This is a genomic window from Pseudomonas aestuarii, from assembly GCF_027988105.1.
GTDB classification, from domain to species: domain Bacteria; phylum Pseudomonadota; class Gammaproteobacteria; order Pseudomonadales; family Pseudomonadaceae; genus Aquipseudomonas; species Aquipseudomonas aestuarii.
This window is the reverse complement of record NZ_JAQJZJ010000002.1, coordinates 113,258-341,650: the sequence shown is the minus strand read 5'-3', so window position 1 is coordinate 341,650 and position 228,393 is coordinate 113,258. Positions and strand designations below refer to the sequence as shown.

The following is a 228,393-nucleotide window of genomic DNA, read 5'->3' as shown; positions in this document are numbered from 1 at the left end:
CATGCGTGCCCCACTGCCGCATGGCACCTGGCGAAACGACCCCGGATGGCCACAGCAGCCAGCGCTCCAGGCGCTCGCTGCCGGCTACCAGGCCGTCTTTGCCGTACAGGCTGCGCTGGCCTTGCGGGTGAGGCAATTGGCGCATCTGATCGAGCGGGCTGCGTTGGTAGAGCAGTGTGGGGTAGCGCGAGCGGCGAGCATCGACCCAGTGCAGGCGATGCTCGCCTGCACTCAACCACAGGGTCGCCGCCGTATCGCCATTGAAGTCCAGGCGTTGGCTCAGGCGTGCTTCTTGATCGGCATGCTGGCGCAATCGCAGGGGTGAGTCCGCGGGCAGGTAAAAACTGTGCCAGCAGCCACAGGGGTGGATGCTGTCGTAGAGCAGGGCCTTGCCTTGCCGGTCGAGGGTGACGCGCCAGAGCAAACCGTCCAGCTCGCCACCGTACAGATCCAGGGCGTTTGGCTTGGGGCGCTGGCTGAACCAGAACTGGTAGATCAGTTGCAGGTGCCAGCGGCCTTTCAGCTGGGTCCAGCTGCTGTGCTGGTAAAGCCGCGCCTGCAGCGGATTGAACGCTCGGCTGCCATCAGGGTGGTAGCGCGGGCTGCCGATGCGGTCGCTGCGGCTGGCTTGGGCAATTTTCAACCAAGGGGCATGGCGGGCGAACAGGGCGTCGAGTTGCTGGGCATCCGCCTGCGGCAGGCCCAGGCCATTTTCATGCATCATCAGCGGCAGCGGCTGCGCTGCTGGTGCAATCGGCTGGTAGCTCAACCAGTGTGCACCGTCTTCGGGCGCAGTGGCCTGGGCGGCGGCCTGCTGCCAGGCGGCAATACCCTGGCGGAAGATCGGCTTGAACAGCGGATAGAGGCCCAGGATGCGTGCCCAGTCACGATAGTTGTCGGGTACCTGCGCGGCCTCGACTGCCCGGGCAAACGCCCTGGGGTCGGCGCTCAGGCGTTCGACCTGCTCGGCACGGCAGGCGTCGAGCCTGTCCTGCCGAGCGGGGCTGCTCCAGTCGCGGCGCTGGGTCGAGGCTAATTGGGCGATTTCGATTCGGCTGGCCTCGGCATCGCGCGCGGCCAGGCGCTGCAGCCACAGGCGGCGCTGCGCCGGATTGTCCGCGCTAGGGCCAAGGGCGGCGAGGACTCTATCGCTGCGCAGGCCGACAAAGCCGGGCAGACGATGGTACTGCGCATCCTGATAGGCCTGGGTGGCCACCGGCAATTGCCTGAACAGCGTCGCACAGGTTTCAGTCGGTGCAGGTTGCCACTGTGCACAGCCGGTCAATAGGCCGGCCAGCAGGCTAACGCTTGCCAGCGTCCTCGGCATCCTGGGCTTCCATCTCGATCTTTCGTTCACGGACTTTCTGCAGTTGCTCGTCGGTTAGGGGCAGGGGTTTGGCAGTACGCAGCAGCACCAGCAGGCCGCCCACAATAGAGCCTAGAACGAGAACTATCAGTAACCAGATATACCAGGGCATGGTCGCTCTGCGGGGGGGGGGAGGAGGAGTCCTCACCATATCGCGCCTGGCCGGGCTTGTCAGGTTGGTAATCGTGCAGGTCGCTGTCACTTCAAGCCTCGTGGCGGCTTGCCCCTCTGCCCCCGACGTCGCTGGCGGCACTGGCCTAGGCCAGGATGACAAGGTGATGACGGGCAACAGGGCAGTCGGTGGCAGCGTGAGCAGTGTCACACGACGGCAACCTGGCGCTGATTGAATGGCGACTTTCCAGCATCAGGGAGTCTTTGCCAATGACCACCACCAGTGCTCTGGTGCGCCTGCTCAAATCGGTTATGCCCTTGGCGCCGGCGATGAGCATCGCGGATGTCGCGGATCGCTTGTTGACCCAGGAGCACAGGGCTTTTCTGTCCCTGCCGGTCGTCGATGCGGCGGGCAAGCCGCTGGGGTTGGTCAGTCGCAATGCCTTGCAGGACATTTTCATGCAGCGCTTCGGCCGCGACCTGCGCGGTCGTCATCCGGTGCATGAGGTGATGAATCCAGCGCCGCTGGTGGTCAGTCTGGACACCAGTCTGGAAGAGGCGGCCAAGCAGATCACCGGGCAGCTGCAATACCCGATCACCGAAGACTTTATCCTGGTCGATGCCCAGGGCCAGTACCGCGGCCTGGGCACCGTGCTGGATCTGCTCAAGGCCATGGAGGCGCGGATTGCTCAGCGCAATGCGGTGCTGCGCAAGGCGCTGGTCGATCTCAAGGAATCACAGGCGCAACTGGTGCAGTCGGAGAAGATGGCTTCCCTTGGGCAGATGGTCGCCGGCGTCGCCCACGAATTGAATACGCCGCTGGGCTACGTGAAGAACAATGTGCAACTGCTGCGTGAGCTGAGCGCGCCGCTGTTCGAGTTGGCCGAGGTGCAGGCGACCCTGGCCGATTGCCTGGCCGACCCGAACTGCGACGAAGCGCGCCTGGCCATGGCTCTGGACCAGGCGGCCAGCGCCCGTGAACGGGCCGCGCCGGAGCTGCTGGTCGAGGATCTTAACCAGCTGTTCGACGACACCCTCTATGGCCTGGAGCAGATCGCCGAGCTGGTGGTCGGTCTCAAGGACTTCGCCCGCCTGGATCGCGCCATGAGCGAGGAGGTCGACCTCAACGACTGTATCCGCAGCGCCCTGGTGATCGCGCGCAACAGCATCAAGGACAAGGCCGAAGCGGTGTTGCAGCTCGGCGACCTGCCGCGCATTCCCTGTGCGCCCTCGCAGATCAATCAGGTCTTGCTCAACCTGTTCACCAACGCCGCCCAGGCCATCGACGGTTTTGGCCAGATCCGGGTGAAAACCTGGGTCGAGGAAGCGGCGGTGTTCGTCTCGGTGCAGGACAGCGGCCGCGGTATGTCGCCAGCGGTGTTGGCGCAGATTTTCGACCCCTTCTTCACCACCAAACCGGTCGGCCAGGGCACCGGCCTGGGCCTGTCGATCAGCTTCAAGATCATCCAGGATCACGGCGGCCTGATCCGCGTCGCTTCCGAACCGGGGCGCGGAACGCGCTTTTTGATCCGCCTGCCGCGTCCGCAGGCGGCCGCACTGCAACGGAGCGCCTGACATGATCGCAGCACAGATTCGCATCCTGTTTGTCGACGATGAGGAGCGCATCCTGCGCAGCCTGGCTTTGCAGTTTCGCCGGCAATACCAGGTACTCACCGAGAGCGATCCGCGCCGCGCCTTGCAACGCCTGAAAAGCGAGACGGTGCATATTCTGGTCAGTGACCAGCGCATGCCGCAGATGAGCGGCGCCGAGCTGCTCGCCCAGGCCCGCGAGATCGCCCCGCAGACCCTGCGCATCCTGCTCACGGGTTACTCCGACCTGGATGCAGCCGTGGCGGCGCTGAACAGTGGCGGCATCTTCCGCTACCTGACCAAGCCCTGGGACCAGCAGGAAATGGCCTTCACTCTGCGCCAGGCGGCGGAAATCGCCGCGCGTCAGGCCCAGCTGCCGCTATTGCCGAGTGCCAGCCTGCTGGCCGCGCCGCTCAATGTGCTGTTACTCGATGACGACCTGCAAACGTTGGCCGTGGTTGGCGATTTTTGCATGAGCGGCGGCCATCGGCTGGTGCGTGTGAGCAACCTCGGTGAGGCGCTGGCCGTGCTCAACGCGCAGCCGGTGGATCTGCTGGTCAGCGATCTCAAGCTGGCCGGCGAGGAGGTCGCGCCCTTGCTGAAAACCCTGGCCCAGGCGCATCCACGTTTGCTGACCCTGGTGGTGACTCCGTTTTGCGACACCCAGGCGTTGCTCAAACTGATCAACGAGGCGCAGATATTCCGCTACCTGCCCAAGCCGATCCGCCGTGGCCTGTTCGAGAAAGGCTTGCAGGCCGCCGCCGAGCAGGCACTGCTGTGGCGCGCCCAGCCGGCGCAGATAGTCACGCGCCTGGCGCAGGTGCCGCGCGAGGCGCGCGAGCGGGAGAAGGTCGGGAGCCTGATGGGCATGTTGGGCCGCCTGCGCGAACGCCTGACGGCGTAGTGCGGCCCAGACGGCGAGCGGCTTAGCGGCGCACCTGCTTGAGGGTCTCGGCGATCAGGAAGGCCAGTTCCAGCGACTGGTCGGCGTTCATCCGCGGGTCGCAGTGGGTGTGGTAGCGATCCGACAGGCCATCTTCGGTGATCGGTCGGGCGCCGCCGATGCATTCGGTGACGTTCTGTCCGGTCATCTCGATATGGATGCCGCCGGCATAGCTACCCTCGGCCTGGTGCACGGCGAAGAACTGCTTCACTTCGGCGAGGATCTGCGCGAAGTCGCGGGTCTTGTAGCCGCTGCTGGCCTTGATGGTGTTGCCGTGCATGGGGTCGGAACTCCACAGCACCTGCTTGCCTTCGCCCTGCACCTTGCGCACCAGACGCGGCATATGGGCTTCGACCTTGTCCGCGCCCATGCGCACGATCAGGTTGAGGCGGCCGGGGTCGTTGTCCGGGTTGAGGATGTCGATCAGGCGGATCAGCTCGTCCGGGTCCATGCTCGGGCCGACCTTGACCCCGATCGGGTTGCCGACGCCACGCAGGAACTCGACGTGGGCGCCATCCAGCTGGCGGGTGCGGTCGCCGATCCACAGCATGTGCGCCGAGCAGGCGTAGTTACCGCCGGTGAGGCTGTCCTTGCGCACGAAGGCTTCTTCATAGTTGAGCAGCAGCGCCTCGTGGGCGGTGAAGAAGCTGGTCTCGCGCAGTTGTGGCGAAGTATCCATGCCGCAGGCACGCATAAAGGCCAGGGTTTCGTCGATGCGGGCGGCCAGCTGGCTGTACTTCTCGGCCAGGGCCGAGTTGGCGATGAAGTCGAGGTTCCACTGGTGCACCTGGTGCAGGTCGGCGAAACCACCCTGGGCGAAGGCGCGCAGCAGGTTGAGGCTGGCGGTGGACTGGTGATACGCCTGCAGCAGGCGCTCCGGATCCGGCACCCGGCTCTTGGCATCGAAGCCGATGCCATTGACGATGTCGCCGCGGTAGGCCGGCAGGGTGACCCCGCCGATGGTCTCGTCGTTGGCCGAGCGCGGTTTGGCGAACTGCCCGGCCATGCGCCCGACTTTCACCACCGGGCAACCGGCGGCGAAGGTCATGACAATGGCCATTTGCAGCAGCACCTTGAAGGTGTCGCGGATCTTCGCCGCGCTGAATTCGGCGAAGCTCTCGGCACAGTCGCCGCCCTGCAGCAGGAAGGCACGACCCTGGGTCACCTCGGCGAACTGGCGGCGCAGCTCACGGGCTTCGCCAGCGAACACCAGCGGCGGATAGCCGGCCAGGGTCTGCTCGACCTTGGCCAGGTGGGCGGCGTCGGGGTAGATCGGCTGCTGCTGGATGGGCTTGCTTCTCCAGCTTTCGGGGCTCCAGGCTTGCGACATGACGATTCTCGGCTTCAGGCGGTTAATTAGGCAGGTGGGCATGGTAACCGATCAGCCTGCGCCTTCAAGCCGATAGCCGTGATAGCGCCGCTGCATAACCGCCCGGATAGGGCCCTGGTGGGCCTTGCGCAAGACGCAGCAAAGCAGCCGGCGGTGAATTATCGCGTGACCCGGCGCGGGTGCTTCATTGACAATTGTCGCCTTTACCCTGGTGCGACTGGTCGGGGCTGTCAGGCTGGAGAGCGATAAATGCCAGGTTTACCCCCGGTGGACGAGATGAAAGACGAGGTGCTGCTCGCCGAAGTGCAGGATGCGTTCGGCGTAATCCGGGTGGTCGAGATCGGCGAATACCGCTTTCTCGAATTCGGCGACTCGATCGAGCAGAGTTGCGTGTTCACTGCCGACCCGAGTTGGCTGGAGTACGACTACACCCGCGCCATGCTGCTTGGCGGCTTGTGCCATCCAGTGCCCGAGAGCGCGCTGTTCCTGGGGCTCGGTGCCGGTAACCTGACCCAGGCCTGTCTCAAGTTCCTGCCGCTGGAGGATGTCGAAACCATCGAGCTGCGACCCGAGGTGCCGCGCCTGGCCATGCAGTACCTCGGGCTGGAGGACGATCCGCGTCTGACCATCCGCATCGGTGACGCCCTCGATCTGCTGGAAAGCGCGGAACGCGCCGACCTGATTTTCGTCGACCTCTATACCGACCACGGTCCCGGCGTTGGCCACCTGGCCTGGAAGTTCCTCGAGAACTGCCAGAAACAGTTGAATCCGGGCGGCTGGCTGATCATCAATCAATGGGCCGGCAATGACGGCAAGCCGCTCGGCGCGCCCCTTTTGCGCGGCCTCTACCATCGGCATTATTGGGAATGTCCGGTCAAGGAAGGCAATGTCATCCTGCTGGTGCCGGCCGATCTCGAGCAGCAGCTCGACTTGGGCGATCTGCACGCTCGGGCCGCGGCGTTGGCGCCGCAACTGGGGTATTCCCTGCAGCCGCTGATCGAGGCGCTGCGTCCGGCCAGTTGATTGCGTTCAGCGGCCCTTGAAGTCGCCGGGGCGACGTTCGAGCATGGCGCGCACGCCTTCCTGGGCATCTTCGCTGGCCATCAGGCGGGTCACTGTCGGGTGCAGATTGGCCGTCGCCGCGACTTCACCTTCGCGCACTGCCTGGCGTGCCGAGGCCAGGGTGGCCTGTACCCCAAGCGGTGCCTGGGCGGCAATTCGCCCGGCCAGCTTGAGTGCCTGTGGCAGCAGTTCTTCACTGGCCAGCACTTCCTGCACCAAACCCAGGCGGTAGGCTTCGTGCGCGTCGAACTCATCGCCAGTGAGCAGCCAGCGCATGGCATTGCCCCAGCCGGCGCTCTGGTGCATGCGCAGGGTGGCGCCGCCGAACGGAAAAATACCGCGCTGCACTTCCATCTGGGCGAAGCGGGTATTGCTGGCGCACAGGTTGATGTCCGAGGCGAGCATCAGTTCAATACCGATGGTGTAGCAATAGCCCTGGGCCGCCACTATCACTGGCTTGCTCACCCGTGGGCCGCCAAACACCCCCCAGGGGTCGCAGCCGCCGGCAGGGATCTGCCAGCCCGCGGCAAAGCTGGCGGCGACATTGGCCAGGTCAAGCCCAGCGGTGAAGTGCTCGCCATGAGCGAAGACCAAGGCTACGCGAGCCTCACTGTCGCGCTCGAATTCGCCATAGGCCAGGCACAGGTCATTGAGCAGGTCCAGGTCGAAGGCATTGCGCTTGGTCGATCGGTCCAGGCCGATCAGCATGATCTGGCCGCGTTTTTCACGGCTGACGCGACCTTTGGTGTCTTGAGTCATGGCAGAAATCCTTGTGCAGGAAATGTCGTGCAACAGGTTATAGCAGCGCTACTGCAAACCGCACGTGGTGGGGCGCATTGGCCACTGCTGAATGAGGGTTGATGCGGCGTCTGCACTTCAATGGCCTGTATATGGTGCTGTTGCGCGAGCATTGAATGACCTGGGTTGAGTCTCGGTCTGAGCGACCGTTTGGCGGTGCCGCTGTTTGAATTGTTGGAAAATCATCACAAAGGCCATTTTTTCCGGTATAGTGCGCGCCGGTCAATTCATGGCCACGTTCAGGTTACACAACTCGCCCGGAGGTCACCTTCGGCAGTCAGTCTGCGTAGCGGACTATCCTTGACGATTCATTTACAACCACGTTTTCGCAAATCCCCGCCGACACGGCTGCCAGGGCGACTTTAGAGTCTTACACGGCATGCGCAGCTTTGGAGCATGGGTCTTTGCGGATGCACTAGAGGCAGACCCATGACCCAAGTACTCGGCGGCTTCGCCGCACTCAATCTTCATCCCAATATCCTGGCCGCAGTGATCGCGACTGGCTATGAAGAGCCTTCGGCGATTCAGTTGCAGTCGATTCCGGTGATTCTCGAAGGCCACGACATGATCGGTCAGGCGCAGACCGGCACCGGTAAAACCGCTGCCTTCGCCCTGCCAATCCTCAGCCGCATTGATCCGACCAAGCGCCAGCCGCAGGCGTTGATTCTCGCGCCAACCCGCGAGCTGGCCCTGCAGGTCGCGACTGCCTTCGAAACCTACGCCAAGCAAATGCCGGGGCTGAACGTCATCGCCGTTTACGGCGGCGCGCCCATGGGCCCGCAACTGAAAGCCATTCGTAATGGCGCGCAGGTTGTCGTCGCCACTCCGGGTCGCCTGGTCGACCACCTGCGTCGTGACGAGAAGGTATTGTCGACCATTCAGCACCTGGTGCTCGATGAAGCGGACGAAATGCTCAAGCTGGGCTTCATGGACGACCTTGAAGTGATCTTCAAGGCCATGCCGGAAACCCGTCAAACCGTCCTGTTCTCGGCCACCTTGCCACATTCGATCCGCGCCATTGCCGAAAAGCACCTGCGTGATCCGAAGCACGTCAGGATCGAAACCAAGACCCAGACCGTGACCGCCATCGAGCAGGCTCACTTGCTGGTCCATGCCGACCAGAAGCACGCTGCCGTACTGCGTCTGCTGGAAGTCGAGGAGTTCGATGCGCTGATCGCCTTCGTGCGTACCAAGCAAGCCACTCTGGATCTGGCCGCCGTGCTCGAAGCGCGTGGTTACAAGGCCGCTGCCCTGAACGGCGACATCGCCCAGAACCAGCGTGAGCGGGTGATCGAGTCCCTTAAGGATGGTCGCCTGGACATCGTCGTCGCCACCGACGTCGCTGCTCGTGGTCTGGACGTGCCGCGCATCACCCACGTGATGAACGTCGACATGCCGTACGACCCGGAATCCTATGTTCACCGTATTGGCCGTACCGGCCGTGCCGGCCGTACCGGTCGCGCGCTGTTGCTGGTAACGCCGCGTGAGCGCCGCATGCTGCAGGTAATCGAGCGTGTCACCGGGCAGAAAGTCACGGAAGTACGCCTGCCCGATGGCCAGCAAGTACTGGACGCGCGGATCAAGAAGCTGACCTCGAGCCTGGCACCCCTGGTGGCCGATGCCGAAGCCAGCCATGGCGAGCTGCTCGACCGCTTGACCGCGCAAATCGGTTGCACCCCGCGTGCCCTGGCTGCCGCGCTGCTGCGCAAAGCCACCAACGGTCAGGCCCTGACCCTGGCGGAAGTCGAGCGCGAGCAACCGCTGGTTCCGACCAGTTCGCCGCGTGAGCGCAGCGAGCGTAGCGAACGTTCGGATCGCGGTGACAGCCGTGAGCGTCGTGCGCCAGTACCCTTGGCCGAAGGTCGTGCCCGCTGCCGGACTGCGCTGGGCGCGCGTGACGGTATTGCCGCCAAGAACCTGCTGGGCGCCATCCTCAATGAGGGCGGCCTGATTCGCGAAGCCATCGGCCGCATCCAGGTGCGCGAGAGCTTCAGCCTGGTCGAGCTGCCGGAAGATGGTCTCGAGGGTTTGCTCAGCAAGCTGAAAGACACCCGCGTCGGTGGCAAGCCGCTGAAGCTGCGTCGTTATCGCGAAGATTGATTCGCGTTAAGCGCTAAACAAGAAGCCCCGCATTGTTGAGATGCGGGGCTTTTTTGTATCCGTCCACTTGGCAGGCAAGGCCTGCAGCGGCGTTACGACCTCTTGCTGCCAGCTGCGAGCATCAGGCCGCCGGCCACTATGGCGGCAATCCCCGCCCACATGGGGACGTTGACCGTTTCCTTCTCCTTTACGGAGAGTTCGAGTGGGCCGAGTTTGACCGCGGTGGTGTCCTTGGTATAACTGAAGCCGCCATAAATCAGTGCCAGGGCACCTACTACCACAAGCGCTATTGCTGCAAGCCTGATGGAATTCATATTGTCCACACCTTCTGCGTGACACCTGAGCCTCGTGGCCGACGGTTCCAAGGGCAGGGTCATGCGGGTGATTGAAGCACAGATTGGTATTGTTTCGTGATCTATCACCTTGGTGTCGGGGGCTAAGCGCTGTTTCTGCTGGTCCCTCTGTATAGACCGGCAGCACCCTCGGGGTGAATCAGGCAAAGCTGTAGATATCCATGCCCAGGGCGCCGAGGGTGAAACCGCTGTGCTCGACCTTGAACCGGCCGCCAGCGCCGCGGGCGAAGAACAGCGGTAACAGGTGTTCGTCGCTAGGGTGGTTGCGCACGGCCGCGGGGGCCCGTTGGCGATAGTCGTGCAAGGCTGCCTCGTCGTCGGCGGCGAGTCGGGCCACCATCCAGTCGCGGAACTCCTGAGCCCAGGGCTCGATCTGCTCGGGGCCGGCGTGCCAGTCGAGTTCGCCGAGGTTGTGGGTGATGCTGCCGGAGCCGATCAGCAATACGCCTTGAGCGCGCAGGCCGGCCAAGGCGCGACCGATACGGGTCTGTAATTCAGGGCCTTGGTGGCGGGGCAGCGAGAGTTGCACGAGCGGGATATCGGCGGCCGGGTACATCAGAGACAGAGGCACCCAGGCGCCATGATCGAATGGGCGCTCAGGGTCGAGCTGGGCGCGGAGGCCGGCAGTGCCCAGTAGCTGGACGATTTGGGCGGCTAACGGCGGGTTGCCGGGTGTCGGGTATTGCAGCTGATACAGCTGCGGGGGGAAACCGCCAAAGTCATGCCAGGTTTCAGGTTGGGTGGCGCTGGTGACGCGTAGCATGCTGCTTTCCCAGTGTGCGGACACCACCAGGATGGCTCGTGGTCTGGGCAGCGTCGCGGCCAGGCGGGCCAGGGCCTGACCGCTGGCACCGGGCTCCAGGGCGAGCATGGGCGAGCCGTGGGAGATATATAGCGAAGGCAGCATGGGGTCGGTTCCTGCAGGAGGATATGGCTATCTTCGTGGCTGTTATTATCGAATTCCAGTATAAATTCTAGAACTATTTGATCGTATTTTTAGGGGGTAGAGTGGACGAAGCATTTTGGCAGACACGCTGGGCGCGCGATCAGATAGGTTTCCATCTTGATCAGGTCAATCCCTATCTGCAGCGCCACTGCTCGGCGCTGGCGCTGCAGCCGGGGGCGCGGGTACTGGTGCCGCTGTGCGGCAAGAGTCTGGATCTGGTCTGGCTGGCGGGGCAGGGCTATCGGGTGCTGGGCGTCGAGCTGGCGCAGAAGGCGGTCGAGGATTTCTTCGCGGAACATGGTTTGAACGCAGAGATCCGCCAGGAGGGCGCGTTCAAGATCTATTGCGCCGGAGCCGTGGAGCTCTGGTGCGGCGATTTCTTTGCCCTGACGGCAGAACAGCTCGGCGATTGCCAGGCGCTCTACGATCGCGCGGCATTGATCGCCTTGCCGCTCGAGATGCGTGCCAGGTATGTGGCGCACCTGCAGGCAATTTTGCCGGCGGCATGCCGGGGCCTGCTGATTACCCTGGATTACCAGCAGAGCCAGATGGACGGCCCGCCCTTCGCGGTGACGGATGCCGAAGTCGGGGAATTGTTCGGGGCGGGCTGGGAGATCGAGACGCTGGAGCGGCTGGATGTGCTGCAGGGCAACTGGAAGTTCATCAGGCACAACCTGCAGGCGCTGGACGAGGTGGTGTACCTATTGGTCAAGCGCGAATAAGGCCGCGCACCGGTCTGGCGGGCTGACGCTGCGCTGCGCACGGATCGTCGTCCGGGCCTGCCGGCGTTGGTGGCTGTGGCGCAACAAAAAATAAGGCGACCCGAGGGTCGCCCTTTTTCATGCTGGCTGGTTAGCGCAGCTGACGCAGGGCTTCGATGCGGTCTTCCAGTGGCGGGTGGGTCATCAGCAGGCCGGCCAGGCCGTGCTTCAGGCCGCCGTTGATGCCGAAGGCGGTGAGGCTGTCGGGCATGTTCACCGGCACGTCCTGTTCGGCGCGCAGGCGCTGCAGGGCGGCGATCATGGCGCCGGTGCCGGCTAGGCGCGCGCCGGCTTCGTCGGCCTTGAATTCGCGTTTGCGCGAGAACCACATGACGATGATGCTGGCCAGGATGCCGAGTACCAGTTCGGCGAAGATGGTGGCGACGAAATAACCGATGCCGTGGCTGCCTTCGTTTTTCAGGATGGCCTTGTCGACGAAGTTGCCGAAGATCCGCGCGAAGAACATCACGAAGGTGTTTACCACGCCCTGAATCAGCGCCAGGGTGACCATGTCGCCGTTGGCCACGTGGCCGATCTCGTGGGCCAGTACCGCCTTCACCTCATCCGGCGAGAAGCGCTCCAGCAAGCCCTGGCTGACGGCCACCAGGGCATCGTTCTTGTTCCAGCCGGTGGCGAAGGCGTTGGATTCGTAGGCCGGGAAGATTCCCACTTCCGGCATCTTGATCCCCGCCTCGCGCGACAGTTCCTCGACGGTCTGCAGCAGCCATTGTTCGTGGCGGGTGCGTGGCTGGGTGATGATCTCGGTGCCGGTGCTCATCTTCGCCATCCACTTGGACAGCAGCAGCGAAATCAGTGAGCCGGCAAAACCGAATACCGCGCAGAAAATCAGCAAGCTGCTGTAGTTCTGGCCAGTAAAACGGTCTACCCCCAGTAGCTTGAGAGTGATGCTGGCGATTATCAACACCGCCAGGTTGGTAGCCAGGAACAGCAAAATGCGCATCATGGTGTGAAACGACTCCTCACGGGGAAAGACCTGCTTGATATGTCGGCTATATAAGGGCGCGCTCCCCGTCTCTTCAACCGGGGGACTATTTCAAACTGTGTCGCCTGTGGCCGTCAGGCTGCTTTCGAAGAGCAAACGGGTCAGTCGAGCGAGGCGTTCGCCATGTTTTTGGCTCAGCGCTTCGCGCAGTTGAAAGGCCAGGGTGGCATGCACTCGGCGCACACTTGGAGGCAGAGCCTCGCCATCGCGCAGGGCATGGGGCACGCTGCGACTCAGGCGCAGAAAGCCTTTTTCGCTAAGTACCGCCTGATCGAGGGCGTCGTAGGCGATAGTCGAGTCGAAGCGCAGGTAGCCTTCCTCGGCCAGCCACAGCAGCGTGCCCAGGCAGCTCTCATGGCGCTTGCTCGGCAGACCGAACTCATCCGGCTCCTCGCGGCCGATCAGGTCTTCTACGTAGAGCGCCATTTTGCGCGGGAATACCTGATAGAGGTGCAGCATGGCGGCTGCCGCATCCTTGTAGAAATCGTCGATTTGTAGATCCATCAGAATTTGGCAATCATCGAGGTGGGTAGTAGCGGCAGCAGGCGACCGAGAACTGCCCAGGGCCAGCCCGGTACATAGGCGCTGCTATGGCGTTTATCGATGTGCCGGGCGATCAGCGTGGCGCCGCGTTGCACATCGATGACAAAGGGTCGTTTGGGCATATCGCTGTTGAGCGGCGTATCGATAAAGCCGGGCAGCAGCAGGGTGGTATCGATACCCTTGCCCTGCAGTTCGGCGCGGGTGGCTTGCATGTAACTGATCAGGCCCGCCTTGCTCGCCGAATAGGCCGCGGCATAGGGCAGGCCGCGCTTGCCGGCGACCGAGGCGATCGCGACCAGGTGACCATGGCCTTGCTGGCGAAATAACGCGGCCGCGGCATCCAGGCAGGCGATGGCGCCGATCAGGTTGGTTTCCAGGGTCAGCCTGGCGCGCTCGAAGTGGCCGCCACCGACTTTGCTGGTCAGGGCGATGCCGGCGTTGGCGATGAGCCCGTCCAGTCCGCCCAGGGCGTTTGCCGCCAGGCCTATGGCATCCTGGCAGGTCGCGTAGTCGGTAACGTCCAGCGGCAGGACGATGGCCTTGCGGCCGAAGCGCGCCTGCAGTTCGGCCGCCAGCAGGTGCAGGCTGTCTTCGCGGCGCGCCGCCAGGGCCAGGTCATAGCCTTTGCTCGCCAGCTCGCGGGCGAGTGCGGCGCCGATGCCGGAGCTGGCGCCTGTCAGCAGATAACGTTTGCCCTGGGTCATGCTCGTCTCCGGTTACTGCTGGTAGCCCTTGAGGAAGCTGCCGATGCGGCCTATGGCCTGTTCCAGGTCATCGACCCGCGGCAGGGTGACCACGCGGAAGTGATCCGGCCAAGGCCAGTTGAAGGCCGTGCCCTGGACGATCAACAGTTTCTCGGAGAGCAGCAGGTCGAGGACGAATTTCTCGTCGTTGTGAATCGGGCAGACCTTGGGGTCGATTTTCGGGAAGGCGTAGAGCGCGCCCATGGGTTTGACGCAGCTGACCCCGGGAATGTCGTTGAGCAGCTCCCAGGTGCGATTGCGTTGCTCCAGCAAGCGCCCTTGCGGCAACACCAGGTCGTTGATGCTCTGGTAGCCGCCCAGTGCCGTCTGGATCGCATGCTGGCTGGGCACGTTGGCGCACAGGCGCATGTTGGCCAGAATGTCGATGCCTTCGATATAGCTGTGTGCGCGGTGCTTGGGTCCGGAAATCGCCACCCAGCCGGAGCGGAATCCCGCTACCCGATAGGACTTGGACAGGCCGTTGAAGGTCAGGCAGAGCACGTCCGGCGCCAGCGAGGCGGTGCAGATGTGCTGGGCTTCATCGTAGAGGATCTTGTCGTAGATCTCGTCGGAGAACAGCACCAGATTGTGCTGGCGCGCCAGTTCGACGATGTCCATCAGGACTTCTTTGGAATACACCGCGCCGGTGGGGTTGTTCGGGTTGATCAGCACCAGTGCCTTGGTGTTGGGCGTGATCTTGGCGCGCATGTCGGCAATGTCGGGGAACCAGCCGGCTTGTTCGTCGCACAGGTAATGCACCGGCTTGCCGCCGGACAGGGCTACGGCGGCAGTCCACAGTGGATAGTCGGGGGCCGGGATCAGTACTTCATCGCCGTTGTTGAGCAGCGCCTGCATGGCCATGACGATCAGCTCGGATACGCCGTTGCCCAGGTAGATGTCCTCGATGCCGACGCCGTCCACCTGCTTCTGCTGGTAGTACTGCATCACCGCCTTGCGCGCACTGAACAAGCCCTTGGAGTCGCTGTAGCCCTGGGCGGTCGGTAAGTTGCGGATGACGTCCTGGAGGATTTCTTCCGGGGCTTCGAAACCGAACGACGCCGGGTTGCCGATGTTCAGCTTGAGGATGCGATGGCCTTCCTCTTCCAGGCGTTTGGCGTGCTTGAGCACGGGGCCGCGAATGTCATAGCAGACATTGGCGAGCTTGTTCGATTTGCTGAACTGCATGTAAGTGTTCCCGAGTGGTGAAACGCCGTTGAATTACCGTGTAAAAGTCTCGATCAGGCGAGCCTTGGCAGGTTGTAACGCGGGTGACAGACTGGGGTCGAATGATACGTTGCAGCCTGACCTTGGCAAAGGTACTGGTCGGGCTTTTTTCTGTTGAGGAGACCTGCCTGTGGACAAGCTCGAAAAACCCCTGGAAGCCTGGCGCGAAGAACTGTCGGAGACGCAGTTCCATGTCTGCCGGTTGGGTGGCACTGAGCGAGCCTTTTCCGGTGAATACCATGACAGCAAGACGCCGGGCATTTATCACTGCGCCTGCTGCGGCACTGCATTGTTCGACTCGGACGCCAAGTTCGACTCCGGGAGTGGCTGGCCCAGCTACTTTCAACCGCTGGGCAAGGATGCGATTACCAGCCTGGATGATTTCAGCCACGGCATGCACCGCATCGAAGTGAAGTGTGGCAAATGCGATGCCCACCTGGGCCACGTCTTTCCCGATGGGCCGGCACCGACCGGTTTGCGTTACTGCATCAATTCGGCATCGCTGAAGCTGGTCCCCCGGCCGCAGTAACCACGGGGGTGGCAGTGGTGGTGGGCTGAAACGAGGCATCGCCCAGCCACCCTGTGGTCGCATATCAACGGGGTATATATTTGGCGAGATAAATTGTGTGCAATTCAATTGCTCGCTATCTTGTCTCTCGTTCCCCTGTCAATCGAGAGCCAGAACCATGAGCAATGAACTGTTTGATATCCCTGTGACCACCATCAAGGGTGAGCAGAAAACCCTGGCCGACTTCGGTGGCAAGGCCGTGCTGGTGGTCAATACCGCCAGCAAGTGTGGTTTTACTCCGCAGTACAAGGGCCTGGAAAACCTCTGGCAGCAGTACAAGGACAAAGGTCTGGTGGTGCTCGGTTTTCCCTGCAACCAGTTCGGCAAGCAGGAGCCGGGCAACGAGGGGGCTATTTCCGAATTCTGCGAGCTGAACTTCGGTGTCAGTTTTCCCTTGTTCAAGAAAGTCGATGTCAACGGCAGCGATGCCCACCCCTTGTTCGTCAAGCTGAAGAAAAATGCCCCCGGCCTGCTCGGTAGCCAGGGTGTGAAGTGGAACTTCACCAAGTTCCTGATCAGTGCCGACGGTAAGCAGGTCAAGCGTTTCGCGCCGACCACCAAGCCGGAAGACCTGGCTGGCGAGATCGAAGCCCTGCTCAAATGAAGCCAGTGTCATTCGAGCGAGAGGACCCTTTGCAGCTGGACAGCCAGCTGTGCTTCAAGCTGTACGCGGCTTCGCGCGCGGTGATTCGTGCCTACAAGCCGATGCTCGATCAATTGAACCTGACCTACCCGCAGTACCTGGCGATGTTGGTGCTCTGGGAGTGGCAGCTTGAGCCGCCGGCACAGCCGACGGTCAAGGCCTTGGGCGAGCGCTTGCTGCTCGATTCGGGCACCTTGACCCCACTGCTCAAGCGCTTGCAGCAACTTGGTTTGCTCTTGCGCCAGCGCTCGGCTGTGGATGAGCGCGAGGTGCACCTGGCATTGACTGAAGCGGGCCGTGCCTTGCGTGAGCAGGTACTGCCATTGCGCCAGCAGCTACTGTGCGAGCAGGGTGTCGAGGTGGCCGAGCTGGCCGAGTTGCGTGGCCGCGTTGGTCAGTTACTCGACCGCTTCATGGCGCTGCGCTAGACGCCGACAACCAGCGCTCGAGCAGGGCCGCCAGTTCTTCGCGGCGAAAGGGTTTGGCCAGGTAATCGCTCATGCCGGCGGCGCTACAGCGCTCGCGCTCATCGGGCAGGGCGTTGGCGGTCAGGGCGATGATTGGCAACTCGGGATGGTGGCCGCCCTGGCGAATTCTGCGGCTGGCCTCATAGCCGTCCATGATCGGCATGTTGCAGTCCATCAGCACCAGGTCGATGTCGTGCTGAGCCAGTTGGCTCAGGGCTTCGGCGCCATGGTTGGCCAGTACGACCTCGCAGCCGAGTTTATCCAGCATGCCTTTTGCCACCAACTGGTTGACCGGATTGTCCTCCACCAGCAGCACCCGTGCCCGCCGTCCGGTTCGTTGCTCGATAGGGCTTGGTGTCGGAGCGCTTTCCACCTGCTGGCCGAGGCTGCGGCGTAATGCCTCGCGCAGGGTTTGGCGCGACAGCGGCCGGGCGATCTGTTCGAACGGGGCCAAGGCATGCGCCTGTTCACTCGGGAGGAAGCTGCCGTAGGCGGTGACCAGCAGGATCGGCATCTTGCACGTCGGGCGCGTGCCCGGCAGGCACTCGGGACAGTCACTGATCAACAGGTCGGCTGTGACACCGAGCAGGTTTGTATCGGTGTCCAGGCGTTGATACTCCAGTCCCCATGCGGGCAACAGCTTGCCAAGCAGTTCGCTGAGGCCTGAATTGGCCGAGCTGAGGGCAATGACCCTTCCGGTCAGTACCGGCAAGGAAGGCGCAGGGGTGTGGCTGGGCAATGGCAGCTCGGCGCAGAACTGGCTGCCGAAGCCTTCCCTGGATTCCAGCTCGAGCCGGCCCTGCATGGCCTCGCACAGGCGGCGGGTGAGTGCCAGGCCCAGACCGGTGCCGCCGAACTGGCGGGTAATGCCGACCCCTGCCTGGGCAAAGGGTTGATAGATGCGCGCGCGTGCCTCAGCGGCAATACCGATGCCGGTGTCGCGCACCAGGATCCGTATGCCGGTCGGGCTGCTGTCGACGTGGATGTCGACGCGGCCAAAACGGGTGAATTTCAGGGCGTTTGACAGCAGGTTGCTAATGATCTGGCGCACCCGTGTCGGGTCGCCGAGCACTTGCGCGGGCAGTTGAGGGTCGATCAAGCAGGTCAATTCGACACCCGGCAAGGCGTTTTGCGACAGTAGGCTGGCGGTGTCTTCGACCATCGTGCCGAGGTCGAAAGGCATGCTTTCCAGCTCGAGCTGACCAGCTTCGAATTTCGACAAGTCGAGGATGTTATTCAGCAGTTCGACCAGTATCTTGCCGGAGTCGTGGGCAATCGACAGCTGCTGGCGTTGTTCGTTGCTCAGCGGGCCGTCGAGGGCCAGGGCGAGCATGCCGAGCAGGCCGTTGAGCGGGGTGCGGATCTCGTGGCTCATGTTGGCGAGAAACGCCGAGCGGGCCTGGGCCATGTCCAGTGCGGTGCGTTTTGCCTGTTCCAGCTCCTGATTGGATTCGAGCAGGCGCGCGTTAGTCGCCTTCAATTCGGTGGTGCGTGCAGAAACGATGTTCTCCAGTTCACCCAGGTACTGGGTCAGGCGGTTCTCCGCGTCGCGACGTTGCTCGATCTCCTTGGCGATGCTGGAAAGTTGTTGGTTGGTAACGTCGACCAGAATGCCGATTTCATCGCGCTCATGCCCGTGCGGGCAGGGCAGTCTGTTGCGGTTCGGGGCGTGCAGGTCGCGACCGCTGAGCGCGCGAATCACCTCGATCAGTGGCTTGGTCAGCATGAAATAGAACAGCACCAGCAGGATCAGCGAGAGCAGCAGGCTGCGGGCGAAGCCGGTCAGCATGGTAAGCATGGCGCGGCGCAGGAAGTGACTGCCGAACGCATAGGTGTCGACTTCCAGGCGCAGCACGCCTAGGGCTTCCTGGGGCGCGTGACTGACGAACAGTTGGGTTTCGAACTGACGCCGTGCGTCGAAGAGGTAATCACTGAACAGCCGGTAGCTACTGGTGCTGGGCGGGCGGCTGACGCTGGCCAGAGTCATATTGCTGTTGTCTATGATCTCGGCACGAATTACCGCTGGCGAGCGCAGCAGGCCCAGCACCAGTTCCTGGGCCAGTTCGGCGTCGATGTTGTAGGCGATGCGTGCCGCGGGATTGTGGCTGATCTCCATCAGAGCGTTAATCTCGCGGTTGATGGAGGCATCTTCGCTGGCATAATCGATGCCCACTTGAATCAAACTGAGCGCAGTCCCGAGGATAAACGCCACCAGTACGGTCAGACTGGCCTGTTTGAATGACAGGCGTTGGTTGAGCGGTATATCCATGGGTGGCAATAATCTCGAGTCCGTGCGCTTGCCAAGCATAACCCATCCTTTCTGCCTTTCGGCGGGAGCAGTTGGCAGGCCGGCTGTAACCTCAAGGAGTACGTCGTGGATTCCCGTTTGAATGCTTTTCTCCAGCGCGCCGAGAGCGTGCTTGCCCGACTCGAGCCGCTGTTGCCGGCCCAGCGTGGCGCTATCGACTGGCAGCATAGCCTGGCCGCGCGCTGGCATCGTGAGGGGCGCAGCGGCTACTTGCAGCCATTGAGCATCAACCTCGACCTGAACCTGAGTGACCTGATCGGAGTGGACACTCAGCGTGAGCAGCTGGCACGCAACACCCGGCAATTCATTCGGGGGCTGCCGGCCAACCACGCTTTGCTCTGGGGCGCGCGTGGCACGGGCAAGTCATCGCTGGTACGCGCATTGTTGGCCGAACATGCCGCGGCCGGACTGCGTCTGATCGAGATCGAGCGCGACCATCTGGCGGATTTGCCACGCGTGGTCGAGCAGCTGATCCGGCTGCCCCAGCGCTTCGTGCTGTTTTGCGACGACCTGTCCTTCGAGGCCGGCGAGGGTGATTACCGGGTGCTGAAAAGTGTGCTGGACGGCTCGCTGGAGCGCTCGCCAGACAATGTACTGCTCTACGCGACCTCCAATCGCCGCCATCTGATGCCGGAGAGCCACAGCGACAACGAGGCCTCGCAGATGGTCGGCGGCGAACTGCATCCCAGCGAGGCGATCGAGGACAAGATCGCCTTGTCTGATCGTTTCGGTCTGTGGTTGTCTTTCTATCCATTCACCCAGGATCACTTCCTCGATGTGGTGCGCCATTGGATCGAGGTGCAGGCGGTGCAGGCGGGCTTGCACTGGCAGTGGAGCGAGGCGCTGGAAAAGGCGGCGATTCGCTGGGCCCTCGGTCGCGGCAATCGCAATGGCCGCTGTGCCTATCAGTTCGCCCGGCACTGGGTCGGGCTGCAACTCCTGGAGAGCCAAGCATGATCGATCTTGCGCCAGCTGGCGCCGAGTCCGATGACTATTCACTGCTGGCCGCACAACTGCAGGCACTGTTGGCAGATGAGCGGGATTTCATAGCCAACGCCGCGCAGTTCTGCGCCTTGTTGTTCCAGGAGTTGAGCGCGCTCAACTGGGCCGGCTTCTACCTGTTGCGCGGCGATGAACTGGTGCTGGGGCCATTTCAGGGGCGTGTGGCCTGTGTGCGCATACCCTTGGGGCGTGGTGTGTGCGGGGTGGCTGCGGCTACCAGGCAAACACAGCGGGTGGTGGATGTGCACGGCTTTGCCGGGCATATCGCTTGCGACAGTGCCTCGCGCAGCGAGCTGGTGGTGCCGCTGCTGAAGGCGGGGCGGCTGATCGGCGTGCTGGATCTGGATAGTCCGCAGTTGGCCCGCTTTACAGCCGCGGACCAAGTGGGGATCGAGCGGTTGGTCGAGATTTTCTTGCAGCTTAGCGACACTTGATACCGCCGGGGCTGGCGGCGCTTCGCTGCAGTCCCGCTGTGGATCAGGCCTTGGCAGCCATCTTGGCCAGCATCTTTTGCTCGTCGGGCAATACAGCTTGCACCGAGGGGCGCGCTTTCACGCGCTGATAGAGGGCAGCCAGGTTAGGCCAGCGCTGGGCATCGAGTTGCTCATCACCATGTTCCATATTGATTATCTGGCAGGAAAATGCCAGGTCGGCCAGGGTCAGGCCGTCACCGACGAAGTACTCGGCGTTGCCCAGGCTCTGCTCCAGGTAGTCGAAGTGCGCCGGCAGCTTTTCCGTCAGCGCGCTCTGCACCGCTGCCTCATCGCAGGGCTGGCCCATGGACGGCTTCAGCGCGCGATTGCGGAATACGCTGAAGGTGCACAGTGGCGCCAACTCGTAGTCGCTGTATTTTTCCAGCCAGCGTACGCGGGCGCGCTGCCCTGCGCCCCGGCCCTGCAATTGGGGGCGCTCGGGGTAGTTGTCTTCCAGGTACTGGCAGATCACGCTGGAGTCGGCCAGGCTGAAATCCCCATGCTTCAAGGCCGGTATGCGGCCCAGCGGACTGAGTTGGCGATACCAGGCGGGCTGGCCGAAGGGCAGAACGATTTCCAGTTTGTACTCGAGGTCTTTCTCCGCCAGGCACAGGCGTACTTTGCGTACGAAGGGCGAAAGTGGGGCGCCATATACTGTCAGGTTCATCGAACGTCCTTGTCTGCGGTGGGTGAAGGCGTGTGGCTGTCAGTCGTAGATATTATTCTTCTTCCAGTCTTCATTGCCTTCCAGGCTTTTCAGTCCCTCGGTCAGCTCGCTGGTATCGTCGACTGCCGGCTTGCCCATGTCCACCACCATGGCATTGGCGCGGGCGAGTTGCTCTTCGAATTTTTTCAGGGGCTTCTGATAACGCACGTTGTCGGCTTGCTTGCGCAGGTACTGAGCGCCGCGCTCAAACGCCAGACGCGCCTGGCCAGGCTGGTTCTGTTGCAGGGCCTGATGGCCGAGGTTGCCAAACAGCTCGATATGCAGTTGCACCAGCATGTGGCGAATTTCATTGACCCAGTGCTTGGCTTCATTGGCAGGCAGGATGCCATCCTGGGCGCAGCGGGTGATTTGTCCGTGCAGGTTTTCCAGTTGAAAGCGTACTTCTTTGGCTTTGACTTCGCTGATGATCTGCAGTGGCGGATTCTGTACCGGAATCGCATCGCCCTGGGCAATCAGCTGGCGCAGTGCTTCCAGTTGCGCTTTGCTGTCGGCATTGCCTGGCTGCAATTGCACCAGGCGCTGGGTGAAGTGCATTTGCAGGCGGCTGAGCATCAGCTTCAGCTGGGGCGTCATCAGCTGCCCGGGCAAGGACTCGGATATGTTGGCACAGCGGCGGATGCGGTCATTGAGCTCGGTCCGGAGGCGGGCCTTTTCCAGCTTGGTGTTCTCGACCATGTGATTGACGTAGGCAATGGCGATCAATAGGGCGATGCCGCCGACAATCAGCAGGGTAATTACCAGTGGGGACATCGGTATCGCCTCGCGAGTGCTGGTTATCGTCGGAGTGTAGTGCCTTAGTCGCTGTGCTCATAGAGCCGCTTTATGATCTGACCTGAAGTCGTTGATTTTAAAAAAAAATTATAGAGAGGTTGACGACTCTGCGCAGGATCCATAGAATGCGCGCCACTTCCAGCGCAATGCTTAATTGCAGTGAGCAGGGAGCCGGACAGTATTTTACAGCTTCCGGGTTGCGTCCCCTTCGTCTAGTGGCCTAGGACACCGCCCTTTCACGGCGGTAACAGGGGTTCGAGTCCCCTAGGGGACGCCATTATTGTTGTAGCTGTCTGTTGTATAAGCGGGAATAGCTCAGTTGGTAGAGCACGACCTTGCCAAGGTCGGGGTCGCGAGTTCGAGTCTCGTTTCCCGCTCCAGATTTTAAGTCGCACCTGTTGGGTGCCGCTTGGGTCAGTCGGTGAATAACCGGGTGATGCAATAAGTTCCAGGTCCCCTTCGTCTAGTGGCCTAGGACACCGCCCTTTCACGGCGGTAACAGGGGTTCGAGTCCCCTAGGGGACGCCATTTTTGTTGTAGATACACCGCGGGAATAGCTCAGTTGGTAGAGCACGACCTTGCCAAGGTCGGGGTCGCGAGTTCGAGTCTCGTTTCCCGCTCCAAATAAACAAAAACGCCGCTCACTGAGCGGCGTTTTTGTATCCGTAATATATCTGACGCAAAAAAAGCCCGCCGGTATTGCCGTGCGGGCTTTGTCGTTTAGCTAGCGCTTTTAGTGCTTGCTGCCCTGCGTGGGCATGGCCAGCAATTGTTTTTCCTGATTCCAGTCGAAGGGAGCATCGTTTTCCAGGGCCTCGAAGCGGTGTTCTTCCAGGGTCTGGTACATCTCGATTTCTTCGTCGGGCATGAAATGCAGGCAGTCGCCACCGAAGAACCAGAGCAGGTCGCGCGGGACCAGGTGAGCGATTTGCGGGTAGCGCTGGAAGATCTGGCTGATCAGATCCTGGCCGAGGTAGAGGCTGGCTTCCGGGTCGTTCGGCAGATCGGCCAGCAGTTCGTCATAGCGCTCCAGATACATGGCATGGCTGTCATCGAGAATCTGCTCGGCTTCGCCCAAGGCAACCAGAATGGTGCGCAGATGGGCGAGCAGGGCGAGGTGATGATCGAGGTGGGTGTTGGCCATGACAAAAATCCTGTAGGTGAAACGGGCGCGCAAGTATAAAGCTCTGCGCGCCCACTGTCCCAGGCCATGAACAACTGCTGCGCTTGGCCGTGGATTAGTGGCTCTAGCGCACCTTGCCGCGGCCGAGTTTCAGTTCTTCCTTGGCGAAGTCGTCGACGTCGATCACCAGGCGTCGCGCGGCTTCGGCCTGGTGCAGGCTCTGTGCTTCTTCGGCGGTGAGGATGCCGGCACTGGCTGCGGTATCGATCAGGCTCTGCCCCGGCGCCTCCTGCAGTTGACCGTCCTTGAGTGCCTGGTGCAGTTTTTTCTGCAGGGGTTGCACGCTTTGCAACAGGTCCATCGCCTGCTGCAGGGCGGCCACCGGGTCGTTCTCCGCCTGTGGCCGATAGCAGCCGGCGAGCAACTCTTCCAGGGCCGGATCGCCGCTGTTGCGTCCGATGATCTCGGCGACCTGGGCATCCTGTGCATCGCTTGGGCCTTTGTGGCGGCGGCCGAAGGGGAAGACCAGTACACGCAAGGCGCAACCGAGCAGTTTGTTCGGGAAGTTGCCGAGCAGTTCATCCAGCGCCTGCTCGGCGTGGCCCAGGCTTTCTTCCATGGCCCAGCACAGCAGCGGACGTGAATGCGCGGGGTAATCCAGGTCGTGGTAGCGCTTGAGCCCTGCCGAAGCCAGGTACAGATGGCTGAGCACGTCGCCCAGGCGTGCGGAAAGCCGTTCGCGGCGTTTCAGTTCGCCGCCCAATAGCATCATGCTCAAGTCGGCAATCAGGGCGAAGGCTGCAGCCAGGCGATTCAGAGCGCGAAAGTAGGGGCGACTGAGGTTATCACCCGGCGCATCGCTGAAGCGGCCCAGGCCAAGGCTGAGGAGCAGGCTGCTGGCTGCGTTGCTCACGGCAAAGCCGATGTGTTGCAGCAGCAGTTCGTCGAACTCCAACAGCGCCTGCTGCTGGTCTTCGCGGTCGGCCAGGGCCATTTCCTTGAGTACGTAGGGGTGGCAGCGGATCGCGCCCTGGCCGAAGATCATCAGGTTGCGCGAGAGGATGTTGGCGCCTTCCACGGTGATGAAAATCGGTGCGCCTTGCCAAGAGCGCGCCAGGTAGTTGTTAGGGCCCATGATGATGCCCTTGCCGCCATGCACGTCCATGGCGTGGCTGATGCATTCGCGGCCACGTTCGGTCAGGTGGTATTTGAGGATCGCCGAGAGCACCGAGGGTTTTTCGCCCAGGTCCACTGCGTTGGCGGTGAGTATGCGCGCGCTGTCCATCAGCCAGGCATTGCCGCCGATGCGTGCCAGGGCCTCCTGAATGCCTTCGAAGGCCGCCAGCGGTACATTGAATTGCTCGCGTATCTGGCTGTACTGGCCGGTCACCAGGCTGGTGAACTTGGCCGCTCCGGTACCTACCGCCGGCAGGGAGATGGAACGGCCGACCGAGAGGCAGTTCATCAGCATCATCCAGCCTTTGCCGAGCATGTCCTGGCCACCGATCAGGTAGTCCAGCGGGATGAACACGTCTTTGCCCGAGTTCGGTCCGTTCATGAAGGCGGCGCCGAGGGGCAGATGGCGGCGGCCGATTTCCACGCCGGGCGTGTCAGTGGGGACCAGGGCCAGGCTGATGCCGAGGTCTTCCTGTTCGCCCAGCAAGTGATCGGGGTCGTAGGCTTTGAATGCGAGGCCGAGCAGGGTCGCAACCGGGCCCAGGGTGATGTAGCGCTTTTCCCAAGTCAGGCGCAGGCCGAGCACTTCCTCGCCCTGCCACTGACCTTTGCAGATAATCCCAGTGTCGGGCATGGCCCCAGCGTCCGAGCCGGCCAGTGGGCCGGTAAGGGCGAAGCAGGGGATGTCATCGCCGCGCGCCAGGCGCGGCAGGTAGTGCTGGCGCTGCTCATCGGTGCCGTAGTGCAGCAGTAATTCCGCCGGCCCGAGTGAGTTGGGTACCATGACGGTGGATGCCAGGTCGCCACTGCGGGTGGCCAGTTTCATCGCTACCTGGGAGTGGGCGTAGGCGGAAAAGCCTTTGCCGCCGTATTCCTTGGGGATGATCAGGGCGAAAAAGCCATGCTGCTTGATGTGTTCCCAGGCCTTGGCCGGCAGGTCCATTTGCTGGCCGATCTGCCAGTCGCTGACCATCGCGCAGAGTTCTTCGGTGGGGCCATCGATAAAGGCTTGCTCCTCCTCGCTCAATTGCGCCTTGGGGTAGGCCAGCAGTTTGTCCCAGTCCGGGCGGCCGCTGAAGAGCTCGCCATCCCACCAGACGCTACCGGCTTCGATGGCATCGCGTTCGGTGGCCGACATGGGCGGCAGTACCCGCTGAAACCAGGCGAACATGGGCGCGCTGAACAGTTTTCGCCGTTGTTCCGGCAGCACCAGCGGCAGTGCCACGACCAGGAGCAAGAGCCAGAAGGCAGTCAACAGCCAGGTTGGGGCATGACTGAATAGGCCCAAGAGAACCAGGTACCCGGCAACCATGCCGAGAGCGGGCAGCGGTGCGGTGCGGCGGTGGGCCAGGTAGGTCGTGGCAACGACCAGTACGAGCAACCAGACGGCGAGCATGCAAAATCCTCCGTGATGACGAGTGGGAAAGAACCAGTGGTGAGTCTAGCCGCCATCCAGACAAAGATGGCGACAAGGACGGCAAGCTTGGCCGGATAGTCGTGACATACGCACGATCGGCGTCGTTAGACTGGGATTCCCGTCAGGAGGAATAACGATGCATGAATATCTGCAACCCGGCCGCTTCATCGATAGTGACCACCCGGCGTTGATTGAGTTCGCTGAAGCGTCGCGTGGCGGCAGTGGTGATCCGGTAGAACAGGCCGTCAGACTGTATTACGCCGTTCGCGATGGCATTCGTTACAACCCCTATGTCTTCAGTCGAGACCCGCAAACGCTGAAAGGCAGTCATGCGCTGCTCAGCGGCGAGAGCTACTGCGTGCCAAAGGCCACGCTGTTGGCAGCCTGTGCGCGGCATTGCGCGATTCCCGCGCGTATTGGTCTTGCCGATGTGCGTAACCACTTGGCTACCCCGCGGCTGCTGGAGCTGCTGCGTAGCGAAGTGTTCGCCATGCACGGTTATACCGAGTTGTATCTGCAGGGACGCTGGGTCAAGGCTACCCCGGCGTTCAATCTGGAGTTGTGCCGGGTCTTCAAGGTGGCGCCACTGGAGTTCGATGGGCTTGGCGACAGTGTGTTCCATCCGTTCAACCAGCAGGGGCAGCGTTACATGGAATATCTGCTCGACCACGGGCGTTTCGCCGACGTGCCGCAAGAGCTGTTCTTCAGCCATTTGGCGGCGGTCTATCCACATTTGTTCGCCGAAGAGGCGCCGCTGCTTATGGGGAATTTTCAGGCCGAAGCCGCGCGCTAGGCCCTGCCCCCGACCCATCTACACAAGACGGGTCGTCAGCAGCTGGCTGATGCTTGGCGTTAGCCAGGATGTCTCATGGTGTAGTGTTGATCAATTATTGATCAGGCTGAGGAATTCGCTGCGGGTAGCGGGGTTGTCGCGGAATTCACCGAGCATGACCGAGGTGACCATCGAGGAGTTCTGCTTTTCCACCCCGCGCATCATCATGCACATGTGCTGGGCCTCGATCACCACGGCGACGCCGAGGGCGCCGGTGACCTCCTGGATGGCTTCGGCGATCTGCCGGCTGAGGTTTTCCTGGATCTGCAGGCGGCGGGCATACATGTCGACGATCCGCGCGACCTTGGACAGGCCGAGCACCTTGCCGTTGGGGATGTAGGCGACGTGAGCCTTGCCGATGAACGGCAGCAGGTGGTGCTCGCACAGCGAGTACAGCTCGATGTGCTTGACCAGTACCATTTCGCTGTTGTCTGAGCTGAACAGCGCGCCGTTGGTGACTTCTTCCAGGCTTTGCTGGTAGCCGCGGCAGAGGTACTGCATGGCCTTGGCGGCACGCTTGGGGGTGTCGAGCAAGCCTTCGCGGGACGCGTCTTCGCCGAGTTGACCGAGGATTGCGGTGTAGTTTTGTTCCAGGGACATGGATCTTCCTGTGGCATTCGGGGTAATACGCTAGGGCGCAGGGTAGGGGTGAGTTTCAGGCTGACAAGGACCAGGCGTCTGCTACCACTCGTCGCGGCCATCCAGCATGGTGCGCTTGAGCATCACATAAACCGCCCCGGTGCCGCCATGCTTGGCCACGCAGGAGGTGAAGCCGAGTACCTGTGGGTGCTGGCGCAGCCAGGTGTTGACGTGACTTTTGATCATCGGTTTGCGCCCATCCATGCGCACAGCCTTGCCATGGGTGATGCGCACGCAGCGCACTTCCAGCTTGCTGGCTTCGGCGAGGAACTCCCACAGGGTGTCGCGGGCTTTTTCCACGGTCATGCCGTGCAGGTCAAGGCTGCCTTCAAAGCTGATCTGGCCAAGTTTAAGCTTGCGCATCTGGCCTTCCTGCACGCCATTGGCGGCCCAGTACAGCGGGTCTTCGGGCCCTACGTCGATGACGAACTGGTCGGACAGGCCATCGACTTTTAGCGTATCCACGCGCACCGTGGCCGCCTGGCGCAGGCTAGCCAACTGTTTGCGGTCGGGCTTGGCTTTGCCGGTGTCAGCACGATCGTGCTTGATCGGCTTTACGCCGCGCAACTCGGCTTTGAACAGGGCGCTGTCGTTATCGTCTCTGCTGTCGTCTTGCATCTGGGCCTCCGCGAAGGCCGCTAGTGTAACCAAGGCTGAGAGCTTGTGAAAAAACTCTTGTCGACCGCGGCCGCCTCCAAACGCCCGTAGCGGCGCTCGATAATTTCATGGCCTCTGAGGCTTAAGTGCTGCCGTCGATCGATGGGGCGGACTTCAGTCGCGTTTCTTCATCAGGTGCGGGGCCATGCTCAAATCGCTGGGGCGGCGCAGGCGGCGTCGGCACAGGCGCCACAATGCGATGCCGGTCCACAGCAGCAATAAACCGAATACCAGCAATACCGCGGCTGCGCCGGTCGACTCGTTGAGTGCGCCGAGTGTCGGCGCCCGGCCGAGCAGGCTGGCTGCGCCGGCCATCGTCAGCAGCACGCCAAAGGCGGCGAGTAGTGCTGCCAGTATGGCGGCGAAGCGCATGCGCCAGTTGCTCGGCCCGCGTGGACGCAGACGGCGAGCATCGAAACCATCGGATAACTTCATTCCGATTTCCTCAGTGGGTATCGGCGGTATGACCGGCAGGTACTGTGCGGGTTCCTGCGGCATGTCAGGCATGACCGCAGGCTGTGAGCGGATCTGGGTTTTCTCGTCGCGCGACTCAGATCAGGGCACTGGCTTGTGCTACCACTGCCGCGAAGTTGTCAGCCAGGGCGATGATCTCCGCACGGTGCATGTCGGCGGCGCTGATGACCTTGCCGTCCAGGGTCGGCAGGTCGCGGGTGGCGCAGGCGGTATCGACCACCGTACAGCGGTAGCCATAGTCCTTGGCCGCGCGCACCGTGGTGCTGATGCTCGAATGGGTCATGAAGCCGCAGACGATCAGGTCGAGGTAGCCAAGCGCCTGCAGCTGGTCATGTAACTCGGTCCCGGAGAAGGCGTTGGGCATGCGCTTCTCCACCACGATTTCGCCGGGCAGCGGTGCCACCTCGGGCAGGTGATGGCCGCGAGGGCCGCGGGGGTCGAGCAGGCCGTCGGGAATCCCCAGGTGCTTTACATGGACGATAGAGGCGCCGGTGTTACGTGCGGCGGTCAGCAGCTTGGCGATCTCCGCGAGTGCCGGATCGAGCCCTGGCAGTTGCAGCACGCCGCTGCGGTATTCCTCTTGGGCATCGATGATCAGTAGGGTCGCATTGCCCAGGGTGGCGGGGGCATGGCTGCGCCCTGTGAGCTGAAACAGTGTTTGCGGATGAGACATGACCTAACTCCTCGCTGGCGCGGACGACAGCGTCCATTGTCCGCCTGTGCGAGGCTGCTGTGAACCTCTTCGGTGTGCGGCCTTGCGTGCTAACGCGGAGACGAACAGAATCGAACCTATCCAGGGGGTCTGGAGTCGTACGCAAAAGGAGTTGCCTATGGACTTGCTGTCACTGTTTTCCGCGCATTTTTGGTTGTTGTTCGCCTTGGCGGTTTCCATCGCGGTGTTTCGCGAACTCAGGTGTGAGCCGAATGAGCCATCCTTGCGCGCACCGCGGCGCAAGAAAACTGAGTGAGCGCCCGGGGGTCGCCGGGCGCAGTTCGTTCAGTTCAATAGAGGCCGAAGACCTGGAACTGCAGGTACCAGACGCCCAGTGAAGAGAAGAAGTTGACCAGGATGGCCGGCAGGAACTTCAGGTGCACGCCAAAGCTGTAGGTCTTGTCCAGCGACATGGCCATGACCCCGGCAGCCGAGCCGACCACGGTCAAGGAGCCGCCAATCCCGACCATCAAGGCGTTCAGTGCCCACTGATCGAGGCCCAGCTGCGGGTTGGACATGAGGGCGGCGGCTTCGACCGGTACGTTATCCATGACGCCCGAGGCGATGCCGAGAATCACGTTGACCCCACTGGGACTCATGACCTCGAACAGTTGCGAGATATAGGTCAGCCAGCCGACGTGGTTGAGGCAGGCAACCGAGGTGATGATGCCGATAAAGAACAGCAGGGCGTTCCATTCGACCTTCTGCAGTTGATCCTGCCAGGGCAGTTCGATGCCGCGGCGCATCAGCAGCCAGGCGTAGAGTGCGACCAGACCCAGGCCGATACCGATGGCGAATTCGATGCTGACCTTGAGCAGGATGTTGCACAGCACTGCGCCGACCACGGCGAAGAAACCAACGATAGCCAGCCCCGCGCCGCCAGGCTTGAGGCCGGTTTCCGAGGGATCGGCCAGGTGGATCAGGTCCTGGCCATCCAATTTACGCAAATAGAAGAAATGCAGGGTGGCGGCGAACAGTAGCCAGCCGATCAGTGCCGAGGGAATCAACAGCAACAGCCCGGCGATGCTGATCTTGCCCGCCAACACCACCATCAGGCTGGTCGAGGTGCCGAGAAACCACACGCCGCTATTGGACGCCACGACGATATTGCACAGCGCCACATGGGTGTAGCGCTGGTTGGTGGAAATGCTTTTCACCGTCTTGCCAAAGATCATCGCGGTGGTGATGTTGTTGAGAAACGGCGAGAGCATTGCCGACAGTGCGCCGGTGGCCCAGAACATGCCTTTGGCGCCCAGGCCTTTGCGCATCAGATAGCCGTTGAGCGCGGTGAATACGTTCCGCTCGTTGAGCAACTCCACCACCATCCACATGAACGCCATGAAAGCGATCAGGCCGAACAATTCTTCCTTGGTCTCGCTTTGCGCGTGGAGGAAGTACTGGAAGCCGTTGGGATCATTGATGGCGTAGTGAGCACCGATCACGATCAAGCCAGACATCATGAACATGGCAGGCTTGAATTTATCCATCTCCAATTGAGCTTCAAAAACGATAAGCGTCATGCCAAATAGGAATATCGCCAGCACGAGCAAGCCCGTGAGCGAAAAGGGTTCTATGACCATTTGTGGTGGATCTCGGAAGGAAGGAGGGAGGGGTTAAAAATTCGTTACAAATTATATCGGAACGCCTGGCGCTGCGACACGGGGTCGCATGGGCCGCGCGGTATTTATTTGCGGCCATACGTCATGCTCGGACGCTTCGGCTAAACTGCGTCGACTTTTGCCAGGAGAGACTCTTGTGACTGCAGTGCCTACCCGTTTACGTACCCTGCGTGATTACATCCGCTGGGCTGTCAGCTGTTTCAATCGAGAAGAGTTGTTCTTCGGGCATGGCAGCGACAATGCTTGGGACGAGGCGCGCCAGTTGGTGCTGGGGGCGGTGCATCTGCCTTGGGAGATCGCCGACAGCTACCTCGATTGCCGCCTGGAGGATGACGAGCAGGCGCATCTGCAAGCCTTGCTCAAGCGCCGCATCGAGGAGCGTGTGCCGACCGCCTACCTGTTGGGCGAGGCCTGGTTCTGTGGCCTGCCATTCATCGTCGATGAGCGCGTGCTGATTCCCCGCTCACCGATTGCCGAGCAGATCGAGCAGCATTTCCAGCCTTGGCTGCCCCAGGAGCCTGCGCGGATTCTCGACCTGTGCAGCGGCTCCGGCTGCATCGGTATTGCCTGCGCCTACGAATTCCCCGAGGCCGAGGTGGTTTTGGCTGACCTCTCGTATCAGGCGCTGGAGGTGGCCAACCAGAACATCGAACGCCATCAGCTGGATGAGCGGGTCTACACCGTGCAGGGCGATGGTTTTGACGGTTTGCCGGGGCAGCGCTTCGACCTGATCGTGTCCAACCCGCCCTACGTCGATGCCGAGGATTTCGCCGACATGCCGGCCGAATACCAGCACGAGCCGGCCCTGGGTCTGGCGTGCGGCGAGGATGGCCTGAATCTGGTGCGGCGCATGCTGGCCGAAGCAGCCGATCATCTGACTGACAAGGGTTTGCTGATTGTCGAGGTCGGCAACAGCCAGGTGCATGTCAGCGCCCTGTACCCGGAAGTGGACTTCACCTGGCTGGAGTTCGAGCGCGGTGGCCATGGCGTGTTCCTGCTGGCGGCCCAGCAGTGCCGTGAGCACCAGGCGTTGTTTCGCGAGCGTCTTGCCGGCTAAGCGGGGCGAAGCCCGCGCGGCCGCGCTGCGGATCAGCCTAGCGGCTCAGTAACGAGGCCGCGCCAGCACCGCCAAACAGGGCTGCGCTGACCCGGTTGAACCACGTCTGGCCTTTGCCTGAGCGTAGGTAGCGCGCCGCACCACGGGCGCTGAGGCCATAGAACAGCTTGCAGCTCAGATCGAGCACTGCCCAGGTGGCAATCATCAGCAGTAGCTGGGTCATCATTGGTCTTGCGCCGCTAATGAACTGCGGCAGGAAAGCGGCGAAGAACAGAATATCCTTGGGATTGCTGGCCCCCAGGCCGAAGGCCTGCCAGAACATGGCCTGAAAGCTCGGGTTGATCGCCTGCTCCTCGGTGCTCACTGGCTGGGCAGCTTGGCGCGAGGCCTGCCAGCTTTGCCAGGCGAGGTAGAACAGGTAGAGCGCACCGACGATCTTGAGGGCACTGAACACCCGCTCCGAGGCCAATAGCAAGGCACCAAGGCCAAGCGCCGAGGCGCTGAGCAGGCAGATCGAGGCCGAGACCCCGCCGAGGAACGCCGGCAGCGAGCGGCGCAGGCCATAATTCAGGCTGTTGCTGACCATCAGCAACGACAGTGGTCCGGGGATCAGAATAACGATCAGTGCGGCGCTGCTGAACAACAGCCAGGTTTCCAGGCTCATGGCATTCGCTCCTTATTATGGAAAAGCCCCAGCGTCGAAACGTTGAGGCTTGGTACTGCGTGGGCCAACCTTACAGGAAGGCGAATTTGGCGATGAAAATGATGCACAGCACATAGAGGCTGACGGAAACCTTGTCACGCTGGCCAGTCAGCAACTTCAACGAGGCATAAGACAGGAAGCCCAGGGCAATGCCGTTGGCGATGGAGAAGGTCAGCGGCATCATCACCACGGTAACGATTGCCGGAATGGTGTCGGTCTGATCTTTCCAGTCGATATGCGCCAGGCCGCTCATCATCAGCATGGCGACGTAGATAAGCGCACCTGCAGTGGCATAGGCGGGAATCATGCCGGCCAGTGGGGCGAAGAACATCGCAGCCAGGAACAGCACGCCGACAGTTACCGCAGTCAGGCCGGTACGGCCGCCTGCGGCCACGCCAGAGGCGCTTTCCACGTAGCTGGTCACGGGCGGGCAACCGACCAAGGCACCAATTACGCTGGAGGTGCTGTCGGCTTTCAGGGCTTGCGAGAGGTTCTGGATCTTGCCGTCTTCATCGATCAGGTTGGCACGATGGGCAACGCCCATCAGGGTGCCTGCGGTGTCGAACATGTTGACGAAGAGGAACGACAGAATCACGCTGATCATCGAGATCTGGAAGGCGCCGGCTATATCCATCGCCAGGAAGGTCGGAGCCAGGCTGGGCGGCATAGAGACCAGGCCGTTGTACTCGACCAGGCCCATGGCCATGCCAATGCCCGTTACCGCAAGCATGCTGAACAGGATGGCGCCAAACACGTTGCGGTGACTGAGCACGGCGATGAGCAGGAAGCAGATGGCAGCCAGCAGCGCGTCAGGATTGGCGAAGCTGCCCATGGTCAGCAGGGTAGCCGGACTGTCGACCACGATACCGGCGGTTTTCAGGCCGATCAGACCGAGGAATAGACCGACACCGGCGCCCATGGCAAAGCGCAGGCTCATGGGGATGCTGTTGAGCAACCACTCGCGAATGCTCGACAGGCTCATGAACATGAACAGGATGCCGGAGAGGAATACCGCACCCAGTGCGATTTCCCAGCTATAGCCCATGTCGCCGACTACGGTGAAAGTGAAGAAGGCGTTCAATCCCATGCCGGGTGCAAGACCTACCGGCCAATTGGCATACAAACCCATGAGGAAGCAACCCAGCGCCGCACCCACGCAGGTGGCGACAAAGGCTGCGCCCTGATCTACCCCTGCCATTGCCATGATATTGGGGTTGACGAAGATGATGTAGACCATGGTGAAGAAGGTGGTAATGCCCGCAATCAGCTCGGTTTTGATGTTGGTGCGGTGTTCGGTCAATTTGAAAAAACGATCGAGCAGGCCAGGTTTTATCGACCCTAGAACGTGAGTTGCATGTTGTTCTTGTTTAGCGCTTTCCACAGTGGGTACTCCTCATCTCTCTTGTTGTGTACCACCCAGAGTCGTTATTGCGCACGCTTCGGCTCTCTGAGGTAGGTGGTGCGTTTGGGTGTGCTCACTGGCTCATTTGTTGACCATAAGGTCAGGAAGCTACACTGGCGCGATTATGATGTTGTATACAAAAAAAGCAAATAATGTTTTATGTTTTGATTGCATGCCGTGTATGACCTCATACGAGGTTGTGGTGCTGCTGTCAGGACGCTCATTTCATTCAATATTAATTAAAAAGCCTTTTAAAACAGATAGATAAAAACTTTCAGGCAGCCTGCGGTGAGGGTTCTTCGCGTGACTAATAAGCGCGATCAATGGTGCCCTAAGCTGATTTTTTTGCAGAAAAATCGATTCTTATAAGAAATCAATTTAGGGGGATCCTGCACGCCGGAAGCACGGGCGGCGTTCGGGGAGGCCAGGTAGGCGATGCCGTGGCATGACGACGGTTGTACATGTGGTGTGTGAATTGATCGAATTGTGTACAATGCGCCGGTATTTTCCTGTTTTTCGCCATGTACTGCTTGCCAGTTGCCGGGTGAACAGCAGTAGAGTCTCGGAAGCAGGCCGACCCTCTTTAACGCGAGCCAGAATGAACGAGCAATTGCAGCCTCTCAGGAAACAGCCGGGTACCGGCAAAAGCAGCCATAGCGGGACTCAGGACGATGTCGTCTACGCGCATATCTTCGACGCTATCCTCGAACAGCGCCTGGCGCCTGGCACCAAGCTGAGCGAAGAGGCCTTGGGCGAAATCTTCGGCGTTAGTCGCACCATCATCCGCCGCGCCTTGTCACGCCTGGGCCATGAAAGCGTCGTGCTGCTGCGCCCCAATCGTGGGGCGGTGGTCGCCAGCCCCAGCGTGGATGAAGCCCGGCAGATTTTTTATGCCCGGCGCATGGTCGAGCGTGCAATTACCGAATTGGCGGTCGCGCATGCCACGGCCGAGCAGCTGGCCGAACTGCGGCAGATGGTCAAGGACGAGCAAGCCTGCTTCTCCCGTGGCGATCGTGGTGCGGGTATCCGCCTGTCCGGCGAGTTTCACCTGAAGCTGGCCGAGGCGGCGAAGAATGCGCCGCTGATCAGCTTCCAGCGCAGTCTGGTGTCACAGACTTCATTGATCATTGCCCAATACGAAAGCGGTAGTCGTTCGCATTGCTCCTACGACGAGCACAACCAGTTGATCGATGCCATCGAGGCCCGCGATGTGACCCGGGCCGTGAGCCTGATGATGCATCACATGGATCATATCGACAGCAAGCTCAACCTCGACGAGGAGAGCGCCTCGGACGACCTGCACGCGGTATTTTCGCACCTGTTGCCGGCCACCAAGAAAAAGCCGGGACGTACTCCGACCGATCGCTGATTGGTAATCGACCACGGGTGGGTCAGACGCACGTTGCCTATGGCGATGAACCAGCAAGATCCGTTGCGCCGTAACCCACCATAGGTGCACCCGGTATATCGTCTGATGGGTTACGCGGCGCGCCACGATCGCGGCGCCTGATCATTCGGAGTTTGGCGCCGCTAACCCACCCTACGGATCGTAACAGCCCTCAATCGCGGCGGTGTACCGACTGGCCGGCGGCGAAGGTTTCCTTGATTGCGCGGTCGTCGCCGAGCATGGTCAGGGCGAACAACTTCTCGGCCAGGCTCGTGGCTTGTTGCATGCGATAGCTGATCAGCGGTGTGGCGTTGTAGTCGAGCACCACGAAGTCGGCGTCCTTGCCGCTTTCGAAGTTGCCGAGCTTGTCGTCCAGGTACAGCGCGTTGGCACCGCCCAGAGTGGCCAGGTACAGCGACTTGAACGGGTCGAGTTTCTTGCCCTGCAACTGCATAACCTTGTACGCCTCGTTCAGTGACTGCAGCTGGCTGAAGCTGGTGCCAGCGCCGACGTCGGTGCCCAGGCCGACGCGCACGCCGTGGCGTTCCAGCTTGTTCAGGTCGAACAGACCGCTGCCGAGGAACAGGTTGGAGGTGGGGCAGAAGGCCACGGCCGAGCCGGTCTCGGCCAGGCGCTGGCACTCGGCGTCGCACAGGTGCACGCCATGGGCGAACACCGAACGCGCGCCGATCAGCTTGAAGTGGTCGTACACATCCAGGTAACCACCGCGCTCGGGGAACAGCTGCTTGACCCATTCGATCTCCTGGCGATTCTCGGACAGGTGGGTGTGCATGTACAGGTCGGGATATTCCTGGAAAAGCTGGCCGGCCAGGGTCAGCTGCTCCGGGGTGCTGGTCGGGGCGAAGCGCGGGGTCACGGCATAGTGCAGGCGGCCCTTGCCGTGCCAGCGCTCGATCAGCTCCTTGCTCTCGGCGTAGCCGGACTCCGGCGTGTCGGTCAGGTAGTCCGGGGCATTGCGGTCCATCAGCACCTTGCCGGCGATCATGCGCAGGTTCAGCGCCTCGGCGGCCTCGAAGAAGGCGTCCACCGACTGCTTGTGTACGCTGCCGAACACCAGCGCGGTGGTGGTGCCGTTGCGCAGCAGTTCCTTGAGAAAGATGCTGGCCACGTCAGCCGCGTGGGCCTTGTCTGCGAACTGGCGCTCGGTGGGAAAGGTGTAGGTATTCAGCCAATCCAGCAGCTGTTCGCCGTAGGAGGCGATCATCCCGGTCTGCGGGTAGTGGATATGGGTGTCGATAAAGCCGGGGGTGATCAGCGCGTCGCGGTATTCGGTCAGCTCGATGCCCTTGAGCGACGGCAACAGTTCGGCGGCATGGCCGACGCGGGCGACCTGACCGTTTTCGATAACCAGCACGCCGTCCTCGAAATATTCATAGGACTGCTCGACGCCGACCACGGCGGGGTCGGCAAGGCTGTGCAGGATGGCGGCGCGGTAGGCTTGTACATTGGCGGTCATGGAGTTCGTATCTCAAATCAAAGTGATCGGGTAGGTTGGGTCGGGCCAGTATCTCGGGAGCGCTGCGTGCTCTTTGTTGGGTTTCGCTGCGCTCAGCCTGCGAGGCCGACCCAACCTACGGGTGTCCGGCTTGGCTCCGGCGGCTGTCAGGCAGCAATTTGGTGACGCTCGATTTGCCCTTCTTCACCTCCTGGCCAAAGGCGGCGTTGTAGGTGGCGATCACCTCACCGGCGATGGACACGGCGATTTCGATCGGCAGCTTGCCTTTGACCTCGGCCAGGCCCATGGGGCAACGCATGCGTTGCACCACCTCCGACTGGAAGCCGCGGTCGCGCAGGCGGTGTTCGAATTTGGCGCGCTTGCTCTTCGAGCCGATCAGGCCGCAATAGGCGAAGTCGTTGCGCTTGAGGATGGCGGCGGTCAGTTCCAGGTCGAGCTGGTGGTTGTGGGTCATGACGATAAAGTAGCTGCCGGCGGGCATGCTATCGACCTCGTCGACCACTTCGTCGTTGACCACTTTCTCCACCCCGGCGGGAGTCTGCTCGGGGAACTCGTTTTCCCGCGAGTCGATCCAGCGCACCTTGCACGGCAGGCTGGCGAGCAGTGGCACCAGCGCGCGGCCAACATGGCCAGCGCCGAATACGGCGATCTGCGCCTGGGGCTGACCCATGGGCTCGAACAGCAGCACGGTGGCGCCGCCGCAACATTGGCCGAGGCTGGCGCCGAGATTGAAACGTTCCAGGCGGGTGTCCTGGCTGCGCGTGGCGAGCATTTCGCGGGCCAGCTCCATCGCCTTGTATTCCAGGTGGCCGCCGCCGATGGTTTCGAAAATACGGTCAGGGGTGACCACCATCTTCGAGCCGGCATTGCGCGGCGTCGAGCCGCGCTCCTCGATGATGGTTACCAGCACGCAAGGCTGGCCTTGCTGCTGCAGGTCGGCGAGGGCGCTGATCCAACTCATTTGCTCAGCCTCCAGGTCGGTGGTGTTTGTCCAGGGCGCGGCAGGCGCCAGTTGCTCGGCGACGGATCCAGTACTGGAACTGGCGCCGGCCGGGTCGGTTGGCCATTCGGCTCGGTGTGTTTTGTCATTGTTCTACACCTGTTGTGTCGGATGACGGTTCTTGTGTCTGTGGGAGGCGCTTCAGCGGCGACTGTCGCGGCTAAAGCCCCTCCCACAGCAGCCTCATGGCGGCGTCAGGTTCAGACCGGCTCGACCTCGGCAGCGCTGGCAGCCTTGGCCGGAGTCTTCAGCTTGCGCATCTGCTCCACGCCCCAGAGCACCCGCTCCGGGGTGGCCGGTGCGTCGATTGCCGGTTGCACGCGGTAATCGGCGAGGCTCGCCACCGCGTCCTTGATCGCGCACCACACGGCGATGCCGAGCATGAACGGTGGCTCGCCGACGGCCTTGGAGTGGAACACCGTGTCTTCCGGGTTCTTGCGGTTCTCCACCAGCTTGACCCGCAGGTCCAGCGGCATGTCGGCGATGGCCGGGATCTTGTAGCTGGCCGGGCCGTTGGTCATCAGCTTGCCCTTGGCGTTCCACACCAGCTCTTCCATGGTCAGCCAGCCCATGCCCTGAACGAAGGCGCCCTCGACCTGGCCGATGTCGATGGCCGGGTTCAGCGAGGCGCCGACGTCATGCAGGATGTCGGTGCGCAGCATCTTGTACTCGCCAGTCAGGGTGTCGACGATTACCTCGGCGCAGGCCGCGCCGTAGGCGAAGTAATAGAACGGCCGGCCGGCGGCCTTGTCGCGATCATAGAAGATCTTCGGCGTGCGGTAGAAGCCGGTGGAGGACAGCGATACCTGGGCGAAGTAGGCCTTCTGGATCACTTCCTCGAAGCTCAGGAACAGATCGCGTACGCGCACCTGGCCGTTGCGGAACTCGACGTCTTCCGGGGTGACCTTGTATTCGCGCACCAGGAAATCGACCAGGCGCTGCTTGATGATCTCTGCGGCGTTCTGCGCGGCCTTGCCGTTCAGGTCGGTGCCCGAAGAGGCGGCGGTCGGCGAGGTGTTGGGCACCTTGTCGGTGTTGGTCGCGGTGATCTGGATACGCGAGGTTTCGACCTGGAACACCTCGGCGACTATCTGCGCCACCTTGGTGTTGAGGCCCTGGCCCATCTCGGTGCCGCCGTGGTTCAGGTGGATCGAACCGTCGGTGTAGATGTGGATCAGCGCGCCGGCCTGGTTGAGGAAGGTGGCGGTGAAGCTGATGCCGAATTTGACCGGGGTCAGCGCCAGGCCTTTCTTCAGTACTGGGCTCTTGGCATTGAACGCCCGGATGTCCTCGCGGCGCTGGGCATACTCGCTGCTGGCCTCCAGGTCGGCGGTCATCTCGGCGAGCATGTTGTGCTCGACGGTCTGGTGGTAGTGGGTGACGTTGCGCTCGTCCTTGCCGTAGTAGTTGAGCTTGCGCACCGCCAGCGGGTCCTTGCCCAGGCTGCGGGCGACCGCATCCATGACTTCTTCGATGGCGACCATGCCCTGCGGGCCGCCGAAGCCGCGGTAGGCGGTGTTCGAGGCGGTATTGGTCTTGCAGCGGTGGCCATTGATGGTGGCGTTGCCGAGGAAGTAGGCATTGTCCGAGTGGAACATGGCGCGGTCGACGATGGAACCGGACAGATCCGGGGAATAGCCGCAGTTGCCCGCCAGTTCCAGTTGGATGCCGTGCAGCAGGCCGTTGTCGTCGAAGCCGACGTCATATTCCACATAGAACGGGTGGCGTTTGCCGGTGATGCTCATGTCCTCCATGCGCGGCAGGCGCATCTTGGTTGGCCGACCGGTGAGGTGGGCGATCACCGCACAGAGGCAGGCAGGGCCCGCCGCCTGGGTTTCCTTGCCGCCGAAGCCACCGCCCATGCGGCGCATGTCGATGACCACCTTATGCATGGGTATGCCCAGCACCTCGGCCACCAGCTTCTGTACTTCGGTGGCGTTCTGCGTGGACGTATAGACGATCATGCCGCCGTCCTCGCTAGGCATCACCGAGGAAATCTGGGTCTCCAGGTAGAAGTGTTCCTGACCGCCGATATGCAGCTTGCCTTGCAGGCGTCGTGGGGCGCTGGCCAGGGCGGCGGCAGAGTCGCCGATCTTGTGCTGGTGACTGTCGAGGACGAAATTCTGCTTGCGCAGCGCGTCCTCCACGTCCAGTACCGGCTCAAGGTCTTCGTACTCGATGATCGCCGCCATGGCCGCCTTGCGGGCAGTTTCCAGGCTATTGGCCCCCACCGCGACGACGACCTGGCCGACATATTCGACCTTGCCATCGGCCAGCAGCGGGTCGCCGGCGACTACCGGGCCGATGTCCAGCTGACCGGGTACGTCCTCGCTGGTGATGGCGATGGCCACGCCGGGGAATGCGTAGCAGGGCGCCGTGTCGATACTGAGGATGCGCGCATGGGCGCGGTCGCTCAGGCGCGCATAGACGTGCAACTGGTTAGGGAATTCCAGGCGATCGTCGACGTACACGGCTTCGCCGGACACATGCTTGTCCGCGCTCTCATGTTTGACGCTGCGGCCGACGCCGGTGGTGATGTCGGCGCGGAACAGGGCGGCCAGCTCTGCTTGAGTCTTGATGGTTTTGTGATGGCTAGACATAGGCGGTCACCCGGGTTTCGACTTCGGGAGCTTGCAGCTCGAGGAAGAATTTGCGCAGCAGGTTCTGCGCGATGAGCAGGCGGTATTCCTTGCTGGCACGGAAGTCGCTGAGCGGCGTGAAGTCTTCGGCCAGCGCCTCACAGGCACGCTCGACTGCTTCTGAATCGCAGGCGGCCCCGGTCAGCGCCGCCTCGCAGGCGGCGGCACGCTTGGGAATCGCCGCCATGCCGCCGAAGGCGATGCGGGCTTCTTGCACCACGCCGTCTTCGATGCGCAGGTTGAACGCGGCGCACACCGCGGAAATATCATCGTCCAGGCGCTTGGAGACTTTATAGGCGCGGAACGCCAGCTTGGCCTGGGCGCGCGGCACGATGATCTTCTCGATGAATTCGCCTTCCTGGCGGGCAGTGACCTTGTAGTCGAGGAAGTAGTCTTCCAGGGCAATGGTGCGGCTGTCGCTGCCCTTGCGCAGGACGATTTTTGCGCCGAGGGCGATCAGCAGCGGCGGGGCGTCGCCAATCGGTGAGGCGTTGCCGATATTGCCGCCGAGGGTGCCCTGGTTGCGGATCTGCAGGGAGGCAAAACGGTGCAGCAGCTCGCCGAAGTCCGGGTAGTCCTTGGCCAGCGCGGCGTAGCAGTCGGAAAGTGCGGTGGCGGCGCCGATCTCGATGCTGTCGGCGGTGACGTCCACGCGCTTCATCGACTCGATGTGACCGACGTAGATCATCACCGGCAGCTGGCGGTGGAACTGGGTAACTTCCAGGGCCAGGTCGGTGCCGCCGGCGAGCAGGCGCGCGTCCGGATTGGCAGCATAGATATCGGCCAGGTCGGCAATGGTCAGTGGCAGCAGGCAGCGTTTGTCGCCGCTATTCAGCTCGGCGGTTTCGCGCGGGGCAATGGCCTTGAGTTGGGCGACGGTGTCGGCCTCGAAGGCGTCGAACTGATCGGGCTGCTTCTGACAGCAGGCCTGCTCGGCGGCGTCGATGATCGGGCGGTAACCGGTGCAGCGGCACAGGTTGCCGGCCAGGGCTTCCAGGGTCTCGGCCTTGTCGAAGCCGTCCGCTTTCTTCTGCAGGGCGAACAGCGACATGACGAAACCCGGCGTGCAGAAACCGCACTGCGAGCCATGGCAGTCGACCATGGCCTGCTGCACGCTGTGCAGTTTGCCCTGGTGCTTGAGGTCTTCGACGCTGATCAGCTGCTTGCCGTGCAGGGAGGCGACAAAGGTCAGGCAGGAATTGAGGGTGCGATAGCGCACGCGCTCGCCGTCCAGCTCGCCGACGACCACGGTGCAGGCGCCGCAGTCTCCAGAGGCACAGCCTTCTTTGGTGCCGGACTTGCCGAGGTGCTCACGCAAGTAATTGAGCACGGTGAGGTTTGGATCGAGTTGCTGCTCGCTGCGCAGCTCCCGATTGACTAAAAACTGGATCAAGGACGACCTCCAGGCACTTTATTGTTCTTTACAAGCGGGTTGTATGGGGCGGTGTAAAACGCGGCGTCTGCTTGTGCGGCGTTCTGACGCGGCCATTCATGGAGCAAATCTAGAGATTTCTGACTTTTGGGTCAACAAATATTTGACTCTCTGGTCAGGTGATTGTCATGCGATTCGGTTATGAGCACGTGTCCAGCCGACGCTGCCGCACAATTAGGGCCCGATTAACGCCACGCGCAACGACTTCGGCGCGTACAGGCCCTCTAATTCAAGTGTAGGAGTCGGCGAGCAGCTGGCTGGGTCGCGTACGGCAAACAGATGGAGGAAAGGAGGGGGCGCAGGCGATTCTGCATGGGTCAGATGGGGCTGTTTCAGGAGCCGCTGGAGATTGCTGAAGACATCATGGCCAGAGCCTGTCCACCGGGGCGTTCGTCGTGAGCAGACAGGCCGATTGTATGAAGCCTGGACTGAGGAGTCTGCCCGAGCCTGCCAGACCATGGGTGTTGGCCTGGCAGTGGTGGGTTGATAGAGGCAGCAGACCTCAGTGAAGGGGGCGGACTCAATCGTGGCTGGTTACCTGCTGGGTTTGCCGCCTCCGCCGCCTTTACCCCCGCCTTTGCCGCCGCCACCCGAGGCGGCGTCGCTTACGGTGACCACGGAGGACATGTCAGTCCAGGTCGACGCATCCTGGCCGTTACGGGCGCGGACTCGATAACTGTAGCGGCCGCTGCCGACGTCATCCTCATAGAACAGAGTTGTCCCGCCGCTGACCGCTATCAGCGTGGTCGAGGTGATGGAGCCGTTTTTCTTGTGCAGGGTGTTGCGCTCGATATCGAAGCCGGTGACGTTCTCGCCGTTGTGGCTCCAGGTCACGCGTACCCATTGATTACCATCGCCTTGAGGGTCTATCACCTGGGTACTAACGAGTTGCGGTGCGTCGGGAGTCGCCGGTGGCGGCGGTGGCGGCTCCACGCCGCCCAGCGCCAGGGCGCCGGCGATATTGAGCCGGCCATGGCGGGTCCAATCCTGCAGGTTCTGGCCCTGGGCGCCGATCTTGTCGGCGCCGTCTTCCAGGCGCTGGCGCACCACCTGGTTGCAGGGCAGGCCCTTCCAGGTGCAGTTAGCAGGTGCCAGCGCTTCGCCGGCTGTACCGCCGGCTTTCAAGGTTTCGTAGAGATCGGCCCAGACCAGGGCTGCACCGCCAGCGACCAGTGGCGTCGCCATTGAGGTACCGCTCCACCAATCGACACAACTATCGGTTCCGGGCTGGTAGCTGCACTGGGCATCGGGCAGGATGCCGATAATGGCCTCACCCGGCGCGGCCAGGGACACCCAGTCGTCAAAGTTCTGACTATAGGTGGAAAAACTGCTGCGGTAGTCGTCGTCATCCGTAGCGGCTACGGCGATCACGGTCGAGTCGCCGTTGCCATCGGTGCAGGCGGCGGGGTAGAAACGCTGGGTATCGCCGTTGTTACCCGCGCCCGCCACCACGACCACGCCATTGTCCACGGCAAATTGCACTGCATCGCATTCGGCATTTGAGGGGTCGGTGGGGGTGATACCGCCATCGGCATCGATAAAGTCGCTGCCATAGCTCATGCTGATGACATGGTACTGGCTTCTGACGACCTGGCCATTAGCGCCGAGGCGGTCACTGGCCGCTTCACTGATGGCGGCCGCCGAGGCCGACACCGGGCAGAGCCCAACCTCGAACAGGTTGAGACCGTCGGTGACCCACTCCAGGTAGCAGACCTTGAAGATGCCGGCGCTGGTGTCCCAGGCGGCGCCGGCAATGCCCTCGCCATTATCGGTGTTGGCGACGATCTCGGAGGCGGTGAAGGTGCCGTGGCCGAGGTTGTCGCAGGCAGGGTCTGACGGGGAGCACGAATCGCCAATCTGACTCTGGCCTTCGACATAGTTGACCTGTTCCAGGCACTTGCCGCTCAGTTCCAGGGTTGCGCAGTCGGCACCGCTGTCCAGCACCGCCACCTTGGCGGTGTCGAAGGCCGCAGGATCAGTCGTCGCGACCCCTTGGCTGATGTCCCAGGCTTGGGGGGCATCGATATCCGCATCTGTGGTGCCCGTGGTACTACCTAAGATGGGGCCGAAGATAGTCTGCGTGACATAGGTGTGGGCTTGCGCCGTATTGTTCAGGTACCACTGCTCCGAGAAGTAGTTGGCGCCCCCGGCCGGCGTCGGGCCTGGCTCCTCGCTCGGCACGACCAGCAGGCGATAGTAGTCGGGTTCGGCATAGAGCACATTCGGGTTGGCCTGGTAGGCAGCGACCTGGGCCATCACCGAGCCGGCCGGCACATTCACCACCTGCACGCCGATAGCGGGAATCTCCCTGATGGGCATGGCCGAGGCGCTGCGATGGGCTTGCGCGACCTGGGTGGCCGCCGTGCCTGGTATGAACTTGACCAGTACACGATCTGGCGCATAACGCTCTAACTGGCGAGGTTGCGCGTGCGGTTGCTGGTCCGCGGGCGCAGGTTGCGCAACTGGCAGGGTGGGTAGCAACAATGCACAGATGAAGGCAGGCAAGACTAGGGTGGCGCGCATGGCACTCTTCTCCCCCGATGCACCGTTGTCACAGGGGGGGATGCACCGTAGCAGGATATGGAAACGATTGGCTCTCGGTGAAAAGACTAGAAGCTATGACTGACACGGCCAGATCGAATGTAACGAACGGTAGCCATCTCGACGAGCGGTCGTTCGGATTCTTTACGCGCCCAAGGGCGTACTGAAAGGAATCTGTAACCCACCTGAGAGGTTGTAACCGGATTCAGCGAGGCAAGCGCGTCGATGGGGAGCACGGTTTCTGGGAGTGGCGCAGGCTGACTGCGAATCGCTCAGATGGCGTTATTCGCCGGCATGAGTAGCGCCTCAACTGCGATCGCTGAAAGCTAAGCGCGCTGCCCAGCAGCCCAAGCTGCCAGATCCAGTAGCCAGTAGCCAGTTTTCAGGGTGAGCATCCTGATATCCAATCATGTCAGCAGACTCGCTGGTGCAGAGATACTCATATCATCGGGTATGCAGTGGATACAGGCAGGCCGGCAGTTCAACTTCATTGTTTTGCCCTTAACCTCAGAGCAGGGTGACCTTGGCCGAGTAACGCCCTGTGTTACACTCGCGCCCTGCAATTATCCGCTTGCGCCAAGCCTGGCGCGGCTCTTAGCCACGTCGCACGCCCCGATAGATCAGTAGAGCCGAAGGATAATCATGACGTTGACGGCGCCGGAAAGCCTCGCAGAACAGATCGCTCATCACCTCGCGCAACGCATCATTCGTGGTGAATTGAAGGCGGGTGAGCGCATTCAAGAGCAGAAAGTCACCCAGGCGCTCAGCGTCAGCCGCGGTTCGGTGCGCGAGGCGCTGCTGATTCTCGAACGTCGTCATCTGATCGTGATCCCGCCGCGCCGCGGCGCCCAGGTCAGCGAGCTGACCGCACACAACGTCAAGAGCCTCTACGCCCTGGTCATCGAGCTGTATATCCTGCTGGCTCGGGCGGTGGCCGATGGCTGGCGGGTCGAGGCCGATCTGGCACCGTTTCGGCTCATCCAGCAGCGTTTGCTCGGCAGTCTGCAGCGCGACGATATCAGCGTTTTCGTCGAGGACAGTTTCAACATCATGCGCGCGGCCTATCCGTTCGCCGACAACCCCTATCTGCAGGAAACTGTGGAGAACCTGTTGCCGGCGATGAGCCGTACCTATTATCTGGCGCTGGAACGACGCAAAAGCGAAATGGGCCAATTCCTCAACACCTTCGGCGAGTTGCTCCAGGCGATCATCGCCCGCGATCACTCGCGCGCCCGTGAAGTGTTGCTGGCCTATGGCGAGCACAATTGCAAACTGGTCCTGGCGACCCTGGCCGAGCGCTGATATGCGTCTGAAATGTATCAAACTGGCCGGCTTCAAGTCCTTCGTCGACCCCACCACGGTGAACTTTCCGAGCAACATGGCGGCGGTAGTCGGGCCTAACGGCTGCGGCAAATCCAACATCATCGACGCCGTACGCTGGGTAATGGGCGAGAGTTCGGCGAAGAACCTTCGCGGCGAGTCGATGACCGACGTCATCTTCAACGGTTCCAACACGCGCAAGCCGGTGAGCCAGGCCTCCATCGAACTGATCTTCGATAACTCCGACGGCACCCTGACCGGCGAGTACGCCAGCTATAACGAGATTTCCATCCGCCGCCGGGTGACCCGCGACAGCCAGAACACCTATTTTCTCAACGGCACCAAGTGCCGCCGTCGCGACATCACCGACATCTTCCTCGGCACCGGCCTGGGCCCACGCAGCTACTCGATCATCGAACAGGGCATGATCTCCAAGCTGATCGAGGCCAAGCCCGAGGATCTGCGCAACTTCATCGAGGAAGCCGCCGGCATCTCCAAGTACAAGGAGCGCCGCCGCGAGACCGAGAACCGTATCCGCCGCACCCACGAGAACCTGGCACGCCTGAGTGACCTGCGTGAAGAGTTGGAGCGCCAGCTCGAGCGCCTGCACCGCCAGGCCCAGGCGGCGGAGAAGTATCAGGAATACAAGGCCGAAGAACGCCAACTCAAGGCTCAACTGACGGCCTTGCGCTGGCAGGCGTTGAATGAACAGGTCGGTCAGCGCGAGGCGGTGATCGGCAATCAGGAAGTCGGCTTCGAGGCCCTGGTCGCTGAGCAGCGCAACGCCGACGCCAGTATCGAGCGCCTGCGCGATGGCCATCATGAGCTGAGCGAGCGTTTCAACCTGGTGCAGGGGCGTTTCTATTCGGTCGGTGGCGATATCGCCCGGGTCGAGCAGAGCATCCAGCACGGCCAGCAGCGTTTACGCCAATTGCAGGATGACCTGCGCGAGGCCGAACGTGCGCGCCTGGAAACCGAATCGCACCTGGGCCACGACCGCACCCTGCTGGCCACCCTCGGCGAAGAACTGGCCATGCTCGAACCCGAGCAGGAGCTGACCGCCGCCGCTGCCGAAGAGGCCGCGGTCGTGTTGGAAGAGTCCGAGAGCGCCATGCACGGCTGGCAGGAACAGTGGGACGGCTTCAACCAGCGCAGTGCCGAACCGCGGCGCCAGGCCGAGGTGGAACAGTCGCGGATCCAGCAGCTGGAGCTCAGTCTGGAGCGCCTGGCCGAGCGTCAACGCCGCCTCGCGGATGAGTTGCAGCAATTGGCCGCCGACCCGGAAGACGCGGCCATTGTCGAGCTGGGCGAGCAGATCGCCGTCAGTGAACTGAGCCTGGAAGACCTGCAGCTTGCCGAAGAACAGCAAGCCGAACGCCTGCAACAACTGCGCAGCGACCTGCAGCAAGCCGGCCAGGCCCAGCAGCAGGCGCAAGGCGAACTGCAACGCCTGACTGGCCGGCTGGCGTCACTGGAAGCCTTGCAGCAAGCGGCACTCGACCCGGGCAAGGGCGCGGCTGACTGGTTGCGTGATCAGCAACTCAGCGAACGTCCGCGCCTGGCCGAAGGGCTGCGCGTCGAGGCCGGTTGGGAACTGGCGGTGGAAACCGTGCTCGGCGCCGACCTGCAGGCGGTGCTGCTGGACGATTTCAATGGCCTGGATTTCTGCGGCCTGGCCCAGGGCGACCTGCGCCTGGCCAGCCCGGATCGCGGCGGCGTGCGGGTCGCCGGCAGTCTGCTCGACAAGGTCGAAGCCAGCGTCGATCTGGCGCCCTGGCTGGCCAAGGTCAAGCCGGTGCAAACCCTCGATGAGGCGCTGGCCGCTCGCGCCAGCCTGGGCGAAGGCGAAAGCCTGATCAGTCGCGACGGTTACTGGGTCGGACGACATTTCCTGCGGGTACGCCGCGCCAGCGAAGCGGAAAGCGGCGTGCTGGCGCGTGGCCAGGAACTCGAGCGTCTGGGCCTGGAGCGCGAAGAGCGCGAAGCGGCGCTGGCGCTGCTCGATGAGCGCTTGCTGAGCCTGCGCGAGAGCCAGGGCCAGCAGGAGGAGCTACGCGAGCAGCAGCGCCGTCAATTGCAGGATCAGGCCCGCGGTCTCGGCGAGCTGAAGGCGCAGCTGTCCGCCGGGCAGGCCAAGGTCGAGCAATTGACCCTGCGCCGTCGCCGCCTCGACAGCGAGCTGCTCGAACTGGCCGAACAGCGTGAAATCGAGCAGGAGCAGTTGGGCGAATCTCGTCTGCAACTGCAAGATGCCCTCGACACCATGGCCACCGACAACGAACAGCGCGAAAGTCTGCTGGCCAGCCGCGATGCCCTGCGCGAGCAGCTCGACCGGGTGCGCCAGGAGGCTAGAGCGCACAAGGACCACGCCCATCAGTTGGCCGTACGCCTGGGCTCGCTCAAGGCTCAGTATGACTCCACCCGCCAGGCCCTGGAACGTCTCGAATCGCAGGCCGAGCGTCTGCACGAGAAGCGCGAACAGCTCAGTCTCAACCTGGAAGAGGGCGAGGCACCGCTGGAAGAGCTGCGCCTGAAGCTCGAAGAGTTGCTCGACAAGCGCATGGCCGTGGAAGACGAACTCAAGCTGGCCCGCTTGGCGTTGGAGGACGCCGACAGCCAGTTGCGCGATGCCGAAAAGCGCCGCACCCAGGCCGAACAGCAATCCCAGCTGTTACGCGGCCAGTTGGAGCAGCAACGCATGGAGTGGCAGGCGCTGAGCGTAAGGCGCAAGGCCTTGCAGGATCAGTTGCTGGAAGACAATTACGACCTGCACGGCGTACTCGCGAGCTTGCCCGGCGAGGCCGGCGAGAATGCCTGGGAAGAGCAACTGGAACGCCTGGCCGCGCGGATTCAGCGCCTCGGCCCGATCAACCTGGCGGCCATCGACGAATACCAGCAGCAATCCGAGCGCAAACGCTACCTGGACGCACAGGACGCCGACCTGGTCGAGGCGCTGGATACTCTGGAAAATGTCATCCGCAAGATCGACAAGGAGACTCGCAATCGCTTCAAGGAGACCTTCGATCAGATCAACGGCGGTTTGCAGGCCCTGTTCCCCAAGGTTTTCGGCGGCGGCAACGCTTATTTGGAACTCACCGGCGAAGATCTACTCGATACAGGGGTGACCATCATGGCGCGCCCGCCGGGCAAGAAGAACAGCACCATCCACCTGCTCTCGGGCGGCGAGAAGGCATTGACCGCGCTGGCCCTGGTCTTCGCCATCTTCCAGCTCAATCCGGCGCCGTTCTGCATGCTCGACGAAGTCGACGCGCCGCTGGACGACGCCAACGTCGGGCGTTATGCCCGGTTGGTCAAGGAAATGTCACAGACGGTGCAGTTCATCTATATCACCCACAACAAGATCGCCATGGAAATGGCCGATCAGCTGATGGGCGTGACCATGCATGAGCCGGGCTGTTCGCGTTTGGTGGCGGTGGATGTGGAAGAGGCGCTGGCCATGGTGGAAGCGTGATCCTTTGGCCCGGCGTGTTCCACCCCCGCAGGAGCGGCTTTTGTTCTGAAGCTTTTGCTGGGGCTCGAAGCGTTCGCGGCTGAAACGCAGCGCCGTCCATCGCAGTCTGCGGGGGACGTGATCTCCCAGCAGCCACCGCTATGGCCGCTAGCCGCTAATTGGAAACAGAGTGTTTTAACGGCCGGTTGGCTGTGTAAAGTTACCTTTCGTCGTGCTAGCTTATCGTCCACTTTTGTTACACGTGGGAAACGCCCGTCAGAACATGGAGTTGGCGCCACGGTTTACAGCTGACATAGCAGGGGCAGGATGCCTTTTTTCATTAAATTTTCAGTCAAGGGTCAAGGTATTTCATGGAATTCGGTCTGCGCGAATGGCTGATAGTCATCGGCATTATTGTGATAGCCGGCATCTTGTTCGATGGTTGGCGGCGCATGCGCGGTGGCAAGGGTAAATTGAAATTCAAACTCGACCGCAGTTTTGCCGATCTGCCGGAAACCGATGGCGACCCGGGTTTGCTCAGCCCGCCACGGGTCATCGACCGCGACCAGGAGCCGTTGCTGGACGAACACGACCTGCCCTCGATGAGCGCCCGCGAGCTGAACCGTCGCCGCGGTGGTGAGCCACATCAGGGTGACCTCAATCTGGGGCTGGACGAGCCAGTGCCGACGCTGCTCAATCCGGTGGATGAGGGCACGAGCGAGTCGCGCAAGGACAAGGCGCACAAAGCTGGCAAAGAGCTGCCGCCGGTCGAAGAAGTGCTGGTGATCAATGTGGTTGCCCGCGACGACTACGGCTTCAAGGGCCCGGCGTTACTGCAGAATATTCTGGAAAGTGGCCTGCGTTTTGGCGAGATGGATATTTTCCATCGTCACGAAAGCATGGCCGGTAACGGCGAAGTGCTGTTCTCCATGGCCAACGCGCTCAAACCGGGCACTTTCGACCTCGACGATATAGAAGGCTTCAACACCCGCGCAGTGAGTTTTTTCCTCGGTCTGCCGGGGCCGCGCCATCCCAAGCAGGCGTTCGATGTGATGGTCGCTGCCGCGCGCAAACTGGCTCACGAACTCAACGGCGACCTCAAGGACGACCAGCGCAGCGTGATGACCGCGCAAACCATCGAGCATTACCGCCAGCGTATCGTCGAATATGAGCGCAAGCAGTTGACCAGCAAGCGCTGAACCCGCTGCAAACGATAAGCCTCGAACTACAAGCCGCGCGCTTGGTTTGAGGCTTTGTTGTTTCTGACCTCCGCTATCGCCGCGAGGTCGCGTGCCCCGCATGAATGTGGGAAATGCCGCTAGCCCGTCGGGAACGGGCGCGGCCCTCCTCAGGTTTTGCGGGTATCTGCTGTCCTTTGTAGGAGGGCCGCCCCGGCGCGATGCTTTTGGCCATTTGGCGCGCGCTGAGCAGCCACGTTCAGCGGCAGAAGCTGCGCGGCCACATAGCCAAGGCAAGTCCGCCGGCAAACGGCTAGAATCTTGCGCCTGAATATCAACCAAAGGCTGAACTGGATGCCAGGGCCGGGAACACCCGGCAACCGCTTCCAGCTTCACGCCTGCAGCTACGGCTTGTGAATTATGTCCGTCACCCAAACCGCCGCCGAGCGCATTGCCCAGCTGCGTAGCCAGCTCGATGCACACAACTATCGCTATTACGTACTCGACGAACCGAGCGTGCCAGACGCCGAGTACGACCGCCTGTTCAATGAGCTCAAAGCGCTGGAGGCCGAGCATCCGCAGCTGGTAACAGCGGACTCGCCGACCCAGCGCGTCGGCGGTAGCGCCTTGAGCGCCTTCGGCGAGGTCAAGCATGAAGTGCCCATGCTCAGCCTCGGCAACGCCTTCGAGGAGGCCGACCTGCTGGACTTCGACCGCCGCGTGCGTGAGGGCCTGGACCTGCCGTCCGGCGACCTGTTCGGTGGTGGCGCCGAGGTGGAATACAGTTGCGAGCCCAAGCTCGATGGCCTGGCGGTCAGCCTGCTGTATCGCGATGGCCTGCTGGTACGCGGCGCCACCCGTGGCGACGGCAGTACCGGCGAGGACATCAGCGTCAATGTGCGCACCATCCGCAATATTCCGCTCAAGCTGCAGGGCAGCGGCTGGCCGCCGGTGCTGGAAGTGCGCGGCGAAGTGTTCATCTCCCGGGCCGGCTTCGAGGCGTTGAATGCCAGGCAACTGGAAAACGGCGGCAAGCCTTTCGCCAACCCGCGCAACGCCGCGGCGGGCAGCCTGCGCCAACTCGACCCGAAGATCACTGCCAGCCGTCCATTGCAGTTGTGCAGCTACGGCATTGGTCAGGTCCAGGGCGAGTTGCCGGACACCCACATCGGCATCCTCGAAGCGCTCAAGGGCTGGGGCCTGCCGATCAGCCACGAGCTGAAGCTGGCAAAGGGGGTGCAGGAGTGCCTGGCCTATTACCGCGCCATCGGCGAGAAGCGTGACGCCCTGCCTTATGAAATCGACGGCGTGGTGTTCAAGGTCAACAGCCTGGCCTATCAGCGCGAACTCGGTTTTCGTGCGCGAGAGCCACGTTGGGCCATCGCCCACAAGTTCCCGGCCCTGGAGGAGCTGACCGAGCTGCTGGATGTCGAATTCCAGGTCGGCCGTACCGGCGCTGTCACCCCGGTGGCGCGCTTGAAGCCGGTCAAGGTGGCCGGCGTCACGGTCTCCAATGCGACCCTGCACAACATGGACGAAGTGGCACGACTGGGGCTGATGATCGGCGATACGGTGATCATTCGCCGCGCCGGCGACGTGATTCCACAGGTCGTGCAGGTGGTGACCGAGCGGCGCCCGGCCGATGCGCGAGCGGTGCAGATCCCCGAGTGCTGCCCGGTATGTGGTTCTCACGTCGAGCGCACCCAGCTGGTCAAGCGCAGCAAGGGCAAGGAGTCGTTCAGCGCAGGCTCGATCTACCGCTGCGTCGGCCGCCTGGCCTGTGCCGCCCAGCTCAAGCAGGCAATCATCCATTTCGTCTCGCGTCGCGCCATGGACATCGAAGGCCTGGGCGAGAAGAGCGTCGAGCAACTGGTCGACGAAGGCCTGGTGAGTTCGCCGGCCGATCTCTACACCCTGAAGTTCGAGCAGATCGTCGGCCTGGAGGGGTTTGCCGAGCTCTCGAGCAACAACCTGCTGGCAGCCATCGCCGCCAGCCGCAAGCCGAGCTTGGCGCGCTTCATCTATGCCCTGGGCATCCCCGATGTAGGCGAGGAAACCGCCAAGGTGCTGGCCCGCGCGCTGGCTTCGCTGCGGCGCATTGAACAGGCGCTGCCGGAAGTGCTGACCTACCTGCCCGATGTCGGCCTGGAGGTCGCCTATGAAATCCACAGCTTTTTCCGCGACGCGCACAACCGCAAGGTGATCGCCCAGTTGCTCGAGCGCGGCTTCGAGTTGCAGGAGGAGGGCGAGGTACACCCGGAGTTCGCCGGCTGCGCGACGCTGGCGGGCTTGCTCGATAAATTGAATATCGCTGGCATCGCCGTCACCGGTGCGAAGAACCTGGCGGACAAGGCCGGCAGCCTCGATCGGGTGATCGAGCTCAGCCAGGACTGGCTGGAACTGAGCGTGATGAAGGGTCTCAACGAGAAGGGCAAGCAGGCGTTGCGCGAGTTTTTCGCCAAGCCAGCCAATGTCGAACACGCACGGGCCATTGAGGCCCAGTTGCGCGAGTTCGGCATGCATTGGCAGAGCGAGAAGAAAGCCATCGAGGGCTTGCCCCTGGCTGGCCAGACCTGGGTGCTGACCGGCAGCCTGGAAGTCATGAGCCGTGACCTGGCCAAGGACAAACTGGAAAGCCTGGGCGCCAAGGTGGCCGGTTCGGTATCGGCTAAGACTAGCTGCGTAGTCGCCGGGCCGGGCGCCGGTTCGAAGCTGGCCAAGGCCAGCGAGCTGGGCGTGCGGGTGATTGATGAAGCGGAGTTTGTCGCGCTGATGGTGGATTACGGCGTGGCAGTGTGAAGGCCAAGTGACACACGGGCGGATTGTTCGCCTAACTCCTGAGCGACTGCCGCGGCGGACGGCCCTGCGCTGATTCAGCTCGCCGCGGCACCGCCATGACCGTCGCGTAGGGCGTACTCGTGAAGCCGTACGCCGCAGGCTTTGATCCTATGCAAGGCTTGCGTAGCTCTTGTAGCTCAGTGACATTCGCGGGCTGACCGAGCGGGGCAGGCGCTTCAGCAGTTCAACACATTTCTTCAGTGCGAGAGCTGCTCGGTAATCGCAAGGGCACGTTAGCCGGCTCAGGGCTTGGCTCGATACTCCGGAAGTCACTGGGGCAGCAGCCGAAATGCTGCTTGAAGGTCCGTGCGAAATAGGAAGGATCCTGAAACCCCACGGCGTAGGCGATGCTGGTGATCGGCATCTCGCTGTTGTTCAGTAGCTCCTCGGCCTTTTCCATGCGCTTGCTCTGGATGAATTCGAGAAAGCCAACCCCATAGGTCTGTTTGAACAGTCGGCTAAAGCGAAAAGGCGTCATGCCGCAACGCTTGGCCAGTTCCTTTTGTTCAATGTGTTCCTTGAAGTGCAGCTCGATGTATTGGATGGCATCTTGCAGGGGGCGTTGCTTCTGATGATCGGCGGTGAGCCGCACGCTTTCTGGCAAGTCATTGCTGCGCGTCAGCAGTTTTTTCTGTATCGGCATTTCAGCGTTGCGCCTTAGGCTGCAAAGCTCTCGCAACGCACTGAGGTAGCGATTGCGCTCTGCTTGCACCAGCGGTAGTGCCAGATAATCCCAGACTCCAGATCGAAAAGCCCAGACCGCTAGCTCCTCGGAATGGTGCATGGTCAGCATGGTGATCGGGATAGAGGGCACTGCCCGCTTGACCTCGATCAGCAGGTTGAGACTCATGGTGTCCGGTCGATCGTAATGCATGCAGATCATGTCCGGGCGTTGCTGTGTGTTTATCCCTGCAACACTCAGGTCCCGCGCCAAACTGATTTGGCACATGCTGGCGAAAGCAGCCATGCAGTCGGGAGCCGATTCATCGTGCGTCAGATCGAACCACAGCAGCCGTGGGGCGGTGAGAGCATGTGTATTCATATGCGCCATGTAGCAGTTCGTTGGCAAAAATTCCTTATGTGTTACATGCAGCATCAAGTGCATCGTCCAGTTAACACTTAAGTGTTAGACAGGCCTCCATGCAAAGATCGAATCTTCATAAGTGTTAGAGCGAAGTGTTTTAAATACACCTGTTCGGTAACGCTAGTGAGGCGGCAGAGTGTGTCCTAAGTGTTCGTTTTTATTCGATAAATCATTAATAGCTGTGAGTCTTCAGCTAAATTCATGGGCGGTTGCATGATGCATACGAGCAGTACTTTTGCTTGTTACGGTAGGTGAACACCTCGTCCGCGACGACGGCTGGATCAGTACATCCAGACGAGCGGCAGTGCGCCGCGTAACTAAAACATGAACCCAATGGTGAGCCGGCAGTCCAGCCGTGACTCCACAGCAAAGTGATGGTGCGCAAGTTTTAGTGGGAGCCAGCGAGGACTAAGCGTCCCTCTGCCCCTTCAGAGTTCTAGGGTTGGCATTTCTTGACCGTTAGCCCTCTGCTGCCCGCATATCTACCGCGCGCACGAACGATCAATTTGCAACGACTGATCCTGGGGCCATACCTGGGTGGACTTGCTACGTCTCGCATCGCTCTGTCGGCCGGCTTCGACCTCGCCCGTACATTATCGTCAAGTGCAGGGCGCGAGATTAGCGCCGGAGTGAACGCCTGCAAAAAATTACCAGTGATGTGCAAAAACCTCCTAACCGATCCATTGGCGGGTAACTAGGGTTGAAGCAGGCGGAGCATTCACAAGGAGTACATGTCAGGGAGTACACGGCGACGCCTTCTCTGAATGATCACTCGAGTGAGGTGAACAACATGACTTTTCAAGCAATCAAGTCTTCGGTGATGAAGTTCGTTAAGGACGAGGACGGCCTGACCATCGTGGAATATGCGGTGGCGGGGGGGCTGATCACTCTTTTCGTAGTAGGAGCTTTTCAAGCGTTGGGTACTGCAGTCGAAACCAACATCAATGACCTGACGGGTGCTGTTAATTCACGTTAGGGCATTTTTTAATGCTATCTAGAGGTATGCAGCGATGTCCATGGAGCAGGTGATCCCCGTCATTTTGCTACTAGGGCTGCTGGGTGTTGCGGTGGCGAGCGACCTACGCAGCCACCGCATCCCCAACTTCCTGATTGTGCTCGGCCTCGCTCTGGGGCTAGCCGGCCAGGCTTATGCGGTCGGGTTCAGTGGTTTGGGCGATGGAGTATTGGGCATGTTGATCGGCTTCGGGGTATTCCTGCCCCTATATGCCTTGGGCGGTATGGCCGCTGGCGACGTCAAGCTGATGGCCATGGTTGGCAGTTTCCTGCCCCCGCATTACGCCTTATGGACAGCTTTTTTCAGCCTGATTGCCGGTGGCCTGTGCGGCTTGCTGCTGGTGCTGATACGCGGTCAGGCACAGCAAACCCTAGGGCGTTACTGGCTGATGCTGCGGGCGCGGGCCTACCTGGCACCAGCGGCTGATGAGGTAGCCGGCAAGCCCTTCCCCTATTCGATAGCGATCTTGCTGGGCACCCTGGCCAGCGGTTATTTCATGTTCACCAGTGCGGGAGTCTAGCCATGCATGCGCTAAGCCCTATAGACAGTGACCAGCAAGGTCTCGATCCGATGCAACGCCTGGCGCCGCAGCCACGCAGCGTGGCGGAAACTGGTCTGGCGGACAATTTTATTGGCGATCTGATCTGCAAGCATCTGCACGACGCCGGGGTGCTGGATATGGCGCAACTCGTGGAGCGCCTGGCGCTGACCGGTTCGGTATTGGAGGAAGTGCTCGGCTACCAGCGCAAGGATGGCCGCATCGAGGTGCTTGGCCAGGCAGGAGGGCCGGGCCTGCGTTATGGCCTGACCGAACGCGGCAGAAGCGCGGCCAAGGATGCCTTGGTGCGTAGCGGCTATATTGGCCCAGCGCCATACCCAGTGGAGCGTTATCGGCAACTGCTGGCGGCACAAACGGTGCACAGCAGCCGGATCGACGCCCAGGCCATGCGCGAGGCTTTCGCCGGCGTGGTGCTGCAGGACGAATTGCTTGATCAGCTTGGCCCGGCGATGAACTCGGGGCGGGCGATCATGATTTACGGGCCGGCCGGTACCGGCAAGACGTATATCAGCCAACGGCTGATTCGTCTTTTTCAACAGGCTATCTGGATACCCCGCGCCATCGCTATCGGCGAGGCGGTGGTTGAGATCTTCGACCCTCAAGTGCACAAGCCACTGCCGGTCGAGGTCAAGCAGCGCAGCTTGCGTATTGACCAGGGCATCGATCGCCGTCTGCTGCAGTGCCAGCGGCCGATCATCATCACCGGCGGTGAACTGACCCTGGATATGCTGGATATCCGCTTCGACCCTTACACCCGCCTGTACCAGGCGCCGCTGCAGCTCAAAGCGAGCAACGGCATTTTCATCATCGACGACCTCGGTCGCCAACGGGTGGCGCCGGTTGACCTGTTCAACCGCTGGATCGTGCCGATGGAGGAGAAGAAGGACTACCTCAACCTGGGCGGTGGCCGCCACTGCGAGATCCCCTTCGACCTGGTGCTGGTGTTCTCCACTAACCTCAATCCGCTGGAACTGGCCGACGAGGCCTTCCTCCGGCGTATTGGCTACAAGCTGCATTTCGACCACCTGCAAGCAGATGAGTACCAACGCATCTGGCAGCAGGAGTGCGCAAAGCTGGGCATCCCCTACGACCCCGAGCTGGTGGCCTTTGCCATCGAGCAACTGCATCGCTTAGAGGCTCGGCCGCTACTGCCGTGCCATCCACGCGACCTGCTGGGCATGGCGCTGGACCGCCAGCGCTATCAGGGCGTGGATGACGCGCAGGCTCTAACACCCAAGACGCTGACCTGGGCCTGGCGCAACTACTTCGTCAGCCTCGACGCCAGTAGCAAATAGTACGACGCCAGTCGAATCAAGGAGACACCGTCATGAACTCACGCACGCTTGTATTGATCGCTCTTTCACTCATCCTCGGCCTGGGCGCGGCCTTTATGGCCAACAACTGGCTGAGTGCACGGCTCAACGCAGCGCCTGACGACAACATGAAAAATGTGGTGGTGGCCACGTTGGAGATTCCCTTTGGTCAGATGGTGGAAGCCCAGCACGTTACTCTGGTGCGCATGCCCCAAGCTACGGTGCCGGACGATGCCTTCGATGCTACCGACAAGGTGGTCGGTCAGATTGCCACCTTCGCCATGCTGCGCGGCGACATCGTGCGTGGCGCGCGCCTGGCCGAGCACCTCGGCGGCAGCACCCTGGCCTCGCTGATCGATAAGGACAAACGCGCCATCTCGGTGCGGGTTGACGATGTGGTCGGTGTTGGCGGCTTCTTGCTGCCGGGCAACCGGGTCGATGTACTGGCCACCAAGAAGGTCGGCAATAACAACAACGCCGAGGCAGAAACCATCCTTGAGGATCTGCGTGTACTGGCCGTAGACCAGACAGCCAGTACTGACAAGACCCAGCCGGTGGTGGTGCGCGCGGTGACCCTGGAGATGACCCCGGAAGAGACCGAGATCCTGGTCAAGGCGCAAACCGAAGGCAAGCTGCAACTGGCCTTGCGCAACCCACTGGATAACCAGAAGAAACCACTGCCGCCGGTAGAGGAAGCGGTGGCCATGGCAGCGCCAGCGCCAGTACTTCAAGCACCCAAGCGAGTGGTCCGCCGCAGCAGCAGTGGCAGCAGTGCTGGCGTCACCATTATTCGCGGTATCGATGTGCAGGCGACAAAGGTTCAGCTCTAAGCAGGGATGAGGCCGAGCGAAGCGATGCGTTGCACAACGATGCAGAGCAGAGGCAACGGCAGGTGGCAGTGAAGAGTCGGATTCCCCATTCCCAGGGATGAGACAGAGGCAAAGGTAATCGCATCGGCAAGTCCGGTGCTCCTGATAAGCAGGTAAAGCGCAAAACCACGCAAGGAGTAGGGCATGGATATCATCCGGAGAATCGGGGCATTCACGTTGTACGTTCTCTTCTTCACTGGCGGTGGGGCAGGGCTGCTATCGAGCACCATGCTGCAGGCAGCCGAACCGGCGGTCAGTGCTATGCCGGCGGCCAACGTCAGCAACATTCAGGTGCCGATCTACAAGTCGCGGGTATTGACCACCCGCGCTCCGGTGAAGAAGGTCTCGGTGGGTAACCCGGAAATCGCCGATATCTTGGTCACCAGCTCGACCCAGTTGTACCTGCTCGGGCGTGCCCTGGGCAGCACCAATGTATTGTTGTGGGACAGCCGCAACCGGCTGATCGACAGCCTCGACATCGAGGTTGTGCATGACCTCGGCGGGCTGAAGAGCAAGCTGCATGAGCTGTTACCCAATGAACAGATCTCGGTCTATAGCGCCCAGGGTGCCCTGGTGCTGCGTGGCCAGGTGAGCAGTGCGGCGGCGATGGATAGTGCGGTCAAGCTAGCCAAGACCTATACCGCGCAAACCGCCAGCATTGTCCAGGGTGAGGGCGAGGCCGCAGTAGCAGCGCCGACCCAATCGTTGGAGGTGATCAACCTGCTCACCGTTGGCGGTAGTCAGCAGGTGATGCTCGAGGTCAAGGTGGCGGAGATGCAGCGCAGCCTAGTCAAGAGTCTCAATGTGCGCTTCAACGCTTTGGACTTCGGCTCTTCCAGCCGCTGGAGCGGCGGTGGTGCTAATAATGGCCTGACGCAGGGTGGCGCGATTCTGGCTGATACTGCCCTGTTGGGCACTGGCACCGGTATGTTCGCCCGGTTCATCTCGGACAACTTCCTCTTCAACGTGGCACTGGATGCATCCAAGGACAACGGCTCGGCCAAGGTATTGGCGGAACCGACCTTGACCACCCTTTCTGGGCAGCAGGCGGAATTTATTTCCGGCGGCGAATTTCCCATCCCGGTCAGAGACGAGGATGGCATCACCATCGAATTCAAGGAGTTTGGCGTCGGGGTGAAATTCCTCCCGGTGGTGCTCGACTCGGGGCGGATCAACCTCAACCTGAATGTATCGGTCAGCGAGCTTGTCGCAACAAATAGCCTGGTGGTGAATACCGGCGATCAAGTTGGGGCCGCCTTGCTGGTACCGGCGTTGACCAAGCGCAGCGCCCAGTCCACCGTCGAGTTGGGCAATGGCCAGACCATCGCCATCGCCGGCTTGATCAGCGAAAACACCCGTGACTTCGTTAGCCGCTTCCCAGGGTTGGGCGATATACCGGTGCTCGGCCATCTGTTCCGTAGCCAGGAGTTCGTCAACGGCGAAACTGAGTTGGTAATCCTGGTGACGCCGCACTTGGCCAAGCCAATAGATGCCAGAAGCGTGCGTTTGCCTACCGAGAAAATCGTCGCGCCCAGCGATGTGGATTTCTACCTGCTCGGCAAGACCAAGGGGCGTGGTGAGGGGCGCCATGTGCCGGTTAGCCTCGGGGTTAGCGAGGGTAGTTTTGGGCATGATCTCAATTAGTTGCAGATGTTGTAGCCGCGTCGCGTAGGCCGGGCGGTCTGTTGTTCGATGAGAAGGTGGCTCGCCGCAGCGAGTCGCACAGGATCAACCAGTGGAGGCAACCACCATGAAACGTACGATCGTTTTGACGCTGCTGTTGCTGGGGCCAAGCGGTTGCATGACTTACGACGAAGCTCGGGTCGGGCCATTGGGTTACAGCGTGTACGAGACCCACTATCAGCAGATCGCCGACAAGCAGTTGGCCGCCAACCCGGGTACTGAAGTATCACCCACCGGCACCGACGGTCCGGTGACCGAAAAAGTCATGGACGGCTACCGCGGCGTTACCGGCAGTGCGGCCCAGGTCGCCCAGCCGATCCAGATCAACATCGGTAATTGAGGGGTACGGCTATGAAACCCCGTATGCAAAGGCCGTTCACCGCGACGCCAGCCCACCAGCGCGGGGCGGTGATGGTGCTGGTCGTGATTGCCCTTGCTTCTATGCTGTTAATGGGCGCCTTGGCGCTGGACGGCAGTCATATGTTGCTGAACAAGACGCGCCTGCAGAATGCCGTGGATGCCGCGGCCCTCAGCGGTGCCAAGACTTTGCAACTGGTGGCGGGCAGCGGCAGTGCCTCCACGCTAACGCGGGATGCGGCGCTGGCCACGCTGACGCTTAACGCTGACCCCGACACGGGCAACGGTGAGCTGGCGACGGCCATCACGGCTGCGGGCGGGGTCGGCGACTTCGCCATGGTGGAGCTGTCGAGCAGCGTGTATGGACCTTTCTCCTACCCCTTCGCCGGCCCGGGAGAGGCAAGCTATGTGCGGGTGAAGGTGCCGGACTACCCGCTGACCGGGTTCTTCTGGGGCGCCGCACAGTCGCTGCCGGAGTGGCTTGGCGGCAATCCCGAGTTGCCTGACAAGGCGGTGGCGGCCATCGCTACTGCGGGGCCGAGTCCAACGGCTTCTACTTGCAAGATAGATCCTATTGTGGTTTGCGGCGACCCGGCGCAATACGACCCGGAGAATGGCAATTTCTGGGGGTATAGGTATGGCGACCTGCAAACGCTGACCTGCGGTACGCCCGGCAGTCCAAGCGCGGGCAACTGTCAGTTGCTGCGGTTGGGCGATAGCAGCGGCGGTGCAGATATCCGCCAGGCGTTTTGCGCCGGAACCGAGCAGTGCATCGATGAATCTGGATCGGTGAATACCGAGCCAGGTATTACCTGGGGGCCAGTGGCCCAGGGCCTGAATACGCGGTTGGGTCTGTACAACGGTCCCGTCGATCCGTCGAGCTGCCCTCCAGACTGGTACACCAATTACAGCCAGCCTTTAGTCGCAATGGACGGTGGTGTGGCAAAGCAGGATGGGGCCCAGGTCGTTTCTACCAACGGTGACCTGTCGGCCGGCGGTAACCCATTGACAGATGTCAATGATTGGAAGAATGCCTATATGGGCTGCGCCGAAAGCCCCGGGTCTTGCTCGGGAGTCGCCGAGCGCCGAGTCCTCAATATCGTAATCGGCAACTGCGCTGCAGTGGCGGGGGGAGGGGCCACCTCAGTTCCAGTGCTGGGATTCGGCTGCTTCTACCTGTTACAGAAGGTCGAGCAGAGTGGCGCGAAGGAGGTCTTCGGTCAGTTCATGCAGGAGTGCGAAGGCAGTGGTTATGCCGGGCCGACGCCAGCGGATGACACTGGTCCAAATATCATCCAGTTGTACAAGAGCTACTTCAGTGGTGTTTCGACACCGAGCCCCGATTCATAGCCGTGTAGCTGGATGACATTCGAGCTATTTGGCCTAGCAGTATGGCCAGCTACTGGGAGGTGTTTCATGCGTAGCCATTCACTTAAGTCGGGCCGGGCGCAGCAGGGCGTCGCCATGGTCGAGTTCGCCATCGCCCTACCGCTGCTGCTTCTGCTGCTACTGGGCATTGCCGAGTTAGGCCGCATGCTCTACCAGTACAACAGCCTGCTGCAGGCCAGCCGCGATGCAGGGCGCTTTGTCGCTGGCAAGGCCTGGAACAATACTCTCGGCCAAGTCGTCTTGACCAGCAATGTACAGACGCAAGCGCAGAATCTCGCGGTCTATGGGGTGCCAAACAATCCGGGCTGCAATGTTGATGTGCCGGGTTGTGCCGTGGTTACTGGCCTGGAAACCTCAAATGTCCAAGTTGCCCCAGTGGGTGCTGAGCATGTGCAGGTGAGCATTAACTTCACGTTTCGCCCGGTAATCGGCACAGGCCTGCCGGCGCTGATCGGCGACGCCATCCCTCTGAATATCCCGCTGGTTGCCACCACCGTGATGAGGGGGTTGTGATGAACAGGCAGCGCATGCGTGGGGTTTATGTGGTGGAGTTCGCCATTATCGGTCTGCTGTTGTTCGCCCTGCTGTTCGGTGTGGTGGAGATGGGGCGTTTGTATTTCACGGTCAATACTCTGGACGAGGTGGTACGGCGTGGCGCGCGGCTGGCGGCGGTGTGCGATCCCAGCGATCCGGTAGAAGTGGAAAAAATACTGCGCCGGGCGATCTTCGACGCTGAGGATGATGATAGTGCGAGCGACCTGATCGGTGGCCTGGAAACCGCCGACTTGAACTTGGTCTACCTGAACGAGGCCGGAGCTACCGTGGCCAATCCTGACGACCTCGTCAGCGCCACTGGCTTCCGAGCCATCCGCTATGTGCAGCTGCGGGTGGAAGGATTCCCCTTCGAGTTACTGATTCCTGGGTTTGGCGGGGTGTTCACCCTGCCGGCATTCAGGTCGACCATTCCCCGCGAAAGTCTCGGCAGGCATGCCGAGGCGGGTGTAGTACCGGAGATCACGCCATGTTAAAGCTCAGAGAAGCCCCCGCGCCATCCAACTCGCCTGGCAAGCAGGGCTTTGACCTGCTGATTAGCAGCCGCGATGCAGATGCCTTGAAGCATCTCAATAGTATCTGTCGGCGTATTCCTGGCATGCAGGTCAATACCCGCCTGGTCAGTAACGGGCATACCGACCCGCTGTACGGGTTGGAACACAAACCGGATTTCCTCTTGCTACGGGTCAGCCACTTATGGCGCGAGGAATTGGCCGCGCTGTTGCAGCACCCGATCCAGGACCGCCCGCCGTTGCTGGTGTGTGGCCCGCTCGAGGAGCGCGAAGGTATAAGGATGGCAATGCAGGCCGGCGCCCGCGACTTCTTGCCGGAGCCGGTGGCCGCCGAGGAGCTTTTGGCGGCGCTGGGGCGTATGGTCGCCGAGACTCATTCCAGCAGCGGTGAGACCGGCAAGCTGGTGGCGGTGATGAATGCCAAGGGTGGCTCCGGCGCGACCCTGCTGGCCTGCAACCTGGCCCACCAACTCAGTGCCAAGGGTAGCCGCGTTCTGCTGCTGGATCTGGATCTGCAATTCGGCAGCGTCGCTCATTATCTGGACGTGCAGCCCAACCACAGCCATGTAGAGGTGCTGCAACAGATTGGCGAGATGGACGCTGTGGCGCTGCGCGGGTTCTGCAGCCACTTCAGTCCGACCTTGCACGTGCTGGGCGGGCGCGAGCACGAGTTGTGCCTGCCGCAGGATGTGCATATCGAACAGCTTGAGGCCTTGCTGGAGTTGGCGCGCAGCAGCTACGACTGGGTGGTGGTAGACCTGCCGCGGCAGATCGATCACCTCACCGGCATCACCCTGGAGCAGGCTGACCGCGTGTATATCGTGGTACAGCAGAGCCTCAGCCACCTCAAGGATGCCAGTCGTCTGGCGCGAATCCTGCGTGATGAGCTGGGCGTGCGCGGTGAGAATCTGCAGGTAGTGGTCAACCGCTACAACAAGTCTGACCCCATCACCTTGCGCGATATCGCCACGGCCTTGCGCTGCAGTGAGTTGCAAAAGGTACCCAACGATTTCGCTGTAGTCAGTCAGAGCCAGAACACCGGCGTACCTCTCGATCTGCATGCGCCGCGCGCACCGATCACCCTGGCGCTGCAGGAGCTAAGCAAGGAGTTGCTTGGTAAGCAGGCTGGCGTCGAACAGGGCGTGTTCAAACGCGCTTTCAGCCGTTTATTCGGGGAGTGAATTTATGCTCAGTGAATTTCGTAATCGCTTGCGTCAGCAGCCGGTCAAGGCCGTGGCAATGCCACCTGTCGAGAGCAAAACGCAGGGCGAGCCTGACAAGGCAATGATGGCCTGGGAGCACATCACCCCAGCCGAGCTCTACGAAACCAAGAGCCATCTCAGCCCGGTGGAGACCGAGTGGCGGGAGAAGATCTACCAGCAGTTGCTCAAGGTCATGGACCTGTCGCTGCTCGACTCGCTGGAGCAGGCCGATGCGGTGCGACAGATTCGCGAGATATGCCAGCGCCTGCTGGATGACCATAACGCACCAGTAAGCTCGACCAGCCGCCAGTTGATCATCAAGCAGATCACCGACGAGGTACTCGGTCTGGGACCGTTGGAACCGTTGCTGGCCGACAGCAGTGTGTCCGACATCCTGGTTAACGGACATGACTCGGTCTATGTCGAGCGCTTCGGCAAGCTGCAGCGAACTGATGTGCGTTTTCGCGACGATCAGCACCTGATGAATATCATCGACCGTATCGTTTCCAGCCTGGGACGGCGCATCGATGAGTCTTCGCCGCTGGTCGACGCACGCCTCAAGGATGGTTCGCGGGTCAATGCGATCATTCCGCCGCTGGCCATCGACGGACCGAGTGTGTCGATTCGCCGCTTCGCCGTGGACTTGCTCAATACCGAAAGCCTGGTGCAGATGGGCACCCTGACCCCGGCCATCGCCCTGATGCTCAAGGCAATCGTGCGTGGACGCCTGAATGTGTTGATCTCCGGTGGTACCGGCAGCGGCAAGACCACCATGCTCAATGTGCTGTCTAGCTTCATTCCACATAACGAGCGCATCGTCACTATTGAGGACTCGGCCGAACTGCAACTGCAACAACCGCATGTGGTGCGCCTGGAAACCCGGCCATCAAACATCGAGGGGCGTGGCGAGGTGGGCCAGCGTGAGCTGGTGCGTAACAGCTTGCGCATGCGCCCGGATCGCATCGTCATCGGTGAGGTGCGCGGCGCCGAGGCGTTGGACATGCTCACGGCAATGAATACCGGCCACGACGGCTCGCTGACCACCATTCACGCTAATACCGCGCGCGATGCCCTGGGCCGAATCGAAAACATGGTATCGATGACCGGCGCGACCTTTCCGATCAAGGCGATGCGCCAGCAGATCGCTTCGGCCATCGATGTGGTGATCCAGCTCGAGCGTCAGGAAGACGGCAAACGGCGCCTGATCAGCGTGCAGGAGATCAATGGCATGGAGGGTGAAATCATTACCATGACTGAGATTTTCTCGTTCGTTCGCCGCGGTATGGGTGAGCACGGCGAGGTGCTTGGCGACTACCGGCCAACCGGCATGGTGCCGGCGTTCCGTGACGTTATGGGTAAGCGCGGCATCGAGCTGCCACTTGAGATGTTCCGGCCGGAATGGATGGAGGGGCAATCATGAACCAGATCCCCAGTGAATTTATCCTGGCGTTCCTCGGCATGGTCTTCACCGCGGTATTTTTGCTCAGTCAGGGACTGGTGGTGCCGGTGTTTGGCGAGGCGGGCAAGGTGCGCAAGCGCATTCGTAGTCGCTTGCATGTACTCGAGCGTGCCAGCAATCTGCCGAACATGCAGACGGTGCTACGACAGAAGTACCTCAAGCGTCTGACGCCGCTGGAGGCCCGGCTCGAGCAATTGCCGGGCATGGAGGCCTTGTCGCAGATGATCGAGCAATCTGGACATGACTACCGCGCTTATCGGGTGCTGTTGTTGGGGCTGATTCTCGGTGTGGTGACCGGTATAGCACTGTGGATATTCACCCAGGTCTGGTGGCTGGCGTTGCCAGTAGCCTTGGCAGTGTGCTGGTTGCCGGTGCTCAAGGTCGCTAGTGATCGCAGCAAGCGCTTCGCCCAGTTCGAGGAAGACTTGCCGGACGCCCTGGATGCGATGTGCCGCGCACTGCGCGCCGGCCACCCGTTCAACGAGACCCTGCAACTGGTGGCCGAGGAACACAAGGGTGCGGTGGCCCACGAGTTCGGCTTGACCTTTGCCGATATCAACTATGGCAATGACGTGCGCCGGGCCATGCTCGGCCTGCTGGAACGCATGCCGAGCATGACAGTGATGATGTTGGTGACCTCGGTGCTGATCCACCGCGACACCGGCGGCAACCTGACAGAGGTGTTGGAGCGTTTGAGCAGCTTGATACGTGGCCGCTTTCGCTTTCAACGCAAGGTCAAGACCTTGTCGGCTGAGGGGCGCATGTCCGGCTGGATATTGGTCGCTGTACCCTTTGTGTTGGCTGCGGCCATAGTGCTCTCAAGCCCAACCTATTTGCCCCTGCTGCTCAAGGAGCCTATTGGTCAGAAGATGGTCATCGGGGCCTTCGTCGCCATGCTGCTGGGAATTTTCTGGATTCGTAAAATCATCCGTATTCAGTTTTAAGCACAAGCAGAGGAGGTATATGTCATGGACTATCTGCTGAGTTTGCTCAATCGCGTTGTGGGTAACGAGGAGCTGGCGCGGTTACTGTTCGTCGGCGCAGTTGGCCTGAGTGCGGTATTGGCCGTGGTCACCCTGGCCGTGCTGGTACTCGGTTTGCGTGACCCGGTGCAGCGGCGCCTAATTCTGATCAAGCGCGGGCACGATGGTACTGCTGTCGGCCGAGAGCCACCGAGCAATCTGCAATTGATGCTGGAGCAGGTGGGACAGCGCTTCAATAGCGGCGAGGAGGGGCAGGAGTCGGTCACCCGGACCCTGCTGACCCATGCCGGTTATCGTTCACCAGCGGCGGTGCAGATCTACTGGGCGGTGCGGCTGCTTTTACCATTGGTACTGGTGGGGCTTAGCCTGCTGGCAATGCCGCTGATCCCCAAGTTGTCGCTGGCTGTGGGCATTCTGCTGGTACTTGCGGCTGCCGCTGTCGGTTGGCTGGTGCCGGCCATCTATGTCGACAAGCGCAAGCAGGCGCGCATGCGGCGGCTGCTGGTAGCCTTTCCCGATGCCCTGGACCTGATGGTGGTATGCGTCGAGTCGGGGCTGGCTTTGCCCCAGGCGATTGAGCGGGTGGCCGACGAGATGTCGGTCAGTCAGCCGGAGTTGGCGCTGGAGTTGGCCCTTGTCAACGCGGAGATCCGTGCCGGCATCCCCAGCACCGAGGCGCTCAAGCACCTGGCCGCACGTACCGGGCTGGAAGACATTCGCGGCCTGGTCAGTTTGCTGGCGCAGAGCATTCGCTTCGGCACCAGCGTGGCTGACACCCTGCGTATCTATGCCGAGGAGTTCCGCGACCGGCGTACCCAGGCCGCCGAGGAGCAGGCGGCGAAAATCGGCACCAAGCTGGTATTCCCACTAATCTTCTGTCTATGGCCGAGCTTTTTTCTGGTGGCCATCGGTCCCGCACTTATTGGGGTACTCAAAGTCTTCGGGAAGGTATGAAATGAAAAGGATCAGTCTGCTGTTGGCCATGACGGCCGTGTTGTCAGGATGTCAGACCATGGGGCCGGAGCCAGAGCTAAATACCCGCTCGGTATATAGTGGCGACAATTCGTTGTTGTATCAGGTACGCAAACAGGCCAGTTCGGCCGATCAGGCCATGCAGATGGCTGAGATGGCCTACCAGGCCGGCGACCTGGATCAGTCGCTGTATCAGTATCTGCGCGCCATCGAGCTGGAGCCGAAACGCTACGAGGCCTTGGTCGGGGTCGGGCGTATCCACCGCGAGCGGGGTAATACTCAGCTCGCCGAGATGGCCTTCGGCGAGGTACTGACGAACCAACCGGATAACCTCGACGCCCTGGCGGAGATGGGCATGCTGCGTTTGGCCCAGCGAGATCACAAGGGTGCGCAGGATCTGCTGTTCAAGGCGGTGGAGTTGGACCAACGGCGCTTGGGCAGCGACAAGGGCAGCCCGCACGACGTGGCTGCACTCAAGGTGGATAGCAAGTCGCCGCTGAAGGTCTACAACGCCCTTGGCGTACTCGCCGACTTGAACAACGATTTCCCGTTGTCCGAAGCTTATTACCGCCTGGCCATGCTGATCGAACCGCGTTCCGTGCTGGTGCAGAACAGTCTGGGCTATTCCTACTACATGGCCGGTCAGTGGCCAGACGCCGAGCGAACCTATCAGCGCGGTATCAGCTACGACGCCAGCTACAAGCCGCTATGGCGCAATTATGGGTTGCTGCTGGCGCGGATGGGGCGGTACGAGGAAGCACTATCCGCATTCGAGCAGATCAGTAATCGTGCCCAGGCCAGTAACGATGTTGGTTATGTCTGCCTGCTGGAAGGCAAGCTGGATGACGCCGAGCAGTTCTTTCGCAGTGCGATCGAACAATCGCCTGCGCATTACGACATGGCCTGGGAAAACCTCAAGCGGGTTCAGCAAGTCAGACGCATCCGCCAAATGGGCGGCAACCCCAACTCGGTAGCCGCTATCCCCCCAAGCGCGCCGGCGGTGCAGTAAGTAGCGTAGCGGCGGCGCGTAGGGCGGTCCGGGCGGCGATCCGTTCGGAGCGTAGCGAACAGTCCGCCATTGAATGCCATCACCGCTCGCGGTGATGGCATTATTCTGTAGGAGCCAACTGTGCATGGCTGCAAAGCCTGGCGGGTCCGCTCAGGTAAGGTTTCCGCTGTCGGCTATTGGTCTGGCTGCGCAGCGGAAGCCGATTTCAAGCTTGCTTCTGGTGTTGGTTAGTTGATCGCGTCGGTCAGGGCTTTGGCCGGGACGTACTTGACTACTTTCTTCGCTGCGATTTCGATTGCCTTGCCGGTTTGCGGGTTGCGTCCGGTGCGGGCAGGGCGATCGCTGATTTTCAACTTGCCGATGCCGGGCAGGGTGATTTCGCTGCCGTTTTCCAGGGCATCGCTAACGATTTCGCTGAGATGCTCAAGCGCCGCGCGCACGGTGGCCTTCGGCGTGTCGATGGCTTCGGCGATATCGCTGATCAGTTGGTCTTTGGTCATGGCCATTGTTGTTGCTCCTTGGGATGAGAGGGTGACGCTGAAAATGCCTTGCGCAGAGTACTGCGATTTTGTCTCGTCGACATTGATTCCGGGCAGATTCTGCAAACACCGTAGCTGTTTCTGACTGGCGACCATGGCGGAAACTCCGCGCATGTGCCGTTTTATCATGCAACGACGTATTTCGAGCGGAGAATGGAGGCCTTGACCCACCTGCGCGAAGCATTACTACAAGACTGAACTCATCGCCAAAATTAACTGTTGTGCATTGTTTTTACGGGGTGCATTGGGCTGCGCTCAGGTGCTCTGCTAGTTGGCTGTGCGAAGCACTCAGGCCTATGACGGCTTGCAGATAGGCCCTGCTGAGCACTTTGAACAATGGCATTCAGCTGATGCGGAAATCGCTAGTGGTCTGGCGCCGCTGCTTGGATGTTTCTGGACTTGAACCTTGGCTGGGCAATACTGCAAAAATAGGGCTAAGTGTTTGAAGCTGTTGTAACTTCTAGACAAGCCGGTACAATGGCCCCGCTCGCTGCAAGGCGAGTAGCGTTATGGTGGCCCTGCCGGTCCCCCCGCAACGATCAACCGTGAACCCGGTCAGGCCTGGAAGGGAGCAGCCGCAGCGGTGACATTGTGTGCCGGGGTGTGGCTGGTGGGGTCGCCTCCATCTCTAAACCCGTTCGGGTTGTCTGTTACGCCTTATCTGCTTATCCAACGCCTTTGGCGGCTCGATGAAAATTCAGCTCCAGCCGTACCAAGCTGGCAGGTGTGACATTTTTGAGCGTCCAGAACCGGCGTAATCTATCGGCTGTCTCATTTCGGCGTTTGGCTAATTGCTGCGCGGTTTGAACCCATCTCGCCTTTCTCTTGGCATAGCTTGACCTATGAGGCGGCGATTCCTGCGTTTGCCCTCAGTGCCCAACGGACGCTTAGCCAGTTTCAGCTACCGGCTTTAATCGTGATGAGCCCGGGCTGTCGCTCGATGGTTGCGTCGGGGTTATCGTGACATAGGTTCATTGCGTTCAAGGTAGGGGATCCATGCTCCTGCGTCTGGCTGCAGATGCCGTGTTGCTGCTGCATCTGCTGTTCATCGCCTTCGCGCTACTCGGAGGTTTGCTGGTGTTGCGCTGGCACTGGCTGGCTTGGCTGCATCTGCCCGCAGTGATCTGGGCGGTGACGGTCGAAGCATTGCAACTGGTGTGCCCATTGACGATTGTGGAAAACGATTTGCGTCATGCCGCGGGACAAGCGGGTTACCGCACGGGTTTTATCGAGCACTACCTGCTGCCGATCATCTACCCAGCCGGGCTTACACCCGCTATTCAGCTGTGGCTGGCAGCGTTCGTGCTGTCGCTGAATCTGCTGATTTATGGCTTGTTACTCTGGCGTTGGCGGTATAACCGTTGAGAGCTTGTGAAAAGATCTCGCCTACTGGAACGCCTGCTGAGTCCTACGCGCCGACCAATTACCTCAAGCAACCTGCGATCCGTAGGGTGTCACTCGCCGCAGGCAGTGCACCGGGGTCGATCAGCGCGACATAAATTCTGGCGGGCTGTCGCTTCGCTCCGAGGCCGCCCTACCTCCGAACGGATCGCCGCCGGATCGCCTGCGGTCAAGTGGAACCACTGCATCTTGCCGCGAAAACCTAGAGACGGCCTCGCGATGGCGTTCGATATTTTCCAAAGTGCAGAGTCGGCGAAGCCGCTGTCCGGTACTGCCAGTGCCGGGTGGCAGTGGCAGCAGTTTGCCTTGGACATTCAGCTGCATGATGGTGCGTGGGGCTGAATATTTCCTTGGCTACACTGCGCCTTGTCTTCTCTTTCATCGCACAAAACAAGGCGACTTCCATATGCAAAATCGTATGATGATTACCGGCGCAGGTTCGGGATTGGGCCGTGAAATCGCCCTGCGCTGGGCGCGCGAGGGCTGGCGCCTGGCGCTCGCCGATGTCAACGAGACAGGTCTCGCCGAGACCCTGCAATTGGTCCGCGCAGCCGGTGGCGATGGTTTCACCCAGCGTTGCGATGTGCGCGACTACAGTCAGCTGACCGCTCTGGCGCAGGCCTGCGAAGAAAAGTTCGCTGGTATCGATGTGATCGTCAATAACGCCGGTGTGGCCGCGGGCGGCTTCTTCGACGAGCTGTCGCTGGAGGATTGGGATTGGCAGATCGCGATCAACCTGATGGGGGTGGTCAAGGGCTGCAAGGCGTTCCTGCCCTTGCTCGAGCGCAGCAAGGGCAAGATCGTCAACATCGCGTCGATGGCGGCCCTGATGCAAGGCCCGGCAATGAGCAACTACAACGTGGCCAAGGCCGGCGTCGTGGCGCTATCGGAAAGCCTGCTGATCGAATTGAAACAACAGGAAGTCGGGGTGCATGTGGTCTGCCCGTCGTTCTTCCAGACCAATCTGCTCGACTCCTTCCGTGGCCCGACCCCAGCGATGAAGGATCAGGTCGGCAAACTGCTGGAAAGCTCGCCGATCAGCGCCGCGGACATCGCCGACTACATCTATGAGGAGATGGCCAAGGGCGAGTTCATGATCCTGCCCCATGAGCAGGGCCGCATGGCCTGGGAGTTGAAGCAGAAGAACCCGCAGCTGCTGTATGACGAAATGACCCGCATGGCCGACAAGATGCGCGCCAAGGTTAAACCGGCGTAAGCCAGGCTCGGCTGCGGCCAGACTGGCGAGGGTTCCCTCCTTTGCCAGCTGGGCCGGTCGGCTCCTCAGCGCGCCATGCGCGCCGAGAAGAAAATCGCCAGGATGATCAGCGTGCCACCGAGCAGCATGCGCAGGGTCGGTATCTCGTTGAACAGCCACCAGGCGAAGGCGATGCCGTAGACCGGCTCCAGGGCGAAGATCACCGCGGCGCTGCGCGCCTTGATCACGCGCAGGCTGGCGACGAACAGGCTGTGCGCCAAGCCGGTACAGAACACCCCGAGCAAGGCCAACCAAAACCAGTCGAGCGGCGCCAGACTGGGCAGCAAGGGCCAGGCGAAAGGCAGGAAGCACAGCAGTACCGTGAGGTTCTGGCACAGCGCGGCCTGCACTGGGTCCAGGCCGCGGGTACTGGCGCGGTTAAGCAATGACAGCAAGGCGAACAGCAAGCCCGACAGCACCGCCCAGAGCAGCCCGACGGTAGCCTGGTTGCCTAGGTCGAAATCCGGCGTGACCAGGATCAATCCCAGACAGACCACCGCGACCATGGCGAATTCGCTGGGCCGCGTGCGTTCGCGAAACAGCAGACCTTCCAGCAGTACGGTAAACGCCGGGAAACTGGCGAAACCGAGGGTGGCGATGGCCACGCCGGCGACCTTAACCGCCTCGAAGAAGGTCAGCCAGTGGCTGCCGAGCAACAAGCCACCGAGGGCCAGCATTGCCAGTTGCCGTGCGCTGGGCCGTTGGCTGTTGTCCTGGCTGAGGAGGCAGGCGAACAGGGCCAGCGCGATGACGGCGAAGATTGCCCGGCCGCCGACGATGGCCATGGGTAGGGTGTTGGCCAGTTTGCCGAAGATCCCCGACAGGCCGAACAGCAGGGCGCCCAGGTGAATCGCCAGTAGAGCCTTGCGCTCGGTCATGCCAGGCGCGAGCCATTGGGTAGCGGTTTTTCGAAGCTGGCCAGAACCACCTTGTGGTCTGCGTCATAGACGCCGGTCACCAGCACCTCGGAGCGGATCCCGGCGATGCGTTTAGGGGCGAAATTACATACGCAGAGCACCTGGCGGCCAATCAGTTCTGCGCATGGGTAGTGTTCGGTGAGTTGCGCGCTGGAGGTTTTCACCCCGAGTTCACCGAGGTCGACCCGCAGTATGTAGGCCGGCTTGCGGGCCTTATCGTTCGGCTCGGCTGACAGCACCGTGCCCACACGCAATTCCACCCGTTGAAAGTCTGCCCATTCGATCTGCTGCATAACGCCTCCCTGTCCAGTGCCGACAAGTCTAGGGAGAGAATCGTGGCTTGTCTGTCGCAGGAGTCGCGGGCTTTGTCGCGTTACTCGTGTCGCTGGCGCAACGCGCGCGGGGTGCAGCCGAACTGGCGCAATAGCGCCGCGCTAAAGGCGCTTTGCGAGCTGTAGCCGACGCGGGCAGCGATCTCGCCGACGGCCAGCTGGCTGGTGCACAACAACTGTCGGCCTTGGTGCAGGCGGCGGCTGCGCACATAAGCCATGGGCGTCTGTCCGGTCTCGTCGAGAAAGCGCGCATGAAAACGCGCCGCCGACAAACCGGCCAATCGCGCCAGGTCTCCAACCTGCAGCGGGTAGGCGGCATGCCGATCGATATGCGCGTCCAGGGCTGCCAGCGGCAAGCCTTGCACGCCCGGTCGGTCGATGCGCTCGCTCGCCAGGCTGGCGAGCAACAGGGCTGCGCCTTGCTGGGCAATCACCGGGTCATTGAGCGGGCTGGCCGCCAGCCAACTGACCAGCTGGCTTTGCGCCGGATTGAGACTGAGGGCGCCAGGCCGCTCGAGCAGGCGGCGGCTGGCATCGGTATGCATGCCCAGGTGCTGTTGCAACCAGTGCTCCGAGGGCACGTCGAGCACCAGGCACTGGCTGCCGTGGCTGCTGCCACAGGCGTGTTGCGCCGCAGCCGGCACCACGGCGAGGGTCTGGCGGACCACCTGACTGCCCAGCCCGGCCACCTCGAAGTCCAGCTGGCCGCTCAGGCCGAAGACCAGTTGGGCATGGGCATGGCTGTGGTTGAGCAGTTCATGGCTGTAGTGACGCAAAGAGAGCAGCGACGGCATGGCAGGGTCCTCGTGACAGGTGGCCAGTTTAGCAGGCTGTTGCCGAGGCTCCTGGCTGAGCGCCGTCACTAAACTGTCACGACCTCGTCACAGATGTTTCACCGCTGGCGCGCAAGCTCGGCAAAACCCAGCCGGAGGCCGCCCATGACCAGCGCCCAGCTCGCCAAGCCGAGTCGCAAGCAACGAGTCCGCACCCTGTGGATTTCCGACGTCCACCTCGGCACCCGGGATTGCCAGGCCGAGCATCTGGCCGCGTTCCTCAAGCGCTATCACACCGACCGGATTTACCTGGTGGGCGACATCATCGACGGCTGGCGGCTGCGCAGCGGGATCTACTGGCCGCAGGCGCACAGCAACGTGATCCGCCGCCTGCTGACCATGAGCAAGCGCGGCACCGAGGTGATCTATGTCACCGGCAATCACGACGAGTTCCTGCGCCGTTATTCGTCGTTGCTGCTGGGCAATATCCAGTTGGTCGACGAGGCCGAGCACATCACCGCCGATGGCCGCCGTTTGCTGGTGATCCATGGTGACCAGTTCGATGTGATCACCCGATACCACCGCTGGCTGGCCTTTCTCGGCGACTCGGCCTATGAGATCACCCTGACCCTCAACCGCTGGCTCAATCATTGGCGCAGTCGTTACGGCTACGGGTATTGGTCGCTGTCGGCCTACCTCAAGCACAAGGTCAAGGGGGCGGTGAACTTCATCAGCGACTTCGAGCAGGCGATCGTGCACGAATGCAGCAAGCGTGGCTTCAATGGTGTGGTCTGCGGGCATATTCACCACGCCGAGATCCGGCCGATGGGTGAGGTCGAATACATGAACTGCGGCGACTGGGTCGAGTCCTGTACGGCCCTGATCGAACACCTGGATGGACGCATCGAGCTGTATCGGCTGGCCGACGACCAGGCACAGCAGGCTCAGGCACAGAGCGAACCGGTGGCTGCAGTCGAGCCAGTTGCATGAGGATAGTGATCGTCTCGGATGCCTGGCTGCCTCAGGTCAATGGAGTGGTCACCAGCTTGCTGGCACTGGCCGGCGAATTGCGCGACCTGGGCCATCAGGTGAAAGTGCTGGCGCCACAAGATTTTCGTCACTGGCCGTGCCCGACCTACCCGGAGATTCCGCTGACATGGAACCTCTGGCGGGTCGGTCCGGCGATCCGCGAGTTTCAGCCCGACTGCGTCCATCTGGCCACCGAAGGTCCGCTTGGTTGGGCCGCCAGACGCTGGTTGTGCAAGCGCGGCCTGGCGTTTTCCAGTGCCATTCATACGCGCTTCCCGGAGTACGTCCACGGCCGTTGGCCGTGGTTGCCACTGCGCTGGGGCTATGCCTACCTGCGTGCCTTTCACCGCCCGAGCGAGGCGGTGCTGGTGACCACCGAACGGCTGCGTACCGAGTTTGCCGGCTGGGGCCTGCAGCGTCTGATGCTGTGGCGCAAGGGCGTCGATACCCGGTTGTTTCAGCCGCAGTTGCCGCTGCTCGCGGCGCTCAAGCCGGTGTTCCTGTGTGTCGGGCGCATCGCCGCGGAAAAGAACCTGCAGGCCTTTCTCGACCTCGACCTGCCCGGTGAGAAGCGGGTGGTCGGCGACGGTCCGCTGCGTGAAGCCTTGCAGGTGCGCTATCCGGCGGTGAGATTTCTCGGCTATCAACACGGCGAAGAGTTGGCCGAGGCCTATCGTCAGGCCAGCGTGCTGGTATTTCCCTCGCGGACCGATACCTATGGCCTGGTCATGCTCGAGGCGCTGGCCTGCGGCACGCCGGTGGCAGCCTTCCCGGTCCCCGGCCCGCTGGATGTGCTGGAGGCGGGCGTCAACGGGGTGATGAGCGAGGATTTGCGGGCGGCTTGCCTGGCGGCACTTGAACTCGACAGGACGCGTTGCGCCGAGTTGGCGGCAGGCCAGTCCTGGCGGGTATCGGCGCTGGAATTCCTGGCCAGCCAGCCCCTGCTCGATGGCGAGCCGTGCGCCGCCCGGACGTTGGCGATAAGCCAGGATTAAGAGGCGGTGGCTAACCGGGTAGGGGCGCCGGGCCAACCCTGCCCGGTAACGCAAACCCGGCGGGATTACATGATCACCTTGTCGCGCAACTTCTCGGCCGCCTGCTGCAGCGCCTGGATCACCCGTTGCTTGTCGAAGTTCTGGATGCCGTTGGTGTCCAGGTACATGGAGAAGCCGGGCAACTCATGCTCGACATAGCTGGAAGTGGCACCGAGGTCGCGGCGGAAGTCCACCACCTGGTAGATCTGTACCGGGCGAGTAAACCCCTTGACGTTGATCTGGCCCTTGTCGCGGCACATGATCAGATCCTTGACCAGCGAGTAAGTCTCGTGGGAGATGAGGATCTCGCCGGCTTCTGCTGCGCTTTCCAGGCGGCTGGCGAGATTCACGTCACGGCCGATGATGGTGTAGTCCATGCGCGTGTCGGCGCCGAAATTGCCCACCGTGCAGTAGCCGGTGTTCAGGCCCATGCGGATTTCCAGGGGTTTGGTAATGCCCTGGGCGCGCCACTGCTGGCGCATTACTTTCATGTGTTTGCGCATGGCCACGGCCATCGATACCGCGGCCATGGCGTCATGCTTGGCACCTTTGCTCGCCGGGTCGCCGAAGAACACCATGACACTGTCGCCGATGAACTTGTCGATGGTGCCGCCGTATTTCAGGCAGATCTTCGACATCTCGTTGAGGTAGCTGTTGAGCAGGTCGGTCAGGGCCTCGGCTTCGAGTTCCTCGGACAGTTCGGTGAAGCCCTTGATGTCGGAGAAGAACACCGTGAGTTTCTTGCGCTGGGTCTCCAGGCGCACACTCTTCTTGCCGGTGAAGATCGACTCCCATACCTGCGGTGACAGGTACTTGGCCAGGTTGCGGGCCAGGCGGGCGGCTTTTTCCTGTTCGCGTTTGATATCGCTGCGCATCTGGTCCAGACGCAAACCTTGCTGATGCATGAAGTAAGCGGTGATACAGATGTACAGAATGCTGAAGCTGATACTCACCAGGGAGACCAGGGCCGGGGTGTCGGGGTTGAATTTCAGCTCGATCAGCGCCGCGTTTAGCAGTGTGCTGCTGACCGCGACCAGCATGGCCAGGCCCAGGTAGGGCAGGCCACCGACCACCATCGAGCTGAAAGCCAGGATCAACAGGCACATCAGGCTGGGTACGACCGAGAAACTGAGCAAGACGAGTGCTGCGCCACAATGCAGGGCGTCGATGAACAGCAGGGTCAGGATGGCGATTTGTGGATGATCACGCTTGAAGCGTTGGCCCAAGTGGTGGGCCAGATGCGGATAGAGCAGGGCATAGGGCACTATCCAAAGAATGTCGTAGCCGAAATGCTGGGTGTAGGTGCCGGCAGCGATGCTCGCGGCCACGGCAATATAGGCCAGTATGCGCGAGTAATATTCACGCAGTGGTGGCGCCGGCAGTGCGTGGAGCCGGTTCTGGGTAGTGGCATTCATGCTGTGGAAACGATCCCTGCTGATTATCCGACGCCTCTGCTGGACGTCTAAGTAGCGCGGCTAGCGCTGAACCAGGATTGCGACAGAGCGGGGATCATAACCAAGCGAGGTTGCGCGAGCCAAGCACCAGTGCTCAACGGTGAAAAGATGTCGGCCAGTGGACGGTTTCGACGCGGGCAGAAAGCTGGTGAATCAGAATTTAATGCGTCCGGTAAAGGCATCCTTGAGCATGACCCAGTCGCCCATGAAGCTGTACAGCGGGTATTGAAAGGTGGCGGGGCGGTTCTTTTCGAAGACAAAGTGACCCACCCAGGCAAAGCCATAGCCAGCGAGGGGTATGGTCAGCAGCCACAGCCACTGTTGCGTGCCCAGGGCGTAGGCGAGAATGCCCAGCACCAGCAGGCTGCCGGCATAATGCAGGCGGCGGCAGATCGGATTGCTGTGTTCTTGCAGGTAATAGGGGTAGAACTCGGCGAAGCTGGTGTAGCGATCGCTGGTTTGCGTAGCCATGGTGTGCCTCCTGGTCGTGATCTGGCCGCACTGGCGGGCAGTGGCGGCTGAGTCTTGGCAGTCTAGGCTTGCTGTCCTGTTGGGCCAGTGACATTAAGTGCCAGTTTAGTATCCTGCCAGGCCGCCAGGAGCGACTTTCAGATGACTCAAACAAGAATAACGTCATGAGCGAACGCACCACCTCGTCGAATTGGGCCCTGGGCATCGTCCAGGCCCTGGAAATGGGCGGCGTCGACTGCCGCGCGATATTTCGTCAGCTGGGGCTGGATTACGCCGCGCTGGAGGATCCGGATGCACGCTTTTCCCAGGACGGCATGACGCGGCTGTGGCAGCGCGCGGTGGAGCTGTCGGGTAATCCGGCGATTGGCCTGAACATGGCCAAGGTGGTGCGCCCAGCTTCATTCCATGTGGTCGGTTACGCCTTGATGTCCAGTCGCACCTTGACCGAGGGGCTGGCGCGTCTGGTGCGTTATCAGCGGATCATCGCCGAGGGCGCCGACCTCAGTTTCCGTCCCACGGCCAAGGGTTATGAACTGATCCTGGCGATTCATGGTGACCGCCTGCCGCCGGCCCGGCAGAGCGCCGAGGCCTCGATGGCCTATGCCTTGGCCTTTTGCCGCTGGCTGACCGGTCAGCCGATTCGTCCGCAGCAGGTGCTTTTTCAAGGCGAGCCACCGGCGGACCTCGCGCCCTTTCAGCAGGTGTTTCAGGCGCCGCTGAAGTTCAACGCCGGGCACTATGCGCTGCTGTTCGAGCGGGCAGACATGGACCGGCCCTTGCCGACGGCCAATGAGTCGCTGGCCCAGTTGCACGACAGGTTTGCCGGCGAATACCTGGCGCGCTTCTCGGAAAGTCGCGTGAGTCACCAGGCCAGGCAAGTGCTGTGCCGCCTGTTACCCCAGGGCGAACCCAAGCGCGAGACGGTGGCGCAGGCGCTGCATGTGTCGCAACGGACCTTGCAGCGGCGCCTGCAGGACGAGGGGACGAGTTTCCAGCGCCTGCTCGATGACACCCGTCGCGAGTTGGCCGAACAGTACCTGGCTCAGCCCAACCTGACCCTGCTGGAAGTGGCCTATCTGCTCGGCTTTGCCGATCCGAGCAATTTCTTCCGCGCATTCCGTCGCTGGTTCGACATCACCCCGGGCGAGTATCGCGCGCGCCTGTAGGTTGGCGTGGGGCCACCTCAGTGCCTCCAGAATGCCGGCATCAGCAGCACCAGCACGGTCAGGATTTCCAGGCGCCCGAGCAGCATGCCGACGGTCAACAGCCACTTGGCCGTGTCTGGCAGGCTCGAGAAGTTACCGGCTGGACCGATGACCGGGCCCATCCCCGGGCCGACACCGGACACGGTACTGGCGGCGCCGCTGAGCGCGGTGATCCAGTCCAGGCCGCAGAGTGATAGGGCCAGCGCCAACAGGGCAATGGTGATGGTGAAGAAAAACGAAAAAGTCAGGATTGAACGGACGATGTCCTCGTCCAGGCGGTGCTGGTTGTACTGCTGCTTGATGACCGCGCGCGGGTGCACCAGTTGCAGCAGGTTGGCCTTGAGCAGGATATAGGCGACCTGAAAGCGGAAGATCTTCAGGCCGCCGGCGGTCGAGCCGGAGCAGCCACCGATAAAGCCCAGGTAGAAAAACAGCATGCCGGCGAAGCCACCCCACAGGGTGTAGTCGCCCAGGGCGAAGCCGGTGGTGGTCATGATCGAGGTGGTGTTCACTGCCACGTGGCGCACCGCTTCCAGCCAATGCAGTTCGGTGGTCAGGCTGTACCAGGTGCCGAGTGCCAGCCAGGTGCTCAGCAAGATGGCGAGGAAACCGCGTACCTGCTGATCGCGCAAGAGCGCCAGGAAGTTGCCCCGCAGCATCGACACGTAGAGGACGAACGGCAGGCTGCCGAGAATCATCACCACTACGCTCACCCAGTGCACCGCCGGTTGCGACCACTTGCCGATAGAGCTGTCCGAGGTGGAGAAGCCGCCGGTGGCGATCGCCGACATGGTGTGGTTAATGGCATCGAATACGCCCATGCCGGCGGCCCAGAACGCCAGAAAACTCAGCAGGCTGATTCCCACGTAGGCTGCGACCATGAACTTGGCGACCATGTGCGAGCGCGGCATAACCTTGTCCGAGCGATCCGACGACTCGGTCTGGAACAGGCGCATGCCACCGATGCGCAGCATCGGCAGGATCGCCACGGCCATGGCGATGAAACCGATACCGCCAAGCCAGTGCAGCAGCGAGCGCCAGATCAGGATGCCCGGCGACATGCTGTCCAGGCCGCTGAGTACGGTGGCGCCGGTGGCGGTGATGCCGGACATGCTCTCGAAGAAGGCGTCGGCGAGGCTCATGTGCTGGGCCAGCATGAAGGGTAGCGAGGCGAAGATGCAGACCAGCAGCCAGCTCGAGACCGTGAGCATGTACATGTCGCGAGGCCGCAATTCGACGCCTTTCGGGTGACCCTGGGCAACCATGGACAGCCCGGCGACGAAGGTGATCAGGCTCGACCAGAGATAGGCATTGAGCTCATGAGCGCGCTCAAAGATCACCAGCGTGAGCATCGGCACCACCATGCTCACCGCCAGGGTGATCAGGAAAATACCGTTGATGAAGGCAATGATGCGTAGGGTCGGCAAGGCCATCTAGTCAGCTTCCAAGCAAATCGGGCAAATCGGGCAAATGACGTCATTCCAGGTGGAGCTGCCAGCGCAGCGTCGAGTCACTGGCAACCTTGCCGGCGTTTAGTGTCTCCAGAACGCCCGGGTGACCAGTACCAGTACGGTAAGAATCTCCAGGCGTCCGAGCAGCATGCCGAGGGTCAGCAGCCATTTGGCCGCATCCGGCAGGCTGGAGAAGTTCCCCGCCGGGCCGATGATCGGGCCTAGTCCCGGGCCGACATTACAGACGGCGGTGGCCGCTGCCGTCAGCGCGGTTACCCAGTCCAGCCCAATCAGCGACAATCCCAGGGCGATCATGCCGATGGTGATGGTAAAGAAGAACGAGAAGGTGAGGATCGAGCGGACGATATCCTCATCGAGGTTGTGACCGTTGTAGCGCTGCTTGATCACCGCGCGCGGGTGGACCAGTTGGTTGAGGCCACTGCGTAGCAGGGTATAGGCCACCTGAAAGCGGAAGATCTTCAGGCCGCCCGAGGTTGAGCCGGAGCAGCCGCCGACGAAGGTCAGGTAGAAGAACACCATCACGGCGAAGTCGCCCCAGAGGCTGTAATCCCCGAGCGCAAAGCCGGTGGTGGTGACCACCGAAACCACGTTAAGGGTGACGATGCGCAGGGCGTCGAAATAGGCGTACTCGGAGTGCATCCAGAGCCACAGGCTGAAGAACAGGCAGATGAAGGCCAGCATCGAGATGAAACCGCGCACTTGCTGGTCCCTGAACAAGGCCCGGCGATTGCCGCGGATGGTGGCGACGAACAGGGTGAAGGGCAAACCGCCGAGCAGCATCAAGACGATCGCCACCCAGTGCGAGGCTGGGCCGAAGTGGGCCATGGAACTGTCGGAGGTGGAGTAGCCACCGGTGGAAATCGAGGTCATGGCATGGTTGACCGCCTCGAACCAGCTCATGCCTGACAGCCAGTACGCCAGGGTGCCAGCCAGGGTTATGCCGACGAAGATGGCAATGATGAACTTGGCCGCCATGTGCGAACGTGGCATGACCTTCTCGCCCCAGTCCGATGACTCGCTCTGGAACAGACGCATACCACCGACGCGCAACAGCGGCAAAATCGCCACGGCCATGCCGATAAAGCCGATGCCGCCCAGCCACTGCAACAGCGAACGCCAGATCAACAGCCCTGGCGAGGCGCTGTCGAGGCCGGTCAGTACGGTGGAGCCGGTGGTGGTGATGCCTGACATGGTTTCGAAGAAGGCGTCGGTGTAGCTGATGTGCTGAATCTGCATCATCGGCAGGGCGGCGAAGATGCACACCACCAGCCAGCTTGCAGTGGTCAGCATGTACATGTCGCGTGGGCGCAGTTGGGCGTTGGCCGGGCGCCCGGACAGCACCAGGGCGAGGCCGCTGACAAGGGTGATCAGGCTCGACCAGAGAAAGGCATCGAGATCATCGGTGCGCTCGAAGATCAGTAGCGTCAGCATGGGAATGGTCATGCTGACGGCCAGGGTAATCAGAAAAATGCCGAGGATAAAACCGATAATGCGCAGCGTCGGCAAGGCCATGAAAAGAGGCTCGGATTGAAGGCGGCAAAGGGCGCCATTCTACTCGCGCCGCAGAGGCTGTAAACCAGGTGACACATGCGGCGCATAAATCAGGGCGCCGGCTTATGCCGTATTACCATCAGTTGCCTTGGTGTCCGCGGATCAGCTTTTCATCCGGGCCATCGATATGGCGCTTTACAAGCGCATGGCTCGGCATAGAATAGCCGCCAGGTGCCGGCCCTTGCCGGTTTCTGAGCCCTCTAAAATCATGTCGAACGCTAATCCTTGTCTTACGTGTGGCGCCTGCTGCGCGCATTTTCGTGTGTCTTTCTTCTGGGGTGAGTGCCAGTCGGCCGGCGGTACTGTGCCGGATGACCAGGTGGTGCTGATCACTCCGCATCGGGTCGCCATGCGCGGCACCGAGTACAAGCCTGCCCGCTGTGTCGCCTTGCTCGGTGAGGTGGGGCAGGGCGTGCGCTGTACGCTCTATGAGCAGCGCGCCAGTCCATGCCGCGAATTCGAGGCATCCTGGGCCAATGGCGAGCACGAACCGCGCTGTGATGATGCCCGGCGCGCCCACGGCCTGCCGCCATTGACGCCGACCCTGCAGCCGAGTGTGGCGCCGGAACGGGTTGCCTAGGGCGGGTTAGCGGCGCGGGGCCAGCTTGCCTGAGAGCGGGTACGGATTCGAAGCGCCGCGTAACCCGCCAAACCACGGTAAATCGTCGACAGACCATGGCGCCATGGCAGGTTATGGCGCGCCTGGTTTCGCTGACAAACGTTGACCGACTGCCACGCGCCTAACCCGCCCTGCAGGGGATCGCGGTACATGGATAAGGCCGCGACTAACCGACAGTTCAACGTTGTCGAGACACTAGAGCCTGCGCTTTGCGCTAACCCGTGCCGTTAATTTCTGCAGTCGGTTTGCCCGCGAGCAACGGATTTTTCCCCGTCAGTCGGTGCCACGCTCTAGAATTCCCGCTTATTTCTGTTCAAGAGGTGGCCGATGGATGCTCTCGATGCTCTGCTTAATCGTGTTTCAGTGCCGCGGTTGTGCGAGCCTGCACCGGATGCCGCACAGCGCGAACTGCTGTTTCGCGCTGCATTGCGTGCACCGGATCACGGGCAGTTACGGCCGTGGCGCTTTCTTACGATCGAGGGCGCGGCGCGCGAGCATCTGGGCGAGTTGTTTGCCCAGGCCATGGCGGCCGGCGCGGGTGAAATAAGTGAGGAGGCCTTGGCCAAGGCGCGTGCCATGCCGCTGCGGGCGCCTTTGCTGGTGGTGGTGATCGCACGGGTAAAGGCCCACGCCAAGGTGCCGCCGCAGGAGCAGGTGATTGCCGCAGGTTGTGCTACCCATGCCATTTTGCTCGCCGCTCATGCCCAAGGTATAGGCGCGGTCTGGCGCACCGGTGAGCTGGCCTATAACGCGCAGGTGGCGACGGGGCTTGGCTTGGGCAGTGACGAACAAATCATCGCCTTCCTCTATCTGGGAACGGCCGAACGCGAGTTACGCAAACCCGTGCCGTTGCCTGTCGCCGATTTTGTCAGCGCTTGGCCGAGCGTCTAGCGGGCGATTCGCCGGGAGCTAGATGCCGCAGGCATTACGCCGCGGATGATCAGGGCGGCACACCTGGCGGGCTGTCGCTGCGCTCCGAGGCCGCCCTACGCGCCGCATGGAACGCCCCGAGGCTGGTGAAGTCCACGCGATCCGTAGGGCGCTACTCGCCGCAGGCAGTACGCCGGAGATTGGTCAGACGGCACCGATCTTGCGAGCTGTCGCTACGCTCCAAATGGATCGCCGCCCAAACCGCCCTGCGCGCCGAACGTAGCCGTCCTACTTGTTGTCAGTTTGCGGCTTAAGCGGCAGCAGCAGGCTGGCACTGAAGCCACCTTCTGGGTGGTTGTTCAGTACCAGTCGGCCGCCGTGGCGCTCGGCGGCGCGCCGGGCAATTGCCAGGCCGAGGCCATGTCCGGGGGTGCTTTGCCCGGGCGCTCGGAAGAAGGGCTCGCCCAGTCTGGTCAGGTATTCGGCGGCAACGCCAGGGCCGTGGTCGCGTACGCTGAGGCACAGGTCATCGGCCTGCCGCTCGACCTTGAGTTCGATCGCCTGGCCTACCGGGTTGAAGCGCAAGGCATTGCGCAGCAGGTTGTCCAGCGCCCGTTCGAGCATGTCCGGCCAGCCGTGCAGGCTCACTTCGGGTGTCAGTTTGATCTCCACCCGCTGTTGCGGGGTGTCGAGCTGTGCCTCTTCCTGCAACTTGTGCAGTAGCGCGGCAAGGTCAATTGGTTGGGCTGCGCCAGGATCGGCGTCGAGGCGGGCGAGTGCTAGAATCTCGCTGATCAGGGCTTCCAAGCGGTCGCACTCGCGCGCCAGGCGCGGCCAGAGCTTGTCCCGCTCGGCGGCGTCGGCGCGCTCGGCCAGGGCCAGTGCGATGCGCAGGCGTGCCAGTGGCGAGCGCAGTTCGTGGGAGACATCACGCAGTAACTGGCGCTGGCTGCCTATCAGCCCTTGCAGGCGCGCGCCCATGCGGTTGAAGTCGCGGGCCAGCACACCCAGTTCGTCGCGTCTGTTGGCCAGGCGGGCGAGGCTGTTCTGCTGGTAGGCGGTCTGGCCGAGGTCGTGTACGGCGCCACGCAGGCGATTCAGCGGGCGGGTGATGGACAGAGTCACCAGCAGGCTGAACAGGGTCAGTACCACCAGGGCGATGGCCAGCGCGCTGAGCGGTAAGAGCAGGCTGTCGCGTTGCCAGGCGGCCAGTGCCCGGTACGGAATACGGTAGATGAACAGGTAGGTTTCGCCGGTCTGGGGGCTGCTGTAGTCGGTAGTCAGGCGGCGCCAGGGCAGGCGTTTGTCATTCTGCTGGCGTGCCTCGAAGGCGGCGGCACGCGGAGGGAAGGTGCCGCGGACCAAGGGTTGGCCGTTGTCATCGAGCACTTGCACGTTGAGGCGCGAGGCCTCCTTGCGTTGCTCGAGAAAGGCCTGGGCAGCGGCGCTGCCGTGCTCTTCATAAAGGCTGGTCCAGGTTTCGGCCAAGCCATCCAGGGCCGGGTGCTGGCGGAGAATCCAGGCGTCCTGATTCAGCGCTCGTCCCAGCAGCATGGAAAGCCCGGCAACCAGGGCAAGGGCCAGCCAGAAGCTGGCGAAGATGCGCCAGAATAATGAACGCACAGAGGACTCCTTGGTAGCGAAAAAAACCCACCAAGCCGGAGCTTGATGGGTGGGCGTTGGGTGGTAAGCACGACTGGCCGGCGCCAGTCAGTTGCCGTTATTCGGTCTTGTTGGCTTGCTCGGCTTTCCAGGCGTTGAAGGCTGCACGCTCGGCGCGGCGCTCCTGCATTTTCTTCTGGTGCTCGTCGAAGGCCTTCTGCTGTTCGGGTTTGAGCAGGTCGCGAATGGTGCTGTGCTGCTTGTCCTTGGCGGCTTTCAGTTCATCCTGCATGGCCTTTTGCTCGGCGGCCGGCAGTTTTTCCAGATAGCGCTGGGTAATCTCGTGGCGGCTTTTCATCTGCTCGCCCATCAGTTTGCGGATTTCGCGGTGTTGCTCCTGGCTCAGGTCGAGGTCTTTGAACATCCGCGAGCCATGCCCGCCGCCGTGGCCGTAACCGTCGCCATGGTGCGGACCACCGTCGGGCATGGCCATGGCAAGCGTCGGCAGGGTCAGTGTGAGTAACAGGGCGGTGAGAGTCTTGCGCATGGTGTGTCTCCTTGTCTCGATGCCGGTCAGTTACCGGATGTGCCCAGTCTAGAGCGGTCAAGGTCAAGGGCCGTCAGGCAAGGGTAAAGCCTGAGTAAAGGCGAGCCGGACTTGGCTTTACCCAGAATCTCAGGCGCTGTAGTAGTAACCGCGGCTGCGCAAGGCGAGGATGCGCGGGCGGCCGTCCGGGTGAGGGCCGAGTTTCTTGCGCAGGTTGCTGACGTGCATGTCCAGGCTGCGGTCATACAGCGTCAGCTTGCGGCCCAGCGCCAGTTGCGCCAGTTCCTGCTTGTCCACGGGTTCGCCGGGCTGCTGCAGCAAGGCCTCGAGCAGGCGACTTTCCGACAGGGTGAGAATGACCTCGTACTCGCCAATCGTCACCACGCCACGTGCCTGGCTGAAGCACAGGTCGCCCAGTTGCAGCTGGCTGGATACGGCAGGATGCAGACTGCGGCGCAGTACGGCGCGCAAACGGGCGGTCAGTTCGCGGGGGTCGCAGGGTTTGGCCAGGTAGTCGTCGGCGCCAAGCTCCAGGCCAAGGATGCGATCCAGCGGCTCGCCACGGGCTGAGAGCATCAGCACCGGTAGCTCGGGGTGATCACTGCGCAATTGCTTGAGCAACTCCAGGCCGCTGCCGTCCGGCAGCATCACGTCGAGTACCACCGCATCGGGGGCCTGGTTGGCCAGGGCGAGACGTGCACTGTTGCCATCATGACAGGCGCTGACCTGGAAGCCTTCCTGGCTCAGCCAGCTGGCCAGCAGTTCGCACAGTTCGATGTCGTCGTCGATCAGGAGGAGAGCGCTCATGCTGGCTTCAATTTATCCATTCACGCCGCGAGCGGCGTTTGCCGCGCAGCAATCCGCCGAGAATGACGCCCAGCAGTGCTGCGCTGGCGCCGACGGCAAACCATTGTTGCCGATCATCGAGCAAAGGCTGGGGCGCAACGGCCTGGTTTTTTTTCAGTTGCAGCTTGAGGCGTTGATTTTCCTGGCGTAGGCGCTGTAATTGCACGGTTTCGCTTTCGCGGGCTTGCAGTTCCGTGCCCAACGCTTCGCGTTGTTGCTCGCTGATGGCCAGGCGCTGCTTGAGGGCGTCTATCTGCGCTTGCTCTGCCGTAGCCGCTGCGGGGAAAGCGGGCGGGGTCTGCTCGGCATGCAGGTCAATAGGCAGCAGCAACAGCGCTAATAGAAAAGACCACGGGCCTGGGCGCATCGGAACTCCTATGTCCTGATGGATTGTTGTGGGCGAGCACTGAGCAGCCGGCATGCGGATTAGGGCAGTACCAGCTTGAACGGCTTGACCAGCACCGAGGCGTAAACACCCGCAGCGCGGTAAGGGTCGGCATCGGCCCAGCCTTGGGCGGCATTGAGCGAGTCGAACTCGGCAACGATCAGGCTGCCGGAGAAGCCTGCCGAACCCGGGTCGTTACTGTCGACCGCCGGGTGCGGGCCGGCGAGTACCAGACGACCTTCGCTCTTCAACTGCTCCAGCCGAGCGAGGTGCGCGGGGCGAGCAGCCAGACGGTTTTCCAGGGAGTTTTCGACATCGGTGGCGATAATGGCGTAGAGCATTTCGATCCTTAATGGCAGGTGCGCCGGTCGGTATTAGCGCAGAAAAACAGTACGGACTGGCAAAGTCGAGCAATAGTTGTGCAGGCGGATGAAAAGTTAGCCGGTTGACAGGCCGTTGCGCGAGGTCGTAAGCGACGGCTAGACGGTCCATCACCATGCTTATTTACCGCAGGATAATTTCGCTGTTGATGCGCTTCGCTTGCCCTGTGGGCCAGCCTCAATTTGCCAGTTTATTTCAATCATCTATGAGTGATGTCAGCAAGAATTCGCCGGTGTCGGCATAATAACAAACATAAATTTCCGAGAAAGCGTTCCTTATGGATGTTGATTTACATTGCCACAGCACAGCCTCGGACGGTGCGCTTGCGCCTGCGGTGGTAGTTGCGCGGGCGTACGAGCGCGGTGTGCGGCTGCTTGCGCTGACCGATCATGACACCCTGGAAGGGCTTGAGGAGGCACGTGCCGCCGCCCAGGCGCTGGATATGCAGCTGGTCAATGGCATCGAGTTGTCCTGCACCTGGGGTGGCGCCACTATTCATGTCCTCGGTTATGCCTTCGACAGCGATGCGCCAGCATTGCTCCAGTCGATCGCCGAGTTGCATGAAGGGCGCTGGTTGCGGGCCGCAGAAATCAGTAAGCGCCTGGACAGCAAAGGCATGCCCGGCGCGCTGGACGGTGCGCGGGCCGTGCAGCAGGAGCTGGGAGATAGTGGCAACGCCCCGGCTCGGCCGCACTTCGCCGAGTTCATGGTGCGCGCCGGTTACGTCAAGGATCGCGCCGAGGCCTTCCGCAAGTGGCTTGGGTCGGGCAAGTTGGGGGACGTCAAGCAGCATTGGCCGACGTTGCAGCAGGCCGTTGCAACCTTGCAACAAGCGGGCGCCTCGATCAGCCTGGCGCACCCGTGGCAGTACGACTTTACTCGTAGTAAGCGGCGCAAGTTGATTGCCGATTTTGTCGCTGCCGGTGGCCATGCGCTGGAGGTAGTCAACGGCATGCAACCGGCAGAACAGATCGGCGGTCTGGCGATTCTGGCTCGCGAATTTGGCCTGCTGGCAAGTGCCGGCAGTGACTTTCATGCACCTGGTGACTGGTCCGAACTGGGTATGTATCGCCCTGTACCCGAGGACTTGTCGCCCCTTTGGGCGCGTTTTCAGCATGTCCGACAGCCTACTGCAATTTGAACAGGGAGCTAGCTTGAGTCAATTTTTCCAGGTTCACCCGGAAAACCCACAGCTGCGCCTGATCAAGCAGGCGGTGGAGATCATTAGAGCCGGCGGCGTGGTGGTTTATCCCACCGATTCGTCCTATGCGCTTGGTTGCCATATCGGCGACAAGAATGCGGTTGAACGTATCCGTCGCCTGCGTCAGCTGGACGACAAACACAACTTCACGCTGGTTTGTCGCGACCTGTCGCAGATCGGTCTGTTCGCCAAGGTCGATACCGGGGCCTTTCGTTTGCTGAAGAACCACACGCCAGGGCCTTACACCTTCATTCTGAATGCCACTCGCGAAGTGCCGCGCATGTTGCTGCACCCCAAGCGCCGCACCATTGGTCTGCGGGTACCCAATCACCCCATTGCCCAAGCGCTGCTCAGCGAACTCGGCGAGCCGCTGATGAGCGTCAGCCTGATTCTGCCGGGCGAGAAGCTGCCGATGAGTGATCCCTATGAAATGCGCCAATTTCTCGAACATCAGGTCGACCTGATCATCGACGGCGGTTTTGGCGGGCTGGAGGCCTCGACCGTAATCAATCTGGCGGATGACGAGCCGCAAATCATTCGCGTCGGCTGCGGTGATCCGACGCCTTTCGGCGAGGTGTGAAGGCCTCGCACGATAAGCGCTGAATTCCGCGCGCCTGCTTGTTCGCGGCTACAGAATCAGTGCCACCAGCAGCGCTACCAGCAGGATGACGACGAAGTCGCTACCGCTGAGTGCACCGCCGGCCGGCAGAGTGTCGATCTGGCGGGCCAAGGTGGCGGTTTCCGCGGGCGTCAGAGCATCCACCCGGCTCCGGGCCAGGGCCGCGGGGACCTGCAGGGTTTGCAACCGTTTTTCGACGTCGGCACGGTTGAGGAATTCACTGACTTTGTCGCGATCGGCTTGCAGCGTTTGCTCGGCAAGGATTTCGTGGGTGCCGATCAAGCCGGCCTGAGCGGTTAGCGGCGGCAGGAGCAGCGATGCTGCCAGCAGGGCGGTGGCGAAAGTGGCGGCGGGATTTTTCATGCTGTGACCCTCGACGAGTGGTCAGGATTTGCGTCAAATCTGGCACTGCTGTTGGCGCACGAATCTGCCGTCGAGTTTGCCGGGCGGCATCATTGCTTATGACCGGCCGTGAGCCTGAACGGTTCCGCGGTCGTTTTTCCCGCGGCAGCTTCTCGCCTCGCTATACTTCGCCTCTTGTTGATTCGCTTAGGTAGCCTGGTTTGAGCCTTGTTGATTCCGAACGCCGCGTGCTGTCTGGTATGCGTCCCAGTGGCCCTTTGCATATAGGCCATTATCATGGCGTGCTGAAGAACTGGATCAAGTTGCAGCACGAATACGAATGCTTTTTCTGTATCGTCGACTGGCATGCACTGACGACCAACTACCAGGATGTCGGGGCGGTCTCCCAGCATGTCATGGACATGGCGGTGGATTGGCTGGCCGCTGGGGTCAGTCCCAGTTCAGCCACTTTGTTTATCCAGTCGCAGGTGCCGGAGCACGCCGAACTGCATCTGCTGCTGTCGATGATCAGCCCGCTCAGCTGGCTGGAGCGGGTACCGTCCTACAAGGAACGGCAAGACCGGCTGCCGGGCCGGGAACTCGCTACCTATGGTTTTCTCGGATATCCGTTGCTGCAGGCGGCGGATATCCTGCTGTACCGGGCCGGGCTGGTGCCGGTCGGCGCCGATCAATTGGCACATATCGAGTTCGCGCGCGAAGTGGCCCGGCGTTTCAATCATCTCTATGGCCGTGAGCCGGGCTTCGAGCTGAAAGCCGAGGCGGCAATCCGCAAGCTCGGCAAGAAAACCGCCACGCTCTACAACAACTTGCGCAAGGCGTACCAGCAACAGGGTGATGTCGAGGCCCTGGAAACCGCCAAGGCGCTACTTAAAGAGCAACAGAGCATCACCATCGGCGACAAGGAGCGGCTGTTCGGTTACCTGGAAGGTGGCGGCAAGGTGTTGTTGCCCGAGCCGCGACCCTTGCTCAGCGATGCGCCGAAACTGCCGGGGCTGGATGGTGGGAAAATGTCCAAGTCCAGCGGTAATGCAATTTTTCTGCGTGACAGCAATGCCGAGGTCGAAGAGAAGATCAAGCGCATGCCCACGGATCCAGCGCGGGTGCGTCGGGATGATCCCGGTAATCCTGCCCACTGCCCGGTTTGGCCGCTGCACGAGATTTACACCAGCGAAGAGACGCGTGCTGCGCTTCAGCAAGGGTGCAAGAGTGCCGGTATCGGCTGCCTGGACTGCAAGGGAGCATTGATCGAGGCCGTGCAAAAAGAGCTGCAGCCCTTGCAGGCGCGTGCCGCCGATTACCAGGGCAACCCCGAGTTGCTGCGCAGTATCCTGGCCGATGGCGCCGAGCGCGCGCGCAATGAAGCACGGGAAACCTTGACCGAGGTGCGCTTGGCCCTGGGTCTGAATTACCGCTGAGTAGGGATGCCTTAAATCGATATGCACAGCCAGTCACCTGAACAGCCCGCCGACAGTCAAGCCGGCGCCCAGCAAGAGCTGCCGTTCGCTTTGGTATACGGTCGGGCGGTGACCGAGATGCCGCTGGATTTGTATATCCCGCCGGACGCGCTGGAAGTGTTTCTCGAGGCCTTCGAGGGCCCCCTGGACCTGCTGCTCTACCTGATCCGCAAACAGAACATCGATGTGCTGGATATTCCGGTGGCGGAAATCACCCGGCAGTACATGGGCTATGTCGAGTTGATGCAGTCGGTGCGCCTGGAGCTGGCCGCCGAGTACCTGGTGATGGCGGCGATGCTCGCCGAGATCAAGTCGCGCATGCTGCTGCCGCGCTCGAGCGAGGTCGCGGAGGAAGAAGACGACCCACGCGCCGAGCTGATTCGTCGTCTGCAGGAATACGAACGCTACAAAGCCGCTGCCGAAGGCCTCGATAGGCTGCCGCGGGTTGGTCGTGACCTGACGGTTCCGCGCCTGGATGCGCCGCAGGCTCAGGCGCGCAAACTGCTGCCGGAGGTCAACCTGGAGGAACTCTTGTTGTCGATGGCGCAAGTCTTGCGTCGCGCCGATATGTTCGAGAGTCACCAGGTCAGTCGTGAGACGCTGTCGACCCGCGAGCGCATGAGCGAAGTGCTGGAGCGTCTCAAGGGCGGCGCTTTCGTGCCCTTTGTCGAGCTCTTCACGGCTGAGGAGGGGCGTCTGGGTGTGGTGGTGACCTTTATGGCGGTGCTCGAACTGATCAAGGAATCGCTGGTCGAGTTGGTGCAGAATGAAGCCTTTGGGCCTATCCACGTACGTGCGCGAGCTGAATGACCATGAACCTGACCAACCCCCGCGAGCTGGCCAGCCTGCTGGAAGCCTTCTTGTTCGCCTCCGGCAAGCCGCAGTCGTTGGAGCGTCTGTTCGAACTGTTCGAGGAGGCGGAGCGCCCGGAGCCTGCGGTGTTCAAAAAAGCCCTGGAGCGGCTGCGCCAGTCCTGCGAAGGGCGTGCCTTCGAACTGGTCGAGGTGGCTTCCGGCTACCGTCTGCAAGTCCGCGAGATATACGCGCCTTGGGTCGGGCGCCTGTGGGAAGAACGTCCGCAGCGGTATTCGCGGGCCATGCTGGAGACCCTGGCGCTGATTGCCTATCGTCAACCGATTACCCGCGGCGAGATCGAGGATATTCGCGGGGTGGCGGTCAACAGCCATATCGTCAAGACCCTGCTGGAGCGCGAGTGGATCCGCGTGGTCGGTTACCGCGACGTGCCGGGCAAGCCGGCGATGCTGGCGACCACCAAGGCGTTTCTCGATCACTTCAATCTGAAGAGTCTCGATCAACTGCCGCCGCTGGCGGCCCTGCGTGAGCTGGAACCTGAGCCGGTGCTGGCCTTCGATGACGATCTCGCTGCGCCGCAAGGCCTGCAGGATCGTGCCGACCTGGCGCTCGCCGATGAACCGCAAGTGGAGGCAGGCGAGCAGACCAGCTTCAGCAGCCTGCTAGCCGAGTTGGACACCATGGAGCAGGGCTTGAAAACCGATTTCGATGATTTTTCCGCGCCGGCGCTGGACCTGGTCGAAGGCGAGGAGCTGACCGAGGTCGCCGATGAGCAGGAGCAGCCCGGTCACTGAGCATGAGCTCCATTGACCGAGGCGGACTGCGCTGCTGAAATGGTTTTGCGCTTGCCAGGTAGTGGCCAGGATGCATCCGGGCACGGCTTACGGCGCCTGTTCAGCGGATCGCCGAGGTGCCGACTGTCGTAAAGCCAGATGGCTGCTCGTCTGCCGACTACTCTCATTCCGTGCGTAGGTTGAGCGTTTCGCGTATGATCCTCGCCCCTTCGACGACTTGTTGTCGTCCATCACTAGAGATACACCGGGAGGTGCCCAGATGAGTGAATCCGAAGAATACAGTCCGGCCGGCGAAAAATTGCAGAAAGTCATGGCGCGCATGGGCCTGGCTTCACGCCGCGAAATCGAAGGCTGGATCAGCGCCGGCCGAGTCAAGGTCAATGGTGCGGTTGCCGGCCTCGGTCAGCGTGTCGACCTGCACGATGCCATCGCCATCGATGGCCGCCTGATCAAGCGCGAAGAAGCCGCCGAAAGCGTGCGCCGCGTGATCATCTATAACAAGCCAGAAGGTGAGATCTGCACCCGCGACGACCCCGAAGGTCGTCCGACCGTGTTCGACCGCCTGCCGCGGCCTAAAGAAGGGCGCTGGATCAATATCGGTCGTCTCGACATCAATACCACCGGTTTGCTGATGTTCACCACAGACGGTGAATTGGCCAATCGCTTGATGCACCCGTCCTACCAGATGGATCGTGAGTACGCGGTGCGCGTGCGTGGCGAAGTCGACGATGAAATGATCGAACGCCTGAAGGCCGGGGTGATGCTCGAGGACGGCCCGGCCAAGTTCACTGATATCAAGGTCGCACCGGGCGGTGTTGGCTTCAACCATTGGTATCACTGCGTGGTGATGGAAGGGCGTAACCGTGAAGTGCGCCGCCTGTGGGAGTCCCAGGGCTTGGTTGTCAGTCGCTTGAAGCGCGTGCGATTCGGTCCGGTATTCATCACCTCGGACCTGACCATGGGCCGCTGGCGCGAAATGAGCCAGCGCGAAGTGGATATTCTCAGCGAGGAAGTTGGCCTCAAGTCGGTCGCCTTGCCGGACATGAAAGAGAAGACCCGCGACAAGCTCGATCGCCTGCAGCGCAAGTCGGCCAAGCCGGTCGGCCGCGGCGAGCGTCCGCAGCGGACGCTGCGCCCTTCCCATGGCAGCCCAGCTGGATCCGGGCGTACTCCGCGCGCAGACAAGGGGCGTGCGGAGCAAGGTCGTCCGGCTTCGGACAAGGGGACCGCCGTGGCCGAGCGGCCGCGGGATGTCAACAAGAAGAGCCCGAACAAGCCCAAGCCTATGCGTCCAGGTGTCGAGTTGAGCGAGCGCTCTGGGCGCAAGCCAGCTACACCAGGCAAGCAGCGCAACCAGCCTGCGGGCGAAGGGCAGCGCCCAGGCTTTGGTCGTGGCCGCAAGCCGCAGTAACACGCTGAGGTAGCGCGATCTTGGCAGCGAAAAAAGGGACTCGATTGAGTCCCTTTTTTTGTCTGCTGTTCTTAGCCGGCCATGCTCAGGCGATTGCGCCCATCGCGCTTGGCTACATATAGTGCGTTATCGGCGCGGCGCAACAGGCTTTCCGCCGACTCGCCTGCCAGCAGGCTCGCGCAGCCGAGGCTGATCGACACTTCTATCGGTATTCCCTGGGCCAGGCATTGCAGTTCTTGCACGGCATGTCGTAGGCGCTCGCCGACCATGGAGGCGGCATCGCGGCAGGTTCCCGAGAGCAGTACGAGAAACTCTTCGCCGCCGTAACGGAACACCATGTCGACGTTGCGTAGCTGGCTTTTCAGTGTGGCGGCAACGTCGATCAATACCTCGTCGCCGGTGCTGTGGCCGTGGTCGTCGTTGATCCGCTTGAAATGGTCGAGGTCGAGCATCAGCAGCGAGAGCGGTTGCAGGTTGCGGCGCGCCAGATCGATCTCGCGCTGCAGAATCTGGTCCATGGCTATGCGGTTGCCGGTGTTGGTCAGCGGATCACGCAGTGCGCTCTGGACTGCCGTGCGGTAGAGCAGGGCATTGCGTAATGGGAACAGCAAGCTGGCCAGCAGGGACTCCAGTTGGCCGAGCTCCTCGTCACTGAAACGCTGCTGGCGGCGGAAAATCAGCTCGCCAAGGTACTCGCCCTCGTGACTCAGCCGGTAGCCGGCCGAGTGGCTGGCGCGTTCGCCCAATTCCAGGCGCAGGTCAGCGCTTGGCTGCTGATAGGTCAGGGCATCGAGCGGCACCAGGCTTTGCACGGCAGTGAAGAACAGTTTGAGGATGCGCTCGGCATCCAGGCTGGTCTGCAGTTGCATGCCGAGTTGCTGGCGCAGTTGCGCCAGGCTGATCGGGCGCAGGGACGGCGCGCGATTGCCGGAAAACCCCAGGCGCTGAAGCTTGGCCGTATCGAAATCGATGGTGTTGGTCTGGCTGGGAGTAATCATAAATGCTGAACCTCTGGCGCTTTGATGCCGCAACACTGGCTATAGAGCGAATTCCATGCCAGAGGGTTCAGGAAACATGAAAATTATTTGAAGTCAGTCACTTAGGGCGCATTGTCGCGGCAAATGGCCAGTATCGGCAGCGCCCTTGCCGCACCGACCGGCAAGCGGTTGCCGGTCGGTGGGTGGCTTAGCCATTTTTCTGCCGCTTGAGTCGCGGGTTGCTGGTGCTATTGGGCGTCGAATGCCTGGCCATTGACGCCGCTGCTGTCGGGGCCCATGAGGTAGAGGTAGACCGGCATTATTGCCTCGGGCAGCGGGTTGTTGGCCGGGTTTTCCCCCGGGTAAACCTGGGCACGCATATCCGTGCGGGTGGCGCCCGGGTTGATGCTGTTGGCCCGTATTGGCGCCACGCCGTCGACTTCATCGGCCAGTACCTGCATCAAGCCCTCGGTGGCGAACTTGGAGACGGCATAAGCGCCCCAGTAGGCGCGGCCTTTGCGTCCGACGCTGCTCGAGGTGAATACCACCGAGGCATCGCTGGAAAGTTTCAGCAGCGGCAGCAGGGTGCTGGTGAGCATGAAGGTGGCGTTGACGTTGACCTGCATCACGCGCATGAAATTATCGCCGGAGAGTTGCTCCAGCGGTGTGCGCGGGCCGACAATCGAGGCGTTGTGCAGCAGGCCATCAAGTTTGCCGAATTCGCGCTCGATCATCGCCGCCAGTTCGTCGAACTGGTGTGGCAGGGCGGTTTCCAGATTGAACGGGATCACCGCGGGCTGCGGGTGGCCGGCGGCCTCGATGGTGTCGTAGACCCTGTTGAGGTGTTCTTCGGTCTTACCCAGCAGCAGTACGGTCGCCCCATGGGCGGCAAAGGCCTGCGCGGCGGCTGCGCCAATCCCGCGGCCAGCACCGGTGACCAGAATCACCCGATCCTTGAGCAGGTCGGGGCGGGCAGAATATTGAAACATGGGGACTTCTCCGGAGGGCGACAAGCTTGCAGCCACAAGCTGCAAGTTGCGCGGCTGAATATTGATGTGGGCAGGTAGGGCTTCGCTCGCAAGCGGTACTCGATAACGCCCGGTCTCAGGCCTGTATGCGGTGCCCGCTTAGCAGCGACACAGTGCGCGTTCGAGTACAGTGCGCAGCTCCAGTGGGTGGTCGACTACCACGTCTGCACCCCAGTTTCTCGGGTTGTCATCCGGGTGAATATAGCCATAAGTCACCGCAGCGGTTCTGGTGCCGGCGGCGCGTCCCGACTCGATGTCGCGCAAGTCGTCGCCGACGAACAGGACGCCGGCCGGATCCAGGCCCAGCTGGCTGCAGGCCAGGGTCATCGGCTCTGGGTCGGGTTTGCTGTTGGTCACATGTTCAGGGCAGATCAGGATGGCGGAGCGTTCGGCCAGGCCGAGCTGCTGCATGATCGGTTCGGCGAAGCGTAACGGCTTGTTGGTCACCACGCCCCAGATCAGCTTGGCCTGCTCGATATCGGCGAGCAGCTCTTGGATGCCGTCGAACGGGCGGGTCAGCACTGCGCAGTGATCCTGATAGCGCTCGAGAAACTCCAGGCGCAGCGCCTCGAACTGCTCGGCCAGTGGGTCCATGGCGAAGCTCGCCGCCACCATGGCGCGTGCGCCGCCGGAAATCTGATCGCGGATCAGCTTGTCATCCACGGCCGCGAGGCCGCGCTCGGCGCGCATCGCCTGGCAGATGGCGATGAAGTCGGGGGCACTGTCGAGCAGGGTGCCATCCATATCGAAAAGAACTGCGCGCAAACGCATTGGGCGTGTCATTGGCTATTTCCCTCACTGCGCCGGAGTCTGTTTTGGCGCGAGGCAAGGCACGAGCCGTGAAGTTTGGTTGTTCCAAATGAGCGGCGAGAAACGCCGCATCGCGCCAAAACAGACCCGTAAATAACCAATGGCACGCCCTAGGCCTCCTTGAGCGTCTGGATCATGTAGTTGACGTCGACATCCGCTTGCAGCTTGTAGTGTTTGGTCAGCGGGTTGTAGGTCAGGCCAATGATGTCTTTGACTTGCAGGCCGGCATCTCGGCTCCAGGCGCCCAGTTCCGAGGGGCGGATGAACTTCTTGAAGTCATGGGTGCCGCGTGGCAGCAGGCGTAGCAGGTATTCGGCGCCGATCACCGCGAACATATAAGCCTTGGGATTGCGGTTGATGGTGGAGAAAAACACCTGGCCGCCGGGTTTGACCAGGCTGTGGCAGGCGCGGATCACCGAGGCCGGATCCGGGACGTGTTCGAGCATTTCCAGGCAGGTGACCACGTCGAACTGCTCGGGCATTTCGGCAGCCAGGTCTTCTGCGGTGATCTGTCGGTACTGCACCGAGACGCCGGATTCCAGTTGGTGCAACTGGGCCACCGCGAGGGGGGCTTCGCCCATGTCGATGCCGGTCACCTCGGCGCCGCGCTGGGCCATGGCCTCGCTGAGGATGCCGCCGCCGCAGCCGATGTCGAGCACCTTCTTGCCGGCCAGGCTGACGCGCTCTTCAATCCAGTTGACCCGCAGTGGATTGATGTCGTGCAGGGGTTTGAATTCGCTATCGCGATCCCACCAGCGGTGGGCGAGGGCTTCGAATTTGGCGATTTCGGCGTGATCGACGTTGCTCATAAATATCCCTGGGTGAAGCTGTAAAATGGCAAGCCTGGGCTGAATGTGTCCATGTTGCCAGTTTCGTAGTCTGGAGTGGGCGTCTATTGATTGCCCGATATATGTCAGTTTGTCGCAGCCTGTAGGCGCCAGCTGCTGGCAGTCATCGGCTTTCGTCGGGGTGCCGAGTCACGGCAAGCTGGCTCCTGCCCGTCTTCGATGAGCGCTAGTGCTTGGTGGCGATCTTGGCTCCCCAGGCGCAGGCGTTGGCGATGATCCGCTGCTCGTCCAGGCGCGTCAGTCGGCCGCTGTCGAGCAGGTGCTTGCCACCGACCCAGACTTCTTCGACGCAGTCGCGGTTGCTGGTGTAGATCAATTGCGACACCGGGTCGTAGATCGGCTGCTGGGCCAGGCCGGACAGGTTGAATACCACCAGATCGGCGGCTTTGCCCGGCTCCAGCGATCCGATCTGATCATCCAGGCCGAGGGCGCGTGCGCCATTCAAGGTTGCCATGCGCAGCGCTCGATGTGCGTCCAGGGCGCTGGCCGAGTTGGCAACGGCTTTGGCCAGCAAGGCGGCCGTGCGGGTTTCGCCAAGCAGGTCCAGGTCGTTGTTGCTGGCGGCGCCGTCGGTGCCGATGGCCACGTTGACCCCGGCCTGCCAGAGCTTTTCTACCGGACAGAAGCCGCAGGCCAGCTTGAGATTGGACTCCGGGCAATGGATCACACTGCTGTTGCTGGTCACCAGCAGGGCCAGGTCGTCATCATCGATCTGGGTCATGTGCACGGCCTGGAAGCGCGGGCCGAGCAGGCCGAGTCGCGCCAGTCGCGCCAGCGGTCGCTCGCCATGCTGGTGCAGGCTCTGCTGCACCTCGAAAGCGGTTTCATGCACATGCATATGGATGCCGGCATCGAGTTCCTCGGCAAGTGTGCGAATGTTCTCCAGCTTGTCGTCGCTTACCGTATAGGGGGCATGAGGGCCGAAGGCAACGCTCAGGCGCGGGTGATGCTTGAGGTCGTCGAACAGCGCCAGTCCTTTGTGCAGCGCTTCGTTGGCATCGCGGGCGCCGGGAATCGGGAAGTCCAGTACCGGAATGGTTATCTGGGCGCGAATGCCGCTCTTGTGGACTATCTCGCTGGCCACTTCGGGAAAGAAGTACATGTCCGAAAAGCAGGTGATGCCGCCCTTGATCTGTTCGGCGATGGCCAGTTCGGTGCCGTCCAGGACGAACTGCTCATCAACCCACTTTGCCTCGGCTGGCCAGATGTGCTGTTGCAGCCAGTTGCTCAGCGGCAGTTCATCGGCCATGCCGCGGAACAGGCTCATGGCGGCATGGCCATGAGCATTGATCAGTCCCGGGGTCAGCAATCGGCCGGGCAGCTCGCGAACTTCCAGTGCCTTGTGTTTGAGCGCTTCGGCGCGCGGCGCGATCAGGGCAATGCGTCCATCGCGAATGCCCAGGCCATGCTCGTGCAGCACCACTCCGGCGGGCTCGACCGGCACCAGCCAGGTTGGGAGAAGGAGGAGGTCGAGAGGGGCTTCGGGCATGCCTGGAGGTTTCCTGCGGGTGTCTGAGTGGCTGAGTTTATAGGGGAACGCCTCAGGCTTGAAGCAGTGCTGTCATGAGTTGCACGTTTCTGGGAGCCAGCAGGCGGGCAAAGTTTGGCGAGCGCCGGGTATCGGGCCTGAGGCGTGCAGCCTGCGGATGCTTCTCTGGGTATAATGGTCGGCTTTTCGAGGGTGAGGTGTGTCTAATGCGCGAGCAATTGCTAGCGGCGGAGAAGGTTCAGGCCATTGAATGGCGCGATGGCGCTCTGCATTTGCTCGATCAGCGCGTTTTACCGTTCGAGCAAAGCTGGTATGCCTGCCATTCGTCAGCGGCCGTAGCCGAGGCGATTCGCCTGATGGTGGTGCGCGGGGCGCCGGCCATCGGCATCAGCGCGGCCTATGCGGTGGTGCTCGGCGCGCGCGCGCGGGTGGCCGAGGGGGGCGACTGGCGTGTGGCCCTGGAGGCGGACTTTCAGCTATTGGCCGATTCGCGGCCGACCGCCGTCAACCTGTTCTGGGCGCTCAGCCGAATGCGCGAACGCGTGGCGCGCATTAAAGAGGGTGACGATCCGGTTGCGCTGCTGGAGAGCGAGGCGCTGGGTATTCACCTGAGTGATCGTGAAGCCAACTTGACCATGGCGCAGATCGGTGTCGACCTGATTCGCAAGCATCAGGGCAATCAGCAGAACCTGTTGACTCACTGTAATGCCGGTGCCCTGGCCACCGGCGGCTTCGGCACGGCGCTGGGGGTGATTCGCGCAGCTTTTCTGGAGGGTTTGGTCGAGCGCGTCTATGTCGACGAAACCCGTCCTTGGTTGCAAGGCTCGCGCCTGACTGCCTGGGAGCTGGCCGGCGAAGGCATCCCGGTCAGCCTGAACGTCGATTCGGCCGCCGCGCACCTGATGAAGACCCGCGGTATTACCTGGGTCATCGTCGGTGCCGACCGGATTGCCGCCAATGGCGATGTGGCGAACAAGATCGGCACTTACCAGCTGGCGGTCAATGCCATGCACCATGGCGTGCGCTTCATGGTGGTGGCGCCGAGCTCGACCATCGACATGGCGCTGGAGAGTGGCGACGATATTCCTCTCGAGGAGCGTGATGCCAGTGAGTTGCTGGAGCTCAATGGGCAGCGAGTGGCGGCGGGGGTGGACGCGCTCAATCCGGTGTTCGATGTGACGCCGGCCGACCTGATCGACTTCATCGTTACCGAGAAGGGCGTGGTCGAGCGCCCGGATGCGGCGAAAATGACCAGGCTGATGTGCCGCAAGCGTCTGCATTGAGCTTGTCGCGGTTGCTTGGCGGGCGTTGCTGTGGCAGCTGGGTGGGGATAGGTGCGGGGCGCCGATTGTGGTAATATCCGGCCGTTTTCAGGGGCGCTGGCAACGGTCGCCTTAACTGCGCAGATACATGGCATAACTCATTGATTTGTCGTGAGTCGCTGCTGGCCTAGAGCCGCGCGGCACGCTTCGCCTCGTTCGGGATGAATGGCGCGGAGTATCACCAGAAAAAGGAACCAGGCTACTCATGGGCGAACTGGCCAAAGAAATCCTCCCGGTCAATATCGAAGACGAACTCAAGCAGTCCTACCTCGACTACGCGATGAGCGTAATCGTCGGACGTGCCCTGCCGGATGCGCGCGATGGCTTGAAGCCCGTGCACCGTCGTGTGCTCTTTGCAATGAGTGAGTTGGGCAACGACTGGAACAAGGCATACAAGAAGTCCGCCCGCGTGGTCGGTGACGTGATCGGTAAGTACCACCCGCATGGCGACACTGCGGTGTACGACACCATCGTACGTATGGCTCAGCCATTCTCCCTGCGTTACCTGCTGGTCGATGGCCAGGGCAACTTCGGTTCGGTGGACGGCGACAACGCCGCTGCCATGCGTTACACCGAAGTGCGCATGACCAAGCTGGCCCATGAACTGCTGGCCGACCTGCACAAGGAAACCGTGGACTGGGTGCCGAACTACGACGGCACCGAGATGATCCCGGCGGTCATGCCGACCCGGGTGCCCAACCTGCTGGTCAACGGCTCGAGCGGTATTGCCGTGGGCATGGCAACCAACATCCCGCCACACAACCTCACGGAAGTGATCAATGGCTGTCTGGCGCTGATCGACAATCCCGAGCTGACGGTCGATGAGCTGATGCAGTACATCCCTGGCCCGGACTTCCCGACAGCGGCGATCATCAACGGCCGTGCCGGCATTATCGAGGCCTATCGCACCGGGCGCGGGCGCATTTATATGCGCGCGCGGGCGATCATCGAAGACATCGACAAGGTCGGCGGTCGCCAGCAGATCATCGTCAGCGAGCTGCCGTACCAGCTGAACAAGGCGCGTCTGATCGAAAAGATCGCCGAGCTGGTCAAGGAGAAGAAGCTCGAAGGCATCACCGAGCTGCGTGACGAGTCCGACAAGGACGGCATGCGCATCGTCATCGAGTTGCGCCGTGGCGAAGTGCCGGAGGTGGTGCTCAACAACCTCTACGCCCAGACCCAGATGCAGGGCGTATTCGGCATTAACGTGGTGGCGCTGATCGACGGCCAGCCGAAAGTCCTGAATCTCAAGGACATGCTCGAAGCCTTTGTTCTGCACCGTCGTGAAGTGGTGACCCGGCGCACCGTGTTTGAGCTGCGCAAGGCGCGTGAGCGTGGGCATATCCTCGAAGGTCAGGCGGTTGCCCTGTCCAATATCGACCCGGTGATCGCCCTGATCAAGGCCTCGCCGACGCCTGCTGAAGCCAAGGAAGCGTTGATTTCCACTGCCTGGGAGTCGACTGCGGTCGAAGCCATGGTCGAACGTGCCGGCGCCGATTCCTGCCGCCCGGACACCCTTGAGCCACAGTACGGCCTGCGTGACGGCAAGTACTACCTGTCGCCGGAGCAGGCCCAGGCCATCCTCGAACTGCGCCTGCACCGCCTGACCGGGCTGGAGCATGAGAAGCTGCTGGCCGAGTACCAGGAAATTCTCACCCAGATCGGCGAGTTGATCCGCATCCTGACCAGCGCTGTACGCCTGATGGAAGTGATTCGCGAAGAGCTGGAGAGCATCAAGGCCGAGTTTGGCGATGCGCGGCGCACCGAAATTCTCGATGCCCGCCTGGATCTGACCCTGGGTGATCTGATCACCGAAGAAGACCGCGTGGTGACCATCTCCCACACCGGTTACGCCAAATCACAGCCGTTGACCGCTTATCAGGCTCAGCGTCGTGGCGGTAAAGGCAAGTCGGCTACCGGTATCAAGGAGGAGGATTACATTGCCCACCTGCTGGTCGCCAACAGTCATACCACGCTGCTGCTGTTCTCCAGCAAGGGCAAGGTGTACTGGCTGAAGACCTATGAGATTCCAGAAGCCTCGCGAGCTGCTCGTGGTCGCCCGCTGGTCAATTTGTTGCCATTGAGCGAGGGTGAGTACATCACCACCATGTTGCCGGTGGAGATTGCGGCCAAGGGCAAGCAGGATGAAGTCGAGGATATCGACGGTGCGCTGGACGATGTTGAGGGAGCGGTAGAAGCCAAGGGTCCGTTCATCTTCATGGCCACCGCTAACGGTACCGTGAAGAAGACCCCGCTGACCCAGTTCAGTCGACCACGTAGCGTCGGCCTGATCGCCTTGGGTCTCGACGAAGGCGACACCCTGATTTCCGCCGCCATCACCGATGGCAGTCGTGAGGTCATGTTGTTCTCCGACGGCGGCAAGGTAACCCGTTTCAAGGAAACCGATGTGCGCGCCATGGGCCGTACCGCTCGCGGTGTGCGTGGCATGCGTTTGCCGGAAGGACAGAAGCTGATTTCCATGCTGATTCCGGAAGAGGGCAGCCAGATTCTGACTGCCTCTGTACGTGGCTATGGCAAGCGCACGGCAATCGACGAGTTCCCCGAGTACAAGCGCGGTGGCCAGGGCGTGATCGCCATGGTCAGCGGCGAGCGCAACGGCAAGCTGGTTGGCGCAGTGCAGGTGCTCGATGGCGAGGAAATCATGCTGATTTCCGACCAGGGCACCCTGGTGCGTACCCGCGTTGGTGAAGTCTCCAGTCTTGGCCGTAACACCCAGGGCGTGACCCTGATCAAGCTGGCCAAGGATGAAAAGCTTGTCGGCCTCCAGCGGGTGCAGGAACCATCCGAGGAAGAGCTCGACGAGCTGCTTGAAGGTGACGAGGCTCTGGACGACGATGTGCTCGATGGGCCGGATGCTGCGGCTGACGAGAGCCCGGTCAGCGAAGAGTGATCTGCACAGGCGCGGTTTGACCAGGCGCCGTGCAGCGTTGGATTCGACGGCTGACCGGCAGTGGTCAGTCGTCCAACATTTGAGCGAGAGTGGATGTGAGCAAGCGAGCCTATAATTTCTGCGCCGGCCCGGCCGCGCTTCCTGAAGCTGTTCTGCAGCGCGCCCAGGCGGAACTCCTCGATTGGCAGGGTAAGGGCCTGTCCGTGATGGAGATGAGCCATCGCAGCGATGAGTACATGGCCATTGCGGCAAAGGCCGAGCAGGATCTGCGCGACCTGCTCGTCATCCCCTCCGACTATAAAGTGCTGTTCCTGCAGGGTGGTGCCAGCCAGCAGTTCGCCGAGATTCCGCTCAACCTGCTACCGGAAGACGGTGTCGCCGACTATATCGATACCGGTATCTGGTCGAAGAAGAGCATTGAGGAGGCCAGCCGCTACGGCAATATCAACGTCGCGGCCAGCGCCAAGTCCTACGACTACTTCGCGATTCCCGGGCAGAACGAGTGGCAGCTGTCGAAAGACGCCGCTTACCTGCACTACGCCAGCAACGAAACCATCGGCGGTCTGCAGTTCGACTGGATCCCTGAAGTCGGCGACGTGCCGTTGGTGGCAGACATGTCTTCCGACATCCTCTCGCGGCCCATCGATGTGTCGAAATTCGGCCTGATCTATGCCGGGGCACAGAAGAATATCGGCCCTAGCGGTCTGGTCGTCACTATCGTCCGTGAAGACCTGCTCGGCCGCGCGCGCAGCGTCTGCCCGACCATGCTCAACTACAAAGTCGCTGCCGATAACGGCTCGATGTACAACACTCCGGCGACCTTTTCCTGGTACCTCTCCGGCCTGGTGTTCGAGTGGCTGAAGGAGCAGGGCGGAGTCGCGGCCATGGAGCAGCGCAACCGCGCGAAGAAAGAACTGCTTTACGGCGCCATCGACAGCAGCGAGCTGTACAGCAACCCGATTGCGCTCAATGCCCGTTCCTGGATGAACGTGCCTTTCCGCCTGGCCGACGATCGCCTGGACAAGCCGTTCCTCGCCGGTGCCGAGGCCCGCAACCTGCTCAACTTGAAGGGGCATCGTTCGGTTGGCGGCATGCGTGCTTCCATCTATAACGCCGTGGGCCTGGATGCCGTTGAGGCGCTGGTGGCTTATATGGCGGAATTCGAGAAGGACCACGGCTGATGACGGATGTAATCTCCGAGCAAGAACTGCAAGCCCTGCGCCTGCGCATCGACAGCCTCGACGAAAGAATTCTCGAGCTGATCAGCGATCGCGCGCGCTGCGCCGAAGAAGTGGCGCGGGTCAAAATGCTGGCGTTGCCGGAAGGCGAGAAGCCGGTGTTCTACCGTCCAGAGCGTGAGGCCCAGGTCCTCAAGCGCATCATGGAGCGCAATCAGGGGCCGCTGGGCAATGAGGAGATGGCGCGGCTGTTCCGCGAGATCATGTCCTCCTGCCTGGCGCTGGAGAACCCGCTGAAAGTCGCTTACCTCGGGCCTGAGGGGACTTTCTCCCAGGCGGCGGCGATGAAGCATTTCGGTCATGCGGTGATCAGTGTACCCATGGCGGCGATCGACGAGGTGTTCCGCGAAGTGGCTGCGGGTGGGGTGAACTTCGGCGTGGTGCCGGTGGAAAACTCCACCGAAGGCGCGATCAACCACACCCTGGACAGCTTCCTCGAACACGACATGGTGATCTGCGGCGAAGTCGAGCTGCGCATCCACCACCATCTGCTGGTCGGCGAGACCACCAAGGTCGACAAGATCACCCGCATCTACTCCCATGCTCAGTCCCTGGCCCAGTGCCGCAAGTGGCTGGATGCACACTACCCGAACGTTGAGCGGGTGGCAGTGTCGAGTAATGCCGACGCGGCCAAGCGGGTCAAGGGCGAGTGGAACAGTGCGGCGATCGCCGGCGATATGGCGGCCAGTCTGTATGGCTTGACCAAGTTGGCCGAAAAGATCGAAGACCGCCCGGACAACTCCACGCGTTTCTTGATCATCGGTAGCCAGGAAGTGCCGCCGACCGGCGATGACAAGACCTCAATCATCGTCTCCATGCGCAACAAGCCGGGTGCCCTGCATGAACTGCTGGTGCCATTCCATAACAACGGCATCGACCTGACCCGCATCGAGACCCGTCCTTCACGCAGCGGTAAGTGGACCTATGTGTTCTTCATCGACTTCGTCGGCCATCACCGTGATCCGCTGATCAAGGATGTGCTGGAGAAGATCAATCAGGAGGCCGTGGCGCTGAAAGTGTTGGGGTCGTACCCGAAGGCGGTACTTTAAATAGCAGCCGCAAGCTCAAGCCCCAAGCCCGCAGCGGATACGCCCGGCTTTGTCTTGCAGCTTGCCGCTTGAAGCTTGAGGCTTACGTATGACCGATTTCCTTGCCCTGGCCCAGCCAGGCGTGCAGAAGCTGTCGCCTTATGTGCCGGGCAAACCTGTAGATGAGTTGGCCCGCGAGCTGGATCTGGATCCAGCCACCATCGTCAAGCTGGCCAGCAACGAAAACCCGCTGGGTCCCAGCCCGAAAGCCTTGCAGGCGATTCGTGACGAGTTGGCCGAGCTGACCCGTTATCCCGATGGCAATGGCTTCGCCCTGAAAAGCCTGCTGGCCGAGCGCTGCGGCGTCCAGACCAGCCAGGTCACCCTGGGTAACGGTTCCAACGATATTCTCGAACTGGTGGCGCGCGCCTATCTGGCGCCGGGTCTGAATGCGGTGTTCAGCGAGCATGCCTTCGCCGTCTACCCCATCGCCACTCAGGCGGTCGGTGCGCAAGGCAAGGTGGTGCCGGCCAGGGACCATGGCCACGATCTGCAGGCCATGCTGGCCGCCATCGACGCCAATACCCGGGTGGTATTCATCGCCAATCCGAACAATCCGACCGGCACCTGGTTCGGTCCGCAGGCGCTGAGCGATTTCCTCGCCCGTGTGCCGGAGCATGTCCTGGTGGTGCTCGACGAGGCCTACATCGAGTATGCCCAAGGCGACGAGTTGCCGGATGGCCTCGACTACCTGGCCAGGCACGAGAATCTGCTGGTCTCGCGCACCTTCTCCAAGGCCTATGGCCTGGCGGCGTTGCGTGTCGGTTACGCCATCAGTTCGGCGCAAATCGCCGATGTGCTCAACCGTGTGCGCCAGCCGTTCAACGTCAACAGCCTGGCCCTGGCGGCCGCCTGTGCGGCATTCGACGATGCCGAGTACCTGGCGCAGAGTCGCCGGGTCAACGATGCCGGGATGGCGCAGCTGGAAGCGGGTTTCCGCGCGCTGGGGCTGGGCTGGATCCCGTCCAGGGGTAACTTCGTTGCCGTCGACCTCGGTCGCGAGTCCATGCCGCTTTATCAGGCGCTGCTGCGCGAAGGCGTGATCGTGCGGCCGGTGGCCAATTACGGCATGCCGACCTACCTGCGTGTCTCCATCGGTTTGCCCGAAGAGAACGCCCGTTTCCTCGAGGCGCTGGCCAAGGTGCTGGGCGCGTGAGCGAATCGAAAAGCGCTGTCAGCAAGGTGCAACCCGGCACGCCTATGATCGGTCGCCTGGTGGTGATCGGTCTCGGCCTGATCGGCGGTTCCTTCGCCAAGGGCTTGCGCGAGCGCGGCCTGTGCCGGGAAGTGGTGGGGGTCGATCTCGATCCGCAGTCGTGTCGCCTGGCCGTCGAGCTGGGGGTGGTCGACCGCTGTGAAGAGCAGTTGGCTGCGGCCTGTCAGGGCGCCGAGGTGATCCAGTTGGCGGTGCCGATCTTGGCCATGGAAAAACTGCTGGGGGAGCTGGCCAGACTCGACCTGGGCAATGTCGTGCTCACCGATGTCGGCAGCGCCAAAGGCAATGTGGTGCGCGCCGCGCATCTGGCCTTCGGCGAGATGCCTGCGCGCTTCGTGCCGGGTCATCCGATTGCCGGTTCCGAACAGAGTGGTGTGGAGGCCGCCAATACCGAGCTGTTCCGTCGGCATAAGGTGATTTTGACGCCACTGGAGCAAACCGACTCGCAGGCCCTGCAGTTGGTCGATCGGCTCTGGCGCGAGTTGGGCGCCGACGTCGAGCATATGCAGGTCGAGCACCATGATCAGGTGCTTGCCGCCACCAGCCATTTGCCGCATCTGTTGGCCTTTGGCCTGGTCGATTCGCTGGCCAAGCGCAGCGAAAACCTGGAGATATTCCGTTACGCCGCTGGCGGTTTTCGCGATTTCACGCGGATTGCCGGCAGTGATCCGGTGATGTGGCACGACATTTTTCTCGCCAATCGCGAGGCCGTGCTACACACCCTGGATCTATTTCGCGGCGACCTCGACGCTTTGCGCGATGCGGTCGACGCTGGGGATGGGCATCAGCTGCTGGGGGTGTTTACCCGCGCTCGTGTGGCCCGCGAACATTTCAGCAAAATTCTAGCCCGACGGGCCTATGTGGACGCTATGCACTCGAATGATCTGATTTTTCTGGCTAACCCCGGTGGCAAACTGTCTGGGCGAATTCGCGTTCCGGGCGACAAGTCCATTTCGCACCGCTCGATCATGCTCGGTTCGCTGGCCGAAGGCACCACCGAAGTCGAAGGCTTCCTCGAGGGTGAAGATGCCCTGGCCACCCTGCAGGCCTTTCGCGATATGGGGGTGGTCATCGAAGGCCCGCATCATGGCCGGGTGACCATTCATGGTGTGGGTCTGCATGGTTTGCAAGCGCCGCCGGGGCCGCTCTATCTGGGCAATTCGGGCACTTCCATGCGCCTGCTCTCCGGCTTACTGGCCGGGCAGTCGTTCGACAGTACCCTGACGGGCGATGCCTCGTTGTCCAAGCGGCCGATGAACCGGGTGGCCCGGCCGCTACGTGAGATGGGCGCGGTGATCGAGACCGCTGCCGAAGGGCGGCCGCCCTTGACCATTCGCGGCGGCCAGCGCCTGAGCGGCATGCACTACGAAATGCCGGTGGCCAGCGCCCAGGTCAAATCCTGTCTGTTGCTGGCCGGTCTCTATGCGGCGGGGCAGACTTCGGTTACCGAACCAGCCCCGACTCGCGACCATACCGAGCGCATGCTGCGCGGCTTCGGCTATCCGGTGGCAGTAGAGGGCAGTAAGGCCAGCGTCGAGTCGGGTCATAAATTGACGGCGACCCATATCGAAGTGCCGGCGGATATTTCCTCGGCCGCGTTCTTCCTGGTCGCCGGTAGTATTGCTGCAGACTCTGAGCTGATACTCGAGCATGTCGGTATCAACCCGACCCGTACCGGGGTGATCGACATCCTCAAATTGATGGGTGGCGATATCAGCCTGGAGAATCAGCGCGAAGTCGGTGGCGAGCCGGTGGCGGACATTCGCGTGCGTAGCGCCAAGTTGCATGGCATTGATATCCCGGAGCATTTGGTGCCGCTGGCGATCGACGAGTTCCCCGTGCTGTTCGTAGCGGCTGCATGTGCCGAAGGGCGTACCGTGCTGCGCGGTGCCGAGGAACTGCGGGTCAAGGAGTCCGACCGTATCCAGGTCATGGCCGATGGCCTGCTGACACTGGGCGTCAAGGTCGAGCCGACACCGGATGGCATTATTATCGATGGGGTTGCCAGCGACGCCGGGAGCATGGGCGGTGGCGAGGTCTGGAGTCATGGTGATCACCGTATCGCCATGGCCTTCAGCGTGGCATCGCTACGCGCTACGGCACCGATCCATATTCATGACTGCGCCAACGTGGCGACCTCGTTCCCGAACTTCCTGGCCCTGGCGGCGCAGGTCGGTATTCGCGTGACACAGGAGGCCAAGTCATGACTGCTCTGGCACCGATAGTCGCCATCGATGGGCCTAGCGGCTCGGGCAAGGGTACGATCGCCGGCTTGCTGGCACTGAAACTGGGCTGGAATCTGCTGGATTCCGGCGCCCTGTATCGCTTGCTGGCTTTTGCTGCGCGCAATCATGGTGTCGATCTGACCAACGAAGAGGCAATGAAGGTGTTGGCCGCGCATCTGGATGTGCAGTTCCTCGCCGGTGCTCAGGGGCAGGGGCAACGGATCATTCTCGAGGGCGAGGAGGTCACCGACGCCATCCGCAATGAGGGAATTGGCGCCGGGGCTTCGCTAGTGGCAGCATTGCCCGCCGTGCGCGAGGCCTTGCTGCAGCGTCAGCGGGCATTTCAAGAAATGCCCGGCTTGGTCGCTGATGGTCGCGATATGGGCACCGTGGTATTCCCTGACGCACCGCTGAAGATTTTTCTAACCGCCAGTGCCGAAGAGCGTGCCCGGCGACGTTACTTGCAGTTGAAGGCTAAGGGCGATGATGTTAATCTCGCGAGTCTTCTTGACGAGATCCGGGCGCGTGATGAACGCGATACCCAGCGTGCAGTGGCTCCGCTCAAAGCGGCAGACGATGCGATACTGCTGGATTCCACCGACCTCTCGATCGAGCAAGTGCTGGAACTGATTCTGAACGAGGTCGCCAACCGCGATCTAGTCGGATGACAAGAGCCTCAGCTGCTTAAGCTGATCAGCTCACCAGGAAGCATGCGGGAGACCAGTCCTAGTCCCGTGTGCCTTCTTTTATATGAACGTACCCACATTGTCTGGAATGTGGTTTGGGCGGATCCCCCGCCCTGAATCTACAGGAATTAAAATGAGCGAAAGCTTTGCTGAACTGTTTGAAGAAAGCCTAAAAACCCTGAATCTTCAGGCTGGCTCAATCATCACCGCTATCATCGTCGACATCGATTACCAAGCTGGTTGGGTAACCGTTCACGCTGGCTTGAAGTCGGAAGGCCTCATCCCGCTGGAGCAGTTCCACAACGACGCTGGCGAACTGACCATCAAGGTCGGTGACGAAGTTCACGTTGCGCTGGACGCGGTTGAAGATGGCTTTGGTGAAACCAAGCTGTCCCGCGAAAAAGCCAAGCGTGCAGAGTGCTGGATTGTTCTGGAAGCAGCTTTCGCCGCTGAGGAAGTGGTCAAGGGCGTTATCAACGGTAAGGTTAAAGGCGGCTTCACTGTCGACGTTAACGGCATCCGTGCGTTCCTCCCAGGTTCCTTGGTCGATGTCCGTCCGGTGCGTGATACCACTCACCTGGAAGGCAAAGAGCTCGAATTCAAAGTCATCAAGCTGGACCAGAAGCGCAACAACGTTGTCGTTTCCCGCCGCAGCGTGCTGGAAGCCGAGAACAGCGCCGAGCGCGAAGCTCTGCTGGAATCCTTGCAGGAAGGTCAACAAGTCAAGGGTATCGTCAAGAACCTCACGGATTACGGCGCATTCGTCGATCTGGGCGGCGTCGATGGCCTGTTGCACATCACCGACATGGCCTGGAAGCGTATCAAGCACCCGTCCGAGATCGTCAACGTTGGCGACGAGATCGATGTCAAGGTACTGAAGTACGATCGCGAGCGTAACCGCGTTTCCTTGGGTCTGAAGCAACTGGGCGAAGACCCATGGGTTGCTATCAAGGCGCGTTACCCAGAAGGCACCCGCGTCAATGCACGCGTAACCAACCTGACCGACTACGGCTGCTTCGCAGAGCTGGAAGAAGGCGTGGAAGGCCTGGTGCACGTATCCGAAATGGATTGGACCAACAAGAACATCCACCCGTCCAAAGTCGTACAGGTTGGCGACGAAGTGGAAGTTCAGGTTCTGGATATCGACGAAGAGCGTCGTCGTATCTCCCTGGGTATCAAGCAGTGCAAAACTAACCCGTGGGAAGATTTCTCCGGTCAGTTCAACAAGGGCGACAAGATCTCCGGCACCATCAAGTCGATCACCGATTTCGGTATCTTCATTGGTCTGGATGGCGGCATCGACGGCCTCGTTCACCTGTCCGACATCTCCTGGAACGAAGTAGGCGAAGAAGCAGTACGCCGCTTCAAGAAAGGCGACGAGCTGGAAACCGTTATCCTCTCCGTTGATCCGGAGCGTGAGCGCATTTCCCTCGGCATCAAGCAGCTGGAAGAAGATCCGTTCTCCGACTACGTTGCTGTTAACGATAAAGGCACCATCGTGCGCGGTATCGTTAAAGAAGTTGACGCCAAGGGCGCCATCATCACCCTGGCCGACGGCATCGAAGCTACACTGAAAGCCTCCGAAATCAGCCGTGACCGCGTTGAAGATGCGCGCAACGTGCTGAAAGAAGGCGAAGAAGTAGAAGCCAAGATCATCAGCGTCGACCGCAAGAGCCGTGTAATCAGCTTGTCGGTCAAGTCGAAAGACGTTGAAGACGAGAAAGAAGCTATCAAGGAAATGCGCAAGCAGGAAGTTGATGCTTCGGGTCCGACCACCATTGGTGATCTGCTCCGTGCACAAATGGAAAAGCAGAACTAAGTTCAGCTAATCCAGAAAAAGGGCGACTTCGGTCGCCCTTTTTTGTGCGTGTCGATTATGGGCGCAGTCTGACGGGTGGAAGTCCTGCCGTAAGCTGGCCACGGTGAACGAAGTGCAACGCAGCTGCATGAGGGCGGCCCAGAGGGCGCGTGAATCGCAGCGGTGAGCCGATGAGCAAGTACCGGATGCGGGGCAAGGCCGGCAAAAGTGCGGCAGGACCGATGGTCTGGGTATCATCCAGACAACCGCGTACTGCGATCTGTGGGGCAGCTTCTAGCAGGTGTCTCTCGGCCCGATGAGTGGCGATGCCCAATCCTGCCGGCCGTTTGGTCCAGCAAACGTGGCTACACGTCTTGCGGTCATTGCTCGATCCGACCTTCAGTGGGCTTCGCTATTTGTTTCGCCCGGGCGTTGTAGGTAGAACGCCATTTTGGCTGCCCAGCGCTACATGTCTTCGGCATGGGAAATGGAATGGATGTTGATCTGGTTAAGTTCTTCGGCTGTATCGATCCCGATATGTTTATTGATCGTTTAAGCAGGCGGATTGGGGCAAAGGCACATCCGGCGGATTTGCGATTATCTGAATACGGGGGCGATGCTTGATGGTGCGGTCGAGATAAGTCGCGCTGGAGCGCCCTAAGGTGGTCCGTTGCGGCCACTATTGGCGAACGTTTGAACACCGAATCTGTGGGGGGGGGGCTACGGTGGGAAGGCTATCGTCTACCGGGCTACAATTTTAGGCCAGAGTTTGGCAGGCGGTATCACAGGGTGTGGCTCGGCAAGCCAAGAGCATTTGTCCCATATGCTGATATCGAGCGATATCTATAGGGTATTTATTGGGGAATTTCTTAAATTGCTGGTATTGCGGAGGCGGTGTGCAGCGGCCATTACTGACGCATGCCTGGAAATGAAGGGCCCGACCCTGTTCTGTGCGATAACCCTCACAGAAAGAATCGTGGCCCGTCCCGGCTACATCGTATTAGTATTTGAGGCTCGCTATAAGTGACAATTGATTCGACGAGTAGTCGCTATCATTCCACTTATAGTCGTATTGGCCCTTGACCGTCCAAGAATTGTTATCGCAATTGCAGGACAGGAATGTAACGCCTGCTCCGACGTTGTACATGTCCCGATCTTGCTCTATCCCTTTGACGTTAAACGCTGAACCGCTACCCGTGAAGGCCGCGGTTTGTTCCGTGGTCGTGTCGCTGAAATCATGCAGCCATTTGACATGGGCCTCAGGGGAATATGTGCTGGCACCGGATTGAATGACACGTTCAATTTTCACACCCAGGCCTGATTGAGTCAGGGTGTAATCTTGATCATCCACCCGGTGATTCAATGCACCAGCGCCGCGTTCGGTATAACTGTCGACGTTGATAAGCGATGTCTGCAGTGATGCGAACGGTGTAACAGTGACCGCTTGGTCAAGGTAGAAGTGTTTCCCTGCCGAGACGAGAGCGGTGTACTGCTGCCCGTCATAGTCAGATTTCGCGACGCGATTCACGCCTGGCAATGTGATGTTTCGTTTCCCTTCATAACGGTCTATCCCGGCGGTCAATGCACCCTGAACATACCAGGGGCCTGGCGTGTAGTTGAGGTAACCGGTCAGCTGGTAAGAGTCGATATTGGTCTCGCCAGAGGAACCGTTTCCGTCAATTGTGCTATTCGCATAACCCGCACTTACACCAATGCGGGTGTCGACGCTCACCGGCCGATCATAGGCCAGCACCAGACCATAGGTTTTAGTGTCATAGCCGTTACTATCATTGACATCGTCTTGATTGCCTGCACTGCCAAAGCTCTTGGCCCACCAGTTACTCTGCTGCTCGTCACCTTTACAGTTACGCACTTCTTTGGGTTTATTTGGCCCGCAGTTGGCGTCACAGCACATGTTCTGGATCTCGTCCACACGAGCCTGCAGCATGTCTTCCATAAGACGAGTGGTCTGACCTGCAACCCAGGGTGCTGCCAGGTTGGTGCTGCTCGGGGCCAGCTGAACCAAGGCATTCTTGACGGCGGCTGCGTTGGGAAGAGCGAGGACTGCGCCCTGAATGGCCAGCAGATCGGAGCCCACTGGCGCAGCTGCGCCAAGGAGTGACCCTGCCGTCACGTCGGCGACAGGCGAGCCCAGGGAAACCGACTCAACCGTTATTAGTACGTCGCCAGTGGTGGTAGGCACGCTGGAGAAGGTGTACAGCGGGTTGGTGTTGAGAACCGTCACCAATGCCCCGTTGGTGCCGGAGAGGCCGCCAACAATCCGGAATGTCGTACCCGCGGTCAATACTCCAGATACGGTTGGAATCACCGTAATACCCGCGGCATTAATATTCGAGGAGCCGGACGGCTGAATATTACCGTACACGGTATTGCCGGCAAGCGTGGTCGCAATCGTGCCGTTGGCGTTAGTGGTCAACGCCCCAGTAATGTTCAGTGTGTTTGCGCCGAGGCTGAATCCTTGAGCCTGCACCGATCCGGTAATGGACGCATCGCCACCCGATACAATGATTTGCTTCAGGCCACTTGCGCCACCAATAGCCCCGTTTACATTGCTACCGCTGTTCAGCGTCAACGTACCGGTATTTGCGGTATTGGTCGTAATAGCGCCTGTCAGTAAGTTGCCGGCACCGAGATTAAGAAAGCCATCACCGAGAAATACCGGTGCTGAGATCACGTCACCATTGAAATTTATGGTCCCGGTCCCGCTGATCTCGGTTGTGGTTGCATGGACATCGCCGTTAAAGGTCACCTCTTTACCAGCGGCGCCGGCGCTGATATTGAGAAACAGGACCCCCGGCTCACCGGTAGCGCCGGTCACGGTCGAGTCACCAAGGAACAGTAGGTTGCCCGTATTGTTGGAGTCAGTGGTAAAAGCACCGCCGAGATCGTTATTGGTATTGATATTCTGGCCGTCGGTAATGGTTAATGTGGCACCACCCGTGGTGTCCACGCCATTCAGCTCACCTTCTGCTCCTACCACGCCTGGAAGCGCGACGGCCTCGCGCGCCAAGCTAATTGGTGACCAAGCCAAAATGGCAGTCGCCACCGCTAGAGAGATTAAGCTGGCTTTCATGTTGGGGCCTATTAATTCAGATGTCATAATTGACATTGCAGCTTAGGCTTAAAAAAAATAATGAGCAATTAAACAATTAAACAATTAAACAATTAAACAATTAAACAGGGGCGGTGTTTGATTATTGGTTCGCCGCTCGCCAGTTTATTGGCACGGAAATAATATCGGAGTTAAAAAACCGGCGCCCATAAAAGCCAAATGCAACATGCTGTCATTAACCTGAGTTTGATCTTAAATACCCGCTATAGTTCAGTCGCATTCTCGGGTGTTTAATTAAACAGTGACTTCATCGATAAAAACGCCCCTAAATTAAACCCCACAGGCTTGGTGTTGCCCCTGGTGGGCGCTGCGCTGGATTAATTCAGGCCTGTACTTCGGGTACTCGGTGATCTGGCCCCTTGATCCGGGGGCGGCTCAGCGCGCAGTTATTTGTAGCGCGGGTGGCGTCATCCGCAATGCCGGTTGGCGAAAGGATTGTCAAAGTTAGCAGGTTACGTTTTTTCACCTTAATCCAGCCTGGGTTAAGCGCTGACCGGCTGCGTGCTCGGATGTTTCAAAAAACGGCAGCCTGCTAAAACGTTGAGCAGGCGGCCGTCTTTTCTTGCGCAGTCGAAGGCGATGCCAGGCGCGGCCAGGCTGCATTTGATGTGAAGCATGAAATACCAAGGCCGCTGGGCGCTCTATTCAAGTGACGCCCTGAAGGGCATGTGGCCATGCAAGCCATGACCGCTGGCCTTGGTCAGGGCCTGTCATTTCGGCTGGTGAAGCGGCATTCTGCGTCAGCTGAACAGCGAGGGAGCGCAGTTCGCTGACCTGCCTTGCCTGTCATTCGTTGGTTTTTGGCCCAGGAACAGGCCTTGTAGGGCGTTATAGAGCCTTACGGCGTCCGGGGCGTATGCGTCCGTGCGAGCCGGATCTGGCGCAGCGTGCGTCTTGGTGAGCGCAAGTCCGGCCTGACCAGCAAGACCTGGATGCCGACAGGCCGAAGCTGCAGTCGAGTCGTGCACTCCGCTCGCCCAGGGTCATTAGTTCGGGATTGCTAAAATGCCCGTCAGCGTGCTGGACGATGTGAGTGTGTGGCCAGATCAGGCGTAGCTCGCGCCCAGCGAGGGGCGTGTTCTCTCTGGTGGTCTTGCGAGCGATCGTGCGAAACGGTTCATGCGCTGGCCATCGACCGCTCAGATGCGGGATTATCCTAGAGCGCAGCAGGCCAATCAGGCCGGCATGCCGCTCGTTATGCGACCCACTGAGACTCAACCATGACCAAACGCCCCAGCGATGACCACCTCCAGTACCATGCGCATGTTTACTTCGATGGGCAGTCTCTGGCGCTGGCTACCTCGATCTGCGAACAGGCCGGCGAACTGTTCGCGGTAAAGGTCGGGCGTATTCATCAGCGCCTGGTCGGCCCACACCTGCGCTGGAGCTGCCAACTGTCTTTCGATCAGGCGCAGTTCGATCAGCTGCTGCCTTGGCTGGAGAACAATCGCCAGGGGTTGTCCGTCCTGGTGCATGCAGTGACCGGCGATAATTTGGCTGACCATACCCGCCATGCGGCGTGGCTGGGTGAAGAGTTGCCGCTGGACCTGTCCGTATTCAATGCTTGAGTTAACCCCAGTGCGTCGGACACTGCCGTGGCTGCTCTTCGGGCTGCAGATTAAGGACGGATTATGCTATCTCACCTATGCGTCGGGATCAGCGACTTCGACCGCGCGTTCAATTTCTACTCCGCCATCGCGGCGGAGCTTGGACTGCGGCTGAAATTCTGCGAGGCCAGCCGGCCTTGGGCGGGCTGGATGCCTGCCAATGCGCCGCGGCCGCTGCTGGTCATTGGCGCGCCATTCGATGGCCAGGTCGCGACACCCGGTAACGGTCAGATGCTTGCCTTGCTGGCGGCCAGTCGTGATGCCGTAGCACGCACCCATGCCGCCGCGTTAGCCAATGGTGGCAGCTGTGAAGGCCCGCCAGGCCTGCGCCCCGAATATCACGCGGATTACTACGGCGGCTACTTTCGCGACCCCGATGGCAACAAACTCTGTGTCTGCTGCCACGAGCCTGCGCCAGCGTAGGGCGACTAATTCACACCCTTGGCTTGCCTCCCATTGTCTACCGACGCGGTGTGCTGCGGCAGGCACTGGCGGAACAGGTCGCGCTCGGGCTGGTACGCCGAGGTGTGCACATCCATCAGGCCGATGATCGAGTGAAACAGGTTGTCGTGCGAGTAGGCGACGTCCCGATGATTGGCCAGGCAGCTGGCTTGAATGCCCGAGCGTTGTTGCAGCCCAGCCGATAGCCAGACAATCATCGGCACATGGGTCTGCTCGCTCGGCGCCATGGCGTAGGGCAAGCCATGCAGGTAGAGGCCATTCTCGCCCAGCGACTCACCGTGATCGGACATATAGAACATGGCGCTGTCGAAGCGCTCGGCGTTGCCCTTGAGTAATTCGATGGTTTGCGCCAGCACATGGTCGGTGTAGGTCAGGGAGTTGTCGTAGGCATTGACGATGCTTTCGGCCGAGCAACGGTCGAGCTGGTTGTCCCGGCACACCGGGGTGAATTTCTCGAACGCCGGCGGGTAACGTTTGAAATACGCGGGGCCATGGCTGCCCTTCATGTGCAGCACCACCACGGCATCGTTATCGAGCGTGTCCAGATAGGTTTGCAGGCCGCTGAGCAATACCTCGTCGTGGCACTCACTGCCCTCGCACAGGTAGGGGATCTGCAGGTGCGAGACGTCGTCATTCGGCACCCGGTCGCACGCCCCCTTGCAGCCGGAGTTGTTATCACGCCACAACACCGCGACCCCGGCGTGCTGCAACACATCCAGCAGGCCCTCGCGGTTTTTAGCCATCGAGTCCTTATAGTGGTCGTGGCCGACATCGAGGAACATACAGGGTACCGATATCGCGGTGGCGGTGCCGCAGGAGCTGGCATTGGCGAAGCTGATGACATCCTCTTTGGCCAGCTCCGGGTTGGTCTGGCGGGTGTAACCGTTGAGCGAGAAGTTTGCCGCCCGCGCGGTTTCCCCGACGACCAGGATCGTCAGCTTGGGCCTGGCGGTTCCGCCTACCGGCTTGACCTGGTAGGCATCGGCGCCAACCAGCTGCAACGGGGTCGGGGTCGCAAACTGACGTTTGCTATAGCCATGCACCGCTGCTGCCACGTTGGAGGGGGTCAGCAGCAGGCGCAGTTCATGGTGATTGCGCAGCAGCGAGGCGTACGACTGATAGTTGCTCATCACGATGCCGCCTAGGCAGGCCAGGCCCAGCACCATGCTCGCCAACTTGAAGCCCAGCTCACGCGCCCAAGGCCGAGCGATCAGGCGTACCCGGCTGACCACCAGTGCGGGTACTACGCCTAGGGTGAACAGCCAGCCGAGCATGCCCCAACTGAACAGGTCCAGCGCCTCGGCACTGTCGGTCTGCAGCACATTGGTCAGCATGTTGTAGTCGATGACGATGCCGTAGCTGCTCATGAAGAAACTGGCAGCCGCCGACACCAGTAGCAGCATCCCGAGGATCGCCTTGGTCAGCCGGCCCCAGGCCAGCAGGCTGAGCAACAGGTAAAGCCACAGCCAAACCAGCACTGGCAAGGTGATCAGGAACAGGCTGTTGTCATTGCTCCAGCCGCCCACGCCTTGCCAGACATCCCGCCAGAAGGGGATGTTCATGGTCAGCATCAACCACAGCGCAACGGCCATGATCAGCACGTTGCGGCTGATGGCGAAGGTCCACGTGGCAGCGCCTTCGGGGTTTTCGGTTGACTGCGAGTTTTTCCGCACAACAGCCTCTATGCGTAGGTCGAGAGAATGGACGAAGCCTAAGGAGCGCGATGTGAAAGGCGTGTCGGGACTGTGTGAAGAATTTGTTGACCGACTGCAGAGCCGCAGGCCCATATGCAAAACGCCGCCTCTGGGGGCGGCGTTCGATCGGGCGCAATGCGTGCCGAGCAGCCACCAACTCAAGCTGCGAGCAGGTCAGTCTTCAGCGCTTGTGAATACATCGAGTGACGTGGCGAGACCGTCTCTAGGCCGGCACGGCAAGGCGCGCTGCGGACGGGTCGTGTGCAGGCGGCTGCAGTCGGCGAGAGTGCTACACAAGCGCTCAGCTCTGGCGTCGAGCTGAGAGAGGGCGCGGCGATGAGGCTTGCGATGGGGGTTTGCTTGCGTACGCTGAATACCGCCAGCAACAGCAGAACCGCCAAGGAACTAGCTGTGCCGAAACGGAGGGCGCGCCGAGTGGCTCGGGCGCCCTGGTTGCGTTTAGCGGTTGAAGCGTTCGACCAGCGAGTACTGCCCTTGCGCAGTGGCGGTGAGTGCTTCGCTGAGCACGGCGGAGCTTTGCGCTTCGCTGGCGGTCTGGTCGGACAGTTGGGCGATGTTGGTGATGTTGCGGTTGATCTCGTCGGCGACCGAGCTTTGCTCTTCGGCGGCGGCGGCAATCTGGTCGGCCATGTCGGCGATATTGGACACCGCGGTGCTGATCCCGGCGAGGGCCAGGTCGGCTTGTTGTACCCGCTCGACGCCTTCATCGGCTTGCTTGCGGCCGATTTCCATGGTCATTACCGCTTCTTCGGCAGTGCGCTGCAGCTTGGCGATCAGCTGGTGAATCTGCCCGGTGGATTCGGCGGTGCGTTGGGCCAGCGAGCGTACTTCGTCGGCGACCACGGCAAAGCCGCGACCCATTTCACCGGCGCGGGCGGCTTCGATGGCGGCGTTGAGGGCGAGCAGGTTGGTCTGGTCGGCGATGCCTTTGATCACATCGACCACTCCGCCGATTTCGTTGCTGTCCTGGGCCAGGCGGGTGACGGTCTCGCCGGTGTCACCGACCGACTGCGAGAGGCGCTGAATGGCAGCCCGGGTTTCCGCGGTGATGGAGCGGCCTTCACTGGTCAGGCGATTGGCTTCCTGGGTGGCGATGGCGGTGCGGGCGACGTTGCTGGCGACTTCCAGGGTGGTGGCGGCCATTTCGTTGACTGCGGTAGCGACCTGTTCGGTTTCCTGGCGTTGGCGATCCAGGCCGGCCGAGCTGCTGTGTGCCAGGGTATCGGCCTGTTTGGCCTGCTTGGCCAGGCTTTCGGCGCTGTCCTGCAGACGTGTCAGGCAGGTTTTCAAACGTGCTTCCTGGCCGAGCAGGGACATTTCCAGGCGACCCTGGGCACCGCGGCTGTCGGTGTACATCTGGGCGATCAGCGGGTCGGAGGTGGTTTGCTCGGCCAACTGCAGCAGGCGTTTCATCCCGCGCTGTTGCCAGTTGAGGCCGATCAGCCCGAGCGGTACCGAGAGCAGGGCGGCAACGGCGAAGCCCCAGCTGGAGTCGAGCCAGGTACCGATAAGGAAACCGATCTGGCTGACCAGGATGAAGGGCAGCCAGTTTTGCAGGGTCGGTAGCCACTGGTCACGGCTGGGGACGGCGGACTTGCCGCTGTTGATGCGCTGGTACAGGGCTTCGGCGCGGCGCACTTGCTCGGCGGTCGGTTTGATCCGCACCGACTCGTAGCCAACCACCTGGCCTTTTTCCAGTATCGGCGTGACGTAGGCATTGACCCAGTAGTGGTCGCCATTCTTGCTGCGGTTCTTGACGATGCCCATCCAGGGACGACCCTGCTTCAGGGTGTTCCACATGTGGGCGAATACGGCCGACGGTACATCCGGGTGACGTACCAGATTATGTGGTGCCCCGATCAACTCGCTGTGGCTGAAGCCACTGATTTCGACGAACGCGTCGTTGCAGTAGGTGATCTGGCCTTTGGCATCCGTGGTGGAGATCAGGCGCTGCTGGGCCGCAAAGGTGCGTTCGCGTTGGGTGATGGGCTGATTGTTGCGCATGGGGGGCTGGTCCCTAGGGGTTATGCCTTGTCATCGGCCAGGCGGAGCCGAAGTTGAGCGGGAAATTTGCCGCGCAGTGTAACTGGATATTCAATGGCTTCACATTTGCACGGGCGACAATCCAGGGCGGGACGCTTCGTGCCTGCAATGGGCTTGGGATGCCACAACGCCAGTGGCAGCGGCGCTCTGCATGTGGGTGTTGCCGAGGTTGCCCTAGCGCCATCCGGGATCACTTTCCGGATGGCGCCAGGGCAGTTCAGCCGTGCCTGCCGCCGCGAGTCGGCAGGCCGAGCATCGCAGCTAGCCGGCGATCAGCTGACGCAATACGTAGTGCAGGATGCCACCGGCCTTGAAGTACTCCACCTCGTTGAGGGTATCGATGCGGCACAGCACTTCGACGCTTTCCCGCGAGCCGTCCTCGCGTGCGATGTCCACCATCAGTTTCATCTGCGGGTGCAACTCGACGCCGTCCAGGCCATGGATGCCGAGCTTTTCCTGGCCGGTCAGCTGCAGGTTTTTGCGATCCTGGCCGGGCATGAACTGCAAGGGCAGCACACCCATGCCGACCAGATTGGAGCGGTGGATGCGCTCGAAGCTTTCGGCGATCACCGCCTTGATCCCCAGCAGGTTGGTGCCCTTGGCCGCCCAGTCGCGGCTCGATCCGGTGCCGTATTCCTTGCCGGCGATCACCACCAGCGGGGTGCCGGCGTCCTGATAGCGCATGGCCGCGTCGTAGATCGCCAGCTGCTCGCCGCTCGGGACGTGCAGGGTGTTGCCGCCTTCTTCGCCGCCGAGCATTTCGTTGCGAATGCGGATGTTGGCGAAAGTGCCGCGCATCATCACTTGATGGTTGCCGCGGCGCGAGCCATAGGAGTTGAAGTCGACCGGTTCGACGCCCTGTTCGCGCAGGTAGCGCCCGGCCGGGCTGTCGGCCTTGATGTTGCCGGCCGGGGAGATGTGGTCGGTGGTCACCGAGTCGCCGAGCAAAGCGAGGATGCGCGCCTGGTGGATATCACCGATATGCGGCGGTGCGTCGCCGATGTCCTCGAAGAACGGCGGATGCTGGATATAGGTCGAATCAGCCTGCCAGGAATAGGTGGCGGCTTGCGGTACTTCGATGGCCTGCCATTGGGCGTCGCCAGCGAACACCTCGGCGTATTCCTTGTGGAACATCGCGGTGTCGACCTGCATGATCGCCTCGGCGATTTCCGCCTGGCTCGGCCAGATGTCCTTGAGGTACACCGGCTGGCCGTCCTTGCCATGGCCCAGCACGTCCTTGCTGATATCCACCCGCACGCTGCCGGCCAGGGCGTAGGCCACCACCAGCGGCGGAGAGGCCAACCAGTTGGTTTTCACCAGCGGATGCACGCGGCCCTCGAAGTTGCGATTGCCAGACAGCACCGAGGCGACCGTCAGGTCGGATTGCTGGATGGCCTGTTCGATCGGCTCGAGCAGCGGCCCCGAATTGCCGATACAGGTGGTGCAGCCGTAGCCGACCAGGTCGAAGCCCAGTTCATCCAGGTAGCGGGTCAGGCCGGCGGCGTTGAAGTACTCGGTCACCACCTTGGAGCCGGGCGCCAGCGAGCTCTTGACCCAGGGCTTGCGCTGCAGGCCTTTCTCCACCGCCTTCTTCGCCAGCAGACCGGCCGCCATCATCACGCTGGGGTTGGAGGTGTTGGTGCAGGAGGTGATGGCGGCGATCACCACGGCGCCGTTCTTCAGGCGGTAAGTCTGCCCCTCGTGTTGGTAGTCGGCCTCGCCGACCAGTGCCGCGCTACCGACCGCGGCGCCACCGCCACCCTCGTCGAGCAGGCGCGCTTCCTCGTCGGCGGCGGGATTTGCCTGCAGCCCGGTAAAGTCGTCGAAGGCTTGCTTGACCTGGGGCAGGGCGACCCGGTCCTGTGGCCGCTTCGGCCCGGCCAGGCAGGCGTCGACGCTGCCCATGTCCAGCTCCAGGCTGTCGCTGAACAAAGGCTCCTGGCCTTGTTCACGCCACAGGCCCTGGGCCTTGCAGTAGGCCTCGACCAGTTTGACGGTTTGCTCCGGGCGCCCGGACAGGCGCAGGTAACCCAGGGTGATCGCGTCGACCGGGAAGAAGCCGCAGGTTGCGCCGTATTCCGGCGCCATGTTGGCGATGGTGGCGCGATCCGCCAGCGGCAGCTCGGCCAGGCCGTCGCCGTAGAACTCGACGAACTTGCCGACCACGCCCTTGCTGCGCAGCATCTGGGTGACGGTCAGTACCAGGTCGGTGGCGGTGATGCCTTCCTTGAGTTTGCCGCTCAGTCTGAAGCCGATCACCTCGGGGATCAGCATCGACACCGGCTGGCCGAGCATGGCTGCCTCCGCCTCGATGCCTCCAACGCCCCAGCCGAGGATGCCCAGACCGTTGATCATGGTGGTGTGCGAGTCGGTGCCGACCAGGGTGTCGGGGAAGGCGAAGGTCTGGCCGTCTTCCTCGCTGGTCCAGACGGTGCGGCCGAGGTACTCCAGGTTGACCTGGTGGCAGATGCCGGTGCCCGGTGGCACCACCCGGAAGTTGGCGAAAGCATGCTGGCCCCAGCGCAGAAAGGCGTAGCGTTCGCCGTTACGCTGCATCTCGATGGCGACGTTCTGGCCGAAGGCGGCGTGGCTGGCAAACTTGTCGACCATGACCGAGTGGTCGATCACCAGGTCGACCGGTGACAGCGGATTGATCTTCTGCGGGTCGCCGCCGGCCTTGGCCATGGCGGCGCGCATGGCGGCCAGGTCGACCACCGCTGGGACGCCGGTGAAGTCCTGCATCAGTACGCGCGCCGGGCGGTATTGGATCTCGCGTTCGGAACTGCGGCTCTGCAGCCAGTCGGCCATGGCCTGCAGATCGCTGCCGGTGACGGTCTTGCCGTCCTCCCAGCGCAACAGGTTTTCCAGCAGGACTTTCAGCGACATTGGCAGGCGATCGATATTGCCGAGGGTCTTGGCCGCGTCCGGCAGGCTGAAGTACTGGTAGGTCTGGTCGCCGACGGCGAGGCTGCGGCGGCTGTTCAGGCTATCTAAGGAAGGCATTGCGCGTCTCCTGTGGCTTGCACGGTGCAAACCGGATTGTTTGCTGCAGAGTCTTCAAGCTAGCTCTGCTTGGCCAGGCTTGCCATGTCATAGGTCATATGGCGTGTGGCCGTTGGCCGCTCAGTCATTGCCGCCGACGCCCGACTCAGCAAGAACCTGCGCGAGGCCGGACCCGGGGCGATGCGTGTGTATGCAGCGGTCCGGCGGCCCGCATCGCTGCTGGCGAGCCGGCGACAAGGATGTGGGATGTGCCGTAACTCGCTAGGCGAGCCCATGGATGCAGCTGGAGGCATTGGCCGGGGCCATGGTCGTGAAGCCCTGCCGGCCGCCTAGACCGACGCCAAACCGGCCGCCGGTGAAATCAAGCGTGCCATTCACGGGACAGCTCAGCTGCGCCCCGGGTTCCCGACTCCGTTATGATGCGTGCCTTGAGAAGATCACCGATGAATACCCCCCCTATGAATACATTGCTACTGCATTGCCGCCCCGGGTTCGAGAACGAGGTGTGTGCGGAGATCGCCGAGCATGCTGCGCGTCTGGATGTGGCCGGTTACGCCAAGGCCAAGCCGAGCACGGCCTGCGCCGAATTTATCTGCACCGAGGCGGACGGCGCCGAGCGCCTGATGGGCGGCGTGCGTTTCAGCAAGCTGATTTTCCCGCGGCAATGGGCGCGAGGCGTGTTCATCAACCTGCCGGAGCTGGATCGCATCAGCGTGTTGCTGGCCCATCTGACGGACCTGCCGACCTTCGGCAGCCTGTGGCTGGAAGTCCTCGACACCAACGATGGCAAGGAATTGTCGAACTTCTGCAAGAAGTTCGAGGCGCCGCTGCGCAATGCCCTGAGCAAGGCCGGCAAGCTGGTGGAAGACCCACACAAGCCGCGCCTGCTGCTGACCTTCAAGAGCGGCCGCGAGGTGTTCGTCGGTCTGGCCGAACCGCATAACTCGGCCATCTGGCCGATGGGTATCCCGCGGCTGAAGTTCCCCCGCGAAGCGCCGAGTCGCTCGACCCTCAAGCTGGAAGAGGCCTGGCACACCTTTATTCCGCGCGAGCAGTGGGACGAGCGCCTGTCGGGCGACATGACCGGGGTCGACCTCGGCGCCGCGCCGGGCGGCTGGACCTACCAACTGGTCAAGCGTGGCATGCTGGTGACTGCCATCGATAACGGCCCGATGGCCGAAAGCCTGATGGAGACCGGTCTGGTGCAGCATCTGATGGTCGATGGCTTCATTTACAAGCCACGCCAGCCGGTGGACTGGATGGTCTGCGACATCGTCGAGAAGCCGGCGCGCAGCGCCGCCTTGCTGGAAACCTGGATCGGCGAGGGCCTGTGCCGCGAGGCGGTGGTCAACCTCAAGTTGCCGATGAAGCAACGCTACGCCGAAGTGCGTCGCCTGCTGCAGCGCCTGGAAGATGGCTTTGCCGAGCGCAAGATCAAGGTGTCGATTGCCTGCAAGCAGCTCTATCACGACCGCGAGGAAGTGACCTGCCACCTGCGCCGGTTGTAGGCGCGGGGACTGCGCGTCCATTACGCCCCCGAAAGCGGATGAACTCCGGGGGCGGCCTCAACGATCTTCCCGGCTTGCGTCCGGGCTAGAGGGCTGCTGTCGCCTGATCCAATAGCTCTGTTTGTGCCCGCGCGCCTCGAATTGCCGCGCCAGGGCTTCGGCGGCAGCACGGCTCAGGTCGGCGCCCACGACGAACTCGTTGCCATTGTCGTCCAGGCGCACCAGGCACCAGTTGCGGGATGGGTTGGGTGCGGACATGTTCACCTCCTGCGCCGCCTGTGGGGCTACCTGTACAAGGCTAGTTCGGCTTCGCCTTGGCGCATAAGCGCGGCGGGTGGTGGGCGGGGCCGCTTTGCGCGACAATAGCCGCCTGTTATTGGAGCCAGCCAGATGTCCCTGCAATCCGACGCCATTCTCGATGACACCCTCGACGCCAGCGGGCTGAACTGCCCCGAGCCGGTGATGATGCTGCACAACAAGGTGCGCGACCTGCCGGCTGGCGGCTTGCTCAAGGTGATCGCCACCGACCCCTCGACCCGGCGTGACATTCCCAAGTTCTGCGTGTTTCTCGGTCATGAGCTGCTCGAGCAGAGCGAAGAGGCGGGTACCTATCTGTACCTGATCCGGAAAAAGGCCGACTGAGCATGGGCTGGTACTTCGCCTATGGCTCGAACATGAATCCGGCGCGCATGCAGGCCCGTGGTCTGCGGGTGAGCGAGGTATTGCCGGGCCGCTTGATCGGCTATGCCTTGTGTTTCAACAAGCGCGCGATGGACCGTGCCCCGGGTCGTGCCTACGCCAATATCCGTCACCAGCGCGATGGCGTGGTGGAGGGCGTGCTCTACCGACTGGCCGAACTGGATGAGATCGCCAAGCTCGACCCCTTCGAGGGCACGCCGATCTATTACAGCCGCGAGCGCCTGGCGATCGTCACGGCCCAGGGCGTGCAGCCTGCCTGGGTGTATATCGCCAATCCGGCGTTTCGGCAGGATGGCCTGCTGCCCAGTGCCGACTACCTGGCGCATCTGCTGCAAGGGCGTGAGTTCCTCTCCGACGCCTACTGGTCGGCGTTGGCGGCCTCGCCATTCCACCCGGACTGACCGGGCGCCAGGCCACAGCTTTGCAGGCTGTCCTGCCAGGCATGTACATGCCGGGTGGTGGCGGCTTGAAAATCAGCCCACAGGGATTGCTCGGGACCCGCCAGGTTCAGCAGGTAGTTGCGCGTGGCCGCCGGCACCTCGGCTGTGGCGCTGAGCTGGCGCAGGCTGCTGCTCCAGGTCTGACCGCGCTGGTGCACCTGGGCCAGATAGGGCTGCAAACCGCCGGCGTAATACTTGACGAAGATGTTCTGCAGAATGCGCCCGCGCGGGGTCGCTTGGCCCTGCGGGCAGATGGGTCGCTGTTGCTGGCGCTCCTCGAGCAGGCGACTGCCCTGATTGAGGGTATGGGTCAGGCTGGCCAGGCTGCTGATCAACTGGCCGCCCTGGGGGCTGGCATGCAGGGCGAAGAACAGCGGGTCGAGCTCGGCTGTCGGCGGTGGCAGGGTTTGCGGCAGGGCATTGGCCATGGCGGCCAGCTGGGCCAGGGCGGCGAGGGCGGCATTGTCCTCGCTGGGGGCGGTCGGGAGGGCCTGGTCGGCAAAGCGCAGGTAACGCTCGACTTCCTGGCTGGCGTTGAGCGCATTCCAGAACACGCTGGGCAGTTGGGCGCGTTTCTCCTGGGCCAGGCTGCTGAGTGTGCCCTGCAGCTGCAGATCCTGCTCGTCGGCAAGGCGCGCCAAGCACGCATCGATGGCGCGCAATAGATCGCCTTCATAGCCCAGGCGGCTACTGGGTACCAACTGCTTGCCGAGGATGCTGTTGCGCAAGCTGATCTGCTGCTGCAGAGCGGGGCAGCGGCGCACGTCGATCAGCAGATCGAGCAGGCCGATGCGTACCTCGGGGATATCCACCACGCGCTCGCGGCGCGGCGGCAAGCGATAACGGGTCAACTGGGCCTTGTCGAAGACCACCACGGCATCGCCCTCGACGACATTGTTCAGGCGCTGCAGGTAATCCGCCTGCAGGGCCAGGCCGTCATCGGCCGGTTGGCAGGCCGACAGGATGAGGAGGCTAAGCAGGGCAAGGGTTCTGGTGATCATCGCGCCATCTTAGCGGCTCGGATGCGTTTGCGCGCGCTGCCGGCGAGCCGAATCGCCAGCATGATGGCGGCGCAGGTCAGGCCGACGATCAAGCCTTGCCAGAGCCCGCGCGGGCCGCTCGGCTCGCCGAACAGGCTGGACAGGCCGAGGGCGTAACCCACCGGCAAGCCAATGCCCCAGTAGGCGAACAGGGTCAGCAGCATGGTGATGCGGGTGTCCTGGTAGCCGCGCAGGGCGCCGGCCGCGGTGACCTGGATCGCATCGGAGAACTGGAACATCGCGGCATACACGATCAAGCCGGAGGCCAGGGCGATCACTGTCGGATCGGCGGTGTAGATCTGCGCGATCTGCTCGCGCAGCAGCAACATCAAACTGGCGGACAGGCAGGCATAGCCCAGGGCCGTGGCCATGCTTACGCCTGCGGCGAAACGCGCCTGACGTGGCTCGCCGCGCCCGAGCATCTGGCCGACGCGCACGGTGGCGGCCATGCCCAGGGAGTAGGGGATCATGAACACCATGGAGGTAAAGTTGAGGGCGATCTGGTGGCCGGCGACCACGCTGGCGCCGAGGCCACCGATCAGCAGGGCGATCACCGCGAAGATGCTCACTTCGGCGAACACCGCGATGCCGATCGGCACGCCGATTTCCAGCAGACGCCGGATCACCGCCCACTGTGGCCACTCGAAACGGTTGAACAGCTGACTCGGTTTATAGAAGGGCGCCCACTTCACCCACCAGAGCATGCCCAGCAGCATGAAGATCATCACCAGTGCGGTGGCCCAGCCGCAGCCGACCCCGCCCATGGCTGGCAGACCGAACTTGCCGTAGATAAAGATGTAGTTGGCCGGAATATTCAGCAGCAAACCGAGTACCCCCAGCACCATGCTCGGGCGGGTATGGCTGAGACCGTCGCTGAAGCAGCGCAGCACGTGATACAGCGCCACTGCTGGGAAACCGCAGGCCACCGCGCGCAGATAACCCATGGAGGGTTCGATCAGGCTGGGTTCGATATGCATCAGCTGCAGGACGATTTCGGCGTTCCACAGCAAGATCGCGGCAGCGCCGCCGACCGCCAGCGCCAGCCACAAGGCCTGGCGCACCAACGGGCCGATCTCGGCCTGCTGGCCGGCGCCAAAGCGCTGCGCCACCTTGGATGTGGTTGCCAGCAGAATGCCGGTCATCAGCAGGAATACCGGCACCCAGATCGAGTTGCCAAGCGCCACCGCGGCCAGGTCCTGGGGGCTGACTCGGCCGGCCATCAGCGTGTCGACGAAGCCCATGGCGGTATGCGCCAACTGGGCAATGATGATCGGCGTGGCCAGCACCAGCAGGCTGTGCAGCTCGGTGCGCACGCGCTGCAGGCGCGATACGGCAGGCATAGAGGTCATCCGCTGGCTCTCCGGGAAACCGCGTAGTCTACGCGCTGACACTTCGGTCAGGAAAGCCGCGTATGCCACTGTTTCAGCGCGCTGCCGGCATGGGCGTCGACAGGGTAGAATGACGGCCTGACGTATGGAGCCGATCATGCAAATAGTCGCAGATGAGAACATTCCCCTGCTCGATGAGTTCTTTGCCGGATTCGGCGAGGTCCGTCGCCTGCCCGGTCGCACTATCGCAGCGGCGGCCGTGGCCGATGCCGAACTGCTGCTGGTGCGCTCGGTCACCCGGGTCGACCGTGCGTTGCTCGAAGGCAGCGCGGTGCGCTTTGTCGGCACCTGCACCATCGGCACCGACCATCTCGATCTCGAGTATTTCGCCCAGGCCGGCATCGGCTGGGCCAGTGCGCCCGGCTGCAATGCGCGCGGTGTGGTCGATTATGTGCTCGGCAGCCTGTTGCTGCTGGCTGAGCAGCAGGGCGTCGAACTGGCGACCCGCACCTATGGGGTGATCGGCGCCGGCGAGGTGGGCGGTCGCCTGGTCGAAGTCTTACGCGGCCTGGGCTGGCGTGTGCTGGTCTGCGACCCACCGCGCCAGCTCGCCGAAGGCGGCGATTTCGTCAGCCTGGAGCAGGTGCTCGCCGAGTGCGATGTGCTCAGCCTGCACACCCCGCTCGAGCGTGGCGGCGCGCAGCCGACCCATCATCTGTTCGATGCGCGGCGCCTGGCTCAGCTCAAACCGGACGCCTGGCTGATCAATGCCAGCCGCGGCGCGGTGGTGGATAACCCGGCGCTGCGCGAGTTGCTCAAGCAGCGCGACGATCTGCAGGTGGTGCTGGATGTCTGGGAAGGCGAGCCGCAGGTGGATGTCGAGCTGGCCGACTTATGCCGCATCGCCACCCCGCACATCGCCGGCTACAGCCTGGACGGCAAGCTGCGCGGCACGGCGCAGATCTATGCGGCGGTTTGCGCGCATTTCGGCTGGCCGCCAGCGGTCAGCCTCGACCAGTTGATGCCAGCGCCCTGGCTATCCGAGTTGAGCCTGGATGCCGGTGCCGATCCGGCCTGGGCGTTGGCGACGGTGTGCCGCGCGGTCTATGACCCGCGGCGCGACGATGCGGACTTTCGCCGCAGCCTGCGGGGTGACACGGCCAGCCAACGTGCGGCCTTCGATGCGTTGCGCAAGCATTACCCGATGCGCCGCGAGATCGATGGGCTGAGCGTCAAGCTGCAAGGCGATGCGCCGCAACTGGTGCAGATGATCAGGGCGTTGGGGGCGACGTTGCGTTGAGGGCGCGGTTATTCACGGCACCCATCAGTCCAGGTCGACCGGTGTTGCACTGCAGCCGAGCGCCTCAACGCACTAACGGCTCACTGCCGAAGAACAACCCAGACATGGCCTGGGTCGGGCTACACTTTCGGCTCAGCTGTTGTCGGTATTGGGCTTGGTCAGGTCTTTTTCCAGCTCCTGGCACGCGCGCTGGATCATGTTCTCGGTGATCGGGATTTCCTGGCCTTGCTCGTCGATGATGGCGCCACCCACCGGCTGTTGCGACTGCTCAGGGGCAACATGGGGTTCTGGCGTCTGCTGCTGTGGGCTCATGAACGGTCTCCTCATCAGGTGGTGTGCGCAGTCTAAAGAGTCGACTGAGCGGGCTCTGACCTTCTCGAACGATGAAGTTGCGTCAAAGATACAGTTCACCAGTGACTCACTTGTCACTGTGCCAAAACAACGTATGGGTTGAAAAGCCCCCCGGGACACTCGGGGGCTCACAGAGGTGTTTATGTCGCGGTTCCACCTGGGCTTGATCATCAATCCCCTGGCAGGCCTTGGCGGTCCGGCGGGGCTCAAGGGCAGTGATGGCGTAGCCGAACAGGCCCTGGCCCTGGGCAGCCAGCCGCTGGCGGCAATGCGCACGCGCACGGCGCTGGAGTGTCTGCGGGCGGTGCAGGATCGCCTGGAATTTCTGACCTTTCCCGGGCCGATGGGCGCCGACCTGCTGGCCGAGATGGGCTTCAGCTTCCGGGTGGTCGGTGAGTTGGATGAGCGGGTGAGCAGCGCGGCGGATACCCGCAGGGCGGTCGAACAGCTGCAGGATGCCGGCGTTGCGCTGATCCTGTTTGCCGGCGGCGACGGCACGGCGCGGGATATCTGCGCCGCCGTGCGCGAAGGCCAGCCGGTGCTGGGCATCCCGGCCGGGGTGAAGATCCAGTCCGGGGTCTATGCCATCAGCCCGCGCGCCGCTGGCGAGTTGGCCGCACGGCTGATCGAGGGCGGCCTGGTGCGTCTGGCCAGCGGCGAGGTGCGCGATATCGACGAACAGGCCTTGCGCCAGGGCAGGGTGACGGCGCGCTGGTATGGCGAGCTGACAGTGCCGCAAGAGGGCGGTTATATGCAGCAGGTCAAGCAGGGCGGAGTGGAATCCGAAGAACTGGTGCTCAGCGACCTGGCCGACTGGCTGCAGGACAGCTGGGAAGCGGATGTGCGCTACGTCTTCGGCCCAGGTTCGACCCTGCACGGCCTGGCGCAGAACCTCGGGCTGGAGACCAGCTTGCTCGGCGTCGATGTGATCGAGAACGCCCAGGTGATTGCCCGCGATGTCACCGAGGCGCAGTTGTTCGGGCTGGTGGCCGAGCATCCGGCGCGCCTGCTGGTCACCGCCATCGGCGGCCAGGGCCATATCATCGGTCGCGGCAACCAGCAGATCAGCCCGCGGGTGCTGCGCGCCATCGGCCTGGATCATCTGCGCGTGGTGGCGACCAAGCGCAAGCTGGGCACCCTGGAAGGCCGGCCGCTGCTGGTCGATAGCGGCGATGTGCAGCTGGACGATGCCTTTCCCGACGTGGTACGGGTATGGGCCGGCTATAAGGAAGAGTTGTTGTACCCCGTGGGGCGGTGAGGGCCAGGGCTGGCTGGCCGACAAGGCTTTAGTCCAAGTGCCTGGCGAGGCGCGGGCTGGGCCGGTTACGCTGCTGCTGGCCATGATTACCCTGGCTTGATGGGCGTCGCACCGGACAGGTCAGGCGCAGGAGCTGGATATGACGGATGCAAAACTTCCTCCTTTCATTCAGCCGGGCGAGCGCGTGGTGCTGTTCGACGGGGTGTGCAAGCTGTGCAACGGCTGGGTCAGGTTCCTGATCCGGCATGACCCGCAGCAGCGCTTTCGCCTGGCCGCGGTGCAGTCGGTCCAGGGCCAGGCGCTGCTGGCCTGGTTCGGCCTGCCCACCGAGCGATTCGACACCATGGCTTTGGTCGAGGAGGGCAAGTTGCTGGTCCGCTCGGACGCGCTGCTGCGCATCGTTGCCCAGCTGCCTGGGCCCTGGCGCTTTTTGGCCTGGCTGCGGGTCATCCCCCGGCCGGTGCGCGACTGGTGTTACGACCGTATTGCGCTCAATCGCTATCGGCTGTTCGGTCGTTATGAAAGCTGCCTGCTGCCGAGCGCCGACCACGCACGGCGTTTTCTTCAGCACTGATAGGGCTGAGCGTTCAGCTCGACCCGCTTGATCTATAGCTGATTAGCCCCCATCTAGCAGGGGTACGGCCTTTCGCGCGGCATAGGCGGCGCCTTCTATAATCTCAGGGCTGACCTGCCCAGCAGCGAGTAACCATGGTTTCGATCCTGTCTTCCCGTCAGCGCAATGCCCTGCGCATGGCCTGGCGTTTCGTCGCACCCTATCGCTGGCGCGTGATCGGCGCCTTGCTGGCGCTGATGTTTACCGCGGCGATCACCCTGTCCATGGGCCAGGGTATCAAGCTGCTGGTCGATCAGGGCCTGGCGACTCAGTCGGCGCAGGCACTGCAGCAGTCGATCGGGCTGTTCTTCGTGCTGGTGCTGGCCTTGGCCGTCGGTACCTATACCCGGTTCTACCTGGTGTCGTGGATCGGTGAGCGCTTCGTCGCCGATATCCGCAAACGGGTGTTCAATCACCTGATTGATCTGCATCCGGGCTTCTATGAAAGCAACCGCAGTTCGGAGATTCAATCGCGCCTGACCGCCGACACCACCCTGTTGCAGTCGGTGATCGGCTCCTCGCTGTCGATGGCGTTGCGCAATGTGATCATGCTGATCGGCGGCAGCGTGCTCCTGGTGGTGACCAACCCCAAGCTCAGTGGCATCGTGCTGCTGGCGTTGCCGCTGGTGGTCGCGCCCATCCTGATTTTCGGCCGGCGGGTACGCGCGCTGTCGCGTCTGAGCCAGGACCGGGTCGCCGATGTCGGCAGCTATGTCGGCGAGGTGCTCGGGCAGATCAAGACGGTGCAGGCCTACAACCACCAGGGTGAAGACAAGCGGCGCTTCGGCCTGTCGGCGGAGGCGGCTTTCGACACCGCACGCAAGCGCATCAAGCAGCGCGCCTGGCTGATCACCGTGGTCATCGTGCTGGTGCTCGGCGCGGTCGGGGTGATGCTCTGGGTTGGCGGTATGGACGTGATCGCCGGGCGCATTTCCGGTGGTGAACTGGCGGCGTTCGTCTTCTACAGCCTGATCGTCGGTGGCTCGTTCGGCACCCTCAGCGAGGTGATCGGCGAGTTGCAACGCGCCGCCGGTGCCGCCGAGCGCATCGCCGAACTGCTACAGGCCCGTAATGAAATCACCCCGCCGGCCGAGCCGGTGGCGCTGGCGCAGCCGCTGCAGGGCCGTATCGAGTTGCAGGGGCTGCGTTTCGCCTATCCGTCGCGCCCGGGCAGTTTTGCCGTGGATGGCATCGACCTCAAGGTCGCACCGGGGGAAACCCTGGCCCTGGTCGGGCCGTCGGGGGCGGGCAAGTCGACCTTGTTCGATCTGCTGCTGCGCTTCTTCGATCCGCAACAGGGGCGCATCCTGATTGACGGTGTGCCGATTCAGCAGCTCGACCCTCGCGAACTGCGCAGTAGCTTTGCCCTGGTGTCGCAGAACCCGGCGCTGTTCTTCGGCTCGGTGGCGGACAACATTCGCTACGGCAGAACCGACGCCAGCCATGCCGAGGTCGAAGCCGCGGCCAAGGTCGCCCATGCCCATGAGTTCATCATGCAGCTGCCCGAGGGCTACCAGACTCACCTGGGCGATGCCGGTCTCGGCTTGTCTGGCGGTCAGCGCCAGCGCCTGGCCATCGCCCGCGCACTGCTGGTGGATGCGCCCATCCTGCTGCTCGATGAAGCCACCAGTGCACTGGATGCCGAGAGCGAACACCTGATCCAGCAGGCCCTCCCACGCTTGATGCAAGGGCGCACCACCCTGGTGATCGCCCATCGCCTGGCCACGGTGAAAAGCGCCGACCGCATCGCGGTGATCGAGCAGGGCAAACTGATAGCGATTGGCAAACACGCTGAACTGGTCGCAAGCAACCCGCTGTATGCGCGCCTGGCCGAGCTGCAGTTCAGTCATGACGAGGTGGAGTCCGCGGTTTAGAGAGGGCGACCTTTCGGCCTGATGGTCGCCGCCGCGCCAGCCGAGGCGAGGATGATCGCGCCGATCGCCAGCCATTGGTTGAACGCCAGCCGCTCGCTGAGGAACAGCAGGCCGGAGAGGGCGGCGATGGCCGGCTCCATGCTCATCAGGATGCTGAAGGTGCGCGCCGGCAAACGGGTCAGGGCGATCATTTCCAGGCTGTAAGGCAGTGCCGACGAGAGCACCGCCACCCCCAGGGCGATGGGCAGCAGGTCGAGGGTAAACATGCTGCTGCCCGCGTGCCACACACCGATCGGGAAGACCAGCAAGGCGGCGACTATGGTGCCCAGGGCGACGGTTTGCCGACCGTGCTCGGCCCCGGCTTTCTGGCCAAAGATGATGTACAGCGCCCAGCACAGGCCGGCACCCAAGGCCAGGGCCATGCCCAGGGGGTCGAGCTGGACATCGGCTTGCGCGCTGGGCAGCAGCAGCCAGAGGCCGAAGACCGCCAGGGCGATCCAGGCAAAATCCAGCAGCCGCCGCGAAGAGAGCAGCGCCAGGCCCAGCGGGCCGGTGAATTCCAGGGCCACGGCGATGCCCAGCGGGATGGTCTGCAGCGACAGATAGAACAGCAGGTTCATGCTGCCCAGAGCCAGGCCGTAGGCCACCAGTGAGCGGCAAGAACGCAGGGTCAGGCGTGCCTGCCAGGGGCGCATCAGGACACACAGGATCAAGGCGGCCAAGCCAAGGCGCAGTGCAGTGGTGCCAGTGGCGCCGATCAGCGGGAACAGGCCTTTGGCCAGGGAGGCACCGCTCTGGATCGAGGTCATGGCGATCAGCAACAGCATGATCGGCAGAATCACCAGGGCAAAGTGCGATGAGCGCAGCATTTGGTTGTTCCACGATGTTGAGGGGCATAAACAAAAAAACCGGCCATCAGGGCCGGTTTCTCAGGCGCTGATTACCTTAGCGGTATTCGCACAGGTAGGCGGTGTCGACTGCCACCTTGAGCTGAAACTTGCTGTTGGCCGGCACGGTGAAGTTGCTGCCACTGGTGAAGGTTTCCCAGTTGTCGCTGCCTGGCAGTTTGACGGTCAGGGCACCGGCGACCACATGCATGATTTCCAGCTTGTCGGTACCGAACTCGTATTCGCCGGCGGCCATCACGCCAATGGTGGCGGGGCCTTCAGCCATACCGAAGGCGATGGATTTGACGGTGCCGCCGAAGTATTCATTGACTGTGAACATGTGCAATTGCTCGCATGGGCTGAAAAGACCGGCAAGTATGCCCAAGCCGCGGCGGTGCGTCATCTGCTTTGCTGGGCCTTAGAGCGGTAGCACCAGGGGCAGCAGCCGGGCGGTGTTGCGAGCATCGGTGAGCGCCCGGTGTTGCTCGCCGCTGAATCGCAGGCCGGCCAGTTGCAAGGCGGTAGTGAGACCGACCGAGCGAGGTAACTGACGGGCTTCGGCAAAGCGCCGCTTAAGGTTGAGATGGGGGATCTGACTCAGGCAGCTGACCAATTGGCAGTGCTGCCAGTCTTGCTCGAACTGGCGGCGGTCGTACTCGCCCCAGCTGGCCCAGCCGACCAGGTGCGGCTGATGATTCAGCAGCCAGTGCTCGAACTGCGGCCAGACACCGGTCAGCGGCGCCGCAGCATCAACATCGGCCTGGCTGATATGGGTGAGCTCGCGGCAGAACCGGGTCAAGTGCGGCCGCCGTACTGGGCGCACGAAACGCTGGAAGTGATCGACCTCATGCCCGGCGGCGCCGACCAGGCTGGCGCCAATCTCGATGATCTCCATGTCTTCCAGCGGCCAACCCCCTTCCTCGGTGGTGGCTTCCAGGTCGATGACCAACCAATGTCCCATAGGTCCTCCGTTGTTTAGGGGCTAGCCTCGTCAGTCAAATGGCCGAACAGACCACTTGAACGTGAGCGCGAAGCTTTTCTGGCTCGCTAAGTCGCATGTTAGGCTGAGTATCCCTGAATTCGGAGGTGTGTATGGCGAAGGTAGCCTTTATCGGGCTGGGCGTAATGGGTTATCCGATGGCGGGACACCTGGCACGCAGCGGACATCAAGTGTGTGTGTATAACCGGACGCCGGCCAAGGCTGCGCAGTGGTTGGCCGAGTTTGCCGGCAGCAGTGCGCCTACCCCGCGTGAAGCGGCCCAGGGTGCCGAGTTGGTGATGGTCTGCGTGGGCAATGACAATGACTTGCGCGGCGTGGTGTTGGGCGCGGACGGCGCCTTTGCCGGCATGACGCCGGGTGCCGTGTTGGTCGATCACACCACCGCCTCGGCCGATGTCGCCCGTGAACTGGCAGCCATGGCCGCCGAGCTGCAACTGGGTTTCCTCGATGCGCCGGTGTCTGGCGGCCAGGCCGGTGCGCAGAATGCTGCGCTGACGGTGATGGTGGGCGGCGAAGCGGCTGTCTATGCGCGTGCCGAACCGGTGATTCAGGCATACGCTCGCATGGTGCGCCTGATGGGCGCGGCCGGCAGTGGGCAACTGACCAAGATGGTCAACCAGATCTGCATTGCCGGTCTGGTGCAGGGATTGTCCGAAGCGCTGCATTTTGCCCAGTGTGCCGGCCTCGACGCCCAGGGGGCGATGGAGGTGATCAGCAAGGGCGCCGCGCAATCCTGGCAATTGGAAAATCGTCACAAGGCCATGCTGGCTGGTGAGTTCGATTTCGGTTTTGCCGTCGACTGGATGCGTAAGGATCTGTCTATCCTGCTCGAAGAGGCGCGGCACAATGGCGCGCAATTGCCGGTTACGGCACTGGTCGACCAGTTCTATGCCGATGTCCAGGCCATGGGCGGCGCACGCTGGGATACCTCCAGCCTGATTGCCCGCCTGAAGGTGCCGAACAAGCCCTGAAGCGCTCGCCTGCTCGTGGCGCCTCCCGACATTTGCTTGACGCCTGGAGGCGACCTCGCGCTGGCGCTTGATGTTTCTACCGGCGCAGGATCAGGCGTTCAGGGCTCGGCCGGCTGCCGTTGCAGTGCGCCATGGCGGTCTTGACTGGTCGCCACGCGATTGGCGTATAACCGGCTGTGGTAGGCATTCTGCTGGCTATACTCCAGCTGCAGCCAGCTTGGAACGGTTGTGTTAGTCCCATCGTTAGATGAACAAGGCAGGCGCTCTTCATGGATGATCAGTTGATGTTTTTCGATGATGAAGTTGCCACTACCCCAGATAAACCTGTCTGGCGGGTACTGGCAATTGACGATGATGTAGACTTTCAGCGCGCCACGGCATTCGCCCTCAGTGAGATCGAAGTTCTCGGTGGGCGTATCGAATTGCAACAGGCCTTCAGTTACCGCGAAGCCTCGATGATGCTGGCCGATGAGCAAGATATCGCCCTGATTCTGCTCGATGTGGTGATGGAGACCGATGATGCCGGCCTGCGCCTGGTCAAGGCTCTGCGCGAGGTAATCGGCAATGCCGAGACACGCGTGGTCTTGCTGACTGGCGAGCCGGGAATGGCGCCGGTGCAGGAGGTTATGCGTGATTACGATATCAATGATTACTGGACCAAGAGCGAACTGACCGCCGAGCGCTTGCTCACGGTGTTGACTGCAGGCGTTCGCGGCTACTCGCAGTTGCGCGCGGTGGCTCGAGCGCGGCGCGGCTTGCAGATGATTGTGGAGTCGAGCAATTCGCTGTTCTGCTCGAAGAACACCCGCGAACTGTCGGCCAAGATTCTCTCGGAAATCGCCTTGCTGCTCGATCTGCAGGCCGAAGGCATTGTCTGCGTGCGGGCGGATGAGGGTGAGCCGGGCGCGGTGCCCGCTGTGCGCGTCGTCAGCGCCAACGGCCGCTTTTTCGGTAGCATCGATGGCGATATCGACAGTCTGGATGACCCTGATGTGGTGGCTGCCTTGCGCCGCAGCCTGCATGAGCAGCAGACCTTGCGCGTGGATAACTGCACAGTGCTGTTTTTTTCGCGCTACCAGGCTGGGGCCGACTACGCCTGTTATGTCGCCACCGAGCGGTCGCTCGATGATACCGAGCTGGAGTTGCTCAAGGTGTTCAGCGCCAGCATCAGTCGCGGCCTGTACAACGTTGCCTTGTTCAGTCGCCTGGAGGAGATGGCGTACCAGGATGATTTACTGAAGATACCCAATCGCAACGCATTGATCCGCCTGCTGGAGATGACACTGCAGAGCGAGGCGAAGGCCGAGTGGGCCATGGTGCTGATCGATATTGATAACTTTTCCGGTGCCAACACTGCTTTCGGTACCGGTTATGGCGACTTCATCCTTGGCCTGGTGGCAAAAAAGCTGCGCGATGCCTTCCGCGGCAATGTCTTGATTGCTCGGGTCAGGGACGACCTGTTTGCCATTCTCGGGCCGGAGTCGCAGGTGCGTGCGCCGGAAATTGTAGCGTTGTTTCATCGTCACAACCGGGCCTATGAGCTTGGCCAGGTGCACAGCCTGAGCAGCGTCACCATGCGTCTGGTTGATTTTACCGGCAGCGCCAGTGTGGCCTTGCAGGATGCCCTGCTGACGCTCAAAGAAGCCAAGCGGCTTGGCCACAACCAGCATGCAGTCTATGACCCCAGGCTGCAGAGAGCTCATGCCGAGTCCTATCGGATGCTGTTGTCGCTGCGCGATGCGGTTGACGCCGGGCGCATCAGTATCGAGTTGCAACCACAAATTGATTTGCGCAGCCGTGCCGTCACTGGGGTCGAGGCGCTGGCTCGTTGGCGTCAGGCCGATGGCAAGATGGTGCCGCCGTTAACCTTCATTCCCCTGGCCGAGGCGACGGGTTACATCATCCCGTTGGGTGATTTGCTCTTGCGCTTGGCGCTTCAGGCTGCCCGGCAATTGGTTGATGCCGGCTATCCGCAGATTCGCGTGGCGGTCAACGTCTCGGCACCGCAACTGTTGCAGCACGATTTTATTGAGCGGTTTTCCCATCATGTGCAGGTGGCGGGTGTGCAGCCGCAACAGGTCGAGGTGGAAATCACCGAGTCGGTGGCCATGCGCTCTTTCGAGACGGTCTGCAAGCAATTGACGGCGTTGCAGCAGATGGGCGTCACCGTGGCCATCGACGACTTTGGCACCGGCTTTTCCTCCTTGAGCTACTTGCGGCTGCTGCCGGCCGACCGCTTGAAGATCGACCGCAGTTTTGTCGAGGAGATCGGCGAGGCTGCCGATCGGCACATGATTGCCGAAGCGGTGATCCAGATTGCGGCCCGCGTTGGCATGCAGGTCATCGCCGAAGGTGTGGAAACCCAGCAGCAGGCTGACTGGATCTTGCAGCATGGTTGCGTGGAAGCGCAGGGCTATTTATTTGCCAAGCCAATGCCCTGTGCGGATTTGCTGGATTGGCTCGGAACCTGGCCGGGGCAAGTGGCCTGATGCTGCGGCAAGGGTGGCGCACCTTGCGCCAGGCCGCGCCGGTACGCCGCAATTTGCTGCTGCTGTTTCTGCCCTGGGCGTTATTGATTCTGTTGCTGACGGCCTTGCTCTATGAGCGATTGCTGGCTGCTAAGCTCGATCCGCTGTTACATGATCAACAGAGCAGCTTGACCGAGGGTGTCGGGGTGCTCAACCGGCACCTGGCCACTCAGCGCGGCAACCTCAAGTTCCTCAGCCTGCAGCCGCTATTGGCCAGAGTGCTGGACGAGTCGACCCAGGATAACCTGCATGCTCTGGGTCAGTTGTTTCTCGAATTTTCCGCAAGCACCGGGGTTTACGATCAGATTCGCTGGCTAGACGAATACGGCATGGAGCGGGTGCGTGTCGATCTGCGGGAAGGGCAAGCTACGCTGCGCGATTCCGCCCAGTTGCAGAACAAGGCCGACCGCTATTATTTCGCGGAGACCATGGCGCTACCGGCAGGAGAGATTTTCCTCTCGCGTTTTGATCTCAATCTGGAGTTTGGTGTAGTCGAACAGCCGTTCAAGCCCACTCTGCGCGCCGCTACGCCGGTGTTCGACCGACAAGGCAAGAGGCGCGGCGTCCTGCTGTTGAACTACCTCGGGCAAGGCTTGTTGTCCCGCTTGAAGCAGGTTTCCGACGCATATGGTGACACGCTCAGTCTGGTCGATTCTGAGGGTTATTGGATGCTCGCAGCCGATCCAGAAGATGCCTGGGGCTTTATGCGTGATCGGGCCGAGGTGAGTATGGTCAAGCGGCATCCGCGCAGTTGGCGGCAGATGCAGGCGCAGAGCAGTGGGGCATTTGACGACAGCGATGGCTTCTGGGCCTTCACTCATTTCAACCCGCGGGAGCAGGATGCCCGGTCGAAGCAGCTTGGAGACAATTGGTTGCTGGTTTCCCACTTGCCATACGAGCAAGTGCAAATGCTGCGCGTCGGGGTGTTGTGGCAAGTGCTGCTGTTCGCCTGCGTCATGCTGAGCTTGGGCATGGTGGTGGTATTGCGTCTGGCGTTGGCAGAACTTGAGCGAGATCAGGCGCTGGAGGATCTGCAGTCGAGCGGCCTGGAGTTGGCGCAGAGCAATGGTGAGCTGCGTGAGGCTGTCGAACAGTTGCAGCGTACCCGGGGCGCCTTGTTACAGGCTGACAAGCTTTCTTCCCTGGGGACCATGGTGGCTGGAGTCGCGCATGAGCTGAATACGCCGATTGGTGCTGTCAGTGTTGCCGCCTCGACCCTGCGCCAAGGAGGTCAGGAGTTGCAGAAGAGTTTCACTGAGGGCTTGCAGCGTTCAACCCTGGAACGGTTTTTGCGTCGTAATGACGAAGGATTGACGATCATTCTTGGCAACGTAACACGTATGGCGCAATTGACCCGGGCTTTCAAGCAACTGGCCAGTGATCGGGCCAGTACAGAGCGGCGCACCTTCGATCTGGTCGAATTGGTGCGTGAGGTGATGCTGGTTTTCGCGCTGAAATTAAAGCAGTCGCCCCATCGGGTCATCTTGGACTTGCCCGCGAGCCTGATGCTCGACAGTTATCCGGGGCCGCTCGGGCAAATCCTGCAAAACTTGATCGACAATGCCCTGATCCATGCCTTTGCGCCGGGAATGCAGGGGGTCGTGCGGGTTCGGCTCGACCACGATTCTGTGACGCGTCGTTGTCTGATCGAGGTGCAGGATAACGGTTGTGGCATGAGCGGCGAGGTGCTGGCGAAGATTTTCGACCCGTTTTTTACCACGCGCCGCGGTCAGGGTGGCACTGGCCTGGGCTTGCACATCACCCATCAGCTGGCCGTGGATATTCTTGGCGCTGAACTGCAAGTGCTCAGCTCGCCGGGGCAGGGCAGCCGGTTTCGCCTGCACCTGCTCGTGGCTTGACTCCTGTAGCGCATCGCACTGTTTACCCAGATTGCTGTCGGTCGAGTAACATCGGCGTGCCGTTTTGATTTTGTCGAGGTTGTGCCGTCATGCAATGCCGTGCTGGATGTGGTGCCTGTTGTATTGCTCCTTCGATCAGTTCGTCTATCCCCGGTATGCCGAATGGCAAGGCGGCAGGCGAGCGTTGCATTCAGCTTTCCCCAGAGAATTATTGCGCTCTGTTCGGTAAGGCGGAGCGACCGGCGGTGTGCTCGGCGTTTTTGCCTGATCCAGATGTCTGTGGTTCTCGTAATGAAGAGGCGATCCAGCTGCTTGGCTGGCTGGAACAGCAGACCGCTCTGGCGAGCTGAGGGCGGGGTCAAAGTGAGGGGCTGGCAATGAGGAGGGCGCTGGTGGGCATGCTTTTATCCGCTGGGGCGCTGCTGGCGGTGGCCAGTCCCTTGCAGGTTGAGGGCTGGCGCCTGGTCAAGGATCAAGCGGGTATCCAGGTATTCCTGGGCAAGGTGCCAGGTTCAAAGTACCAGGCGTACCGCGGCATTGTCAGGCTCAAGGCGGATATGCCGACCTTGTTGGCGATGCAGGAAGATGTCAGCGGTTCCTGCGCCTGGATCTATGCGTGTCGAGAGCAAAGGCTGCTCAAGCATGAGGGCGGGCAAAGCTGGATCTATAGTCGTTTCAATATGCCGTGGCCGGTCAGGCCGCGCGATGCAGTGTTGCGGGTAACCACCCGGCAAGGTGTCGATGGCAGTGTCACCCGTATTCTCAGTGGTGTTGCCGATTACTTGCCGGAGCAAAAGGGCTGGGTGCGGGTGAGCAAGGCCGAAGGCTATTGGGCGTTTATCCCGAAAGCGGCTGGTGAAGTCGAGGTGATTTACCAGATGCATAGCGAGCCGGGAGGCAGCGTACCTGCTTGGTTGGCCGGTAGTTTTGTGGTGGATGCACCCTACAACACGCTCGAAGCGCTAAGGCAGCGAGTTATTCGCCCTGTGAATGACTCTGGATGTAAAAAAGGCTGCCAGTGGCAGCCTTTTTAGTGCTTCGATAAACGCCGAAGCTTATTTCTTTATGTCACGTTGCGTGTAGCCGGTGTACAGCTGGCGCGGGCGGCCAATCTTGTACGGGCTGGAGAGCATTTCTTTCCAGTGCGAGATCCAGCCGACGGTCCGCGCCAGAGCGAAGATTACGGTGAACATGCTGGTTGGAATACCAATTGCCTTGAGGATGATGCCCGAGTAGAAATCGACGTTCGGGTAGAGTGAACGCTCGATGAAGTAAGGGTCGGTCAGGGCGATCTCTTCCAGGCGCATGGCCAGTTCCAGCTGCGGATCATTGGTAATGCCCAGCTCTTTCAGGACCTCATCGCAGGTCTGCTTCATCACGGTAGCGCGCGGATCACGGTTCTTGTAAACGCGGTGACCAAAGCCCATCAGCTTGAACGGGTCGTCCTTGTCCTTCGCTTTGGCAATAAAAGCGTCGATGTTCGAGACGTCGCCGATTTCATCCAGCATGGCCAGCACTGCTTCGTTGGCGCCACCGTGGGCCGGGCCCCAGAGCGCGGCAATGCCGGCGGCGATGCAGGCGAACGGGTTTGCACCCGATGAACCAGCCAGGCGTACGGTCGATGTCGAGGCGTTCTGCTCATGGTCGGCGTGGAGGATGAAGATCTTGTCCATCGCGCTGGCCAGCACCGGGCTGATCGGTTTGATCTCGCACGGGGTGTTGAACATCATGTGCAGGAAGTTTTCCGCGTAGTTGAGGTCGTTACGCGGGTACATCATCGGCTGACCCATGGAGTACTTGTAGGTCATGGCGGCGAGGGTCGGCATCTTGGCGATAAGGCGCATGGCCGATACTTCGCGATGATGCGGGTTCTTGATGTCCAGGGAGTCGTGATAGAAGGCGGAAAGGGCGCCAACCACACCACACATGATGGCCATTGGGTGAGCGTCGCGGCGGAAGCCGTTGAGGAAGTTCTTCAGTTGCTCGTGAACCATGGTGTGGTTCTTGATGGTGCTGACGAACTTGGCTTTTTCTTCTGCATTAGGCAGTTCGCCGTTGAGCAGCAGGTAGCAGGTTTCCAGGTAGTCGGACTGCTCGGCCAGCTGCTCGATGGGGTAGCCACGGTGCAGCAGAATGCCCTGATCACCGTCAATATAGGTGATCTTCGACTCGCAAGAGGCGGTGGACATAAAGCCAGGATCAAAAGTGAAACGGCCCGTGGCGGTTAAGCCCCGCACGTCTACTACATCGGGACCAACGGTGCCGGTTAAAATGGGCAGCTCGACGGGGGCTGCGCCCTCGATGATCAACTGCGCTTTTTTGTCAGCCATGTGTGGCCTCCTAGTTATGCTTGAAATCATCTGACGGCCCCCCACGCAGGGCCCGCATCACTATAGTGAGATAAATTCGAAAGTCAATTTGGGAAAACCCAGGCGGCAGAAGGGTTTGCGGGCTATTTTTTGCGGGAGATGGCGCTGTTTACGCCAATTGAATGGGGTGTGCAATGAGCCATTAGGCGCAGGCCTTTGCACTGTCAATAGCGACCTATTTCGTTGTCATTAGCGACCTAACTGTCTATACTCTGCGCCCGACCACCAAGGGCTTTGGGCCCTCATTCTGGTGGTTGTCACTCCTTGGGTGATGGGTACCTGACCAGTGCACTTCCCGACAACTTTGCCCTGATGGTTAGGGCTCTCAGTGTGATAAAAAAAGCCGTGAATAGCCAACGACCTGTAAACCTCGACCTTAGGACTATCAAACTCCCAGTCACCGCTTACACGTCCATTCTTCACCGTATCTCCGGTGTCATTCTCTTCGTCGGTATTGCCGTGCTGCTCTACGGGCTCGACAAGTCGCTGATGTCAGAGGAAGGCTTTGCCGAGGTGAAAGAATGTCTGACCAGTCCGCTGGCCAAGTTCGTGATCTGGGGATTGCTGTCCGCTCTGCTTTACCACTTGGTGGCCGGAGTTCGCCACTTGATCATGGACATGGGTATCGGTGAGACGCTGGAAGGCGGCAAGCTGGGCTCGAAGATCGTTCTCGTCGTTTCGGCGGTCGTGATCCTATTGGTGGGGGTGTGGATATGGTAACCAACGTCACGAACTTCTCGCGTTCAGGTCTCTATGACTGGATGGCGCAGCGTGTGTCTGCTGTCGTTCTCGCGGCTTATGTGCTGTTTTTGCTCGGCTATATAGTAGCTAACCCCGGTATGGGTTATGCCGAGTGGCATGCTCTGTTCTCCAATAACGCAATGCGTATTTTCAGTCTGCTGACTCTGGTAGCGCTCAGCGCGCACGCCTGGGTTGGTATGTGGACAATTTCCACCGACTACCTGACGCCTATGGCGCTGGGTAAGTGGGCGACTGGTGTGCGTTTCCTGTTCCAGGCGGCGTGTGGCATTGCCATGTTCACGTTCTTCGTCTGGGGCGTGCAGATTTTTTGGGGTAACTGATTCATGACTATTCGTACTCTTTCTTATGACGCCATCATCATTGGTGGCGGCGGCGCGGGTATGCGCGCAGCGCTGCAGCTGGCTCAAGGCGGCCACAAGACCGCTGTAGTTACCAAGGTGTTCCCAACCCGTTCGCACACTGTGTCCGCCCAGGGTGGTATCACTTGCGCCATCGCTTCGGCTGATCCAAACGACGATTGGCGCTGGCATATGTACGACACCGTCAAGGGTTCCGACTATATCGGCGACCAGGACGCTATCGAGTACATGTGCTCCGTCGGCCCGGAAGCCGTGTTCGAATTGGAGCATATGGGGCTGCCGTTCTCGCGTACCGAGCAGGGCCGTATCTATCAGCGTCCGTTCGGCGGTCAGTCCAAGGACTTCGGTAAGGGTGGTCAGGCCGCTCGTACCTGTGCCGCCGCCGACCGTACCGGCCATGCGTTGCTGCACACCCTGTATCAAGCCAACCTGAAAAGCGGTACCTCGTTCCTCAACGAGTGGTACGCAGTCGACCTGGTGAAGAACCAGGATGGCGTGATTGTCGGTGTGATTGCCATTTGCATCGAAACTGGCGAGACCGTGTACATTCGCTCCAAGGCCACAGTGTTGGCCACCGGTGGTGCAGGCCGTATTTATGCCTCGACCACCAACGCCCTGATCAATACCGGTGACGGCGTGGGCATGGCCCTGCGTGCCGGTGTTCCGGTGCAAGACATTGAGATGTGGCAGTTCCACCCGACCGGCATTGCCGGCGCCGGTACCCTGGTGACCGAAGGTTGCCGTGGCGAAGGTGGCTATCTGATCAACAAGCACGGTGAGCGTTTCATGGAACGCTACGCGCCGAACGCCAAAGACCTGGCTGGCCGCGACGTGGTTGCGCGCTCCATGGTCAAGGAAATCATCGCCGGCAACGGCTGTGGTCCGGATGGCGATCACGTGATGCTCAAGCTCGATCACCTCGGCGAAGAGGTGCTGCATAGCCGCCTGCCGGGTATCTGCGAGCTGTCCAAGACCTTTGCCCACGTCGACCCGGTGCTTGCGCCTATTCCAGTCGTGCCGACCTGCCACTACATGATGGGCGGTGTGCCGACCAATATTCATGGTCAGGCCATCACGCAGGATGCCAACGGTAACGACAAGATCATCGAAGGGTTGTTTGCCGTGGGCGAAGTGGCCTGCGTGTCGGTGCACGGTGCTAACCGTCTGGGCGGCAACTCGCTGCTCGATCTGGTGGTATTCGGTCGTGCCGCAGGCATTCACCTGGAGCGCACCCTGAAAGAAGGTGTCGACTACCGTAACGCCTCCGAGACTGATCTCGAGGTGTCGCTCAAGCGTCTGTCCGGCGTCAATGAGCGCACCACCGGCGAAGACGTAGCGCCGCTGCGTAAAGAGCTGCAAACCTGCATGCAGAACTATTTCGGGGTATTCCGTACCGGCGAATACATGCAGAAAGGCATCGAGCAACTGGTCGGTCTGCGTGAGCGGATCGCGAACGTCAAGATCGCGGACAAGAGCCAAGCCTTCAACACTGCGCGTATCGAAGCGCTGGAACTGCAAAACCTTCTCGAAGTGGCCGAGGCGACTGCGGTGGCTGCGGAGGTTCGTAAAGAATCCCGTGGTGCCCATGCCCGCGAAGACTTCGAAGATCGTGATGACGAGAATTGGCTCTGCCATTCCCTGTACTTCCCGGGTGAAAAGCGCGTTGCCAAGCGCGCTGTGAACTTCTCGCCGAAGACAGTTCCGACGTTTGAACCCATGATTCGGACTTATTAAGGGTGGCGGATATGTTGCAAGTCAGTGTTTATCGTTACAACCCGGAGCAGGATGCTGCGCCGTTCATGCAGGATTTCCAGATCGACACCGACGGCAAGGACATTATGGTTCTTGACGTACTGGCGCTGATCAAAGAACAGGATGTGACCTTTTCCTACCGTCGCTCCTGCCGTGAAGGTGTGTGTGGCTCCGACGGCATGAATATCAACGGCAAGAACGGCTTGGCCTGTATCACCCCGCTATCGGCGGTGGTAAAGGGTGGCAAGCTGGTGATTCGTCCTTTGCCGGGTTTGCCAGTCATTCGTGACTTGGTCGTCGATATGAGCATCTTCTACAAGCAATACGAGAAGGTGCAGCCGTATCTGCAGAACGATACACCGGCTCCGGCCATCGAACGCCTGCAAACGCCGGAAGAACGCGAGAAACTGGATGGCCTCTACGAGTGCATCCTCTGTGCTTGCTGTTCGACCAGCTGCCCGTCGTTCTGGTGGAATCCGGACAAGTTCCTCGGTCCCGCTGCGTTGCTGCAGGCTTATCGTTTCCTGGCCGACAGCCGTGACACCAAGACCGAAGAGCGCCTGGCTGCATTGGATGATCCGTTCAGCGTGTTCCGTTGCCGCGGCATCATGAACTGCGTGAATGTTTGCCCTAAAGGTCTTAATCCGACCAAGGCGATCGGCCACGTACGCAACATGCTGTTGCAGAGCGGTATCTGATTCAAATGCTCTACCTGTGACACCCTGCGGTGCTGGTTTGAAGTCAGCGTCGCAGTCTAGCCAGAGCCGCAGCTCACAAAGCCGTGGCTCTAACTTTGAAAAATATGACGACCAGCAGGGGCATCCGGGCTGGTGCCCGGACTATCTGCGGGATCCGTGGTGGCTTTACCGAAGTCGCTGCTTCAAGACTTCGGAAGCCTGAACGGTTTCTTCGCCGGTGGTGTCCCCTTACCGAGGGTGACCAAGCATGCAAGAAAGCGTGATGCAGCGCATGTGGAACAGTGCCCACCTATCCGGTGGTAACGCTGCCTATGTGGAAGAGCTCTATGAGCTTTACCTGCACGATCCCAACGCTGTGCCCGAAGAGTGGCGCACCTACTTTCAGAAGTTGCCGACAGATGGCAACGCTGCTACTGATGTATCGCATTCTACCGTTCGCGATCACTTCGTGTTGCTGGCGAAAAACCAGCGCCGCGCCCAGCCGGTGTCCGCCGGTAGCGTGAGCAGTGAGCACGAGAAGAAGCAGGTTGAAGTCCTGCGCATGATTCAGGCATTTCGCATGCGTGGCCATCAGGCTGCCCAGCTCGATCCGCTTGGTCTGTGGCAACGCCTTGCTCCGGCTGATCTGTCGGTCAATCACTATGGCCTGACCGATTCCGACCTGGACACGACCTTCCGTACCGGCGGTCTGTTCATCGGCAAGGAAGAGGCGAGTCTGCGTGAAATTCACGAAGTCTTGCAGCAGACATATTGCCGCACCATCGGTGCCGAGTTCACCCACATCGTCGATTCCGAGCAGCGCAACTGGTTTGCCCAGCGCCTGGAAAGTGTGCGTGGGCGTCCGAACGTTTCGACCGAGGTGCAGAGCCATCTGCTTGAGCGCCTGACAGCTGCCGAGGGTCTGGAAAAATACCTGGGCACCAAGTATCCGGGTACCAAGCGTTTCGGTCTGGAAGGGGGCGAGAGCCTGATTCCGCTGCTCGATGAAATGATCCAGCGCGCCGGTTCTTATGGCACCAAGGAAATCGTCATCGGCATGGCCCACCGTGGCCGCCTCAACGTGCTGGTCAATACGTTCGGCAAGAACCCGCGTGAACTGTTCGACGAGTTCGAGGGCAAGAAGCAGGCCGCCCTCGGTTCCGGTGACGTCAAGTATCACCAGGGTTTCTCCTCCAACGTCATGACCGCCGGCGGCGAAGTCCACTTGGCCATGGCATTCAACCCTTCCCACCTGGAGATTGTCTCCCCTGTGGTCGAGGGTTCGGTGCGTGCGCGTCAGGATCGTCGCAACGATAGCAGTGGCGACAAGGTTCTCCCGGTTTCACTACACGGCGACGCGGCATTTGCCGGTCAGGGTGTGGTGATGGAAACCTTCCAGATGTCCCAAACCCGTGGTTTCAAAACGGGTGGCACCATTCACATCGTGATCAACAATCAGGTCGGCTTCACCATCAGTAACCCGGAAGATTCGCGCTCCACCGAGTACTGCACCGACGTGGCGAAGATGATCCAGGCGCCGATCCTGCACGTGAATGGCGATGATCCGGAAGCGGTGCTGTTCGTCACCCAACTGGCCGTCGACTATCGCATGCAGTTCAAGCGCGATGTGGTGATCGACCTGGTGTGTTACCGCCGTCGCGGGCACAACGAGGCCGACGAGCCGAGCGGCACCCAGCCGATGATGTACCAGCAGATCAGCAAGCAGCGCACCACCCGTGAACTGTATGCCGAAGCGTTGACCGCTGCCGTTAGCCATTCAGTGGATGACGTGCAGATCAAGATCGATGACTACCGCACCGCGTTGGACAATGGCCAGCATGTGGTCAAGAGCCTGGTCAAGGAGCCGAACAAGGAGTTGTTCGTCGACTGGCGCCCGTACCTGGGCCATACCTGGACCGCGCGTCACGACACCCGCTTCGAACTCAAGACCCTGCAAGACCTGTCCGCCAAGCTGCTGGAAATTCCAGAGGGCTTTGTTGTCCAGCGTCAGGTCGCGAAAATTCTCGAAGACCGTCAGAAAATGGGTGCCGGTGCGCTGTCGATCAACTGGGGCTACGCCGAAACCATGGCCTACGCCACCCTGTTGTTCGAAGGTCACCCGATCCGCATGACCGGCCAGGACATTGGCCGTGGCACCTTCTCGCACCGTCACGCGGTGTTGCATAACCAGAAGGAGCCCGGATCGCACGTACCGCTCAAGCACCTGTACAGCGGTCAGCCGCGTTTCGATCTGTACGATTCGTTGCTGTCGGAAGAAGCCGCGCTGGCGTTCGAATACGGTTACGCCACCACCAAGCCGGATGCTCTGGTGATCTGGGAAGCCCAGTTCGGCGACTTCGCCAACGGTGCCCAGGTGGTGATCGATCAGTTCATCACCAGTGGCGAGCATAAGTGGGGTCGACTCTGTGGTCTGACCATGCTGTTGCCGCATGGCTATGAAGGGCAGGGCCCGGAGCACTCTTCCGCGCGTCTCGAGCGCTTCCTGCAGTTGAGCGCCGAACACAACATCCAGGTGTGCGTGCCGACCACGCCGGCGCAGGTCTACCATATGTTGCGCCGCCAGGTGATCCGCCCACTGCGCAAGCCTCTGATCGCCCTGACTCCGAAGTCGTTGCTGCGCCACAAGCTGGCCATCTCGACCCTGGAAGAACTGGCCGAAGGCTCGTTCCAGACCGTGATTCCGGAGATCGATGCCATCGATCCGAAGAAGGTCGAGCGCGTCGTCCTGTGCAGCGGCAAGGTTTACTACGACCTGCTGGAGAAACGTCGTGCCGAGGCTCGCGAAGATATCGCCATCGTGCGTATCGAGCAGCTCTATCCGTTCCCGGAAGAAGATCTGGCCGAAGCGCTCGCGGCGTACAAGCACCTCAAGCACATCGTCTGGTGTCAGGAAGAGCCGATGAACCAGGGTGCCTGGTATTGCAGCCAGCATCACATGCGTCGCGTCGCCACTGCGTACAAGAAGACTCTGTTCCTCGAGTACGCCGGTCGCGAAGGCTCAGCTGCCCCGGCCTGCGGTTACGCTTCGATGCACGCCGAGCAGCAGGACAAACTGCTGCAAGACGCCTTCACCGTTTAACGCCTTTGCGCAAGAGGCGGCCTGATGAGGCCGCCTCGTAGAAGAAACCGAATTTAAGGAACCACACAGAATGGCTATCGAGATCAAAGCCCCTACTTTTCCGGAATCGGTTGCCGACGGCACCGTGGCCACGTGGCACAAGAAGCCGGGCGATGCGGTTAAACGCGACGAACTGATCGTCGACATCGAAACCGATAAAGTAGTGATCGAAGTGCTGGCCGAGGCCGACGGCGTCCTCGCCGAAATCGTCAAGAACGAAGGCGACACCGTCCTCAGCAATGAACTGCTGGGTACCTTGAGTGAAGGTGCTGCTGCTCCTGCACCAGCTGCCGCGGCACAGGCTGCCGCACCTGCCGCTGCCGCTCCGGGTGTTGCGGGCGATGAGCAAATCCTCTCGCCGGCCGCGCGCAAGCTGGCCGAAGAAAATGGCATCGACCCGAATAGTATTGCCGGCACCGGCAAGGGCGGTCGGGTAACCAAGGAAGACGTGGTCGCTGCGGTTGAAGCCAAGAAAAATGCACCGGCTGCTGCGCCTGTCGCCAAAGCTGCCGCCCCAGCTGCTGCACCGGTATTCGCCGCTGGTGACCGGGTCGAGAAGCGCGTGCCAATGACTCGCTTGCGTGCCAAGGTTGCCGAGCGTCTGGTTGACGCTCAGTCCTCCATGGCCATGCTGACTACCTTCAACGAAGTCGACATGACCGAAGTCATGGCGCTGCGTTCGAAATACAAAGACCTGTTCGAGAAGTCGCACAACGGGGTGCGCCTGGGTTTCATGTCGTTCTTCGTCAAGGCCACCACCGAAGCGCTGAAGCGTTTCCCGGCGGTTAACGCCTCGATCGACGGCAGCGACATCGTTTACCACGGCTACTCCGATATCGGCGTTGCCGTATCGAGCGACCGCGGCCTGGTGGTGCCGGTACTGCGCAATGCCGAGCTGATGAGCTTGGCTGAAATCGAAGGCGGCATCGCGACCTTCGGCAAGAAGGCCAAAGACGGCAAACTGTCGATCGACGACATGACCGGTGGCACGTTCACCATCACCAACGGTGGTACCTTCGGTTCGATGATGTCGACGCCGATCGTCAACCCGCCGCAAGCCGCCATCCTGGGTATGCACAATATCCTTCAGCGCCCGATGGCCATCAACGGTCAGGTAGTTATCCGTCCGATGATGTACCTGGCGTTGTCCTACGACCACCGTCTGATTGATGGTAAGGAAGCCGTGACCTTCCTGGTGACCATCAAAAACTTGCTGGAAGACCCGGCTCGCCTGCTGCTGGATATCTAAGCCAGTCTCTCCCAAGGTGGCCCCCGCAAGGGGCCGTCCGGTTTATTCGAGAAGGAATCATGTATGACCCAGAAATTTGACGTGGTAGTCATCGGTGCCGGCCCTGGCGGCTATGTAGCCGCCATCAAGGCTGCTCAACTCGGTCTGAAGACCGCCTGCATCGAGAAGTACCAGGACAATGAGGGCAAGATCGCGCTCGGTGGTACCTGCCTGAACGTCGGTTGCATTCCGTCCAAGGCGCTGCTGGACAGCTCCTGGAAGTATCACGAAGCCAAAGTAGGCTTTTCCATCCACGGTATCGAGGCCAAGGGCGTCAGCATTGACGTGCCGGCGATGGTTGCCCGCAAGAGCAACATCGTCAAGAACCTCACCGGCGGTGTCAGCACGCTGTTCAAGGCCAACGGTGTGACCCTGCTCGAAGGTCACGGCAAGTTGCTGGCCGGCAAGCAAGTGGAAGTTACTGCGCTGGACGGCACCACTCAGGTGGTTCAGGCCGAAAACGTGATTATCGCATCGGGCTCCAAGCCGATCGACATTCCGCCAGCCCCGGTCAACTACGACACCATCGTCGATTCGACCGGCGCCCTGGAATTCCAGAGCGTGCCCAAGACCCTGGGCGTAATCGGCGCTGGCGTGATCGGCCTGGAACTCGGTTCGGTATGGGCCCGTCTGGGTGCTGATGTCACCGTCATCGAAGCTCAGGACAAATTCCTTCCGGCTGCCGATGAACAGATCGCCAAGGAAGCCCTGAAGACCTTCACCAAGCAGGGCTTGAAGATTCGCCTGGGCGCGCGCCTGACCGCTTCCGAGGTGAAGAAGAAGCAGGTCACCGTCAGCTTCACCGACGCCGAAGGCGAGCAGCAGATGACCTTCGACAAGCTGATCGTTGCGGTCGGCCGTCGTCCGGTAACCACCGATCTGTTGGCCACCGACAGCGGTGTCGATCTGGACGAGCGTGGCTTCATCTACGTTGACGACCAATGTGCCACCAGCGTACCGGGCGTTTACGCTGTCGGCGACGTGGTTCGTGGCGCCATGCTGGCACACAAGGCCTCGGAAGAGGGCGTGATGGTTGCCGAGCGCATCGCCGGGCACAAGGCCCAGATGAACTACGACCTGATCCCGTCGGTCATCTATACCCATCCGGAAATTGCATGGGTAGGCAAGACCGAGCAGCAGCTCAAAGGCGAGGGCGTCGCCGTCAATGTCGGTACCTTCCCGTTCGCCGCCAGTGGCCGCGCCATGGCTGCCAATGACACCGGTGGCATGGTCAAGGTGATTGCCGATGCCGCGACTGACCGCGTGCTGGGTGTACACGTAATCGGCCCGAGCGCCGCCGAGTTGGTCCAGCAGGGCGCAATCGGTATGGAGTTCGGCACCAGCGCCGAGGATCTGGGAATGATGGTCTTCTCCCACCCGACGCTGTCCGAAGCGCTGCACGAAGCGGCGCTGGCCGTGAATGGCCATGCCATCCACGTCGTCAATCGCAAGAAGCGCTAAGTAGTCGTTTTTAGGTCGCCACGCCGGATGCTGTCTGCAGTTCACCGGTACTGGCGACGTTGCAAGAAGAACCACGGCGGGTTGCCCGCGCAGAGCCCGGCTCTGCGCGGAATGTCGTCGGACTGCTCGTGAAAGCAGTCACAGGTGGTGCGGCATCACAAGTGCAGCACCGAATGCGCAATACCTAACGAAGACGGTAGACAAGCATGAATCTCCACGAGTATCAGGGTAAGCAGCTGTTCGCTGAATACGGCCTGCCCGTATCCAAGGGTTTCGCCGTAAGCACTCCGGAAGAAGCCGCAGAAGCCTGCGACAAAATTGGCGGCACCGAGTGGGTCGTCAAGGCTCAGGTACATGCCGGGGGCCGCGGTAAAGCGGGCGGCGTGAAGTTGGTCAAGAGCAAGGAAGACGCCAAGGCCTTCGCCGCCAACTGGCTGGGCAAGCGTCTGGTGACCTACCAGACTGATGCCGCCGGTCAGCCGGTCCACCAGATCCTGGTTGAGTCCTGCACCGACATCGCCAAAGAGCTGTATCTGGGCGCGGTAGTCGATCGCTCCAGCCGTCGCATCGTGTTCATGGCGTCCACCGAAGGTGGCGTGGACATTGAGAAGATCGCTCACGATACCCCTGAGAAAATTCTCAAGGCCACTATCGATCCGCTGGTCGGCGCACAGCCGTTCCAGGGCCGCGAGCTGGCATTCCAGCTGGGCCTGGAAGGCAAGCAAGTTGCTCAGTTCGCCAAGATCTTCGTCGGCCTGGCCAAACTGTTCAAGGATCACGACCTGGCGCTGCTGGAAGTGAACCCGCTGGTGATCAAGGCTGACGGCGACCTGCACTGCCTCGATGCCAAGATCAACATCGACGCCAACGCCATGTACCGTCAGCCTAAGCTGAAGACTTTCCACGATCCGTCGCAAGACGATCCGCGTGAAGCGCACGCTGCCAAGTTCGAACTGAACTACGTAGCACTGGAAGGCAACATCGGTTGCATGGTCAACGGTGCTGGCCTGGCCATGGGTACCATGGACATCGTCAACCTGCATGGCGGCAAACCAGCCAACTTCCTCGACGTGGGCGGCGGCGCGACCAAAGAACGCGTAACCGAAGCGTTCAAGATCATCCTGTCCGACTCTAACGTCGCGGCAGTATTGGTCAACATCTTCGGCGGCATCGTTCGTTGCGACATGATTGCCGAAGGCATCATCGGCGCAGTGAAAGAAGTCGGCGTGAAAATCCCGGTGGTTGTTCGCCTTGAAGGCAACAACGCTGAACTGGGCGCTAAAGTACTGGCAGAAAGCGGTTTGAACATCATCGCTGCTACCAGCCTGACCGACGCTGCTCAACAAGTCGTCAAAGCTGCGGAGGGCAAATAATGAGCGTCCTGATCAACAAAGACACCAAGGTTATTTGCCAGGGTATTACCGGTTCGCAGGGTAGCTTCCACACCCAGCAGGCCATCGAGTACGGTACCCAGATGGTTGGTGGCGTAACGCCGGGCAAAGGTGGCACTACTCACCTGGACCTGCCTGTTTTCAACACTGTGAAAGAAGCTGTAGCCGCGACTGGCGCCACCGCCAGCGTGATCTACGTCCCGGCTCCTTTCTGCAAGGACTCCATCCTTGAAGCAGCGTTCGGCGGCATCAAGCTGATCGTGTGCATCACCGAAGGCATTCCGACCCTGGACATGCTGGATGCCAAGGTCAAGTGTGACGAGCTGGGCGTGGTCCTGATCGGCCCTAACTGCCCAGGCGTGATCACTCCGGGCGAGTGCAAGATCGGCATCATGCCGGGCCACATTCACCTGCCAGGCAAAGTAGGCATCGTGTCGCGTTCCGGCACCCTGACTTACGAAGCTGTCAAGCAGACCACTGACGCCGGTTTCGGTCAGTCGACTTGCGTCGGCATCGGCGGTGACCCGATCCCGGGCTCCAACTTCATCGACATCCTGAAGCTGTTCCAGGAAGACCCGAAGACCGAAGCGATCGTGATGATCGGTGAGATCGGCGGTTCGGCTGAAGAAGAAGCCGCTGCCTACATCAAGGCCCACGTGACCAAGCCGGTGGTGTCCTACATCGCTGGTGTGACTGCCCCTGCGGGCAAGCGCATGGGCCACGCCGGTGCCATCATCTCCGGTGGCAAGGGCACTGCGGACGAGAAGTTCGCTGCCCTGCAAGACGCCGGTGTGAAGACCGTGCGTTCCCTGGCTGACATCGGTAAGGCCCTGGCCGAACTGACCGGTTGGGAAGTCAAAAACGCCTAAGCGTTGCTGACCCCCCTGAAAGGCCGCCTTCGGGCGGCCTTTTCTATTTGCGGCCCGCTGAATTGTCGCCGAAGCGACAGCTAGGTATGCCGGTCGGACAGCCTGACCTTCGGCCCTGCCGCAGAACAGGCAAATTCGTTAGGCTTGCAACTATTCGCGCCCAGACTGCCACAAGCGGTGAGCGGCGTATCAGGGCTCAGCTCAACGCGCTGGGTGACGTTTCCCCCGATCCCTCGGGAAACCCTCGGAACTCATGACTCTCTGCCTGTGGTATTTCCCTCTATGAAACGTTTGAAAGGCCCGGACATCCTGGCACTTGGCTTTATGACCTTTGCGCTGTTCCTCGGCGCTGGCAATATCATCTTCCCACCCAGTGCGGGCATGGCTGCCGGCGGCAATATCGGCCTGGCGGCGCTGGGCTTCCTGCTCACCGGAGTGGGCTTGCCGCTGCTCACCATAGTCGCGTTGGCGCGGGTTGGCGGTGGCATGGCGCTGCTGACCGCGCCACTGGGTAAGCGCGCCGGAGTGCTGTTCGCCGTTGCGGTGTACCTGGCGATTGGCCCCTTGTTCGCCACCCCGCGTACCGCCGTGGTCTCGTTCGAGATGGGCATCGCGCCTTTTACCGGCAACGACGGCACGCCGCTGCTGCTTTACAGCCTGGCGTACTTCGCCGCGGTGATGTTTCTCTCGCTCAATCCCGGGCAGCTGGTCGAGCGCATCGGCAAGTACATCGCTCCGGTGCTGCTGGCCGCGCTGCTGGTGTTGGGCGGTGCCGCCTTTACCCTGCCGGCTGGCGAGATCGGCCAGACGGCGGCAGCCTACCAGGCTGCGCCCTTTGTACAGGGCTTTCTGCAGGGCTACCTGACCATGGATACCCTGGGCGCGCTGGTATTCGGCATCGTGATCGCCACCGCCATCCGCGATCATGGCATTACCGATGGCAAGCTGATAACCCGCTATTCGGTGATCGCCGGATTGATCGCCGCTGCTGGGCTGTCGCTAGTGTACCTGGCGCTGTTCTATCTCGGCGCGACCAGCCAGGGCATTGCCGGTGAGGCGCAGAATGGCGTACAGATTCTCACCGCCTATGTGCAACACACCTTCGGCACCGCCGGCAACCTGTTGCTGGCGGTGGTGATCACCCTGGCCTGCCTGACCACTGCCGTAGGCCTGCTGACCGCCTGTGGTGAGTTCTTCAGCGGCCTGCTGCCGGTGTCCTACCGTGTGGTGGTGCTGAGTTTTGGGCTGTTCAGCCTGCTCGTCGCGAACCAGGGCTTGACCCAGTTGATCAGCTTCTCCATCCCAGTACTGGTTGGTCTCTATCCGTTGGCTATCGTGTTGATCGCCCTGAGCCTGCTCGACGCCTTGTGGCTATCGCCACGTAGGGTGTTTGTGCCTGTCATGGCGGTAACGCTGATCTTCGGTGTGGTCGACGGGATAGGCGCCGCAGGCTTCAGTCAGTGGTTGCCAGCGCTGTTCAGTAAATTGCCGTTGGCCGGACAGAGCCTGGGTTGGCTGGTGCCGGTGCTGGCCACCCTGCTGCTGGTGGCAGTGCTGGATCGCTGCCTGGGCAAGCCGCAGAGCGTGCTGGCCTAAAACGCCCTGCCAGCGTCCCTCGGCAGGGGCACTGGCACTGCTGGTTTCACTCCAAACGCGGCCAAGCACTGTTAACCAGTGCCGCTGCCCAGGTTTCAGCTTGGCTGCGGCTCTGGCTCATGACCCCGGCGGCTCTCTGCGCGCCGAGGTTGGTGCCCAGTTCGCCGGCGGCGTCCTTGCGCGCTTGATCAATCAGGCGCAGCAGGCCTGCCGGTCACCTTGCGCCGAATGGCGACGATGACCAGTACAGCCATCACCACCCGCAGCATCACTAGCGCCCTCCATTTTGCGAGCCCCTGAATAGCTCTGGCTGAGGCGCATGCGCGCAACTCTCGATGCCTATCCCGAGGTAGCTGGTGGCTTTGAAATAAGCACTGTAAAGAGGCCTGGTCGACGTGGCGCTTTGGCAGGGCGCGCGCGTGCCCAGTTGCTGTTATGCAAGTTCAGCAGTGAAGGCAGTCAGGTCGAAACTTGCTGGTTATAATCCTGCCCTGCATAGGGAGGATTCATGGACGCTATCGACAATTATGTGTGGCAACAGCTAGTCGCCATTTCTTGGTTTCTGTTGTGCTGGGGTGGCTACACCCGTTACGCCTTGTTCAAGGGGCGGACCACGCCCTGCCTGGCCAGCGTTCTGCACCTGTATCGGGAAGACTGGATGCGCCGCATGTTGCTGCGCGAGAATCGCATCGCCGATGCCAGCGTGATTGGCAATCTGGAGCGCAATGCCTCCTTCTTCGCCTCCAGCACGTTGCTCATCCTGGCCGGTATCCTCACTGTGCTCGGTGCATCTGATCGCGCCGTGTCACTGCTTGCCGACCTGCCATTTATTCAGGCTGCCAGCCGGGAATGGTCCGAGGTCAAGCTGTTGTGTCTGGCCGTGGTGTTTATCTATGCCTTCTTCACCTTCAGTTGGTGCATGCGCCAATACAACTTTGCCGCGGTTCTTATCGGCTCGGCACCGATGGTCGGCGAGCGACATGTCACCGCGCAGGAGCGCAAGGCGTTTGCCGAGCGTACCGCGCGGGTGATTTCGATGGCAGCCAATCAATTTAACCAGGGCTTGCGCGCCTATTATTTCGGCATGGCGATCCTGGCCTGGTTTATCAATCCCTGGTTATTCATGTTGCTCAGCGCGGGTGTGGTACTAGTGCTGTACCGTCGGGAGTTTCATTCCGATGTGTTGGAAGTAATGGTCTATACCCAGACCCCGACGTTCGAACCCGCCAAGGAGAAAAGCGAATGAGCCTGCCGTTCTGGTGCATCTTTATTAGCGCGATACTGATTTTTATTGCCAAGGCGCCAGTGGCCAGGGCCATGCAGCAGGAGAGCGGGGTGTATGACAATCATCACCCGCGCAGCCAGCAAGCCCGGCTGACGGGCTTCGGCGCGCGCGCGTTGGCGGCCCACCTGAATAGCTTTGAGGCCTTTCCGCTGTTTGCCGTGGGCGTTCTGATGGCCCATGTCACCCAAAGCAATGGGGTGCTGGTGGATGGGCTCGCGCTGGCTTTCGTGATCTCGCGGGTGCTGTATCTGCTGTTCTATTGGGCGGATATGCACTGGCAGCGCAGCCTGGTGTGGGGGCTTGGTTTGCTGTGCAGCCTTTTGCTGATGCTGACTCCAGTCGTGTAAAGACAGCAGATATGACAAGGCCCGCATCACGCGGGCCTTGTCATTGAGCGGGTCACCGGCATCTCAGATGGCGTGATTCGCGATCATTGCCGGTGATCGGCTTAGTCTTCCATCACTTCTTCTGTTTTCTGCTTGATGGCATCGCCGGTATCTTTGGCCGCGTCACCCATGGATTCAGCCGCTTCCGACATGGACTCCTTGGCCGATTCCATCTTGTCTTCCGGGGTCTTTTCGCAGGCGGTCATGGCCAGGACAGCAGCGAGAAGCAGGCTATAGGTAATTGTTTTTTGCACGGTCAATACTCCTTGTAGACATTTATGATGGCTGAGTTGCCCCAGGCATAGCCCATTCGAGCATGAGCCGTTCGATTAAGTTCCCAGGCAAGTGTGTTTAGGGGGGCTGCTTCAGCGGTTATGGCGCTATCGAACGCCGTCGCAAAGCGTCTCCAGGTGTGCGTCGCGTGCGGTCAGCCACAGGCGGGAATCACAGCGTCTCAGCCCTGCGCTAATGTGCCTTGGTCCGGTGAGGGGCTATCATGCGCGCCCTTTGTGCCGTTGTGGTGGACTGAATCGATGAGCAATACCCTCATTCTCGAGCGGGCGCAGCGCTTCTTGGTGGCGCTGCGTCATTGCCAGGTGCTCGGCATCCAGGTGCATGATGCCAGTCCCCTCGGTCTGACCCTGCGTTTGCCCTATAGCAGGCAGATAGTGGGTGATCCGGAGTCCGGGGTGATTCACGGTGGTGCGATAACCACCCTGATGGATACCACCTGTGGCATTTCAACGGTCTGCGCGCTCGCGGAGTTCGAGGTTTGCCCAACCCTCGACTTGCGCATCGACTACATGCACCCGGCCGAGCCGAACAAGGACGTATTCGGTTTTGCCGAATGCTACCGGGTTACGCCGAATATCATCTTCACCCGCGGTTATGCCTATCAGGACGACCCGGCGCAGCCGATTGCCCACGTAGTCGGGACTTTCATGCGCATGGGCAAGGGCGTGCCGGGGGATAAACAACTCAAGCGTGACATTCAAGGGGCTGGTGCATGAGTGAGTTGACGCTCAATCAATTGGTATCCCGGGCCCATGACAACGGTGACTACGACTCGCTGATCAGCCGGATGCCTTATGCCAGGTTACTCGGCATGCAATGCCTGCGACTGGGCGAGGACATGGTTTTCCGCTTGCCGGCCAACCAGGACAACATCGGCAACCCGATTCTGCCTGCGTTGCACGGCGGGGTGATCGCCGGCTTCATGGAACATGCCGCCATGCTCCATCTATTGATGTTCATGGGCATCCCACATTTGCCGAAAATCATCGACTTCTCGATAGATTACCTGCGCGCTGGTCATTATCGTGACACCTATGCCCAGTGCCAGGTGTGGCGGCAAGGTCGACGCGTCGCCAACGTGGCAATTACCGCCTGGCAAACCAATCAAACCGAGCCTATTGCCACGGCGCGGGCGCACTTCAAGGTCGATGAGCCTTGAGGCCGCCAGCGTCAACGGACCTGCTCGGTATCTCTACTTAAGGAACCTGAATGGACGCGTTGCTGATCCTCGGTGGCTTGCTGCTGATTCTGGCCGGCCTGGTCTGGCTGGTGATGCGTGCTTTTGGCACGGGTCTGCTCTGGGGCTGGGCGAGCCTCCTGCCGCCGTTTACGTTGCTCTATGTGCTGCGCCACTGGCGCAGTGCGCGCCAGGCGTTGGGCCTCAGTGCCTTGGGGTTTATCCCGCTGGTCGTCGGTTTGACCCTGTTGGCCAGCCAGGATTCGCAGCGCCTGCATGCATTGTTGAGCTTGCAGTGGCTCAAGCCAGAAGTGCAGGCTCCGGCGGAGTTATCCATCGAGTTGCACGGCGAGTTGAATGGCCAGCCATTTGTGCCGCGGCAGGGCGAGTTGCTCGGCAACGTGCTCAGCCTGCGCGAAGGCCAGGATTTTTTTGCTAGCCGCGAACTGGTTATCCGCCTGCAGCAGCCCGTGACGGGCGCCTTGCGCCTTGACGTGTTGCCAGGCGACCAAGGCCCACTGCCGGACATCGAAGTGAGCTGGTTGCTGCCGGAGCAGGATCTGCCCGAGACGCGGCGGCTGAGCCATGGCTACACCCTGCACCTGGACTTGCAGCCGCTGGCGCCGAACAAGCTGGCCGGTGATTTTCATCTGGTCCTGCCGGCGCAATTCAAGACCACCCTGAGCGGCAGGATCGAGGTGTTTCGTGATGGCTTGCGTTATCGCGACGGCAAGGTCGACCGGCAAGTCGACTCAATAGACACCCTGGCCTACGTCATCAGGGATTATCTGCAGCGGCGCTTTGCCACGCGTTCGGTGCAGTTGGGCGACTTGCCAGTGGTGACGCTGCCGGCCGAGGTCCTCGACCTGACCGTCGAGGCGCAGATCAACGGGCAGACGCAGCGCCTGCCCGTGCGCTTGAACAAGAGCGCATCCCGCGGCTGGGCGGTCGACGCCGATCGTTTTGCGCCATTAGCGGAGCGGGCCGTCGTGACGCCAGCCCCGAATGTGGCGGTCGCGCCAGTCGAGACGGCGAGCAGCGAGCGTATTAGCCGTCCACTGGACAGGCGCCTGCGATTCAGCCTGGAAGGTCTGCTGCGCAGCCCAAGCCGCTACGAGAACCTGAGCATGCGCGTATCCACTACGCGTGGCAGTTTGGCGGAGGGGCGATTCCAGGGGGTCGACCAGCAAGGGCGCTTGGTCATCCGCCAGCGTCTGAGCGGTTCGGGCGCGGCCAGCTATGCCTTGCGGCCCGAGGACATCAGCACGATCGAGCTGCTGGAACCTTGAGCGGCCATGAAGCAACGCCCGACTACTGTGCAGCCGTTGCCGAGGGTGCGCTATGCGGAGGGTGGAAATAATCCCCCGTTCTTGCGTAGCACGCCTTGCTGCAAACGCCGGCAGAGGGCCTCGCCGCCGTGTTGGGGTATTTGCACAAGCGCTGAGGCGCTTGGCCAACTACTTGAAATCCCACAGCTTGCCCCCATCTGCATGACATCCGCCGGATTTCGGCTTAGTCAACCATGTGGAGTTAAACGACCATGAGTGTGGAAACTCAAAAAGAAACCCTGGGCTTCCAGACCGAGGTGAAGCAGATGCTTCACCTGATGATCCATTCGATGTATTCGAATAAGGAAATCTTCCTCCGGGAGCTGATTTCCAATGCATCGGATGCGACGGATAAGCTGCGCTTCGAAGCGTTGGCCAAGCCTGAGCTGTTGGAAGGCGGTGCCGAGCTGAAGATTCGCGTCAGCTTCGATAAGAAGGCTAATACCCTCACCCTCGAAGACAACGGCATCGGCATGAGCCGTGAGGAAGCGATTGCCCATCTGGGGACCATCGCCAAGTCGGGCACTTCCGACTTCTTGAAGAACCTGTCGGGTGATCAGAAGAAGGATTCGCACCTGATCGGCCAGTTCGGCGTGGGCTTCTATTCCGCGTTCATCGTCGCCGACAAGGTCGATGTGTTCAGCCGTCGTGCCGGCTTGACGGCAGCCGAGGGTGTACATTGGTCGTCGCAAGGTGAGGGTGATTTCGAGGTCGCGACCATCGAAAAGGCCGAGCGTGGCAGCCGTATCGTCCTGCACCTGAAGAAGGGCGAGGACGAGTTCGCCGACGGCTGGCGTCTGCGCAACATCATCAAGAAATACTCCGATCATATCGCCCTGCCGATCGAGTTGCCGAAAGAGCACCAGGGTGAAGAGGCGGATAAACCGGCCGAACCCGAGTGGGAAACCGTCAACCGCGCCAGCGCGCTGTGGACCCGTCCACGCAACGAGATCAAGGACGAGGAGTACCAGGAGTTCTACAAGCACGTCGCCCACGACTTCGACAACCCGCTGACCTGGAGCCACAACAAGGTCGAGGGCAAGCTGGAATACACTTCGTTGCTCTACGTGCCGGGCCGCGCGCCGTTCGACCTGTACCAGCGCGATGCCTCCAAGGGCCTCAAGCTGTATGTGCAGCGCGTGTTCATCATGGACCAGGCCGACGAGTTCCTGCCGCTGTACCTGCGCTTCATCAAGGGTGTTATCGATTCCAACGACCTGTCGCTGAACATTTCCCGCGAGATCCTGCAGAAGGATCCGGTCATCGATTCGATGAAGTCTGCACTGACCAAGCGCGTGCTGGACATGCTGGAGAAACAGGCGAAGAACGATCCCGAGCAGTACCAGGCATTCTGGAAGAACTTCGGCCAGGTGCTCAAGGAAGGTCCGGCGGAAGATTTCGCCAACAAGGAGAAGATCGCCGGCTTGCTGCGTTTCGCCTCCACCAGCAGCGAGGCAGGTGATCAGAGCGTGGCCCTGGCGGACTACATCGCCCGCATGAAGGAAGGCCAGGACAAGATCTACTACCTCTCTGGCGAATCCTACGCCCAGGTGAAGAACAGCCCGCACCTGGAAGTGTTCCGCAAGAAAGGCATCGAGGTGCTGCTGCTCACCGACCGCATCGATGAGTGGCTGATGAGCTACCTCACCGAGTTCGACGGCAAGCACTTCGTCGATGTCGCCCGTGGCGACCTGGATCTGGGCAAGCTGGACTCGGAAGAGGACAAGCAGGCTCAGGAAGAAGTCGCCAAGGCTAAAGAAGGCTTGGTCGAGCGCTTGAAAACCGCGCTGGGCGAGCAGGTCGCCGAGGTGCGGGTGTCGCACCGCCTGACCGATTCGCCAGCAATCCTGGCGATCGGCGAGCAGGACCTGGGTTTGCAGATGCGTCAGATTCTCGAAGCCAGTGGCCAGAAGGTTCCGGAATCCAAGCCGATCTTCGAGTTCAACCCCAACCATCCGCTGATCGAGAAGCTGGATGCCGAGCCGGACGAAGAGCGTTTCGCCGACCTCAGCCACATCCTCTTCGACCAAGCCGCGCTGGCGGCTGGGGATAGCCTGAAAGATCCGGCTGCCTACGTGCAGCGACTCAACAAACTGCTGGTCGAACTCTCGGCCTGATACTTGTAGCAATGAAAAAAGCCCGCATCAGCGGGCTTTTTTCTTGGCTGCGCGGCACCAGGCGCTACTGTTTGAGGGTGACCCACTAATCAGGAGCAGCTCGATGCACAAATCTCTCATGCCTGTGGCGCTGGCTGGCCTGGTCGGCCTCGCCGAGGCCGCAGTAGTGGTCAAACCCGTGCCGTACCAGATCGACGGTGAAGCCTTCGAGGGCCTGCTGATCTATGACGATGCGGTGAAGACGCCTCGACCCGGCTTGATGATGGTGCCGGATTGGCTGGGGGTGACCGAGAACTCGGCGAAGCAGGCCGAGCTGATTGCCGCAGACCAGTACGTGGTGTTCATGGCCGATATGTACGGCAAGGCGGTGCGCCCGAGCAATGCCGAGGAAGCGGGAGCCGCAGCCGGTGCGCTACGCGGCGACCGGGCCTTGATGCGCAAGCGGGCCCAGGCTGCGGTCGAGGTGCTCAAGGCGCAAGCGCCCCAGGTCGCCCTGGATGCCGGCAAGCTGGGCGCCATTGGCTTCTGCTTCGGCGGCGGCGCGGTACTGGAACTGGCCCGCTCGGGCGCCGACCTGCAAGGCTTCGTATCCTTCCATGGCAATCTGGATACGCCGAACCCGGCCGATGCGCAGAACATCAAGGCGCCGGTGCTGGTGCTGCACGGTGCTGACGATCCATCGGTACCGCCGAAGCAAGTCGAGGACTTCATCGCCGAGATGAAAGCGGCGCACACCGATTGGCAACTGATCAGCTATGGCGGCGCGGTGCATTCCTTCACCAACCCGCAGGCCAATGTACCGGGGCGCAACGACTACCATCCGCGGGTGGCGGCACGGGCCTACAAGGCCATGAACCAGTTGTTCGACGAGGTGTTCGCGGCGCAGTGACTGACGCGCCAACGACGGGCCAAGGTCAAGGACGCTGGCGCTGTCGCCCCGTTAGCGTGGCAGTTCGATGCGCGTGGTTTCTCCCGGCACCTTGGGCCACTCGTTATTTCTCCAGCGCTCCCGCGCTTGCTCGATCAGCGCCGGGTCGCTGGCGACGAAGTTCCAATCGATCCGCCGTGGTCCCAGGGGTTGACCGCCGATCAGCACCAGATGGCTTTCGCCGCAGGCGCTGAGGGTGAAGGCTTCGCCCCCGGGCAGTACCGCCAGGCCACGCAGCGGCAGCGCTTGATCGTCCAGCAGCGCTTCACCATCAATCAGGTACAGCGCCCGCTCCGGGTGTTCGGCAGGAATGGCCAGGCGGGCACCGGCGGCCAATTTGAGCTCGGCGTACAGCGTTGGCGAGCTTACCGTTACAGGCGACTCCAGGCAGAAACCAGTACCGGCGATCAGGCAAATCTGCACGCCCATGGCTTCGCTGCGCGGCAACTTGCTGGCCGGGTGATGGCTGTAACTGGGTTCGCCTTGTTCGTCAGCTGCGGGCAGCGCCAGCCAGACTTGCAGGCCATGCAGGCGCGAGCCAGTTTTTTGCAACGTGGCCGGGGTGCGCTCGATATGCGCCACCGCGCGTCCGGCGGTCATCCAGCTGACTTCGCCAGGCTTGACCAGTTGATCCGAACCGAGGCTGTCCTTGTGCTGCAGTTGGCCTTCGAACAGGTAGGTGAGGGTCGACAGGCCGATATGCGGGTGCTGGTCGATGTTCAGGCCGCGGCCGGGCGCATAGGTCTGTTCGAGGATATGGTCGAAGAAGACGAAGGGGCCGACACTGCGGCATTTGGCCGATGGCAATGGGCGCAGGATCGGTTGCCCCGCGATGTCTTCCTGGCGCGGTCGGATCAGTAGCAGGCCGGTAGCGTTGTGGTTAGCGCTCATGGCAACTCCGGAGTCGGCATATGGCGAGGCTACCAGCCTAGCCCATCGCGGCGGTTGCAGACCAGCGCCGCCAGAGCGTAGCGACGCTGTGCACCTGATCGTTGGCCTTGCCTTTCCAGCCTGGCGCCGTTGCCCGCACCAGGGCGCTGGCTGAACTTGCTGGGCATCTGCCGGGTCTACCCAGTCCATGCTGTCAGGAGGACGCCGCTTTGCCACTTCTACGTTTGAGCCTGATTCTGTTCCTCGCTTTGGCCGCGAGCAGTGCGCATTCCCGCGAGTATCGTTACAGCGATGCCCACTTGCATTACGTCGACTTTTTCCAGGAAAGCGCCGGCATGGACAAGCTGCTCAAGCGCATGGCCGAGGCCAACATCGAACATGTGATGCTGTCGGGCATCCCGGTGGCAAAGAAATGGGATGAGAACGAACCCAAGCGTCCGCGCTACTACGCCGGCGATGACGCCAATGCCTATTGGTACAGCGCCACCGATGTGTTGATCGCGCATGCTTTCAAGCAGCTGCCCGTCGAACAGCGCAGGCGCTTTCACCCCTTCCTGTCCGGCTTCAACCCCACCGACATGAACGCCGATGCACATATCCGCCGTATGCTCGAAATGGATCCGGGCTTGTGGCAGGGAATCGGCGAGGTGTTCACCCGGCACGACGACCTGACCGCGCTGATCCATGGGGATGCCCCACGAGCCGACAACGAGGCGCTGGCGCGGGTCTATCACCTGGCCGCCGAGTACGATCTACCGGTGATGCTGCATGCCAATATCACCTCCAAGCGTGAACGCAACCCGTTGTACCTGGCGGAAATGGAAGCGCCGCTGCGCAATCATCCGCACGTGCGCTTTATCTGGGCACATGCCGGCACCAGCCTGGAAATACACCGGCATCAGGACAAGCTGGACTTCCTCCTGTCGACCCTCGAACGCATGCTCGAAGCCTACCCGAACCTGTATATCGATCTGTCCTGGAGCATGCTCAGGCCCTATCTGCTGGATGAGCAGGGCACGCCCGACCCGCACTGGATCGCGCTGGTCAGTCGCTATCCCGAGCGCTTCATGCTCGGCTCCGACGTGGTCGGTCACTTCGACAGCATGGGCGAACTCATGCGGGGCTTCGAGCCGTTCCTCGATGCGTTGCCCACCGAGGCGGCGCACGGGGTCGCGCGGGACAACTTCCTCGCCATACTGCCGCGCAAGGCAGAGGAAACCCCCGCCAAGTAGCGGCTTGTCATTCGCCTGTCACAAGGGTGTCATAGGCTCGCGCCATCCCAAACAAGGAGCGCGACATGCAATACGCCCGTTTCAGTGCGCTGGCCGCACTCATGCTGATGAGCGGTCTGGTACAGGCCGAGGTACGGGTCGAGGGGCCCGTGGAATACGGCATCTTCGCCAGCCAATACGAGGATTTCAAACCGGGCGAGCGGCTGCTGACCCGCAGCAACCAGCCAATCGAACGCCGCGAACTGATCCCGGCCAAGCTCGGCACCAAATTCGGCATGCGCTACAGCCTGGCGGGCAAGGCCGTTGGCGATGCGCCGCTGACCCTGCTGTATCTCACGCCTGGTATCACAACCCCGGACGGTAGGCGTCACGACAAGTTCGTGGTGACCCAGGCGCTGGTTCCGGGCGCCCCCCAGGACGTCATGGCCTTCGAGTTCAGCGAACCCCATGAGGTCGTTGCGGGTGAGTGGCATTTCCTGGTGTTCCAGGATGACCGCAAGCTGGCCGAGCAGCGTTTTCAGGTGCGCTGAGCCTGGTCAGGCCAGCTGGCTGTGCAGTTGGGTGCCGTTGAGCAGGTTGTCGGCCAGCGGGCAACGCCGTTCGATCTCCTCGAGAAAGGCCTGCTTTTCCTCGCGGTTGAGGTCGGCGTCGATCTCCACCTTGACCCTCAGCGCCTGGAACCCGGGGCGCACGTCATCGCGCCGGCCAAGCAAGCCATCGGGGTCGTAGTCGGCTTCGATCTCGAAACGCATGCCGCGCAGCTCGATCTTCTGCTGATGGGCGATGTAACGGCCCAGGGTGCCGAAGCAGCCGGCCACAGCGGCCATCACCACATCCAGGGGCGTCGGCCCCAGGCCTTGGCCGCCGGCGTGCTGGGGTTGGTCCATGACCAGGCGGTGCTCGCCGCATTGCACCTCGATGCTCATGCCCGCATTCAGCTGTCCCTGGGCGCTGATGGTCTTTATGGTCATGCAGAATTCCTCATGCTGTGGTCATTTGCCCTTGAGACAGGCGTGCTTGGGTTTGGCATCAGCATAGGGCGTGCCGGGACTTGGGCTTTGATCCTGGTCAATCAGTCAGGCGACACGAGTGCATGCAGCTTGAATCCTGCAGCGCCAGCGGCTGACCTGGCTATGCTGTAAGGAATGGCGGGCGGCGAGGTGGCGGCATGGAGGAGGGCGTGCAGATCCTGGTGGTCGACGATGACGAAGGCGTACGTCAGCTACTGGAAGATTACCTCGGCGGACAGGGCTATCGGGTGGCGGGTTGCGCCGATAGTGTCCAGATGCGCGAGTCCCTGCAATCGCAGATTCCCGACCTGGTGCTGCTGGATGTCGGCCTGCCCGGTGAGGACGGCCTGAGCCTGGCGCGCTTTCTACGCGAACACCACGACCTGCCGGTGATCATGATTTCCGGTGCCGGCAGTCCGGTTGACCGCACCATCGGCCTGGAGGTAGGGGCCGACGATTACCTGGCCAAGCCCTTCGACCTTCGTGAACTGCTCGCGCGGGTCAAGACGGTGTTGCGCCGCTATCGGCGAGCAACGCGCAGTGAGCCCGACAAGCCAGCGGGCGGCATTGCGGTGGGCCGTTACCGCCTCGACCTGCAGCGTCGCCAGCTATGCGACGAGCAGGGGCAGGAAGTCGAGCTGACGGCCATGGAGTTCGACTTGTTGCAGGCCTTCGTGCAGCGTCCCAACCGGCCCCTGTCTCGCGATCAACTGCTCAACCTGACCCAGAATCGTGACTGGAACCCTTACGATCGCTCCATCGATATCCGCATCGCTCGTCTGCGCCGTAAGCTGGAGCACGACCCGGAAAAACCACAGATCATTCGTACCGTGCGCGGCGTTGGCTACATGCTGGTGCTCTGAGTCCGGCTTGTTTCAATTGTTTCAGCCTGGTTGCCGCCACGACTGGGCGGCGTTGCACTTCCCTATACTCAGGATTAAGCGGTTGTGGGGAGACATGACATGACTCAGCCGACTCCGACATTGGTCAGCAGTGTCCTCGATCATCCGTTGCGGCAGATCGTCGACAACAGCAGTGCGGTGATCTACATCAAGGACCTGGAAGGCCGCTACTGCTTGGTCAATCCGGCATTTGAGCGCTTCTTCAAATTGCAGGCCGAGCAGGTGCTGGGACGCAGCGACCATGAACTGTTCGCCAGCGAGGTGGCCGATCGACTGCGTGCCAATGATCTGAGCGTGATCAGCCTGCGCCATTCAGTGGAATTCGAAGAGCAGTTGCTGCTGCAGAATCGTTCCTGGACCTATCTGTCGAGCAAATTTCCCCTATTCGACGAGAGGCGACAGGTGATCGCCGTCTGCGGTATCTCCACCGATATCAGCGAGCGCAAGCGGGTCGAGGAGGCGCTGCGGCATGTCGCCCTGGGCGTGGCGGCGGCCAGCAGCGAAGAGGTGTTCGAGGCTCTGGTGCATTATCTGGCGCGCTCGCTGCGTGCCGACTTCGCCTTCGTCAGTCGCATGAGTGACCCCGGTAGTCGGCAATTGAGCACCCTGGCGCTCTACTACGCCGGCAAGTTGCGCGGCAACGTCAGTTACCCGATTGCGGGTACGCCCTGTCAGGATGTATTCGGCAAAGCCTTTCACCTGGTCGAGTCTGGGTTGGGCCAGCGTTATGCCGCCGACGAAAGCCTGCGCGTATTCAACCTGGACAGCTATGCCGGCTACCCCTTGTTTGCCAGCGATGGTCGGCCACTGGGACTGATCGCCGTGGGGCACAGCGGGCCGCTGCCGGCGCGCAATCAGGTCGAGTCTATCCTGCGCATCTTCTCCGTACGGGCCGCCGCAGAGCTGCAGCGGCTGGATGCCGAGGCCAGCTACCGGGCGATCTTCGAGGCCTCGGAGGACGCTATCTTCGTTCATGACTTGGACAGCGGCGCCCTGGTGGATGTCAATCCACGCGCCTGCCAGGCCTATGGCTATAGCTACTCGGAAATGTTGCAGCGCAATATCGACGTCTTCAGTGCCGGCTCTTCACCCTACACCGGCGAGGACGCCGCCAGCTGGCTGAGGCGGGCGCGCAACGAGGGGCCGCAGCGCTTCGAGTGGCGCAGGCGCAACCGTGACGGCAGCCTGCACTGGGATGAGGTGTTCCTCAAGCGTGCGACCATCGGCGGGATCGACCGCATTCTTGCCTTCACCCGCGAAATAACCCAGCGCAAGGAAGCCGAGAGTGCCTTGCGCGCGAGTGAACAGCAGTACCGCACCATCGTCGGCAGTGCGTTGGACTGCATCATCGGCATGGACGCCCAAGGACGTATTACCACCTTCAATCCCGCAGCCGAGCAGTGTTTCGGCTATCGCCGAGACGAGGTGCGGGGCCAGCCCCTGGCCGAGTTGCTGATTCCCCAACGCACCCGCGCCGCTCACCAGCAGGGTTTTCAGCGTTATCTGCAAACCGGTGAAGGTCCCTACCTGGGGCGGCGGGTCGAGGTGCGGGCGCAGCGCGCCAGCGGCGAGGAGTTCCCAGCCGAACTGGCCATTTCCGTGGTGGAGAGCCCAGAGGGGCCCCACTTCATCGGTTTCGTACGCGATATCACCGAGCGCCAAGAGGCCGAGCAGCAGCGCGAGCGACTCGAGCAGCAGCTGCGCCAGGCTCAGCGCATGGAGGCAATCGGCCATCTGACTGGCGGTATCGCCCACGACTTCAATAACCTGCTGACCAGCATGCTCGGCTATACGGTCATGGCCGAAGAGCTGGCCGAGAACCAAGACGACGAACGCCTGTGCCGCTACCTGGCTCGGGTGCAGCAGTCGGCGGAAAAAGCCCGCGATCTGATCCAGCAAATGCTCACCTTCAGTCGCGGCAGCCGCGGCCAGCCGCAGCCGGTGCGCCTGAGCAAGTTGATCGGCGATTTTCTCCAGCTGCTGCAGTCGACCTTGCCCGCCAGCGTGGAGATAGTGACGGAGCTGACCGCCGACCTGCCGCCGGTGCTGGTCGACCCGGTGCAGTTGGAGCAGGTATTGATGAACTTGTGCATCAATGCCCGCGATGCCATGGGCAGCGTCGGCCGCCTGCGTATCGCCCTGCAGCGTTGCCGGGTAGAGCAGGGGGTGTGCGCGTCCTGTCAGCAGTGCTTTGCTGGCGATTATTTGCGGCTGTCGGTGGAGGATTCCGGGCCAGGTATTGCCGAGGAACTGCAGGGCCGAATCTTCGAGCCATTCTTCAGCACCAAGGCGCAGGGGCAGGGCAGCGGCATGGGCCTGTCCATGGCCCATGGCATCGTCCATGAATATTCCGGGCATATCCACTTGCGCAGCGAGGTCGGCAAGGGCTCTCGCTTCGAGGTGCTGATTCCGTTGCTCGACGAAGACTTGAGCCAGGCGCAGCCAGTCAAGCCTGCTGCGCGGGCTGAGAACGTCTGGCCCAGGTTGCGTGGACGCGTGGCGGTGGTCGACGATGACCCGCTGGTGGTCGAGTACATGGCCGAACGTCTGGCGGCCTGGGGCCTCGAGGTGCAGGTTTGGCGCGACGCCGAGCAGGCTTCGGTGGCGTTGTTGAGCACCCCTTATGCCTGGGATGTGGTGATCCTCGACCAGTGCATGCCACGCCTGACCGGCTTGCAGCTAGCCCGGCGCCTGCTGGCTGCCCGTGCCGATTGGCCGATCGCGCTCTATACCGGGTTCAGTGATGGCTTGGATGAGAGCGAGGTGCTGGCCCAGGGCGTCTGTGCACTGCTGCACAAGCCCCTCGACCAAGTTCGGCTGCATGATTGGTTAAGCGCCACGCTGGCCCACGAAGCCGACTGAAACCAAACCCATACAAAGCATGCACGCCCAGTGGTTCTACTGATACAGGCGCAGTGCAACCTGACCTCAACTGCAGAACGGTCTGCAGCTTTCCCAAACGAGGCAGGACATACCGATGAAACGCTATGTGATCGAACGCCACATCCCCCGTGCCGGACAAATGGACCAGGCCGAACTGGCCGTTGCTGCGCGCCACTCTCATCAGGTTCTCAAGGGCTTGGGTGGCGATATCCAGTGGCTGCACTCCTATGTCACCGACGACAAGCTGTTCTGTATCTACCTGGCCGAGGATCCGGAGTTGATCCAGCGCCATGCACAGCTCAGTGGCTTTCCGGCGGATCGCATCACCGAGGTGTGCAACGTGCTGGATGCCGGTCACGCCGCCAGTTAATCCCCCAATTCAGCGACCAGCCGAGCAGATCTGGTCTGCCATGAGGTTCCTACCATGAAACGCCTTGCGATCTTTTTCTACGGTGTGGCCAGCTACGCCGTGTTTTTTGCCACCTTTCTTTATGCCATCGCTTTTGTTGGCGACCTGCCGCTGGTGCCGCAGCGGATAGACGGTGTGCCCGAGCTGGCGCTGGGTAATGCCCTGGTGATCGACGTGCTCTTGCTGACGTTGTTCGCTGTACAGCACAGTGTGATGGCGAGGCCGGCCTTCAAGGCCTGGTGGACGCGGATCATTCCGCAGGCTGCCGAACGCAGCACGTATGTCCTGCTTTCCAGCCTGGCCCTGATTGCCCTGTTCTACTTCTGGCAGCCGCTGGGCGGGGTCATCTGGCAGGTGGAGAATCGCAGTGGTCGTCTGCTGCTGTCGGCTGGGTTCGCCTTCGGTTGGGCGCTGGTGCTGTACAGCACCTTCCTGATCAACCACTTCGACCTGTTCGGCTTGCGTCAGGTTTGGTTGCATCTGCTGGGCAAGCCTTACACCGCGCTGCCGTTCAAGACTCCGGCGGCCTACAAGGTGGTGCGCCATCCGCTGTATCTGGGCTGGTTCTTCGCCTTCTGGTGCACCCCGCAGATGACCGCCACTCACCTGCTGTTCGCGCTGCTGACCAGTGCTTACATCCTGATCGGCATCTTCTTCGAAGAACGCGATCTGCTGCGGGCCCATCCCGAGTACCAGGCCTATCGCCAGCGTGTGCCCATGTTGTTGCCGCGCTTCAGGACCAAGGCGGCGAGTGAGGACGCGCAGGAAGTGGCTTGAATGCCAGGCAAAAAAAGGGCGCCCTGTGGGCGCCCTTTGTCGTGCGGTCAACTGCTTCTGGTTAAACCAGTCGCTGCAGGTACCGCTTTACTTGCCGGTCCAGCGCTTCAGTACCAGGGTGGCGTTGGTGCCACCGAAGCCGAAGCTGTTGCTCATGACGGTGTCGATCTTGGCATTTTCGACGGTGCTGCGCTGAATCGGCAGATCGGCGATTTCCGGATCGATTTCTTCGATGTTGACCGAGCCGGCGATGAAGTTGCCTTCCATCATCAGCATGCAGTAGATCGCTTCCTGGACGCCGGCAGCACCCAGGGAGTGGCCGGTCAGGCTCTTGGTCGAGCTGATGGCCGGGGCCTTGGCGCCGAACACTTCGCGAACTGCGCGGCTTTCCGCGACGTCGCCGACCGGGGTCGAGGTGCCATGGGTGTTCAGGTAGTCAATGGGCGTATCCACGGTGGCCAGCGCCTGCTGCATGCAGCGCACGGCGCCTTCGCCACTCGGGGCAACCATGTCGTAGCCGTCGGAAGTAGCGCCGTAACCGACGACTTCCGCATAGATCTTGGCGCCGCGCTTGAGCGCATGCTCCAGCTCTTCGACCACGACCATGCCGCCGCCACCGGCAATGACGAAACCGTCACGCTTGGCGTCGTAGGCACGCGATGCCTTGTCCGGGGTGGCATTGTACTGAGTGGAGAGGGCGCCCATGGCGTCGAACAGGAAGCTCTGGCTCCAGTGCTCTTCTTCGCCGCCGCCGGCGAAGACCATGTCCTGCTTGCCCATCTGGATCTGCTCCATCGCGTTGCCGATGCAATGGGCGCTGGTGGCGCAGGCCGAGGAGATGGAGTAGTTCACGCCCTTGATCTTGAACGGGGTGGCCAGGCAGGCGGAAACGGTGCTGCCCATGGTCCGCGGTACGCGGTAGGGGCCGACACGCTTGACGCCTTTCTCGCGCAGGATGTCCATGGCTTCCATCTGGTTGAATGTGGAAGCCCCACCGGAGCCGGCGATCAGGCCGACCCGCGGGTTGGATACTTGCTCGTCACTGAGCCCAGCATCGGCGATGGCCTGCTGCATGGACAGGTAGGCGAAGGCCGCCGCATCGCCCATGAAGCGGTAGACCTTGCGGTCGATCAGCTCTTCCAGATTCAGGTCAACGGAGCCGGAAACCTGGCTGCGCAGGCCCTTCTCGGCGTATTCAGGATTGAACCGAATGCCCGACTTGCCAGCGCGAAGGCTAGCGGAGACGGCTTCTTTGTCATTGCCCAGGCAGGAAACGATGCCCAGACCAGTAATCACGACGCGACGCATGGGGGGAATCCTTTAAAAACTGTCGGTAGAAGTAAACAGGCCGACGCGCAAGCCTTCGGCGCTGTAGATCTCGCGGCCATCGACGCTGACCGTACCATCGGCGATGGCCAGGATCAGCGAACGGGTAATGGTGCGTTTGATCTGTATGTTATAGGTCACTGTCTTGGCCGTCGGTAGAATCTGACCAAAGAACTTAACTTCGCCCGAGCCGAGCGCACGGCCACGGCCTGGGTTGCCTTGCCAGCCGAGGAAGAAGCCGACCAACTGCCACATGGCGTCGAGGCCAAGGCAGCCTGGCATCACCGGGTCACCTTCGAAGTGACAACCGAAGAACCACAGGTCCGGGGTGATATCGAGTTCTGCAACGATCTCGCCCTTGCCATACTTGCCGCCAGTGTCGCTGATGTGGGTGATGCGATCGATCATCAGCATGTTCGGGGCGGGCAGTTGCGCATTACCCGGGCCGAACAGTTCGCCGCGGCTGCAGCGCAACAGGTCTTCCCGAGTGAAGGCGTTTTGTTTGGTCATGCGAGCTCCTCAATATTTCCCATGCGCCAAGGCTGGGTGAATCGTCCTGGGCGGTCACGCTACTATTGTGCGTCTACCGGTAGCCTAGTCATAGACTGTTGCGTTGTGGTGAAAGTCACAGCGCGCTGAGTACCGCGGTACTCCGTCCCCGATATCTTGCCACAGCGGGGCGCATTGGTAAGCCCATGTAGGTCAAGCCTGCAACACTTTAGTTGTCTTGAACACTGGTCGATGGTCGGGGTGGCAGCCAGCGTAGCAGTATCCGTTGCAGATCGGCGCGCTTGAAGGGTTTGGCCAGGTAATCATTCATGCCGGCATCCAGACAGGTCTCGCGATCGCCCTGCAAGGCATTGGCGGTGAGGGCGATGATCGGTGTATCGGCCTGGCCCGCGAGGTGGCGAATTTGCCGGGTGGCCTCATAGCCATCCATGATCGGCAGACGGCAATCCATCAGGATGGCGGCAAAGTGCTGGCGCGCCACGCTTTGTACCGCCTGGGCACCATCGCCGACCAGGCAGACCTGATACCCGAGGCTGCGCAACATGGCCTCGATCACGGTCTGGTTGACCGGATTGTCCTCGACCAGGAGCACATCCTGACCTTGTCCTTGGCGCTCTTGTGCCGGAGCATTCACGGTGATCGGGCGGAGCTGACGGGAGAAGGGCAGGGGGATTTCCAGGGTGAACACCGACCCGCATTGCTCCTGGCTTTCGCCGCGCAGGGTGCCGCCCATGCGCTCGGCCAGGGTGCGGGCGATTGGCAAACCCAGACCGGTACCGCCGTAGCGCCGGGAAATCGAGGTGTCGGCCTGCTGGAAAGCGTCGAACATGTGTTCCAGGCGATCGGCCGAGATGCCTATGCCACTGTCGTGCACGGCACAGGTGAGCCACAGCACCTGATCATCCAGCGCTTGCCAGCGGATTTGCACGCGGATATTGCCGGCTTCGGTGAACTTCAGTGCATTACCGATCAGGTTGACCAGGATCTGCCGAATGCGTGTCGGGTCGCCTTGAACTTCAAGCGACTCCAGGCCGCCTTGGGTGTCCAGTTGTAGCGCCAGGCCGCGTTGCTGGGCGCTGTGCTGGAACACCTGCACGCAAGCCTGGACCAACTCCAGCAGGTTGAAGGCGATGGATTCCAGTTCCAGTGCCCCGCGCTCAATGCGTGAGAAGTCGAGAATGTCATTGATGACTTTCAGCAGGTGCTCGGTGGATTCGGCAGCCAGCGCCGCATATTCCACCTGTTCCTGGGTCATCTGGGTGGTCTCCAGCAATTGCAGCATGCCCAGTACGCCATTCATCGGGGTGCGCAGTTCGTGGCTCATCATGGCCAGGAAATCGGATTTGGCGCTGTTGGCACGCTCCGACTCTTCACGTGCCTTGACCAGCAGCGCCATGGCTTGCTTCTGCTCGAGGCCGGCACGATTCAGGCCAGTGGCCAGGTTGTTGATATGTCGGGCCAGGGCGCCCAGTTCGCCATCCTCGGGTTCGGGCAGGGCAGTGTGGAAGTCGCCGCCCTGGATCGCCGTGACTGCGTCGCCCATGGCGCTCAGGGGTTGTGACAAGCGGCGGGCCAGGCGGCGGGCGAGGATGTAGGTCAGGATCAGGGCGAGCAGCGCCAGGGCTGTGGCCTTGAGGAGAATTTCCTGTTGCCGGCTGTTGAAGGCGTCATTCGACATGCCGACCACAACACGCCCCAGGTCGTGCTCGGTAGCTTGCCCCGGGTCACTCGGCGGTGTTTGCAGAAAGTCGCCGTCCAGTGCGATCCGCTGCAGGCGAATGGGTGCATGGAAGATTTCCACCTGTGCGTTGCCCTGGCCTTTACTGCTGGGCTGTTCGACATACACCAGGATGTTGTCGGCGCGGTCACGCACTTCGAGAAAGCGCACGTGCGGGGTCTTCAGGGTGGCCTGCAACAGGGCATCGAGCACCCCAAGGTTGCCGGAGATAACCCCGTATTCGGTTGCCGGAGCCAGCTGACTCGCAATCAACTGGCCAGTGTGGTCGAGTTCTTGGCGCAGATCCTGTAGGCGCTCGAAGGTGAAAAAACCAGTCAGCAGCAACGTCATCAGCAGCGCCGGCCCGACACTGATCAACTGCGTGCGGGTATGCAGGTCCCAGCCACGGCCCAGCTTCATAGGTTTTCTCCTTCAGCCACTTGCTGCGCCAGGCGCGCATCATCGGCCAGTTCTATGGCCAGTGCGCGTGCCACTTGGCGGTTGCCGCGTACTTTGAAATAGGCGGGGTAAGCGCTGCGCGGCCAGCTCTCGGGCGGCTGGTCGAGCAGTTGGTTGAGGCTGTTCAGCCAGTCTTGCCGGTCGCTGTAAATGCTCGCCAGGCTGCCGGCGCGCACGAAACTGGAGTTGGGGCCGATCATGGCGCGCTGCTGGGCATAGCTGGTGAGCAACAGGTTCTTTGCGGTGCGTGGATTGAACAGGTCCTCATCGTTCACTCCGTACAGCAGGTCAGTGCGTTGCAGCAGGGCCAGCAGGGGCCGATTGTCATGGGTGTCCGGCCAGGCTTGGCCAACGATCTCCAGCCCCAGCGGCGTGGCGGCGCGGCGCAGTTCGTCGAGCAGGAACTGGCTGTGCTCGTCGTAGAGCACGCCAATCCGCTGTGCCTGCGGCACCAGCAAGCGTGTCAGGCGCAATTGGCGGGCGGGAGCCGGGTCGCTCCAGAGCAGGCTGATATGCGCTGGACGGCGATTGCCGAGGCGTTGCTGGGCATGCAAGCGGCTGATGCGCAGCATCAGGGTCGGTGGGCCGGATGTCCTCAGGCGCCAGTCGAGGGCCTGCAGGTCGAGCAGGACCAGGCGGGTATCGGCAGGAATTTGTGTGGGGCTCGGCAGTTGTGCCAGCGGCATGAAGCGCACTCGATCCAGCGGGCGCAGCTCGGCCAGGGCGGCGCTGAATGCGCGTATGGCTGGGTTGTCTTCGGCGCCGCTGAGGATGATCTCGGCAGCACGCAACGGCAGGCTGCACGAGAGGCAGCAGAATAGGAGCCAGTAGCGTATCCATGAATAGTGCATGGGGCTCATCCGTGAGGCGGTGTAATCCATCCTAGAAGTCTAGCTCCGCACTGAAATACAGCAGGTGTCGTTGGTCGTGACGGTTTTCTTGCCAGGTCATAGGCTCATCGTCGAGGCGCTGTTGCAAGACACCGGCCAGTTCCAGGGCGGTAGTGCCGATGACCATATGTTTGGCCACGCGCAGGTCCAATCGTTCGAAATGGTATTGATTGAGTTGGTCGGCGCCGTAATAGAACAGACCGCTCGACCAGCCTTGGCCCCAGTCGCGCAACCAACCGGCGGAACCGCTGTGGCGCGCGGTGAGAGGCCGGTCGAGATGACTGCTGGCGCTGAAGTCGACCAGGGCGTAGCTCAGGCGCAGACGGTCGGCATGGCCGAGTTGCCAGTCGAGCTGGGTCTCGACTCCGCTGAAATGCATGCGGTTGGCGTTGTTCGGGAAAAACCTGTCGTTGCGCAGCGGCTCGCTGATCATGCTGTGGATTTCGTCGTAGAACAGCTTGATATCCAGGTCGATGCCGGCGTTGGCAAAGGAACCGTTGTAGCCGAGTTCACGCGAACGCATGATTTCCTGGTCAAGGTTGCCGGGGCCACGGGAGCGAGCGAAGTAGGTCGCGCTGCTCTGACCGAAGGCCTGCGGCTGCAGGTTGCGCACTCGGTAGCGCCAGTCGACGTTGTTCTCGTACATGTCTGGCGAACGCACGGCTTCGGAGTACACCGCGCGCAGGCCGTGGCGCGGAGTGATCAGGTAGTTGACGGCGATGCGCGGGGTCAGCGAACTGCCCGAAAGCTGGTCGTCTTCCAGCATGGCGCCACCCTGCACCAGCCAGTGGGCGCCGAGTTGCCATTCCAGGTGGCCGAACAGGCGCCAGATGTGGTTGCTCAATGCGCCGTTGAAATAGGTCTCGGAGTCCGCCTGATCGTAGCGATAGCTTAGGCCGCTGAGCAGGCGCAAGTCGTCGGACAGGCTCAGGGTGTCCTGCAGTTCGAAATCGTAGCGGGTCTCGCGGATGCTCTGGCTGACGTCGCCGCAGACGGGGCGGGTCGCACCGCCGTCCAGCTGGGCCAGCACGGCGCCGGCCAGCGTCTGCTCCTGGGCAGTCCCCGCAGGCAGCACGGCAGTGCCGGGGTCGCTCTTGAGCTGCTTCACATAGTCGCCGAACTTGACCACATAGAACGGATTGAGGTCCCACAGCTGGCCCAGCTCCGGACTGAGCGCGACTTCCGCCTCGCAGGCGCGCCAGACCTGCTTGCGTTGCCAGTGTTGTGCCGAACTTTGCAGGTGGAGGCTGTGCTCGGGGCTCAAGTCCAGGGTCCAGCGCAGCGAGCCGGCGTAGTCGCGGGCCTTGACATCCGAGCCCTTGTCGCCAGGCGCGATGGCGTCGAATACCGGGGTGTAGCCATAGGGCCGCTGGTTGCTGCCTTCCTTGGCCGCCAGTTGCCAGTCGAGGCTGTGGCGGCTGTCGAGTTGCTGGCTGGCGGATAGGTTGAAGCGGTTAAGCCGACGGCTGTCGCGGTAATCGCGGCCGAACTGGTCGTGATCGAAGCCGTCATCTTGCAGGCCCGACAGTGACAGGCGCAGTGCGCCGTCCGGCCATGCACTGCCGTGGCTGGCGAACCAGTCATGGATACCGCGCTGGCCCTGGGTGGTCTTCAGGCGCGTGCCGCGGCTGTCGAGGGGGTGGCGGGTGAGGATATTGATCACCCCCATCAGGGCGTTGGCACCATAGCTGACGGTGTTCGGTCCGCGAAACACTTCGATGCGCTCGATGTCTTCGATGGCCACGGGAATATCCGTCCAGTCCACGCTGGCCAGGCCGGGGCGATAGACCGAGCGACCATCGACCAGCACCTGTAGGCGGCGCGCCTCGGTGACGTTGCTGCCATGGTAGTTGGCGGTAGCCTGGTTGCCGTTGCGGTAGCCGACCATCATGCCTGGTACCAGGCGCAGCAGCTCCGGGATATCACGGGCGCCGCTGGCTGTGATCAAGGCACTGTCGAGTACCGTGACGCTGCCGGGTACTGCCGCCGGTGACTGCTTCAGGCGCGTGGCAGTCAGCACCTCAGGCATGGCGGAGTCGCTGTCGAACAGGTCATTGGCCAACACTTGGCCAGTGGCCAGCAATGCCAGCAGCGTCAGATGAAGTGAAGCTCGGGTGTTGATTGCCACGCAACGGCCCTGTTCGTGGTGAGGGGGCGGCATATTAACCGAGCGACACGGCTTTTTCAGTCGACCTGCACACGCGGGCGCGCATTTCTGCCAGTCCTGGCCAGGCTTGAGCTCCAGCTAAAAGCTGGCCGCAGCCCTGTCGGCCCGTATAATGCAATCCAGATTGTCATTGCACATGGCCCAAAACGGATACTTTTATGACTGAGCAGCAACCCATAGCCGTACTCGGCGGCGGCAGCTTCGGCACTGCAATTGCGAACCTGCTGGCGGAGAACGGTCAGCATGTGTTGCATTGGATGCGCGACCCGGAGCAGGTCGAGGCCATCCTCGCTACGCGCGAAAATCCGCGCTATCTCAAAGGGATTAAAATTCACTCGGCTGTGGTGCCCCTCTCTGACCTTGCCGCGACCCTGAATGCCTGCCAGCTGGTGTTTGTCGCCTTGCCCTCCAGCGTCCTGCGTCAGGTGCTGCAGCCGGTAGCTGGGCAGCTCGATGGCAAGCTGCTGGTCAGCACCATCAAAGGCATCGAAGCGCATAGCTTCAAGCTGATGAGCCAGATCCTCGAAGAGATCGCCCCGCGGGCACGTATCGGCGTCCTGTCTGGGCCGAATCTGGCCCGGGAGGTCGCCGAGCACGCGCTGACCGCCTCGGTGATCGCCAGCGAGGATGAAGAGCTGTGCCTGCGGGTCCAGGAGGCGCTGCACGGTCGTACCTTCCGCGTCTATGCCAGTGGCGACCGTTTTGGCGTGGAGCTGGGCGGCGCGCTGAAGAATGTCTACGCGATCATGGCCGGGATGGCCTCGGCCATGGGCATGGGCGAGAACACCCGGAGCATGCTGATCACCCGCGCATTGGCGGAGATGACCCGCTTTGCCGTGCAGCTGGGGGCCAACCCCATGACTTTTCTCGGACTGGCCGGGGTCGGCGATTTGATCGTCACCTGTTCGTCAGCGAAAAGCCGTAACTATCAGGTCGGCTTCGCCCTGGGCGAGGGCCTGAGCCTCGAGGATGCGGTGGAACGATTGGGCGAGGTGGCAGAAGGCGTCAACACCATCAAGGTGCTCAAGGACAAGGCCGAGGAATTGCAGATCTACATGCCACTGGTTACAGGTTTGCATGCCATTGTGTTTGAGGGGCGCACGCTGAATCAGGTGATCGGAGAGTTGATGCTTGCCGAGCCCAAGACCGATGTCGATTTTATTCCCACCACGGGTTTCTGACCCGCGACTGACAAGGAGATTTTCATGAGCGAAGCGCCTAAAGAGCTGGAACGCGAGTCCATTCTGCTGCGGGTTCTCTGGATGGCAGTGTTCGCCATCGTCTGGCAACTGGCCGAGCTGGTGCTCGCAGGCGTGGTCTTGCTGCAGTTGGGTTACCGGCTGTTTTATGGTGCGCCAAATGCCAGCCTGCTCGGTTTTGGTGACAGCCTGAGCCAGTACCTGGCGCAGATCGGCCGCTTCGGCACCTTCAATAGCGAAGAAAAGCCCTGGCCCTTCGCCGATTGGCCGACGCCGCAGGCCCCGCAAGGTCAGGCGCCGCATAGCGTGCCACCCGCGCCACACCCGGTGCGTGACGAAGAGCCGAAACTGTGAGGCTTGGCCAATGAGGCTGTGGTTATTGCGCCATGGTGAGGCCGAAGTACAGGCGCGCAGCGATGCCGAGCGCGCCTTGACGGCACAGGGTTGCCAGGAGGTGCGCCAGGCGACGGTGCAGCTGCAGGGGCGTGCGCTCGGCACGATCTTGGCCAGTCCCTATGTCCGTGCGCAACAAACCGCCGCGCTGGTCCGCGACGTCCTGGGTTACACCGGCGCTATCCATACCGTGCCTTGGCTGACGCCGGATAGCGACCCGCGCGAAGTCCTTCGCCAGCTCGATCGCTACGACGATGGCGAGTTGCTGCTGGTGAGTCACCAGCCATTGGTTGGAGCCTTGGCCGGGCTGTTGATCCACGGTCACCGGCAGCAGGCGTTGCCCATGCATACCGCCAGCCTGGCCGAGCTGGACGGCGAAGTTCTGGCTGCCGGCCTGATGGACTTGCGCGCGTTGGTGCACCCGCAACACGCCTGAAATCGGGCTACACAGCGAAACATTTCTTCACTTGCGACTCGCCTTTGTGCGTGGATATAGTCCAGCCAAGCAATTGCTTGGTTGGCTCCACAAAAACAACAAAGGAGGAAGGCCTGTGGCCGATACAATCCGTTTGCCGCTGGACGTGTTTTACCAGCGTGAAGCCCGACACCCGAATAAGCGCTACATGGTTCAGCCGTTGCCGGGCGGTCAGCTTGAGGAGTTGAGTTGGGCCGATGTCGGCGAGCAGGCACGGCGGAGCGCCAACTGGCTGCGCAGTCAGGAGCTGCCGCGAGGCAGTCGTATCGCGATCATTTCCAAGAATTGTGCACACTGGATCATCGCCGACCTGGCGATCTGGATGGCCGGGCACGTCTCGGTGCCGCTGTACCCCAACCTGACCGCCGACTCGGTGCGACAGGTGCTTGTGCATTCCGAGGCGGCGCTGGTGTTCGTTGGCAAGCTGGACGACTGGCCGGACATGGCGGCGGGGGTGCCTGATGAGCTGCCAACCATCGGCTTGCCGCTGCGCCCGCCAGGGCCGTTCAGCTACCTGTGGGATGAGCTGCAAGCCTGTACGCCGATTCAGGACGACCCCTCGCCGTCAGCCAATCAACTGGCCACCCTCATTTATACCTCAGGCACTACCGGCACGCCGAAAGGGGTGATGCACAATTTCAGCAACCTGGGCTTTGCCGCCAGCCATGCCACCGAGTTGTTCGGTGTCGGGGAAGACGATCGGGTCCTCTCCTACCTGCCGCTGTGTCATGTGGCCGAGCGCATGTTCGTCGAGATGGCGTCGATCTACTCTGGGCAGACGGTATTCTTCGCCGAGAGCCTGGAGACCTTCCTCGAAGACCTCAAGCGGGCCCGGCCGACGGTGATCTTCGGCGTGCCGCGGATCTGGACCAAGTTCCAGATGGGGGTGTACAGCAAGATGCCGGCGGCAAGACTCGACGTGCTGCTCAAGCTGCCACTGCTCGGTCGTTTGCTCGGCAACAAGGTGCTCGCCGGTCTTGGCCTGGATGCGGTGCGTTATGCCTTGTCTGGCGCCGCGCCTGTGCCTGAGACCTTGCTCAACTGGTACAAGCGCCTGGGCCTGGAAGTCCTCGAGGTCTATGGCATGACCGAGAACTGCGGCTACTCGCATGTCGGCCGGCCGGGCAAATTCAAGTCTGGCTGGATCGGTCAGCACAGCCCCGGTGTGGCGGTGCGTATTGCCGAGGATGGCGAAGTGCAGGTGCACAGTGGCGCGACCATGCAGGGTTATTACAAGGATCCGCAGAAAACCGCGGAAACCGTCACCGTCGACGGCTTTCTGCGCACCGGCGACAAGGGTGAGCAGGATAGCGAGGGCAACCTGCGCCTGACCGGACGGATCAAGGAAATCTTCAAGACCAGCAAGGGCAAATATGTCGCCCCGGCGCCGATCGAAAACCGTCTGGCCGTGCATTCGCGCATCGAGCAGGTGTGTGTGGTTGGTGATGGTCTGGCTCAGCCCATGGCGCTCTGTGTGCTTTCCGATGTCGGCCGTCTGGAGGTCGCCAATGGTACCCGTGGCGATTTGGAGCGCAGCCTCAAGGCCCTGCTCGAACAGGTCAATCTGGATCTCGACAAGCACGAGCGCTTGCAGCGTCTGGTATTGGTCAAAGACGTCTGGGCAGTGGACAACGGCTTTCTCACGCCGACCCTGAAGATCAAGCGCGCCGTGGTCGAAGGCACTTACGGGCCACGCTTCGCCGGCTGGGTCGAGCGCCACGAAACGGTGCTATGGCACGAGTGACGGCTTCCGATCGAGGTGTTCCCGAGCCGAGTCGCGTTCCTTGAATTTCAAATGAGGGTTTCCCAGAGCCTGTGGCGGCAAATTGCGGATATCGAACAGCTCAATGCGAGCTTGAACAACACCATCTGTGAACAGCTGGACATTCGCTTCGAGTCTTTTGATGAGGAGTCCATCAGCGCCAGCATGGCGGTCGATGCCCGCACTCACCAACCCTATGGCCTGCTGCACGGTGGCGCCTCGGTGGTGCTGGCGGAAACTCTCGGTTCCATGGCAAGCCACCTGTGTATCGACAGCAGTCAGTTCTCCTGCGTCGGTCTGGAGGTCAATGCCAACCCCCTGCGCGGCTTGCGCAGTGGGCGGGTCACGGCGGTGGCGCGCGCCGTTCATCTGGGGCGTACCACCCATGTCTGGGACATTCGCCTGAGCGGCGAGGATGGCAAAATCAGCTGCATCTCTCGGCTGACCATGGCCATTGTGCCGCTGGACAAGAACGGTCCGGCGCTCCGTTGAATCGGGTCGCAACCGGCCCGCGTCGGCTTGCTGGCGGGCCTCCCCTTGGATTTGGCCATAGTGCCGTCATTCACTGGCCGATTCGTCATTGCCGTGTCGGCGTGGCTGCCGGACAATCCCCAGATCATTTCGCCTAAGCCTGCCGCCATGACTCAGCCCGTGTTCTTCGCCCATGCCAATGGTTTTCCCTCGGCCACCTACGGCAAGCTGTTCGCGGCCCTGGCCCCGGATTACCAGGTGCTGCATCTGCCGCAACATGGCCACGATCCGCGCTTCCCGGTGAATGACAACTGGAGCAACCTGGTCGACGAGCTGCTGCATCACCTCGAGCAGCGCGGCGAGCCCGTGTGGGGCGTCGGCCACTCGCTCGGCGGTGTGCTGCATTACCATGCGGCCTTGCTCAGGCCTGAGCTGTACCGTGGGGTGGTGATGCTCGATTCGCCGGTGTTGACCCTGGCCGACCGCATCGTCATCCGCGCGGCCAAGCGCTTCGGTTTCATCGACCGCATCACCCCGGCCGGGCGCACCCTGGGGCGGCGCGAAGAGTTCGCCGACCTGATCGAGGCGCGCAGCTACTTCGCCGCCAAGAGCCTGTTTCGCCGTTTCGATCCGGAATGCCTGGATGCCTATCTGCTGCATGGCCTGCACGGCAATGGGCAGAGCCTGCGCCTGCGTTTCGACCCGGCCACGGAAATCAGTATTTATCGCAGTGTGCCGCACACCAGCCCAGGACGCCCGCAGCAGCTGCAAGTGCCCCTGGCCATGATCCGTGGTCGGCACAGCCGCGTGGTGCTGCCGCATCACGCGCACCTGATTCGGCGGATGGCCAAAGGCGAGTACCTGACCCTGCCGGGCGGTCACATGTTCCCCCTGGAGCGGCCGCAGGACACGGCCGAGCTGTTGCGCTCGCTGTTCAGACGCTGGTCCGGTCAACCCCCTGTCGAGGTGTCCGCATGACGCTGCCGTTCGAAGAAGTCCGCCTGCGCCTGCCGCATATCGAGCTGGCGGCCCATCTGTACGGCCCGGCGGATGGCCGGCCGGTGATCGCCTTGCACGGCTGGCTGGACAATGCCGCGAGTTTCGCCCGGCTGGCGCCCAAGTTGCCGGGGCTGCGCATCGTGGCCCTGGATTTCGCCGGTCACGGCCATTCCGATCACCGTCCGCCGGGGGCCAGCTACAGTATCTGGGACAACGTGCACGATGTCCTGCAGGTGGCCGAGCAGTTCGGCTGGCAGCGCTTTTCCCTGCTCGGTCATTCGATGGGCGCCATTGTCTCGGTCTTGCTGGCCGGTGCACTGCCCGAGCGGGTCGAACGCCTGGCGCTGATCGATGGCCTGATTCCCTTCACCGGCGAGGCCGACACGGCGCCGCAGAAACTGGCCGAGGCGCTCAAGGCGCAGATGGCCCTGGCCGGCAAGCGCAAGCCGGTCTACGCCGAGTTCGAACGTGCGGTGCAGGCGCGCATGCGCGGGACCGCAGCAGTCAGCCGCGAAGCCGCCGAGTTGCTGGCCCAGCGCGGACTGATGCCGGTACCGGGCGGGTACACCTGGCGCACCGACAACCGCCTGACCCTGCCATCGCCCCTGCGCCTGACCCATGCCCATGCCATGGCTTTTGTCCGGTCCCTGCAATGCCCGGTGAGCCTGCTGCTGGCCGAGCAGGGCATGTTCGTGGCGCAGCCGCACTTTGACGAGCTGTTGCGCGGCTTGCCGATCGAGCTGGCCCATCTGCCCGGCGGGCATCATCTGCATCTGGATGACGAAGCTGGCGCGCAGCTCGTAGCAGACTGTTTCAATCCTTTCTTACGCTCGTCTTGACTTGCCAAAGGCAACTGGGGAAGGTGGGGCCGATTGCAATGGAGAATCGCATGATCGACCTTTATACCGCCGCGACCCCCAATGGTCACAAGGTGACCATTGGGCTCGAGGAGCTGCAGTTGCCCTACAACCTGCATGCGCTGAGTTTCGAGCGCAAAGAGCAGAAGACCCCGGAATTTCTCAAGATCAACCCCAACGGCCGGATTCCGGCCATCGTCGACCGCGATAACGGCGACTTCGCCGTGTTCGAGTCCGGCGCCATCTTGATCTACCTCGCTGAGCTGACCGGGCAATTGCTGCCGCAGGACCTCAAGGGCCGCTCCTTGGTGTTGCAGTGGCTGATGTTCCAGATGGGCGGTATCGGCCCGATGCAGGGGCAGGCCAATGTGTTCTTCCGGTATTTTCCAGAGAAGCTGCAAGGCCCGATCGACCGTTACCAGCACGAAACCCGGCGCCTCTATGAAGTCCTCGATGCACGCCTGGGCGAGGCCGAATACCTGGGCGGCGACTACAGCATTGCCGATATCGCCACCTACCCCTGGGTGCGCATTCATGACTGGTCGGGGGTCTCGATCGAGGGCCTGGAGCATGTGCAGCGCTGGATTGCGGCGATCGAGAGCCGCCCGGCGGTGCAGCGCGGCATCGTCTTGCCGCGCCGCGAAGTGCTGGATGACACCGCGGTTAAGACCGCCCAGTCGATGCTGATCCAATGAGGGCTCACATGGGCTGGTTCAGTCTGTTGGCTGGCGTGTTGGCAAGCACGGCCATGGTGGCTGCTGTATCTGCGGCGGATGTTGCCGGCAGCCGCGATCTTGAGGTATTGCCGCGTTTTCCTGGGAGCCAGATCGTCGCTTTCAGCGAAGCCGCCGAGCAGGAGCGGATCTATCCGCAAGGTTCGATTCGACGTATCAGTGGCCGCCTGCGCTATGAGCGTGAAGTGGCGGTGCAGGGGCAGCTGACCTCGCTGACGTACGAGTTGCCGCGCACCCATACGGCCGATGACGTATTCACCGCCGCCCGCGAAGCGTTGCAGGCGCAGGATGCCGAGTTGCTCTACTGGTGTCAGGCCCGTGAGTGCGGCTCGAGCAGCCTGTGGGCCAATGCGGTCTTCGGCAACCGCATCCTGTATGGCTCCGATGACGAGCAGGCCTACGTGCTGATGCGCCTGGCCGAGCCGCGACACGACAGTTTGCTGGCGCTCTACAGCATCACCCGAGGCAATAAACGAGCCTATTTGCATGTCGAACTGCTGGCGGCCAATGCACCGCTGCCTGAGGTGTTGCCCACACCTGCGACCTTGTTCCGCCAGTTGCAGGACGGTGGCGAGTTGCGCCTGCCGAAGCAGGCCGAACCCAGCGAGGCCTGGGTGACATTGCTGGCGCGCTGCCTCAACCTCGACAGCACCTTGCGCGTTAGCCTGTCCGGCGCCCAGGCCGAAGCCTGGCGCCAGGCGCTGGTCGAACAGCGGGTCAGGGCCGCGCGATTGGAGCTGGGCGATGATAGCGTTGCAGGGTTGCGTATCAACCTGCTGCGCTGATCATCCTGCAATGGCCTGCTGACTGGGCCCTGCACCTGAGGTGCAGGGCCCAGTGTCGTTTCTCACTGTGCGGAGTTGCAAGAATGCTCAATAACGACCGCTTGCTGGTGCAGATTTTGCTCCTCGGGCTCCTCGGCGCGAGCCTGTGGGTGCTTGCGCCGTTTGGCTCGGCACTGTTCTGGGCTGCGGTGTTGTCCTTTGCCAGCTGGCCGCTGATGCGCGGGCTGACCCGCCTGCTCAATGGTCGGCAAACCGCTGCGGCGGGGCTGTTGACCCTGGGCTGGATCGGTCTGGTGGCGGTGCCCCTGGTGATGCTGGGGTTCAACCTGGCCGAGCATGTCGGCGCAGCCACGGCGCTGTTCAAGGGTTACCAGATCACTGGCCTGCCGCCAGCGCCGGACTGGCTGGTGGAGATCCCGCTGCTAGGTGAAAGTCTGCTCGGGCTGTGGCAGACCATTGCTCAGCAGGGGGTGGCGTTTTTGGCCACCCTCAAGCCGTATCTCGGTCAGGTCGGCAATTGGCTGTTGGCCCGGAGTGCGCAAGTTGGCGGGGGAATTCTTGAACTGTCCCTGAGCCTGGTGCTGGTGTTTTTTTTCTACCGTGACGGCGCACGGCTGGCGGAGTTCGCCCGGAGCCTGCTTGAACGCCTGATCGGGGATCGTGCCGAACACTATCTGGAACTGGTTGCCGGCACCGTACAGCGGGTGGTCAACGGTGTCATCGGCACGGCGGCAGCGCAGGCGCTGTTGGCGTTTATCGGGTTCTATATAGCCGGTGTGCCGGGTGCGCTGATCCTCGGCATCCTCACCTTCGTGTTCAGCCTGATCCCCATGGGGCCGCCGCTGATCTGGGTGCCTGCCACTGCCTGGCTGTTTACCCAGGGTGACTATGGTTTTGCCATCTTTCTCGGGATCTGGGGCATGTTCGTGATCAGTGGCGTGGACAACATCCTCAAGCCCTATCTGATCAGTCGCGGCGGTAATCTGCCCTTGGTGGTGGTCCTGCTCGGCGTGTTTGGCGGGCTTCTGGCCTTTGGTTTCATGGGCCTGTTCCTGGGGCCGACCTTGCTCGCCGTGGCCTACAGCCTGCTCACCGACTGGGTGGCAAACAAGACGCCAGCGTCTCAGCCGCCGCGCGAGAGCCTGCCTCCCGATGGGCTGGACTAGGGGGTGTTGCCGTTTCATCGCGGTTTGCGCTGAATCGGCAACAGGCCCTAGTTATCCCGTTCGTATTTCTCCAGGGTGTCGCGGGCGATCTGCCGGCCGAGCATGATCAGTTCCGGAGCCTTGTAGAACTCGAAGAAGCGGCAGGCGCGCTTGGGTACGTTGATCAGGATGTCCGGCGGGTAGCCGGCGATCTTGTACTGTGCCAGTGACGTCTGCATGACCTCGAAGCTCTGGTTGATCAGCTCCAGCAGGGAGGCCGGCCCGCTCAGGTCGGCGACCCGCGAACCGCTGGCGGACTTGGTGGCGGCTGCGCTTTCCGCCTCCGCGGGGGTGGGCTCGACAGGTCGCTGCAGCCAGGGGTTTGACTGCTCGTGAGCCTGTTCTACCATCAGCAATTCGTCGTCCTCGCCGTGCTTGCGGCGAAACGTGGGTAGCCGTGAGCCGAGCGAGTTCATCACCAGGTCGAAACGGCTTTTCAGCGCCGGCGGCCGTTCGATCACCGGTAACGGGTAATGCTGTTGGTTGGTCGAGTTCAGGTTGACCGCGATGATCAGGTCGCAGTGGCTGGATACCACCGGCACTATGGGCAGCGGGTTGAGCAGGCCGCCGTCGACCAGCATGCGCTTGCCCTGGATCACCGGGGTGAACAGGCTGGGGATCGCCGCAGAAGCACGCATGGCCTGATGCAGGCAGCCTTCCTGGAACCAGATTTCCTGCTGGTTGGTCAGGTCGGTGGCGACCGCGGTGAAGGGAATCGACAGATCCTCGATATTGATCTCCCCGACGATCTCGCGGATCTTGCCGAACACCTTCTCGCCGCGAATGGCGCCCAGGCGGAAGCTCACATCGAGTAGGCGCAGAACATCCAGGTAGTCCAGGCTCTGGGTCCAGTCGCTGTAGTCCTTTAGTTTGCCAGCCGCATAGATGCCGCCGATCACCGCGCCCATGGAGCAACCGGCGATGCAGGCAATCTCATAGCCGCGCGCTTCCAGCTCTTCGATCACGCCGATATGCGCATAGCCACGCGCGCCGCCTGAGCCCAGGACCAACGCTACTCGCTTCGTCATCATTTACCCCCGTAAAGCATTGTTTTATCAACATACCGCGCGCCGAGCACTGGCGCCAAGGCCACATTTGCTAGAATGCCGCCGCCTGTCGACGATATGAGTGAGATTCCATGAGCGAGCCAATCCGTTTGACCCAGTACAGCCACGGCGCTGGCTGCGGGTGCAAGATTTCCCCCAAGGTGCTGGAGGTGATCCTGGCGGGCAGTGGCGCGCAGAATCTCGACCCCAATCTATGGGTCGGCAATGCTTCGCGTGACGATGCCGCGGTCTACGCCATCGACGAAGAGCGCGGGGTGGTGTCGACCACCGACTTCTTCATGCCGATCGTCGACGATCCCTTCGATTTTGGCCGGATCGCCGCGACCAACGCGATCAGCGACATTTATGCCATGGGCGCCGACCCGCTGATGGCCATCGCCATTCTCGGCTGGCCGGTCAATGTGCTGGCCCCGGAAGTGGCCCGTGAAGTGATTCGCGGTGCCCGCTCGGTGTGTGACCAGGCAGGTATCCCGCTGGCGGGCGGTCACTCCATCGATGCCCCCGAGCCGATCTTCGGCCTGGCCGTCACCGGCCTGGTGGAAAAACGTCATATGAAGCGCAACGACACCGCCACCGTGGGCTGCAAGCTGTACCTGAGCAAGCCCCTGGGCATCGGCATCCTCACCACGGCGGAGAAACAGGCCAAGCTGCGCCGCGAGGATGTCGGCCTGGCGCGCGACTGGATGTGCACCCTGAACAAGCCCGGCAGCCGCTTCGGCAAGTTGCCGGGAGTCACCGCGATGACCGATGTCACCGGCTTCGGCCTGCTCGGCCACCTGGTCGAAATGGCCGACGGCAGCGGCCTGACCGCACGTGTCGAGTTCGCCAAGGTGCCGCGTCTGGCCAGCGTCGAGTACTACCTGGAGCAGGGCTGTGTGCCGGGCGGAACCCAGCGTAACTTCGACAGTTACGGCGAGAAGATTGCGCCGCTACCCGAGCTGTACAAACTGCTGCTGTGCGACCCGCAGACCAGTGGTGGCCTGCTGATCGCGGTAACCGCCGAGGGCGAAGCGGAGTTTCTTGCCCTGGCCGCCGAACTGGACCTGGCGCTCGAGCCGATCGGCCAGTTGCTCGAGCGCCAGCACTATGCCGTCGAGGTGCTGTGATGCGCGACAATACCCAGGACTACCGCCAACTGTTTCTCAACGACACGCCGATGATGGATGCCCGCGCCCCGGTCGAGTTTGCCAAGGGCGCCTTTCCCGGCGTGCGCAACCTGCCGCTGATGGACGACGATGAGCGCCAGCGAGTGGGCACCTGCTACAAGCAGCGCGGCCAGCAAGCTGCCATCGAACTGGGTCATCAACTGGTCAGCGGTGAGCTCAAGGCGCAGCGGATTGAGGCCTGGGCGGCCTTTGCCAGGGCCAATCCCGAGGGCTATCTGTATTGCTTTCGCGGCGGCCTGCGCTCGCAGATCGTTCAGCAATGGCTGAAAAGCGAGGCGGGCATCGACTATCCGCGGGTGATCGGCGGTTACAAGGCGATGCGTACCTTTCTCCTGGAAACCACCCAGCAAGCGACGGCGCAGTGCGACTTCATCCTGGTCGGCGGCATGACCGGCACCGGCAAGACCGAGGTGATCGCCCAGCTTGACAACAGCCTGGATCTGGAAGGCCATGCCAATCACCGCGGTTCCAGCTTCGGCAAGCGCGCCACTGTCCAGCCGACGCAGATCGATTTCGAGAATGCCCTGGCGATCGATATCCTGAAAAAGCGCGCGACGGGTATCGAGCAGTTCGTGCTCGAGGACGAGGGCCGCATCATCGGCAGAAGCGCCTTGCCGCTGGAGCTCTACCAGGGCATGCAGGATTTCCCCATGGTCTGGCTGGAAGACAGCCTGGCGGGCCGGGTCGAGCGCATTCTCAAGGATTATGTGATCGACCTGTGTGCCGAATTCATCGCCCTCCAGGGTGCGCAGGAGGGTTTCAAGGCCTTCGCCGAGCGCCTGCAGCAGAGTCTGGCGAATATCCTCAAGCGCCTGGGCGGTGAACGCTATCAGCGCCTGGCGGCGATCATGGATCAAGCGCTGTTGGAGCAGCAGAGCCAGGGCGTGGTGGATCTGCACCGCGGCTGGATCGAGGCGTTGCTGGTCGAGTATTACGACCCCATGTATGCCTTCCAGCGCGAGAGCAAGGCCGGGCGCATCGAGTTCGTGGGCGAACAGGCTGACGTAGTGGCGTTTCTACGTCAGCGCGCCCATTGTTAGATTGTCTATTGTTGAGGTGTGCAGGCACTTTTCCGCCTGACGGGCGTCATATTGGCATCATCACCATCTGCTTGTTTCCCGATATCAAGGAGTGCACAACATGAAAGCTTGGATCTTGCTACCGATGATCGCCCTGGTGCTGGCCGGTTGTGCCGGCAAAACCGCCTATCGCGACAGCTGCGCCAATCAACTCAACGCGGCCTGGGCCGAACTGGACCTGGCCAAGGCCGAAGGTTTCACCGGTACCGTGAGTTATTCCAAAGCCCTGTCGCTGCTGACTGCGGCGAAGACCCAGCAGCAATTTGAAGGGTACAAGGGCTGCACCAGCAAGGCCGAGCGCGCGCGCTTCTACATCCGCGAGTCGCGAGCAGGGCGCTGATGCAACTCGATTTCGCCAGCCTGACTGCGCTGGATGCCTACCGCTGGCTGGCGTCCACGGTAACGCCGCGGCCGATCGCCTGGGTCTCCAGTGTGTCCCGTGACGGCATCAGCAACCTGGCGCCGTTCAGTTTTTTTCAGGTGATCAGCGACGCGCCACCGACGTTGATGGTCAACGTCAACCTGCGCGACGACGGCAGCCTGAAAGACACCCTGCGCAATGTACAGGCGAGCGGTGAGCTGGTGATCCAGTTGGTCTCCTTCACCCAGGCCGAGGCGATGAATGCCAGTGCCGCCCACCTGCCCCACGGGGTCAGCGAGTTCGAGAGCTGTGGCATCGCCAGCCTGGCCAGCGAACGAGTTGACGTGCCGCGTGTGGCCGGCGCGGCGGTGGCCTTCGAGTGCCGTGTGGCGCAGGTGCTGGCGTATCCGCCGGATGCGCCGAACTGCCACCTGATCTTCGCCGAAGTGCTGCTCGCCCATGTCGACGATGCGGTGCTCAACGACCAGGGCCGGATCGATCCGCACAAGCTCGATCTGGTCGGCCGCCTGGGCGGCATGGCCTATACCCGTACCCGCGATAGCTTCGAGATGCGCCGCCCCTGAGCTAGCCCGCTCTGAAAACGACCTGCATATAGCTAAAAGCACAACCGACAAGGTTGATGGCTTGTCGCCAGCAGCCTTGCGCTCCTATCTTGCATGCTAAGGTGGCGAGCGGGGTTCGTCAGTGACCGGAGTGGGGTATATATGTGGACTGATCTGCAACGGCACGTCGCCAGCTTGAGTACGGCGAAGAAACTGGCCCTGGGATTCGGCGTAGTGCTGGCGCTCACGGCGGTGGTGGCCGCCACCGGCTATTCGGCCCTGCGTGAGGTTGCTGCCCGCTCGGCGTTGCTCGAGCGCATGAGCGCGATCAACACCCAGGTCCTGCAGATCCGCCGCAGTGAGCAGGATTTTGCCCTGACTAATGATGCCACTCATGTCGAGCGCCTGCATGAGCAGGTCGAGGCGCTGCTGGCGAGCAGCGCAACCTTGCAGGCCGAGCTGCCGGCCGCTGGTGGGCAGGTGCTGGGCGAGGTCAACAGTGCCGTCGACCAGTACCTCGCAGCCTTCGACCGTTATGTCGATTTGACCGGAAACATGAGTCTGTCCCTGGAGGCGGCCAATTGGCTGGTGGTGAGCGCCGCTAACAGCCTTGACCTGATCGGGGAGGGCCTGGTCGAGGATGGTATCGATCTGCTCGAGAGCAGCCAGGGTACCCAAGGCGGCGAGTCGGTGCTGCAGGCCGGGCAGATCAGCAAGGTCCATCAGCTTTTGTTGCAGGCGCTCGATCAGGCCCGAGTACGCCTGCAGCAGAGCCGCAGTTCTGCCGAGGTCGCTCAGGGTGAAATCCAGCAAGCCATCGATGCGCAGACCCTGGCCGGTGAGCTGCGCGATGCCATGAACAGTCCGGGCTATGCCTCGGTGCTGGCGGAGGTCATCGGCAACGTCGACTCGTTCAATGACCGGCTCAAGGAGTACAACGGCCACTTGCGCCAGCAGAAGCAGGAATACGCCCTGCTGGTAGAGCAGGCCGAGCGCATCGTCGGGTTGGTCGGACAGGCCTACGCAGACCAGAAGAGTGCCATGCAGGCGCAACTGCAAACCAGTGGCTGGCTGATTCTGCTGGCCGCAGCGCTGGCCCTGGTGATCGGTTTGCTGGCGACATTGGCCATCACCCTGCTGATTGTGCGCCCGCTCAAGCAGGTGATCGGGCAGGCCCGGCAGATTGCCGAGGGCGACCTCAGTGTGCGCATCGAGGTTCGGCGCAGTGACGAGGTGGGGCAGTTGCAGGCCGCTATGCAGGGCATGTCGAACAACCTGCGCGAGATGGTCGGCCAGCTGCAGGGCGGGGTAAGCCAGATTTCCGCGTCGGCCGAGTCGTTGTCGGCGATTACCGAACAAACCCGCCTGGGCGTCAACGGGCAGCGGGTGGAAACCGATCAGGTGGCGACCGCCATGAGCGAGATGACCGCCACCGTGCATGAGGTGGCGCGTAACGCCGAGGCGGCCGCCGCGTCCACCGAGGACGCCGACAACCGGGTCAGTCGCGGCGCCGAGGTGGTGCGCCAGACCCTGGTGCGGATCGACCAGCTGGCGGCGGCGATGGACACCACCACCCAGAGCATCGAGCACCTCAGCCAGGACACCCAGCGCATCGATTCGGTGCTGGATGTGATTAAGAACGTGGCCGAACAGACCAACCTGCTGGCCCTCAACGCCGCCATCGAGGCCGCGCGCGCCGGCGAGCAGGGCCGTGGCTTTGCCGTGGTGGCCGATGAGGTTCGGGCCCTGGCCAAGCGTACCCAGCAGTCCACCGCGGAAATCGAAGGCTTGATCTCCTCGCTGCGCGAGGGGGCGCGGCGCTCGGTGGCCGACATGCAGCAGAGCGGTGCCCTGGTCGCCCATGTGGTGGAGGATGCCAATCAGACCGAGGGCGCCCTCGCCGGGATTGCCGAGGCGGTGACCCAGATCTTCGAGATGAACCAGCAGATCGCCGCCGCGGCCGAACAGCAGACGGCGGTGGCCGAAGAGATCAGTCGCAGCGTGACCTCGATTCGCGATATCGCCGATCAGTCCTCGGTGGCGATGGACGAAACGGCCGATTCGAGCATTCGCTTGGCCCAGTTGGGCCGCGAACTTCAGGGCATGGCCGGGCATTTCCGCTTGTAGAGTTCGCCGCTAAGTGAGAACCGCGCTCACAGTTTCGTCAGCAAAGGTTACAGGGTGCTTTGCCCGCCTGACGCTGGCCAGTAGCATCGACGCACTTGGATAAAGGCCGGAGCGAACGATGCGTATACGACTGAATGCCTGCCTGGATGCGGTGAATCAGGTGCTGCTGGGCAAGGAGCCGCAGGTGCGCCTGGCCCTGGCCTGTCTGTTGGCCCGCGGCCACCTGTTGATCGAGGACTTGCCGGGCATGGGCAAGACCACCCTCAGCCACGCGCTGGCCAGGGTCCTGGGCCTGAGCTTTCAGCGTATCCAGTTCACTTCCGACCTGCTTCCTGGCGATATCCTCGGCACCTCGGTGTTCGTCAAGGACAGCGGGCAATTCGTCTTTCATCCGGGGCCGATATTCGCCGAACTGGTCTTGGCCGATGAGATCAACCGGGCCACCCCGAAGAGCCAGAGTGCATTACTCGAGGCCATGGAGGAGGGCCAGGTGACCATCGAGGGCGCGACCCGAGCGCTGCCGGAACCCTTCTTTGTTATCGCCACGCAGAACCCGGTGAGCCAGGGCGGCACCTTCGCCCTGCCCGAGTCGCAGCTCGATCGCTTCCTCATGCGCCTGTCGCTCGGTTATCCGGCCAAGGCCGCTGAGAAAGCCTTGCTCCTCGGCGATTCGCGGCGCTCGTTGCTGCCGCGCCTGGAGCCGCTTCTCGACCATGCCGCGCTGGCGCTGATCCAGGCCGAGGTGCCCAAGGTGCGCGCCAGCGATGCCCTGATCGACTATGTGCTGCGTCTGGTCGATGCCACGCGCAGCCAGCCGCAGTTCGCCTGGGGGCTGTCGCCGCGGGCCAGCCTGGCTTTGCTCGCCGCCGCCCGCGCCTGGGCATTCCTCGACGGCCGCGATTATGTGATTCCCGAAGATGTGCAGGCCGTGCTGCCGTCGGTGGTCGGTCATCGCCTGCGCGAGCGCGCCGATCCGACCGGGCATGGCGGCGGCGCGCTGGTGCAATGGCTGCTGCGCGAGGTGCCGGCGCTTTGAGGCAACAGCTCAAGCAGCGCTGGAGTCGCTGGCTGGCCCGGCGGATTCCACCGGCCGCCAGCGTGCGCCTGACCCAGCGGCGGATCTTCATCATGCCGACGCGGGTCGGGCTGGCCTTTGCCCTGGCGCTGCTGCTGATGCTGCTGACCGCGATCAATTACCAGAACAGCCTGGCCTATGCCCTGACCTTTCTGCTGACGTCGCTGTTTATCGTCGCCATCCTGCACACCTACCGCAACCTGGCGGGTCTGGTGCTCAAGGCCGCTGGTGCAAGGGCGGTGTTCGTCGGCGAGCAGGGGCAGTTTCACCTGCGTCTGGAAAGCAGCGCACGGGCGCACCAGGCGATCGCCCTGGGGTGGCCATCGCAGCCTTGTCAGACTCAGGATGTGCCCGCACAGGGCGTCAGTGAGTGCGAATTGAGCCTGCCAGCGCTGCGTCGCGGCTGGCTGCGGCCGGGGCGCCTGCGGGTCGAGAGTCGCTTCCCGCTGGGTCTCCTGGTGGCCTGGAGCTGGGTCGACCTGGACCAGGCCCTGCTGGTCTATCCGCAACCACGGGAGGGCGAGTTGCCGCTGGCCGCAGGCGCTGATGACGAGCTGGACGAGCAGGGCATGCGTGCCCACGGCCAGGGCAGCGAGGATTTCCAGGGACTGAAGCGTTACCAGCCCGGTGACTCCAAGCGGCGCCTGCACTGGAAGGCCTATTCCCGTGGTCAGGGCCTGTTGGTCAAGGACTTCGCCGCGCTCGGCGGGCGCGAGCCGTGGCTGGATTTCGAGGCGCTGGCGGGCGATGTCGAGCTGCGCCTGTCGCTGCTCTGTCATTGGGTGCTGCAACTGTCCGAGCGTCAGCAGCCCTTTGCCCTGCGTTTGCCGGGCCAGGTGCTGGCGCCCGCCAGCGGCGAGCAGCACCGCGACGCATGCCTGCGCGCGCTGGCGCTGTTCGGCACGCCGGCATGAGCCGGCCGGGAGCAATTCCGCGGATCAGCCTGACCTGGTTGCTGGTCGCCCAGGTGCTGGTGATCATTCCGCACCTGGGCCATCTGCCGCTATGGATCCTCGGCCTGTGGCTGGGCTGCGCGGCCTGGCGCATCCAGATCTTGCGCATGCATGCCGGTTATCCGAATGCCTGGATCAAGGCCGGATTGATGCTGGGTGCGGCCGTCGGCGTGCTGTTTTCCCGCGGTAGCCTGATCGGCCTGGATGCCGGGGTGGTGTTGCTGATTGCCGCCTTCATCCTCAAGTTGCTGGAAATGCGCACGCGGCGTGATGCCCTGGTGGTGATCTTTCTCGGCTTCTTCGTGGTGGTCAGCGCCTATCTGTTCGACGACAGCATGCTCGCCGCCCTGTACAGCCTGCTGCCGGTCACCGCCTTGCTGGCGGCCCTGATCGGCCTGCAACAGAGCGGCGTCGCCGCGCAGCCCTGGGCAACCGCACGCTTGGCGGCCGGCTTGCTGCTGCAGGCCGTGCCCCTGATGCTCCTGCTGTTCGTTTTCTTCCCGCGCCTGGGCCCGCTGTGGTCATTGCCACTGCCGAGTGAGCGCGCGGTCAGCGGCTTGGCCGAGAGCATGGCACCGGCGGATATAGCCGAGCTAAGTCGCTCGAGCGGGCTGGCCTTTCGCGCCAGCTTCGAGGGCGAGGTGCCGCCGCACGAGCAGCTCTACTGGCGGGCGTTGACCTTCGAGCGCTTCGACGGTCGACGCTGGTCGCAGGCAAGCTTTGCCCAGTTGCTGCCGACCCCAGCCTGGGAAAAACAGGGTGAGCCGTTGCGTTACAGCATCGTCATGCAGCCCAGTTCGCAGGCCTGGCTGTTTGCCCTGGACGTCGCCGAGACCGGCCTGGAAAACACCCGGCAGATGAGTGATTACCGCCTGCAGCGCAGGCGGCCGGTCGAACGCACCTTGCTCTATCAGGTAACGTCCTGGCCAACGGCATTGCGTGAGCCGGCGGCTTCCAGCGACAGCCTGCGCCGCGCCTTGCAACTGCCGGACGATGGCGATCCACGCAGCCGCGCCTGGGGCGCCGAGCTCAAGCGGCAGTACCCGCAACCCGAGCAGCTGGTGCAGGCCGTGCTCAGCCATTTCAACCGTGAGCCCTTCGGCTATACCCTGCGCCCGCCACGGTTGGGATTGAACAGCATCGATGATTTTCTATTCGAGAGCCGCAACGGCTTCTGTGCCCATTATGCCGGCGCCATGGTCTTCGTCCTGCGCGCGGCCGGCATTCCGGCGCGGGTGGTGGCCGGCTACCAGGGCGGCGAGTACAACCCCGGCGGCAACTACGTCCAGGTGCGCCAGTTCGATGCCCACGCCTGGGTCGAATACTGGCAGGCGGGCAAGGGCTGGGTGAGTGTCGATCCGACCTTCCAGGTGGCGCCCGAGCGTATCGAATTGGGCCTGGAAGAGGCGCTGGTCGATGAGCAGAGCTTTCTCGAGGGCTCGCCGTTCTCACCGTTGCGGTACCGTCAGTTGGGTTGGTTGAACCAGCTGCGCTTGGGCTGGGACAACCTCAACCATGGCTGGCAGCGCCTGGTGCTTGGTTATCAGGGCGCGCAGCAGCTGCAATTGCTGCAAGGCTGGTTCGGGCGTATCGACGCCCGGGTCCTGGCGCTCAGCCTGGTGGGCGCTGGTGGGCTACTGCTGGGGCTGCTGGCGCTCTGGCTATTCAAGCCCTGGCAGCGCGAGCGTGACCCCCAGCAGCGTCTGTTCAGGCGTTTCGAACAGTTGTTGGCGCGGCATGCCGTGCACCGTCAGCCGGGCGAAGGCGCGCGCGCCTATGCCGAACGTGCGGCACAGGCCTTGCCAGCCCAGGCCCAGGCCATTGGCAACTTCGCGGCCGCCTTCGAGGCGCAGCGTTATGCCGGGGGTGAGGCGCGCCCGGCAGAGTTGCGCGCGCACCTGGCGGTCTTGCGCCGGGCGTTACCCTGGCGCAGGGTGATCTGGCGGGCTGCCCTACTGTCTGGAGCAACTCGCGATCCGTAGGGTGTACTCGCCGCTGGCAGTACGCCGTGGGTACTCAGCGCGGCGCCAATCTGGCGGGCTGTCGCTGCGCTCCGGGCCGCCCTGGTGCTAGACGCAACGCCGCCCGGATCGTCTAGGCTGCTAAGCTGGCAATTCTAATGGGCTGCAAGGGAAGACCCTATGGGGCGCTTTATCGAGGAACAGTTGCAGCAGGTCCTGCGCCTGCAGGTCAGGCTGTATGCCTGTCGCGAGCGTTTGCTGGCCGCGACCGATCCTGAAGCCCTGCATGACCTGCGCATTGCCCTGCGCAAGCTGCGCAGCCTGTTGCAGCCGCTGCGCGGTGTGCCTGCGTGCGCTGCGCTGCAACAACAAGCTGCCGAGCTTGGGCGAAGCAGTGGGCCGTTGCGTGATCTCGAGGTGTTGATCGCCCATTTGCATCGTCAGGGTAGGCACGATGCGGTCAACCTGCGTCAGCCACGTTTGCTCGCTGGCTACGCGGCGCTGCTGGCCGGCGCCGAGCTGCCGGCGCTGTTCGAGGCGCTGGATCAGTGGCCGCAGTTGTGGCGCCAAGCGGCGGACGCTGAGCTGCGTGGCCTGGCTAAACGGGTCAGGCGGCGCCTGGCCAAGCAGCAGCGGCGGCTGGCCGAGGCCCTGGTCGATCCTGCACATGATCGTCATCGCCTGCGCTTGTTGATCAAGCGTGTGCGCTATGGCGCCGAGGCTTACCCGAAACTGAGTGGATTGACGGCCAAGACCCAGGCGCGCCTGAAGGTGGCGCAGGCGGCCCTGGGCGATTGGCATGATCTCTTGCAGTGGTTGCAGCGGGCCGAACAGGAAGCGGATCTTGCCATGTGCGTCACCCCCTGGCGGACGGCCTTGCAGGCTGCCGAGGCAGCGGCTGACCAGGCATTGCTGGCGCTGCAAGAGGATTTCATCTCCGTTTAGTAGACGCCCGTCCGGTCAGTTGCTTAATTCAGATTCTCTGGATTAAGTCTTTGCCGTGGGTGGCCCGACCTCGGGGCGAAATCCTTGCCTTGGGCTCGAGCCTGGCAGGCGGCCGCACCCACTCGCGAAAGTGTTCCCGGCCTTGTTTACCTCTGCCCATCCATGGGGGACGCCGGGTTGGTGGAATTTTCCACACCCCCGTGGGGCGCAGGCGCCACGGCGAATGCAGGCCGCAGGGCTGCCTGGTGCTGGGGGCGGCGGTGGAGGAAAACGGATTGACCGACCCGGCTGCCAGGGGCTCCGTGCTGGATACGCCGTTTGCCCGGCTCAATTGGCCGAAACGCCCTGTCGCCCCGTGGTGCATTTCCCCTAAGATCACCGGCTATAGATATCTTGAGGTGGTTATGGATTTTTCCGAGTTGCTCCAGGCCGTTCGCAGCAAGCCGCAGGCCGTGGTAATCCCCTCCGTCTGGGCGCAGGGACGGGCCAGTTTCGGGGGGTTGATGGCTGCGCTGGTGTATGAAGCCATGCGCGCCCATGTCCCTGCGGGGCGGCCGCCGCGCTCGCTGGCGATCACCTTCGTCGGCCCGGCCGAGCCGGATGTGCCGGTGAGTTTCCAGGTCGAGGTGCTGCGTGAGGGCAAGGCGGTCAGCCAGGTGCTGGGCCGCGCGCTGCAGAATGGTCAGGTGGTGACCCTGGTTCAGGGCAGTTTCGGCGCGGCGCGCGAGTCGGCGATCAGGGTTGCGGCTGAAGCCGCGCCGCAGATCACGCCGGTCGAGGACTGCCAGGAACTCGCCTACGTACGCAATGTGACGCCTGAGTTCACTCGTTTTCTGGCCATGCGCTGGGGGATCGGCGGCATGCCCTTCAGCAACACTCCCTCGCGGGAAATGGGCGGCTGGGTGCGCTTGCGCGAAGGGGGCGAAGTACAGCCGGTCAGCGAGGCGCACCTGCTGGCCCTGGTCGATGCCTGGCCGCCAGCAGTACTCCCGCACCTGAGCGCACCGGCACCGGGCAGTTCATTGACCTGGACCATCGAGTTCATCCAGCCTGTAGCCGAATTGAATACCCTCGACTGGTGCCTCTACCGTGCGCAGATCGAACACGCCCGCGACGGCTATGGGCATATCGCTGCCGCCTTGTGGAGCCCGCGCGGTGAGTTGCTGGCAATCAGCCGGCAGACGGTCACGGTGTTCGGTTAAACAGCGCACAAGAAAGCCGCCAGCACCTGGCGCTTGAGGCTTCTTGACGGCTAGAGCTTGAGCTGGCGGATGGCCCGGTTCAGCTCGCCGGCCAAGGCCGCCAGCTCGGAGCTGGTGGTGGCGGAACCCGTGGTTTGCTGCACCGTCTGCTCGGTGACGTCGCGAATACTGACGATGGAGCGGTTCATTTCTTCGGCCACCTGACTCTGCTGTTCGGCGGCTACCGCAATCTGGGTGTTGCTCTCGCGCATCTGCGCCACCGAGCCGGTGATGGCGACCAGCGCCTCGCCTGCGGCTTGGGCCTGTTGCACACAGTCATCGGCCTTGAGCGAGCTTTCCTGCATGAACTCGACGGCGTCACGGGTGCCGCTTTGCAGGGCGGCGATCATCCGGGTGATCTCGTCGGTCGAGACCTGCACACGCTTGGCCAGATTGCGCACTTCATCGGCCACCACCGCAAAGCCGCGGCCCATTTCGCCGGCGCGGGCGGCTTCGATGGCGGCATTGAGGGCGAGCAGATTGGTCTGTTCGGCAATGCCGTGAATCTCACTGACGACGCTGCTGATTTTCTGACTGTCGACCGCCAGTTGCTGGATCATTTGCGCCGTCTGTTGCACGCCGCTGGACAACCCGGCGATCGACTGACCGACACGGTCGACGACTTGCTGGCCGCTGCCGGCCAGTTGCTCGGCGGTTTTTGACTGATCGCGGGTGTCTGCCGTGTGTTGCGCGATATGGTGAACGGTGGTGGACATCTCATTGATCGCGGTGGCCGCCTGTTCGGTCTCGCTTTGCTGGTCGAGCATGCCCTGGCGCACGTCGCGCATGCTCACGGCCATGCGCTCGGCACCTTGGTCCAGGCGTGCGGCCGTCTGCGCCACGATGCCGACCACGCGTTGATACCCGGCCTGCATGGCGTTGAAGGCCGTGGCCATCTGGCCGATTTCGTCACGGCACTCGAGTGGCACGCGTGCCGCCAGGTCGCCGCTTTTCTCTACCTGCAGCATTACATCCTTGAGGGTGTTGAGATGGCTCAACAGGAAGTGGATCAGCAGTTGCGAGGCCGCCAGCAGGGCCAGCATCAATAGGGCGACAACCAGCGCATAGCTTGCTGCGCGCTCGCCAATTACCTGCATCAGGCTGGGCGCCTTAGCCAGAACGGCGAGGCGCTGGCCCTGGCCCAGGTCGATGACCTCGGCGCCGATCAAGCCGTCTTGCGTGGACAGCGGATCCTGCTCCAGGGCCACCCAGCCGCGAGCCCGGCTCAGTGCGGCGCCCTGATTATTGGCCAATGGCGGTGTCTGGCCATCGGCAAACAGCAGCAGTTGTGCTCCGCCTGGCAGCGGCTGACCGGCCGGCCAGGCACTCAGGAGCCTGGCCTGCGCTTGCGCGGCACTCTTGGCCGCATCGACGCCTACCTGTTGTTCCAGTTGCAGGGCGTACAGGACCAGCAGCAGGGTGGTGAAAAAGGCCACGGCGTTGACGGCCCAGAACTTGTATTTGAGTGAAAGGTTGCGAACCCAAGAGCCCATGGTGTCTTCTTCTGATGGCGGCGAAAGTCGTGTTGGCAAAGTGCCGCTACTGTCTCGCGAAACTGCAATGCGCCTGTTGATCTCTATCAACAGGACGTTCCGTCCTTGTTAACGACTGTTATTGAGTGGACTTTAGGAAATGCCCAGTTCTGCTTGAATGTCGCGCGGGTTGCAGCCGCTGGCCCTGTGAGGGGGGCTGGGCGTCTGCGCCGACGCGTTACCACGCCTCGGGCAGGGCAGCGCTTCAGTTGTACTCGCTCTCGGCAGTGGTATCGACAATGACCGGCAGGCTGAAGAACTGCCTGGCGCAGGCGGTGCTGTGCGCCGCCAGGGTTTCCAGGCTTTCGTTGCGGTGCAGCGCCACCTCCCTGAGTACCTCGGTCAGAAAGGCGGGTTCGTTGCGGCCATTTTTCGGTTTCGGCCGCAGGCTGCGTGGCAGCAAAAACGGCGAGTCGGTTTCCAGCATCAGCCGGCCGACCGGAATTTCCCGCACTAACGGGTGCAGGTGAGTGCCACGCCGCTCGTCGCAAATCCAGCCGGTGATGCCGATATGCAAATCGAGGTCGAGGTAGTTGAACAGGGTGCGTTTTTCTCCGGTGAAGCAATGCACCACCGCAGAGGGCAAGCGGTCGCGGTAGTCGCGCAGGATCTCCAGCAGGCGCTGATCGGCGTCACGCTCATGGAGAAACACTGGCAGCTGCAGGTCGACGGCCAGGGCCAGGTGTTCCTCGAGCACTTTTTCCTGCTGCGGGCGTGGGGAAAAATCACGATTGAAGTCGAGCCCGCATTCACCCACGGCGCGCACCTGGGGCTCACGCAGCAAGGCCTGCAGTTGTTTGGCGCTGTCGGCGTTCCAGCTGCTGGCGTCGTGCGGATGGATGCCGGCGGTGCTGAACAGGCGCTGGCCGTTTTCATCCAGCTGGCGGCACAGCTCGAGAGCCAGTTCGCTTTGTTCGAGGCTGGTGCCGGTCAGCAGCAACTGGCAGACACCGGCCGCGTAGGCGCGGGCGAGCAGGGCTTCAGCCTGTTCGGCGAGGCTTGGATGAGTCAGGTTGACGCCAATGTCGATGAGTTGCATGGTGCGACCTATGGGTTGGGGATAGCAGCATAACAGAGCTTTTTTGTTTTAAAAAAAGCTATAAAATACAGTCATATATAGCGTCTTTGTAATGTTGAGTAGTTCCAAGGGCTGGCATCCGAAAGCGGGCTGTGCGAATCTCCGCGCCCCACGCATTCCTGGTACTTGGCGAGCGTTGCGGTAGTCTCACTCGGCCAATGAAGCCTGGTGGCCGCCCTTGCCGTGGAGACTCGATGTCGCGCCCGCTGCTTATATTCTGTGTTTTGCTGTTGCTGCCGTTGTCGGCCGCTGCACGTGTGGCTGGGCCGCCGGAGGTGCGGCAGCCGACCCAGGCGCGTGATCTGGCGAGCATTCGCAGCAGCGGAGAACTGCGTGTGCTGGTCAACCAGAGCCGTAATAGCTCCGGTGAAATCAAAGGCCAGAGCATCGGAGTGGAATACCATCGCTTGCGTGCATTCGAGCAGTTTCTCAATCGTAATGCCCGCGATGGTCGCGCGCTCAAGCTGACGATTATTCCCAAAGCCAAGGACCAACTGCTCGCGGCCTTGCAGCGTGGTGAGGGCGATCTCGTCGCGCCAGGGGAATTGCTCAGCGTGCCCGGAGGCAAGGGTATCAGCGCCAGTGCGGCGATCCGCAGCAATGTCCCCTTGATCATAGTGGCGCGTCAGGGCGATCGGCGTTATCAGAGTCTCGAGCAGATGTCCGGACGCAGCCTGGCCTTGGCGGCGGGTAGCGCAGCGGGCGCTGCCGTGCAGGCGTTTAACCAGCAACTGCTGCAGAGAAAGCGACCGCCGATCATCATCGAGTGGGTCGACCCCAGCCTGGCCATCGAGGACGTGTTGGAAATGGTGCAGGCTGGTATCTATAGCGTTACCGCGGTGGAGCAGCCGATTGCCGAGCGCTGGGCCAAGGTCATGCCCAAGTTGCGCCTGGAGCCGCACCTGGTGCTGGCCAAGGACGGCGACATGCGTTGGTACCTGCGCCGGGAAGCATCGATGCTCGGCGCTAGCGTCGACCGTTTCCTGGCGGGCTATCGCGCCCCGGCCGATCTGGATGCGGCCTTTCAGCGAGTCTACCGGCGCCTCTACAGGGTGCATTACCCGCTCGGACGAACCGAACGCCAACGCTTGGAGAAGGTGCGCCCAGTGCTGCAGCGGCATGCCGCGCAGCAGGGTTTCGATTGGCTGATCCTGGCGGCGCTGGCGTTCAAAGAGTCCACCCTCAATCCGGCGGCGCGGGGGGCCGGTGGTGCCACCGGCTTGATGCAGATAACCCCGGGCGCGGCGCGCACTGTTGGGGTCGCCAATATCGGCGTGTTGGAGAACAACGTGCAAGCCAGCGCCAAGTACCTGGCGATGATCCGGCGCAACTTCTTCAACAGCCCCCAGCTCAACGAGCGCGAGCGCATGGCCTTTGTGCTGGCGGGTTACAACATGGGGCCGCAGCGGGTGCAGAGCATGCGTGCCGAGGCGCGCCGACGTGGTCTGAATCCCAACCAGTGGTTCTTTCAGGTCGAGCGGATCGCCATGGAGCAGGTCGGGATGGGCGTGGTCAGTTATGTGAGCAGCGTGAACAAGTACTACCTTGCCTATGACCGCGAGCGTTATTTGCTGGAGCCGCAGAAGGCAGTGGTGGGCGTGCTGGATTAATCTGTTTATACGATATTAATAAGCGACTTTATCGGCTTTTAGTATCTGTTAATTGGTTTATTCTTTGCTCCATCACCTCACTCACAAGGATTGCAGCCCATGAACACCCTGATCAGATCTGTCGTCGCCACTCAAGCAGGTTATGGCCTGACCATTTTACGCATCATCGCAGGCCTGACTTTTGCGGCGCATGGTGCGCAGAAGTTGTTTGGCTGGTTCGGCGGGTATGGCCTGACGGGTGTCGGTCAGTGGATGGAGAGCATCGGCCTGGCACCGGGCTACCTGATGGCATTGCTGGCTGGCAGCGCTGAGTTCTTTGGCGGCCTGGCGTTGATCATCGGTCTACTGGCTCGTCCGGCGGCGGCAGTGTTGGCGGTGACCATGCTGGTGGCGATTGCCACTGTGCATATGGCCAACGGCTTCTTCATGAGCAACAACGGCTATGAATTCGCCTTGGCATTGCTGGTGATAAGCCTGGCAGTTCTGATCGAAGGCGCAGGCAAGCTGTCGCTGGACAAGCAAATCGCCGGCTAAGCAACTCAGCCGAAGCTAGCGGGCGCCGTCCTGCGGTTCCACGCTCAGAAAAATGCCGCTTTCCTGCCAAGGGAAGGCGGCATTTTTATTGAGTGAAGAGCACGGCATCTGTAGCTCTCCTGAGCTGCAATGTGGCTCAGGGCGGAGCAGCCTGTGGGCGCCGGTTTAGTCAGCGCTAAAGCCGCCGTCTTGCTCGTCGCACAACAATGGCCAGGTGTGCAGTGGCCGATAATGGGTGCCGCGGGTGTTCTGCTCGGAGGCGAACAGGGAAAACCGGGTTACTGGCCAATCGAAGGATGGGTTGGCATCGATTGGTTGCGTGGGGCAGTGCCGCAGCAGGCTGAGATGAGCGCGAAAAGGTCGGCTTTCCAGCTGGATCGCGGCACTGCTCAGGCTGGTGTTCAGCTGCTCAACCAACTCCAGCAATGCTTCTGGTGTGTGGCTCGGCGCCAGGTACAGCAGGCCATTGCGGTGTCGGCCGAGGCGATCCAGGTGCAGGTCGAATACCGGTGCGTGTACTACGCCCCCCAGGCCTTGCAACTCGGCAACGCGAGCACGCGGCAGCTGGCCGAGAAATGCCAGGGTCAGGTGCAGGTTGGCCGTTGCGACCGGCCGGCCGGGCAAGTGCAGGTGGCTGCGCCAAGTGGCGATGGCCTCGGCCAGTTCAGGCGGGCAACCCAGAGCAAAGAACAAGCGCAGATCATCGTTTTTCATGGTGTTTGATTCCCTTGCGCGGCGCTGTCTTGACAGTATCGCGCAGGCTTCTCTAGGATGCTGACCCATGCGCCGATTTAAACAGCTACTTGCGGGGCGCCGAGTTACTTGCAGATTGCAAGGCTCTGAGAAGTACTCTGCGGAGGCTTCGAAATACCGCTAAAGCGCTGGTTCGGTGTCGCCTCTCACCTGCCCGGCGGGATTCATGAGGCGGAGACATGAGCATGAGTTGTCCCCAATCGCTGATTCGCTTGGCCCCGATCACTTCCGGGCTGAGTCAACGCAACCCGAAAATTCTTCTCGGCGGTAGTCACCAGCCGACCCTGCTGCGCTATCTCGACGGTTGGCCCAAGCGCTGGGGCGGGCCGCGCGCCTTTCTGATCCATTTCGTCGATGACCATCAGGCGCTGGCGCGCTTGGCCAGTGACAGCTTCGATATGGCCGTGCTGCAAGCCCCCAGTGCCGAGGATCTGCACGCCACCGTGCATGAGCTGACGCGGGTCGCCCGCCAGGGCTTGATCACCCGGCGCTGAATCTCGTCTCGTGCGGCTCCTGCCATTACGGGTAGTCGATAGCGATCACGTACCAGGTCTTTTCACCGGTCGGGGTTGGCACCCGGACTTCGGCGTCCAGGGCCTTGCCGATCAGGGCACGGGCCAGGGGCGAGTCGATGCTGATCAGGTTGAGTTTCAGCTCCAGCTCATCCGGGCCGACGATCCGATAGCGTGACTCGTTGCCGTCCTCGTCTTCGAGGGTGACCCAGGCGCCGAAGTAGATCTTGTCGGCATCGCTGGGGCGGCTGCTGACCACTTTCAGGCTTTCCAGGCGCTTGCTGAGAAAGCGCACGCGGCTGTCGATCTCGCGCAGCATTTTCTTGCCGTAGGTGTATTCGGCGTTTTCCGAACGATCACCTTGCGCCGCCGCTTCACTGACCGACTGGGTAACCTGGGGCCGACGTACGTGCCAGAGCTCGTGCAGTTCGGCGCGCAGGCGCGCTTCGCCTTCGGGGGTGATCAGTGGCGTGCCGGCGGAGCGGGGTGGACGATAGCGACTCATATAACTGCTGTCTGGCCGATAAAGCGCGAGTCTATCAGCCCTCGCGCAGCACCGTCAGCGGGCTGACATTCAACGCACGACGAGTGCCAAGCACGCCCGCGCCACCCACCAGCAGTGCGCCGACTGGCGGCAGTAGCAATAGCCAGGGGTGAGCGTGCCAGGCCAGGTCGAAGGCGAAGCGGTAGAGCAGAAAACTGATCAGTTCGCAGCCGATGGCTGCCAGCAGGCCACTGATTGCACCAAGCAGGGCGAACTCGGTCCGCCGCGCCTTGACCAGCAATTTGCGCTCGGCCCCCAGGGCACGGAGCAAGGCGCCCTGGCGAATGCGCTCGTCCAGGGTGGCCTGCAAACCGGCGAACAGCACCGCCAGGCCGGCGGCGAGCACGAACAGCAAGACGAACTCGATGGCCAGGGTGACCTGGGCCAGGATGCTGCGCAGTTGCGCGAGCAGGGCTTCGACTTGCAGCAGGGTGACCGCGGGGAAGGCGCGTGACAGTTCGACCAGTTGCCGTTCCTGCCGGGCGGGCAGGTAGAAGCTGGTCAGGTAGGTGACCGGCAGGTCCTGCAGGGTGCCGGGTTCGAAGATCATGTAGAAGTTGGGTTTGAAGTTGTTCCAGTCGACTTGGCGCAGGCTACTGACCCGGGCATCGCGGTCGAGGCCGCCAACATTGAAGCGTAAGCGATCGCCCAATTTAAGCTTCAGGCTCTTGGCCAGTTCCGACTCGACCGAGACGCCCGGCAAGTCGTCGGTTGTGGAGGGGGTCCACCAGTCGCCAGCAAGCAGCTGATTGCCCTCCGGCAGGTCGGCAGACCAGGTCAGGCTGAGGTCCCGGCGAACGGCGCGCTCGCCCTGGGATTCCTTGCTGACGATTTGCCGTACCGGCTCGCCATTGATCATGGTCAGGCGACCGGGCACCACCGGGTAGAGCGGGGCAGGGTGGGGCGAGAGCTCGGCCAGGCGCGCGGCGAACGCATCCTTGTCGGCCGGTAAGACATTCAGGGCGAAATGATTGGGCGCCTGCTCGGGTAATTGATTCTGCCAGGTATCGAGCAAATCGCCGCGCAGCAGGGCGATCAGCGCCATGGCCAGGAGGATTAGGCCGAATGCCAGGGCTTGTCCGGCGGCGGCCAAGGGGTAGCGCAACAGCTGACCGAGTCCCAGGCGCCAGTGCAGTGAAGAGCGGCCCAGCAGGCGGCGCAGGCTTTGCAAACCGAGCAGGAGCAGGCCGCCGAGCAGCAGGGCGGCAACCAGGCCGCCGCCGAGCAGGGCGAAGGTCAGTTGCAGGTCCAGGCTCAGGCGCCACATGATCAGGCCGAGGGCGAATAGGGCAGCGCCATACACCAGCCAGGAGCTGGCGGGCACAGGTAGCAGGTCACGACGCAGTACGCGTAGCGGTGGCACCCGGCCGAGAGCGGCCAGGGGGGGCAGGGCGAAGCCGGCGAGGGCGACCAGGCCGGTGGCGATACCGGCCAGCGCTGGCCATAAGCCGCCCGCCGGGATCTGCGCCGGTAACAGGCCCTGCAGCAGGTAGAACAGGCCGTGCTGGGCAAGCCAGCCGAGCAGGGCGCCGATCAGGCTGGCGCCAAGCCCGAGCAGGGCCAGTTGCAGGCTGAACAGGCCCAGCGCTTGATTTCGCGACAGGCCAAGACAGCGCAGCAAGGCGCTGGCATCGAAGCGCCTGGCGGCGAAGCGCGCGGCCGAAAGGGCTACCGCAACCCCGGCGAGGAGCACGGCTGCCAGGCTGGCGATGTTCAGGTAGCGTTCGGCTCGACCCAGGGCGCTGCCGATTTGCCGATTGCCGTCGCGGGCATCTTCGAGGCGCTGGTTGGCCGCCAGATCGGGGGCGATTGCTTGCCGGTAAGCGCTCAGGGCTTCTGGCGTGCCACGCCAGAGCTCACGGTAACGCACCCGGCTGCCCGGCTGCACCACGCCGGTGGCGGCCAGGTCATCCAGGTGCATCAGTACGTGCGGGGTCAGGCTGTAGAAGTCGCCGGCGCGATCCGGTTCGTAGGTCAGGACCCGACGCAGGGTCAGGGTTTTCGAGCCGACCTCTATGGTATCGCCCACGTTCAGTTCAAGCGCGGCGAACAAGCGCGCCTCGGCCCAGGCCTCACCGGGTTGCGGACCGGGGCCGGTTTGCTCGGGCTCGTAGGGGGCCGCCGCACTTTTCAACTGGCCGCGCAGAGGGTAGGCACTGTCCGCGGCTTTGACGCTGGCCAGTTGGATGCCGGCATCGCTGGCAATCACACTGGAAAATTCGACCACTTGAGCGTGATCCAGCCCCAGCCGGGTGCCGCGACTGATCTGTTTCGGCGCGGCGGGCGAGCTGCCGCTGAGCCGCAGGTCGGCGCCGAGGAACTCGGTTGCCCGCATCAACATGCCATCGTTCAGTCGCGCGCTGAAGTAGCCGATCGCGGTGCTGGCTGCGACTGCCACCAGCAGGGCGAAAAACAGCACGCGCAACTCGCCAGCACGGGCGTCGCGCAGCAGTTGGCGGGTCGCCAGCGAGAGCAGTCGAGTAAACGGCAAGTGAGTCATCAGGGTTCCACGTGGTCGACTAGATGACCGCCTTCGAGGCGAATCAGACGCTGGCAGCGATGGGCCAGGCGCTCGTCATGGGTGACCAGAACCAGCGTCGCGCCGCGCTCCCGGTTAAGCTCGAAGAGCAGGTCGCTGATGCGTTCACCCGTGTGGCTGTCGAGGTTGCCGGTGGGCTCGTCGGCGAACAGCACGTCCGGTTCCGCCACAAAGGCGCGGGCAATGGCCACGCGCTGTTGCTCGCCACCGGAGAGCTGACGCGGGTAGTGGGTCAGGCGCTGACCCAGGCCGACCCGTTCGAGCAGGGCGCGGGCCAGTTCGCGGGCGTCGGCATGGCCTTCCAGCTCCAGGGGCAGCATGACGTTCTCCAGCGCATTGAGGCTGTCGAGCAACTGGAAGGATTGAAAGACGAAGCCGACATGCTCGGCACGCACCCGGGCGCGCTGGTCTTCATCCAGTGCGCCCAGGTCGTGGCCAGCCAAGGCAACAGCGCCGCCGCTCGGCAGGTCGAGGCCGGCGAGCAGGCCGAGCAGGGTCGACTTGCCCGAGCCCGAACTGCCGACGATGGCCAGGCTATCGCCCTTGTTCAGCGCCAGGGACAGGTCATGGAGTATGGTCAACTCGCCTTCCGCGCTGGCAACCACTTTGCTAAGGTTGCTGGCGGTAAGAATGCTTGAGCTCATGGAGAATCCAATGCGTGCAGGGTTAATGAGTGCGATTTTTACCCTGTTGTGCTGGGGGCAGGTCGCGCTGGCGGACACCGTGCTGGTCGTTGGCGATAGTATCAGCGCGGCTTTCGGCCTGGATACCCGTCAGGGTTGGGTCGCTTTGCTGGAAAAACGCCTGGCCGAGCAGGGTTATGAGCACCAGGTGGTGAATGCCTCGATCAGCGGCGACACCAGTGCAGGCGGCGCTGCGCGGCTACCTGGACTGCTTGCCGAGCACCAGCCTAACCTGGTGATTTTGGAGCTGGGCGGCAACGATGGCTTGCGTGGCCAGGCCCCTGCTCAATTGCAACAGAATCTTGCGTCGATGATTGAGCAGTCGCAGAAGACGGGGGCCAAGGTGCTGCTGTTGGGGATGCGCTTGCCGCCCAACTACGGTGTGCGCTACACGACCGCTTTTGCACAGGTGTTTGCCAGCTTGGCGCAAGAGAAGCAGGTGGCCTTTGTCCCGTTCTTTCTTGAAGGGGTGGGCGGCGTGCCAGCAATGATGCAGCGCGACGGTATTCATCCCGCCGCCGCTGCTCAGCCATTACTCCTGGAAAACCTCTGGCCGACCCTGCAGTCGCTGCTGTGACAGGCTTTTCCGCGAGCGGTCTTTCGGCTAATGTGGCGCCCCCGCCTAGGAGCCATCAATGCCGCGTTCTGCCTGGTCCTTGTACGCCTATCAACTGATCGAACCGGACGAGCAGCTCGACTTGTTCGCCTGTCGTGAGGTTCGCGTGCACCTGGTCGCGCGTCAGCTCGAGTTGGGTGGTTTTGCCGATCGTACCTTGTGTGGCGGATTGTTGCCGGCACAGCCGCTCTGGCGCGAGCTGGACAAGACCATGCTGCGCGACACGCGCCTGTGTTCGGCGTGCCGGGCGACCCTCAATGCCCAGCGTCGCGGGCAGCGGCCGCTATGGTCTGGCCAGTTGTGAGCAGATTTTGCCTGCAGTGAACAACTGAAGTGTGCTCACCCGTGACGCGGGTTGTTTTTCCCAACGGCTGAGCGCCGATGTACAATCGCCCCGTTAATTGTCTGCCCTTTTCGTCAAGGATTTCCGGATGTTGTCGTGCCTTCCTGCCGTCACTCGCTGCTTGTCACTCTGCGCATTGTTCGGCGTCAGTTCGGTGGTTGCCATGGAATGGCCGTTACCGCCCCCAGGCGAGGACATTGTCGGTCAGGTGCGGGTGATCAACGCCAAATACGAAGACACCTTTGCCGACCTTGGCTCGGCCAACGACTTGGGTTATCTGGAAATGATTGCGGCCAACCCGGGGGTCGATGCCTGGCTGCCTGGTGAGGGCACGGAAATCATACTGCCTACGCGTTTCATACTGCCGCCAGGACCGCGCGAGGGGATCGTGATCAATCTCGCCGAGTACCGTCTCTACTACTTCCCCAAAGGGCAGGACGTGGTGCACACCTATCCGCTGGGGATCGGTCGCGAGGGTTGGAGTTCGCCAGTGGCCGATGCGCGGATCACGGCGAAGACGCCGAATCCTGGCTGGACCCCTCCGAAGTCGATTCTCGAGGAACATGCAGCCGATAATGATCCGCTGCCGGCTTACGTGCCGCCAGGGCCGAATAACCCGCTGGGACCTTACAAGATGACCTTGTCGGTACCCGGTTACCTGATCCATGGCACCAACAAGAAGTTCGGTATCGGTATGCGCGTCAGCCATGGTTGTTTCCGCATGCTTAACCATAACGTATTGCAACTGGCCGAAATGGTGCCGGTCGGCACCCCGGTGCGCATCATCAACGAGCCCTACAAATTTGGCTTGAGTAACGGCAAGGTGTATCTGGAAGCCCATGCACCGCTTGACGACACGGGCGAGTCCTCCATCGTCGATCGACATGCTGCCGTGATCAATGCACTGCTCAAGCGTGAAGAGCTGGGCAGCCTGCGCCTCGACTGGGATATGGTGCGCGAAGTGGTGGCGGCCGAAGACGGTTTGCCAGTTCCCATTGCGCAGCCCGGTGCGGCAGTTGCCAGCAGAACCGACAGCGAAAGGCTGTCATACAGCCAGTTTTTCTCGCAGTGAGGCGAGAATAGCCACCTCGGTTCCGATTGTGCTCATGGATTCGGCAGCACTGGAGTCGCCCAAGGCCAGGGCGACGTGCAGCGTCCGAACCGGGACCGGTTAGCACTACTCCCGTCGTTGCGGCGCAATTACCCCCCCCCCCAAAAAAAATCTGTTGCCGCAGTGGCTCTACGCGACACGAGCGGGCCTGGGTCTTGCGTGGGCGCCAGGCTGGGGCACATGGTTCCGGCGCAAGGCGAAGTTGCAGCACTTCCTTGAGCAAGCGCGCCAGCAGGTTGAGCTGCTCAAGCGCTAAGTGAATGATGATCCGGGCGCGACCAATCGCCGGTAGCAGGCTGCTGTAGTACGCAGCGGCTCTCAATCTGATGCGGATGGTCGATCTGCCTTCAGGTTTGCTGGGGGCTTCGCTATAGCGCCGCCTGCCTGATGCTCTGCTTGGTCGCCGGCGTGACCATAGTGGCAAAAGTGCCAGCCGCTGGCGAGCGGAGCATCACTGTCGGTAGATCTTTTGCGCACGCTGGCGTCTTGCGCTTCGAGCATTCCTGCGCAGCGCGCACCCGCCAATGTTGCTGGGGCAAGCAGTGTCCGGACTTGCTCCGGGGCTGAGTGTTCCGAGTCCGAGGAGGTCGAGCGGTGTGCGCTTCTCCGTGTGATCCGGGCAGGCCAGGTAGCAGGGCGGCCGGACGGACGCCCTTGTCGATTACTCGGAAAAGCCAGTGCCGGCGGCGGCGACAAAGGTCATTTCAACCAAGTACTCCGGGTTTGCCAGTTCCGCTTTTACGCAGGCTCGGCTTGGCGCTGTGCCTTCCTCGAACCAGGCGTCCCAGAGTTCGTTCAGCGCCGCAAGATTGGAAAAATCCGTGAGGTAAATGGTCGCCGATAGAATGCGTGATTTGTCGCTGTTGATCTTTGCCAGCGACTGTTCGGCTTGGGCAAAGATCTGTTTGACCTGTCCCTGGATATCAGCCTTGGTGTCGGAGTCCGCTATCTCAACAAAATGGGCGATGCCGTTGAATACCGTGATGTCAGACCAGCGCTTGGTCGGATTGATGCGATGTATTTGCATAAAGAGTCTCTTCTGGTAGGAACTTGCCGGCCAACTGTGAATGTGCGGCATGGGCTTTTGGGACGCCTGAGTGGGGCGGCTTGGATCACATCATCCTTCGCTATCCCTGTGCGGGCAGGCGGCGGCGATCAGGCGCGTGCTCGGTAGTCGCTTTGCCGCATCTCATCGGCTTGAAGGATCCTGCCCCGGCGGCGCGCTTGATTCAAGCAGCAAGGCCCGCGTATGGGCGGGCCTTGCGGTCATTTCTGGATCAACTCAGTTGTCATAGCCCAGGTTCGGCGCCAGCCAGCGTTCGCTGACATTCAGGGCCTGGTTCTTGCGCGCCGTATAGCTTTCCACCTGGTCCTTGTCGATCTTGCCAACGGCGAAGTACTGCGCCTGCGGGTGGGCGAAGTACCAGCCGCTGACCGAGGCAGCCGGGAACATGGCGTAGTGATCGGTAAGGAACACGCCGCTGCGGCCGGGCTGGCCTTCCTTGGCGGCGGGGTCGAGCAGCTCGAACAGGGTGCCTTTTTCGGTGTGATCCGGGCAGGCCGGGTAGCCGGGGGCAGGGCGGATGCCCTTGTAGGCTTCCTTGATCAGCTCCTCGTTACTCAGCTGTTCGTCCGGCTCGTAGCCCCAGTAGGTCTTGCGTACCTGCTGGTGCAGCCATTCGGCGCACGCCTCGGCCAGGCGGTCGGCCAGGGCCTTGACCATGATCGAGTTGTAGTCGTCGCCGGCATTCTGATACGCCTTGGCCACTTCTTCGGCGCCGATGCCGGCGGTGGTGATGAAGCCGCCGACGTAATCGGTGAGGCCACTGTCCTTGGGCGCGACGAAGTCGGCCAGGGAGAAGTTCGGCTTGCCGTCGGGCTTGATGGTCTGCTGGCGCAGGTGGTGCAGCTGGGCCAGCGGTTGGCCGTCATCGCCGTAGAGTTCCAGGTCGTCGTCCTGCACCTGGTTGGCCGGCCAGAAGCCGAATACGGCGCGAGCGCTGATCAGCTTTTCGTCGATCAGTTTTTTCAGCATGGCCTGGGCATCGTTGAACAGGTCGGTGGCGGCCTGGCCGACCACTTCGTCGGTGAGGATCCGCGGGTACTTGCCGGCCAGGTCCCAGGCGATGAAGAACGGCGTCCAGTCGATGTACTCGGCCAGGACGGCCAGGTCGATATCCTCCAGTACCTTGACCCCGGTAAAGGTTGGCACGCTGGGCTGATAAGTCGCCCAATCGAATTGCGGCTTGTTCTCGATCGACTTGGCATAGCTCAGGCGTTCGGTACGGGCGCCGCGGTTGGCCGTGCGCTCGCGCACCTGGATGTAGTCGAGGCGGGTGCGTTCGACGAAATCGGCCTTCAGTTCCTTGGACAGCAACTGGGTGGCCACGCCGACCGCGCGGGAGGCATCGGTGACGTAGATCACCGCGTCGTTCTGGTACTTGGGCTCGATCTTCACTGCGGTGTGGGCTTTCGAGGTGGTGGCACCGCCGATCATCAGCGGCAGGCTGAAGCCCTGGCGCTGCATCTCGCGGGCGACGTGGACCATCTCGTCGAGCGATGGGGTGATCAGGCCGGACAGGCCGATGATGTCGCACTTCTCGGCGATGGCGGTCTGCAGGATCTTCTCTGCCGGCACCATGACGCCAAGGTCGACGATGTCGTAGCCGTTGCAGCCGAGGACCACGCCGACGATATTCTTGCCGATGTCGTGTACGTCACCCTTGACCGTGGCCATGAGGATCTTGCCCTTGGCTTCCGGCTTGTCGCCTTTTTCCTCTTCGATAAAGGGAATCAGGTGGGCCACGGCCTGTTTCATCACGCGCGCCGATTTCACCACCTGGGGCAGGAACATCTTGCCCGAGCCGAACAGGTCGCCGACGATGTTCATGCCCGACATCAGCGGGCCTTCAATCACCTCGATCGGCCGCTTGAAGCCCTGCCGCGACTCTTCGGTGTCTGCGACGATATGCGTGGTGATGCCCTTGACCAGCGCGTGCTCGAGGCGCTTGTTGACGTCCCAGCTGCGCCACTCCTCGGTCTCGACCTCCTTGACGCTGCCATCGCCCTTGTAGTTGTCGGCAATCGCCAGCAAGGCCTCGGTACCGTTGGGTGTGCGGTTGAGCACCACGTCTTCGACCACGTCGCGCAGTTGCTTGGGAATCTCGTCGTAGATTTCCAGCTGGCCGGCGTTGACGATGCCCATGGTCAGGCCATTCTGGATCGCGTAGTAGAGAAACACCGAGTGGATCGCCTCACGCACCGGGTTGTTGCCGCGGAACGAGAACGACACGTTGGACACCCCGCCCGAGCTCAGGGCATGGGGCAGGTGATCGCGGATGTAGGCGCAGGCTTCGATGAAGTCCACGGCGTAGTTGTTGTGTTCCTCGATGCCGGTGGCAATGGCGAAGATGTTCGGGTCGAAGATGATGTCTTCCGGCGGGAAGCCGACCTCATCGACCAGGATGTCGTAGCTGCGCTTGCAGATCTCGCGCTTGCGCGCCGCGGTGTCGGCCTGGCCGTCTTCATCGAAGGCCATCACCACCACGGCCGCGCCGTAGCGTTTGCACAGCTTGGCGTGATGCTTGAACTGTTCGACGCCTTCTTTCATCGAGATCGAGTTGACGATGCCCTTGCCCTGGATGCATTTCAGACCGGCTTCGATCACCTCCCACTTGGAGGAGTCGATCATGATCGGCACACGGGAAATGTCCGGCTCGCCGGCGATCAGGTTCAAGAAGGTGACCATGGCCTTCTGCGAGTCGAGCATGCCCTCGTCCATGTTGATGTCGATCACCTGGGCGCCGGACTCCACCTGCTGCAGGGCGACTTCCAGGGCTTCGGTGTAGTTGTCATCGCGGATCAGGCGGGCGAACTTGGCCGAGCCGGTGATATTGGTGCGCTCGCCGACGTTGATGAACAGCGAGTTGCGATCGATGGTGAAGGGTTCCAAACCGGACAGGCGACAGGCCTTGGGAATATCCGGGATGGCGCGCGGCGGGTACTTGGCCACGGCTTCGGCAATCGCCTGGATATGCGCCGGGGTGGTGCCACAGCAGCCGCCGACGATATTGAGAAAACCGCTCTGGGCGAACTCCTCGATTACCGCCGCGGTTTGCGCCGGGGTTTCATCGTATTCGCCGAAGGCATTCGGCAGGCCGGCGTTGGGGTGAGCCGAAACAGAGGTCTCGGCCTTGTTCGACAGCTCTTCCAGGTAGGGGCGTAGATCCTTGGCCCCCAGGGCGCAGTTAAGGCCCACGGAAATCGGCTTGGCATGGCGCACCGAGTTCCAGAAGGCTTCGGTGGTCTGCCCGGACAGGGTGCGGCCGGAGGCGTCGGTGATGGTGCCGGAGATCATGATCGGCAGTTCGACGGCGTCGTCCTCGAACACCTGTTGCACGGCGAAGATCGCCGCCTTGGCGTTGAGGGTGTCGAAGATGGTCTCGATCAGGATCAGGTCGGCGCCGCCCTCGATCAGGCCGCGGGTCGCTTCGCTGTAGTTTTCCACCAACTCGTCGAAGGTGACGTTACGGTAGCCGGGGTTATTCACGTCGGGTGACAGCGAGCAGGTGCGACTGGTCGGGCCGAGCACGCCGGCGACGAAACGCGGCTTGTCCGGGGTCTCGGCAGTTTTCGCGTCGGCCACCCGGCGCGCCAGGCGCGCGCCTTCGACGTTCAGTTCATAGACCAGCGCTTCCATGCCATAGTCGGCCTGGGATACCTGGGTGGCGTTGAAAGTGTTGGTTTCGAGGATATCGGCGCCAGCATCCAGGTAGGCCTTCTCGATGGCACCGATGACATCCGGGCGGCTGAGGATCAGCAGGTCGTTGTTGCCCTTCACATCACTCGGCCAGTCGGCAAAGCGCGCGCCACGGTAGTCCTCTTCCTCCAGTTTGTAGCTCTGGATCATGGTGCCCATGCCGCCGTCGAGGATCAGGATGCGCTCCTGCAGGGCTTGCTGAAGGGCGTGGAGGCGGGCGCTGCGATCGGACAGGGACATGGCGGAACTACCTGAGCAAAGCTGACACAATGAGGATGCGCAATGATAACAAAGCTGCGCGCTTTTGCAGTGCTCCGGTGTTTTGCATGAATTGTGCTCATGTTAAAGGCGCGGTGCGGCTAAACTCATTGCTACAGTCCTCCTTGGAATCGGCTCATGCGATATCGCGCACTACTCGGTGCTTGCTTGGTGTCCATCAGCCTGCTGCTGTCGGCTGAGCCGATTTCCTACAGTCGCGATGTGCAACCGATCTTCACCCGCTATTGCGTGGCCTGCCATGCCTGCTACGACGCACCCTGCCAGCTCAACCTGGGCAGTGCCGAAGGCCTCGAGCGAGGCGCGAGCAAGCTGCCGGTATACGATGGCAAGCGCCTCGCGGCGCAGGCCACCAGTCGGCTGTTTTTGGATGCCCACGGGGCTGCGGCCTGGCGGCGCAAGGATTTCTTTTCGGTGCTCGAGCCGCAGAACAGTCAGGCGACCTTGCTGGCCCGCATGCTCGAACTGGGTCACGCTAAAGCCCCCGCAGCCAATGCCAAGCTGCCGGCCGATCTGGACATCAGCATCAGGCGCGACAATCAGTGTCCTCGGCCTGACCAATTCGCGGGCTTCGCCAGGAAAAACCCTCAAGCGGGCATGCCTTTCGCGGTTACCGGCCTGAGCGAGGTGGATTATCAAACCTTGCAGCGCTGGTTGCAGCAAGGTGCGCCCGTCGATCAGCAAGCACTGCAGGCGAGCAAGGCCGAGGCTGAGCAGGTCGCGAACTGGGAGCAGTTTCTCAACGCTCCGGGGGCACGCGAAAGCCTGGTCTCACGCTGGCTGTACGAGCACCTGTTTCTCGCGCACCTGCATTTCAAGGGCGGCGAGCCAGGGCATTTCTTCCAGCTGTTGCGTTCGCGCACAGCGACAGGCCAGCCGGTCGACCCTATTGCTACGCGTCGGCCAAACGAGGATCCGGGCGGCACCTTTTATTACCGCCTGGCGCCGGTCCAGGGCGTGATCGTGCACAAGACCCACATGACCTATCCGCTCAGTGCGAACAAGCTGGCGCGAGTCAAGGCGCTGTTCTTCGCCGACGCCTGGCAGGTGGATGCACTGCCCGGCTATGGCGCCCAGCGCCGCGCCAATCCGTTCGAGACGTTCGCGGCGATTCCGCCGCAGGCGCGCTATCAGTTCATGCTGGATAACGCCGAATACTTCGTGCGCACCTTCATCCGTGGCCCCGTGTGCCGCGGCCAGATTGCCACTGACGTGATCCGTGACAACTTCTGGGTGGTGTTCCAGGATCCGCGACATGATCTGTATATGGTCGATGCCGGCTACCGCGCCGCGGCGACGCCGCTGCTGGCGATGCCCGGTCAGTTCGACGATATCGGCAATCTGCTCAGTCTGTGGCGAACTTATCGCAACAGGCGCAACGAGTACGAGGTTCTGCGCAAGGACAGCTACGCCGCTGCGCCTGCACCCAGTTGGTCGCACATCTGGGCCGGTAACGACAATGCGCTATTGAGCATCTTCCGCCAGCACGATAGCGCTTCGGTGCGCCAAGGCCTGATCGGAGAAATTCCGCAGACGCTCTGGTGGATGGACTATCCGCTGCTGGAACGGGCCTATTACCAGTTGGTGGTCAATTTCGACGTGTTCGGCAACCTGTCGCATCAGGCGCAGACGCGCTTGTATTTCGACCTGATCCGTAACGGTGCCGAGCAGAACTTCCTGCGTCTGATGCCGGCCGACGCCCGCCAGGCGATCCTCGATGACTGGTATCAGTACAGTGGCCAGCTGAAGCTGTGGCTGGACTACCAGCGCATCGATACCCATAGTCGGACAGCTTTGCACTTGCCCGCTGCAGACCCCAAACGGGGATTTGCCGAGGCACTCTTGAGCCGCTACGGCAGCCTCAATGCGCGGCCTGACCCGATCAGCCGTTGCAATGGCCTGCACTGCCATCGCACTGGGCTGCCGGCCGAGTTGCAAGCGGCCGAGCAGGCACTGAGTCGCCTGACTGGCAAGCCGGCCCGCGGGCTCAAGGTCATTCACCAGCTGCCGGAAGCGACCCTGCTGCGTGTCGAACTGGCCGATGGCACGCGTGAGGTCTATAGCCTGCTGCGCAACCGTGCACACAGCAACGTGGCCTTCATGTATGGCGAGGAACTGCGTTATCAGCCGGCGTTGGATACCCTGACCGTTTACCCAGGGGTACTCACCAGTTACCCGAACTTCATCTTCAGCCTCAGCGCCCAGGACGTCCCGGCGTTCGTGCGCAGCATGGAGCTGGTGGGTGATGCTCAGGCGTTCGACGCACTGGTTGGGCGTTGGGGGGTTCGTCGCAGTCACCCCGATTTCTGGCGCTATTTCCATGACCTGTCGGCGTATATCCGCGAAACCGACCCGATCGAGGCCGGCGTGCTGGATATGCACCGCTATGAAAACCTCTAAGGCCGGCGGTCAGCACTAGAGGCGTGCAGGTTAAGCTTTCGAATTGACTGGTGCCTGCGCGCTTAGCGCACTACCAGCACCGAAGCCGCGGAATAGGACGCAAAATACCCGGCGTTCGAGGCGAACAGGTGTTCCGCCAAGCCCGGTACATGGGACGCCATCACCACCAGGTCGGCGCCACAGTCCTTGGCCGCTTTGAGCAAGGTCTGGTCCAGATCTACCGCCGGATCGTGGCTGAAATAGGCAGTGCTACTGACTTTTTCCAGCCCGTAGCGCTCTGCCTGCGCCACAGCGAACTGTTGCAGTTTTTCCTTGAATTCCGTCGGATTGTGCGCCACTTCGGTTGGCGTGTTGGCCGATACGCTGATGTAACAGACCGGTATGTCATACAGCTTGGCCAGGTCTGCGCCGGTTCTCAGCGCTTTCTCGAGGCGGTCGATATAGGCAAGGTCGACGGGGATCATCATTTGCTTATACATAGAGGGAGGCTCCTTTTTCAGGCTATCGCGCCTGCTATTGCAGACGCATCGACTGTGCTTGGAGTATTGCAGATGATTGAGCCGCACGCGGCCATATACCGAATTGATCGCACCGCCATCCGAAATGCTCTGTTGTCGATGCGCGGTGCAGCCCAGCTATTGGCCATCTGTACCGGCAGTTACCAGCCAACCAGCGACTGCCTGATAGGGCGCTGGTTGGCCTGGCGCGCTGAGCCAGGCGACCAATGCCTGCCGCTCGCCACGCGAGTCGGCGGCCAGACGGGTCTGCCAGTGGTTTGTTGCACTGGCTTCAAGCTGCTGCAGCGTCAAGACCACGAAGTCATGGGTTAGCGTGCGCCCGGCATTTTCGCCGCGCACGACTGCGGTGCTCAGGCCGAAGCCCAGGCGTGCAACATGAGCTGTCAGTCGGGCTGGCGCCGAATGGGCTGGATTGAACGTCAGTTGCAGACTGTCGCCGTCAAGCTCAAGCACTAGCCTGCCAACTGGCGGCGACGGTGTCTGCGCCAGTGGCAGCGGCTGACGCCGGAACCAGCCACGCCACTCGTGGCCGGCCAGGATGAATTCCGGGGTATATACCCCCTGGCTGCCCGCATAGCGCGCATATGCCCGTTGCCGGGCGCTATAGCCTGGGTTGGCGAATGGATCCACCCAGCCAAGCCGGTCCCAGTAGTCGACGTGGAAGGCCAGGGGGATGACTGCGTGCCAAAGCGCTGCATGCTCGGTCAGAGCAGATAACCAGCGTTCTGCCGGTGGGCACGAACTGCAACCTTGCGAGGTAAACAATTCCAGCACCGGTGTCGCTGTTTCGCTACTGGTCATGCGTAGGCGGGGATCCGCATGCGCCGGGGTGCAGAGTATGCAGAGGGCGACCCAGAGGGCGGGGAACAGTAGATTCATCAGCGGTCACCTCTGCGTATCCAATGGGTGTTGGACTCATGGGGGTGGTTGGCGTTACAGCAAAGCTATTCCGAGAGAAACACTCGGGCTTTATTGCAGCCCGGAGGTTGGCGTACACTGCGGGCATGTTTGCGAGGAGTTGCCATGAGCACCATTATCATTACCGACGCTGCCCACGACTATCTGGCTGATCTGCTGAGCAAGCAGAACACCACTGGTATCGGCATCCGTGTCTTCATCACCCAGCCGGGCAGCCAGTACGCCGAAACCTGCATCGCTTATTGCAAGCCGGGCGAGGAAAAGCCGGATGATACGGCGATAGCCCTGGCCAGCTTTACGGCCTGGATCGATGCGGTCAGCGAACCTTTTCTGGAAGATGCCGTGGTCGATTACGCGACCGACCGCATGGGGGGCCAGCTGACGATCAAGGCGCCAAATGCCAAGGTGCCAATGGTCAACGAAGACAGTCCGATCAACGAGCGCATCAGTTATTACCTGCAGACCGAGATCAATCCGGGGCTGGCCAGCCATGGCGGCGAAGTGAGTCTGATCGATGTGGTCGACGACGGCATCGCGGTATTGAAGTTTGGCGGTGGCTGTCAGGGCTGCGGGCAGGTCGACCTGACCCTCAAGGAAGGCATCGAGAAGACCCTGCTTGAACGCATCCCGGAACTTAAAGGTGTGCGCGACGTGACCGACCACAGCAACAAGGAAAACGCCTACTACTGAGGCGGGTTCTCCAGTCGGCTCTGCAAGGGTGGCCAGTGGCCACCTTTTTTTTGCTATTTTTCCGCCGTGGCATGGCGTTTTACCGTAAAACTAACGGCTACCGTAAAGATGCAATGCATGGCGTGTGGATACCGGCTACAACAGATCCGCCGCGTTGCCGGTCGGCGGACAACTATAGAAAGTGATGCGCATGACTGTCAGCTCTCTGCTTATCTGTGACGACTCCAGTATGGCGCGCAAGCAATTGCTGCGTGCGCTGCCTGCCGGGTGGCCTGTCGCCATAACGCAGGCGGCCAACGGTATGGAGGCCATGGCCATTCTGCGTCAAGGGCCGATCGATGTGATGCTGCTCGACCTGACGATGCCCGAGATGGACGGCTATCAGGTGCTCGCTGCCCTGCAGGCCGAAGGCCTGTCATGCAAGGTCATTGTGGTGTCTGGCGATGTTCAGGAGCAGGCGATGCAGCGGGTCATGGCGCTCGGGGCGCTGGCCTTCGTGCAAAAGCCGGCTGATCCCGATCTGCTCAAACAAACCTTGGAGCGCCTGGAGTTACTTGGCGGCAGCGGCGGTGGGCTGGCCGTGCCTGTGATCGGTGATGACTCCGCCATCAATTTTATCGATGCCTTTCGTGAGGTGGTCAACGTGGCCATGGGCCGCGCTGCCGCCTTGCTAGCCAAACTGCTGAACGTGTTTGTGCAATTGCCGGTGCCGAATGTCAATCTGTTCGAAGTAGGCGAGCTGCACATGGCCCTGGCGGATGCCCAGCGGGGTGACGGGTTGACCGCCGTGTGCCAGGGGTTTATCGGCAGTGGCATCGCGGGCGAGGCGCTGCTGATTTTCCATGACTCGGAATTGGGCGAGATGGCCCGCCTGATGAGCGGGTTCTCGTCCGAGTATTCCGAAATGGAAATGCTCCTGGATCTTTCCACTGTGCTGATCGGCGCCTGCCTGAACGGTATTGCCGGGCAGATCGATGCGCAGTTTTCCCTCAGCCACCCCACCGTATTGGGCGAGCATGCCTCGATCGAGGAATTGATCAAGCTCAACCGACCACGCTGGAAGACCACCCTGGCCGTGGAGATCAGCTACAGCATCGAAGGCCACCATATTCATTTCGACTTACTGCTGCTGTTTACTGAAGACTCGGTGGCGTTGCTTTCCAACAAGCTTGCTTACCTGATGAACTGACCATGAACGAGAATCTGGAGTTCAACGAGTTTCACTGGCTGTTGGCCGTGGTGCAGAGCATCGATGTCGGTGTCGTGGTGCTGGATCGCGAATACCGCGTACACGTCTGGAATACCTTCATGGAGAACCGCTCGGGCCTGCAGCCCCATGAGGTGCATCTGCAATCCTTGTTCAGCCTGTTTCCGGAAATCGAGGAAAACTGGTTCCGCCACAAGGTCGAAGGGGTGGTGGCGCTGGGCACGCCGGCTTTCACCATCTGGGAGCAGCGCCCCTACCTGGTGAAGTTCAAGAACTACCAGCCGATCACCGGGCAGGAAGAGTACATGTTTCAGAACACCACCATTCTGCCGCTGCAGGCCACCAATACCAGTATCGAGCATATTTGCCTGATCATTTATGACGTGACCAGCGTGGCGATAAACAAGCGGCAATTGCAGGCGGCAAACCTGCAGTTGCAACAACTCTCGCGTACCGATCGCCTGACCGGCCTGAATAACCGTGGCTACTGGGAAGAATGCCTGCAGCACGAATTCGCCCGGCACCGGCGTTATCAGAGCATGGCCGCACTGGTGATGTTCGATATAGATCACTTCAAGACGGTCAATGACACCTATGGTCATCCGGCTGGGGACAAGGTGATTCAGGCTGTCGCCGAGGTGATGCGCGAGCAGGTGCGCGATACCGATTATGCAGGGCGCTATGGCGGCGAGGAATTCGTGGTGTTGCTGCCGGATGTCGACAGTGCTGGAGCCATGCTGTTTGCCGAGCGCCTGCGGCAGCGCATCGAATCCCTGCTGGTCACTTATGAGGGGCAAGGTATCCCGTTCACCATCAGCCTGGGGGTGGCTGACCTTAACCACCCCACTCAGGAGTATCAGCAGCTGATCGAACGAGCCGACCAAGCTCTGTATGCCTCCAAGGAGGGCGGGCGCAACCAGGTCAACTACTACCGCGTCTGAAACCGTGCCTGTCGCCGCCTGCCAGGGAGCCGTCAAGAGCGGCAGACAACCGTCTTGCCGCGTATCGGCAATGGCATCAGCAAGGCCACCGCCAACAGCTGTAGCAGGACCAGGCTGATCTTGCCCAGACTCAGAGGACACCTCCTTAAGCGATAAACTGCGAGGAGGTCAATCATGGCAAGACAAGATCAGTGTGCCCAGTAGATCAAGCAGTGACGCTCCCCTCAGGACTCCGCTGTGTGCGGGCAACCGTCGGGGACGTGAAAGCGTTCGCGGGACGCGGGATAGCGTTCCAGTTTGTCCACCGCACGCCGTGGCCTGGGCAGCAGTTCGCCGCCGCAGTTCGGGCAGCTGCCGCGCAGGCGTTGATTCGCGCAGTCACTGCAAAAGGTGCACTCGAACGAACAGATCAGCGCCTCTGGCGAGTCGCCAGGCAGGTCGCGGTCGCAGCATTCGCAGTTGGGCCGTAGTTGCAGCATGGTTAACTCCTGCTTGAATGATCAGGCTTCAGGCAAAGCGCTGGGCGTATTCCTGCGGGCTGACGGATAAATGTTTGTGAAAGGTGCGGCGCAGGTTTTCCGGGTGAACGAAGCCGGTCAGGCGCGCCACCGTACTGATCGACGCCTGAGCGTCTTGCAGTAGATTGCATGCAGCTTGCAGACGAATACGTTCGACATAGCGCCCCGGCCCCATGCCCAGTTCCTGAACGAATACCCGCGATAGCGTGCGCGGCGTCATGTGCGCCTGGTCGGCCAGCACCTCGAGCGACAGGTTGTCACTCAGGTGCGCGGGAATCCACTCGAGCAACGCAGCCAGACGCGGCACGCGGCTGGGCTCAGGAGTGAGCAGGGTGCTGAATTGGGCTTGCCCGCCCGGCCTGCGCAGGAACATCACCAGGCGTCGCGCCACGGCCAGCGCCATGGAACGACCGAGGTCCGCCTCGACCAGCGCCAGGGCCAGATCGATACCCGCGGTGACTCCCGCCGAGGTAAACACATGGCCATTGCCGTGCAGATCCTGCGGATCATAGGTGTGCAGGCAGTCCGCTAGCACCTCGACTTCTGGATGACCCTGACGCAGGGTTTCCGCATCGGCCCAATGGGTAGTCGCGCGGCGACCATCGAGCAGGCCGGCGGCGGCCAGTATGAGCGCGCCGGAACAGACCGAGCCCAGGCGGCGTACCTGGGGTTCGGCGCCACGCAGCCAGGTCAGCAGTGCCTGGTTCTGGCATTGGGCCTGTTCGCCCGGGCCGCCAGGAATCAGCAGGGTATCGATCTGTGCGGCGTCGATCTCGCGCCAGGATTGTTCGGCCACCAGTTGGAACCCGGCCGAGGTGGCGATGGCGCCGGCCTGTTGGCCGAGCACGACAAGACGGTAGAACGCTGGCAGACCCTGGCGTTGGCGCTCGACATTGGCCGAGGCAAAAACCTGCAATGGGCCGGTCACATCCAGGCTCATCACATTCGGGTAAAGCAGGCAGGCAATGGTTTTCAGCGCATCCATGGGGCGTTCTCGATGAGCGATGGATGCAGTCTGCGCTCAGCGAAAGGGTGGCAACAAGGACAATGGGCCCACAGATATTGCCAGTTCGACTCGCTCCAGATCAGGGCAGGTCAAGGGGGGCAGCGCGACCCTGGTGTCGGGCGCTGGTTTGCATTCGCAGAGGCCTGAGACCTTGTGAAAACTGCCGTTTCCGGCGCCCGCCACCAAACGATCGCTGCAGGGCAACGCCGCGTGGAGAGGGCGCTCGAAAGTTTCACGACCTCGAGGGTTACTCCGGCATGCTCCAGGGAGCCAGGTCATAACCCTGCTGGCTCAATTCAGCGCGCGACTTGATCAGGACATTGGCCAGCTGTACCGGGTCACTGTAGATGCTGCTCGACAGTTGGGTACGGCCCAGTAGGCGAGTGCTGGTACGGTCGATGACCGTCAGGCTCAGCTCGCCAGTGCCATCTTGCGGAGCCCAGGCGACACACTGGAAGGGTTGAAAGGCGCGATCGGCTATCAGCAGTGCTTCGTTGAAACGCAGCGGGGCGTTCATGGGGTCGGTTTCTCCGAGGTAATCCCAAAAATCTTAGAGGCCTGCGGCGTGGATCGCCTACTGGCCAGTCATAGGTGTTGATGATATGAGTTGACCGTCAAGTCACATCAATGTTCGAAAAATGTGCCAATTTGGCGAGGAAAAATACGTGCGTGTCGCAAACGCCAGGTACCGCCGACGATTTCTGCTGTGTCCGCCTAGCCCCGATCCGGCTCGAGCCTGCAGGCCGTCAACATATGCTGCAGATAATGCGCGACGTATTTCTGGAAGCGGCGGTCGTCCCAATAGGCCAGATGGCATAGCGGTGTGTGGCGCTTGTACCAGGGGCCGACCGGCATGGCGCGGTCTTCGGCGACCACCGTGGCGTAGGCAGGTACGGGGCGCAGGGGATAGCCAAGGACGTCGGCGGGCGCATAGAGGTTGAGCCAGCGGGCCTGTTCACGCACCGACTGGCGCAGGCAATGGCCGGGGAAACGGATCGGCACCACCGTGTCGTAGGCGAAGGTGAATAGCGGGATGTTGCAGCCGAAGGTGACCAGGCCGGCGAGGGTTTCCAGGGCGAGAAATGGATCGTGCGGGCAGCTCGGGGTCATGTTGATGCTCTGCTGATCCCAGACGAAGTTGGAAAAGATATGCCCGCCCAGCGAGTGCGCCAGCACCCAGGGGTCAAAGTGCCAGCATACGCTCGGCCAAGCGGCCGCTGTCCGCCAGTTCGAGGAACTCGTCACCCAGGCGCTGGCTCTCGTCCATGGCCTTGTGCCAATAGCGCTCGCGGCTGACGTCATCGCCCAGATAACGGCTGAAGTCCTTGCGATCCGGCAGTTTGCCGTGGGGTAGGCGGGCCAGATAGTCACGCGAGGGTGCCAGCAGCAGCACATTCTGCATCCGTCCGGCATCGCCCCGACGCCAGGGCATACCCTTGTCGAACCAGCCGGGAATGACCCTGTCGGTGAAGTGCGGGTAGAGCACGATGTCGTCGCCGCTGTAGGGCAGGTCGAGGTGGTAATCGAGCAGGCCACCATCGCGGTAGGTGCCAGGACCTGCGCCGGGGATGTCGCGCACCCCTTGCATGATCATCGGGATCGATCCAGAGGCGAGCAGGGCATGGCGCAGGTTGGCGCTATCCAGCGCCAGGTAGCGCGAAGGGAAATCATGCAGCTCAGCCAGCGGTGGAGCCAGGCGGGCATCGTGCAGAATCAAGCGCTCGAAGTGCCGGGCCAGGCGCGATCGCCCGAGCAGGTTGTTGCCGATCACCGAGGACAAACCCAGTCCCAGCGAGCCACGGTGGTCATGTTGGAGCAGGCCGTGGCTTTTCACTACGAGGATATTCAGGCGATAGTGCGGGTTAGTCAGCACCTTGGCGTCCTGGCCGGTCAGCAGGTCCTCAAGCATCCGCCGACAGCTGCGCGAGACCTCGGCCATGCTCACACCCTTGGCAAAGCGCTGCTCGCTATAGAGTTCGCCGAGGCGGCGTATACCGGCGACTGCATCCGGCAGGCAGGCACTGGCGAAACGCCAGGAACCGATCGAGGCGCCGATCAGCGAACGCTCACGTGGCGCGCGCGGCAACCAGTCGCCGAACAAGGCCAAGTCCAGGCCCTGGATACCGAGGGCTTTGGGGCCGCCAGCCGCCCCAGGCAGAATGCCCACGTCGGCGGGTTGCAAACCGCGCTCGCGAATCCGCACCAGGGCCCGCGAGCCAGCCTTGATCGTCAGGGCAGGGTACTTGATCTGAATCGCACTCATGCTCGCCTCCATCCAGTAAGGCCGCGAGTATAGAGCCGCCGGCGGACAGGCCAAGTCACTTGATCCGCTGAATGATGTCGGTATGGGTTGTCGCATTACTGGCTGAATTGGGCGTGAGCTCAATCCGGTGCAGTCACTCCAAGCCAAGGCCTTGCCCGCAGACTCACCCTGCAAGCCTTGAGCGTACTGATCGTCGCTGCTGGCCCGGGCGTCGCTGCCGGTATTGCTCGCGCGCATGACCCGGGCCAGGATAAGGCATTGAAACGGCGTGATGCTGGCACCGACCAGTCGTTCGAGAAGTCCACTGCCACTGCCCTGATCCGGCAGTCCGCTGGCAAGATCCAGGCAGTCTAATCGGGAAGAAGAATGCGCCCGCTACATTCAATTAGCCGCTCGAAGTGTGCCAGCAACGCGCATGCGCGAGGGTTAGATGCCGGTCGTTGAAACGACTCGCATTGCGCCTCATCGCCGCGCCCTCATCTGGATTTTCAACGAGTTGTTCGTCGCTAAAGACTGACCTCGCCAGTGCCTTCGCGCTTCATCCTGGCCATCAGCACCTGCCAGTGAGGCAGCAACTCGATGTCGCCGGCGACCTGCAAGCTACTCTGCTCGAATCGGTACAGGTGAGCGGGACCAAAGGCGAACTGCATTTGCAGGTCGAGGCGCTGGGCGATGGGCAGGATCTCCAGGTTCAGATTGTCCAGTACCAGGGGCGTCGTGCCACTACCGGGCCAGAAGCCCAGAACCATATGAGCCTGCTTGGTAGAGGCCAGGGTCGTGTAGACGAGGCGCAGGCTGTGTTCGGAGATTCCGAGC

The 228,393-nt window shown here is 61.8% G+C and carries 203 protein-coding genes, 4 tRNA genes, 1 other RNA gene and 2 pseudogenes (2 of these 210 only partly in view); 126 read left to right on the top strand and 84 right to left on the bottom strand.

Features of this window, described 5'->3' with window-relative positions; translation table 11 throughout:
* Positions 1-1,327, bottom strand: partial view of a hypothetical protein gene (locus PH586_RS05460; RefSeq protein ID WP_271346766.1) — the 5' portion only. It extends 65 nt beyond the left edge of the window; 1,327 of the gene's 1,392 nt are visible here — the first part of the coding sequence; it begins with the start codon at positions 1,325-1,327; the stop codon falls past the left edge of the window.
* Positions 1,302-1,478 carry a DUF2897 family protein gene (locus tag PH586_RS05455; RefSeq protein WP_271346764.1) on the bottom strand — a complete coding sequence of 59 codons (177 nt, stop codon included), beginning with the start codon at positions 1,476-1,478 and terminating at the stop codon, positions 1,302-1,304. The genes PH586_RS05460 and PH586_RS05455 overlap by 26 nt, the downstream gene beginning before the upstream one ends.
* Positions 1,479-1,747: 269 nt before the next feature.
* Here PH586_RS05455 and PH586_RS05450 point away from each other — a divergent pair, with 269 nt between their 5' ends.
* Both PH586_RS05450 and PH586_RS05445 read left to right on the top strand, forming a co-directional pair.
* Entirely contained in the window at positions 1,748-3,052 is a 1,305-nt protein-coding gene (locus tag PH586_RS05450) for a sensor histidine kinase (RefSeq protein ID WP_271346763.1), read from the top strand.
* A gap of 1 nt (position 3,053) precedes the next feature.
* On the top strand, positions 3,054-3,971 hold the full coding sequence (locus PH586_RS05445) for a response regulator (RefSeq protein ID WP_271346762.1): 918 nt from the start codon (positions 3,054-3,056) through the stop codon (positions 3,969-3,971).
* A 22-nt stretch (positions 3,972-3,993) separates the two neighbouring features.
* On the opposite strand, the gene PH586_RS05440 is transcribed toward PH586_RS05445, so the two are convergent.
* Positions 3,994-5,340 (bottom strand): class II 3-deoxy-7-phosphoheptulonate synthase, encoded by a 1,347-nt coding sequence (locus tag PH586_RS05440; protein WP_271346761.1) that lies wholly within the window; start codon positions 5,338-5,340, stop codon positions 3,994-3,996.
* A gap of 249 nt (positions 5,341-5,589) precedes the next feature.
* Between PH586_RS05440 and PH586_RS05435 the strand changes: the two genes are divergently transcribed.
* Positions 5,590-6,363 (top strand): spermidine synthase, encoded by a 774-nt coding sequence (locus PH586_RS05435; RefSeq protein ID WP_408636773.1) that lies wholly within the window; start codon positions 5,590-5,592, stop codon positions 6,361-6,363.
* Positions 6,364-6,369: 6 nt separating this feature from the next.
* Here PH586_RS05435 and PH586_RS05430 read toward each other — a convergent pair whose 3' ends face one another.
* Entirely contained in the window at positions 6,370-7,161 is a 792-nt protein-coding gene (locus tag PH586_RS05430) for a crotonase/enoyl-CoA hydratase family protein (protein ID WP_271346760.1), read from the bottom strand.
* Between the two features lie 435 nt (positions 7,162-7,596).
* Between PH586_RS05430 and PH586_RS05425 the strand changes: the two genes are divergently transcribed.
* Positions 7,597-9,300, top strand: coding sequence for a DEAD/DEAH box helicase (locus tag PH586_RS05425; RefSeq protein WP_271346759.1), 1,704 nt, complete (start codon positions 7,597-7,599; stop codon positions 9,298-9,300).
* Between the two features lie 92 nt (positions 9,301-9,392).
* On the opposite strand, the gene PH586_RS05420 is transcribed toward PH586_RS05425, so the two are convergent.
* Positions 9,393-9,614 (bottom strand): hypothetical protein, encoded by a 222-nt coding sequence (locus PH586_RS05420; RefSeq protein ID WP_271346758.1) that lies wholly within the window; start codon positions 9,612-9,614, stop codon positions 9,393-9,395.
* Between the two features lie 178 nt (positions 9,615-9,792).
* Positions 9,793-10,560 (bottom strand): DODA-type extradiol aromatic ring-opening family dioxygenase, encoded by a 768-nt coding sequence (locus PH586_RS05415; RefSeq protein WP_271346757.1) that lies wholly within the window; start codon positions 10,558-10,560, stop codon positions 9,793-9,795.
* A gap of 101 nt (positions 10,561-10,661) precedes the next feature.
* Here PH586_RS05415 and PH586_RS05410 point away from each other — a divergent pair, with 101 nt between their 5' ends.
* Positions 10,662-11,321, top strand: a complete 660-nt coding sequence (locus tag PH586_RS05410) for a thiopurine S-methyltransferase (protein ID WP_271346756.1) — start codon at positions 10,662-10,664, stop codon at positions 11,319-11,321.
* Positions 11,322-11,451: 130 nt separating this feature from the next.
* Here PH586_RS05410 and htpX read toward each other — a convergent pair whose 3' ends face one another.
* The 4 genes from htpX to PH586_RS05390 form a co-directional block, all read right to left on the bottom strand.
* Entirely contained in the window at positions 11,452-12,324 is an 873-nt protein-coding gene (gene htpX / locus PH586_RS05405; RefSeq protein WP_271346755.1) for a protease HtpX, read from the bottom strand.
* Between the two features lie 90 nt (positions 12,325-12,414).
* The gene (locus tag PH586_RS05400; RefSeq protein ID WP_271346754.1) at positions 12,415-12,867 is read right to left on the bottom strand and encodes a hypothetical protein; all 453 of its coding nucleotides are present in this window, start codon (positions 12,865-12,867) and stop codon (positions 12,415-12,417) included.
* Positions 12,867-13,610, bottom strand: coding sequence for an SDR family NAD(P)-dependent oxidoreductase (locus tag PH586_RS05395; protein WP_271346752.1), 744 nt, complete (start codon positions 13,608-13,610; stop codon positions 12,867-12,869). The genes PH586_RS05400 and PH586_RS05395 overlap by 1 nt, the downstream gene beginning before the upstream one ends.
* Positions 13,611-13,622: 12 nt before the next feature.
* The gene (locus tag PH586_RS05390) at positions 13,623-14,834 is read right to left on the bottom strand and encodes a pyridoxal phosphate-dependent aminotransferase (RefSeq protein WP_271346751.1); all 1,212 of its coding nucleotides are present in this window, start codon (positions 14,832-14,834) and stop codon (positions 13,623-13,625) included.
* A gap of 169 nt (positions 14,835-15,003) precedes the next feature.
* Between PH586_RS05390 and msrB the strand changes: the two genes are divergently transcribed.
* The 3 genes from msrB to PH586_RS05375 all read left to right on the top strand — a co-directional run bounded on the left by msrB (position 15,004) and on the right by PH586_RS05375 (position 16,512).
* Positions 15,004-15,402: a peptide-methionine (R)-S-oxide reductase MsrB gene (msrB, locus tag PH586_RS05385; protein ID WP_238041590.1), complete on the top strand. Its 399-nt coding sequence runs from the start codon at positions 15,004-15,006 to the stop codon at positions 15,400-15,402.
* Positions 15,403-15,559: 157 nt separating this feature from the next.
* Positions 15,560-16,045 (top strand): glutathione peroxidase, encoded by a 486-nt coding sequence (locus tag PH586_RS05380; protein WP_271346749.1) that lies wholly within the window; start codon positions 15,560-15,562, stop codon positions 16,043-16,045.
* Positions 16,042-16,512: a MarR family winged helix-turn-helix transcriptional regulator gene (locus PH586_RS05375; RefSeq protein WP_271346748.1), complete on the top strand. Its 471-nt coding sequence runs from the start codon at positions 16,042-16,044 to the stop codon at positions 16,510-16,512. The genes PH586_RS05380 and PH586_RS05375 overlap by 4 nt, the downstream gene beginning before the upstream one ends.
* On the opposite strand, the gene PH586_RS05370 is transcribed toward PH586_RS05375, so the two are convergent.
* Positions 16,496-18,820 carry a response regulator gene (locus tag PH586_RS05370; RefSeq protein WP_408636772.1) on the bottom strand — a complete coding sequence of 775 codons (2,325 nt, stop codon included), beginning with the start codon at positions 18,818-18,820 and terminating at the stop codon, positions 16,496-16,498. The two genes, PH586_RS05375 and PH586_RS05370, sit on opposite strands and share 17 nt — an antisense overlap.
* Before the next feature lie 105 nt (positions 18,821-18,925).
* Between PH586_RS05370 and PH586_RS05365 the strand changes: the two genes are divergently transcribed.
* Positions 18,926-19,816, top strand: coding sequence for an ATP-binding protein (locus PH586_RS05365; RefSeq protein ID WP_271346746.1), 891 nt, complete (start codon positions 18,926-18,928; stop codon positions 19,814-19,816).
* Positions 19,813-20,295, top strand: a complete 483-nt coding sequence (locus tag PH586_RS05360; RefSeq protein ID WP_271346745.1) for a GAF domain-containing protein — start codon at positions 19,813-19,815, stop codon at positions 20,293-20,295. The genes PH586_RS05365 and PH586_RS05360 overlap by 4 nt, the downstream gene beginning before the upstream one ends.
* A 43-nt stretch (positions 20,296-20,338) precedes the next feature.
* Here PH586_RS05360 and PH586_RS05355 read toward each other — a convergent pair whose 3' ends face one another.
* Both PH586_RS05355 and PH586_RS05350 read right to left on the bottom strand, forming a co-directional pair.
* On the bottom strand, positions 20,339-21,001 hold the full coding sequence (locus PH586_RS05355; protein WP_271346743.1) for a glutathione S-transferase family protein: 663 nt from the start codon (positions 20,999-21,001) through the stop codon (positions 20,339-20,341).
* Positions 21,002-21,040: 39 nt separating this feature from the next.
* Positions 21,041-21,811, bottom strand: coding sequence for a hypothetical protein (locus PH586_RS05350; RefSeq protein WP_271346742.1), 771 nt, complete (start codon positions 21,809-21,811; stop codon positions 21,041-21,043).
* 222 nt (positions 21,812-22,033) lie between these two features.
* Here PH586_RS05350 and PH586_RS05345 point away from each other — a divergent pair.
* From PH586_RS05345 to PH586_RS05330, 4 genes are all read left to right on the top strand, one after another.
* Positions 22,034-22,109, top strand: a tRNA-Glu gene (locus PH586_RS05345).
* A gap of 27 nt (positions 22,110-22,136) precedes the next feature.
* Positions 22,137-22,212: transfer RNA gene (locus PH586_RS05340), tRNA-Gly, on the top strand.
* Between the two features lie 72 nt (positions 22,213-22,284).
* Positions 22,285-22,360, top strand: a tRNA-Glu gene (locus tag PH586_RS05335).
* A gap of 19 nt (positions 22,361-22,379) precedes the next feature.
* A tRNA-Gly gene (locus PH586_RS05330) sits at positions 22,380-22,455 on the top strand.
* Positions 22,456-22,565: 110 nt separating this feature from the next.
* Here the strand turns inward: PH586_RS05330 and PH586_RS05325 are convergent.
* Both PH586_RS05325 and PH586_RS05320 read right to left on the bottom strand, forming a co-directional pair.
* The gene (locus tag PH586_RS05325; protein ID WP_238041582.1) at positions 22,566-22,976 is read right to left on the bottom strand and encodes a PA2817 family protein; all 411 of its coding nucleotides are present in this window, start codon (positions 22,974-22,976) and stop codon (positions 22,566-22,568) included.
* A 103-nt stretch (positions 22,977-23,079) separates the two neighbouring features.
* Entirely contained in the window at positions 23,080-25,527 is a 2,448-nt protein-coding gene (locus PH586_RS05320; protein WP_271346741.1) for an acyl-CoA dehydrogenase, read from the bottom strand.
* 157 nt (positions 25,528-25,684) lie between these two features.
* On the opposite strand from PH586_RS05320, the gene PH586_RS05315 reads away from it, so the two are divergent.
* Positions 25,685-26,341: a transglutaminase-like domain-containing protein gene (locus PH586_RS05315; protein WP_271346740.1), complete on the top strand. Its 657-nt coding sequence runs from the start codon at positions 25,685-25,687 to the stop codon at positions 26,339-26,341.
* A gap of 90 nt (positions 26,342-26,431) precedes the next feature.
* Here the strand turns inward: PH586_RS05315 and folE are convergent, their stop codons facing one another.
* The 5 genes from folE to nhaD all read right to left on the bottom strand — a co-directional run bounded on the left by folE (position 26,432) and on the right by nhaD (position 30,382).
* Complete coding sequence (gene folE / locus PH586_RS05310; protein WP_271346739.1) at positions 26,432-26,980, bottom strand: GTP cyclohydrolase I FolE; 549 nt, start codon at positions 26,978-26,980, stop codon at positions 26,432-26,434.
* Positions 26,981-27,061: 81 nt separating this feature from the next.
* Positions 27,062-27,637, bottom strand: coding sequence for a Smr/MutS family protein (locus PH586_RS05305; RefSeq protein ID WP_271346738.1), 576 nt, complete (start codon positions 27,635-27,637; stop codon positions 27,062-27,064).
* A 153-nt stretch (positions 27,638-27,790) separates the two neighbouring features.
* Positions 27,791-28,111, bottom strand: coding sequence for a hypothetical protein (locus PH586_RS05300; RefSeq protein WP_271346737.1), 321 nt, complete (start codon positions 28,109-28,111; stop codon positions 27,791-27,793).
* Positions 28,112-28,226: 115 nt separating this feature from the next.
* Complete coding sequence (locus PH586_RS05295; RefSeq protein ID WP_271346736.1) at positions 28,227-28,823, bottom strand: cysteine hydrolase family protein; 597 nt, start codon at positions 28,821-28,823, stop codon at positions 28,227-28,229.
* A gap of 329 nt (positions 28,824-29,152) precedes the next feature.
* A complete protein-coding gene (gene nhaD / locus PH586_RS05290) occupies positions 29,153-30,382 on the bottom strand; it encodes a sodium:proton antiporter NhaD (RefSeq protein ID WP_271346735.1) in 1,230 nt (409 codons plus the stop codon).
* A 235-nt stretch (positions 30,383-30,617) separates the two neighbouring features.
* On the opposite strand from nhaD, the gene prmB reads away from it, so the two are divergent.
* Positions 30,618-31,538, top strand: a complete 921-nt coding sequence (gene prmB / locus PH586_RS05285; RefSeq protein ID WP_271346733.1) for a 50S ribosomal protein L3 N(5)-glutamine methyltransferase — start codon at positions 30,618-30,620, stop codon at positions 31,536-31,538.
* 37 nt (positions 31,539-31,575) lie between these two features.
* On the opposite strand, the gene PH586_RS05280 is transcribed toward prmB, so the two are convergent.
* Together PH586_RS05280 and PH586_RS05275 are read right to left on the bottom strand one after the other, a co-directional pair.
* The gene (locus tag PH586_RS05280) at positions 31,576-32,202 is read right to left on the bottom strand and encodes a LysE family translocator (protein ID WP_271346732.1); all 627 of its coding nucleotides are present in this window, start codon (positions 32,200-32,202) and stop codon (positions 31,576-31,578) included.
* A gap of 70 nt (positions 32,203-32,272) precedes the next feature.
* Positions 32,273-33,622, bottom strand: coding sequence for an NCS2 family permease (locus tag PH586_RS05275; RefSeq protein WP_271346731.1), 1,350 nt, complete (start codon positions 33,620-33,622; stop codon positions 32,273-32,275).
* Between the two features lie 619 nt (positions 33,623-34,241).
* Between PH586_RS05275 and PH586_RS05270 the strand changes: the two genes are divergently transcribed.
* On the top strand, positions 34,242-35,012 hold the full coding sequence (locus PH586_RS05270) for a GntR family transcriptional regulator (RefSeq protein ID WP_271346730.1): 771 nt from the start codon (positions 34,242-34,244) through the stop codon (positions 35,010-35,012).
* A gap of 190 nt (positions 35,013-35,202) precedes the next feature.
* Here PH586_RS05270 and guaD read toward each other — a convergent pair whose 3' ends face one another.
* The 5 genes from guaD to PH586_RS05245 form a co-directional block, all read right to left on the bottom strand.
* The gene (gene guaD / locus PH586_RS05265) at positions 35,203-36,507 is read right to left on the bottom strand and encodes a guanine deaminase (RefSeq protein ID WP_271346729.1); all 1,305 of its coding nucleotides are present in this window, start codon (positions 36,505-36,507) and stop codon (positions 35,203-35,205) included.
* 115 nt (positions 36,508-36,622) lie between these two features.
* Positions 36,623-37,468: a xanthine dehydrogenase accessory protein XdhC gene (xdhC, locus tag PH586_RS05260; protein WP_271346728.1), complete on the bottom strand. Its 846-nt coding sequence runs from the start codon at positions 37,466-37,468 to the stop codon at positions 36,623-36,625.
* Positions 37,469-37,707: 239 nt separating this feature from the next.
* Positions 37,708-40,107 (bottom strand): xanthine dehydrogenase molybdopterin binding subunit, encoded by a 2,400-nt coding sequence (xdhB, locus tag PH586_RS05255; RefSeq protein ID WP_271346727.1) that lies wholly within the window; start codon positions 40,105-40,107, stop codon positions 37,708-37,710.
* Positions 40,100-41,539 (bottom strand): xanthine dehydrogenase small subunit, encoded by a 1,440-nt coding sequence (gene xdhA, locus PH586_RS05250; protein WP_271346726.1) that lies wholly within the window; start codon positions 41,537-41,539, stop codon positions 40,100-40,102. The genes xdhB and xdhA overlap by 8 nt, the downstream gene beginning before the upstream one ends.
* A 573-nt stretch (positions 41,540-42,112) precedes the next feature.
* Complete coding sequence (locus tag PH586_RS05245; protein ID WP_271346725.1) at positions 42,113-44,101, bottom strand: S8 family peptidase; 1,989 nt, start codon at positions 44,099-44,101, stop codon at positions 42,113-42,115.
* 660 nt (positions 44,102-44,761) lie between these two features.
* On the opposite strand from PH586_RS05245, the gene PH586_RS05240 reads away from it, so the two are divergent.
* The 4 genes from PH586_RS05240 to ligA all read left to right on the top strand — a co-directional run bounded on the left by PH586_RS05240 (position 44,762) and on the right by ligA (position 52,867).
* Complete coding sequence (locus tag PH586_RS05240; protein WP_271346724.1) at positions 44,762-45,421, top strand: GntR family transcriptional regulator; 660 nt, start codon at positions 44,762-44,764, stop codon at positions 45,419-45,421.
* Between the two features lies 1 nt (position 45,422).
* A complete protein-coding gene (smc, locus tag PH586_RS05235) occupies positions 45,423-48,911 on the top strand; it encodes a chromosome segregation protein SMC (RefSeq protein ID WP_271346722.1) in 3,489 nt (1,162 codons plus the stop codon).
* A 350-nt stretch (positions 48,912-49,261) separates the two neighbouring features.
* Complete coding sequence (gene zipA, locus PH586_RS05230) at positions 49,262-50,089, top strand: cell division protein ZipA (RefSeq protein ID WP_271346721.1); 828 nt, start codon at positions 49,262-49,264, stop codon at positions 50,087-50,089.
* A gap of 399 nt (positions 50,090-50,488) precedes the next feature.
* Positions 50,489-52,867 carry an NAD-dependent DNA ligase LigA gene (ligA, locus tag PH586_RS05225; RefSeq protein ID WP_271346720.1) on the top strand — a complete coding sequence of 793 codons (2,379 nt, stop codon included), beginning with the start codon at positions 50,489-50,491 and terminating at the stop codon, positions 52,865-52,867.
* A gap of 223 nt (positions 52,868-53,090) precedes the next feature.
* Here ligA and PH586_RS05220 read toward each other — a convergent pair whose 3' ends face one another.
* Positions 53,091-54,002, bottom strand: coding sequence for a response regulator transcription factor (locus PH586_RS05220; protein ID WP_271346718.1), 912 nt, complete (start codon positions 54,000-54,002; stop codon positions 53,091-53,093).
* A gap of 778 nt (positions 54,003-54,780) precedes the next feature.
* Here PH586_RS05220 and PH586_RS05215 point away from each other — a divergent pair.
* From PH586_RS05215 to PH586_RS05150, 14 genes are all read left to right on the top strand, one after another.
* Positions 54,781-54,966, top strand: a complete 186-nt coding sequence (locus PH586_RS05215; RefSeq protein ID WP_271346717.1) for a Flp family type IVb pilin — start codon at positions 54,781-54,783, stop codon at positions 54,964-54,966.
* A gap of 34 nt (positions 54,967-55,000) precedes the next feature.
* Positions 55,001-55,525: an A24 family peptidase gene (locus tag PH586_RS05210; RefSeq protein WP_271346716.1), complete on the top strand. Its 525-nt coding sequence runs from the start codon at positions 55,001-55,003 to the stop codon at positions 55,523-55,525.
* Positions 55,526-55,527: 2 nt separating this feature from the next.
* Complete coding sequence (locus tag PH586_RS05205) at positions 55,528-56,859, top strand: AAA family ATPase (RefSeq protein WP_271346715.1); 1,332 nt, start codon at positions 55,528-55,530, stop codon at positions 56,857-56,859.
* 32 nt (positions 56,860-56,891) lie between these two features.
* The gene (cpaB, locus tag PH586_RS05200; RefSeq protein WP_271346714.1) at positions 56,892-57,707 is read left to right on the top strand and encodes a Flp pilus assembly protein CpaB; all 816 of its coding nucleotides are present in this window, start codon (positions 56,892-56,894) and stop codon (positions 57,705-57,707) included.
* A gap of 267 nt (positions 57,708-57,974) precedes the next feature.
* Complete coding sequence (locus tag PH586_RS05195) at positions 57,975-59,390, top strand: type II and III secretion system protein family protein (protein WP_271346713.1); 1,416 nt, start codon at positions 57,975-57,977, stop codon at positions 59,388-59,390.
* Positions 59,391-59,496: 106 nt separating this feature from the next.
* The gene (locus PH586_RS05190; protein WP_271346712.1) at positions 59,497-59,769 is read left to right on the top strand and encodes a hypothetical protein; all 273 of its coding nucleotides are present in this window, start codon (positions 59,497-59,499) and stop codon (positions 59,767-59,769) included.
* Positions 59,770-59,780: 11 nt separating this feature from the next.
* Positions 59,781-61,136, top strand: a complete 1,356-nt coding sequence (locus tag PH586_RS05185; protein WP_271346711.1) for a TadE/TadG family type IV pilus assembly protein — start codon at positions 59,781-59,783, stop codon at positions 61,134-61,136.
* A gap of 66 nt (positions 61,137-61,202) precedes the next feature.
* Positions 61,203-61,688: a TadE/TadG family type IV pilus assembly protein gene (locus PH586_RS05180; protein ID WP_271346710.1), complete on the top strand. Its 486-nt coding sequence runs from the start codon at positions 61,203-61,205 to the stop codon at positions 61,686-61,688.
* Positions 61,688-62,203, top strand: coding sequence for a TadE/TadG family type IV pilus assembly protein (locus PH586_RS05175; RefSeq protein ID WP_271346709.1), 516 nt, complete (start codon positions 61,688-61,690; stop codon positions 62,201-62,203). The genes PH586_RS05180 and PH586_RS05175 overlap by 1 nt, the downstream gene beginning before the upstream one ends.
* Entirely contained in the window at positions 62,197-63,420 is a 1,224-nt protein-coding gene (locus PH586_RS05170; protein ID WP_271346708.1) for an AAA family ATPase, read from the top strand. Before PH586_RS05175 ends, PH586_RS05170 begins: the two co-directional genes overlap by 7 nt.
* Before the next feature lie 4 nt (positions 63,421-63,424).
* A complete protein-coding gene (locus PH586_RS05165; RefSeq protein WP_271346707.1) occupies positions 63,425-64,861 on the top strand; it encodes a CpaF family protein in 1,437 nt (478 codons plus the stop codon).
* Entirely contained in the window at positions 64,858-65,844 is a 987-nt protein-coding gene (locus tag PH586_RS05160) for a type II secretion system F family protein (protein ID WP_271346706.1), read from the top strand. Before PH586_RS05165 ends, PH586_RS05160 begins: the two co-directional genes overlap by 4 nt.
* A 24-nt stretch (positions 65,845-65,868) precedes the next feature.
* Complete coding sequence (locus PH586_RS05155; RefSeq protein ID WP_271346705.1) at positions 65,869-66,837, top strand: type II secretion system F family protein; 969 nt, start codon at positions 65,869-65,871, stop codon at positions 66,835-66,837.
* Between the two features lies 1 nt (position 66,838).
* Positions 66,839-67,864, top strand: coding sequence for a tetratricopeptide repeat protein (locus PH586_RS05150; RefSeq protein WP_271346704.1), 1,026 nt, complete (start codon positions 66,839-66,841; stop codon positions 67,862-67,864).
* A gap of 227 nt (positions 67,865-68,091) precedes the next feature.
* Here PH586_RS05150 and PH586_RS05145 read toward each other — a convergent pair whose 3' ends face one another.
* Positions 68,092-68,370 (bottom strand): HU family DNA-binding protein, encoded by a 279-nt coding sequence (locus PH586_RS05145; RefSeq protein WP_172146023.1) that lies wholly within the window; start codon positions 68,368-68,370, stop codon positions 68,092-68,094.
* Positions 68,371-68,922: 552 nt separating this feature from the next.
* Here PH586_RS05145 and ffs point away from each other — a divergent pair.
* The 3 genes from ffs (at position 68,923) to PH586_RS05130 (ending at position 71,020) form a co-directional block, all read left to right on the top strand.
* Positions 68,923-69,019, top strand: an RNA gene (gene ffs, locus PH586_RS05140) — signal recognition particle sRNA small type.
* 380 nt (positions 69,020-69,399) lie between these two features.
* Positions 69,400-69,768, top strand: a complete 369-nt coding sequence (locus PH586_RS05135) for a DUF2784 domain-containing protein (protein ID WP_271346703.1) — start codon at positions 69,400-69,402, stop codon at positions 69,766-69,768.
* A gap of 442 nt (positions 69,769-70,210) precedes the next feature.
* Complete coding sequence (locus tag PH586_RS05130; RefSeq protein WP_271346702.1) at positions 70,211-71,020, top strand: SDR family oxidoreductase; 810 nt, start codon at positions 70,211-70,213, stop codon at positions 71,018-71,020.
* A gap of 65 nt (positions 71,021-71,085) precedes the next feature.
* Here PH586_RS05130 and PH586_RS05125 read toward each other — a convergent pair whose 3' ends face one another.
* From PH586_RS05125 to PH586_RS05115, 3 genes are all read right to left on the bottom strand, one after another.
* A complete protein-coding gene (locus PH586_RS05125) occupies positions 71,086-71,937 on the bottom strand; it encodes a DMT family transporter (protein ID WP_271346701.1) in 852 nt (283 codons plus the stop codon).
* Entirely contained in the window at positions 71,934-72,269 is a 336-nt protein-coding gene (locus PH586_RS05120) for a tRNA-binding protein (RefSeq protein ID WP_271346700.1), read from the bottom strand. Before PH586_RS05120 ends, PH586_RS05125 begins: the two co-directional genes overlap by 4 nt.
* An 80-nt stretch (positions 72,270-72,349) precedes the next feature.
* Positions 72,350-73,102, bottom strand: coding sequence for an AraC family transcriptional regulator (locus tag PH586_RS05115; protein ID WP_271346699.1), 753 nt, complete (start codon positions 73,100-73,102; stop codon positions 72,350-72,352).
* Positions 73,103-73,246: 144 nt separating this feature from the next.
* Here PH586_RS05115 and PH586_RS05110 point away from each other — a divergent pair, with 144 nt between their 5' ends.
* Positions 73,247-74,071 carry a UDP-2,3-diacylglucosamine diphosphatase gene (locus PH586_RS05110; protein ID WP_271346698.1) on the top strand — a complete coding sequence of 275 codons (825 nt, stop codon included), beginning with the start codon at positions 73,247-73,249 and terminating at the stop codon, positions 74,069-74,071.
* Positions 74,068-75,105 (top strand): glycosyltransferase family 4 protein, encoded by a 1,038-nt coding sequence (locus PH586_RS05105; protein ID WP_271346697.1) that lies wholly within the window; start codon positions 74,068-74,070, stop codon positions 75,103-75,105. The genes PH586_RS05110 and PH586_RS05105 overlap by 4 nt, the downstream gene beginning before the upstream one ends.
* A 65-nt stretch (positions 75,106-75,170) precedes the next feature.
* On the opposite strand, the gene PH586_RS05100 is transcribed toward PH586_RS05105, so the two are convergent.
* Complete coding sequence (locus tag PH586_RS05100) at positions 75,171-76,559, bottom strand: adenylate/guanylate cyclase domain-containing protein (RefSeq protein ID WP_271346695.1); 1,389 nt, start codon at positions 76,557-76,559, stop codon at positions 75,171-75,173.
* Between the two features lie 192 nt (positions 76,560-76,751).
* On the bottom strand, positions 76,752-77,069 hold the full coding sequence (locus PH586_RS05095) for an Mpo1-like protein (protein ID WP_271346694.1): 318 nt from the start codon (positions 77,067-77,069) through the stop codon (positions 76,752-76,754).
* A gap of 164 nt (positions 77,070-77,233) precedes the next feature.
* Here PH586_RS05095 and PH586_RS05090 point away from each other — a divergent pair, with 164 nt between their 5' ends.
* Entirely contained in the window at positions 77,234-78,235 is a 1,002-nt protein-coding gene (locus PH586_RS05090; RefSeq protein ID WP_271346693.1) for an AraC family transcriptional regulator, read from the top strand.
* A 17-nt stretch (positions 78,236-78,252) separates the two neighbouring features.
* On the opposite strand, the gene PH586_RS05085 is transcribed toward PH586_RS05090, so the two are convergent.
* Positions 78,253-79,707: a TrkH family potassium uptake protein gene (locus tag PH586_RS05085; RefSeq protein WP_271346692.1), complete on the bottom strand. Its 1,455-nt coding sequence runs from the start codon at positions 79,705-79,707 to the stop codon at positions 78,253-78,255.
* A 99-nt stretch (positions 79,708-79,806) separates the two neighbouring features.
* Entirely contained in the window at positions 79,807-81,258 is a 1,452-nt protein-coding gene (locus PH586_RS05080) for a TrkH family potassium uptake protein (protein ID WP_271346690.1), read from the bottom strand.
* 247 nt (positions 81,259-81,505) lie between these two features.
* Here PH586_RS05080 and PH586_RS05075 point away from each other — a divergent pair, with 247 nt between their 5' ends.
* Entirely contained in the window at positions 81,506-81,877 is a 372-nt protein-coding gene (locus PH586_RS05075) for a YkgJ family cysteine cluster protein (protein WP_271346689.1), read from the top strand.
* 366 nt (positions 81,878-82,243) lie between these two features.
* Entirely contained in the window at positions 82,244-82,807 is a 564-nt protein-coding gene (locus PH586_RS05070; protein ID WP_271346688.1) for a nitroreductase family protein, read from the top strand.
* Positions 82,808-83,074: 267 nt separating this feature from the next.
* On the opposite strand, the gene PH586_RS05065 is transcribed toward PH586_RS05070, so the two are convergent.
* The 5 genes from PH586_RS05065 to PH586_RS05045 form a co-directional block, all read right to left on the bottom strand.
* Entirely contained in the window at positions 83,075-84,409 is a 1,335-nt protein-coding gene (locus tag PH586_RS05065) for a sensor histidine kinase (protein ID WP_271346687.1), read from the bottom strand.
* Between the two features lie 97 nt (positions 84,410-84,506).
* Entirely contained in the window at positions 84,507-84,935 is a 429-nt protein-coding gene (locus tag PH586_RS05060; protein ID WP_271346685.1) for a Spy/CpxP family protein refolding chaperone, read from the bottom strand.
* 129 nt (positions 84,936-85,064) lie between these two features.
* Positions 85,065-85,742: a response regulator transcription factor gene (locus PH586_RS05055; RefSeq protein ID WP_271346684.1), complete on the bottom strand. Its 678-nt coding sequence runs from the start codon at positions 85,740-85,742 to the stop codon at positions 85,065-85,067.
* A gap of 7 nt (positions 85,743-85,749) precedes the next feature.
* The gene (locus tag PH586_RS05050) at positions 85,750-86,148 is read right to left on the bottom strand and encodes a translation initiation factor 2 (RefSeq protein WP_271346683.1); all 399 of its coding nucleotides are present in this window, start codon (positions 86,146-86,148) and stop codon (positions 85,750-85,752) included.
* A 59-nt stretch (positions 86,149-86,207) separates the two neighbouring features.
* Positions 86,208-86,507, bottom strand: a complete 300-nt coding sequence (locus PH586_RS05045; protein ID WP_271346682.1) for a YciI family protein — start codon at positions 86,505-86,507, stop codon at positions 86,208-86,210.
* 317 nt (positions 86,508-86,824) lie between these two features.
* Here PH586_RS05045 and PH586_RS05040 point away from each other — a divergent pair, with 317 nt between their 5' ends.
* Both PH586_RS05040 and PH586_RS05035 read left to right on the top strand, forming a co-directional pair.
* Entirely contained in the window at positions 86,825-87,688 is an 864-nt protein-coding gene (locus PH586_RS05040) for a PHP domain-containing protein (protein WP_271346681.1), read from the top strand.
* 13 nt (positions 87,689-87,701) lie between these two features.
* Positions 87,702-88,328: an L-threonylcarbamoyladenylate synthase gene (locus PH586_RS05035; protein WP_271346680.1), complete on the top strand. Its 627-nt coding sequence runs from the start codon at positions 87,702-87,704 to the stop codon at positions 88,326-88,328.
* A gap of 48 nt (positions 88,329-88,376) precedes the next feature.
* Here PH586_RS05035 and PH586_RS05030 read toward each other — a convergent pair whose 3' ends face one another.
* Positions 88,377-88,730, bottom strand: a complete 354-nt coding sequence (locus tag PH586_RS05030) for a PA2779 family protein (protein ID WP_271346679.1) — start codon at positions 88,728-88,730, stop codon at positions 88,377-88,379.
* Between the two features lie 200 nt (positions 88,731-88,930).
* Here PH586_RS05030 and PH586_RS05025 point away from each other — a divergent pair, with 200 nt between their 5' ends.
* From PH586_RS05025 to rluB, 4 genes are all read left to right on the top strand, one after another.
* Complete coding sequence (locus tag PH586_RS05025) at positions 88,931-90,145, top strand: tryptophan--tRNA ligase (RefSeq protein ID WP_271346678.1); 1,215 nt, start codon at positions 88,931-88,933, stop codon at positions 90,143-90,145.
* 150 nt (positions 90,146-90,295) lie between these two features.
* Complete coding sequence (locus PH586_RS05020; protein WP_271347052.1) at positions 90,296-90,994, top strand: segregation and condensation protein A; 699 nt, start codon at positions 90,296-90,298, stop codon at positions 90,992-90,994.
* A gap of 2 nt (positions 90,995-90,996) precedes the next feature.
* Positions 90,997-91,791: an SMC-Scp complex subunit ScpB gene (gene scpB, locus PH586_RS05015; RefSeq protein WP_271346677.1), complete on the top strand. Its 795-nt coding sequence runs from the start codon at positions 90,997-90,999 to the stop codon at positions 91,789-91,791.
* Between the two features lie 259 nt (positions 91,792-92,050).
* The gene (gene rluB, locus PH586_RS05010; RefSeq protein WP_271346676.1) at positions 92,051-93,202 is read left to right on the top strand and encodes a 23S rRNA pseudouridine(2605) synthase RluB; all 1,152 of its coding nucleotides are present in this window, start codon (positions 92,051-92,053) and stop codon (positions 93,200-93,202) included.
* 71 nt (positions 93,203-93,273) lie between these two features.
* Here rluB and PH586_RS05005 read toward each other — a convergent pair whose 3' ends face one another.
* From PH586_RS05005 to PH586_RS04985, 5 genes are all read right to left on the bottom strand, one after another.
* A complete protein-coding gene (locus tag PH586_RS05005) occupies positions 93,274-94,200 on the bottom strand; it encodes a GGDEF domain-containing protein (protein ID WP_271346675.1) in 927 nt (308 codons plus the stop codon).
* 227 nt (positions 94,201-94,427) lie between these two features.
* On the bottom strand, positions 94,428-95,168 hold the full coding sequence (locus PH586_RS05000; protein ID WP_271346674.1) for a YciK family oxidoreductase: 741 nt from the start codon (positions 95,166-95,168) through the stop codon (positions 94,428-94,430).
* A gap of 138 nt (positions 95,169-95,306) precedes the next feature.
* Positions 95,307-95,978, bottom strand: coding sequence for an N-acetylmuramic acid 6-phosphate phosphatase MupP (mupP, locus tag PH586_RS04995; RefSeq protein WP_271347051.1), 672 nt, complete (start codon positions 95,976-95,978; stop codon positions 95,307-95,309).
* A gap of 149 nt (positions 95,979-96,127) precedes the next feature.
* Positions 96,128-96,826, bottom strand: coding sequence for a bifunctional 2-polyprenyl-6-hydroxyphenol methylase/3-demethylubiquinol 3-O-methyltransferase UbiG (gene ubiG, locus PH586_RS04990; protein WP_271346673.1), 699 nt, complete (start codon positions 96,824-96,826; stop codon positions 96,128-96,130).
* A 205-nt stretch (positions 96,827-97,031) separates the two neighbouring features.
* Positions 97,032-98,354, bottom strand: coding sequence for a TRZ/ATZ family hydrolase (locus tag PH586_RS04985; protein ID WP_271346672.1), 1,323 nt, complete (start codon positions 98,352-98,354; stop codon positions 97,032-97,034).
* 206 nt (positions 98,355-98,560) lie between these two features.
* Between PH586_RS04985 and mtnA the strand changes: the two genes are divergently transcribed.
* From mtnA to PH586_RS04940, 9 genes are all read left to right on the top strand, one after another.
* Positions 98,561-99,637 carry an S-methyl-5-thioribose-1-phosphate isomerase gene (mtnA, locus tag PH586_RS04980; protein ID WP_271346671.1) on the top strand — a complete coding sequence of 359 codons (1,077 nt, stop codon included), beginning with the start codon at positions 98,561-98,563 and terminating at the stop codon, positions 99,635-99,637.
* Between the two features lie 244 nt (positions 99,638-99,881).
* Entirely contained in the window at positions 99,882-102,587 is a 2,706-nt protein-coding gene (gene gyrA / locus PH586_RS04975; protein ID WP_271346670.1) for a DNA gyrase subunit A, read from the top strand.
* Between the two features lie 95 nt (positions 102,588-102,682).
* Positions 102,683-103,768, top strand: a complete 1,086-nt coding sequence (serC, locus tag PH586_RS04970; RefSeq protein WP_271346669.1) for a 3-phosphoserine/phosphohydroxythreonine transaminase — start codon at positions 102,683-102,685, stop codon at positions 103,766-103,768.
* The gene (gene pheA, locus PH586_RS04965) at positions 103,768-104,874 is read left to right on the top strand and encodes a prephenate dehydratase (RefSeq protein ID WP_271346668.1); all 1,107 of its coding nucleotides are present in this window, start codon (positions 103,768-103,770) and stop codon (positions 104,872-104,874) included. The genes serC and pheA overlap by 1 nt, the downstream gene beginning before the upstream one ends.
* An 88-nt stretch (positions 104,875-104,962) precedes the next feature.
* Positions 104,963-106,069, top strand: a complete 1,107-nt coding sequence (gene hisC / locus PH586_RS04960) for a histidinol-phosphate transaminase (RefSeq protein WP_271346667.1) — start codon at positions 104,963-104,965, stop codon at positions 106,067-106,069.
* Between the two features lie 44 nt (positions 106,070-106,113).
* Positions 106,114-108,336, top strand: coding sequence for a bifunctional prephenate dehydrogenase/3-phosphoshikimate 1-carboxyvinyltransferase (locus PH586_RS04955; protein WP_271347050.1), 2,223 nt, complete (start codon positions 106,114-106,116; stop codon positions 108,334-108,336).
* A complete protein-coding gene (gene cmk / locus PH586_RS04950) occupies positions 108,333-109,022 on the top strand; it encodes a (d)CMP kinase (RefSeq protein WP_271346666.1) in 690 nt (229 codons plus the stop codon). The genes PH586_RS04955 and cmk overlap by 4 nt, the downstream gene beginning before the upstream one ends.
* Positions 109,023-109,173: 151 nt before the next feature.
* The gene (rpsA, locus tag PH586_RS04945; protein ID WP_079202462.1) at positions 109,174-110,859 is read left to right on the top strand and encodes a 30S ribosomal protein S1; all 1,686 of its coding nucleotides are present in this window, start codon (positions 109,174-109,176) and stop codon (positions 110,857-110,859) included.
* 471 nt (positions 110,860-111,330) lie between these two features.
* Entirely contained in the window at positions 111,331-111,462 is a 132-nt protein-coding gene (locus PH586_RS04940; protein WP_271346665.1) for a hypothetical protein, read from the top strand.
* Between the two features lie 376 nt (positions 111,463-111,838).
* On the opposite strand, the gene PH586_RS04935 is transcribed toward PH586_RS04940, so the two are convergent.
* On the bottom strand, positions 111,839-113,932 hold the full coding sequence (locus PH586_RS04935; RefSeq protein WP_271346664.1) for an autotransporter family protein: 2,094 nt from the start codon (positions 113,930-113,932) through the stop codon (positions 111,839-111,841).
* Between the two features lie 1,259 nt (positions 113,933-115,191).
* On the opposite strand from PH586_RS04935, the gene PH586_RS04930 reads away from it, so the two are divergent.
* Positions 115,192-115,539 carry a DOPA 4,5-dioxygenase family protein gene (locus tag PH586_RS04930; RefSeq protein WP_271346663.1) on the top strand — a complete coding sequence of 116 codons (348 nt, stop codon included), beginning with the start codon at positions 115,192-115,194 and terminating at the stop codon, positions 115,537-115,539.
* A gap of 63 nt (positions 115,540-115,602) precedes the next feature.
* Positions 115,603-116,001, top strand: coding sequence for a VOC family protein (locus PH586_RS04925; protein ID WP_271346662.1), 399 nt, complete (start codon positions 115,603-115,605; stop codon positions 115,999-116,001).
* A gap of 5 nt (positions 116,002-116,006) precedes the next feature.
* Here the strand turns inward: PH586_RS04925 and PH586_RS04920 are convergent, their stop codons facing one another.
* The 3 genes from PH586_RS04920 to acnA all read right to left on the bottom strand — a co-directional run bounded on the left by PH586_RS04920 (position 116,007) and on the right by acnA (position 122,801).
* Positions 116,007-117,713 carry a phosphoethanolamine transferase gene (locus tag PH586_RS04920; RefSeq protein ID WP_271346660.1) on the bottom strand — a complete coding sequence of 569 codons (1,707 nt, stop codon included), beginning with the start codon at positions 117,711-117,713 and terminating at the stop codon, positions 116,007-116,009.
* 480 nt (positions 117,714-118,193) lie between these two features.
* Positions 118,194-119,759 (bottom strand): methyl-accepting chemotaxis protein, encoded by a 1,566-nt coding sequence (locus PH586_RS04915; RefSeq protein WP_271346659.1) that lies wholly within the window; start codon positions 119,757-119,759, stop codon positions 118,194-118,196.
* Between the two features lie 300 nt (positions 119,760-120,059).
* Positions 120,060-122,801: an aconitate hydratase AcnA gene (gene acnA / locus PH586_RS04910; protein WP_271346658.1), complete on the bottom strand. Its 2,742-nt coding sequence runs from the start codon at positions 122,799-122,801 to the stop codon at positions 120,060-120,062.
* A gap of 458 nt (positions 122,802-123,259) precedes the next feature.
* Here acnA and rlmM point away from each other — a divergent pair, with 458 nt between their 5' ends.
* Complete coding sequence (gene rlmM, locus PH586_RS04905) at positions 123,260-124,309, top strand: 23S rRNA (cytidine(2498)-2'-O)-methyltransferase RlmM (protein WP_271347049.1); 1,050 nt, start codon at positions 123,260-123,262, stop codon at positions 124,307-124,309.
* 57 nt (positions 124,310-124,366) lie between these two features.
* On the opposite strand, the gene PH586_RS04900 is transcribed toward rlmM, so the two are convergent.
* Positions 124,367-124,567 (bottom strand): hypothetical protein, encoded by a 201-nt coding sequence (locus PH586_RS04900; RefSeq protein WP_271346657.1) that lies wholly within the window; start codon positions 124,565-124,567, stop codon positions 124,367-124,369.
* 132 nt (positions 124,568-124,699) lie between these two features.
* On the opposite strand from PH586_RS04900, the gene tusA reads away from it, so the two are divergent.
* Together tusA and PH586_RS04890 are read left to right on the top strand one after the other, a co-directional pair.
* Positions 124,700-124,951, top strand: a complete 252-nt coding sequence (tusA, locus tag PH586_RS04895; RefSeq protein ID WP_271346656.1) for a sulfurtransferase TusA — start codon at positions 124,700-124,702, stop codon at positions 124,949-124,951.
* A 2-nt stretch (positions 124,952-124,953) separates the two neighbouring features.
* The gene (locus PH586_RS04890) at positions 124,954-125,409 is read left to right on the top strand and encodes a gamma-glutamylcyclotransferase family protein (protein ID WP_271346655.1); all 456 of its coding nucleotides are present in this window, start codon (positions 124,954-124,956) and stop codon (positions 125,407-125,409) included.
* Here the strand turns inward: PH586_RS04890 and PH586_RS04885 are convergent.
* Positions 125,367-126,449: a DUF3080 family protein gene (locus tag PH586_RS04885; protein WP_271346654.1), complete on the bottom strand. Its 1,083-nt coding sequence runs from the start codon at positions 126,447-126,449 to the stop codon at positions 125,367-125,369. The two genes, PH586_RS04890 and PH586_RS04885, sit on opposite strands and share 43 nt — an antisense overlap.
* A complete protein-coding gene (locus tag PH586_RS04880; RefSeq protein ID WP_271346653.1) occupies positions 126,446-127,828 on the bottom strand; it encodes an MATE family efflux transporter in 1,383 nt (460 codons plus the stop codon). The genes PH586_RS04885 and PH586_RS04880 overlap by 4 nt, the downstream gene beginning before the upstream one ends.
* Before the next feature lie 145 nt (positions 127,829-127,973).
* Here PH586_RS04880 and pdxB point away from each other — a divergent pair, with 145 nt between their 5' ends.
* On the top strand, positions 127,974-129,116 hold the full coding sequence (gene pdxB / locus PH586_RS04875; protein WP_271346652.1) for a 4-phosphoerythronate dehydrogenase PdxB: 1,143 nt from the start codon (positions 127,974-127,976) through the stop codon (positions 129,114-129,116).
* A 132-nt stretch (positions 129,117-129,248) separates the two neighbouring features.
* On the opposite strand, the gene PH586_RS04870 is transcribed toward pdxB, so the two are convergent.
* The gene (locus tag PH586_RS04870; RefSeq protein ID WP_271346651.1) at positions 129,249-129,428 is read right to left on the bottom strand and encodes a PA1571 family protein; all 180 of its coding nucleotides are present in this window, start codon (positions 129,426-129,428) and stop codon (positions 129,249-129,251) included.
* Positions 129,429-129,609: 181 nt separating this feature from the next.
* Here PH586_RS04870 and PH586_RS04865 point away from each other — a divergent pair, with 181 nt between their 5' ends.
* The 3 genes from PH586_RS04865 (at position 129,610) to PH586_RS04855 (ending at position 133,212) form a co-directional block, all read left to right on the top strand.
* Positions 129,610-130,725, top strand: a complete 1,116-nt coding sequence (locus PH586_RS04865; RefSeq protein WP_271346650.1) for an ATP-NAD kinase family protein — start codon at positions 129,610-129,612, stop codon at positions 130,723-130,725.
* A gap of 139 nt (positions 130,726-130,864) precedes the next feature.
* Entirely contained in the window at positions 130,865-131,299 is a 435-nt protein-coding gene (locus tag PH586_RS04860) for a thiol-disulfide oxidoreductase DCC family protein (protein WP_271346649.1), read from the top strand.
* A gap of 134 nt (positions 131,300-131,433) precedes the next feature.
* Positions 131,434-133,212 carry an ABC transporter ATP-binding protein/permease gene (locus tag PH586_RS04855; protein WP_271346648.1) on the top strand — a complete coding sequence of 593 codons (1,779 nt, stop codon included), beginning with the start codon at positions 131,434-131,436 and terminating at the stop codon, positions 133,210-133,212.
* Here PH586_RS04855 and rhtA read toward each other — a convergent pair.
* The 3 genes from rhtA to PH586_RS04840 all read right to left on the bottom strand — a co-directional run bounded on the left by rhtA (position 133,209) and on the right by PH586_RS04840 (position 135,060).
* Positions 133,209-134,081, bottom strand: coding sequence for a threonine/homoserine exporter RhtA (rhtA, locus tag PH586_RS04850; protein ID WP_271346647.1), 873 nt, complete (start codon positions 134,079-134,081; stop codon positions 133,209-133,211). The genes PH586_RS04855 and rhtA overlap by 4 nt on opposite strands.
* A 76-nt stretch (positions 134,082-134,157) precedes the next feature.
* Complete coding sequence (ppnP, locus tag PH586_RS04845) at positions 134,158-134,439, bottom strand: pyrimidine/purine nucleoside phosphorylase (RefSeq protein ID WP_271346646.1); 282 nt, start codon at positions 134,437-134,439, stop codon at positions 134,158-134,160.
* A gap of 78 nt (positions 134,440-134,517) precedes the next feature.
* On the bottom strand, positions 134,518-135,060 hold the full coding sequence (locus PH586_RS04840) for an exonuclease domain-containing protein (RefSeq protein ID WP_271346645.1): 543 nt from the start codon (positions 135,058-135,060) through the stop codon (positions 134,518-134,520).
* 131 nt (positions 135,061-135,191) lie between these two features.
* Here PH586_RS04840 and PH586_RS04835 point away from each other — a divergent pair, with 131 nt between their 5' ends.
* The 5 genes from PH586_RS04835 to PH586_RS04815 all read left to right on the top strand — a co-directional run bounded on the left by PH586_RS04835 (position 135,192) and on the right by PH586_RS04815 (position 141,491).
* On the top strand, positions 135,192-136,070 hold the full coding sequence (locus tag PH586_RS04835) for an NAD(P)-dependent oxidoreductase (RefSeq protein ID WP_271346644.1): 879 nt from the start codon (positions 135,192-135,194) through the stop codon (positions 136,068-136,070).
* Between the two features lie 269 nt (positions 136,071-136,339).
* Entirely contained in the window at positions 136,340-138,559 is a 2,220-nt protein-coding gene (locus PH586_RS04830; protein ID WP_271346643.1) for a putative bifunctional diguanylate cyclase/phosphodiesterase, read from the top strand.
* The gene (locus PH586_RS04825; protein WP_456300312.1) at positions 138,559-140,457 is read left to right on the top strand and encodes a sensor histidine kinase; all 1,899 of its coding nucleotides are present in this window, start codon (positions 138,559-138,561) and stop codon (positions 140,455-140,457) included. Before PH586_RS04830 ends, PH586_RS04825 begins: the two co-directional genes overlap by 1 nt.
* 89 nt (positions 140,458-140,546) lie before the next feature.
* Positions 140,547-140,807, top strand: a complete 261-nt coding sequence (locus PH586_RS04820) for a YkgJ family cysteine cluster protein (RefSeq protein ID WP_271346641.1) — start codon at positions 140,547-140,549, stop codon at positions 140,805-140,807.
* A gap of 27 nt (positions 140,808-140,834) precedes the next feature.
* Complete coding sequence (locus PH586_RS04815) at positions 140,835-141,491, top strand: START domain-containing protein (protein WP_271346640.1); 657 nt, start codon at positions 140,835-140,837, stop codon at positions 141,489-141,491.
* A gap of 21 nt (positions 141,492-141,512) precedes the next feature.
* Here PH586_RS04815 and gltA read toward each other — a convergent pair whose 3' ends face one another.
* Positions 141,513-142,787 (bottom strand): citrate synthase, encoded by a 1,275-nt coding sequence (gltA, locus tag PH586_RS04810; RefSeq protein WP_271346639.1) that lies wholly within the window; start codon positions 142,785-142,787, stop codon positions 141,513-141,515.
* Between the two features lie 372 nt (positions 142,788-143,159).
* On the opposite strand from gltA, the gene sdhC reads away from it, so the two are divergent.
* The 12 genes from sdhC (at position 143,160) to PH586_RS04750 (ending at position 157,752) form a co-directional block, all read left to right on the top strand.
* The gene (gene sdhC / locus PH586_RS04805; protein WP_271347048.1) at positions 143,160-143,546 is read left to right on the top strand and encodes a succinate dehydrogenase, cytochrome b556 subunit; all 387 of its coding nucleotides are present in this window, start codon (positions 143,160-143,162) and stop codon (positions 143,544-143,546) included.
* Positions 143,540-143,908, top strand: a complete 369-nt coding sequence (gene sdhD / locus PH586_RS04800; RefSeq protein ID WP_238041857.1) for a succinate dehydrogenase, hydrophobic membrane anchor protein — start codon at positions 143,540-143,542, stop codon at positions 143,906-143,908. The genes sdhC and sdhD overlap by 7 nt, the downstream gene beginning before the upstream one ends.
* Positions 143,909-143,911: 3 nt before the next feature.
* Positions 143,912-145,681: a succinate dehydrogenase flavoprotein subunit gene (gene sdhA / locus PH586_RS04795; protein ID WP_271346638.1), complete on the top strand. Its 1,770-nt coding sequence runs from the start codon at positions 143,912-143,914 to the stop codon at positions 145,679-145,681.
* 11 nt (positions 145,682-145,692) lie between these two features.
* Positions 145,693-146,397 (top strand): succinate dehydrogenase iron-sulfur subunit, encoded by a 705-nt coding sequence (locus tag PH586_RS04790; RefSeq protein WP_271346637.1) that lies wholly within the window; start codon positions 145,693-145,695, stop codon positions 146,395-146,397.
* A 247-nt stretch (positions 146,398-146,644) separates the two neighbouring features.
* Complete coding sequence (locus PH586_RS04785) at positions 146,645-149,476, top strand: 2-oxoglutarate dehydrogenase E1 component (RefSeq protein WP_271346636.1); 2,832 nt, start codon at positions 146,645-146,647, stop codon at positions 149,474-149,476.
* Between the two features lie 70 nt (positions 149,477-149,546).
* The gene (gene odhB, locus PH586_RS04780) at positions 149,547-150,764 is read left to right on the top strand and encodes a 2-oxoglutarate dehydrogenase complex dihydrolipoyllysine-residue succinyltransferase (RefSeq protein WP_271346635.1); all 1,218 of its coding nucleotides are present in this window, start codon (positions 149,547-149,549) and stop codon (positions 150,762-150,764) included.
* A 63-nt stretch (positions 150,765-150,827) separates the two neighbouring features.
* A complete protein-coding gene (gene lpdA / locus PH586_RS04775) occupies positions 150,828-152,264 on the top strand; it encodes a dihydrolipoyl dehydrogenase (RefSeq protein ID WP_271346634.1) in 1,437 nt (478 codons plus the stop codon).
* A 206-nt stretch (positions 152,265-152,470) separates the two neighbouring features.
* A complete protein-coding gene (gene sucC, locus PH586_RS04770) occupies positions 152,471-153,637 on the top strand; it encodes an ADP-forming succinate--CoA ligase subunit beta (RefSeq protein ID WP_238041480.1) in 1,167 nt (388 codons plus the stop codon).
* Positions 153,637-154,524, top strand: a complete 888-nt coding sequence (gene sucD / locus PH586_RS04765; RefSeq protein ID WP_238041479.1) for a succinate--CoA ligase subunit alpha — start codon at positions 153,637-153,639, stop codon at positions 154,522-154,524. The genes sucC and sucD overlap by 1 nt, the downstream gene beginning before the upstream one ends.
* Before the next feature lie 282 nt (positions 154,525-154,806).
* A complete protein-coding gene (gene brnQ / locus PH586_RS04760) occupies positions 154,807-156,120 on the top strand; it encodes a branched-chain amino acid transport system II carrier protein (RefSeq protein WP_271346633.1) in 1,314 nt (437 codons plus the stop codon).
* Positions 156,121-156,628: 508 nt separating this feature from the next.
* Positions 156,629-157,366 (top strand): DUF599 domain-containing protein, encoded by a 738-nt coding sequence (locus PH586_RS04755; protein ID WP_271346632.1) that lies wholly within the window; start codon positions 156,629-156,631, stop codon positions 157,364-157,366.
* Positions 157,363-157,752, top strand: coding sequence for an MAPEG family protein (locus PH586_RS04750; protein ID WP_271346631.1), 390 nt, complete (start codon positions 157,363-157,365; stop codon positions 157,750-157,752). Before PH586_RS04755 ends, PH586_RS04750 begins: the two co-directional genes overlap by 4 nt.
* A 101-nt stretch (positions 157,753-157,853) precedes the next feature.
* On the opposite strand, the gene PH586_RS04745 is transcribed toward PH586_RS04750, so the two are convergent.
* Positions 157,854-158,045 (bottom strand): outer membrane protein assembly factor BamD, encoded by a 192-nt coding sequence (locus PH586_RS04745; protein WP_271346630.1) that lies wholly within the window; start codon positions 158,043-158,045, stop codon positions 157,854-157,856.
* Positions 158,046-158,324: 279 nt separating this feature from the next.
* On the opposite strand from PH586_RS04745, the gene PH586_RS04740 reads away from it, so the two are divergent.
* From PH586_RS04740 to PH586_RS04720, 5 genes are all read left to right on the top strand, one after another.
* The gene (locus PH586_RS04740; protein WP_271346629.1) at positions 158,325-158,801 is read left to right on the top strand and encodes a PaaI family thioesterase; all 477 of its coding nucleotides are present in this window, start codon (positions 158,325-158,327) and stop codon (positions 158,799-158,801) included.
* The gene (locus PH586_RS04735) at positions 158,798-159,244 is read left to right on the top strand and encodes a PaaI family thioesterase (protein ID WP_271346628.1); all 447 of its coding nucleotides are present in this window, start codon (positions 158,798-158,800) and stop codon (positions 159,242-159,244) included. Before PH586_RS04740 ends, PH586_RS04735 begins: the two co-directional genes overlap by 4 nt.
* Before the next feature lie 50 nt (positions 159,245-159,294).
* Positions 159,295-160,551 (top strand): MFS transporter, encoded by a 1,257-nt coding sequence (locus PH586_RS04730; RefSeq protein ID WP_271346627.1) that lies wholly within the window; start codon positions 159,295-159,297, stop codon positions 160,549-160,551.
* Between the two features lie 251 nt (positions 160,552-160,802).
* Entirely contained in the window at positions 160,803-162,707 is a 1,905-nt protein-coding gene (htpG, locus tag PH586_RS04725; protein ID WP_271346626.1) for a molecular chaperone HtpG, read from the top strand.
* 103 nt (positions 162,708-162,810) lie between these two features.
* Positions 162,811-163,596 carry a dienelactone hydrolase family protein gene (locus PH586_RS04720; protein WP_271346625.1) on the top strand — a complete coding sequence of 262 codons (786 nt, stop codon included), beginning with the start codon at positions 162,811-162,813 and terminating at the stop codon, positions 163,594-163,596.
* Between the two features lie 51 nt (positions 163,597-163,647).
* On the opposite strand, the gene PH586_RS04715 is transcribed toward PH586_RS04720, so the two are convergent.
* Positions 163,648-164,526: a pirin family protein gene (locus tag PH586_RS04715; RefSeq protein ID WP_271346624.1), complete on the bottom strand. Its 879-nt coding sequence runs from the start codon at positions 164,524-164,526 to the stop codon at positions 163,648-163,650.
* A 209-nt stretch (positions 164,527-164,735) separates the two neighbouring features.
* Here PH586_RS04715 and PH586_RS04710 point away from each other — a divergent pair, with 209 nt between their 5' ends.
* Positions 164,736-165,758, top strand: a complete 1,023-nt coding sequence (locus PH586_RS04710) for an amidohydrolase family protein (protein ID WP_271346623.1) — start codon at positions 164,736-164,738, stop codon at positions 165,756-165,758.
* Between the two features lie 65 nt (positions 165,759-165,823).
* The gene (locus tag PH586_RS04705; RefSeq protein WP_271346622.1) at positions 165,824-166,288 is read left to right on the top strand and encodes a DUF3859 domain-containing protein; all 465 of its coding nucleotides are present in this window, start codon (positions 165,824-165,826) and stop codon (positions 166,286-166,288) included.
* A 6-nt stretch (positions 166,289-166,294) separates the two neighbouring features.
* Here the strand turns inward: PH586_RS04705 and PH586_RS04700 are convergent, their stop codons facing one another.
* Positions 166,295-166,729 carry an OsmC family protein gene (locus PH586_RS04700; RefSeq protein WP_271346621.1) on the bottom strand — a complete coding sequence of 145 codons (435 nt, stop codon included), beginning with the start codon at positions 166,727-166,729 and terminating at the stop codon, positions 166,295-166,297.
* Between the two features lie 197 nt (positions 166,730-166,926).
* Here PH586_RS04700 and PH586_RS04695 point away from each other — a divergent pair, with 197 nt between their 5' ends.
* The 4 genes from PH586_RS04695 to mddA all read left to right on the top strand — a co-directional run bounded on the left by PH586_RS04695 (position 166,927) and on the right by mddA (position 171,739).
* Positions 166,927-167,631, top strand: coding sequence for a response regulator (locus PH586_RS04695; RefSeq protein WP_271346620.1), 705 nt, complete (start codon positions 166,927-166,929; stop codon positions 167,629-167,631).
* A gap of 99 nt (positions 167,632-167,730) precedes the next feature.
* Entirely contained in the window at positions 167,731-170,532 is a 2,802-nt protein-coding gene (locus PH586_RS04690; protein WP_271346619.1) for a PAS domain S-box protein, read from the top strand.
* Positions 170,533-170,647: 115 nt separating this feature from the next.
* Entirely contained in the window at positions 170,648-170,923 is a 276-nt protein-coding gene (locus tag PH586_RS04685) for a DUF4242 domain-containing protein (protein ID WP_271346618.1), read from the top strand.
* A gap of 54 nt (positions 170,924-170,977) precedes the next feature.
* Positions 170,978-171,739, top strand: a complete 762-nt coding sequence (gene mddA, locus PH586_RS04680; protein WP_271346617.1) for a methanethiol S-methyltransferase — start codon at positions 170,978-170,980, stop codon at positions 171,737-171,739.
* A gap of 87 nt (positions 171,740-171,826) precedes the next feature.
* Here the strand turns inward: mddA and fabB are convergent, their stop codons facing one another.
* From fabB to PH586_RS04655, 5 genes are all read right to left on the bottom strand, one after another.
* Complete coding sequence (fabB, locus tag PH586_RS04675; RefSeq protein ID WP_271346615.1) at positions 171,827-173,047, bottom strand: beta-ketoacyl-ACP synthase I; 1,221 nt, start codon at positions 173,045-173,047, stop codon at positions 171,827-171,829.
* 12 nt (positions 173,048-173,059) lie between these two features.
* Positions 173,060-173,575: a 3-hydroxyacyl-[acyl-carrier-protein] dehydratase FabA gene (gene fabA / locus PH586_RS04670; RefSeq protein ID WP_238041459.1), complete on the bottom strand. Its 516-nt coding sequence runs from the start codon at positions 173,573-173,575 to the stop codon at positions 173,060-173,062.
* Between the two features lie 208 nt (positions 173,576-173,783).
* Positions 173,784-175,712: an ATP-binding protein gene (locus PH586_RS04665; RefSeq protein WP_271346614.1), complete on the bottom strand. Its 1,929-nt coding sequence runs from the start codon at positions 175,710-175,712 to the stop codon at positions 173,784-173,786.
* Positions 175,709-176,602 (bottom strand): ABC transporter substrate-binding protein, encoded by an 894-nt coding sequence (locus PH586_RS04660; RefSeq protein WP_271346612.1) that lies wholly within the window; start codon positions 176,600-176,602, stop codon positions 175,709-175,711. Before PH586_RS04660 ends, PH586_RS04665 begins: the two co-directional genes overlap by 4 nt.
* A 31-nt stretch (positions 176,603-176,633) precedes the next feature.
* Positions 176,634-178,802 carry a TonB-dependent receptor plug domain-containing protein gene (locus PH586_RS04655; RefSeq protein ID WP_271346610.1) on the bottom strand — a complete coding sequence of 723 codons (2,169 nt, stop codon included), beginning with the start codon at positions 178,800-178,802 and terminating at the stop codon, positions 176,634-176,636.
* 164 nt (positions 178,803-178,966) lie between these two features.
* On the opposite strand from PH586_RS04655, the gene PH586_RS04650 reads away from it, so the two are divergent.
* From PH586_RS04650 to PH586_RS04605, 10 genes are all read left to right on the top strand, one after another.
* The gene (locus PH586_RS04650; RefSeq protein ID WP_271346608.1) at positions 178,967-179,989 is read left to right on the top strand and encodes an NAD(P)H-dependent glycerol-3-phosphate dehydrogenase; all 1,023 of its coding nucleotides are present in this window, start codon (positions 178,967-178,969) and stop codon (positions 179,987-179,989) included.
* 24 nt (positions 179,990-180,013) lie between these two features.
* Positions 180,014-180,361, top strand: a complete 348-nt coding sequence (locus PH586_RS04645; protein WP_271346607.1) for a DUF4389 domain-containing protein — start codon at positions 180,014-180,016, stop codon at positions 180,359-180,361.
* Positions 180,362-180,371: 10 nt separating this feature from the next.
* The gene (gene sixA, locus PH586_RS04640; RefSeq protein WP_271346606.1) at positions 180,372-180,836 is read left to right on the top strand and encodes a phosphohistidine phosphatase SixA; all 465 of its coding nucleotides are present in this window, start codon (positions 180,372-180,374) and stop codon (positions 180,834-180,836) included.
* A gap of 115 nt (positions 180,837-180,951) precedes the next feature.
* Positions 180,952-182,619, top strand: coding sequence for an AMP-binding protein (locus tag PH586_RS04635; RefSeq protein ID WP_271346605.1), 1,668 nt, complete (start codon positions 180,952-180,954; stop codon positions 182,617-182,619).
* Between the two features lie 51 nt (positions 182,620-182,670).
* The gene (locus PH586_RS04630; RefSeq protein WP_271346604.1) at positions 182,671-183,129 is read left to right on the top strand and encodes a hotdog fold thioesterase; all 459 of its coding nucleotides are present in this window, start codon (positions 182,671-182,673) and stop codon (positions 183,127-183,129) included.
* A gap of 147 nt (positions 183,130-183,276) precedes the next feature.
* Entirely contained in the window at positions 183,277-184,086 is an 810-nt protein-coding gene (locus tag PH586_RS04625) for an alpha/beta fold hydrolase (protein ID WP_271346603.1), read from the top strand.
* Complete coding sequence (locus PH586_RS04620) at positions 184,083-184,946, top strand: alpha/beta fold hydrolase (RefSeq protein WP_271346602.1); 864 nt, start codon at positions 184,083-184,085, stop codon at positions 184,944-184,946. The genes PH586_RS04625 and PH586_RS04620 overlap by 4 nt, the downstream gene beginning before the upstream one ends.
* Positions 184,947-184,996: 50 nt before the next feature.
* The gene (locus PH586_RS04615; protein WP_271346601.1) at positions 184,997-185,659 is read left to right on the top strand and encodes a glutathione S-transferase family protein; all 663 of its coding nucleotides are present in this window, start codon (positions 184,997-184,999) and stop codon (positions 185,657-185,659) included.
* Positions 185,660-185,667: 8 nt separating this feature from the next.
* A complete protein-coding gene (locus tag PH586_RS04610) occupies positions 185,668-186,483 on the top strand; it encodes a DUF4892 domain-containing protein (protein ID WP_271346600.1) in 816 nt (271 codons plus the stop codon).
* 83 nt (positions 186,484-186,566) lie between these two features.
* Entirely contained in the window at positions 186,567-187,649 is a 1,083-nt protein-coding gene (locus PH586_RS04605; protein ID WP_271346599.1) for an AI-2E family transporter, read from the top strand.
* A gap of 47 nt (positions 187,650-187,696) precedes the next feature.
* On the opposite strand, the gene PH586_RS04600 is transcribed toward PH586_RS04605, so the two are convergent.
* On the bottom strand, positions 187,697-188,716 hold the full coding sequence (locus PH586_RS04600) for a patatin-like phospholipase family protein (protein ID WP_271346598.1): 1,020 nt from the start codon (positions 188,714-188,716) through the stop codon (positions 187,697-187,699).
* 110 nt (positions 188,717-188,826) lie between these two features.
* Between PH586_RS04600 and selD the strand changes: the two genes are divergently transcribed.
* From selD to PH586_RS04550, 11 genes and pseudogenes are all read left to right on the top strand, one after another.
* Positions 188,827-189,861 carry a selenide, water dikinase SelD gene (selD, locus tag PH586_RS04595; RefSeq protein ID WP_271346597.1) on the top strand — a complete coding sequence of 345 codons (1,035 nt, stop codon included), beginning with the start codon at positions 188,827-188,829 and terminating at the stop codon, positions 189,859-189,861.
* Positions 189,861-190,961, top strand: coding sequence for a tRNA 2-selenouridine(34) synthase MnmH (gene mnmH / locus PH586_RS04590; protein ID WP_271346596.1), 1,101 nt, complete (start codon positions 189,861-189,863; stop codon positions 190,959-190,961). Before selD ends, mnmH begins: the two co-directional genes overlap by 1 nt.
* Positions 190,962-191,061: 100 nt before the next feature.
* On the top strand, positions 191,062-191,340 hold the full coding sequence (locus tag PH586_RS04585) for a hypothetical protein (protein WP_079202388.1): 279 nt from the start codon (positions 191,062-191,064) through the stop codon (positions 191,338-191,340).
* Positions 191,340-191,945, top strand: coding sequence for a flavin reductase family protein (locus tag PH586_RS04580; RefSeq protein ID WP_271346595.1), 606 nt, complete (start codon positions 191,340-191,342; stop codon positions 191,943-191,945). The genes PH586_RS04585 and PH586_RS04580 overlap by 1 nt, the downstream gene beginning before the upstream one ends.
* A gap of 93 nt (positions 191,946-192,038) precedes the next feature.
* Positions 192,039-193,196, top strand: a pseudogene (locus PH586_RS23665) (HAMP domain-containing protein); the annotation flags it as partial.
* On the top strand, positions 193,179-194,051 hold the full coding sequence (locus PH586_RS23660) for a methyl-accepting chemotaxis protein (protein ID WP_408636782.1): 873 nt from the start codon (positions 193,179-193,181) through the stop codon (positions 194,049-194,051). The pseudogene PH586_RS23665 and the gene PH586_RS23660, both read left to right, overlap by 18 nt.
* Before the next feature lie 118 nt (positions 194,052-194,169).
* Positions 194,170-195,087 (top strand): AAA family ATPase, encoded by a 918-nt coding sequence (locus PH586_RS04570; RefSeq protein ID WP_271346593.1) that lies wholly within the window; start codon positions 194,170-194,172, stop codon positions 195,085-195,087.
* A complete protein-coding gene (locus tag PH586_RS04565; RefSeq protein WP_271346592.1) occupies positions 195,084-196,040 on the top strand; it encodes a DUF58 domain-containing protein in 957 nt (318 codons plus the stop codon). The genes PH586_RS04570 and PH586_RS04565 overlap by 4 nt, the downstream gene beginning before the upstream one ends.
* Complete coding sequence (locus PH586_RS04560; protein ID WP_271346591.1) at positions 196,037-198,061, top strand: transglutaminase TgpA family protein; 2,025 nt, start codon at positions 196,037-196,039, stop codon at positions 198,059-198,061. Before PH586_RS04565 ends, PH586_RS04560 begins: the two co-directional genes overlap by 4 nt.
* Before the next feature lie 159 nt (positions 198,062-198,220).
* On the top strand, positions 198,221-198,985 hold the full coding sequence (locus PH586_RS04555) for a CHAD domain-containing protein (RefSeq protein WP_271346590.1): 765 nt from the start codon (positions 198,221-198,223) through the stop codon (positions 198,983-198,985).
* 404 nt (positions 198,986-199,389) lie between these two features.
* Positions 199,390-200,187, top strand: a complete 798-nt coding sequence (locus tag PH586_RS04550) for an acyl-CoA thioesterase (protein ID WP_271346589.1) — start codon at positions 199,390-199,392, stop codon at positions 200,185-200,187.
* 50 nt (positions 200,188-200,237) lie between these two features.
* Here PH586_RS04550 and PH586_RS23655 read toward each other — a convergent pair whose 3' ends face one another.
* Together PH586_RS23655 and PH586_RS04540 are read right to left on the bottom strand one after the other, a co-directional pair.
* Positions 200,238-200,942, bottom strand: coding sequence for a methyl-accepting chemotaxis protein (locus tag PH586_RS23655; protein ID WP_408636781.1), 705 nt, complete (start codon positions 200,940-200,942; stop codon positions 200,238-200,240).
* A gap of 1,021 nt (positions 200,943-201,963) precedes the next feature.
* Positions 201,964-202,797, bottom strand: a complete 834-nt coding sequence (locus PH586_RS04540; protein ID WP_271346587.1) for a TatD family hydrolase — start codon at positions 202,795-202,797, stop codon at positions 201,964-201,966.
* A gap of 233 nt (positions 202,798-203,030) precedes the next feature.
* Between PH586_RS04540 and PH586_RS04535 the strand changes: the two genes are divergently transcribed.
* Both PH586_RS04535 and PH586_RS04530 read left to right on the top strand, forming a co-directional pair.
* Positions 203,031-204,446, top strand: coding sequence for an MltF family protein (locus PH586_RS04535; protein WP_271346586.1), 1,416 nt, complete (start codon positions 203,031-203,033; stop codon positions 204,444-204,446).
* Between the two features lie 99 nt (positions 204,447-204,545).
* Positions 204,546-204,980 carry a DoxX family protein gene (locus PH586_RS04530; protein WP_271346585.1) on the top strand — a complete coding sequence of 145 codons (435 nt, stop codon included), beginning with the start codon at positions 204,546-204,548 and terminating at the stop codon, positions 204,978-204,980.
* A 165-nt stretch (positions 204,981-205,145) separates the two neighbouring features.
* Here PH586_RS04530 and thpR read toward each other — a convergent pair whose 3' ends face one another.
* The gene (gene thpR, locus PH586_RS04525) at positions 205,146-205,694 is read right to left on the bottom strand and encodes an RNA 2',3'-cyclic phosphodiesterase (RefSeq protein WP_271346584.1); all 549 of its coding nucleotides are present in this window, start codon (positions 205,692-205,694) and stop codon (positions 205,146-205,148) included.
* Positions 205,695-205,918: 224 nt separating this feature from the next.
* Here thpR and PH586_RS04520 point away from each other — a divergent pair, with 224 nt between their 5' ends.
* Positions 205,919-206,227, top strand: coding sequence for a class I SAM-dependent methyltransferase (locus PH586_RS04520; protein WP_271346583.1), 309 nt, complete (start codon positions 205,919-205,921; stop codon positions 206,225-206,227).
* 25 nt (positions 206,228-206,252) lie between these two features.
* Here the strand turns inward: PH586_RS04520 and greB are convergent, their stop codons facing one another.
* The 3 genes from greB to PH586_RS04505 are packed head-to-tail and all read right to left on the bottom strand — an operon-like array spanning position 206,253 to position 209,972.
* Entirely contained in the window at positions 206,253-206,750 is a 498-nt protein-coding gene (gene greB / locus PH586_RS04515) for a transcription elongation factor GreB (RefSeq protein WP_271346582.1), read from the bottom strand.
* Between the two features lie 34 nt (positions 206,751-206,784).
* The gene (locus PH586_RS04510) at positions 206,785-209,289 is read right to left on the bottom strand and encodes an ABC transporter permease (RefSeq protein ID WP_271346581.1); all 2,505 of its coding nucleotides are present in this window, start codon (positions 209,287-209,289) and stop codon (positions 206,785-206,787) included.
* Positions 209,289-209,972 carry an ABC transporter ATP-binding protein gene (locus PH586_RS04505; protein ID WP_271346580.1) on the bottom strand — a complete coding sequence of 228 codons (684 nt, stop codon included), beginning with the start codon at positions 209,970-209,972 and terminating at the stop codon, positions 209,289-209,291. Before PH586_RS04505 ends, PH586_RS04510 begins: the two co-directional genes overlap by 1 nt.
* A 10-nt stretch (positions 209,973-209,982) precedes the next feature.
* Here PH586_RS04505 and PH586_RS04500 point away from each other — a divergent pair, with 10 nt between their 5' ends.
* From PH586_RS04500 to PH586_RS04490, 3 genes are all read left to right on the top strand, one after another.
* Positions 209,983-210,588, top strand: a complete 606-nt coding sequence (locus PH586_RS04500) for an arylesterase (protein ID WP_408636765.1) — start codon at positions 209,983-209,985, stop codon at positions 210,586-210,588.
* A gap of 58 nt (positions 210,589-210,646) precedes the next feature.
* Entirely contained in the window at positions 210,647-210,931 is a 285-nt protein-coding gene (locus tag PH586_RS04495) for a hypothetical protein (RefSeq protein ID WP_271346579.1), read from the top strand.
* Between the two features lie 127 nt (positions 210,932-211,058).
* Entirely contained in the window at positions 211,059-212,042 is a 984-nt protein-coding gene (locus PH586_RS04490) for a L,D-transpeptidase family protein (RefSeq protein ID WP_271346578.1), read from the top strand.
* A gap of 700 nt (positions 212,043-212,742) precedes the next feature.
* Here the strand turns inward: PH586_RS04490 and PH586_RS04485 are convergent.
* On the bottom strand, positions 212,743-213,108 hold the full coding sequence (locus PH586_RS04485; protein ID WP_271346577.1) for a RidA family protein: 366 nt from the start codon (positions 213,106-213,108) through the stop codon (positions 212,743-212,745).
* Between the two features lie 255 nt (positions 213,109-213,363).
* Complete coding sequence (gene metH / locus PH586_RS04480; RefSeq protein ID WP_271346576.1) at positions 213,364-217,080, bottom strand: methionine synthase; 3,717 nt, start codon at positions 217,078-217,080, stop codon at positions 213,364-213,366.
* A gap of 156 nt (positions 217,081-217,236) precedes the next feature.
* Here metH and PH586_RS04475 point away from each other — a divergent pair, with 156 nt between their 5' ends.
* A complete protein-coding gene (locus PH586_RS04475; RefSeq protein ID WP_271346575.1) occupies positions 217,237-219,516 on the top strand; it encodes a fatty acid cis/trans isomerase in 2,280 nt (759 codons plus the stop codon).
* A 62-nt stretch (positions 219,517-219,578) separates the two neighbouring features.
* Here PH586_RS04475 and PH586_RS04470 read toward each other — a convergent pair whose 3' ends face one another.
* Both PH586_RS04470 and PH586_RS04465 read right to left on the bottom strand, forming a co-directional pair.
* Positions 219,579-219,995, bottom strand: a complete 417-nt coding sequence (locus tag PH586_RS04470) for a universal stress protein (protein WP_271346574.1) — start codon at positions 219,993-219,995, stop codon at positions 219,579-219,581.
* A 156-nt stretch (positions 219,996-220,151) separates the two neighbouring features.
* The gene (locus tag PH586_RS04465) at positions 220,152-220,913 is read right to left on the bottom strand and encodes a DUF1223 domain-containing protein (RefSeq protein ID WP_271346573.1); all 762 of its coding nucleotides are present in this window, start codon (positions 220,911-220,913) and stop codon (positions 220,152-220,154) included.
* A 144-nt stretch (positions 220,914-221,057) separates the two neighbouring features.
* Here PH586_RS04465 and nfuA point away from each other — a divergent pair, with 144 nt between their 5' ends.
* The 3 genes from nfuA to PH586_RS04450 all read left to right on the top strand — a co-directional run bounded on the left by nfuA (position 221,058) and on the right by PH586_RS04450 (position 223,790).
* Entirely contained in the window at positions 221,058-221,642 is a 585-nt protein-coding gene (gene nfuA / locus PH586_RS04460; RefSeq protein WP_271346572.1) for a Fe-S biogenesis protein NfuA, read from the top strand.
* Positions 221,643-221,832: 190 nt separating this feature from the next.
* The gene (locus tag PH586_RS04455) at positions 221,833-222,831 is read left to right on the top strand and encodes a response regulator (RefSeq protein ID WP_271346570.1); all 999 of its coding nucleotides are present in this window, start codon (positions 221,833-221,835) and stop codon (positions 222,829-222,831) included.
* A 2-nt stretch (positions 222,832-222,833) separates the two neighbouring features.
* Positions 222,834-223,790, top strand: coding sequence for a sensor domain-containing diguanylate cyclase (locus PH586_RS04450; protein WP_271346569.1), 957 nt, complete (start codon positions 222,834-222,836; stop codon positions 223,788-223,790).
* A 224-nt stretch (positions 223,791-224,014) separates the two neighbouring features.
* Here the strand turns inward: PH586_RS04450 and PH586_RS04445 are convergent, their stop codons facing one another.
* From PH586_RS04445 to PH586_RS04420, 6 genes and pseudogenes are all read right to left on the bottom strand, one after another.
* Entirely contained in the window at positions 224,015-224,269 is a 255-nt protein-coding gene (locus tag PH586_RS04445; RefSeq protein WP_271346568.1) for a DUF1272 domain-containing protein, read from the bottom strand.
* 28 nt (positions 224,270-224,297) lie between these two features.
* A complete protein-coding gene (locus PH586_RS04440; RefSeq protein WP_271346567.1) occupies positions 224,298-225,293 on the bottom strand; it encodes a GlxA family transcriptional regulator in 996 nt (331 codons plus the stop codon).
* 268 nt (positions 225,294-225,561) lie between these two features.
* Positions 225,562-225,831 (bottom strand): hypothetical protein, encoded by a 270-nt coding sequence (locus PH586_RS04435; RefSeq protein ID WP_238041413.1) that lies wholly within the window; start codon positions 225,829-225,831, stop codon positions 225,562-225,564.
* A 197-nt stretch (positions 225,832-226,028) separates the two neighbouring features.
* A pseudogene (locus PH586_RS04430) lies at positions 226,029-226,490 on the bottom strand (hypothetical protein); the annotation flags it as partial.
* Positions 226,491-226,497: 7 nt separating this feature from the next.
* Positions 226,498-227,577 carry a patatin-like phospholipase family protein gene (locus PH586_RS04425; RefSeq protein WP_271346564.1) on the bottom strand — a complete coding sequence of 360 codons (1,080 nt, stop codon included), beginning with the start codon at positions 227,575-227,577 and terminating at the stop codon, positions 226,498-226,500.
* Positions 227,578-228,083: 506 nt separating this feature from the next.
* Positions 228,084-228,393, bottom strand: the 3' portion of a protein-coding gene (locus PH586_RS04420; protein WP_271346563.1) for a transglutaminase-like cysteine peptidase. The gene runs 344 nt beyond the window's last position; the window shows 310 of its 654 coding nt (coding positions 345-654); the start codon falls outside the window, past its right edge; it ends in the stop codon at positions 228,084-228,086.

Bases quoted from the DNA above. Each gene is read 5' to 3' on its own strand.
- PH586_RS05455 (WP_271346764.1), bottom strand. From the start codon at position 1,478: ATGCCCTGGTATATCTGGTTACTGATAGTTCTCGTTCTAGGCTCTATT.
- PH586_RS05450 (WP_271346763.1), top strand. From the start codon at position 1,748: ATGACCACCACCAGTGCTCTGGTGCGCCTGCTCAAATCGGTTATGCCC.
- PH586_RS05445 (WP_271346762.1), top strand. From the start codon at position 3,054: ATGATCGCAGCACAGATTCGCATCCTGTTTGTCGACGATGAGGAGCGC.
- PH586_RS05440 (WP_271346761.1), bottom strand. From the start codon at position 5,340: ATGTCGCAAGCCTGGAGCCCCGAAAGCTGGAGAAGCAAGCCCATCCAG.
- PH586_RS05435 (WP_408636773.1), top strand. From the start codon at position 5,590: ATGCCAGGTTTACCCCCGGTGGACGAGATGAAAGACGAGGTGCTGCTC.
- PH586_RS05430 (WP_271346760.1), bottom strand. From the start codon at position 7,161: ATGACTCAAGACACCAAAGGTCGCGTCAGCCGTGAAAAACGCGGCCAG.
- PH586_RS05425 (WP_271346759.1), top strand. From the start codon at position 7,597: ATGGGTCTTTGCGGATGCACTAGAGGCAGACCCATGACCCAAGTACTC.
- PH586_RS05420 (WP_271346758.1), bottom strand. From the start codon at position 9,614: ATGAATTCCATCAGGCTTGCAGCAATAGCGCTTGTGGTAGTAGGTGCC.
- PH586_RS05415 (WP_271346757.1), bottom strand. From the start codon at position 10,560: ATGCTGCCTTCGCTATATATCTCCCACGGCTCGCCCATGCTCGCCCTG.
- htpX (WP_271346755.1), bottom strand. From the start codon at position 12,324: ATGATGCGCATTTTGCTGTTCCTGGCTACCAACCTGGCGGTGTTGATA.
- PH586_RS05400 (WP_271346754.1), bottom strand. From the start codon at position 12,867: ATGGATCTACAAATCGACGATTTCTACAAGGATGCGGCAGCCGCCATG.
- PH586_RS05395 (WP_271346752.1), bottom strand. From the start codon at position 13,610: ATGACCCAGGGCAAACGTTATCTGCTGACAGGCGCCAGCTCCGGCATC.
- PH586_RS05390 (WP_271346751.1), bottom strand. From the start codon at position 14,834: ATGCAGTTCAGCAAATCGAACAAGCTCGCCAATGTCTGCTATGACATT.
- PH586_RS05380 (WP_271346749.1), top strand. From the start codon at position 15,560: ATGAGCAATGAACTGTTTGATATCCCTGTGACCACCATCAAGGGTGAG.
- PH586_RS05375 (WP_271346748.1), top strand. From the start codon at position 16,042: ATGAAGCCAGTGTCATTCGAGCGAGAGGACCCTTTGCAGCTGGACAGC.
- PH586_RS05370 (WP_408636772.1), bottom strand. From the start codon at position 18,820: ATGGATATACCGCTCAACCAACGCCTGTCATTCAAACAGGCCAGTCTG.
- PH586_RS05360 (WP_271346745.1), top strand. From the start codon at position 19,813: ATGATCGATCTTGCGCCAGCTGGCGCCGAGTCCGATGACTATTCACTG.
- PH586_RS05355 (WP_271346743.1), bottom strand. From the start codon at position 21,001: ATGAACCTGACAGTATATGGCGCCCCACTTTCGCCCTTCGTACGCAAA.
- PH586_RS05350 (WP_271346742.1), bottom strand. From the start codon at position 21,811: ATGTCCCCACTGGTAATTACCCTGCTGATTGTCGGCGGCATCGCCCTA.
- PH586_RS05325 (WP_238041582.1), bottom strand. From the start codon at position 22,976: ATGGCCAACACCCACCTCGATCATCACCTCGCCCTGCTCGCCCATCTG.
- PH586_RS05320 (WP_271346741.1), bottom strand. From the start codon at position 25,527: ATGCTCGCCGTCTGGTTGCTCGTACTGGTCGTTGCCACGACCTACCTG.
- PH586_RS05315 (WP_271346740.1), top strand. From the start codon at position 25,685: ATGCATGAATATCTGCAACCCGGCCGCTTCATCGATAGTGACCACCCG.
- folE (WP_271346739.1), bottom strand. From the start codon at position 26,980: ATGTCCCTGGAACAAAACTACACCGCAATCCTCGGTCAACTCGGCGAA.
- PH586_RS05305 (WP_271346738.1), bottom strand. From the start codon at position 27,637: ATGCAAGACGACAGCAGAGACGATAACGACAGCGCCCTGTTCAAAGCC.
- PH586_RS05300 (WP_271346737.1), bottom strand. From the start codon at position 28,111: ATGAAGTTATCCGATGGTTTCGATGCTCGCCGTCTGCGTCCACGCGGG.
- PH586_RS05295 (WP_271346736.1), bottom strand. From the start codon at position 28,823: ATGTCTCATCCGCAAACACTGTTTCAGCTCACAGGGCGCAGCCATGCC.
- nhaD (WP_271346735.1), bottom strand. From the start codon at position 30,382: ATGACGCTTATCGTTTTTGAAGCTCAATTGGAGATGGATAAATTCAAG.
- PH586_RS05280 (WP_271346732.1), bottom strand. From the start codon at position 32,202: ATGAGCCTGGAAACCTGGCTGTTGTTCAGCAGCGCCGCACTGATCGTT.
- PH586_RS05270 (WP_271346730.1), top strand. From the start codon at position 34,242: ATGAACGAGCAATTGCAGCCTCTCAGGAAACAGCCGGGTACCGGCAAA.
- guaD (WP_271346729.1), bottom strand. From the start codon at position 36,507: ATGACCGCCAATGTACAAGCCTACCGCGCCGCCATCCTGCACAGCCTT.
- xdhC (WP_271346728.1), bottom strand. From the start codon at position 37,468: ATGAGTTGGATCAGCGCCCTCGCCGACCTGCAGCAGCAAGGCCAGCCT.
- xdhB (WP_271346727.1), bottom strand. From the start codon at position 40,107: ATGTCTAGCCATCACAAAACCATCAAGACTCAAGCAGAGCTGGCCGCC.
- PH586_RS05245 (WP_271346725.1), bottom strand. From the start codon at position 44,101: ATGCGCGCCACCCTAGTCTTGCCTGCCTTCATCTGTGCATTGTTGCTA.
- PH586_RS05240 (WP_271346724.1), top strand. From the start codon at position 44,762: ATGACGTTGACGGCGCCGGAAAGCCTCGCAGAACAGATCGCTCATCAC.
- smc (WP_271346722.1), top strand. From the start codon at position 45,423: ATGCGTCTGAAATGTATCAAACTGGCCGGCTTCAAGTCCTTCGTCGAC.
- zipA (WP_271346721.1), top strand. From the start codon at position 49,262: ATGGAATTCGGTCTGCGCGAATGGCTGATAGTCATCGGCATTATTGTG.
- ligA (WP_271346720.1), top strand. From the start codon at position 50,489: ATGTCCGTCACCCAAACCGCCGCCGAGCGCATTGCCCAGCTGCGTAGC.
- PH586_RS05220 (WP_271346718.1), bottom strand. From the start codon at position 54,002: ATGCTGCATGTAACACATAAGGAATTTTTGCCAACGAACTGCTACATG.
- PH586_RS05215 (WP_271346717.1), top strand. From the start codon at position 54,781: ATGACTTTTCAAGCAATCAAGTCTTCGGTGATGAAGTTCGTTAAGGAC.
- PH586_RS05210 (WP_271346716.1), top strand. From the start codon at position 55,001: ATGTCCATGGAGCAGGTGATCCCCGTCATTTTGCTACTAGGGCTGCTG.
- PH586_RS05205 (WP_271346715.1), top strand. From the start codon at position 55,528: ATGCATGCGCTAAGCCCTATAGACAGTGACCAGCAAGGTCTCGATCCG.
- cpaB (WP_271346714.1), top strand. From the start codon at position 56,892: ATGAACTCACGCACGCTTGTATTGATCGCTCTTTCACTCATCCTCGGC.
- PH586_RS05195 (WP_271346713.1), top strand. From the start codon at position 57,975: ATGCTGCAGGCAGCCGAACCGGCGGTCAGTGCTATGCCGGCGGCCAAC.
- PH586_RS05190 (WP_271346712.1), top strand. From the start codon at position 59,497: ATGAAACGTACGATCGTTTTGACGCTGCTGTTGCTGGGGCCAAGCGGT.
- PH586_RS05185 (WP_271346711.1), top strand. From the start codon at position 59,781: ATGAAACCCCGTATGCAAAGGCCGTTCACCGCGACGCCAGCCCACCAG.
- PH586_RS05180 (WP_271346710.1), top strand. From the start codon at position 61,203: ATGCGTAGCCATTCACTTAAGTCGGGCCGGGCGCAGCAGGGCGTCGCC.
- PH586_RS05175 (WP_271346709.1), top strand. From the start codon at position 61,688: ATGAACAGGCAGCGCATGCGTGGGGTTTATGTGGTGGAGTTCGCCATT.
- PH586_RS05170 (WP_271346708.1), top strand. From the start codon at position 62,197: ATGTTAAAGCTCAGAGAAGCCCCCGCGCCATCCAACTCGCCTGGCAAG.
- PH586_RS05165 (WP_271346707.1), top strand. From the start codon at position 63,425: ATGCTCAGTGAATTTCGTAATCGCTTGCGTCAGCAGCCGGTCAAGGCC.
- PH586_RS05160 (WP_271346706.1), top strand. From the start codon at position 64,858: ATGAACCAGATCCCCAGTGAATTTATCCTGGCGTTCCTCGGCATGGTC.
- PH586_RS05155 (WP_271346705.1), top strand. From the start codon at position 65,869: ATGGACTATCTGCTGAGTTTGCTCAATCGCGTTGTGGGTAACGAGGAG.
- PH586_RS05150 (WP_271346704.1), top strand. From the start codon at position 66,839: ATGAAAAGGATCAGTCTGCTGTTGGCCATGACGGCCGTGTTGTCAGGA.
- PH586_RS05145 (WP_172146023.1), bottom strand. From the start codon at position 68,370: ATGGCCATGACCAAAGACCAACTGATCAGCGATATCGCCGAAGCCATC.
- PH586_RS05135 (WP_271346703.1), top strand. From the start codon at position 69,400: ATGCTCCTGCGTCTGGCTGCAGATGCCGTGTTGCTGCTGCATCTGCTG.
- PH586_RS05130 (WP_271346702.1), top strand. From the start codon at position 70,211: ATGCAAAATCGTATGATGATTACCGGCGCAGGTTCGGGATTGGGCCGT.
- PH586_RS05125 (WP_271346701.1), bottom strand. From the start codon at position 71,937: ATGACCGAGCGCAAGGCTCTACTGGCGATTCACCTGGGCGCCCTGCTG.
- PH586_RS05120 (WP_271346700.1), bottom strand. From the start codon at position 72,269: ATGCAGCAGATCGAATGGGCAGACTTTCAACGGGTGGAATTGCGTGTG.
- PH586_RS05115 (WP_271346699.1), bottom strand. From the start codon at position 73,102: ATGCCGTCGCTGCTCTCTTTGCGTCACTACAGCCATGAACTGCTCAAC.
- PH586_RS05110 (WP_271346698.1), top strand. From the start codon at position 73,247: ATGACCAGCGCCCAGCTCGCCAAGCCGAGTCGCAAGCAACGAGTCCGC.
- PH586_RS05105 (WP_271346697.1), top strand. From the start codon at position 74,068: ATGAGGATAGTGATCGTCTCGGATGCCTGGCTGCCTCAGGTCAATGGA.
- PH586_RS05100 (WP_271346695.1), bottom strand. From the start codon at position 76,559: ATGAATGCCACTACCCAGAACCGGCTCCACGCACTGCCGGCGCCACCA.
- PH586_RS05095 (WP_271346694.1), bottom strand. From the start codon at position 77,069: ATGGCTACGCAAACCAGCGATCGCTACACCAGCTTCGCCGAGTTCTAC.
- PH586_RS05090 (WP_271346693.1), top strand. From the start codon at position 77,234: ATGAGCGAACGCACCACCTCGTCGAATTGGGCCCTGGGCATCGTCCAG.
- PH586_RS05085 (WP_271346692.1), bottom strand. From the start codon at position 79,707: ATGGCCTTGCCGACCCTACGCATCATTGCCTTCATCAACGGTATTTTC.
- PH586_RS05080 (WP_271346690.1), bottom strand. From the start codon at position 81,258: ATGGCCTTGCCGACGCTGCGCATTATCGGTTTTATCCTCGGCATTTTT.
- PH586_RS05075 (WP_271346689.1), top strand. From the start codon at position 81,506: ATGTCGAACGCTAATCCTTGTCTTACGTGTGGCGCCTGCTGCGCGCAT.
- PH586_RS05070 (WP_271346688.1), top strand. From the start codon at position 82,244: ATGGATGCTCTCGATGCTCTGCTTAATCGTGTTTCAGTGCCGCGGTTG.
- PH586_RS05060 (WP_271346685.1), bottom strand. From the start codon at position 84,935: ATGCGCAAGACTCTCACCGCCCTGTTACTCACACTGACCCTGCCGACG.
- PH586_RS05055 (WP_271346684.1), bottom strand. From the start codon at position 85,742: ATGAGCGCTCTCCTCCTGATCGACGACGACATCGAACTGTGCGAACTG.
- PH586_RS05050 (WP_271346683.1), bottom strand. From the start codon at position 86,148: ATGCGCCCAGGCCCGTGGTCTTTTCTATTAGCGCTGTTGCTGCTGCCT.
- PH586_RS05045 (WP_271346682.1), bottom strand. From the start codon at position 86,507: ATGCTCTACGCCATTATCGCCACCGATGTCGAAAACTCCCTGGAAAAC.
- PH586_RS05040 (WP_271346681.1), top strand. From the start codon at position 86,825: ATGGATGTTGATTTACATTGCCACAGCACAGCCTCGGACGGTGCGCTT.
- PH586_RS05030 (WP_271346679.1), bottom strand. From the start codon at position 88,730: ATGAAAAATCCCGCCGCCACTTTCGCCACCGCCCTGCTGGCAGCATCG.
- scpB (WP_271346677.1), top strand. From the start codon at position 90,997: ATGAACCTGACCAACCCCCGCGAGCTGGCCAGCCTGCTGGAAGCCTTC.
- rluB (WP_271346676.1), top strand. From the start codon at position 92,051: ATGAGTGAATCCGAAGAATACAGTCCGGCCGGCGAAAAATTGCAGAAA.
- PH586_RS05005 (WP_271346675.1), bottom strand. From the start codon at position 94,200: ATGATTACTCCCAGCCAGACCAACACCATCGATTTCGATACGGCCAAG.
- PH586_RS05000 (WP_271346674.1), bottom strand. From the start codon at position 95,168: ATGTTTCAATATTCTGCCCGCCCCGACCTGCTCAAGGATCGGGTGATT.
- mupP (WP_271347051.1), bottom strand. From the start codon at position 95,978: ATGCGTTTGCGCGCAGTTCTTTTCGATATGGATGGCACCCTGCTCGAC.
- ubiG (WP_271346673.1), bottom strand. From the start codon at position 96,826: ATGAGCAACGTCGATCACGCCGAAATCGCCAAATTCGAAGCCCTCGCC.
- PH586_RS04985 (WP_271346672.1), bottom strand. From the start codon at position 98,354: ATGCCCGAAGCCCCTCTCGACCTCCTCCTTCTCCCAACCTGGCTGGTG.
- mtnA (WP_271346671.1), top strand. From the start codon at position 98,561: ATGCGCGAGCAATTGCTAGCGGCGGAGAAGGTTCAGGCCATTGAATGG.
- gyrA (WP_271346670.1), top strand. From the start codon at position 99,882: ATGGGCGAACTGGCCAAAGAAATCCTCCCGGTCAATATCGAAGACGAA.
- pheA (WP_271346668.1), top strand. From the start codon at position 103,768: ATGACGGATGTAATCTCCGAGCAAGAACTGCAAGCCCTGCGCCTGCGC.
- hisC (WP_271346667.1), top strand. From the start codon at position 104,963: ATGACCGATTTCCTTGCCCTGGCCCAGCCAGGCGTGCAGAAGCTGTCG.
- PH586_RS04955 (WP_271347050.1), top strand. From the start codon at position 106,114: ATGATCGGTCGCCTGGTGGTGATCGGTCTCGGCCTGATCGGCGGTTCC.
- cmk (WP_271346666.1), top strand. From the start codon at position 108,333: ATGACTGCTCTGGCACCGATAGTCGCCATCGATGGGCCTAGCGGCTCG.
- rpsA (WP_079202462.1), top strand. From the start codon at position 109,174: ATGAGCGAAAGCTTTGCTGAACTGTTTGAAGAAAGCCTAAAAACCCTG.
- PH586_RS04940 (WP_271346665.1), top strand. From the start codon at position 111,331: ATGGATGTTGATCTGGTTAAGTTCTTCGGCTGTATCGATCCCGATATG.
- PH586_RS04935 (WP_271346664.1), bottom strand. From the start codon at position 113,932: ATGAAAGCCAGCTTAATCTCTCTAGCGGTGGCGACTGCCATTTTGGCT.
- PH586_RS04930 (WP_271346663.1), top strand. From the start codon at position 115,192: ATGACCAAACGCCCCAGCGATGACCACCTCCAGTACCATGCGCATGTT.
- PH586_RS04925 (WP_271346662.1), top strand. From the start codon at position 115,603: ATGCTATCTCACCTATGCGTCGGGATCAGCGACTTCGACCGCGCGTTC.
- PH586_RS04915 (WP_271346659.1), bottom strand. From the start codon at position 119,759: ATGCGCAACAATCAGCCCATCACCCAACGCGAACGCACCTTTGCGGCC.
- acnA (WP_271346658.1), bottom strand. From the start codon at position 122,801: ATGCCTTCCTTAGATAGCCTGAACAGCCGCCGCAGCCTCGCCGTCGGC.
- rlmM (WP_271347049.1), top strand. From the start codon at position 123,260: ATGAATACATTGCTACTGCATTGCCGCCCCGGGTTCGAGAACGAGGTG.
- PH586_RS04900 (WP_271346657.1), bottom strand. From the start codon at position 124,567: ATGTCCGCACCCAACCCATCCCGCAACTGGTGCCTGGTGCGCCTGGAC.
- tusA (WP_271346656.1), top strand. From the start codon at position 124,700: ATGTCCCTGCAATCCGACGCCATTCTCGATGACACCCTCGACGCCAGC.
- PH586_RS04890 (WP_271346655.1), top strand. From the start codon at position 124,954: ATGGGCTGGTACTTCGCCTATGGCTCGAACATGAATCCGGCGCGCATG.
- PH586_RS04885 (WP_271346654.1), bottom strand. From the start codon at position 126,449: ATGATCACCAGAACCCTTGCCCTGCTTAGCCTCCTCATCCTGTCGGCC.
- PH586_RS04880 (WP_271346653.1), bottom strand. From the start codon at position 127,828: ATGCCTGCCGTATCGCGCCTGCAGCGCGTGCGCACCGAGCTGCACAGC.
- pdxB (WP_271346652.1), top strand. From the start codon at position 127,974: ATGCAAATAGTCGCAGATGAGAACATTCCCCTGCTCGATGAGTTCTTT.
- PH586_RS04870 (WP_271346651.1), bottom strand. From the start codon at position 129,428: ATGAGCCCACAGCAGCAGACGCCAGAACCCCATGTTGCCCCTGAGCAG.
- PH586_RS04865 (WP_271346650.1), top strand. From the start codon at position 129,610: ATGTCGCGGTTCCACCTGGGCTTGATCATCAATCCCCTGGCAGGCCTT.
- PH586_RS04860 (WP_271346649.1), top strand. From the start codon at position 130,865: ATGACGGATGCAAAACTTCCTCCTTTCATTCAGCCGGGCGAGCGCGTG.
- PH586_RS04855 (WP_271346648.1), top strand. From the start codon at position 131,434: ATGGTTTCGATCCTGTCTTCCCGTCAGCGCAATGCCCTGCGCATGGCC.
- rhtA (WP_271346647.1), bottom strand. From the start codon at position 134,081: ATGCTGCGCTCATCGCACTTTGCCCTGGTGATTCTGCCGATCATGCTG.
- ppnP (WP_271346646.1), bottom strand. From the start codon at position 134,439: ATGTTCACAGTCAATGAATACTTCGGCGGCACCGTCAAATCCATCGCC.
- PH586_RS04840 (WP_271346645.1), bottom strand. From the start codon at position 135,060: ATGGGACATTGGTTGGTCATCGACCTGGAAGCCACCACCGAGGAAGGG.
- PH586_RS04835 (WP_271346644.1), top strand. From the start codon at position 135,192: ATGGCGAAGGTAGCCTTTATCGGGCTGGGCGTAATGGGTTATCCGATG.
- PH586_RS04830 (WP_271346643.1), top strand. From the start codon at position 136,340: ATGGATGATCAGTTGATGTTTTTCGATGATGAAGTTGCCACTACCCCA.
- PH586_RS04825 (WP_456300312.1), top strand. From the start codon at position 138,559: ATGCTGCGGCAAGGGTGGCGCACCTTGCGCCAGGCCGCGCCGGTACGC.
- PH586_RS04820 (WP_271346641.1), top strand. From the start codon at position 140,547: ATGCAATGCCGTGCTGGATGTGGTGCCTGTTGTATTGCTCCTTCGATC.
- PH586_RS04815 (WP_271346640.1), top strand. From the start codon at position 140,835: ATGAGGAGGGCGCTGGTGGGCATGCTTTTATCCGCTGGGGCGCTGCTG.
- gltA (WP_271346639.1), bottom strand. From the start codon at position 142,787: ATGGCTGACAAAAAAGCGCAGTTGATCATCGAGGGCGCAGCCCCCGTC.
- sdhD (WP_238041857.1), top strand. From the start codon at position 143,540: ATGGTAACCAACGTCACGAACTTCTCGCGTTCAGGTCTCTATGACTGG.
- sdhA (WP_271346638.1), top strand. From the start codon at position 143,912: ATGACTATTCGTACTCTTTCTTATGACGCCATCATCATTGGTGGCGGC.
- PH586_RS04790 (WP_271346637.1), top strand. From the start codon at position 145,693: ATGTTGCAAGTCAGTGTTTATCGTTACAACCCGGAGCAGGATGCTGCG.
- PH586_RS04785 (WP_271346636.1), top strand. From the start codon at position 146,645: ATGCAAGAAAGCGTGATGCAGCGCATGTGGAACAGTGCCCACCTATCC.
- odhB (WP_271346635.1), top strand. From the start codon at position 149,547: ATGGCTATCGAGATCAAAGCCCCTACTTTTCCGGAATCGGTTGCCGAC.
- lpdA (WP_271346634.1), top strand. From the start codon at position 150,828: ATGACCCAGAAATTTGACGTGGTAGTCATCGGTGCCGGCCCTGGCGGC.
- sucC (WP_238041480.1), top strand. From the start codon at position 152,471: ATGAATCTCCACGAGTATCAGGGTAAGCAGCTGTTCGCTGAATACGGC.
- sucD (WP_238041479.1), top strand. From the start codon at position 153,637: ATGAGCGTCCTGATCAACAAAGACACCAAGGTTATTTGCCAGGGTATT.
- brnQ (WP_271346633.1), top strand. From the start codon at position 154,807: ATGAAACGTTTGAAAGGCCCGGACATCCTGGCACTTGGCTTTATGACC.
- PH586_RS04755 (WP_271346632.1), top strand. From the start codon at position 156,629: ATGGACGCTATCGACAATTATGTGTGGCAACAGCTAGTCGCCATTTCT.
- PH586_RS04750 (WP_271346631.1), top strand. From the start codon at position 157,363: ATGAGCCTGCCGTTCTGGTGCATCTTTATTAGCGCGATACTGATTTTT.
- PH586_RS04740 (WP_271346629.1), top strand. From the start codon at position 158,325: ATGAGCAATACCCTCATTCTCGAGCGGGCGCAGCGCTTCTTGGTGGCG.
- PH586_RS04735 (WP_271346628.1), top strand. From the start codon at position 158,798: ATGAGTGAGTTGACGCTCAATCAATTGGTATCCCGGGCCCATGACAAC.
- PH586_RS04730 (WP_271346627.1), top strand. From the start codon at position 159,295: ATGGACGCGTTGCTGATCCTCGGTGGCTTGCTGCTGATTCTGGCCGGC.
- htpG (WP_271346626.1), top strand. From the start codon at position 160,803: ATGAGTGTGGAAACTCAAAAAGAAACCCTGGGCTTCCAGACCGAGGTG.
- PH586_RS04720 (WP_271346625.1), top strand. From the start codon at position 162,811: ATGCACAAATCTCTCATGCCTGTGGCGCTGGCTGGCCTGGTCGGCCTC.
- PH586_RS04715 (WP_271346624.1), bottom strand. From the start codon at position 164,526: ATGAGCGCTAACCACAACGCTACCGGCCTGCTACTGATCCGACCGCGC.
- PH586_RS04705 (WP_271346622.1), top strand. From the start codon at position 165,824: ATGCAATACGCCCGTTTCAGTGCGCTGGCCGCACTCATGCTGATGAGC.
- PH586_RS04700 (WP_271346621.1), bottom strand. From the start codon at position 166,729: ATGACCATAAAGACCATCAGCGCCCAGGGACAGCTGAATGCGGGCATG.
- PH586_RS04695 (WP_271346620.1), top strand. From the start codon at position 166,927: ATGGAGGAGGGCGTGCAGATCCTGGTGGTCGACGATGACGAAGGCGTA.
- PH586_RS04690 (WP_271346619.1), top strand. From the start codon at position 167,731: ATGACTCAGCCGACTCCGACATTGGTCAGCAGTGTCCTCGATCATCCG.
- PH586_RS04685 (WP_271346618.1), top strand. From the start codon at position 170,648: ATGAAACGCTATGTGATCGAACGCCACATCCCCCGTGCCGGACAAATG.
- mddA (WP_271346617.1), top strand. From the start codon at position 170,978: ATGAAACGCCTTGCGATCTTTTTCTACGGTGTGGCCAGCTACGCCGTG.
- fabB (WP_271346615.1), bottom strand. From the start codon at position 173,047: ATGCGTCGCGTCGTGATTACTGGTCTGGGCATCGTTTCCTGCCTGGGC.
- fabA (WP_238041459.1), bottom strand. From the start codon at position 173,575: ATGACCAAACAAAACGCCTTCACTCGGGAAGACCTGTTGCGCTGCAGC.
- PH586_RS04665 (WP_271346614.1), bottom strand. From the start codon at position 175,712: ATGAAGCTGGGCCGTGGCTGGGACCTGCATACCCGCACGCAGTTGATC.
- PH586_RS04660 (WP_271346612.1), bottom strand. From the start codon at position 176,602: ATGCACTATTCATGGATACGCTACTGGCTCCTATTCTGCTGCCTCTCG.
- PH586_RS04655 (WP_271346610.1), bottom strand. From the start codon at position 178,802: ATGCCGCCCCCTCACCACGAACAGGGCCGTTGCGTGGCAATCAACACC.
- PH586_RS04650 (WP_271346608.1), top strand. From the start codon at position 178,967: ATGACTGAGCAGCAACCCATAGCCGTACTCGGCGGCGGCAGCTTCGGC.
- PH586_RS04645 (WP_271346607.1), top strand. From the start codon at position 180,014: ATGAGCGAAGCGCCTAAAGAGCTGGAACGCGAGTCCATTCTGCTGCGG.
- sixA (WP_271346606.1), top strand. From the start codon at position 180,372: ATGAGGCTGTGGTTATTGCGCCATGGTGAGGCCGAAGTACAGGCGCGC.
- PH586_RS04630 (WP_271346604.1), top strand. From the start codon at position 182,671: ATGAGGGTTTCCCAGAGCCTGTGGCGGCAAATTGCGGATATCGAACAG.
- PH586_RS04625 (WP_271346603.1), top strand. From the start codon at position 183,277: ATGACTCAGCCCGTGTTCTTCGCCCATGCCAATGGTTTTCCCTCGGCC.
- PH586_RS04620 (WP_271346602.1), top strand. From the start codon at position 184,083: ATGACGCTGCCGTTCGAAGAAGTCCGCCTGCGCCTGCCGCATATCGAG.
- PH586_RS04615 (WP_271346601.1), top strand. From the start codon at position 184,997: ATGATCGACCTTTATACCGCCGCGACCCCCAATGGTCACAAGGTGACC.
- PH586_RS04610 (WP_271346600.1), top strand. From the start codon at position 185,668: ATGGGCTGGTTCAGTCTGTTGGCTGGCGTGTTGGCAAGCACGGCCATG.
- PH586_RS04605 (WP_271346599.1), top strand. From the start codon at position 186,567: ATGCTCAATAACGACCGCTTGCTGGTGCAGATTTTGCTCCTCGGGCTC.
- PH586_RS04600 (WP_271346598.1), bottom strand. From the start codon at position 188,716: ATGACGAAGCGAGTAGCGTTGGTCCTGGGCTCAGGCGGCGCGCGTGGC.
- selD (WP_271346597.1), top strand. From the start codon at position 188,827: ATGAGCGAGCCAATCCGTTTGACCCAGTACAGCCACGGCGCTGGCTGC.
- mnmH (WP_271346596.1), top strand. From the start codon at position 189,861: ATGCGCGACAATACCCAGGACTACCGCCAACTGTTTCTCAACGACACG.
- PH586_RS04585 (WP_079202388.1), top strand. From the start codon at position 191,062: ATGAAAGCTTGGATCTTGCTACCGATGATCGCCCTGGTGCTGGCCGGT.
- PH586_RS04580 (WP_271346595.1), top strand. From the start codon at position 191,340: ATGCAACTCGATTTCGCCAGCCTGACTGCGCTGGATGCCTACCGCTGG.
- PH586_RS23660 (WP_408636782.1), top strand. From the start codon at position 193,179: ATGCAGGGCATGTCGAACAACCTGCGCGAGATGGTCGGCCAGCTGCAG.
- PH586_RS04570 (WP_271346593.1), top strand. From the start codon at position 194,170: ATGCGTATACGACTGAATGCCTGCCTGGATGCGGTGAATCAGGTGCTG.
- PH586_RS04560 (WP_271346591.1), top strand. From the start codon at position 196,037: ATGAGCCGGCCGGGAGCAATTCCGCGGATCAGCCTGACCTGGTTGCTG.
- PH586_RS04555 (WP_271346590.1), top strand. From the start codon at position 198,221: ATGGGGCGCTTTATCGAGGAACAGTTGCAGCAGGTCCTGCGCCTGCAG.
- PH586_RS04550 (WP_271346589.1), top strand. From the start codon at position 199,390: ATGGATTTTTCCGAGTTGCTCCAGGCCGTTCGCAGCAAGCCGCAGGCC.
- PH586_RS23655 (WP_408636781.1), bottom strand. From the start codon at position 200,942: ATGTCCACCACCGTTCACCATATCGCGCAACACACGGCAGACACCCGC.
- PH586_RS04540 (WP_271346587.1), bottom strand. From the start codon at position 202,797: ATGCAACTCATCGACATTGGCGTCAACCTGACTCATCCAAGCCTCGCC.
- PH586_RS04535 (WP_271346586.1), top strand. From the start codon at position 203,031: ATGTCGCGCCCGCTGCTTATATTCTGTGTTTTGCTGTTGCTGCCGTTG.
- PH586_RS04530 (WP_271346585.1), top strand. From the start codon at position 204,546: ATGAACACCCTGATCAGATCTGTCGTCGCCACTCAAGCAGGTTATGGC.
- thpR (WP_271346584.1), bottom strand. From the start codon at position 205,694: ATGAAAAACGATGATCTGCGCTTGTTCTTTGCTCTGGGTTGCCCGCCT.
- PH586_RS04520 (WP_271346583.1), top strand. From the start codon at position 205,919: ATGAGTTGTCCCCAATCGCTGATTCGCTTGGCCCCGATCACTTCCGGG.
- greB (WP_271346582.1), bottom strand. From the start codon at position 206,750: ATGAGTCGCTATCGTCCACCCCGCTCCGCCGGCACGCCACTGATCACC.
- PH586_RS04510 (WP_271346581.1), bottom strand. From the start codon at position 209,289: ATGACTCACTTGCCGTTTACTCGACTGCTCTCGCTGGCGACCCGCCAA.
- PH586_RS04505 (WP_271346580.1), bottom strand. From the start codon at position 209,972: ATGAGCTCAAGCATTCTTACCGCCAGCAACCTTAGCAAAGTGGTTGCC.
- PH586_RS04500 (WP_408636765.1), top strand. From the start codon at position 209,983: ATGCGTGCAGGGTTAATGAGTGCGATTTTTACCCTGTTGTGCTGGGGG.
- PH586_RS04495 (WP_271346579.1), top strand. From the start codon at position 210,647: ATGCCGCGTTCTGCCTGGTCCTTGTACGCCTATCAACTGATCGAACCG.
- PH586_RS04490 (WP_271346578.1), top strand. From the start codon at position 211,059: ATGTTGTCGTGCCTTCCTGCCGTCACTCGCTGCTTGTCACTCTGCGCA.
- PH586_RS04485 (WP_271346577.1), bottom strand. From the start codon at position 213,108: ATGCAAATACATCGCATCAATCCGACCAAGCGCTGGTCTGACATCACG.
- metH (WP_271346576.1), bottom strand. From the start codon at position 217,080: ATGTCCCTGTCCGATCGCAGCGCCCGCCTCCACGCCCTTCAGCAAGCC.
- PH586_RS04475 (WP_271346575.1), top strand. From the start codon at position 217,237: ATGCGATATCGCGCACTACTCGGTGCTTGCTTGGTGTCCATCAGCCTG.
- PH586_RS04470 (WP_271346574.1), bottom strand. From the start codon at position 219,995: ATGTATAAGCAAATGATGATCCCCGTCGACCTTGCCTATATCGACCGC.
- PH586_RS04465 (WP_271346573.1), bottom strand. From the start codon at position 220,913: ATGAATCTACTGTTCCCCGCCCTCTGGGTCGCCCTCTGCATACTCTGC.
- nfuA (WP_271346572.1), top strand. From the start codon at position 221,058: ATGAGCACCATTATCATTACCGACGCTGCCCACGACTATCTGGCTGAT.
- PH586_RS04455 (WP_271346570.1), top strand. From the start codon at position 221,833: ATGACTGTCAGCTCTCTGCTTATCTGTGACGACTCCAGTATGGCGCGC.
- PH586_RS04450 (WP_271346569.1), top strand. From the start codon at position 222,834: ATGAACGAGAATCTGGAGTTCAACGAGTTTCACTGGCTGTTGGCCGTG.
- PH586_RS04445 (WP_271346568.1), bottom strand. From the start codon at position 224,269: ATGCTGCAACTACGGCCCAACTGCGAATGCTGCGACCGCGACCTGCCT.
- PH586_RS04440 (WP_271346567.1), bottom strand. From the start codon at position 225,293: ATGGATGCGCTGAAAACCATTGCCTGCCTGCTTTACCCGAATGTGATG.
- PH586_RS04435 (WP_238041413.1), bottom strand. From the start codon at position 225,831: ATGAACGCCCCGCTGCGTTTCAACGAAGCACTGCTGATAGCCGATCGC.
- PH586_RS04425 (WP_271346564.1), bottom strand. From the start codon at position 227,577: ATGAGTGCGATTCAGATCAAGTACCCTGCCCTGACGATCAAGGCTGGC.